This is a genomic window from Streptomyces sp. TAA486 (assembly GCF_000426165.1).
In genome coordinates this window covers 229,687-442,271 of sequence record NZ_AUEV01000006.1, presented here as the reverse complement: position 1 = coordinate 442,271, position 212,585 = coordinate 229,687, and the positions used below count along the sequence as shown (strand labels likewise).

At 70.2% G+C, this 212,585-nt stretch carries 180 protein-coding genes, 3 tRNA genes, 1 rRNA gene and 4 pseudogenes (1 of these 188 running past the window's edge); 51 read left to right on the top strand and 137 right to left on the bottom strand.

Going from position 1 to position 212,585, the window contains the following annotated elements; all coding sequences use genetic code 11:
• The 4 genes from I004_RS0110790 to thyX all read right to left on the bottom strand — a co-directional run.
• Positions 1-107 (bottom strand): 16S ribosomal RNA (locus I004_RS0110790); the annotation flags it as partial.
• Between the two features lie 395 nt (positions 108-502).
• Complete coding sequence (locus I004_RS0110785) at positions 503-2,188, bottom strand: ribonuclease J (protein ID WP_028435502.1); 1,686 nt, start codon at positions 2,186-2,188, stop codon at positions 503-505.
• Positions 2,189-2,383: 195 nt separating this feature from the next.
• Positions 2,384-3,283, bottom strand: coding sequence for a 4-hydroxy-tetrahydrodipicolinate synthase (gene dapA / locus I004_RS0110780; protein ID WP_028435501.1), 900 nt, complete (start codon positions 3,281-3,283; stop codon positions 2,384-2,386).
• A gap of 204 nt (positions 3,284-3,487) precedes the next feature.
• Positions 3,488-4,180: an FAD-dependent thymidylate synthase gene (thyX, locus tag I004_RS0110775; RefSeq protein WP_486579893.1), complete on the bottom strand. Its 693-nt coding sequence runs from the start codon at positions 4,178-4,180 to the stop codon at positions 3,488-3,490.
• 391 nt (positions 4,181-4,571) lie between these two features.
• Between thyX and I004_RS0110770 the strand changes: the two genes are divergently transcribed.
• Both I004_RS0110770 and I004_RS0110765 read left to right on the top strand, forming a co-directional pair.
• The gene (locus tag I004_RS0110770; protein ID WP_028435499.1) at positions 4,572-4,808 is read left to right on the top strand and encodes a hypothetical protein; all 237 of its coding nucleotides are present in this window, start codon (positions 4,572-4,574) and stop codon (positions 4,806-4,808) included.
• A gap of 168 nt (positions 4,809-4,976) precedes the next feature.
• Complete coding sequence (locus I004_RS0110765) at positions 4,977-5,558, top strand: hypothetical protein (protein WP_028435498.1); 582 nt, start codon at positions 4,977-4,979, stop codon at positions 5,556-5,558.
• A gap of 29 nt (positions 5,559-5,587) precedes the next feature.
• Here I004_RS0110765 and I004_RS0110760 read toward each other — a convergent pair whose 3' ends face one another.
• From I004_RS0110760 to eccD, 6 genes are all read right to left on the bottom strand, one after another.
• Positions 5,588-6,052, bottom strand: a complete 465-nt coding sequence (locus tag I004_RS0110760; protein ID WP_028435497.1) for a hypothetical protein — start codon at positions 6,050-6,052, stop codon at positions 5,588-5,590.
• Between the two features lie 4 nt (positions 6,053-6,056).
• On the bottom strand, positions 6,057-6,812 hold the full coding sequence (gene dapB / locus I004_RS0110755; RefSeq protein ID WP_028435496.1) for a 4-hydroxy-tetrahydrodipicolinate reductase: 756 nt from the start codon (positions 6,810-6,812) through the stop codon (positions 6,057-6,059).
• Between the two features lie 80 nt (positions 6,813-6,892).
• Complete coding sequence (locus tag I004_RS0110750; protein ID WP_078510991.1) at positions 6,893-8,206, bottom strand: M16 family metallopeptidase; 1,314 nt, start codon at positions 8,204-8,206, stop codon at positions 6,893-6,895.
• Positions 8,207-8,286: 80 nt separating this feature from the next.
• Positions 8,287-10,539 carry a polyribonucleotide nucleotidyltransferase gene (locus I004_RS0110745; protein ID WP_037975783.1) on the bottom strand — a complete coding sequence of 751 codons (2,253 nt, stop codon included), beginning with the start codon at positions 10,537-10,539 and terminating at the stop codon, positions 8,287-8,289.
• A 312-nt stretch (positions 10,540-10,851) separates the two neighbouring features.
• Entirely contained in the window at positions 10,852-11,142 is a 291-nt protein-coding gene (rpsO, locus tag I004_RS0110740; RefSeq protein WP_028435493.1) for a 30S ribosomal protein S15, read from the bottom strand.
• 176 nt (positions 11,143-11,318) lie between these two features.
• Complete coding sequence (gene eccD / locus I004_RS0110735; protein ID WP_037975667.1) at positions 11,319-12,836, bottom strand: type VII secretion integral membrane protein EccD; 1,518 nt, start codon at positions 12,834-12,836, stop codon at positions 11,319-11,321.
• A gap of 224 nt (positions 12,837-13,060) precedes the next feature.
• On the opposite strand from eccD, the gene I004_RS0110730 reads away from it, so the two are divergent.
• Together I004_RS0110730 and I004_RS0110725 are read left to right on the top strand one after the other, a co-directional pair.
• A complete protein-coding gene (locus tag I004_RS0110730; protein ID WP_028435491.1) occupies positions 13,061-17,002 on the top strand; it encodes a type VII secretion protein EccC in 3,942 nt (1,313 codons plus the stop codon).
• A 408-nt stretch (positions 17,003-17,410) separates the two neighbouring features.
• Positions 17,411-17,665 carry a DUF397 domain-containing protein gene (locus I004_RS0110725; RefSeq protein WP_028435490.1) on the top strand — a complete coding sequence of 85 codons (255 nt, stop codon included), beginning with the start codon at positions 17,411-17,413 and terminating at the stop codon, positions 17,663-17,665.
• A gap of 54 nt (positions 17,666-17,719) precedes the next feature.
• Here the strand turns inward: I004_RS0110725 and I004_RS0110720 are convergent, their stop codons facing one another.
• Genes I004_RS0110720 through I004_RS0110700 form a run of 5 tightly spaced genes read right to left on the bottom strand, consistent with a single transcriptional unit; the run spans position 17,720 to position 21,526 of the window.
• Positions 17,720-18,397, bottom strand: a complete 678-nt coding sequence (locus I004_RS0110720) for a hypothetical protein (protein ID WP_028435489.1) — start codon at positions 18,395-18,397, stop codon at positions 17,720-17,722.
• Positions 18,398-18,430: 33 nt separating this feature from the next.
• Entirely contained in the window at positions 18,431-19,219 is a 789-nt protein-coding gene (locus I004_RS0110715) for a hypothetical protein (RefSeq protein WP_028435488.1), read from the bottom strand.
• Positions 19,216-19,923 (bottom strand): hypothetical protein, encoded by a 708-nt coding sequence (locus I004_RS0110710; RefSeq protein ID WP_028435487.1) that lies wholly within the window; start codon positions 19,921-19,923, stop codon positions 19,216-19,218. The genes I004_RS0110715 and I004_RS0110710 overlap by 4 nt, the downstream gene beginning before the upstream one ends.
• A complete protein-coding gene (locus I004_RS0110705; RefSeq protein WP_028435486.1) occupies positions 19,920-21,206 on the bottom strand; it encodes a putative T7SS-secreted protein in 1,287 nt (428 codons plus the stop codon). The genes I004_RS0110710 and I004_RS0110705 overlap by 4 nt, the downstream gene beginning before the upstream one ends.
• Positions 21,206-21,526 carry a hypothetical protein gene (locus I004_RS0110700; protein ID WP_028435485.1) on the bottom strand — a complete coding sequence of 107 codons (321 nt, stop codon included), beginning with the start codon at positions 21,524-21,526 and terminating at the stop codon, positions 21,206-21,208. Before I004_RS0110700 ends, I004_RS0110705 begins: the two co-directional genes overlap by 1 nt.
• 406 nt (positions 21,527-21,932) lie before the next feature.
• On the opposite strand from I004_RS0110700, the gene I004_RS0110695 reads away from it, so the two are divergent.
• A complete protein-coding gene (locus I004_RS0110695; protein ID WP_028435484.1) occupies positions 21,933-22,331 on the top strand; it encodes a hypothetical protein in 399 nt (132 codons plus the stop codon).
• A 262-nt stretch (positions 22,332-22,593) separates the two neighbouring features.
• Here the strand turns inward: I004_RS0110695 and I004_RS38105 are convergent, their stop codons facing one another.
• The 7 genes from I004_RS38105 to eccB all read right to left on the bottom strand — a co-directional run bounded on the left by I004_RS38105 (position 22,594) and on the right by eccB (position 30,024).
• A complete protein-coding gene (locus tag I004_RS38105) occupies positions 22,594-23,886 on the bottom strand; it encodes a S8 family serine peptidase (RefSeq protein ID WP_158677023.1) in 1,293 nt (430 codons plus the stop codon).
• Between the two features lie 108 nt (positions 23,887-23,994).
• Entirely contained in the window at positions 23,995-25,533 is a 1,539-nt protein-coding gene (locus I004_RS33315) for a hypothetical protein (RefSeq protein WP_037975664.1), read from the bottom strand.
• 40 nt (positions 25,534-25,573) lie between these two features.
• Positions 25,574-25,903 (bottom strand): hypothetical protein, encoded by a 330-nt coding sequence (locus I004_RS0110680; protein WP_028435483.1) that lies wholly within the window; start codon positions 25,901-25,903, stop codon positions 25,574-25,576.
• Positions 25,904-25,928: 25 nt separating this feature from the next.
• Positions 25,929-27,302: a type VII secretion-associated serine protease mycosin gene (mycP, locus tag I004_RS33310; protein ID WP_078510989.1), complete on the bottom strand. Its 1,374-nt coding sequence runs from the start codon at positions 27,300-27,302 to the stop codon at positions 25,929-25,931.
• Positions 27,303-27,436: 134 nt separating this feature from the next.
• Positions 27,437-27,727, bottom strand: coding sequence for a WXG100 family type VII secretion target (locus I004_RS0110670; RefSeq protein WP_028435482.1), 291 nt, complete (start codon positions 27,725-27,727; stop codon positions 27,437-27,439).
• A gap of 92 nt (positions 27,728-27,819) precedes the next feature.
• Positions 27,820-28,131, bottom strand: coding sequence for a WXG100 family type VII secretion target (locus tag I004_RS0110665; RefSeq protein WP_028435481.1), 312 nt, complete (start codon positions 28,129-28,131; stop codon positions 27,820-27,822).
• Between the two features lie 339 nt (positions 28,132-28,470).
• Entirely contained in the window at positions 28,471-30,024 is a 1,554-nt protein-coding gene (eccB, locus tag I004_RS0110660) for a type VII secretion protein EccB (RefSeq protein WP_028435480.1), read from the bottom strand.
• 674 nt (positions 30,025-30,698) lie between these two features.
• Between eccB and eccE the strand changes: the two genes are divergently transcribed.
• From eccE to I004_RS40235, 3 genes are all read left to right on the top strand, one after another.
• On the top strand, positions 30,699-31,886 hold the full coding sequence (gene eccE / locus I004_RS0110655) for a type VII secretion protein EccE (RefSeq protein WP_028435479.1): 1,188 nt from the start codon (positions 30,699-30,701) through the stop codon (positions 31,884-31,886).
• A gap of 32 nt (positions 31,887-31,918) precedes the next feature.
• Entirely contained in the window at positions 31,919-32,773 is an 855-nt protein-coding gene (locus I004_RS0110650; protein WP_486579892.1) for a hypothetical protein, read from the top strand.
• Positions 32,774-33,158: 385 nt separating this feature from the next.
• Positions 33,159-36,308, top strand: a complete 3,150-nt coding sequence (locus I004_RS40235; RefSeq protein WP_037975662.1) for an SCO5717 family growth-regulating ATPase — start codon at positions 33,159-33,161, stop codon at positions 36,306-36,308.
• A gap of 96 nt (positions 36,309-36,404) precedes the next feature.
• Here the strand turns inward: I004_RS40235 and I004_RS0110640 are convergent, their stop codons facing one another.
• The 13 genes from I004_RS0110640 to rimP all read right to left on the bottom strand — a co-directional run bounded on the left by I004_RS0110640 (position 36,405) and on the right by rimP (position 53,045).
• A complete protein-coding gene (locus I004_RS0110640) occupies positions 36,405-37,400 on the bottom strand; it encodes a bifunctional riboflavin kinase/FAD synthetase (protein WP_028435477.1) in 996 nt (331 codons plus the stop codon).
• Between the two features lie 55 nt (positions 37,401-37,455).
• Positions 37,456-41,040, bottom strand: coding sequence for a trypsin-like peptidase domain-containing protein (locus I004_RS33300; protein ID WP_051344903.1), 3,585 nt, complete (start codon positions 41,038-41,040; stop codon positions 37,456-37,458).
• A 176-nt stretch (positions 41,041-41,216) separates the two neighbouring features.
• On the bottom strand, positions 41,217-42,005 hold the full coding sequence (locus tag I004_RS33295; protein WP_037975660.1) for a DeoR/GlpR family DNA-binding transcription regulator: 789 nt from the start codon (positions 42,003-42,005) through the stop codon (positions 41,217-41,219).
• A gap of 4 nt (positions 42,006-42,009) precedes the next feature.
• A complete protein-coding gene (locus I004_RS33290) occupies positions 42,010-43,389 on the bottom strand; it encodes an MFS transporter (protein ID WP_051344902.1) in 1,380 nt (459 codons plus the stop codon).
• A 46-nt stretch (positions 43,390-43,435) separates the two neighbouring features.
• Positions 43,436-44,467 carry a 4-hydroxythreonine-4-phosphate dehydrogenase PdxA gene (gene pdxA, locus I004_RS0110620; RefSeq protein ID WP_028435476.1) on the bottom strand — a complete coding sequence of 344 codons (1,032 nt, stop codon included), beginning with the start codon at positions 44,465-44,467 and terminating at the stop codon, positions 43,436-43,438.
• On the bottom strand, positions 44,464-45,852 hold the full coding sequence (locus tag I004_RS33285) for a four-carbon acid sugar kinase family protein (protein WP_078510987.1): 1,389 nt from the start codon (positions 45,850-45,852) through the stop codon (positions 44,464-44,466). Before I004_RS33285 ends, pdxA begins: the two co-directional genes overlap by 4 nt.
• Positions 45,853-46,043: 191 nt before the next feature.
• Positions 46,044-46,997 carry a tRNA pseudouridine(55) synthase TruB gene (gene truB / locus I004_RS0110610; RefSeq protein ID WP_028435475.1) on the bottom strand — a complete coding sequence of 318 codons (954 nt, stop codon included), beginning with the start codon at positions 46,995-46,997 and terminating at the stop codon, positions 46,044-46,046.
• Between the two features lie 3 nt (positions 46,998-47,000).
• Complete coding sequence (gene rbfA, locus I004_RS0110605; protein WP_028435474.1) at positions 47,001-47,447, bottom strand: 30S ribosome-binding factor RbfA; 447 nt, start codon at positions 47,445-47,447, stop codon at positions 47,001-47,003.
• A 15-nt stretch (positions 47,448-47,462) separates the two neighbouring features.
• On the bottom strand, positions 47,463-47,759 hold the full coding sequence (locus I004_RS0110600; protein ID WP_028435473.1) for a DUF503 domain-containing protein: 297 nt from the start codon (positions 47,757-47,759) through the stop codon (positions 47,463-47,465).
• A 101-nt stretch (positions 47,760-47,860) separates the two neighbouring features.
• Positions 47,861-50,950 (bottom strand): translation initiation factor IF-2, encoded by a 3,090-nt coding sequence (gene infB, locus I004_RS0110595; protein WP_028435472.1) that lies wholly within the window; start codon positions 50,948-50,950, stop codon positions 47,861-47,863.
• Between the two features lie 157 nt (positions 50,951-51,107).
• The gene (locus I004_RS38100) at positions 51,108-51,395 is read right to left on the bottom strand and encodes a YlxR family protein (RefSeq protein WP_078510986.1); all 288 of its coding nucleotides are present in this window, start codon (positions 51,393-51,395) and stop codon (positions 51,108-51,110) included.
• Between the two features lie 61 nt (positions 51,396-51,456).
• Complete coding sequence (nusA, locus tag I004_RS0110590) at positions 51,457-52,494, bottom strand: transcription termination factor NusA (protein WP_028435471.1); 1,038 nt, start codon at positions 52,492-52,494, stop codon at positions 51,457-51,459.
• A gap of 2 nt (positions 52,495-52,496) precedes the next feature.
• A complete protein-coding gene (rimP, locus tag I004_RS0110585) occupies positions 52,497-53,045 on the bottom strand; it encodes a ribosome maturation factor RimP (RefSeq protein WP_028435470.1) in 549 nt (182 codons plus the stop codon).
• Positions 53,046-53,326: 281 nt separating this feature from the next.
• On the opposite strand from rimP, the gene I004_RS33280 reads away from it, so the two are divergent.
• From I004_RS33280 to I004_RS0110565, 4 genes are all read left to right on the top strand, one after another.
• Entirely contained in the window at positions 53,327-53,908 is a 582-nt protein-coding gene (locus tag I004_RS33280) for a hypothetical protein (RefSeq protein ID WP_078510985.1), read from the top strand.
• Complete coding sequence (locus I004_RS0110575) at positions 53,905-54,384, top strand: ferritin-like domain-containing protein (RefSeq protein WP_028435469.1); 480 nt, start codon at positions 53,905-53,907, stop codon at positions 54,382-54,384. Before I004_RS33280 ends, I004_RS0110575 begins: the two co-directional genes overlap by 4 nt.
• Before the next feature lie 149 nt (positions 54,385-54,533).
• Positions 54,534-55,508 carry an aminoglycoside phosphotransferase family protein gene (locus I004_RS0110570; RefSeq protein ID WP_028435468.1) on the top strand — a complete coding sequence of 325 codons (975 nt, stop codon included), beginning with the start codon at positions 54,534-54,536 and terminating at the stop codon, positions 55,506-55,508.
• Between the two features lie 171 nt (positions 55,509-55,679).
• Positions 55,680-56,567, top strand: a complete 888-nt coding sequence (locus tag I004_RS0110565; protein ID WP_106965316.1) for an aldolase/citrate lyase family protein — start codon at positions 55,680-55,682, stop codon at positions 56,565-56,567.
• A 64-nt stretch (positions 56,568-56,631) separates the two neighbouring features.
• Here the strand turns inward: I004_RS0110565 and I004_RS0110560 are convergent, their stop codons facing one another.
• Entirely contained in the window at positions 56,632-58,035 is a 1,404-nt protein-coding gene (locus I004_RS0110560; RefSeq protein ID WP_028435466.1) for a citrate:proton symporter, read from the bottom strand.
• Between the two features lie 174 nt (positions 58,036-58,209).
• Between I004_RS0110560 and I004_RS0110555 the strand changes: the two genes are divergently transcribed.
• The 3 genes from I004_RS0110555 to I004_RS0110545 all read left to right on the top strand — a co-directional run bounded on the left by I004_RS0110555 (position 58,210) and on the right by I004_RS0110545 (position 61,473).
• A complete protein-coding gene (locus tag I004_RS0110555; RefSeq protein ID WP_028435465.1) occupies positions 58,210-59,133 on the top strand; it encodes a LysR family transcriptional regulator in 924 nt (307 codons plus the stop codon).
• Positions 59,134-59,282: 149 nt separating this feature from the next.
• The gene (locus tag I004_RS0110550; protein ID WP_028435464.1) at positions 59,283-60,500 is read left to right on the top strand and encodes a CoA transferase; all 1,218 of its coding nucleotides are present in this window, start codon (positions 59,283-59,285) and stop codon (positions 60,498-60,500) included.
• Entirely contained in the window at positions 60,490-61,473 is a 984-nt protein-coding gene (locus I004_RS0110545; RefSeq protein WP_028435463.1) for an HpcH/HpaI aldolase/citrate lyase family protein, read from the top strand. The genes I004_RS0110550 and I004_RS0110545 overlap by 11 nt, the downstream gene beginning before the upstream one ends.
• A 101-nt stretch (positions 61,474-61,574) precedes the next feature.
• Here I004_RS0110545 and I004_RS0110540 read toward each other — a convergent pair whose 3' ends face one another.
• From I004_RS0110540 to I004_RS0110500, 9 genes are all read right to left on the bottom strand, one after another.
• A complete protein-coding gene (locus I004_RS0110540) occupies positions 61,575-63,287 on the bottom strand; it encodes a proline--tRNA ligase (RefSeq protein WP_028435462.1) in 1,713 nt (570 codons plus the stop codon).
• Positions 63,288-63,384: 97 nt separating this feature from the next.
• Entirely contained in the window at positions 63,385-63,957 is a 573-nt protein-coding gene (locus I004_RS0110535) for a GNAT family N-acetyltransferase (protein ID WP_028435461.1), read from the bottom strand.
• A gap of 54 nt (positions 63,958-64,011) precedes the next feature.
• Entirely contained in the window at positions 64,012-64,857 is an 846-nt protein-coding gene (locus I004_RS0110530) for a GNAT family N-acetyltransferase (RefSeq protein ID WP_028435460.1), read from the bottom strand.
• Positions 64,858-65,023: 166 nt separating this feature from the next.
• Positions 65,024-66,187 carry a flavodoxin-dependent (E)-4-hydroxy-3-methylbut-2-enyl-diphosphate synthase gene (gene ispG, locus I004_RS0110525; RefSeq protein ID WP_037975655.1) on the bottom strand — a complete coding sequence of 388 codons (1,164 nt, stop codon included), beginning with the start codon at positions 66,185-66,187 and terminating at the stop codon, positions 65,024-65,026.
• Positions 66,188-66,396: 209 nt separating this feature from the next.
• Positions 66,397-67,701 (bottom strand): site-2 protease family protein, encoded by a 1,305-nt coding sequence (locus tag I004_RS0110520; protein WP_028435458.1) that lies wholly within the window; start codon positions 67,699-67,701, stop codon positions 66,397-66,399.
• Complete coding sequence (dxr, locus tag I004_RS0110515) at positions 67,698-68,948, bottom strand: 1-deoxy-D-xylulose-5-phosphate reductoisomerase (RefSeq protein ID WP_028435457.1); 1,251 nt, start codon at positions 68,946-68,948, stop codon at positions 67,698-67,700. The genes I004_RS0110520 and dxr overlap by 4 nt, the downstream gene beginning before the upstream one ends.
• 180 nt (positions 68,949-69,128) lie before the next feature.
• Positions 69,129-71,042 (bottom strand): acyl-CoA dehydrogenase family protein, encoded by a 1,914-nt coding sequence (locus I004_RS0110510; protein ID WP_028435456.1) that lies wholly within the window; start codon positions 71,040-71,042, stop codon positions 69,129-69,131.
• 267 nt (positions 71,043-71,309) lie between these two features.
• Positions 71,310-72,077, bottom strand: a complete 768-nt coding sequence (locus tag I004_RS0110505; RefSeq protein ID WP_028435455.1) for a metallophosphoesterase — start codon at positions 72,075-72,077, stop codon at positions 71,310-71,312.
• A 4-nt stretch (positions 72,078-72,081) separates the two neighbouring features.
• Positions 72,082-73,056 carry a phosphotriesterase family protein gene (locus I004_RS0110500; RefSeq protein WP_028435454.1) on the bottom strand — a complete coding sequence of 325 codons (975 nt, stop codon included), beginning with the start codon at positions 73,054-73,056 and terminating at the stop codon, positions 72,082-72,084.
• A 74-nt stretch (positions 73,057-73,130) separates the two neighbouring features.
• Between I004_RS0110500 and I004_RS0110495 the strand changes: the two genes are divergently transcribed.
• Complete coding sequence (locus I004_RS0110495) at positions 73,131-73,502, top strand: nuclear transport factor 2 family protein (protein WP_028435453.1); 372 nt, start codon at positions 73,131-73,133, stop codon at positions 73,500-73,502.
• A gap of 123 nt (positions 73,503-73,625) precedes the next feature.
• Here the strand turns inward: I004_RS0110495 and I004_RS0110490 are convergent, their stop codons facing one another.
• The 3 genes from I004_RS0110490 to I004_RS0110480 all read right to left on the bottom strand — a co-directional run bounded on the left by I004_RS0110490 (position 73,626) and on the right by I004_RS0110480 (position 79,520).
• The gene (locus I004_RS0110490; RefSeq protein WP_028435452.1) at positions 73,626-75,080 is read right to left on the bottom strand and encodes an aldehyde dehydrogenase family protein; all 1,455 of its coding nucleotides are present in this window, start codon (positions 75,078-75,080) and stop codon (positions 73,626-73,628) included.
• Between the two features lie 314 nt (positions 75,081-75,394).
• Positions 75,395-77,176, bottom strand: coding sequence for a PucR family transcriptional regulator (locus I004_RS0110485; RefSeq protein WP_028435451.1), 1,782 nt, complete (start codon positions 77,174-77,176; stop codon positions 75,395-75,397).
• Positions 77,177-77,225: 49 nt separating this feature from the next.
• On the bottom strand, positions 77,226-79,520 hold the full coding sequence (locus I004_RS0110480) for a type IV secretory system conjugative DNA transfer family protein (protein WP_486579891.1): 2,295 nt from the start codon (positions 79,518-79,520) through the stop codon (positions 77,226-77,228).
• 289 nt (positions 79,521-79,809) lie between these two features.
• Here I004_RS0110480 and gabT point away from each other — a divergent pair, with 289 nt between their 5' ends.
• Together gabT and I004_RS33275 are read left to right on the top strand one after the other, a co-directional pair.
• Positions 79,810-81,168 (top strand): 4-aminobutyrate--2-oxoglutarate transaminase, encoded by a 1,359-nt coding sequence (gene gabT / locus I004_RS0110475; RefSeq protein WP_028435449.1) that lies wholly within the window; start codon positions 79,810-79,812, stop codon positions 81,166-81,168.
• Positions 81,169-81,491: 323 nt separating this feature from the next.
• Positions 81,492-82,085 (top strand): phosphatase PAP2 family protein, encoded by a 594-nt coding sequence (locus I004_RS33275; RefSeq protein WP_486579888.1) that lies wholly within the window; start codon positions 81,492-81,494, stop codon positions 82,083-82,085.
• Between the two features lie 173 nt (positions 82,086-82,258).
• Here I004_RS33275 and I004_RS0110465 read toward each other — a convergent pair whose 3' ends face one another.
• The 8 genes from I004_RS0110465 to I004_RS33270 form a co-directional block, all read right to left on the bottom strand.
• The gene (locus I004_RS0110465; RefSeq protein ID WP_028435448.1) at positions 82,259-82,966 is read right to left on the bottom strand and encodes a C39 family peptidase; all 708 of its coding nucleotides are present in this window, start codon (positions 82,964-82,966) and stop codon (positions 82,259-82,261) included.
• Positions 82,967-83,162: 196 nt separating this feature from the next.
• Complete coding sequence (locus tag I004_RS0110460) at positions 83,163-84,620, bottom strand: FAD-dependent oxidoreductase (RefSeq protein WP_028435447.1); 1,458 nt, start codon at positions 84,618-84,620, stop codon at positions 83,163-83,165.
• Entirely contained in the window at positions 84,617-85,507 is an 891-nt protein-coding gene (locus tag I004_RS0110455) for an ABC transporter permease (protein WP_078510984.1), read from the bottom strand. The genes I004_RS0110460 and I004_RS0110455 overlap by 4 nt, the downstream gene beginning before the upstream one ends.
• Positions 85,507-86,475, bottom strand: a complete 969-nt coding sequence (locus I004_RS0110450; RefSeq protein WP_028435445.1) for an ABC transporter permease — start codon at positions 86,473-86,475, stop codon at positions 85,507-85,509. Before I004_RS0110450 ends, I004_RS0110455 begins: the two co-directional genes overlap by 1 nt.
• Positions 86,472-87,608 carry an ABC transporter ATP-binding protein gene (locus I004_RS0110445; protein ID WP_028435444.1) on the bottom strand — a complete coding sequence of 379 codons (1,137 nt, stop codon included), beginning with the start codon at positions 87,606-87,608 and terminating at the stop codon, positions 86,472-86,474. The genes I004_RS0110450 and I004_RS0110445 overlap by 4 nt, the downstream gene beginning before the upstream one ends.
• Positions 87,609-87,620: 12 nt before the next feature.
• A complete protein-coding gene (locus tag I004_RS0110440) occupies positions 87,621-88,874 on the bottom strand; it encodes a polyamine ABC transporter substrate-binding protein (protein ID WP_037975651.1) in 1,254 nt (417 codons plus the stop codon).
• Between the two features lie 67 nt (positions 88,875-88,941).
• Positions 88,942-90,456 (bottom strand): gamma-aminobutyraldehyde dehydrogenase, encoded by a 1,515-nt coding sequence (locus I004_RS0110435; protein ID WP_028435442.1) that lies wholly within the window; start codon positions 90,454-90,456, stop codon positions 88,942-88,944.
• A 102-nt stretch (positions 90,457-90,558) separates the two neighbouring features.
• The gene (locus tag I004_RS33270) at positions 90,559-91,263 is read right to left on the bottom strand and encodes a DUF4190 domain-containing protein (RefSeq protein WP_078510983.1); all 705 of its coding nucleotides are present in this window, start codon (positions 91,261-91,263) and stop codon (positions 90,559-90,561) included.
• A 196-nt stretch (positions 91,264-91,459) separates the two neighbouring features.
• Here I004_RS33270 and I004_RS0110425 point away from each other — a divergent pair, with 196 nt between their 5' ends.
• Positions 91,460-92,488, top strand: a complete 1,029-nt coding sequence (locus tag I004_RS0110425) for an adenosine deaminase (protein WP_028435441.1) — start codon at positions 91,460-91,462, stop codon at positions 92,486-92,488.
• Positions 92,489-92,588: 100 nt separating this feature from the next.
• Here the strand turns inward: I004_RS0110425 and I004_RS0110420 are convergent, their stop codons facing one another.
• Positions 92,589-92,951 (bottom strand): zinc ribbon domain-containing protein, encoded by a 363-nt coding sequence (locus tag I004_RS0110420; RefSeq protein ID WP_028435440.1) that lies wholly within the window; start codon positions 92,949-92,951, stop codon positions 92,589-92,591.
• Between the two features lie 183 nt (positions 92,952-93,134).
• Positions 93,135-94,568: a gamma-aminobutyraldehyde dehydrogenase gene (locus I004_RS0110415; protein ID WP_028435439.1), complete on the bottom strand. Its 1,434-nt coding sequence runs from the start codon at positions 94,566-94,568 to the stop codon at positions 93,135-93,137.
• 171 nt (positions 94,569-94,739) lie between these two features.
• Here I004_RS0110415 and I004_RS0110410 point away from each other — a divergent pair, with 171 nt between their 5' ends.
• A complete protein-coding gene (locus I004_RS0110410; RefSeq protein ID WP_028435438.1) occupies positions 94,740-95,228 on the top strand; it encodes an Lrp/AsnC family transcriptional regulator in 489 nt (162 codons plus the stop codon).
• Positions 95,213-96,592: an aspartate aminotransferase family protein gene (locus I004_RS0110405; protein WP_078510980.1), complete on the top strand. Its 1,380-nt coding sequence runs from the start codon at positions 95,213-95,215 to the stop codon at positions 96,590-96,592. The genes I004_RS0110410 and I004_RS0110405 overlap by 16 nt, the downstream gene beginning before the upstream one ends.
• A 43-nt stretch (positions 96,593-96,635) precedes the next feature.
• Here I004_RS0110405 and I004_RS0110400 read toward each other — a convergent pair whose 3' ends face one another.
• Entirely contained in the window at positions 96,636-98,186 is a 1,551-nt protein-coding gene (locus I004_RS0110400) for a PucR family transcriptional regulator (protein ID WP_028435436.1), read from the bottom strand.
• Between the two features lie 248 nt (positions 98,187-98,434).
• Here I004_RS0110400 and I004_RS0110395 point away from each other — a divergent pair, with 248 nt between their 5' ends.
• From I004_RS0110395 to I004_RS0110375, 5 genes are all read left to right on the top strand, one after another.
• On the top strand, positions 98,435-99,967 hold the full coding sequence (locus I004_RS0110395; protein WP_028435435.1) for a sodium:solute symporter family protein: 1,533 nt from the start codon (positions 98,435-98,437) through the stop codon (positions 99,965-99,967).
• A gap of 107 nt (positions 99,968-100,074) precedes the next feature.
• Entirely contained in the window at positions 100,075-101,766 is a 1,692-nt protein-coding gene (locus tag I004_RS0110390; protein ID WP_051344901.1) for a thiamine pyrophosphate-binding protein, read from the top strand.
• Positions 101,767-101,980: 214 nt separating this feature from the next.
• Entirely contained in the window at positions 101,981-102,850 is an 870-nt protein-coding gene (locus I004_RS0110385; RefSeq protein ID WP_028435433.1) for an ATP-binding cassette domain-containing protein, read from the top strand.
• A complete protein-coding gene (locus I004_RS0110380) occupies positions 102,832-104,112 on the top strand; it encodes a hypothetical protein (protein WP_028435432.1) in 1,281 nt (426 codons plus the stop codon). Before I004_RS0110385 ends, I004_RS0110380 begins: the two co-directional genes overlap by 19 nt.
• 90 nt (positions 104,113-104,202) lie before the next feature.
• Complete coding sequence (locus I004_RS0110375; RefSeq protein WP_037975647.1) at positions 104,203-105,294, top strand: SLOG cluster 4 domain-containing protein; 1,092 nt, start codon at positions 104,203-104,205, stop codon at positions 105,292-105,294.
• Positions 105,295-105,352: 58 nt separating this feature from the next.
• Here I004_RS0110375 and I004_RS0110370 read toward each other — a convergent pair whose 3' ends face one another.
• The 4 genes from I004_RS0110370 to rlmN all read right to left on the bottom strand — a co-directional run bounded on the left by I004_RS0110370 (position 105,353) and on the right by rlmN (position 110,675).
• On the bottom strand, positions 105,353-106,387 hold the full coding sequence (locus I004_RS0110370) for an ABC transporter ATP-binding protein (RefSeq protein ID WP_028435430.1): 1,035 nt from the start codon (positions 106,385-106,387) through the stop codon (positions 105,353-105,355).
• Positions 106,388-108,031, bottom strand: a complete 1,644-nt coding sequence (locus I004_RS0110365; RefSeq protein WP_028435429.1) for an ABC transporter permease — start codon at positions 108,029-108,031, stop codon at positions 106,388-106,390.
• Between the two features lie 125 nt (positions 108,032-108,156).
• A complete protein-coding gene (locus I004_RS0110360; RefSeq protein WP_028435428.1) occupies positions 108,157-109,230 on the bottom strand; it encodes a thiamine ABC transporter substrate-binding protein in 1,074 nt (357 codons plus the stop codon).
• A 308-nt stretch (positions 109,231-109,538) separates the two neighbouring features.
• Positions 109,539-110,675, bottom strand: a complete 1,137-nt coding sequence (gene rlmN, locus I004_RS0110355; protein WP_028435427.1) for a dual-specificity RNA methyltransferase RlmN — start codon at positions 110,673-110,675, stop codon at positions 109,539-109,541.
• Between the two features lie 169 nt (positions 110,676-110,844).
• Between rlmN and I004_RS0110350 the strand changes: the two genes are divergently transcribed.
• The 4 genes from I004_RS0110350 to I004_RS33265 all read left to right on the top strand — a co-directional run bounded on the left by I004_RS0110350 (position 110,845) and on the right by I004_RS33265 (position 113,574).
• Positions 110,845-111,219: a VOC family protein gene (locus I004_RS0110350; RefSeq protein ID WP_028435426.1), complete on the top strand. Its 375-nt coding sequence runs from the start codon at positions 110,845-110,847 to the stop codon at positions 111,217-111,219.
• 356 nt (positions 111,220-111,575) lie between these two features.
• Complete coding sequence (locus I004_RS0110345; protein WP_028435425.1) at positions 111,576-111,794, top strand: hypothetical protein; 219 nt, start codon at positions 111,576-111,578, stop codon at positions 111,792-111,794.
• A 292-nt stretch (positions 111,795-112,086) separates the two neighbouring features.
• A complete protein-coding gene (locus I004_RS39435) occupies positions 112,087-112,227 on the top strand; it encodes a hypothetical protein (protein ID WP_158677022.1) in 141 nt (46 codons plus the stop codon).
• Complete coding sequence (locus I004_RS33265) at positions 112,228-113,574, top strand: serine/threonine-protein kinase (protein ID WP_051344900.1); 1,347 nt, start codon at positions 112,228-112,230, stop codon at positions 113,572-113,574.
• A 288-nt stretch (positions 113,575-113,862) separates the two neighbouring features.
• On the opposite strand, the gene I004_RS0110330 is transcribed toward I004_RS33265, so the two are convergent.
• From I004_RS0110330 to rpsB, 5 genes are all read right to left on the bottom strand, one after another.
• Positions 113,863-114,990, bottom strand: a complete 1,128-nt coding sequence (locus I004_RS0110330; protein ID WP_028435424.1) for a phosphatidate cytidylyltransferase — start codon at positions 114,988-114,990, stop codon at positions 113,863-113,865.
• Between the two features lie 61 nt (positions 114,991-115,051).
• Complete coding sequence (gene frr, locus I004_RS0110325) at positions 115,052-115,609, bottom strand: ribosome recycling factor (RefSeq protein WP_028435423.1); 558 nt, start codon at positions 115,607-115,609, stop codon at positions 115,052-115,054.
• A gap of 162 nt (positions 115,610-115,771) precedes the next feature.
• A complete protein-coding gene (gene pyrH, locus I004_RS0110320; RefSeq protein ID WP_028435422.1) occupies positions 115,772-116,542 on the bottom strand; it encodes a UMP kinase in 771 nt (256 codons plus the stop codon).
• A gap of 161 nt (positions 116,543-116,703) precedes the next feature.
• Positions 116,704-117,540: a translation elongation factor Ts gene (gene tsf / locus I004_RS0110315; protein WP_028435421.1), complete on the bottom strand. Its 837-nt coding sequence runs from the start codon at positions 117,538-117,540 to the stop codon at positions 116,704-116,706.
• A 239-nt stretch (positions 117,541-117,779) separates the two neighbouring features.
• Positions 117,780-118,718, bottom strand: a complete 939-nt coding sequence (gene rpsB, locus I004_RS0110310) for a 30S ribosomal protein S2 (RefSeq protein WP_028435420.1) — start codon at positions 118,716-118,718, stop codon at positions 117,780-117,782.
• Positions 118,719-118,962: 244 nt separating this feature from the next.
• Between rpsB and I004_RS40230 the strand changes: the two are divergent.
• Positions 118,963-119,796: pseudogene (locus I004_RS40230) on the top strand (murein hydrolase activator EnvC family protein); the annotation flags it as partial.
• Positions 119,797-120,323: 527 nt separating this feature from the next.
• On the opposite strand, the gene I004_RS0110305 reads toward I004_RS40230, so the two are convergent.
• The 16 genes from I004_RS0110305 to I004_RS0110230 all read right to left on the bottom strand — a co-directional run bounded on the left by I004_RS0110305 (position 120,324) and on the right by I004_RS0110230 (position 133,483).
• On the bottom strand, positions 120,324-120,863 hold the full coding sequence (locus tag I004_RS0110305) for a TetR family transcriptional regulator (protein WP_037975753.1): 540 nt from the start codon (positions 120,861-120,863) through the stop codon (positions 120,324-120,326).
• Between the two features lie 70 nt (positions 120,864-120,933).
• Positions 120,934-121,782 carry an RNA polymerase sigma factor WhiG gene (whiG, locus tag I004_RS0110300; protein WP_028435418.1) on the bottom strand — a complete coding sequence of 283 codons (849 nt, stop codon included), beginning with the start codon at positions 121,780-121,782 and terminating at the stop codon, positions 120,934-120,936.
• 276 nt (positions 121,783-122,058) lie between these two features.
• Complete coding sequence (dprA, locus tag I004_RS0110295) at positions 122,059-123,231, bottom strand: DNA-processing protein DprA (RefSeq protein ID WP_028435417.1); 1,173 nt, start codon at positions 123,229-123,231, stop codon at positions 122,059-122,061.
• A gap of 35 nt (positions 123,232-123,266) precedes the next feature.
• Positions 123,267-124,916, bottom strand: coding sequence for a YifB family Mg chelatase-like AAA ATPase (locus I004_RS0110290; protein ID WP_028435416.1), 1,650 nt, complete (start codon positions 124,914-124,916; stop codon positions 123,267-123,269).
• Positions 124,916-125,299 (bottom strand): YraN family protein, encoded by a 384-nt coding sequence (locus I004_RS0110285; protein WP_028435415.1) that lies wholly within the window; start codon positions 125,297-125,299, stop codon positions 124,916-124,918. The genes I004_RS0110290 and I004_RS0110285 overlap by 1 nt, the downstream gene beginning before the upstream one ends.
• A gap of 170 nt (positions 125,300-125,469) precedes the next feature.
• The gene (locus I004_RS0110280) at positions 125,470-125,793 is read right to left on the bottom strand and encodes a DUF2469 domain-containing protein (RefSeq protein ID WP_028435414.1); all 324 of its coding nucleotides are present in this window, start codon (positions 125,791-125,793) and stop codon (positions 125,470-125,472) included.
• Positions 125,794-125,832: 39 nt separating this feature from the next.
• Entirely contained in the window at positions 125,833-126,561 is a 729-nt protein-coding gene (gene lepB / locus I004_RS0110275; protein WP_028435413.1) for a signal peptidase I, read from the bottom strand.
• Positions 126,562-126,639: 78 nt separating this feature from the next.
• Positions 126,640-127,659 carry a signal peptidase I gene (gene lepB / locus I004_RS0110270; protein ID WP_028435412.1) on the bottom strand — a complete coding sequence of 340 codons (1,020 nt, stop codon included), beginning with the start codon at positions 127,657-127,659 and terminating at the stop codon, positions 126,640-126,642.
• Positions 127,574-128,581 (bottom strand): signal peptidase I, encoded by a 1,008-nt coding sequence (lepB, locus tag I004_RS33260; protein ID WP_078511002.1) that lies wholly within the window; start codon positions 128,579-128,581, stop codon positions 127,574-127,576. The genes lepB (I004_RS0110270) and lepB (I004_RS33260) overlap by 86 nt, the downstream gene beginning before the upstream one ends.
• Before the next feature lie 523 nt (positions 128,582-129,104).
• On the bottom strand, positions 129,105-129,824 hold the full coding sequence (lepB, locus tag I004_RS0110260; RefSeq protein WP_028435411.1) for a signal peptidase I: 720 nt from the start codon (positions 129,822-129,824) through the stop codon (positions 129,105-129,107).
• Positions 129,825-129,868: 44 nt separating this feature from the next.
• Positions 129,869-130,219: a 50S ribosomal protein L19 gene (gene rplS, locus I004_RS0110255; RefSeq protein ID WP_028435410.1), complete on the bottom strand. Its 351-nt coding sequence runs from the start codon at positions 130,217-130,219 to the stop codon at positions 129,869-129,871.
• A 131-nt stretch (positions 130,220-130,350) separates the two neighbouring features.
• Complete coding sequence (gene trmD / locus I004_RS0110250; protein ID WP_028435409.1) at positions 130,351-131,160, bottom strand: tRNA (guanosine(37)-N1)-methyltransferase TrmD; 810 nt, start codon at positions 131,158-131,160, stop codon at positions 130,351-130,353.
• Positions 131,157-131,714, bottom strand: a complete 558-nt coding sequence (gene rimM / locus I004_RS33250; protein ID WP_037975644.1) for a ribosome maturation factor RimM — start codon at positions 131,712-131,714, stop codon at positions 131,157-131,159. Before rimM ends, trmD begins: the two co-directional genes overlap by 4 nt.
• A gap of 142 nt (positions 131,715-131,856) precedes the next feature.
• Complete coding sequence (locus I004_RS0110240) at positions 131,857-132,096, bottom strand: RNA-binding protein (protein WP_028435408.1); 240 nt, start codon at positions 132,094-132,096, stop codon at positions 131,857-131,859.
• A gap of 2 nt (positions 132,097-132,098) precedes the next feature.
• Positions 132,099-132,542 (bottom strand): 30S ribosomal protein S16, encoded by a 444-nt coding sequence (gene rpsP / locus I004_RS0110235; RefSeq protein ID WP_028435407.1) that lies wholly within the window; start codon positions 132,540-132,542, stop codon positions 132,099-132,101.
• Between the two features lie 248 nt (positions 132,543-132,790).
• Positions 132,791-133,483 carry a hypothetical protein gene (locus I004_RS0110230; RefSeq protein WP_486579887.1) on the bottom strand — a complete coding sequence of 231 codons (693 nt, stop codon included), beginning with the start codon at positions 133,481-133,483 and terminating at the stop codon, positions 132,791-132,793.
• Positions 133,484-133,747: 264 nt separating this feature from the next.
• On the opposite strand from I004_RS0110230, the gene yhfZ reads away from it, so the two are divergent.
• From yhfZ to I004_RS0110190, 8 genes are all read left to right on the top strand, one after another.
• Positions 133,748-134,689, top strand: a complete 942-nt coding sequence (gene yhfZ, locus I004_RS0110225; protein WP_486579886.1) for a GntR family transcriptional regulator YhfZ — start codon at positions 133,748-133,750, stop codon at positions 134,687-134,689.
• 182 nt (positions 134,690-134,871) lie between these two features.
• The gene (locus tag I004_RS33245) at positions 134,872-135,309 is read left to right on the top strand and encodes a PRD domain-containing protein (protein WP_051344923.1); all 438 of its coding nucleotides are present in this window, start codon (positions 134,872-134,874) and stop codon (positions 135,307-135,309) included.
• Positions 135,306-135,665 (top strand): DUF2620 domain-containing protein, encoded by a 360-nt coding sequence (locus I004_RS0110215; RefSeq protein ID WP_028435404.1) that lies wholly within the window; start codon positions 135,306-135,308, stop codon positions 135,663-135,665. The genes I004_RS33245 and I004_RS0110215 overlap by 4 nt, the downstream gene beginning before the upstream one ends.
• Positions 135,666-135,689: 24 nt before the next feature.
• Positions 135,690-137,090: a YhfT family protein gene (locus I004_RS0110210; protein ID WP_486579885.1), complete on the top strand. Its 1,401-nt coding sequence runs from the start codon at positions 135,690-135,692 to the stop codon at positions 137,088-137,090.
• 47 nt (positions 137,091-137,137) lie between these two features.
• The gene (locus I004_RS0110205; RefSeq protein WP_028435402.1) at positions 137,138-138,100 is read left to right on the top strand and encodes a phosphotriesterase family protein; all 963 of its coding nucleotides are present in this window, start codon (positions 137,138-137,140) and stop codon (positions 138,098-138,100) included.
• A gap of 1 nt (position 138,101) precedes the next feature.
• A complete protein-coding gene (locus tag I004_RS0110200) occupies positions 138,102-139,229 on the top strand; it encodes an aminotransferase class V-fold PLP-dependent enzyme (RefSeq protein ID WP_028435401.1) in 1,128 nt (375 codons plus the stop codon).
• A gap of 144 nt (positions 139,230-139,373) precedes the next feature.
• Positions 139,374-140,540, top strand: a complete 1,167-nt coding sequence (locus I004_RS0110195) for an alanine racemase (protein ID WP_028435400.1) — start codon at positions 139,374-139,376, stop codon at positions 140,538-140,540.
• Positions 140,537-141,814, top strand: a complete 1,278-nt coding sequence (locus tag I004_RS0110190; protein ID WP_486579884.1) for a phosphopentomutase — start codon at positions 140,537-140,539, stop codon at positions 141,812-141,814. Before I004_RS0110195 ends, I004_RS0110190 begins: the two co-directional genes overlap by 4 nt.
• A gap of 100 nt (positions 141,815-141,914) precedes the next feature.
• Here I004_RS0110190 and I004_RS0110185 read toward each other — a convergent pair whose 3' ends face one another.
• From I004_RS0110185 to I004_RS0110155, 7 genes and pseudogenes are all read right to left on the bottom strand, one after another.
• On the bottom strand, positions 141,915-143,237 hold the full coding sequence (locus tag I004_RS0110185; RefSeq protein WP_028435398.1) for an HAD family hydrolase: 1,323 nt from the start codon (positions 143,235-143,237) through the stop codon (positions 141,915-141,917).
• Between the two features lie 342 nt (positions 143,238-143,579).
• Positions 143,580-144,098, bottom strand: a pseudogene (locus I004_RS33240) (GNAT family N-acetyltransferase); the annotation flags it as partial.
• Positions 144,099-144,118: 20 nt separating this feature from the next.
• Entirely contained in the window at positions 144,119-145,672 is a 1,554-nt protein-coding gene (ffh, locus tag I004_RS0110175) for a signal recognition particle protein (protein WP_028435397.1), read from the bottom strand.
• A 134-nt stretch (positions 145,673-145,806) separates the two neighbouring features.
• Positions 145,807-148,494, bottom strand: a complete 2,688-nt coding sequence (locus tag I004_RS0110170) for a [protein-PII] uridylyltransferase (RefSeq protein ID WP_028435396.1) — start codon at positions 148,492-148,494, stop codon at positions 145,807-145,809.
• A gap of 11 nt (positions 148,495-148,505) precedes the next feature.
• Positions 148,506-148,844: a P-II family nitrogen regulator gene (locus I004_RS0110165; RefSeq protein WP_028435395.1), complete on the bottom strand. Its 339-nt coding sequence runs from the start codon at positions 148,842-148,844 to the stop codon at positions 148,506-148,508.
• Positions 148,841-150,157 carry an ammonium transporter gene (locus I004_RS0110160; RefSeq protein ID WP_028435394.1) on the bottom strand — a complete coding sequence of 439 codons (1,317 nt, stop codon included), beginning with the start codon at positions 150,155-150,157 and terminating at the stop codon, positions 148,841-148,843. The genes I004_RS0110165 and I004_RS0110160 overlap by 4 nt, the downstream gene beginning before the upstream one ends.
• 441 nt (positions 150,158-150,598) lie before the next feature.
• Positions 150,599-152,188 carry an NsdA family TPR-like regulatory protein gene (locus I004_RS0110155; protein ID WP_028435393.1) on the bottom strand — a complete coding sequence of 530 codons (1,590 nt, stop codon included), beginning with the start codon at positions 152,186-152,188 and terminating at the stop codon, positions 150,599-150,601.
• A gap of 280 nt (positions 152,189-152,468) precedes the next feature.
• On the opposite strand from I004_RS0110155, the gene I004_RS0110150 reads away from it, so the two are divergent.
• Complete coding sequence (locus I004_RS0110150; RefSeq protein ID WP_028435392.1) at positions 152,469-153,164, top strand: bifunctional DNA primase/polymerase; 696 nt, start codon at positions 152,469-152,471, stop codon at positions 153,162-153,164.
• A gap of 102 nt (positions 153,165-153,266) precedes the next feature.
• Here I004_RS0110150 and ftsY read toward each other — a convergent pair whose 3' ends face one another.
• The 5 genes and pseudogenes from ftsY to I004_RS0110125 form a co-directional block, all read right to left on the bottom strand.
• Positions 153,267-154,472, bottom strand: a complete 1,206-nt coding sequence (gene ftsY / locus I004_RS0110145; protein WP_028435391.1) for a signal recognition particle-docking protein FtsY — start codon at positions 154,470-154,472, stop codon at positions 153,267-153,269.
• A 117-nt stretch (positions 154,473-154,589) separates the two neighbouring features.
• Positions 154,590-156,014, bottom strand: a pseudogene (locus tag I004_RS33235) (sugar porter family MFS transporter).
• A 244-nt stretch (positions 156,015-156,258) separates the two neighbouring features.
• Complete coding sequence (smc, locus tag I004_RS0110135) at positions 156,259-159,837, bottom strand: chromosome segregation protein SMC (RefSeq protein WP_028435390.1); 3,579 nt, start codon at positions 159,835-159,837, stop codon at positions 156,259-156,261.
• Between the two features lie 256 nt (positions 159,838-160,093).
• A complete protein-coding gene (locus tag I004_RS0110130; RefSeq protein ID WP_028435389.1) occupies positions 160,094-160,306 on the bottom strand; it encodes a hypothetical protein in 213 nt (70 codons plus the stop codon).
• 304 nt (positions 160,307-160,610) lie between these two features.
• Positions 160,611-160,934, bottom strand: a complete 324-nt coding sequence (locus tag I004_RS0110125) for an acylphosphatase (protein ID WP_051344899.1) — start codon at positions 160,932-160,934, stop codon at positions 160,611-160,613.
• A gap of 286 nt (positions 160,935-161,220) precedes the next feature.
• On the opposite strand from I004_RS0110125, the gene I004_RS0110120 reads away from it, so the two are divergent.
• The gene (locus tag I004_RS0110120) at positions 161,221-162,033 is read left to right on the top strand and encodes a CAP domain-containing protein (protein ID WP_037975641.1); all 813 of its coding nucleotides are present in this window, start codon (positions 161,221-161,223) and stop codon (positions 162,031-162,033) included.
• Between the two features lie 135 nt (positions 162,034-162,168).
• Here the strand turns inward: I004_RS0110120 and I004_RS0110115 are convergent, their stop codons facing one another.
• The 10 genes from I004_RS0110115 to I004_RS0110070 form a co-directional block, all read right to left on the bottom strand.
• The gene (locus I004_RS0110115; RefSeq protein WP_028435386.1) at positions 162,169-162,594 is read right to left on the bottom strand and encodes a VOC family protein; all 426 of its coding nucleotides are present in this window, start codon (positions 162,592-162,594) and stop codon (positions 162,169-162,171) included.
• Between the two features lie 61 nt (positions 162,595-162,655).
• Positions 162,656-163,564 carry a bifunctional DNA-formamidopyrimidine glycosylase/DNA-(apurinic or apyrimidinic site) lyase gene (gene mutM / locus I004_RS0110110; protein ID WP_028435385.1) on the bottom strand — a complete coding sequence of 303 codons (909 nt, stop codon included), beginning with the start codon at positions 163,562-163,564 and terminating at the stop codon, positions 162,656-162,658.
• Between the two features lie 87 nt (positions 163,565-163,651).
• Positions 163,652-164,467 (bottom strand): ribonuclease III, encoded by an 816-nt coding sequence (gene rnc / locus I004_RS0110105; RefSeq protein ID WP_028435384.1) that lies wholly within the window; start codon positions 164,465-164,467, stop codon positions 163,652-163,654.
• Between the two features lie 19 nt (positions 164,468-164,486).
• Positions 164,487-164,660 carry a 50S ribosomal protein L32 gene (gene rpmF / locus I004_RS0110100; protein ID WP_028433405.1) on the bottom strand — a complete coding sequence of 58 codons (174 nt, stop codon included), beginning with the start codon at positions 164,658-164,660 and terminating at the stop codon, positions 164,487-164,489.
• A 2-nt stretch (positions 164,661-164,662) separates the two neighbouring features.
• On the bottom strand, positions 164,663-165,217 hold the full coding sequence (locus I004_RS0110095) for a DUF177 domain-containing protein (protein ID WP_051344897.1): 555 nt from the start codon (positions 165,215-165,217) through the stop codon (positions 164,663-164,665).
• A 203-nt stretch (positions 165,218-165,420) separates the two neighbouring features.
• Positions 165,421-166,539, bottom strand: a complete 1,119-nt coding sequence (locus I004_RS0110090; RefSeq protein ID WP_028435382.1) for a hypothetical protein — start codon at positions 166,537-166,539, stop codon at positions 165,421-165,423.
• A gap of 70 nt (positions 166,540-166,609) precedes the next feature.
• Positions 166,610-167,089, bottom strand: a complete 480-nt coding sequence (gene coaD / locus I004_RS0110085) for a pantetheine-phosphate adenylyltransferase (RefSeq protein ID WP_028435381.1) — start codon at positions 167,087-167,089, stop codon at positions 166,610-166,612.
• Between the two features lie 53 nt (positions 167,090-167,142).
• Positions 167,143-167,745, bottom strand: a complete 603-nt coding sequence (gene rsmD, locus I004_RS0110080) for a 16S rRNA (guanine(966)-N(2))-methyltransferase RsmD (RefSeq protein ID WP_028435380.1) — start codon at positions 167,743-167,745, stop codon at positions 167,143-167,145.
• 111 nt (positions 167,746-167,856) lie between these two features.
• Positions 167,857-171,024: a helicase-related protein gene (locus I004_RS0110075; protein ID WP_037975639.1), complete on the bottom strand. Its 3,168-nt coding sequence runs from the start codon at positions 171,022-171,024 to the stop codon at positions 167,857-167,859.
• Between the two features lie 116 nt (positions 171,025-171,140).
• Complete coding sequence (locus I004_RS0110070) at positions 171,141-172,850, bottom strand: DAK2 domain-containing protein (RefSeq protein ID WP_028435378.1); 1,710 nt, start codon at positions 172,848-172,850, stop codon at positions 171,141-171,143.
• A gap of 409 nt (positions 172,851-173,259) precedes the next feature.
• On the opposite strand from I004_RS0110070, the gene rpmB reads away from it, so the two are divergent.
• On the top strand, positions 173,260-173,445 hold the full coding sequence (gene rpmB / locus I004_RS0110065) for a 50S ribosomal protein L28 (protein WP_028435377.1): 186 nt from the start codon (positions 173,260-173,262) through the stop codon (positions 173,443-173,445).
• Positions 173,446-173,621: 176 nt separating this feature from the next.
• Here rpmB and thiD read toward each other — a convergent pair whose 3' ends face one another.
• Positions 173,622-174,461, bottom strand: coding sequence for a bifunctional hydroxymethylpyrimidine kinase/phosphomethylpyrimidine kinase (gene thiD, locus I004_RS0110060; protein ID WP_028435376.1), 840 nt, complete (start codon positions 174,459-174,461; stop codon positions 173,622-173,624).
• An 89-nt stretch (positions 174,462-174,550) separates the two neighbouring features.
• Positions 174,551-175,567 (bottom strand): thiamine-phosphate kinase, encoded by a 1,017-nt coding sequence (locus I004_RS33230; RefSeq protein WP_051344896.1) that lies wholly within the window; start codon positions 175,565-175,567, stop codon positions 174,551-174,553.
• Between the two features lie 185 nt (positions 175,568-175,752).
• On the opposite strand from I004_RS33230, the gene I004_RS0110050 reads away from it, so the two are divergent.
• Together I004_RS0110050 and I004_RS33225 are read left to right on the top strand one after the other, a co-directional pair.
• Positions 175,753-175,986, top strand: a complete 234-nt coding sequence (locus tag I004_RS0110050) for an Lrp/AsnC ligand binding domain-containing protein (protein WP_028435375.1) — start codon at positions 175,753-175,755, stop codon at positions 175,984-175,986.
• Positions 175,987-176,006: 20 nt separating this feature from the next.
• A complete protein-coding gene (locus I004_RS33225; RefSeq protein WP_037975637.1) occupies positions 176,007-176,495 on the top strand; it encodes a DUF3515 domain-containing protein in 489 nt (162 codons plus the stop codon).
• Positions 176,496-176,538: 43 nt separating this feature from the next.
• On the opposite strand, the gene I004_RS0110040 is transcribed toward I004_RS33225, so the two are convergent.
• The 3 genes from I004_RS0110040 to I004_RS0110030 form a co-directional block, all read right to left on the bottom strand.
• Positions 176,539-177,675, bottom strand: coding sequence for a D-alanine--D-alanine ligase family protein (locus I004_RS0110040; RefSeq protein ID WP_028435374.1), 1,137 nt, complete (start codon positions 177,673-177,675; stop codon positions 176,539-176,541).
• A gap of 199 nt (positions 177,676-177,874) precedes the next feature.
• Positions 177,875-178,876: an NAD(P)H-dependent glycerol-3-phosphate dehydrogenase gene (locus tag I004_RS0110035; RefSeq protein WP_028435373.1), complete on the bottom strand. Its 1,002-nt coding sequence runs from the start codon at positions 178,874-178,876 to the stop codon at positions 177,875-177,877.
• Entirely contained in the window at positions 178,873-179,697 is an 825-nt protein-coding gene (locus I004_RS0110030) for a lysophospholipid acyltransferase family protein (protein WP_028435372.1), read from the bottom strand. Before I004_RS0110030 ends, I004_RS0110035 begins: the two co-directional genes overlap by 4 nt.
• 269 nt (positions 179,698-179,966) lie before the next feature.
• Between I004_RS0110030 and cofC the strand changes: the two genes are divergently transcribed.
• The gene (gene cofC / locus I004_RS33220) at positions 179,967-180,656 is read left to right on the top strand and encodes a 2-phospho-L-lactate guanylyltransferase (RefSeq protein ID WP_051344895.1); all 690 of its coding nucleotides are present in this window, start codon (positions 179,967-179,969) and stop codon (positions 180,654-180,656) included.
• Between the two features lie 18 nt (positions 180,657-180,674).
• On the top strand, positions 180,675-180,878 hold the full coding sequence (locus tag I004_RS0110020) for a hypothetical protein (RefSeq protein ID WP_028435371.1): 204 nt from the start codon (positions 180,675-180,677) through the stop codon (positions 180,876-180,878).
• Positions 180,879-181,095: 217 nt separating this feature from the next.
• On the opposite strand, the gene I004_RS0110015 is transcribed toward I004_RS0110020, so the two are convergent.
• From I004_RS0110015 to leuC, 4 genes are all read right to left on the bottom strand, one after another.
• Entirely contained in the window at positions 181,096-181,752 is a 657-nt protein-coding gene (locus tag I004_RS0110015) for an HU family DNA-binding protein (RefSeq protein WP_028435370.1), read from the bottom strand.
• A gap of 125 nt (positions 181,753-181,877) precedes the next feature.
• Positions 181,878-182,132: an SCO5555 family protein gene (locus tag I004_RS0110010; protein ID WP_028435369.1), complete on the bottom strand. Its 255-nt coding sequence runs from the start codon at positions 182,130-182,132 to the stop codon at positions 181,878-181,880.
• 137 nt (positions 182,133-182,269) lie between these two features.
• On the bottom strand, positions 182,270-182,863 hold the full coding sequence (gene leuD / locus I004_RS0110005; protein ID WP_028435368.1) for a 3-isopropylmalate dehydratase small subunit: 594 nt from the start codon (positions 182,861-182,863) through the stop codon (positions 182,270-182,272).
• A 14-nt stretch (positions 182,864-182,877) separates the two neighbouring features.
• Positions 182,878-184,302 (bottom strand): 3-isopropylmalate dehydratase large subunit, encoded by a 1,425-nt coding sequence (leuC, locus tag I004_RS0110000; RefSeq protein WP_028435367.1) that lies wholly within the window; start codon positions 184,300-184,302, stop codon positions 182,878-182,880.
• A gap of 174 nt (positions 184,303-184,476) precedes the next feature.
• Between leuC and ndgR the strand changes: the two genes are divergently transcribed.
• Positions 184,477-185,196 (top strand): IclR family transcriptional regulator NdgR, encoded by a 720-nt coding sequence (ndgR, locus tag I004_RS0109995; protein WP_028435366.1) that lies wholly within the window; start codon positions 184,477-184,479, stop codon positions 185,194-185,196.
• A 78-nt stretch (positions 185,197-185,274) separates the two neighbouring features.
• Here the strand turns inward: ndgR and I004_RS0109990 are convergent, their stop codons facing one another.
• Positions 185,275-185,772 carry a DUF4188 domain-containing protein gene (locus tag I004_RS0109990; RefSeq protein ID WP_028435365.1) on the bottom strand — a complete coding sequence of 166 codons (498 nt, stop codon included), beginning with the start codon at positions 185,770-185,772 and terminating at the stop codon, positions 185,275-185,277.
• A gap of 115 nt (positions 185,773-185,887) precedes the next feature.
• On the opposite strand from I004_RS0109990, the gene I004_RS0109985 reads away from it, so the two are divergent.
• The gene (locus I004_RS0109985; RefSeq protein WP_028435364.1) at positions 185,888-186,535 is read left to right on the top strand and encodes a MerR family transcriptional regulator; all 648 of its coding nucleotides are present in this window, start codon (positions 185,888-185,890) and stop codon (positions 186,533-186,535) included.
• Between the two features lie 55 nt (positions 186,536-186,590).
• Here I004_RS0109985 and I004_RS0109980 read toward each other — a convergent pair.
• The 14 genes from I004_RS0109980 to I004_RS0109915 all read right to left on the bottom strand — a co-directional run bounded on the left by I004_RS0109980 (position 186,591) and on the right by I004_RS0109915 (position 201,518).
• Positions 186,591-186,663 (bottom strand) — tRNA-Glu (locus I004_RS0109980).
• A 30-nt stretch (positions 186,664-186,693) separates the two neighbouring features.
• Positions 186,694-186,766 (bottom strand) — tRNA-Glu (locus I004_RS0109975).
• 48 nt (positions 186,767-186,814) lie between these two features.
• Positions 186,815-186,886 (bottom strand) — tRNA-Gln (locus I004_RS0109970).
• A gap of 556 nt (positions 186,887-187,442) precedes the next feature.
• The gene (locus I004_RS0109965; protein WP_028435363.1) at positions 187,443-188,357 is read right to left on the bottom strand and encodes a helix-turn-helix domain-containing GNAT family N-acetyltransferase; all 915 of its coding nucleotides are present in this window, start codon (positions 188,355-188,357) and stop codon (positions 187,443-187,445) included.
• A gap of 71 nt (positions 188,358-188,428) precedes the next feature.
• A complete protein-coding gene (gene gltX, locus I004_RS0109960; RefSeq protein WP_028435362.1) occupies positions 188,429-189,976 on the bottom strand; it encodes a glutamate--tRNA ligase in 1,548 nt (515 codons plus the stop codon).
• Positions 189,969-190,751, bottom strand: a complete 783-nt coding sequence (locus I004_RS0109955) for a fumarylacetoacetate hydrolase family protein (RefSeq protein WP_028435361.1) — start codon at positions 190,749-190,751, stop codon at positions 189,969-189,971. The genes gltX and I004_RS0109955 overlap by 8 nt, the downstream gene beginning before the upstream one ends.
• Positions 190,752-191,015: 264 nt before the next feature.
• Entirely contained in the window at positions 191,016-191,600 is a 585-nt protein-coding gene (locus I004_RS0109950; RefSeq protein ID WP_028435360.1) for a GTP-binding protein, read from the bottom strand.
• Positions 191,581-192,246: a DUF742 domain-containing protein gene (locus tag I004_RS0109945; protein WP_028435359.1), complete on the bottom strand. Its 666-nt coding sequence runs from the start codon at positions 192,244-192,246 to the stop codon at positions 191,581-191,583. Before I004_RS0109945 ends, I004_RS0109950 begins: the two co-directional genes overlap by 20 nt.
• A 136-nt stretch (positions 192,247-192,382) precedes the next feature.
• Positions 192,383-192,796, bottom strand: coding sequence for a roadblock/LC7 domain-containing protein (locus I004_RS0109940; protein ID WP_037975732.1), 414 nt, complete (start codon positions 192,794-192,796; stop codon positions 192,383-192,385).
• 10 nt (positions 192,797-192,806) lie between these two features.
• Entirely contained in the window at positions 192,807-195,953 is a 3,147-nt protein-coding gene (locus I004_RS0109935) for a nitrate- and nitrite sensing domain-containing protein (protein ID WP_028435357.1), read from the bottom strand.
• A gap of 394 nt (positions 195,954-196,347) precedes the next feature.
• Entirely contained in the window at positions 196,348-196,968 is a 621-nt protein-coding gene (locus I004_RS0109930; protein WP_425508060.1) for a GTP-binding protein, read from the bottom strand.
• Positions 196,949-197,359: a DUF742 domain-containing protein gene (locus I004_RS0109925; protein WP_028435355.1), complete on the bottom strand. Its 411-nt coding sequence runs from the start codon at positions 197,357-197,359 to the stop codon at positions 196,949-196,951. Before I004_RS0109925 ends, I004_RS0109930 begins: the two co-directional genes overlap by 20 nt.
• Before the next feature lie 73 nt (positions 197,360-197,432).
• Complete coding sequence (locus I004_RS0109920) at positions 197,433-197,846, bottom strand: roadblock/LC7 domain-containing protein (protein ID WP_028435354.1); 414 nt, start codon at positions 197,844-197,846, stop codon at positions 197,433-197,435.
• A gap of 9 nt (positions 197,847-197,855) precedes the next feature.
• On the bottom strand, positions 197,856-201,518 hold the full coding sequence (locus I004_RS0109915; protein ID WP_028435353.1) for a nitrate- and nitrite sensing domain-containing protein: 3,663 nt from the start codon (positions 201,516-201,518) through the stop codon (positions 197,856-197,858).
• A gap of 549 nt (positions 201,519-202,067) precedes the next feature.
• On the opposite strand from I004_RS0109915, the gene I004_RS38090 reads away from it, so the two are divergent.
• Positions 202,068-202,250, top strand: coding sequence for a hypothetical protein (locus I004_RS38090; protein ID WP_028435352.1), 183 nt, complete (start codon positions 202,068-202,070; stop codon positions 202,248-202,250).
• A gap of 279 nt (positions 202,251-202,529) precedes the next feature.
• Here I004_RS38090 and I004_RS0109905 read toward each other — a convergent pair whose 3' ends face one another.
• On the bottom strand, positions 202,530-202,751 hold the full coding sequence (locus tag I004_RS0109905) for an acyl-CoA carboxylase epsilon subunit (RefSeq protein ID WP_028435351.1): 222 nt from the start codon (positions 202,749-202,751) through the stop codon (positions 202,530-202,532).
• Between the two features lie 15 nt (positions 202,752-202,766).
• The gene (locus tag I004_RS0109900) at positions 202,767-204,392 is read right to left on the bottom strand and encodes an acyl-CoA carboxylase subunit beta (RefSeq protein ID WP_051344892.1); all 1,626 of its coding nucleotides are present in this window, start codon (positions 204,390-204,392) and stop codon (positions 202,767-202,769) included.
• Between the two features lie 351 nt (positions 204,393-204,743).
• On the opposite strand from I004_RS0109900, the pseudogene I004_RS38965 reads away from it, so the two are divergent.
• Positions 204,744-205,346, top strand: a pseudogene (locus tag I004_RS38965) (cytochrome P450); the annotation flags it as partial.
• A 46-nt stretch (positions 205,347-205,392) separates the two neighbouring features.
• On the opposite strand, the gene cimA reads toward I004_RS38965, so the two are convergent.
• The 4 genes from cimA to I004_RS40225 all read right to left on the bottom strand — a co-directional run bounded on the left by cimA (position 205,393) and on the right by I004_RS40225 (position 210,368).
• Entirely contained in the window at positions 205,393-206,994 is a 1,602-nt protein-coding gene (gene cimA, locus I004_RS0109890; protein ID WP_028435349.1) for a citramalate synthase, read from the bottom strand.
• Positions 206,995-207,770: 776 nt separating this feature from the next.
• A complete protein-coding gene (locus I004_RS0109885) occupies positions 207,771-208,874 on the bottom strand; it encodes a branched-chain amino acid aminotransferase (protein WP_028435348.1) in 1,104 nt (367 codons plus the stop codon).
• Between the two features lie 229 nt (positions 208,875-209,103).
• Entirely contained in the window at positions 209,104-210,141 is a 1,038-nt protein-coding gene (locus tag I004_RS0109880; protein WP_028435347.1) for a 3-isopropylmalate dehydrogenase, read from the bottom strand.
• A gap of 95 nt (positions 210,142-210,236) precedes the next feature.
• Positions 210,237-210,368: a hypothetical protein gene (locus tag I004_RS40225; protein ID WP_486579883.1), complete on the bottom strand. Its 132-nt coding sequence runs from the start codon at positions 210,366-210,368 to the stop codon at positions 210,237-210,239.
• A gap of 494 nt (positions 210,369-210,862) precedes the next feature.
• On the opposite strand from I004_RS40225, the gene I004_RS0109870 reads away from it, so the two are divergent.
• Positions 210,863-211,570 (top strand): nitroreductase family protein, encoded by a 708-nt coding sequence (locus tag I004_RS0109870; RefSeq protein WP_028435346.1) that lies wholly within the window; start codon positions 210,863-210,865, stop codon positions 211,568-211,570.
• An 88-nt stretch (positions 211,571-211,658) separates the two neighbouring features.
• Here I004_RS0109870 and pruA read toward each other — a convergent pair whose 3' ends face one another.
• On the bottom strand, positions 211,659-212,585 hold the 3' portion of the coding sequence (pruA, locus tag I004_RS0109865; RefSeq protein ID WP_028435345.1) for an L-glutamate gamma-semialdehyde dehydrogenase. The gene runs 705 nt beyond the window's last position; the window shows 927 of its 1,632 coding nt (coding positions 706-1,632); the start codon falls outside the window, past its right edge; its stop codon occupies positions 211,659-211,661.

The window sequence follows — 212,585 nt, the reverse complement described above, 5'->3', positions numbered from 1 at the left end:
CACCCGTTCGCCACTAATCCACCCCCGAAAGGGCTTCATCGTTCGACTTGCATGTGTTAAGCACGCCGCCAGCGTTCGTCCTGAGCCAGGATCAAACTCTCCGTGAATGCCTTCAAAAAGACAGACCACAAAGAGCGGCACAACCAGGAGGAATAATCCCGGTCGTGCACAGCGTCCTCGCTGTCATCAAAGAAATCCACACCCCCAAAAACCCGGGGATGCGGGGTATCAACATATCTGGCGTTGACTTTTGGCACGCTGTTGAGTTCTCAAAGAACGGACGCTTCCATCACAACCCTCACGGGCCACTCCGGGCGCTTCCCTCTCGGTGTTTCCAACCCTACCAGGGCACTTTCCGAATCCGTTTACCGGACCGTCGAGTTGAGCCTGGTCACGGGTATCCCTGGGCGAAGATCGCCCGGTACCCGGTGAGTTGGAGCTGTAAACCTACTGGAGCGGAGCGCCTGGATGCAAATCGAGGCGCTCCGCCCGGTGTTGGGCCTCAGACCTCGACGACCACGGGGAGGATCATCGGGCGGCGGCGGTAAGTGTCGGAGACCCACTTGCCCACGGTCCGCCGCACCAGCTGCTGGAGTTGGTGCGTCTCGGCGACGCCGTCCTGGGCCGCCTTGCCCAGTGCCTCGTCGATCTTCGGCACGACCTGTTCGAATTCGGCCTCGTCGATGCCCGAACCCCGCGACTGGACGTGCGGTCCGCCGACGATCTTGCCCGTGCTGCTGTCGACGACGACGAAGACGGAGATGATTCCCTCGTCGCCGAGGATGCGGCGGTCCTTGAGAGAGGACTCCGTGACATCGCCGACGGAGAGCCCGTCCACGTACACGTAGCCGGCGACCACCTTGCCGGCGATCTTGGCCTTGCCGTCGATCAGGTCGACGACCACTCCGTCCTCGGCGATGACGACGCGGTCGCGCGGGATGCCGGTCTGCGCCCCCAACTCCGCGTTGGCGCGCAGGTGTCGCCACTCCCCGTGCACCGGCATCAGATTCTTGGGCTGGCAGATGTTGTAGAAGTACAGCAGCTCGCCCGCAGACGCGTGCCCGGAGACGTGGACCTTGGCGTTGCCCTTGTGCACGACGTTGGCGCCCCAGCGCGAGAGGCCGTTGATCACCCTGTACACGGCGTTCTCGTTGCCCGGGATCAGGGACGAGGCCAGGATCACGGTGTCGCCCTGGACGATGCGGATCTGGTGGTCGCGGTTGGCCATCCGGGACAGTGCGGCCATCGGTTCACCCTGCGACCCCGTACAGACCAGGACCACTTCGTCCTCGGGAAGGTCGTCGAGCGTCTTGACGTCGACGACGAGGCCGGCCGGGACGTTGAGGTAGCCGAGGTCGCGTGCGATGCCCATGTTGCGGACCATCGAGCGGCCGACGAAGGCGACGCGGCGTCCGAACTCGTGGGCAGCGTCGAGGATTTGCTGGATCCGGTGCACATGGCTGGCGAAGCTCGCCACGATGATGCGTTTCTGCGCGCTGGCGAAGACCTGGCGCAGCACGCCGGAGATCTCCCGCTCGGGCGGGACGAAGCCGGGCACCTCTGCGTTCGTCGAGTCGCTCAGGAGGAGGTCGATGCCCTCCTCACCGAGGCGCGCGAAGGCCCGCAGGTCGGTGAGACGCCCGTCCAGCGGGAGCTGGTCCATCTTGAAGTCGCCGGTGTGCACCAGCATTCCGGCGGGTGTGCGGATGGCGACGGCCAGCGCGTCCGGGATGGAGTGGTTGACCGGTACGAACTCGCAGTCGAAGGGACCGATGCGCTCGCGGTGGCCTTCCTCGACCTCCAGCGTGTACGGGCGGATGCGGTGCTCCTGGAGCTTCGCCTCGATCAGCGCGAGGGTCAGCTTGGACCCGATGAGCGGGATGTCGGCCTTCTCACGCAGCAGGAACGGTACGCCACCGATGTGGTCCTCGTGCCCGTGCGTCAGGACGATGCCGTCAATGTCGTCGAGGCGGTCCCGCAGGCTGGTGAAGTCGGGAAGGATCAAGTCGACCCCGGGCTGCTCCTCCTCCGGGAAGAGGACGCCGCAGTCGATGATCAGCAGCCGGCCGCCGTATTCGATGACCGTCATGTTGCGGCCGATCTCGCCGAGGCCGCCGAGCGGTGTGATGCGCAGGCCGCCTTCGGCCAGCTTCGGCGGCGAGCCGAGTTCGGGATGCGGATGACTCAAAAGACTCTCCTCACCACACGCGCGCCACGCTCCCCCCTGGCCCTTGGCATGGGGAACCCACTGGCCTCCGACTGAGGGACCCCGTGGGACACGTGGCGCGCGCGATATTCGTGAATGGGTTTGAATGCTCTTCGCTCGTACTGACTATGTCTGGGTGTTTCCGTTGTTGCCCGTTATGGAGTTATGACGTCGGTTTCAAATCTCTACGCCGCCGTGGGCGAGGTCGTGCCGCAGCTGCTGGGTCTCCTCCGTGGAGAGCTCCACGAGCGGCATGCGCAGCGGTCCCCCAGGCAGTCCGCGAAGGGTGAGCGCCGCCTTCGTCGTGATGACACCCTGCGTGCGGAACATGCCCGTGAAGACGGGCAGCAGCTTCTGATGGATCTCGGTGGCCTTCGTCACATCACCGCTGAGGTGGGCCTCGAGCATCGAACGCAGCTCGGGCGTGACCAGGTGCCCGACGACCGAGACGTAGCCGATCGCGCCGACGGAGAGCAGCGGCAGGTTGAGCATGTCGTCACCGCTGTACCAGGCGAGGCCGCTGGTGGCGATGGCCCAACTGGCACGGCCCAGGTCGCCCTTGGCGTCCTTGTTGGCGACGATGCGCGGGTGCTCCGCGAGCCGGACGATCGTCTCGGTGTTGATCGGTACGCCGGAGCGGCCGGGGATGTCGTAGAGCATCACCGGGAGTTCGGTGGCGTCGGCGATCGCGGTGAAGTGCCGGTAGAGGCCTTCCTGCGGCGGCTTGCTGTAGTACGGCGTCACCGCGAGAAGACCGTGCGCGCCCGCCTTGGCGGCGTCACGGGCGAGTTCGAGGCTGTGCGCGGTGTCGTTCGTGCCGGCCCCGGCGACGACGTGCGCGCGGTCTCCGACCGCCTCGACCACTGCCCGTACGAGCTGGGCTTTCTCGACATCGCTGGTCGTCGGGGACTCGCCTGTGGTGCCGTTGACGATCAGGCCGTCATTGCCGGAATCCACGAGGTGAACGGCGAGCCGCTGCGCGCCGTCGAGGTCGAGTGCGCCGTCTGCGGTGAACGGCGAGACCATCGCTGTGAGGACCCGCCCGAAGGGCGTGTGCGGTGTGGAGGTCGGAGCCATGAGGTCCACGCTACTCGCAGGCCGGGCTGTCGTGCCCCCTCGGGGCCATGGTCATGGTCATCCGGGAGGAGGCGAAGGCGGTGTCCACACCCCTCGAGGACGCCTGGGCGAGGGAGACCCGGCACTGCCTGCTCGGGGGTTCAAGCAGTGCCGGGCCGTGATTTCAGCGTAGACGTACTACGCGAAAGCGTGCAATCCGGGCACCTACGGGGCGACCCGGCCGTTTGCGTTGAAGGCCTCGTAGGTCAGCGGCATGAGCTTCCCCCACTGCTCCTCCATCAGCTCGCCCACCATTTCGATCTCCCGCTGCGGGAAGGACGGCACCTTCGCGTCCTCGTGCTGGGTACGCAGGCCGAGGAAGTGCATGAGGGAGCGGGCGTTGCACGTCGCGTACATCGAGGAGTACAGCCCGACCGGGAGAACGGCGCGAGCCACCTCGCGGGCGACACCGGCATCAAGCATCCGCCGGTAGGTCTCGTACGCCTGGCGGTAGGAATCCTCCATCGCCGAGACCGTCAGCTCGTGCTGCTCGGGGGTGCCCTCCACGAACTCGTACTTCCCCGGCCGGCCCTGCTGGACGAGCTTGCGGGTGGCGTCGGGGGTGTAGAAGACGGGCTCCAGCCGGCGGTAGCGGCCGGACTCCTCGTTGTAGGACCAGCCGACGCGGTGCCTGTGGAACTCCCGGAAGACGAAGAGGGGTGCACTGATGAAGAAGGTCATCGAGTTGTGCTCGAAAGGGCTTCCGTGGCGGTCGCGCATCAGGTAGTTGATCAGCCCCTTGGAGCGCGCGGGGTCCTTGTGCAGCTCCTCCAGGGATTTCTCGCCCCCCGTGGAGACCCGGGCGGCCCACAGCACATCGGTGTCGGCAGCGCTGTGCTTGACCAGCTCGACGGTCATGTCTCCGCGGAAACTCGGGGCGGCGGCGGACTGGTCTGAGGTGTCGGTCACGGGTGGTTCCTCCGGGTCGTGCGGCTGCCGGGCGCGCCCAGCCTACGGCGCACCACCGACAGCTCCTGGCCCTGCCCGGAGGGCGCCTTGACCTGCTCCGCGCCCGAGTCCGCGGGACAGCCCGGAGTGCGGCGTCCCGCCTGCCCGTTGCGCCTGACGGACGGCTTCTGTCCGGACAAAAGGGGTTGTCTGACTCGATAAGGGGGGTCGGTGCATGAAGGTGCGGCGGCGCTTGGTATTTTTTAACGCACGTCCACTTTTACCCGGCACTTCTCAGCCGTCATGGGCGTTCTACCTACGAAACCCTTTCCAAAACGATCTCGACAGGAGTTCCCTGCCCATGTTCCGCCGCGGAGAGTCCGTACCGTTCGCGTTCATCGCCGACGCCGACCGGTTCCGCAGCAATGTCACACCGCCGCCCCCTACCCAGCGCAGCGTCACCGAGAAGGCAGGCAGCGCGCTGTTCGGCCTGACCGTGGTGGCGGGGCTGGTCGGCTCGCTGATTCTGGGTGTGCCCGCGCTCGATCCCGAGCGTCAGTCGCAGCACCACGGGCCCGCCGCCGCCGAGAGCCGCTGACGGTCTCGGGCGTTCGCACTTCTCCGGCCGGGCACTGCTGCCCGGCCGGCTTCCGTTCGACGACGCGCCGCGCCGACCTGCCGGGCTGGCCGGGTCCCGCACACCTCGCTAGTGTCCACGCGCATCACCCGATCCACCCGATCGAGACCGTTTGAGCGAGGACCACCAGTGCCCCTGCCCTTCATGACGGCCGCAGGACAAACCGGCGCGGCCGAGCACCCGGAGCCCAGCCCTCTGCCGTACGACGCCCGTGAGCACTGGCGCCGCCCGTACCGTCCCGGACCCTGGAGGGTCGGCGGCGCCGCCCTGATTCTCTTGCTCGCCTCGTACATGCTCTTCTCTGCCCTGATCATCGCCCTAGCCGGGGCCCTCACGGGCGCGCTCGTCTGCCTCGGCGCCGCGCTGGCCGTGATCGGGCTCGCGCTGCGGCTGCTGCGCGTGGGCGTATGGGTCTCCGCGCACGGTCTGCGCCGGGTCGGACTGCTGAACACGGTGACGCTGCGCTGGGCCGAGGTGGCCGCCGTACGAACGGTTCAGCAGCCCGTGCGGTGGCTCGGGCTCCCGCGCACCGTGCAGGGGCAGGCGCTGCACGTCGTACGGGCCGGTGACGGGGAGCCGCTGCGCACGCTGCTCACCGATCACAACGCCGACTTTCTGTCCCGGCCCGAGGCGTTCGACCGGGCCGCGGACGTCATAGAGGGGTGGGCGGCCGAGTCGCAGCCCGCCGCGTACTCAACGGCAGGCCGTTAGGACTCGCGCCCAGGCTGTGGGGGCGTTGCTCAGGAAACGCCCTGCTGCCCCTGCTGCTGGTCGTCATGCAGCGTGATGGCGCGCTGCATGGCCTTGCGCGCGCGAGGGGTGTCACGGGCGTCGCGGTAGGCGACCGCGAGACGGAACCAGCAGCGCCAGTCGTCGGGGGCCCGTTCGGTTTCGGCCTTTCTGCGGGCGAACACCTCGTCGGCCGACTCCCGGTCGATGCGGCCCGACGGCGTACGCCGAAGCTCGTCGAGCGGCAGCCCGCCCTCCGCTTCCAGCTCCCGCGCCAGCCGCTCGGCGTTCCGGGCGAAGCGGGTCGTCTGCCACAGGAACCAGACACCGATCAGCGGCAGGACGAGGACCGCAAGACCGAGGGCCACGGTGACCGGCGTGCCCTGTTCGATCAGCAGCACTCCGCGGCTGCCTGCCAGCACGAAGTAGGCGACCAGGACGGCAGCCAGGGTGAAGTACGTGATCTTGGCCCGCACGCCGTCATCCGTCCAGGTCGAGGAAGTGCTCCAGACCGTAGGTGAGTCCCGGGGTGGAGCCGACGCGGCGCACTCCGAGGAGCACACCGGGCATGAACGAGCTGCGGTGCAGCGAGTCGTGCCGGATGGTGAGGGTCTCGCCCTCGCCTCCGAACAGCACCTCCTGGTGGGCGACGAGACCGCGCAGCCGTACGGCGTGCACCGGAACGCCGTCGACGTCCGCGCCACGTGCACCGTCCAGGGACGTCGACGTTGCGTCGGGCTGTCCGGGAAGGTCGGCTTCCCCACGGGCGGAGGCGATGAGCTGTGCCGTGCGTACGGCCGTGCCGCTCGGTGCGTCCGCCTTGTTCGGGTGGTGCAGCTCGACGACCTCGACGGATTCGAAGAATCGGGCCGCCTGCTGTGCGAACTGCATGGTCAGGACCGCGCCGATGCCGAAGTTGGGGGCGATGAGCACGCCGGTGCCGGGTGAGGCTGCGAGCCAGCCCCGTACGGCGTCGAGCCGCTCGTCCGTCCAGCCGGTGGTGCCGACGACGGCGTGGATGCCGGCCGCGACGCAGTGCTCGAGGTTGCCCATCACGGCGTCGGGGTGCGTCAGGTCGACGGCGACCTCGGCGCCGGATCGCGTGAGGTCGGCGAGGTCGTCGTCGCGGTCGAGAGCGACGGCCAGTTCCATGTCGTCGGCGGCTTCCACTGCCTGTACGGCCTCGGAACCCATCCGTCCCTCCGAGCCGAGGACGGCCACGCGCAGCTTGCTCATTGTTCGTTCCTTCGAGACTGCCCGGACCGGTGGTGCCGCCGGATCCTGGCGGGGACATTGGACGGGGTGCGGGACGGTCGTCAGGCGACGGCCTCGTGGAGCTGGGTCGTCTGGCGGTCGGTGAGCGGTCCGATGACGGCGAGCGAGGGGCGCCGGCCGAGGACGTCCCGGGCGACCTCGCGTACGTCGTCGGGCGTGACGGCGGAGATCTTGGCCAGCATCTCGTCGACCGACAGCTGTTCGCCCCAGCACAGTTCGCTCTTGCCGAGGCGGTGCATGAGTGCGCCCGTGTCCTCCAGCCCGAGCACCGTGGCACCCGACAACTGACCGACGGCACGGCGCAGTTCGTCGTCGGGAAGGCCGTGCGTGGCTGCCTGGTCCAGCTCGTCGCGGCAGATCTTGAGCACGTCGGAGAGCTGGCCGGGCCGGCAGCCGGCGTAGACGCCGAACAGGCCGCAGTCGGCGAATCCCGAGGTGTAGGCGTACGTGCTGTAGGCCAGGCCGCGCTTCTCGCGGATCTCCTGGAAGAGCCGGGAGCTCATTCCGCCGCCGAGGGCCGCACTGAGCACGCCGAGCGCCCAACGGCGGTCGTCGTTGCGGGAGTAGCCCGGCATTCCGAGGACGAGGTGGGCCTGTTCCGTGCTGCGGTCGGCGATCTCCACGCGGCCACGGGCACGCAGGGGACGTACGCCGGCGCGCGGAGCGACGGGCTCCCGGCCGTCGGCACGCTCCAGGGCGCCCGCCCTGTCGAAGGCCGCCCGCACCTGGCTCACGACGGTGTCGTGGTCGAGGTTGCCGGCGGCGGCCACGACCAGGTGCGGCGGGTCGTAGTGCTTGCGGTAGAAGCGCGCCAGGCGGTCGCGCGTGAAGTCGTTGACCGTCTCGACGGTGCCCAGCACCGGGCGGCCCAGCGGTGAATCGCCCAGCAGGGCGCGGGCGAAGAGGTCGTGCACGCAGTCGCCGGGATCGTCCTCGGTCATCGCGATCTCTTCGAGGATGACGCCTCTCTCGGCCTCGATCTCCGCCGCGTCGAGAACCGAACTGGTGAGCATGTCACCGACGACGTCGATGGCGAGAGGCAGGTCGGAGTCGAGGACGCGTGCGTAGTAGCAGGTGAACTCTTTGGCGGTGAAGGCGTTCATCTCACCGCCGACGGCGTCCAGCGCGGCCGAGATGTCGAGGGCGCTGCGCCGCTTCGTGCCCTTGAAGAGCAGATGCTCCAGATAGTGGGTGGCGCCGCCCAGCGCCGGCGTCTCGTCGCGGGAACCGACGTGCGCCCAGATCCCGAGGGTCGCCGAGCGGACCGTGGGCACCGTCTCGGTGACGACGCGCAGGCCGCCCGGCAGGACCGTCTTGCGGACCTCGCCGCCTGTGTCCGGGCGGCCGCCTGACATCGCCTTCACTCCCGATGGTGTACGGGCGACGGCCCGCCCCTCCGCAGAGGTGGGGCGGGCCGTCGCACGGTGCGCATGTGTCACTTGTCACCCGCGGCGGCGTCGGCCGACGCGGAGTCCTTCTGCTCGGAGTCACCGGAGCCCTCGGACTCCTCGTCCTCCAGAACGGGGATCAGCGAGAGCTTGCCCCGCTGGTCGATCTCGGCGATCTCGACCTGGACCTTCTGGCCGACACCGAGCACGTCCTCGACGTTCTCGACGCGCTTGCCGCCGGCGAGCTTGCGGATCTGCGAGATGTGCAGCAGTCCGTCCTTGCCGGGAAGCAGCGAGACGAAGGCGCCGAACGTGGTCGTCTTGACCACGGTCCCCAGGTAACGCTCGCCGACCTCGGGCATCGTCGGGTTGGCGATGCCGTTGATCGTGGCACGGGCGGCCTCGGCGGCGGGACCGTCGGCGGCGCCGATGTAGATGGTGCCGTCGTCCTCGATGGTGATGTCGGCGCCCGTGTCCTCCTGGATCTGGTTGATCATCTTGCCCTTGGGGCCGATGACCTCACCGATCTTGTCCACGGGGATCTTCACGGTGATGATCCGCGGGGCGTTGGGGGACATCTCGTCCGGTACGTCGATGGCCTCGTTCATCACGTCGAGGATGTGCAGACGCGCGTCGCGGGCCTGCTTGAGCGCCGCGGCGAGAACGGAGGCCGGGATGCCGTCCAGCTTGGTGTCGAGTTGGAGGGCGGTGACGAACTGCCGGGTGCCGGCGACCTTGAAGTCCATGTCGCCGAAGGCGTCCTCCGCACCGAGGATGTCGGTGAGGGTGACGTAGTGGGTCTCGCCCTCGATCTCCTTGGAGATCAGGCCCATGGCGATGCCGGCGACGGGCGCCTTGAGCGGCACACCGGCGTTCAGCAGCGACATGGTGGAAGCGCAGACCGAGCCCATGGACGTCGAGCCGTTGGAGCCGAGCGCCTCGGAGACCTGGCGGATCGCGTAGGGGAACTCCTCGCGGGTCGGCAGCACCGGCATGAGCGCACGCTCCGCGAGCGCGCCGTGGCCGATCTCGCGGCGCTTCGGCGAGCCGACGCGGCCCGTCTCACCGGTGGAGTAGGGCGGGAAGTTGTAGTTGTGCATGTACCGCTTGCGGGTCACCGGCGAGAGGGTGTCCAGCTGCTGTTCCATGCGCAGCATGTTCAGCGTCGTCACACCGAGGATCTGCGTCTCCCCGCGCTCGAAGAGCGCCGAGCCGTGGACCCGCGGGATCGCCTCGACCTCGGCGGCGAGCGTACGGATGTCCGTGACGCCGCGGCCGTCGATGCGCTTCTTCTCCTTGATGACGCGGTCGCGGACCAGTTCCTTGGTCAGCGTCCGGTACGCGGCGGAGATCTCCTTCTCGCGGCCCTCGAACTGCGGGATGAGCTTCTCGGCGGCGAGACCCTTCACACGGTCCAGCTCGGCCTCGCGCTCCTGCTTGGCGGGGATGGTGAGGGCCTGGGAGAGCTCGTCACGGACTGCCGCGGTGAGGGCCTCGAGTACGTCGTCCTGGTGGTCCAGGTAGATCGGGAACTCACCGACCGGCTTGGCGGCTTTGGCGGCGAGGTCGGCCTGGGCCTTGCACAGCACCTTGATGAAGGGCTTGGCGGCCTCGAGACCGGCGGCGACGATCTCCTCGGTGGGGGCCTCCGCACCGCCCTGGACCAGCTCGACGGTCTTCTCGGTGGCCTCGGCCTCGACCATCATCACCGCGACGTCACCGTCGGGGAGAGTGCGGCCGGCAACGACCATGTCGAAGACGGCGTCCTCGAGTTCCGTGTGGGTCGGGAAGGCGACCCACTGACCGCGGATGAGGGCGACGCGGGTGGCGCCGATGGGCCCCGAGAAGGGCAGACCCGACAGCTGCGTCGAGCAGGAGGCGGCGTTGATGGCGACCACGTCGTAGAGGTGGTCGGGGTTGAGCGCCATGATCGTCTCGACGATCTGGATCTCGTTGCGCAGGCCCTTCTTGAACGAGGGGCGCAGCGGACGGTCGATCAGCCGGCAGGTGAGGATCGCGTCCTCAGACGGACGGCCCTCACGGCGGAAGAAGGAGCCTGGGATCTTGCCGGCCGCGTACATCCGCTCCTCGACGTCGACCGTGAGCGGGAAGAAGTCGAGCTGGTCTTTGGGCTGCTTGGAGGCGGTTGTGGCCGACAGCACCATGGTGTCGTCGTCCAGGTACGCCACGGCGGAGCCGGCTGCCTGCCTGGCCAGCCGGCCCGTCTCGAATCGGATGGTGCGGGTGCCGAAGGTGCCGTTGTCGATGACGGCTTCGGCGTAGTGGGTCTCGTTCTCCACCAGGGATATCTCCTCGTATGTGTCCGGCACCCGTGTGGTGGCGGACCGGCTGCGGAGGAGCGCTCCGTGTGCGGGCCGGTCTTCGATCGAAGCACCCGGAACGTCTGTGTCCGGGGGCCACTACCGAGGACCGGCTACGGGCGGGGCGCGCCTGCCGCGTCTTGCCTGTGTCTGTGTGTCTGCGACCGCTGTCCTGTGGGGCGCGGTCTTCGTTGTACGTCGTGCAGGGACCAGCCTACAAACCTTCCGGTCCCTTCAGGTATGGCGAAGGGAGCGGTCCCCTGAGATGGGAACCGCTCCCTCCGTCACATGTCAGCGGGCGCCGGCCGCGCCACGGCGGATGCCGAGGCGTTCGACGAGCGCACGGAAGCGCGTGATGTCCTTCTTCGCCAGGTACTGCAGGAGGCGGCGGCGCTGGCCGACCAGCAGCAGCAGACCACGGCGGGAGTGGTGGTCGTGCTTGTGCGTCTTCAGGTGCTCGGTCAGGTCCGAGATGCGGCGGGAAAGCAGCGCCACCTGGACCTCGGGGGAGCCGGTGTCACCTTCCTTGGTGGCGAACTCGGAAATGATCTTCTTCTTGGTTGCGACATCGAGAGACGACACGCGTACTCCTCATGGGTTCTGCCCGCGAGCGCCCCTGGTCTTCGCCTCAGGGGATGCTTCGATTACTCGGAGGGCCGCACCAGCCTACCAGCGCCGCAGCATGCCTCCGCCCGCCCCCTGTGCAGCTGTTGGGGACGGGCGGATACGGAAGCCGACCTGCGCACCGGCGGGCCCGGTCAGCCTCCGATGGAGCCGCGGACGTCGGCGTAGACGTCCATGACCGCGAGGCAGAGCGGGATCAGCGAGAGCAGCACGAAGGTCTCGGTCAGCTCCATGAACCGGCCCCAGAAGGGGGTCAGCCCCGTCCGCGGGACGATCAGGCCGATGGCGGTGACCAAGGCGGCGGCGAGCGCGATGGACGCCGCGATCCAGACCGTACGCACGTCGAGCCCCGCGCTGTCGCCGGTGACGAACTCACGGACGAGCTGCGCCGGCGGGTTGAGCGAGAGCCCCAGCGCGAGCAGAGTGAGGGCGCCGAGGCCCGCGACGAGGGCGCAGGCGACCTGGGAGGTGTAGCGGAAGAGCCGGGCCCGCAGCAGCATCGAGATGCCGGTCGCGAGGGCGAGCAGCTGGCCCCAGCCGCTCTGGGAGAAGCCCAGCACGGCCGCCGATCCGACCACGGCGGCGCACCAGCCGCCGACGAGGCCGACGAGCATCTCGTGACCCCGGCGGGCCTGGGCCGCGATGCGCTCGGCGTCGACGGGACCCTGGGTGCCGCGGGAGGCGTCCTGGCCGTCGTCGTAGCCGCCGGGGCCGCCCGCGCGGGGCTCGAAGCCTATGGGCAGCCGGGCGAAGCGGGCGGAGAAGCCGGGCAGGAAGGCGATGGTGCCGACAGAGACGGGGGCGGCGATGGCCGCCGCGTCGACCGGACCGATGTCGGAGACGACGGCGATGAAGGTGAAGACCGTGCCGACGGCGGAGACGATCGCGGAGGCGACGAACGGACCGTCGCCCCTCGGAGTGATCGCGATCAGTACCGCGGACGCGAGCAGCACCGCGACGCAGCCGAGCAGGAACTGGAGCCGGCCGATTCCCTGGCCGTCGGGCAGCGGGAGAGCCCCGGACCCGGCGACCATGATGTGCGGCATGGCTCCGAGGCCGAGGGCGATGGACGAGGCCCTGTCGTCGTACACGCGGGCGCGCACGCACGCGAGGGCGACGAGCAGAAGCCCGGCCGCCGCGGCGATGATGCCGGGGAGCCCGTGCATGTCGTGCTCGACCGGGTCGGCGAACCACAGCGCGAAGGCCATGAGCACCAACAGCACGCCGCCGCCGATGAGCCCGGCCACACGCATCCGCTGTTCGTTCCACAGTGCGCGGTCACGCCTGACCGACGCGGCGACCGCGTCGCTGACGTCGTCGAAGACCGCGGAGGGCAGCGAATCGGCGAACGGGCGCAGAAGCAGAACCTCGCCGTCCCGGATGCCGTTGCCCGCCAGGGAGAGGCCCGACTCCAGCACCCGCCCGTCCCGGCGCACGAGGTGATAGCCCGACAGGGAGCCCTCTGCGGGGCTGCCCCCGGAGAGCCGGGCAATCTCCGGATAGACGTCGGACAGGGGCACGTCCTCGGGAAGCGCGACGTCGATCCGCCCCCCGGGAGCAACTACCGTGACGCGGCAGAAGCCGGTCGCTGCGGTCGTGGCCACCTTGTTGTTCCCCCTTGCTTGCTCACTGCTCGGACTCGGCGTCACGATGAATTACAGACATCCCGGGCCCATGGATTGCCCCAAGCTTCCTCGCGGCGGAAGCAGTTGGGGAAGATTGCGGGTCACCTTACCGTCCACGGCGGACAGTCGGTCCTCCGGATCCCGGAGACTCTCATACCTACTAGGATCAGCGTCTGCATGACCGGTAGCTGTTGCGATGGCGGGGGCGTCGGTGCGTAATTGCGAATTTATCGTGAAGGACTGATGAAACGGTGAGTGTGGTCATCGTGAAGCGGCAGCCACGGGTCATGCCGCCGACCGTGCCCGAGGGGGAAGTCAAGCTCGAATCCCCACCTGAACTGCCGCGCGACGGCGACAACGACATGTGGATGAATCTCCTGCCCGTCATGGGCATGGGAGGTTCGGTCGCATTCTTCTTCATGCCGGGCTCGCCGCCCTACATGAGGGTCGCGGGCGGCCTCATGGCCGTCTCGACGGTCGCCATGGCGATCGCGCAGGTCATCAAGGCCCGGCGGGGAGGACGTGCCCAGATGGGGCAGGAGCGGAGGGACTACTTCCGCTATCTCGACCAGATCCGGAAGGACGTACGCAAGACCTCGGAGGCACAGCGGAACGCGCAGCTGTATCAGCATCCGAGTCCGGATCAGCTGTGGGCGATCGCCGGTGATCCGAAAAGACTGTGGGAACGGCGGCCGTCGGACAACGACTTCTCGTCGGTGCGAATCGGCACGGGCTGGCAGCAGTTGAGCACTCCGCTCGTCGCACCGGAAACGGCGCCCAAGGACGAACTCGAGCCGCTCACAGCGGAAGCGATGAAGTCCTTCCTGGACATTCACCGTTCACTTCCGGACCTGCCCATCGCGGTGAGCCTGCGGGCCTTTTACCACGTGGTCGTCACCGGAAGTTCGGAGGAGGTCTACGGCAATGTACGTGCGGCCATCGGCCAGCTCTCCTCGCTGCACTCCCCCGAGGAGCTGATGATCGCGGTCGTCGCCCACCCGGGCTCGATGGCCGAATGGGACTGGACGAAGTGGCTGCCGCACGCGCAGCACCCCTCGCAGTCCGACGGCGCCGGCCAGGCGCGGCTGTTCTACGACGACTTGGGGCAGCTGGAGGAGTCGCTCAGCAGCCAGCTCGACGGCCGCGCCCGCTGGAACCGTGACGGCACGCCCGTTGCCGACCAGCCGCACATCGTCGTCATCCTCGACGGCGGTTCGATACCTCCCGACTCCCAACTCGCAGGCGCCGAGGGCCTGCAGGGCGTCACGTTCCTCGAGGTGGCTCCCGGCGCCCTGGACGACCAGATGTCCGGCGGCCTCACGGTGCACGTGAAGGAGAACACCCTCGACCTGTACGTCGGCCGGGAGTCGGCGTACTCCGGCAAGCCCGACCTGCTGAGCTACGAGCAGGCCGAGGCGCTGGCACGTCAGCTCTCCCCGATGCGCATGGGCAGCGGAGAAGACGGCGAACCGCTGCTGTCCAACCTGGACTTCACCGACCTCATGGGCATCGGCGACGCGGGTTCGGTCGACATGGCACGCACCTGGCGACCGCGTTCGCTGCACGAGCGGCTGCGTGTGCCGATCGGGATCGGCGGCGAGGGCGAGCCGGTCATGCTCGACATCAAGGAGGCGTCGCAGGAGGGCATGGGCCCGCACGGCCTCTGCGTCGGTGCGACCGGTTCCGGCAAGTCGGAGCTCCTGCGCACGCTCGTGCTCGGCCTGGCCGTGACGCACTCGTCCGAGACGCTCAACTTCATCCTCGCCGACTTCAAGGGCGGCGCCACCTTCACGGGCATGGCCGACATGCCGCACACCGCGGCGGTCATCACCAACCTCGCCGACGAACTCACCCTCGTCGACCGCATGCGCGACGCGATCACCGGTGAGCTCAACCGTCGTCAGGAGACCCTGCGCAGGGCGGGCAACTACGCGAACATCACGGACTACGAGAAGGCGCGTGCCGCCGGTGCGGCCCTGGATCCGCTGCCGTCGCTCGTCCTGATCATCGACGAGTTCAGCGAACTCCTCACCGCCAAGCCCGACTTCATCGACATGTTCATCCAGATCGGCCGCATCGGCCGTTCGCTGGGTGTGCACATGTTGCTGGCCTCGCAGCGCCTGGAGGAGGGCAAGCTGCGCGGTCTGGACACGTTCCTGTCGTACCGGATCGGTCTGCGGACCTTCTCGGCCGCCGAGTCGCGTACCGCCATCGGCGTTCCGGACGCCTACCACCTGCCGAACGTCCCGGGTGCCGGCTTCCTCAAGTACGACACCGAGACGATGGTGCAGTTCAAGGCCGCCTACGTCTCCGGTGCGTACCGCACGGCCGGTCCGACCAGGGTCAGCCAGTCCACGCAGACGCGTCCCGTGATGTTCACGGCCACGCCTGTGGCGCTGCCGGTCACGCCGGAGCCGGAGGTCCAGGACACCGACACGGTCGACGACGCTCTCGCCGACACCGTGCTCGACGTGATCGTGCAGAAGATGGTCGGCCAGGGCCCGTCCGCACACCAGGTGTGGCTGCCGCCGCTGGAAGATCCGCCGTCCATCGACCAGTTGCTGCCTGCGCTCGCCGCCACACCGGAGCGCGGCCTGACGGCACCGGAGTACACGGCCCTCGGCCGCCTCGCGGTGCCGGTCGCCCTGCTGGACAAGCCGTTCGAGCAGCGCCGCGACGTGCTCTACCGGGACTTCTCCGGTGCCGCCGGTCACGGCTTCGTCATCGGCGGGCCGCAGTCCGGCAAGTCGACGCTGCTGCGCACGCTGATGACGTCGTTCGCGCTCACGCACACCCCGTCCGAAGTGCAGTTCTACTGCCTGGACTTCGGCGGCGGCTCGCTGCTGTCCATGGAGGACCTGCACCACGTCGGCGGCGTCGCCAACCGTCTCGACGGGGAGAAGGTCCGACGCACGGTCAGCGAGGTCATGTCGATTCTCAACGAGCGTGAGGAGTACTTCCGGGCGCACAACGTCGATTCCATCGCCACCTTCCGCCAGCGCCGCGCCGCCGGGCAGCTGCCGGACCAGAAATGGGGCGACGTCTTCCTCGTCATCGACGGCTGGGCGACGTTCAAGAACGACTACGAGATGCTCGAGGCCGACGTCACAGACATCGCCACCCGAGGGCTCGGCTTCGGCGTCCACCTCATCCTCACCGCTTCGCGGTACACGGAGGTGCGTCCCGCGCTCAAGGACCTCCTGCAGAACCGCGTGGAACTGCGGCTGGGTGACCCGTCCGAGTCCGAGATCGACCGCAAGGTCGCGGCGAACGTCCCGGCGGCCATGCCGGGCCGGGGCCTCAGCCCGGACAAGCTGCACCTGATGACGGCGCTGCCACGCATCGACGGCTCCGCCACGCTGGAGGACCTGCCGGAGGCGACCCGGCAGACGATCAGCGCGATCAACGAACACTGGAAGGGCGAGCCGGCACCCGCGGTCCGGCTGCTGCCGACCATGCTCGAGGCGTCCAGGCTCCCCAAGGGCTCCGACTACCCCGACCACGGCCTGGCGTTCGGCATCGACGAGAGCTCGCTGCGGCCGGTCTTCGTCAACTTCGAGACCGATCCGCTGTTCGTGGTCTTCGGCGAGAGCGAGTCCGGCAAGAGCGCACTGCTGCGGCTCCTCATGCACCAGATCACCGAGCGGTACTCGCCGGACAAGGCCAAGATCGTCGTCGGTGACTACCGTCGCGCACACCTTCAGGGTGTTCCCGAGGCGCACATGTCGCGGTACTGCGCCGCGGCACCCGCGCTGCAGGAGACCCTCGAAGGCCTGGCCGGCTCCATGTCGCGGCGCATGCCGGGGCCGGATGTCACGCCGGAGCAGCTCCGCAACCGCAGCTGGTACGACAGCCCGGACGCGTTCGTCGTCATCGACGACTACGACCTGGTGGCAACCGGGCAGAACCCGCTGATGCCGCTGCTGGAGTACCTGCCGTTCGCACGGGACGTGGGGCTGCGCGTGATCCTCGCCCGTTCCTCCGGCGGCGCGAGCCGCGCACTGTACGAGCCGGTGATGCAGCGGATGAAGGAGCTGGGCGCACAGGGCGTCGTCCTCTCGGGCGACAAGTCCGAAGGTGCGCTGCTGGGCAACATCTCCCCGACCCAACTCCCGGCAGGCCGCGGTTACTTCCAGACGCGGCGCCGAGGCGGACAGCTCGTCCAGACGGGGTGGATGCCGGCGAACAACTGACGGGGCCTCGCCCCGAGTCCCCCGAGCGTTTCCGCACGAGTGGAGCCCGGGCAGGGAGCTGGAACCCTCCTGCCCGGGCTCCGTGCATGCGGTGCCGGGGGAGCCGGGGGAGCCGGGGAAGCAACGGCCTGGGCCGTTCCCCGGTGCGGATGAACTGGCCGCGCGCAGCGGCATCTTGGGCACGGCCTACGGAGGGTCTTGAGCAGGGCCTGCTGAGAGAGCGCGAGGGCGGGGTGCAAACGCTCCCTGCACAGTGCTTGCGCCGGTACGGCTGACTCGATCCGACCTGCACGGTCAGGGGTGCGTGGGAGGATGACGGGGCCGCGCCGAGACGGGCCGGACCAGTGGGGGCTCGCGGCGAGATCGACCGACAATCACGCTGCGGTGCGAGGAAGGGAGCATGCGCCTATGGGGACGCAGCAGGAGAAGGACGAGCTGTACGCGATGGACATCTCCGATGCCGTCTGGGAGTCCGCACCGGGCGGCCCGGAGGAGGAAAGGGTCGAGATCGCGCACCTCCCCGGCGGCGCGGTGGCGATGCGTAACTCCAAGGACCCCGACACGGTGCTGCGTTACACCGCGGCGGAGTGGCGTGCGTTTGTACTCGGGGCGCGGGACGGGGAGTTCGACCTGGAGCCGACGCCGGAGAACGGCGGGGTTTAGGGCGAGTGCGGGGCGGCGCCGCGGGCCGACGCCTGCGGCCCGGGATCCCCGGGCTCAGCCACTCCTCGGCGCAGCCGCCAGGATGCTCTCGTGTTCGGCCTTGGCCGTCCGCTTCTCCATGGTGAGGACCTGCCAGCGGCGCTGCAGGGTCATCAAGCAGCGGCCGCCGGGAAGCGCGAGCACTCCTCCACGTTCCACGTCCCCCGCGAACCAGGCGCCCTTCTCCATGGCCGTGTCCCAGCGGTTCCAGCGGAGCGGGTTGCGGGCGGACATGCTCTGCGACCAGACCGAGCCGTCGTCGTCCACGTACGTGCTCTCGCTGCCACCGGGTTCCTCGCCGTCGGGGAGCCGGAACTGCACCGGAACGCCCGTGGCTTCCTTCGTTCCGGACAGTTTGCGCACCGCCGGGAGCGACCGCCAGGGGTACGCCTCCAGAATGCTGCGGGCCTTGCGCAGACGGGACAGTGCACCGCAGCAGGCGTACAGCGCGAACGGGTAGGCCAGAAGGGCCACTCCGCCGATGGCGCCGCCCACGCTGTTGTCGCCCCGAGCGTTGCCGTCACCCCATCGCACTTCCGCGAGCACGCCGCTCAGCGCCAGGGCGGCGACGAGCAGCGCGCTCCACAGCCACAGCTTGAGCCTCACCCGGCGACGTGTCGCCGTCCACACCTTCCGTGTCCCGGGATCGTCGAACGCCACCTTTGTCAGGGGAAGTTGAGGGTCGGATTCCACGTGCTGACTTCCTCTCCTGATACCTGGGAACGGCTAGACGCGACGCTGGTCGAACCCCGCCCGGTTCGCCCTCTCCAGACGTTCTGCGCCCGCCCGGTTCCTCTCGGCGGCGAACTCGTCCCAGTTCAGAGGCTGCGCGACCATGAGCTCCCCTGAGCCGGGGACCAGCACAACTCCCCCGAAGATGTCATCGCCGGCGAACCACACCCCGTCGGCGATGTCCCTTGGCCACATCTGGCCCAGCGGCTGGTGCGCGGACATCTTCGGGGACTCCCCGCCCGAACCACCGCCCAGGCGCAACGAACGCTTCCCGGACGACCTCAGATTCAGCTTCTCCACGGGAGCCCGGAATTCGAAGCCGTACACATCGAGCGCCTGGGAGGCCAGCCGGACGGACCGAAGCTGCTCGAACCAGAATCGCGTCCCCACGAAGAGCGCCAGGATGGAAAGCGGTGCAAGCGGGATGACGTAGTCCGACTTCGTGACCGGCACCGTCGCCGCCGCGGCGACGCACACGAGCACCAGGATCCCGAATCGCTTCCGGAGCACCGAACGGTGATGCTCCACCACTCCCTGGGGGTTCGTACCGTCCGTGGCGTACGGGACGTCAGCGCGCAGCGGCGAGTACAGCGCCAGAAGCGCGCCCGTACTGCCCAGGGCGGCAAGGCCGATCAGACCCGGAATGGCGAGGAGGAACAGGGAGTCGCTCAGCACGCAGAGCGAGAGCCCGTAGAAGACGGCGAACGCCACCGTCCAGAAGGCCACCCGGCGAAGCGGCGAAGGGCCGCGTAGCTTCGCCGGGCGTACGGCGCCGTCCGTCACCCGAAGTCGCTCCTCACCGCATGTGCCGCCGTTCCCGGCTCGGGCTCCCCGGTGCCTGCGGCACCGTCAGCCAGGTGCGGATCGGTGAAGGTCACCGTACTCGCGACACCGAGCAGCACGTTGCGATAGTCGTCGGCGAGTTCCATCGACGGCGTGACCAACTGGACGGCGATGACTGCCGAGTTGCGAGTGTCCGGGATGGCAACCATGCCCCGCCAGACAGGAGCGTCCGCCGGTCCCTCACCTGCCTCACCGACTGCTCCAGGCACAAGGCTGCGTTCCACGGACTCGGTGAGGAAGCCCGGCCCCGAGGGCAGTTCGACAGGCAGGATTCCCTTGTCGGGCGTCTCTCCGGCCCCGGAGGACATCAGAGTGGCGAGCACTGCCTTCGGATTGACCCCCTGCATCTCCACGCTGGACACCGTCAGGACGGACATCGCCGCACCGCCGCGATCGTCCGGGTGCATGCCGATGGCACAACCCTGCACGCGCTGCTTCTGCATCTCCCACATGACGATGGCGTACAGACGGAACACCTGATCGGCGCGGTCCCGTACGTCCTCCGGCAGAGCAAGGACCTGGCGCGCCATCTCGTCGAGAGTCTCGCGGTCCGGACGGATCTCGAGCTGCAGATAGCCGTGCGGGATGTCGTACCAGAACGCGGGCGCCGGCTTCGCTGCGGACGTCTCCTGAGCGGTACTCACAGCCTGAGCCCTGCCACGAGATCACCCATGCCGTCGGCGATGTCTCCGGCCGCACCCGGCAGACCGTACGCAGCGGCACCCGCCTTGGTGAACTCCGCTCCGTTGTGGGCCGGTCCTGTGTCCGGCAGCACCCCCGCTTCCTCGAGAGAGGAGGAGGTGTTGGCCAGGACGTTGGCACCGTTGATTCCGTACTGCACAAGCCCCGTATTGGGATCTGTGGCCACGTCGAGCGCCTTGAAGTTGAAGGCCGAGACCGTCTCCCGCCCGAAGGCGGCGACCTTGGACCCGGCAGACATGGCCTCGCCACCCTCCCGGGCGGCGCCTGCCAGCATGCTGACCTCGCCTCCGGCCTTGCCCAGTGCGCCGGCGCCCGGCACCATCCCGAGCGCGTCGCCCCCCAGGGAGGCCCAGGCGCTGAACGCTTCCATGCCGCCGTACTTGCCTGTCAGCGATGCCCTGAAGTCCTCGCTGGAGAGATTCTTGGCCATGGAGGCGGCACTGGCCACGACGGCGATGCCCGCGAACACCGGCGCGAGCGGCGTCGGGAAAAGCGCGAGCAGGCCCGCGATGGCTCCGATGGTGCCCGCGTGGTCGAGGAGGAACTCGCCGGCGGCCTTCAGTCCGTCACCGATGGCGCTGAGGGTCTTACTGAGCCAGCCCGGCTCCTTCGGCGCGAGCTTGTCGTCCGCCTCGTCCAGGCTGTCAGCGACCTTGTTGGCGTCGCTCTCGTGTTCCTTCTCGAGCTCCTTGGCCTTGGCGATCACGTCGTCGAACGCCTTGTTGGCCTTCTCCAGAGCACCGGATGCCTCGTTCAGACGGCCCTCGGCTGCCCGCAGCCGCGCCGTGGCCGCGTCCGCTTCGGCCTGGCTCGGGAACTCCTTGCCACCCAGCTTGAGATCCGGGTCCTTGTTCGCCGTGTCCTGTCGCTCCTTGGCGGTACCGATCGCCGCCTTCTTCTCTTTCGCCTCGTCGTCGTACTTCTTGGCGAGCTCACGATGGGAAGTCAGGTCGCCGTCCCACTTCGTGAGCTGGGCGGCGGCCTTCTCCAGGGACTGCGCGGCGTTCTTCATGTACGTCGGCAGGTCGCCGTCGAGTTCGTCACGAAAGGCGTTGGCCGCATCACCCTCCCAGTGGCTGCTCTCACCCAGGATCCGCTCGATCTGCTGGTGCGAGCTGCGCAGCGCCTTCGCCGCCTTGTCCACCTTGGTCTTGAGGGAGTGAACTTCCGCCGGAATGCCCGGTACGGGGTTCCAGCCCAAGTGCGGATACGGATTGTCAGCCATCAGTTACCCCCGCCGGAAGTTCCCTGGTCCGCCATCTGCTTGAGGGCCTTCTCCAGGTTGTCTTCCATCTCCTTGTAGCTCTTGGCGTTCTTGTCCACGCCTTCCTTGATGCCTTTGATCAATTCGCCCAGCTGCTCGGAGCCGTACTTCCACTTCTCCTGGAAGCCGTCGCACGCTTCGTCGAGCCGTGCCGTCCCGATCTGATCGCCCCTGACGTGGGACAGCGCTGTACGGGCCTCATCCAGCTCCTTGACGCTGCTGTCCAACGTCTTGGCGAACCGGTCCAGTTGGTCCGTATCCGTCTTGAAGTGATCCCCCATGAAATGCCTCTCCTGAACAGCGTGGCAACGGAGTACGAGGCAAGGTGCGCAGAAGGACAGCCCCGCACAGACACACCACGCCTCGTAGCGACGGCTGATTATACGAGTTCGCAGCCCCTCTGGAAGGATCTCACCAGCGAATACCTTCCACCGTGCGCAGGCATCCCCGGCTCCAACCCGGCATACGTGGACGACGAGTTGAAGCACACGGCAGATCAGTGCAGTACGAGAGAGCTACAGACACACCCGCTGGATCCCGGCGCCTGGATGTTTCTGATCGGAACTGGTCCGGAAGCTCCACAACAACTCCACAGCCCCGCACGGCATGATGGGTAGACCGCACCGCGCCCATGGCAGGGCGGTCTCGCAACCAGCCCCGAACAGCCGGAAAGACAAAGGACTCCGAGTGAACGACCAGCCGCGCGACGACGCAGCAGACAAGCCCCACAAGCCGCTTTCCCGCAACAGGCTCATGCTCATGTGGTTCGCGGCCATCCTGGTCGTGGCCGTCGGTATCTGGCTCGGCCTTGTGCTCACCGAGACGAGCGACCCGGCTTCGGCGACCTTCACGGTTGCCGGCATCTGCGTGTTCCTGGCCGCAGTTGTCGACATGGCCACGCGCAAGCGACGCAGCCGTGGTCGGCAGCGGTTCCAGTCGCTGGACGACCTGCGCAAGCATGTCGACAGCGATGCTCTGCGGACGATGCGGGACCGGGACGGTGAGGTCCGGGCCATCAAGGAGTTGCGGCGCCAGGTGCCCGGAGCCTCTCTCGCCGACGCCACGCACGTGGTCAGGGGGCTTTGAGCTGAGTCGGTTGTGGCGTGCCGACTCCGAGCGCGCCACAACCGAGGGGATCGCGGCGATCCCGCGGCTGCCGCCGCGCGGGTCCCGTGTGAACGACTTCCGGGCGGGTGGGTCGCACGCCCCGAGGGCGATGATCAGCGCCAAGAAGCCCCCGCTGGCCATCTGCGACGGTGGCCGGCGCCCGGAAAGTGGGCAAAGTCCCGCTCGATTCTCAATGTTGGAGAGTGCGACCGGGACCTTCACCTACTCGGGGTGGATCAGCTCATTGCCGTGGCGGCTGGTTCGGCGGCGTTGGCGGTGAGTACGGAGGCCCTCCGAACTGCCCCGCCGGCGCGTGAGGTTGTTGGCCGGGGTATTGCTGCCCCGGCACGGTCGGACCGTTGTCGGAGCCCCACGGGTCACTTACGCGGTCCCGGCTGTCCTTCCTCTTCACCAGGACGACGATGACGACCGCGACACCAATCAGAACGACGAGGATCAGCCCGAACAGAACGATCGGCGGACCCAGCACATACATCCACCCCGCGGAATCGCCTGACGAAGACGACCCGGAATCGGAACTGGTGTTACCCGCGGCGGAGTCTGATGACTTCTCTTCCTGCGCCAGCGGACCAGCCTTCGGACCGGCCGCATAGTCAGACGTCACCGCACGGAAGGGCCGCACCACGCCGTAACCGAACTTCTCGTCCGGCAACTTCGGCGCGTTCCCCTTGGCATCAGTCAGCGGCTTCGCCGACTTGATCAGTCGATTGATCGCCTGGCCGGCGGTGAGGTCGCGGTGCTTCTCACGTACCAGGGCCGCAGCGGCGGACACATAGGCAGTGGCGTCGGAGGTGCCGCTGCTGATGCCGTATCCGGACTCATGTCGCCGATTCGCGGAGATGTTGTCCTCGGCCGGCGCCACAAGGGTCGTGTTCGAGCCCCACGACGAGCCCTCCCAGAGAGTGCCGTCACGTCCGAGACCACCAACGGATACAACGCCTGGATAGGCTGCCGGATAATTCTTGTGCTTACCCGGGGAGTTCCCTGTACCCGCTACGACGACCACGTCTTTCGAGATTGCGTATTGAACTGCCTCACGATCGCCTTGGTCCTCAGGCCCCGCATACGAAAGATTGACTACATCCGCACCGTGATCGACGGCATACCGAATGCCCTTGCCGTAAGTGGACGCAGTCGGAACTGTGATCGGCATGATCTTGGCACCGGGCGCCAACCCCTTCATGCCCGACTTTCCACCCGCCCCGTGGCCACGTGCAGCAATCAAACTGGCCATGGCCGTACCGTGCCGACCGCCGTCAACGGTGTCAGACTTTTCATTCGTATAGTCTTTGCCAGGAACAAGAGCGTTCCTCAGATCCGGGTGTCCCTTGTCCACGCCCGTATCCACAACAGCTACGGTTACGCCGTTCCCCGTAGCGTGTTCCCAAATATCTTCGGCCGCAAAGGCATTCAGTGCCCACTGTCGTTCGCGAATGTCGTCTGCCGAAGCCACGGGAGCGGATCCGAGGAGCAGGGCTCCCGTCAACGCTCCGGTGCCCACCAGATGCAGCACACGTCGGAGGCTCAACTCCTGCTCCTCTTCGTACTCTCGACGATGGCCCTCGCGAAGGAGTTTCCGCGAGGGCCATCTGTGATCTTCAGTGGCTACCTGCCACCGTTCCTACTCGATCGTCTTGGGGACGCTCCGGCTATCCTCCGGCGTCCAGGTCTCTTCGTCCTCGACGAGATAATCGGGACGGTTTCCCTGATCCCGTTCCTTGTCACCAGGCCGCTGGTTCGAGCCTCGGGCGCCTCCGGCGAGCATGCCACCGGCGCCACGTCCAGACGCGCCTGCCGCGCCACCTCGGCCCTTCCCGAGACCAGTTCCACCGGGGGTCGCCGGCCTGCCTCCACTGATCCCCTTGGGAGCGCCGGCTACACCGCCCTTCGCCCTGGCCAGAGCACCGCGACCGGCAGCTCCAGCGGCACCCCGAGCACCGCCTGCGGCTGCGCCGCCACCTCGACCGCCCATGGCACCTGCGCCACCGATGCCCGCGCGTCCTCCAGCGCCACCGACACCTGCGCGTCCGGCAGCGCCACGCGCAGCGCCTGCGGCGCCCGCTCCGCCTGCCACCAGGCCGCCAGCTCCACCCGCGATGGCGCCGGTGCTACCAGCACCTCCGATGCCGCCGCCTCCGCCGGCCCCGGAGACCGCACCGCCGCCGGTGACACCGCTCGTCCCTCCGCCAGAGAATCCGGACGGCACGCTGTCCACCTTCGTCTGGCTGGCGGGTACTTGCTGACCACCGGAGATACCCGGGTCGCGAGGTCCGGTTGTCTCCGGCACCTTGCTGGTACTCGCCACCCCTGTCGAGCTCTTCGCCCTACCGCCCGCAGAAGGAGTGGACGCGGAACCGGACGGGGCTGGAATGGGCATGGGCATCGGGGTCTCAGGGTTGGAAGGCGGCACACCCTGGTCCGGAGGATCGACCGGAGTCTTGATCCGCTGCGAATAGCCGACGTAGCTGTGCCCCAGGTCCTCCATGATGGCGACGGCCTTGAGCTGTTCTTCTTTCTCAGCGCCGATGTAGCCCTCGTTCGCCTGGGCGATCAGGTCCTTCGGGATGTTGCCGCTCTTCACGTCGGCTTCCGTGTACTTGTCATCGCGCCCGGAGTCGGTGACAGCGTCCCATGCCTTGCCGAACCAGCTGGGCTTCTCGATCTTGCGGATGGCATCCCGCTGCGTACGAAGATCATCCGCCGCCTGGGTCATCACCTGATGCACGGTCTGGGCGTGTGATGCGCTGTTCGCGATCTGCGTCAGAATCTTCTGAGCCTTGGCCTTGAACTGGTTGGCGCTCTCGCCCTCCCAGTGCTCGAGGACGCCGTCGACAGCCTTTTTCAGCTGGCCATAGGCACTGTCGCCAGAAGGAGAGCCACCGCCCCCCTCACCCACCAGTTTGTCGTGAACTCGCTTCCAGTTCTTGCCGATCCCGTCCACGCCATCGGGGTTGGCGTGTTCGATCATGCCTTTCAGCTGATCGATGTCATGGCTTGTGAAGTCCGTCTTGAGCGGGAACTGCGCGTTGGCCTTCTTGTAGTCCGAGATCTCCCTCTCGTGACCTTCGAGGCCCTCGTCGTGCGATTCCTTCTTGGCCTGCTCGATCGCCTGCCGCTGAGCCTCGATCTGCTCAGGTGTTTGGTAAGCCGGGTACCCCATCAGCTGCCACTCCCCACCGTTGAGTTCCGGTCCGCACCCATCACTTGAGGTCACCTGAGTCGGCGGTAACCCCGTGCTTCGTCTTCTGCTCCTGGTCGTCGTAGTTGCGACGGACCTGCGAGGTGTTGGAGCTGAACTGATTGATCAAGTTCTGCAACTGCTTGATGTAGCCCTCGATATTGTTCTTCATGTCGGAGTGGGCCTCGAGGAAGCCCTGTTCCTCGCTGAAGTCCTTACCCAGCCAACCGTGCGGGAGGTGCGTCTCGTACTTGGCGCACGTGTGCGGGCCGCCCATGTCGTCCACGACGCGGTTCAGCTTCTTGATGACCTCGTCCAGGGCGCTCAGATCGACCTTGTATCCGCTGCTCATGCCCCGTCTCCTCTCCCCCTGCTGCCTAATGCCTCGTTGAAGTTGTGGTGTCCGCCGCGCCGTTCGCTGTCGAGCGCTTGCGGCGGTGGTCGCGGGCTGCGATGGCAGTGCCGCCGATGAGAACTGTCAGTACGGTGCCTGCTGCCATGACATAGACCGAGATGCGCTGCGTGCGTTCGGTGTCGCTCTCGCCGACGGTGAGGGACATCGGCGTGACGTGCCCGCTCTGCTGAGCCTGGTCGGGCCGCGGCCGGTTCTGCGGCTGGTCGTCACCCGAGAGGGCCGCGACAGGGTCGACAACGCCCCAGCCGAGCTGCGCGTCGGGGCCGGCCCCGGGCCTGTTGGCCGTCTGCTGGAGACGGGCAGTGATCTGCTGGGCATTCCAGTTCGGGTACTTCTCGTACATCAGCGCGGCCACGCCGGCGACGTACGGTGCGGAGAAAGAGGTTCCGTCCGCGGGGCACTGCCCGCCCTTGGGGACGGTGGAGACCATGCCGACGCCCGGTGCCGCCACGTCGACGAAGTCTCCGGACTGGGAGAAGAACGCCCGTTCGTTGTTCCGGTCCGAGGCGCCGACGGCGAGGACGCCGTCGTAGGCGGCGGGGTAGGTGTTCTCGAGCTTGCCGTCCGCACCGTCATTGCCGGCCGCGGCCACCACCAGAATGTCCTTCGCGACGGCCGACTTGATGGCCGCCTCGAGCCCGGCGTTGGGCTTCTTCGCCACCGTGTCGGAAGAGATGTTGATGATGTCGACGCCCTCGGACGCCGCGTAGCGGATGGCCTTGGACATCGTCTCGGAGTTGCCCTGCTTCTCCGGGTCCTCGCTGCCCGTGTAGCGGAGCGGCAGTATCTTCGCATTCCGCGCGATTCCGGAGAAACCGGTGCCGGGCGCCTGCTGTGCGGCGATGATGCCGGCGACGCGCGTCCCGTGGCCGTTGACGTCCGTCGTGCCCTTGGACTTGCCGACGAAGTCGTTGCCTCCCGGTGCGAGTGCGTCGCGAATCTGCGAATTGCCCTTGTCGACGCCCGTGTCGATCACCGCGACGGTGACGCCCTTGCCCGTCGCCTTGCTCCACAGCTCGTCCAGGAGTACGCGCTGGAGCGACCACGGCGTGCTCTTGATGTTCTTGCCGCCGAACTCGCACTCGGTGCTGCTGTCCAGCCCCTGGTCCTGGCCCGCCCTGCCCGGCATGTGCTCCGAGGACGAACCGCCGCCCTGCGAGGGAGACATGGGGGCAGCGGCGGCCGGCACCGCGGAGCCGACAGCGCTGAGACTCAGCGCTGCGAGCAAGACGAAAGCCCGCTGGGCACAGCGGGTACTCAGGCGCCGATACGCGTCGTGCTCGTCGACCCCTGACGTCAGGAATTCGGCGTTGGATCCAGTGACAGCCTTGGACATCGTGATTCTCCCCCGGGGGCGCCGGTCCGCGCCGACGTGCCTACCCCGGCCCGGTCGAACGCCCTTGACGCAACGGCAGGAGCGGGCCGGCCGCTAGGGCCGGGCCCACTCCTTGTACGGGCGCTGCCGGTTGGTCAGTTGCCCCAGACGTTCGCGTTGCTCTTCTCGGTGGACTGGTAGTTGTCCGCCGAGTTCTGCAGCGCGGTCGAGATCTTGAGCAGGACCTGGTGCAGGTGGTCCGCCGTCTGGTCCCACTGGCGCTGCTTGTTCTGGTAACCCTCCTGGGCGGAACCCTCCCAGGTGTTGGCCACGCGCTTCACCATGGCCTCGAGGTCGTCCAGCTGGCTCTTGATGCGGCCGGCCGTGGACCTCACGTCCTGCGAAGCCTGCGACACCGTCTGGAAATTAACGAGAATTCCGGACACTTACGACTCCTCCTTCAGCGATTCTTCGGTAGTAGTAGCTCTGAACTCTTAGGGGCGAACGAACGGCTGCCGATCGGGCAAGTGGCCCTGGATCAGCCGAAGTCCGACATGATCTTGCTGACCTCGGAGTTCTGCTGCTCTTCCGTCGCCGAGTAGTTCTGACGGGTGGAGTCGACCGCTTCCTTGATGTCGTTGAGGATGTTGTTCATCTTGCGCGCATCCTCGTTCCACTGCTGCTGCAGCCGGTGGTAAGCGCTGGCCGCCTGGCCCTGCCAGCCGCCGGCGATCTGGCTGATCACGCCGTCGAGGCGCTTGACCTCACCCTGGACGGAGCTGTTGATCTCGCTGATCTTCGACGACAGAGCGCGGAGCTCGTCCTCTGTTACCCGAAACTGTCCTGCCATGGCGCACCTTCCCCCATGCTAATCCTGTGAACGTCTCAGCAGCCCGGATCGGGCTGGTGGGTCACCTTATGCCACGTACAGAACGGGCCGTCAGCTGACACCGTGAGAACACTACCCTGCCCCACCGACACAGCTGTTCGCATACCATTACCGTCACGTGGTCAACACACCGCCGCGACCAATCCGTGATCGCACTGCGGCCGGTGCCTTGCGCACCGAGATCACCCTGCCCCCGGTCGACCCCCTGAAACCCCCGAAAAGACGTAACTCCCGCCCACGGGGCAGGAGTTACGTTCTACCCGGGAATCCGCCGGGCGATACGTGCGACCGGTCCGATCGTCACAGACCCTGTTCCTGAGAGGCGCTCGGGGTGTCGAGGGTCGGGCCCTTCGGCAGCAGCGAGGACCAACTCTGCGGGACCGGGGCGATCTTGGCCTTCTCGTAGCCGAGCCGCGCCGTCGGGCTCTTCTCGCTCGCACCTGCCGCCTGCTGTTCGTCCCCGCCGCCCTTGGGAAGGGCGTAACGCAGGCCCGAGTCGGTCAAGAGGTACTGGGCGCCACCGCCGCCCCTGCCGCTGAACTCGCTGTAGAGCAGCCCCGATCCGGAGCTGACGTAGGCGCTGGCGGAACCACCGACGATGTTGGCGGGGAACTCCGGACCGGCCCAAGCGGCCAGCTTCGGCCCGCCGTTGCCCATCTTCCCCGTGTAGACGCTGCAGGAGACTGCGCGCGACGTCGAACCGAGGCCTTCGGCGGGGCGGTTGACCCGGTTCAGGACGTCCTTGGGCCAACCGCGTCCACCTGTCTTCATCGTGTCCGACGACTCGGCCCCCGCCACCTGCGCCGTGCTGACCGGGATGATCTTGTTGCCGGTCTGCTGCACGAGGAACATCCTCGCCAGCAGAGGACTGACACGCTGCACGCCCTTGCCCAGCACGACATAGTAGTAAGGCGCGCCCCCGGAACTGGACTTCAGCACTTGCCCGACCGAACGGGCTTCCTCGGGGAGACCCTCGGCACCGGGGAAGCTCGCCGGAGTGCCCTTGCTCTCATCCAGCGTCGGGTAGTCGATGGTGGCACCCGAGTTCAGGGTCTTGAGCCACTGGCCGGAGACCTTCTGGGGCTCGCCCGGGTCGCGCAGGACCTGCTTGGTCAGCACGCTGCGGTTCGCCTCGTACTTCTGAGGACTCATGCCTCCGCGGTCCTCCGTCGAGGCGAAGAGCAGCATCTTCGTACCCGTGCCGTCGACCACATAGCGGTCGCCCGTCTCGGCGTCCTCGACGTACAAGCCCTCGCCCTGGCCCAGCCGGTTCTTGTCCTTGAGGGTGTTCTTGTCACGGCCGCCGAGTACGAACACGCCCTGCTGAGGCTCACTTTGACTGTTGGGGCCGGGCTTCTCGCAGACCGCCCACTCCTTGGCCGATTCGGCGTCGGCGTTGGTCGGCAGCCGGTCGGGCGCGTACGGGATGCCGATGGTGGCGCCGCGGGGGATGGGGCTCTCGTCGATGTCCTTGCCGGAGACCTCTATGACCTCGCCCTTGCCCTTGTCCAGGACGAGCCTGGCGGACGCGAAGTTCAGCACCGGGTGGAGCTGCTTGATCTTCTTGCCGCTCTTGGCCTTCTCCTCGAGAACGACGTACCGCGTCGTGGAATCGCTGTCGACGATGATGTGCTCTCCGGGCTTGTCCCAACCGGGAGGCGCACTGGGGGCGATCGCGCCCCAGGCGATGCTTCCGGCGACCAGCACCACGGCCACGACGATGCTGGGCATCATCGCGCGCACGGGACGCGGGGCCTCCTCGTCGGACACTCTCGAATCCGGCTGCAGAAAAGCTGCAAGCGTGCGCTTACGCGCGAAGGTGTGGGCGCTGAGCTCGTCCCGCCGCGTCGACATCGGTCCCCGTCTCTTCCGTTCCCGTGCTGATGAAGTAACCGGTGAGGGTGGTGTCTTGGTGCTCCCGGTGGCCACAGGGCGGCTGCCCACGCGCTCCGCGTCGCCGCCCAGGTCCGGTGCCGACCCCCAAGTCCGCCTCCCCCGGCGGCACTACTATGCCGCCCCACCGTGCATACGCAAACGCCCGGGTGGGGACAGGGGTCGCGGTATCCGCACAATGCCCTCACTCACCGCTGCTGTCGGCCGCCTGCGGGACGCAGTCGGCGATGAGTATCCTGACGTCCGGCCTGGCATCCGTCGCGGTGCAGGCCGGTCCGGCTCCCCGTAGCGCACGGGCGCCGGCGTAACGACGGCACAGCAGGGGGCGACCGCAGACGCCGGAACGGCGAAGCGCCGGAACGGCAGAATCACCGAAGGCATGACGCAGAATGCGCCTGTCCGGCCCGGACCGCGTCCGGTGACGCACCGCACGCGGAAACGGCGACTGTGGTCAGCAGCCGTGCAGATGACACCTCGAAGGGGAATCACGGGGGATGACGAGCGCCACCCGCAGCCGGTCCCGGGACCGGCGCGTCCCGTCTCAGCGGAATGAGGGGCGACAGGCTCCGGCCGCCTCTCCGGCACCCACGACAGCCACGCTCCGGCTGAGCAGCAAGCCCGGCAGTTTCGGTCCGGTGCGGCTGCAGCAGCTGGTGCTGATCGAAGTCGCGGCAGGGCTGATGCTGGTCGCCGCGTTCGCAACGCAGAAGTGGCTCCTGGCGCCGGCCGCCGTGCTGGCCGGGCTGCTGACGCTGTTCGCGCTGGTGCGCCGACGGCAGCACCCGCTGTCCGAGTGGTACGAGTTGAAGCGTTCGCTGCGGCGGCGGAAACGCGCGGCGAAGTACCCGGTTCAGGCCGGCACCGATCCCAGCCTCACCCCGGTCGTCGAGTGCGACGAGGCCGTGCAGACGTCCACGTATGTCACGCGCGAGGACCGCGCGGTCGGCATGGTCGGTGACGGCACGTTCCTCACGGCGCTGATCGCCGTCGAGGGCAAGGACGCTCCGCTGCGCCCCGGTCGCACCGGCCGTGTCGAGCGCCCCGTGCCCCTCGATGTTCTGCACGACGCGCTGACGACGGACGACATCCGGCTGGAGTCCGTGCAGATCGTCCAGCACACCCAGCCCGCTCCGGCGCCGCATCTGCCGGAGCAGTCGGTGGTGGCGCGTTCGTACGGGACGCTGCAGGAGGCTTCGGGCATCCCGTCGCTCCGCATGACCTGGGTCGCGCTGAAACTCACGCCCGAACTGACGCCGGAGGCCATCGAGGCGCGCGGCGGCGGACTCGGAGGCGCACAGCGTTCGTTGGTGCGCGCCGCGGACCAGCTCGCCAGCCGCCTCGAGGGCGCGGGGTTCAGTGCCTCGGTGCTCAACGAGACGGAGGTCATCCAGGCGCTGGCTACTTCAACATGCCTCAACCCCCGTGCCAGCACCGCTACTTCGCAGGACGGCCGCCCGGCGCAGCGGCGCACGGAGGAGTCGGTGCGCGGCTGGCGCTGCGACGACCGCTGGCACGCGACGTACTGGATCAGCCGCTGGCCGCAGGTGGGCCCGAACGCCGTGAGTTCGGCGCACCTCGCGTCGATCCTCACCTCGCTGCGGGTGTTCACCTCCGTGTTCAGCATGACGATCGGCCCGGGCGACGGGCGCTCGGCCTCCATCGCGGGGCACGTGCGCATCGTCACCCGTAGCGAGAACGACCTGTCCACCGCGCGGCGAGAACTGCAGCGCACGGCGAGCCGGGCGAAGACGGGGCTCGTCCCGCTGGACCGGGAGCAAGTGCCCGGCGTGCTCGCCACTCTGCCCCTCGGAGGCACCAGCTGATGTCCACTCCGATGATGCCGAGGCAGACCGGCATGCCCGGTGCGGGTCTGGGCCGCCAGCAGCCGCAGGGCGGCCTGGGACAGGACGGCGAACCGGCGCAGCCGCGCCACGTGGCGACCGCGAACGACACCGGGGTCATCCCGGTCTTCGGCCATGACGACGGTTCACAGCCGGCGGCGGCACGGCCGCGCCGTCCCGGATTCGGGCTGCGCGGACCGCGCCATCTGCGTCACAGGGTCGCGGTGGAGGAACTCGCCGCGATAGGCGTTCCCTTGGGCGACGACGGTGTCGTCATCGGCACCGACGCCCAACGGCAGCCCGCCGTTCTCGGGTTGAGCCGCCGCACGGCCTACGACGTGCTGCTGATCGGCGGTCTGTGGACGGCCCAGGTGCTCGCGTTGCGCGCGGCGGGCACGGGGGCGCGCGTCGCGGTGGAGACGGGCCGTGCCCATGTGTGGACGGCCCTGGTCCGGGCGGCGGGTGCGGAGCAGCAGTGCATGACGCTGTACGACGTCGGGCATGTGCCGTCGCTCGGTCCGTCCGTGAGCAGCCCCGTCGTCATCATCCGCGACTGCGGCATGAAACCGCCGCGCGGGCGCGTGACTGCGGCGCCGTGGCAGTCCGTGGTGACGCTGCTCCCCTACCTCAGCCCGGCCGCGCCGCGGCTGCTGCAGACTTCGTCCCTGGTGGGCATCCAGCGGGTGTCGCCGGACGAGGCGGCGCACCTGTCGCGGACCATGCGGCTGCCCCGTGAGGAGACCGAGGCGCTCTCGACGCTGGGTGACGGGGTCACGCTGTGGTGCACGCGCAAGGACAGGTACTACTCGCTCACCCAGCCGACCGACGCCGAGACGGGGCTGCTCGGCAACCCGCGGCGCCTGGACTGACGCCGAACGATGTGACCGTGTCCGGCGGGACGAGGCAGGCGGATCCTGCCCGAGTCCCGCCGGACACTGGCCGGCTCGGAGCAGTTCGGCAACTGCTCACTCGACCCGGATCTCCTGACACTCGTCATCCGCTCCGTCCCGCCTCAGGACAACGCACCTGGGTACAGGACGGACAGCGGCCGTGAATCGGCGGAAAGTTGACCGCCGGGCGGCGCGCTCCGAGACTGGACCGAGACCTTCGACTGGTTGAGTCGAGTCGTGTCGAACAGAAGTGGCCCGGGGCACCGAGCGCGAACGGGGCCACAGTGCCGTGCCTTGAGCCGTCGAGATTAGGCTGGGCCACTGCGCAACAAACGGGGTGTGCGACCACACAGCAGGAGGCATTGTGAGCAGCGATCGGGACGAGATCCGCTGGGGCAGGACGGGGCCCGATACCGATCGAGCCGACGCGGATTCAGCGCCCGAGAACGACACGGAGTCGACGGGGCAGTTCACCATCGACTACACGCCCCCTGCCTGGTACACGCAGGACGCCGACAGCGCCGCGGCTCCCAACACCCCTGGTGTGGGCGACAATCCGAGCGGTCCGACGACGCCGCCCCCGTTCCAGGTGCCGGGTCCGCCTCATCCGCTGCCGGGTCCGCCGCACGAGCAGCCGCCCGGCCCGGGCCAGTTCGCTCCGGAACCGCCGCAGAACATGCCTCCGCAGCCCCCGCAGTTCTCGCAGTCGCCGCCTGCCGGCGACGCCTACGCCGACCCCCGGAGCACATCCACCGGGAACCACCCCTCCCCCGCACCCGCCGACGCCACGCATGTGTTCCCGTCGCTGCGGCAGTGGGACACGCAGAGCCAGCAAGGGGGCCAGGGCCAGCAGGAACAGGGGCCTCGTACCGGGGAGTTCGGCCAGCCACAGGGCGACTCGGGGCAGCGGTCCGACTGGAGCGACGGCGCCGGCACCGCCACGCCCGAGCGGGCGGATGACACGGGTGCCGCAGCGGCGGAGGCACCTGCCGTGTCCCCGCCGTCGTTCCCGTCCTTCCCCTCCGTTCCGGAACCCACCGCCGACGCCTCCGCCGGTACCGAGGGTTCCGAGGGCTCGGCGCCGACCGGTCCGCAGGACGATGAGCCCTCGTCCGTCGATGAGGACGCGGCAATTGTCGACGCGGCGTACGCGGCCGACGACGCGGCGCAGCCGGAGTCCGACGGCCCCGGTGCGGACCGTGCCGAGAGCGATGCCGGGGCTTCTCCCACCGGCGACACCGCGACGGACGGCCACGGGACGGACGATGGCGCGGCGGACGACCCCGGGAAGCCGGAGACGTCGGACCCGGCGGATCCCGCCCTCGCCGACGACACTGCCGCCGGCACCACCGGCGCCGACCCCAGGACCGGGCAGAGCACGGGCTCCGAGGCGACGCCGCTCCCCCAGCAGGGCACCCCCTGGACGCCGCAGGGCAGCGGCGTCCAAGCAGGACAGTCCGGCGAACTGCCACCGCTCCCGCCGGACTTCCAGCCGGCGGCGTCGGGGTCCGAGACGTCTCCCGTCGCCGGGAATCCGCCGCCGGTTCCCTCGGCCCCCGCGCAGGAGACTCCTGCTCCGGGTACACCCGCGGCCGGTACAGCCGCGCAGTTCCCGCAGCAAGGGGGCTACGGCTACCCGCAGCAGCAGGCGGCACAGCAGCAGTCCGGTTACGGCTACCCGCAGCAGCAGGCGGCACAGCAGCAGTCCGGTTACGGCTACCCGCAGCAAGGACAGGCACAGCCTCAGCCCTCACAGCAGCAGCCCGCGCCCAACCCACAGACACCGCAGCCCGGTTACGGCTACCCCCAGCCCGGACAACAGCAACAGCCGGGCGAGATGCCGCCCGCGGCGAGCACCGGGCAGGCAGCGCAGGCCGGTTACGGCTACCCGCAGCCGGCACAGCCGCAACCGCAGCAGGCACAGCCCCCGCAGCAGCCGGCGACCAACCCGCAGACGCCGCAGCCCGGTTACGGCTACCCCCAGCCCGGACAACAGCAACAGCCCGGCCAACAGCAGCCCCAGGGCTACGGCTATCCCCCGCCCGGGCAGCCCCAGCCGCAGCAGGCACAGCCCCCGCAGCAGCCGCATCAGCAGCCCGCGCCCAACCCGCAGACACCGCAGCCCGGTTACGGCTACCCCCAGCCCGGACAACAGCAACAGCCCGGCCAACAGCAGCCCCAGGGCTACGGCTATCCCCCGCCCTGGCAGTCCGGGCAGCCGGCACAGCACGACCAGCCGCCGTACCAGGCCTACCAGCCGCCGCAACAGCCCGGTCCTGCTGGGCCGGGCGCCCCGCAGGGCCCCCAGCCCGGTACCGGTGACCCCGGTGCCATGGCACCCGGGCAGTCTCCGGCCGATGACGCGCGGCGCCAGGGCCAGGGCGGCAATCCGCTCGGCTACACGGCTGCGGTCGAGCTCTCCTCGGACCGGCTGGTCAACAACCGTAAGAAGCCGCGTTCCCAGAATCCTGCCCTCGGCAGCAAGTTCCGCCTGGGCGGCAAGAAGGAGGAGGCCGAGCGGGAGCGCAAGCTGAGCCTGATCCGCACGCCGGTGCTGTCCTGCTACCGCATCGCCGTCATCAGCCTCAAGGGCGGTGTGGGCAAGACGACGACCACGACCGCGCTGGGCTCGACGCTGGCGACGGAGCGGCAGGACAAGGTCATCGCGATCGACGCGAATCCTGACGCGGGCACCCTGGGCCGCCGTGTGCGGCGTGAGACGGGCGCGACCATCCGTGACCTGGTGACGGCGATCCCGTACGTCAACAGCTACATGGACATCCGCCGCTTCACCTCACAGGCGGCGTCGGGCCTGGAGATCCTGGCGAACGACGTCGACCCGGCCGTGTCCACCACCTTCAACGACGAGGACTACCGGCGCGTCATCGACATCCTCGGCAGGCAGTACCCGATCATCCTCACCGACTCGGGCACGGGTCTTCTGTACTCGGCGATGCGCGGAGTGCTCGACCTCGCCGACCAGTTGGTCATCATCTCCACCCCGTCCGTGGACGGCGCGAGCAGCGCGAGCACCACGCTGGACTGGCTCTCGGCGCACGGTTACGGGGATCTGGTACAGCGGGGCATCACCGTGATCTCCGGTGTCCGCGAGACCGGAAAGATGATCAAGGTCGAGGACATCGTGGCGCACTTCCAGACGCGCTGCCGCGGCGTGGTGACCATTCCCTTCGACGAACACCTCTCCGCAGGCGCCGAGTTGGACCTGGACATGATGCGCCCCAAGACCCGTGAGGCGTACTTCAACCTCTCGGCCCTCATCGCCGAGGACTTCGCGCGCCAGCAGCAGGAACAGGGGCTGTGGTCCGGCAACGGCAGCAACCCGCCCGCGCAGATGCCGCCGCCGCTGCCCGGCCAGCAGGGTCAGCCCCCGCAGCAGGGATACGGTCAGCACCCGCCCTTCCCGCAGCAGCAACAGCCGGGGCAGCAGCCGTATCCGCAGCAGGGCGGTGGCTGGCCGCAGCAGCCTCCCGGCCAGGTGCCGCCTCAGGGTTAGCGGAACGCGGCAGGACGATCACGAGGCCGATCCGGGGACCACCCTGGACCGGCCTCGTTCGTGTGTCTGCGACTTGTCCTGCGACGCCCGACGGCGTCAGGCCGTCCCGGCCTCTCCGGCACCTGCCACGTCCGCACCACCGTCGGCATCGGCCCGCGCCACGAGCACACGGCACCGCTCGACGTCGTCCGCCATCCGCGCCATCAGGGCGTCCAGGGTGTCGAACTTCTCCTGTCCGCGGATGTACTCCAGGAAGTCGACGGAGACGTGCTTGCCGTACAGGTCCAGATCGACGCGGTCGATCGCGTACGCCTCGACGGTTCGCTCCGTCCCGTCGAACTGCGGGTTCGTCCCTACGGAGATCGCCGCGGGCATCCGCTCGCCGTCGGCGTTCAGCCATCCCGCATAAACCCCGTCGGCGGGTACCGCGGTGTGCGGGACGGTCTCGACGTTGGCCGTGGGATAGCCCAATTGACGGCCTCGCTGCGCGCCGCGCACGACCACGCCCTCGACGCGGTGCGGCCTGCCCAGCACCTCGGCGGCCCCGTCCACGTCCCCTTCCGCGACCAGGCGCCGCACCAGCGTGGAGGAGAAGGGCTCTCCGCCGCCGGCCGAGCCGCGTTCGTAGAGATCGACGACGACGACCTCGTAGTCGTAGGTCCGGCCCAGTTCGGTGAGGAAGGTGACGTCACCCGCGGCCTTGTGGCCGAAGCGGAAGTTCGGGCCCTCGACCACGCTGACCGCGTGCAACTTGTCGACCAGCACCTTCGCCACGAAGTCGGCCGGCGTGAGTTTCGAGAACTCGGCGGTGAAAGGCAGCACGAGTACGGCGTCCACACCGAGCCGCGCCATGATCTCGGCACGCCTGGGGTGCGGCGCGAGCAGCGGCGGGTGGCTTCCTGGGCGCACGACCTCGCTCGGATGGGGGTCGAAGGTGACGACGACGGCGGGCACTCCCAGTTCGCGGGCGCGTGCCACCGTCCTGTTGATGATCAGCTGGTGCCCGCGGTGCACCCCGTCGTACGAGCCGATGGTGACGACGCTGCGCCCCCAGCCCTCCGGGATGTCCTCCAAGCCACGCCAGCGTTGCACGTCCCTGCTCCTCGCCGATGCCGATGGTTCCGCCGGTCCAAGGGTGCCATGGCGCTCAGCGGCTCACGCACGGGACCCGCGCCTGAGGAGGGCCCGCCAGGGGCCGGCCGTCACCCGGCGCACCGGCGGCGCCCGGCCCGGCCTTCGGCGTCTGCGGCTGCGCCGGTTGCTCTGCTTCCGGGTCACGCTCGGCTTTTTCTCCTGTTACATGCCTTTCGTTCCCGGTCCCGTTCCGCGTCCGGCGCGGCGCGCCCTCCAGCGCCGCCTCCAGTACGGCCGGGTCGCGCTCCCCGAGCAGCAGAACGCCCAGCAGTTCCTCGGTCACCGGCCCTCCGAGGCTGCGGAGGGCGCGGGCCAGGCCGGCTCTGAGGGGTGCGCAGGGTGTGCGCTGCAGCGCGTCGATCAGCATCTGGATGCCCTCGCAGCCCTGCGGACGGAGCGCGAGGCGGCCCCGCACGAACGCGGCCAGTGCCTCCTCGGCGGTCTCCGGGCGCATCTCGGCGTAGTGGCGCATCACCTCCGCGGTCGGTACGGCGAGATCCGCGACGCGTACGGCGGCCAGCACTTCGGCGAGGTGGTGCGCTCCGCCGCCGGGCTGTTCGCACAGGCGTGCCCGGAAGGCGGCGAGCGCGGGTGCGGGCCGGTCGGCGAACTCGGCGACGAGCGCATCCGCCAGTGCGGCCGAGCCGGTTGTGGCGAGGAGGCCGACAGCGGCATCGAGGTGGCGGTGCCGCTCTGCGGATGCGTCCGGGGAGCCGACGTCCGTGGCAGCGGCCCCGGATGTGCCGTGGGGCAGGCGCAGCAGCATCGCCAGTGCGGCCGGGCCGTGCAGCGAGGAACCGCCGGGGATGCGCAGCAGGGCCCGCGCGGCACGCCGCAGATGCTCGCGGTCGGCGGCCGAACTCACATGCCGCGCCATGAGCGGCCCGTACTCGGCGGCCGCGATCTGCCGCAACGTCCTGTCGTCGTGGGCCCAGCGTTCGACGGCACGGCACAGCGCGGAGGGTTCCTCCTGGGCGAGCTCGCCCAGGAGTTCGTCGGCGCGCGGATGGCAGGCATCTGTCAGCAGGTCGAGCGTCATGTCAGTGGCCTGCCGACGGTGTGTGTACAGCAGGGCCTGCGCGGCCGACGCGACAGTGGGCCGGGGCAGCTCGCCGTGGCCTTGACTGTCGGCGTCCGCGGGTTCGGCGAGCCTCCGCCGGTCGGTGAACCAGCCGCACAGTAGGGGCTGTACGGCATGCGGCTCCGCGGCCAGCAGTTCGCCGACGACATGGAGGTACCGCACCTCCCCCTTCTCCCCCGTCGCCGAATGCGGCGCGTCTGCCGGCAGAAGCAGGCGCAGCAACCCGATCCGCTGAGCGGTCGGCAGGACGAGCCGCCTCCAGAACGACGGCCCGAACACGCCCGCACCGTCGCGTCCTTCGGCGACGAAGTGCTCCGCGAGCCCCCGCAGAAGGCCGTAGTACGGGCGGGCATCCGGCACCCGGAGCAGCGTCTCCCGCAGCAGACGGCCGGCCCACCACACGGCTTCGCCCTCCTCGTCCCGGGAGACCGCGTCGGCCAGCGGCCGGAGCCGCCTCTCCAAGGCGTCCGGGCCCTCGACGCGGTCGCACAGCACGAGAGCGTGCACCACCCGGCCGATCCTGTGCCTGGGAACGAGCGCCGCTCCGTGTGCCCTGTCACCGGACCGCCGCCGGTGCACGAGCGTCTCCAGCGCGGCATCCACATCCAGATGCCGGCCCTGCAGCCAGTCGCCGAACTCCTCGTCGGCGAACCGGAATTCCTCGCCCGCGGCTAGCAGGACGCCGTTCCTGAGCACCGCCTCAGCCCAGCCGGCCGAGGTGGGGAAGATCTCCTCGAAGTCGCCCCGGCCCAGAGCGCCTTGGCCGGTTCCGAGGCCGCGCCGCGCGGCCTCGTGCAGCGCACCTGCCGTACGGGCCGCCAGCCGCCGCAGCGCACCAGGGGGTCCCCCGGGGGCCAGCGTGCGCGCGATGCGCAGGGCGACGAGGGCGAGGTACGCGGAGAAGATGCCGTCCCGGGTCGGGGGTTCGGGACGCGGCCCCTCACGCGCGTCGAGGCCCCCGTCACCTTGATCAGCGGGCCCGGACTCCTGAGCGGCGCGGATCTCCGCCAGCATGCGCATGGCCAGCGGATGTCCGGCGTCCGCGGCGGCGAGGTCTCCAGGACCCAGCCCGTATAGCTCACGCGCCAACGCGGCCTGGTGGGCGGACAGGTCACCCAGCCGCACGCACGGGGGCGGATCGCCCCGGCCGGGCTTGTCGCCGACCTCGAACAGCAGGTCGCCGGGGAGCAACTCCCCTAGTTCCGCCCACTGTTCGGGCCCGCAGGCGATCAGCATCCTCGCGCCCGCGGCACGGAGCCAGCTGGACGTGCCCTTCGCCCAGCGGCGCAGGTCCCTTGCGAGGCCGGCGGGCATCTCCTCCGGTCCGTCCAGCAGCACCAGCAGCGGCCGCCGCGCATCGCGCGCCAGCCGTGCGACGACGTCCGCACTGGAGGCGGCGGCGCCGCCCACGGCGGTCCCGTGCCGTTCCGCCACCGGGCCCAGCACCCGTCCCAGCGCCTCGCGTACGCTGCCGTCGCCTTCGCGCAGGTGCGCGCCACGCAGCCAGACCGTGGGTGCCGGTGCCGCGTCGCCGGCTCGCGCGGCTGCGAGCGCGGCGAGTTCAGTCGTGCGTCCTGAGCCCGCGCGCCCGACCAGAGCCGTCACAGACGCGCCGCTTGTGCTGAACTCACGCAGGACGCGGGCGACTTCGGGACGGTCGATGCGCCGGGGCGCGTAGGCCGTGCCGCTCCCCGCCATGGCGCTCTCCCGCAGTCCGGACGGCACGGTCGCCGCGCTCATCCGCAGCGCACCGGCGAGATTGAGGTCCGGGCCGAATCCGGGAACGCTCGCTCCGTTGTCGGAGATCAGCGCCCCCAACTGCCCTTCCGCTTCCCACAGTCCGGCGGAGCGGAGCGGCACGGCGAACGCCGCATGGCGTCCGCGGCCCGGCGCCTGCAAGGCGGTGCCCAGCACGGCCAGCACGGCGCCGGTCGCGGTGTCGAGGACGGGCGAGCCGGACGCCGGAGCGTTCAGGCGGAGACGGGCCGCCGCGGCCTCGGGCAGCGTCAGTTCCAGCGCCCCCTCCAGGTCGTGGAAGCGGTCGGTGGAGGTGTACGTGACGGTGGTGGCGCGCCCGGCCAGTTCCGCCTCGGTCCAGCCCGAGTCCTGCTGCTTCGCGACGACCCCGGCACCCTCCAGGTCGTCGGCCGCATCGTCCCCGTCGGTTCCCTCGCAGTCACGGCGCTCGTCATCATCGTTCCCGCCGTCCCCCGTGAACAGGCGTACGCGCGTGCTCCCCGCCGCCGGCCTTTCCGCACCGATGAGAAGGGGAGCGACGCCGAGGCCCTCCGTACGGATCAGGGCGAGGTCCCATTCGGGAAGCCGGGTGATCGCCTCGGACTCGGCGAGATGGCTCCGTTGACCGCGCGCGTGCACGACGACGCGGCCGAGCCCGTCCACGGCCTCATGGCTGGTGATCACCGTGCCGCTCCCGTCGGCGACGAAGCCGGTCCCGCGCGCCCGTCCCGCCAGATCGCAGATCCGCACCAGCGCCTGCTCCGCGAGCACCGCTCCCATCACGCACCGTCCACCTCGGCCGACCCGAACAGACCGACCGTAGAGGGAAGTTGATCAGCAGTGACAGGGCCTGCGGAGAAAGCGCCCCCGACCGCGCCGTCGACTCACCCCGAGCGCCCGGCCGTTGGAGTGAATACTGTGGCGTGCGGGAATGGACCGCCGGTGCGCTGCCGCCTCTACACGGTCACCACTTCGCACTTCCCGCCCGCGGTGAACTCCATGAGCTGCTCGGGAGCTGCACCCTCGTCCGTGACGAGCGTCCAGGGACCGATGTGGCGGGCGTGATACGGGAAGGGGCTGTCGCCCAACTTGGAGGAGTCCGCCAGCACGAGCACCTCGCGTCCGCGCTCGGCCATCAGCTCCTTCGAATGGGCCTGTTCGAGAGTGGGGCAGGAGAGACCGTCCCGTGCGTGCAGTCCGTCCGCACCGAGGAAGACCACGTCGGGCGTGAGCCGTCGCAGCGTCTCCTCCCCCTCGGGGCCGAGGATCGCCCCGTTCGGACGGCGCACCCGTCCGCCGAGAACGATCAGCTCGATCCCCTGTGCCTCCGCGAGATGCCGCAGCGCGATGGTGGAGTTGGTGATGACGGTGAGCGAACTGCGCGACTGCAGAAGACGGGCCAGACTCCCCGTCGTCGTGCCCGCATCGATGAGGATCACGTCGCCGTCGTGGACGTGCTCGGCGGCGGCCCGCGCGATGGCCTCCTTCTGGGCGCGGTTGCCCGACTCCTTTTCGTCCAGGGTGCGTTCGGCGGCATGGCCGCCCGCGACGGCACCTCCGTAGGTGCGGTGGATGTGCCCGTCCCCGGCCAGCTGCTGGAGGTCACGGCGAACCGTGGAGACGGAGATCCCGAAGCGGGCGGCGAGTTCGGTTATCTCGCCGTTGCCCGCGAGCACCTCCCGCAGGATGTCGTCGCGGCGGCGCGCGGTGCCTCGGCGGGGTGCGCGGGGGCGGGCAGTGGTCATCCGGTCATCGTCCTTCATCCGCATGGGACTTCACCATGCGCGACTCGTCGGCCGCCCCGTCGTCGGCAGCCGGCGCGGCGGCGGGCTCCGCCGTGACCGCCTCGGCGGACGGACGCAGCCCGGTGAGCACCAACACCACGGCCACGGCGAGGAATCCGGCGAGCACGCCGAAGCCGGTCACGCTCGTCCCCGTGCTGTCCGTGAGCCATCCCACCAGGTAGGGACCGACGTAACCGCCCAGGTTGCCAAGGGCGTTGATGAGGCCCATGGCGACGGCCACCACCTCGATCCGCAGCACCCCCGCGGGGATCGCCCAGAAGGGCCCGTACGGTGCGTAGAGCGCACCCGCGGTGACGCAGAGAAGAACCATCCCCAGGACGCCTCCCTGCACGATCTGCCCGAGCAGCAGCGCGGCGATCGCGACGACGAGCGGCACGGCGACAGCCTGCCGCCGCTTCCCGGTTCGGTCCGACCATGCCGCGTTGGCGACCATGACGATCAGCGCCACCGTGAACGGGATCGCGCTGAGGAGACCCACCTGCGTCGACGAACCGTCGTGCGTGAGCGTCTTGATGACGGACGGCAGCCACAGCGTGAATCCGTAGAAGCCGGTGATCCAGAAGAAGTAGATCGCGATCAGGACGAGCACGGACCTCTGCTTGATGGCGTCCATGTAGGAGCCGGAGCCCGACGTCGGCTTGGCCGCCTCGTCCGCCGCCAGCGACCGCTCGACGTACTCGGACTCGGTGCGCGAGATCCAGCGTGCCTGCGACGGGTGGTCCGCCACCGCGAACCACCACACCACCGCCCAGATCAGCGGCGGGAAGCCCTGGAGCACGAGCACCCAGCGCCAGTCGGTGTGGTCCAGCATCAGCCCGGAGAGCGGGGCCATGATGATGGACGAGATCGGCAGGCAGGCCATCCACAGGGCGTTGGCACGCGCACGCTCGCGCAGCGGGAACCAGGACGCCAGCAGGATGAGCACGGCCGGCCACACACCGCCCTCGAACAGACCGAGGACGAACCGCGCGACGTAGAACTGCTCCTTGGTCTGCACGAGCCCGCAGGCCATGGCCGCGACGCCCCACGCGATCATCAGGATCATCACGGTCTTACGGGCGCTCCAGCGCTGCGCCAGGATCGCGCCGGGGATCTGGAGGAAGACATAGCCCAGGAAGAAGATTCCGGTGACCATGCCCTCGTCGGCGGCCGACAGGCTCAGGTCGCCGTCCATGTAGGGCAGGATCACCGAGACGTTGCTGCGGTCGAGGAACGCCAGCATGTACATCACCACGGCCACGGGGATGACGTACGTCCAGCGCTTCGCGGGTATCGGCGTTCCCGGTGCGGATCCTGGTCCGGCCGGGGGTGTTGCGGGTGTCATGTGCTGCTCCAACTGACGTGCTCGATCAGGGAATTCGACTCGGCGGTCAGGCCGCGCCGCCGTAGGTCGCCCTGATGCGTCCGGCCGAGCTGCTGAAGTCCACGCCGGCGCGGAAGGCGGCGGCCATGGTGCCCGGCGAGGCCTTGCCGGTTCCGGCGATGTCGAAGGCCGTTCCGTGGTCCACCGACGTGCGGAGGATCGGCAGGCCGACGGTCACCGAGACCGTTCCGTCGAAGTCGACGGTCTTGGCGGGGATGTGCCCCTGGTCGTGGAAGTGCGAGAGCACACCGTCGAAGCGGCCCTGCAGCCCCTGGTGGAAGACGGAGTCGGCCGGGATCGGGCCGACGACGTCGAGCCCCTCGGCCGCGGTCCTCTCGACAGCCGGACGCAGCGCGACGATCTCCTCGTCGCCGAAGTGCCCGTTCTCGCCGCCGTGCGGGTTGATGGCGGCGACGCCGAGCCGCGGTTCGTCGTGGCCGAAGACCCGCAGCGCGGTGACCGCGTGGCGGATGCTGGCGCTCACCCGCTCCTCGTCGATCTGGTCGAGTGCCTTGCGCAGGGAGACGTGCCGCGTCGTGAAGAAGATCTTCAGCCCGCGGACGACGAACATCGTGTCGAAGTGCGCGGCGCCGGTCAGTTCGCCGAGCATCTCGGTGTGGCCGAGGTGTTCGGCACCCGCGGCCCACACCGCCTCCTTGTTGATGGGTGCGGTGACGATCCCGTCGACCTCGCGCGCCATCGCGGCAGCAGTGGCGGCCTCGATGGCGGCCACGGCCGAACGGCCCGCCACGGCGCTGACCTTGCCCCATTCGAGGTCGTCGCCGGCGATTCCCAGGTCGAGGACGTCGATGGTGCCGGGCGCGAAGCGGGCCTCCGCGACCGAACCGACCGCGTTCACCTGGACGTCCAGTCCGCACACCTTGACCGCCCTGCGCAGTACGGCGGCGTCTCCGACGGCGATGCCGTGGGCGAGGTCCGCGGTCTGCGGGTCGGCGAGGGTACGGGCGGTGATCTCGGGCCCGATGCCAGCGGGGTCGCCGAGGGTGACGGCGAGAACGGGAAGCCGGCGGCTGGTCATGAGGAAACCTCTTCTGCTCTGCGGTGGTTGGAACCCGATGTGGAATTGTGGGGTGTGCCGGGATCGTCCGGGTCATCGGACGGGACGGCGTCCGGGTCACCGGAAGGGCCGGGTTGTCCGGGAGTCCCGGGAGCTCGGGGAGTGCTGCGCGTGTGCATGGCGCGCAACCGCTCCAGGCAGGCCACGGCGGCGTCGGGGCCGCCGATGAGTCCGCCTTTCGTGGCGAAGGGCAGACCGCTGTGCGGCCCGCCGGCCAGATGGCCCGCCACGGCGAGCGGCAGCACCTCTGCCTCGATCGCGAAGCCCTCGGCGCCGAGCGCACCGGTGACAGCGGCGGCGACGTCGCCGCCGGAGGTGTAGAGACCGCCCGGATCCAGTGCGTCGACAGCCTGCGCGGCGACCTCGGCGAGGCAGCGCAGGATGCGCTCCGCCGCAGCGGGATCGCGCACGGCGGTCGGCGCAACCCGGACGCCGAGCACCGCGGTCCCGGAATCGGCCGCCGCCTGCAGCTCGCCGACGATCCGCTGCGGGTCGGGCGCCGGGTCGTCCGGGTCCATCAGGACGTAGTGCGCACCGAGCGCCTTCTCGGTCCTGGCGATCTGCTCGTTCGTGGCCTCCGTGACGCTGCCGACTATCGCGAGGATGCGGGGTGCGGCGCCGGCCGGGCGGATGCCCAGCTCCGCCGCGAGGGCGGCTCCGAACGGGCCGGAGTCCAGGGAGATCCAGCGTGTTCCGTCCTCGGCGGTGAGCCGGGCGGCCGCGGCCGCGACGGTACGCAGATGCTCGTTGTCGGTGGCGTCGCAGACCAGGACCCGGGCCGGCTGCCGCAAGGCCTCCAGCACCCTGCCGGGGCCGTCCTCGACGACGTCGAGCGGGACTTCGGCGGTGGTCAGGGCGCTCTGCTCCGCGAGGACGGAGGTGATGCGGGAGTGCCGCACCGAGGTGAACAGGTCCTGGGCGACGGGCGTCCGGGTCAGCGGAACGCCGTCCACGAGGTGGATGCCGCCGACCGTTGTGCGCCCGGCGTCGGGGAAGGCGGGAACCGCCAGTACCCGTACGGGTGCCGATGCGTCGCGTGCGGTGACCGCGTCGACGATGGCGTCCAGTTCGCGGCCGGGGTTGCCGCGCAGCGTGGTGTCGACGCGCTTGACGACGAGGCCGTCGCCCGCCGCCGCGGTGACGGCGGCGTGTACGGCGGCGTAGCTCTCCGCCTGCGTGAAGCGGCGGGACCCGGAGTTGACCACGAGGACGTCGACGGCGTCGGCGTACCGCGGCACCTGTTCGAGGTCACTGACGGTGACCGTGTGCAGGCCCTGACGCGCGAAGAGGGCGCCGGTGGCGTTGCTGCCGGTGAGGTCGTCGGCGACCACGAGTATCTGCGCCACGATGCCCCTCCAAGCCGACCACGGCCCCGCCACTTGACTGATTCGCGCAGTATTTCCTGCGCGTTTCGCTCAACGAAGCTTCGTCTGCACACATTGCGCCTGTCAAGGGGTACAAGAAGGCGAGGTGGAAGGGGTTCTCGCGCGAACCGCGCAACTTCGAGTGCCGTAGGTGCCTTTTCGGAGCGCCGTGGCTACTGCTGGACGAACACCGCGAGGCTCTTCGCCCGGCCCTGGCGGTCCTCGACGAGCGCTACCAGTTCGCCCTCGGGACCGAACACCGCGACGGGCACAGGGCCTTCGACCTTCCCCGATGCCGACTCCGGTGCCGGCATGCGCAGTTGCACGCCGTTGCCGAGCATCCGCGCCTGTTCCGCGTCGACGTCCCAGCGCGGGAAGGCCGCGGCGGCGGCCTCCGCGAGCGGCAGCAGCGACAGGCCCCCGCCGCTGTCCGTCTCGCTCTGCAGCGCCTCCAGGGACCGGGCCTCCTCCAGCCGGTAGGGCCCCACCCTTGTACGGCGCAGCGCCGTCAAGTGCCCGCCGGTACCGAGGGATTCACCCAGATCGCGCGCCAGCGCCCGCACATAGGTGCCGGACGAGCACACGACAGAGACCACCAGATCGGTGACTTCGGTGCCGTCCTCGGCCCGTTCACCGCGGCGCACCTCGTGCACGTCGAACGCGGAGACGGTGATGTCGCGGGCGGCAAGTTCGACCTCTTCCCCCTCGCGCACGCGCTGGTAGGAGCGCTTGCCGTCGACCTTCACCGCGCTCACCTTCGACGGCACCTGACGGATGCGCCCGGTGAGCTTTCCGACGGCCGCCTCGAGCGCCTCGCCCGAGAGGCCCGAGGCACCGAGCGCTTCGGTTACCTCGCCCTCGGCGTCGTCGGTGACAGTGCTCTGCCCGAGCCGGACCGTCGCGACGTACTCCTTCTCCGTCAGGGCGAGATGACCGAGCAGCCGTGTGGTCTTCCCGGTGCCGATGACGAGCACACCGGTGGCCATCGGGTCCAGCGTGCCCGCATGTCCGACGCGCCGCGTGCGGGCCATGCCACGCAGCTTCGCGACGACGTCGTGCGACGTGAAGCCGGCGGGCTTGTCGACGACGACGAGCCCGCCGGGATCCTGGTCCTTCTTACGCGCCACAGTTCATTCGTCCTCGGCCTGCTCGTCCTCGCCCGGCTTGCGGTAAGGGTCCGCCCCGCCCGCGTAGTCCGCGCCGGAGGAGGCCTTGCGGACCTCCTCGTCCGACGCCTTCGCCCTCGCGAGGAGGTCGTCGATCGTGCGGGCGTTCTCCGGAAGGGCGTCCGCGACGAAGCTCAGGCTCGGGGTGTGCTTCACGCCCGCTGCCGCACCGACAGCGGTGCGCAGCACGCCCTTTGCGCTCTCCAGCCCGGCGGCAGCCGCCTGGCGGTCCTCGTCGTCGCCGTAGACGGTGTAGAAGACCGTCGCCTCCCGCAGGTCCCCGGTGACCCGGGTGTCCGTGACGGTCACATGTGTGCCGAGCCGCGGGTCCTTGATCCCCCGGTGCAGCTTCTCCGCGACCACCTCACGGATGAGGTCGGCAAGCCTCTTCGCCCGTGCATTGTCGGCCACTGGTCCGTCTCCTCGCTAATCGTCTTCTTCTCCGTGGAAGCGCCGCCTCACCGACAGCAGTTCCACCTCCGGGCGTGCGGCGACGAGCCGCTCGCACCGGTCCAGCACGTCTGACACGTGCGCCGCGTCCCCCGAGACCGCCGCCAGGCCGATCCTGGTGCGGCGATAGAGATCCTGCTCCGCGACCTCCGCCACGCTCACCGCGTACTTGCGCTGCAGTTCGGCGACGATCGGGCGGACGACGGAGCGCTTCTGCTTCAGCGAACGGACGTCGCCCAGCAGCAGGTCGATGGAAAGAGTCCCCACATACACCCGGAGATCGTAGAAGATGCCGCCGGGGCCGATCGACGGAGTTTCCTCCGCCGACCGGCCCCGGACCGGCTCAACTCGCCTGCTGCGGCGCCGCGGCAGCGTCAGCCGCGGGGCTTCTCCCGCATCTCGTACGTGGCGATGACGTCGTCGACCTTGATGTCGTTGTAGCTGCCGAGGTTGATACCACCCTCGAAGCCGTCACGGATCTCGGTGACGTCGTCCTTGAAGCGGCGCAGGCCCTCGATGTTGAGGTTCTCCGCCACGACCTTGCCGTCGCGCACGAGGCGGGCCTTGGTGTTCCGCTTGACCTCACCGGAACGGATGAGGACACCCGCGATGTTGCCGAGCTTGGAGGAGCGGAAGACCTCGCGGATCTCCGCCGTGCCGAGCTCGATCTCCTCGTACACCGGCTTGAGCATGCCCTTGAGGGCCGCCTCGATCTCCTCGATGACCTGGTAGATCACCGAGTAGTAGCGGACATCCACACCCTCGCGGTCGGCCAGCTGCGTCGCGCGCCCCTCGGCACGGACGTTGAAGCCGATGACGATGGCGTCGGAACCCGTCGCCAGGTCGATGTCGGTCTCGGTGACCGCACCGACACCGCGGTGCAGGATGCGCAGATCGACCTCTTCGCCGACGTCCAGCTGAAGCAGCGAGGACTCCAGGGCCTCGACCGAACCGGAGGCGTCGCCCTTGATGATGAGGTTGAGCTGCTGCACCTCGCCCGCCTTGAGCACCTTGTCCAGGTCCTCCAGAGAGACCCTGCGGGTGCGCTTGGCGAACGCGGCGTTGCGCTCGCGGGCGGCACGCTTCTCGGCGATCTGACGGGCCGTACGGTCCTCGTCGACCACCAGGAAGTTGTCACCCGCGCCCGGGACGTTGGTGAGACCCAGCACCAGGACGGGGGTCGACGGACCCGCCTCCTTGATGTGCTCACCCCTGTCGTCGAGCATCGCGCGGACCCTGCCGTAGGCGTCGCCCACGACCATGGTGTCGCCGACCTGGAGCGTGCCCCGCTGGACCAGCACCGTCGCCACGGCGCCACGGCCGCGGTCGAGGTGTGCCTCGATCGCGATGCCCTGTGCGTCCTGCTCCGGGTTGGCCCGCAGATCGAGCGCCGCGTCCGCGGTCAGCACGACCGCTTCGAGCAGCGCGTCGATGTTCTCGCCCTGCTTGGCGGAGATGTCGACGAACATCGTGTCGCCGCCGTACTCCTCGGCCACCAGGCCGTACTCGGTCAGCTGACCGCGCACCTTCGTCGGGTCGGCGCCCTCGACGTCGATCTTGTTGACCGCGACCACGATCGGCACCTCGGCCGCCTTGGCGTGGTTCAGCGCCTCGATCGTCTGGGGCATGACGCCGTCGTTCGCCGCGACCACCAGGATCGCGATGTCCGTCGACTTGGCACCACGGGCACGCATGGCGGTGAACGCCTCGTGACCAGGGGTGTCGATGAAGGTGAGCTTGCGCTCCTCGTCGTTGACCTCTGTCGCGGCCTGGTAGGCACCGATGTGCTGGGTGATGCCGCCGGCCTCGCCCGCGATGACGTTGGTCTTGCGGATCGCGTCCAGAAGGCGCGTCTTACCGTGGTCGACGTGACCCATGACGGTCACGACCGGCGGACGCGGCACGAGCGCCTTCTCGCCGCCCTCGTCCTCGCCGAACTCGATGTCGAAGGACTCGAGAAGCTCGCGGTCCTCCTCCTCCGGGCTGACGATCTGGACGACGTAGTTCATCTCCTCGCCGAGCAGGCCCAGCGTCTCGTCGGAGACGGACTGCGTCGCGGTGACCATCTCACCCAGGTTGAACATCACCTGGACAAGCGACGCCGGGTTGGCGTTGATCTTCTCCGCGAAGTCGGTGAGCGAGGCGCCGCGCGAGAGCCGTACGGTCTCGCCCTTGCCGCGCGGAAGCATCACGCCGCCGACCGACGGCGCCTGCATCTGCTCGTACTCCTGGCGGCGCTGCCTCTTCGACTTGCGGCCACGACGGGCCGGACCGCCGGGACGGCCGAACGCGCCCTGCGTACCACCGCGGCCACCGGGACCGCCGGGACGGCCGGCGAAACCGGGACGGCCACCGCCGCCACCACCGGGACGGCCGGCGAAGCCGCCGCCACCGCCGCCGGGACGGCCACCGCCGCCACCACCCGGACGACCGGCGAAGCCGCCGCCACCGCCGCCGGGACGGCCGGGACCGCCACCGGGGCCACCGCGGCCGCCACCGGGACCACCGCGGCCGGGACCCGGACGCGGAGCGGCAGCGGGACGCTGCGGCATCATGCCCGGGTTCGGCCGGTTACCACCGCCACCGCCGCCGGGGCGCGGACCGCCCTGGCCGCCGCCGCCCTGCGGGCGCGGCATGTTGCCCGGAGTGGCACCACCACGGCCGCCCGGCGCCTGCGGACGCGGACCGCCCTGGCCCTGACCACCGGGCTTCGGCGGCTGCCCCGGCTTGGGGGCACCACCGGGACGGGGCGCCTGCGGGCGCGCCATACCGGTCGAACCGCCCGACGTGAAGGGGTTGTTGCCCGGACGCGGGCCGGACGGACGGCCACCCGGCTTGGGTGCGCCCTGACCCGGACGTGCGCCCTGGCCGCCGCGACCGCCCTGGCTCTGGCCGGGCTTCGGCGCGCTCTGGCTGGGCTTGGGTGCCTGCCCGGGCTTCGGAGCCGCCGCACCGGGCTTGGCGGTGTCCGCCGAAGCCGCGGGCGCCGAGAACTCCGGCTTCGCCGGACCTGGCTTGGGGCCGCCCGGCTTGGGGGCCTCCGTCTGGCCGGACGCGGGAGCGGCCGGAGTGACCGGACCGCCGGTCTCCCCCTCGGCCGCGGGTGCGGGCGAGACAGGGGCTTCCGGTGCCGGCTTGGGTGCTCCCGGCTTGGGAGTATTGGACTGGCTCGTTTTCGCTGCTCCCGCGCCGGGCTTGGGTGCAGCCGCACCGCCGGGCTTGGGGGCGGCGGGCTTGGCGGCTGCCTTCTTCGGCGCCGCCGGCTTCGCCGCGGACTTCTTGGCGCCGGACGCTCCGGCACCACCGGCCGCGTCGAACGCGTCGGTCAACTTGCGTACTACAGGCGCCTCGATCGTCGAGGACGCCGAGCGGACGAATTCGCCCAGTTCGTTGAGCTTGGCCATGACGACCTTGCTCTCGACTCCGAGCTCCTTCGCGAGCTCATAAACCCGGACCTTAGCCACTTCGCTCCTTACGGTCCGGGGGGCTCGTCCGCCGCCGGACCTTCGCTACTTATGCATGGGCGTACTCATCGCGTACTCATCGAGTGCTCATCGCAATCTCGACCTACTTCCGACTCGCGAGGTACCTCTCCGCACGGAGGGTTCCGAACGGACTGTCTTACGGTTCTGCCTGTTCGATCTGCTCCATCTGCCGCCGCACCGCTGTCACGTCGAACGGCCCCGGACCGCGAAAGGCCCTGTTGAACGCCCGTCGACGGACAGCCTGGTCGAGGCAGATCGACATGGGATGCAGATACGCGCCCCGGCCGGGCAGCGTACCGCGAAGATCAGGGACGCAGCGGCCCCCGCTCAGCACCACACGCAGCAGATCGGGTTTGTCCGAGCGCTTCCGACAGCCCACGCAAGTGCGCTGTGGGCATGCTCGGACTCGCGTCCGGCCAGACACTGTTAAGTCTACCTCCCCGTACCGTCACACCCCTTCGGGGGTAACGGTGACCCTCTTGGTTTCAGCCCTGCTCGGCAGCGTGTCCCGGCGCCGTTTCCGGCTCGGCCGAGACGGCTTCGCCAACATCCGCCGTGTCCGGACGGATGTCGATGCGCCAGCCCGTCAGCCGTGCGGCGAGACGGGCGTTCTGGCCTTCCTTTCCGATCGCCAGGGACAGCTGGTAGTCGGGCACCGTCACACGCGCGGAACGCGCGGCGAGATCGACGATCTCGACCTGATTCACACGTGCCGGGGAGAGCGCGTGAGCGACCAAGTCGGCAGGGTCGTCGGACCAGTCCACGATGTCGATCTTCTCACCGTGCAGCTCCGCCATGACGTTGCGCACACGGCCGCCCATCGGCCCGATGCAGGCGCCCTTGGCGTTCAGCCCGGATCGCGTCGAACGCACGGCGATCTTCGTACGGTGCCCCGCCTCGCGCGCGATCGCTGCGATCTCGACCGAGCCGTCCGCGATCTCGGGCACCTCCAGCTCGAAGAGCTTCCTGACCAGGTTCGGGTGGGTGCGCGAGAGCGTCACCGAAGGCCCGCGAACCCCCTTGGCGACCCGCACGACGTACGTGCGCAGCCGGGTGCCGTGTGCGTAGTCCTCGCCCGGTACCTGCTCCTGCGGCGGAAGGATCGCCTCCAGCTTGCCGATGTCGACCAGCACGCTCTTCGGGTCCTTGCCCTGCTGGACCACGCCCGCGACGACGTCGCCCTCCCGGCCCGCGTACTCGCCGAAGGTGACTTCCTCCTCGGCGTCCCGCAGCCGCTGCAGGATGACCTGCTTGGCAGTGGTGGCGGCGATGCGCCCGAAGCCGGTCGGGGTGTCGTCGAACTCCTGCGGTTCGGCCCCCTCCGGCAGATCGGACGGGCTCTCCTTGGCCCAGACCGTCACATGACCCGTCTTGCGGTCCAGCTCGACGCGGGCGTCGCGGTAGCTGCCCTCCGTACGGTGGTAGGCGATGAGGAGGGCCGATTCGATCGCCTCGACCAGCAGTTCGAGGGAGATCTCCTTCTCCCTCACCAGCCCGCGCAGGGCACTCATGTCGATGTCCACGGCTACGCCTCCTCCTTGCCTTCGTCGTCAGCGGCCGCGGACCCGTGCTGCGCTCGCTTCTCGGCGGCCTTGCGGTTGAACTCGATCTCCACGCGGGCCTTCGTGATGTCGTCGAAGGCGAGCCGGCGGGCGGTGGGCTTGCGCCCCTTCACGCCCGGGACCTCCAGGTCGATTCCCTCGTCGTCGACGCCCGTGACTCGTGCGGTCACTTCGCCGCCGCCCGCGTTCTCCGTGAGATTCGCCTTGACCAGCCGGCCGACGGCACGGCGGTAATGGCGCTGCTCGGTGAGCGGGCGGTCCGCACCGGGGGAAGTCACTTCCAGCACATACGGGTTGCCGCCCATGGCGTCCGACTCGTCCAGCACTTCGGAGAACGCGCGGCTCAGCTCGGCGCACATGTCGAGCTCGACCCCGTCGTCGGAATCGACCACGACGCGGAGCACCCGTCGTCTCCCGGCGGGGGTCACCTCGATCTCTTCGAGATCCAGCCCCTTCTTGCTCACGAGCGGCTCGAGCAGTGCGCGCAGCCTCTCGCTCTGGGTGGTGCTCATCCGGGTGACTCCTCGGCCGCGTGTGCTGTTGTAGGGGTGCCTGAAACAGGGGAGGTGAACTGGTCGTGTACCGGACCAAGCCTAACGTCTGCCACGCCCGGCGCCGACCAGACGGGCGATCCGGGCGGGATGTCAGAGACGTGCGGGTACTCATGCGATAGCGAGGGTGGCCCGTCGATGCGTTCGAATGGACGCGGGTACGCTCTCGGGGCGGTGATCACCGTATGTGGTGCCCGCCGCAGAGATTCCAGCGATGTGCCGACGCCGCTCAGGGAGCCCTCATGCCGCTCACCCCGTCACCGCCGGCGGGCCCGCGCAGAAGGTCGATGGTCGCCGGGACTCTGAGCACCCTCGCCCCTCTCGGAGCGCTGACGACGCTCGTCTCGGGGTGTTCGGGGAGCGGGAGCGGTACGGACGCCGCACAGACCGCCGGGGTGGAGAGGCGACTGCGCCACGAGGCCACCGAGCAGAGTCTCGACCTGCTGGCACGCTACGACGCCACCGCCGAGGCGCACTCGGGCCTCGCGGACCTGCTGCGTCCACTGCGCGCGGCGACGATGCGGCACGCGGAGGTGCTCAGCGGCCAGGACGACGGCAAGGGCGGCCACGGCGGTGACAAGAGGGGCGACGACGGCCCGGGCACCGGGAAGAACGGCAAGCAACACAAGCCGCGGGTGCCCGGTGACGAGAAGGCGGCGCTGGCGGAGCTGGGCGACGCGGAGCGGCGTACGGCACGGGCCCGCACTGGGGCGCTGGTGAAGGCGCCGCCGGAGACCGCCCGGCTCCTGGCGTCGCTCGCGGCGGCCGGTGCGTCGCACGCTTATCTGCTCGGCGCTGAGGACGGGAAGGACGGCGGCTCATGAAGAAGCTGGTCGACGCCGTGCAGGCGGCCCTGGCGGCGGAGCACGCCACCGTCTACGGCTACGGCGTCGTCGGCGGACGCATCGAGTCGTCCCGTCAGGGCGAGGCGCGCAGCGCCTACGACGCGCACCGGGCCCGCCGCGACGTGCTGCGCCGGGAGGTACGCGACCTGGGCGGCGAGCCGGAACCGGCCGCCGCGGCATACGCACTGCCTTTCGCGGTGCCGGACAGCGCCGCCGCGGTACGGCTCGCGGCCGAGTTGGAGGACCGGCTCGCCGGCGTGTACGCGGACCTCGTACGGGCCAGCGAGGGTGCCCGCAGACGGGAGGCGGCGGCGCTGCTGAGCGAGGCGGCGGTCCGGTCGGTGCGGTGGCGGGGCAGCAGCGTAGCCTTCCCTGGTCTCTCCGAGCGCTCCGGCTCCGACGGCCCGGCGTCTTCGGGGTCGCCGTCGCCCGGTGGGACGTCCGGTTCGCTCTGACCGTCCCCGGAAGGCGGCGCCGGCGAACCGGCACCGGGCACCGCGCAACCGTTCGCACACACCGAACCGCACCGCCCTGCACGGCACAACACCGCACGTCCGTGTCCCGCCGTCCGCCGCACGCCGTCCGGAAAGGTCCACGTCACCGCATGCCTACTGCACTGCCTCTCGATCCTCCGCAGCGGCTTGTGCGCACCCTCGCCTCCCAGCACGGCCACGCGGGCGAGGAGTTGGGCAGGGCCGGTGAGGAATGGCTCGCGGAGCTCCCGGCGACGCTGGAGCGGATGCTGGAGAAGTGGGGGCTGACGCCGGACCGCGTGGTCTCGCCCGGCGGCCGCAGCAGCCTGGTCATGCTCGTTCGCCAGGCGGACGGGACTCCGGCGGCGCTGAAGCTGCTCGCTCCGTACGTCTACGCGGCGCGGGAGCGCACCGAGCGGGAAGGCGCCGCTCTCGCGCGCTGGGGCGGGCGGGGTGCCGTGCGGCTGCTGCGCTCCGACGCCGCAGAAGGTGCCCTGCTGCTGGAGCGGCTGCACGGGGAGATGTCGCTGCGGTCACTCCCGGAGGCGAGGGCGACGCTGGAGGCCGCTTCGGCGGCACGCCGGCTGTGGATCCCGGCCGAGGGCGACGACGGTGCGGTCCCCGGGGCCGACCACCTGCGCACGGTCGCCGAACACACCGCCGCCAGCTGCGAGTTCCTACGTTCACCGGCGACGCCGGAGGGGGTGCGTCCGATTCGGGACGAGGCGCTGGAGCTGCGGGACGCGCTGCTCCGCGACCCTCCCGAACAGGTGCTGCTGCACGGCGACTTCAGGCAGGGCGCGGTGCTGGCCGCGGACGCCGACCGTGCGCCGTGGCTCGCGGCCGGCCCCGACCCGCTGCTGGGCGAGCGCACATACGACCTGGCCCGGCTGGTCCGCGACAGGCTGCACGATCTGGTCGCCTCCCCCGGCGCCGCCTCGGCGACCAGGCGCCGCCTCAACAAGCTCGCCGACTCCCTGGACGTGGACCGCGAGCGGCTGCGCGGCTGGTCGCTCTACCGTGCGGTGGAGTCCGGCGTACGGCACATGAGCAGCGGAAACCGGGAGGACGGGGAGCTGCTGCTGGAGTTCGCGGGCTGGCTCTGACACGGCGGAGCCGCGGTCGGGTCTCAGGTTTCGGTCCGTTCTGGGTGATCACCACCTTGTCATCTACCATCACCGGTCGAAATCGGTACGAGTAGCTTGCGGAACTGGAGCAGCACGGTGTCGTTCGAGACGCACGAATCGACCGGGTCCCGGCGGGCTCCCCTGCGTTCCATGCTGTTCGTGCCCGCCGCGGAGACGGAGTGGCTGACCGGGACCGAGGCGTTCGGCGCCGACGCGGCGATCCTCGACCTGACGGACCCGTCGGTGCCGGACGAGGACAGGCCGACCGCCCGCGCTCGAGTCTGCGAGGCGTTGGACCGCCAGGGCGACGCGGGCGACTCCGGCGGGGAGGTGGCGCTCTTCGTGCGGATCAATCCGCTCGACGCCTGGTCCTCCGTCGAGGAGCTGCGTACGGTCGCACGGCCCGGCCTCGCCGGACTCGTCCTGCCGAAGGTGCGGTTCGAGCAGGAGATAAGGACCGCCGACCGTCTGCTGACCCGGTGCGAACACGAGCAAGGTCTCCCGGTGGGCGGCATCGCCCTCGTTCCCCTGCTGGACACCGCGCGGGCCATGGGCGACGTCCGCCCGATCCTCGGCGCGGCCTCGCGCATCGCCTACACCGGTCCCGTCATCACGCCGGGCAGCGAGCTCGAACGCACCCTCGGCCGCCGCAGGAGTTCCAGGGCCGGCGAGGCTCACGCGCTGCGTGCCCGCGTGCTGCGGGAGATCCGGGGCGCGGGAGCCGAACACCCCGTCACCGGTCTGTGGACAGACGTCGACGATCTCTCCGGGCTGCGCCGTTTCGCCGAGCAGAATCGTTCACTCGGCTATGCCGGGATGCTCGCGGCCCACCCCTCCCATGTCCCCGTGATCAATGAGGTCTTCGCCCCGGAAGCGGGCGAACTCGCCCGCGCGGAGCGCCTGATCGCCGCCGTGCGGGAGGGACAGGCACAGGGCGCGGGCGCAGTGACCTTCGAAGGGCGGATGGTCGACGAGGCCATGGCCGCGAACGCCCAGCGCATCATCAGGCGCCACCGGAGGCGCGGCCCTGCCCGGTGAAGTCGGCGGCGCGGCGTACCGGCACTGAGGGACCCTGACCGACCCTGCCCGGCACCGCCTGGGCTCAGAGCGGCACGACCCCGGTCAGCATCGCCGCGGCGGTCATCACGAGCGTGGTCGCGAAGGCCCAGCCGAAGATGAAGCGCTGGTGCTCACCGAACTGGACGCCCGTCATGCCGACGAGGATGAACGTCGCGGCCGTCAGGGGGCTGAGAGGGAAGCCCGTCGTCATCTGGCCGAGGATCGCCGCGCGTGCGATCTCGGCCGGGTCGGTGCCGAATCCCTGTGCGGTCTCCGAGAGCACCGGGAGCACGCCGAAGTAGTAGGCGTCGGGGGTCAGGGCGAGGCTCAGCGGCATGCCGGTGACGGCCACGATCCCGGGGAGATGGCCGCCCATCGATGAGGGGATGACGGAGACGAGGGCCTGCGCCATCTCGTCGAGCATCTTGGTGCCGGTGAGGATTCCGGTGAGCACGCCGGCCGCGAAGATCATGGTGGTCACGAGGACGACGCTCTTGCCGTGCTTGTCGAGCAGCGCCTGCTGGTCCTCCCACCGGGGGTGGTTGACGAGCAGTGCGACGGCGAAGCCGATGACGAACAGCACCGGCAGCGGCATGAGTTGCAGTACGAGGCCGACCAGCAGGATCAGGGTGAGCACCAGGTTGAAGGCCGTCAGCCAGGTGCGTGGACGGGCGGGTGCGGCGGTGGCCGGGCCGGCGGAGGTCGTGGCGGTGCCAGCGGTGGACGTGGCGGTGCCAGCGGTGGACGCGGGTGCGCTGCCCGGGTCTTCGGGATCCATCCCGTCGCTCACGTCCTCGCCGGAGCCCTCGGCCCGTCCGTCCGACGCGGGCAGGGAACCGAGACGCTTCCGTTCGCGGAGCCCGATCAGATACGAGGCCAGCAGGACCCATGCGATGCCGGCCCCCATCGCGGGGAGGACGGGCACGAAGATCTCGGAGACGTCCACCTTGAGCGCCGACGCGGCCCTGACGGTCGGTCCGCCCCAGGGGATCATGTTCATCACCCCGGCGCCGAGGCAGATGATCCCGCTGAGCACGAGCGGCCTCATGCCCAGCCGACGGTAGACGGGCAGCAGCGCGGAGACGGTGATGAGGAAGGTGGAGGCCCCGTCCCCGTCGAGCGCCACGCAGAGCGTCAGTACTGCGGTGCCGACGCATATCCGCAGCGGATCGCCGCGGGCCACCCGGAGGATGCCGCGTATCAGCGGGTCGAAGAGCCCCGCGTCCACCATGAGGCTGAAGTAGAGGACCGCGAAGGCGATCATGATTCCGGTCGGTGCGACCGTCGCCAGCCCGTCGAGGACCATTCCGCCGAGCTCGCCCCCGAACCCTCCGGCCAGCCCCGCGAGTACGGGCAGCAGCACGAGTGCGACGAGCACGGAGACGCGTCCGGTCATGGTGAGCAGGAGGAAGAGACCGATCGTGGTGAAACCCAGTGCTGCCAGCATGATCTCTCACTCTCATTCCCGGGCGGCCTGGCGGCGGGCGACGCATGGACGTGGGGGCGTCGCGTTGCCCGAGAGTTTCGGAGCCGGATCGAATGGGTGTCCAGCATTGAACCGGGATCCACTCATGCGATCTGCGCATCAGTTCGCCGCTCGCTGCGCCTATGCTCGCCGCTCATGGATGCCACACTCCGCCAGCTCTCGGCGTACGCCGCCGTCGCCCGTGCGGCCAGCTTCACGGCCGCCGCATCGCAACTGCACGTATCGCAGTCGTCGCTGAGCAGGGCCGTAGCCGACCTGGAACGGGTCCTCGGCGCCCAGCTGTTGGAGCGCGACACCCGCAACGTGCAGCTGACCGCGGCCGGTACGGAGGCCCTGCGCATCGCGGACCAGATCCTGGGCGCGCACCGGGCCGGGATGAAGGAGCTGGAGCGCTTCCTGCTCGGCGAGTCGGGGACGGTCGCCGTGGCCACGCTGCCCTCCGTCGCCGCCGTACTGCTCCCACAGGTGATCTCCGAGTTCCGCAGGCAGCGACCGCACGCGGCGGTGCGGATCCTGGACGGGCCGGAGCGCACCGTGCTGGGCCGGGTCACCTCCGGCGACGCGGACTTCGCGATCACGACGGCCGGCGAGCCCTCGGCGCAGCTGGAGCACCGGCCACTGGTTCGCGACCGGTTCGTCGCGGTGCTTCCGCCCGGGCACGAGCTGGCCGAACGGGACGAGGTCACATGGGAGGACCTGGCACGGCACCCGTATCTCGCGATCGGGCAGGACTCCAGCGTGCGACGACTCGCGGACGCCACCTTCGCGCAGATCGACGCCCGGGTGGCTCCGGCGGCGGAGGCGGGCAGCGTGGCGACGGTCGGCGGGCTGGTGGCGGCAGGGCTCGGGGTGGCGGCCATGCCGGCCCTCGTGCTTCCGCTGCTGGGCACCGCGTCCTTCGTCCTGAGGCCGCTCGCCCGGCCCGTGGTCCACCGGCGCCTCGATGTCGTCATGCGGGCACGGCGGACCGTTCCCCTCGCGGCACACCGCTTCCTCGACACGCTCGATGTGCTGCGCGAGGACGGCGGCGGTCTCCCCGAGGGCGTCTCGTGGGCGTGATACCGACCCCGTGACGACCCAGCGGCCCATGCGAAAAGTGCATCGATTGATGGTCCTTTCTTGCTGGACAGGCATTTCTGCGCTCGGAGAGGCTGAGCCGGAAGGCGCCCGCTGTGACCGGCGGGCGAGTGCCGAGCAAGGGAGCGCATGTGACCGACGACCACCACGACGCCGGACGCCGCGGGCAGTTGTGCGACCTGAAGGTCGTCGAGTTCGCCCACGTCGTGGCCGGGCCGTTGGCGGGTTCGATGCTGGCGGACCAGGGGGCGGACGTCGTACACGTCGAACCCCCGGGCTCCGGCGACGCCGCCCGCGCCATGGGGCCACGGCGCGACGGGGCGCCGCTGTGGTTCAAGGTCGCCGCACGCAACAAGCGGTCCGTCACCCTCGACCTGCACCAGGACGAAGGGCGCCGGGTCGCCCACCGCCTCGTCGCCTGGGCCGACGTCGTGATCGTCACCCTGCGGGCGGGACGCCTGAGCGAGTGGGGCCTGGACTGGGAATCGGTGCACCGGCTGAACCCGAAGGCGGTGCTGCTGCAGATCTCGGGCTACGGCGCCACGTCGTCACTGGCCGACGCACCCGGCTTCGGGAAGATGGGTGAGGCACGCAGCGGCGTGGTCCATCTGACGGGCTTCCCCGACGGTCCGCCGGTGCACACCGGCTTCTCCCACGGCGACGCCGTCAACGGACTGATGGGCGCCTACGCGGTGCTCGCCGCGCTGCACCGCCGTGAACGCGACCCGGACTTCGACGGCGAGTGGATCGACCTCGCGCTCTTCGAGCCGCTCTTCCGGCTCGTCGAATGGCAGGTCATCGTGCACGACCAGCTGGGCACGGTGCCCGAGCGGTCCGGCAACCAGCTCGCCGTCGCACCCGCCGCCGTGATCAACACCTACCGGTCCGGCGACGGCGAGTGGATCACCGTCACGTCGGCCACGCTCCGCTCGGTGCGCAACGTCGCCCGCCTTCTCGGTCTGCCCGAGGAGGAGTTCGAGACCACCGAGGCACAGCAGGCCGGGCGCGAACGTCTCGACACCGCGCTGCGCGAGTGGGTCGGCCGGCGCCCCGTGGACGAGTGCCTGGAACTCTTCGCGCGCAATGAGGTCGTGGCCTCGCGCGTCTTCGACGCCGCGGACATAGCGGCCGACCCCGTCTACGCGGAGCGGGAGGACATCGTCACCGTCGAGGACGCGGACCTCGGTCCCGTACGGATGCAGGCCGTCATCCCCCACTTCCGGCAGAACCCGGGGCAGGTGTGGCGGACCGGCCCGGCGCTCGGTGAGGACAACCGGCTCGTCTACCACCACTGGCTCGGCATCAGTGACGAGGAGCTCGCGGAGCTGGAGCAGCACGGTGTCGTGTGAGGCGGACGGGCACGGCGGGACGGTGCGGACGCCGCTGCGCTCGCTGCTGTTCGTGCCCGGTACGAGAACGGAGTGGCTGGCCAAGGCCGAGGCGTCCGGGGCCGACGCGGCGATCCTCGACCTGGAGGACGCCGTGGCCGGCCAGGACAAGCGGTCTGCCCGTGAGCGCGTCGCCGAGGCTGTCGCAGTGAACGCCGGTCCGGATGCCGGTGGCGGGGGTGGGGGCGGGGGCGGCATGGAGCTCTTCGTGCGGATCAATCCGCTCGAGTCCTGGTCCGCCGCCGAGGAGCTGCGGGCCGTCGCAGGCCCGGGCCTCGCCGGACTCGTCCTGCCGAAGGTCCGCTCCGAGGAGGACGTGAGGATTGCCGACCGGCTGCTGACCTGGTGCGAGCACGAGCACGGCCTGCGGGTGGGCACCATCGCCCTGGTTCCCCTGCTGGAGACGGCCGTCGCCCTCCGCAACGCCCACGACATCGCCGCCGCGTCCTCGCGCGTCGCCTACACGGGCGCGCTCAGCGCACCCGGCGGCGACGTCGAACGCGCCGTCGGCTACCGCTGGAGCCCGGAGGGCACCGAGACCCACGCGCTGCGCTCCCGCGTCCTGCTGGACGTTCGGGCCGCCGGCGCCGAGCACCCCGTCGGCGGACTGTGGACGGACATCGACGACCTCACCGGCCTGCGGCGCTTCGCCGAGCAGAACCGCGCACTCGGCTACACCGGCATGGTGGCCATCCACCCGGCGCACGTTCCCGTGATCAACGAGGTCTTCTCCCCCGACGCCGCTGAACTCGCCCGCGCCGAGCGCCTGATCGCCGCCGTACGCCACGGGCAGGCACGGGGCGCGGGCGCCGTGACCTTCGAGGGCCGGATGGTGGACGAAGCGATGGCTGCCACGGCGGAGCAGATCCTCGTGTGGCACAGGAAGCGCGAAGCCGGTACGGACGCGGGGGGCGGCACGGCCTCTCAGCGCTGAACGCGGCGGCCGCCCCGGGCGAGGGAGCGCCGGGGCGGCACGAGGTCAGCGGCGCCGGGCGGCGCACCACCCGGGGACGGCAGGCCTGCCCCGACCGCCCGTCAGGCCCCGGACGAGAGGCGGGCGACGGCGTCCGCCACCGTCAGCTCCTCGCGCTCTCCGCTGCGGCGGTCCTTCAGCTCGACGAGCCCGTCCTTCGCGCCGCGGCCCACGATCAGGATCGTGGGGACGCCGATCAGCTCGGCGTCGGTGAACTTCACGCCCGGCGAGACGCCAGCACGGTCGTCCACGATCACCCGCACGCCGGCCGCACCGAGCTTCTCCGCGACGTCGACCGCCAGTTCGGTCTGCAGGGCCTTGCCCGCCGCGACGACGTGGACGTCGGCCGGTGCGATCTCCCGCGGCCAGCACAACCCCTGCTCGTCCGCGGTCTGTTCGGCCAGTGCCGCCACGGCGCGCGTCACGCCGATGCCGTACGAGCCCATCGTCACGCGCACCGGCTTGCCGTCCTGGCCCAGCACGTCCAGCTCGAAGGCGTCGGCGTACTTGCGGCCGAGCTGGAAGATGTGGCCGATTTCGATCGCCCTGTCGAGCACGATGCCGGAGCCGCAGTTCGGGCAGGGGTCGCCGGGCTCTACGACGACCACGTCCATGTAGTCGTCCACCTCGAAGTCGCGGCCGCACACGACGTACTGCGCGTGCTTGTCCGGCTTGTTCGCACCGGTGATCCACACGGTGCCGGGCGCGACGCGGGGGTCGGCGATGTACCGGAAGGCCTTGCCCGCCATGCCGTTCTGCGGCCCGACGTAGCCGCGTACGAGGTCGGGCCGGTTCACGAAGTCCTCCGCGGTGACCAACTCGACCTCGGCGGGGGCGAGATGCTCGGCGAGCTTGCCGAGATCCACGTCGCGGTCGCCGGGGACGCCCACCGCGGCGATCTCACCGTCGATCTTCACCAGCAGGTTCTTGAGCGTGGCCGAGGAGGGGACGCCCAGGTGTCCGGCGAGCGTCTCGATCGTCGGGGTGTCCGGGGTGTCGAGCTCCTCGATCCCGGGATGGTCGGCGGGCTCGGCGGGCACGACGGCGACCGACAGCGCCTCGGTGTTGGCCGCGAATCCGCACGAGGGGCACTGCGCGTAGGTGTCCTCGCCCGCGGCGGCCGGCGCGAGGAACTCCTCGGAGGCGGAGCCGCCCATGGCGCCCGAGACGGCGGAGACGATGCGGTAGTCGAGGCCGAGGCGCTCGAAGATGCGCTTGTACGCCTCACGTTCCTGCGCGTAGGACTCGGCCAGGCCCTCGTCGGAGACGTCGAAGGAGTAGGCGTCCTTCATCGTGAACTCACGGCCGCGGAGAATGCCGGACCGGGGACGCGCCTCGTCCCGGTACTTCGTCTGGATCTGGTAGAGCGTCACCGGCAGATCCTTGTACGACGAGCACTGGTCCTTGACGACCTGGGTGAAGATCTCCTCGTGCGTCGGCCCGAGCAGATAGCCCGCACCCTTGCGGTCCTCAAGGCGGAACAGCAGATCGCCGTACTCCTCGTAGCGCCCGGAGACCTCGTAGGGCTCCTTGGGCAGCAGCGCGGGGAGCAGCACCTCCTGGGCGCCGATCGCGTCCATCTCCTCGCGTACGACCCGGGTGACGTTCTCCAGCACCGAAAGCCCGAGCGGCAGCCACGTCCAGATGCCCGCGGCCGCACGCCGCACATATCCGGCGCGCACCAGCAGCTTGTGGCTGGTGGTCTCTGCGTCGGCCGGGTCGTCGCGCAGTGTCTTCAGCATCGACCGGGACAAACGCTGGACTCGGGCAGCCATGGAATTCTCCGTGCGGTGGTTGAAAGCAGTCGAAACAACTGAGGAGGAGAGTATCCGGCCCCGCGCACGGCACGGAAATGCGATTCCCCCGCCGCTGTCAGGAACGCCTCAGCGGCAGCCAGGCCCCCATCACCGCGTACGGGCTGGGCGCGCTCGGAAAGTGCACGTTGCGGGCCAGATCCCGGTAGCCGAGCCGGTGGTAGAGGTGCCGGGCGGGGCTGTCGGTGTCGATCGCCGAGAGCAGGGTCCGCGGCTCCTGGGCGGTCTCGGTGAGCGTGGTGATCAGGCACCGGCCGATCCCGCGGCGCTGGTGGAGGGGGAGGACGTGGAGTTCTGTGATGACGAACGAGTCGTCCAGCCAGTCCTCGCAGCCCGCCGCGCGCAGATATCCGGCGACGACGGTGGACCACCACTGCGTGCGGTCGTTGGGCATTCCGTAGACGAAGCCGATCAGCCGGCCCTCCGGTGTGCGCGCGCCGAGGGCCCGCGCTCCGGGGGATTTCAGGTGGCGCAGCACGATGTGGCGCCGCACGGCGATCTCGTCGTCGCTCAGACCGAAGGCGACGGCCTGCACGGCCAGCGCGTCGTCGACGTCCTCTTCCAGGTCGAGCGGTCCGATGAGGGGCTCGCGGGGGTCCTGGGGTGATGATCCCCAGGCAGAATGCTGCATGCCGGGAGGCTACTAGGAGTTACGCGGCCGACTGCCCGCGGTGGGCGGGCCGTCTCAGAAGAGCACGCTCATGAACGCCCCGACCTCGCGGAAGCCCACACGTCTGTACGCCGCACGGGCCGCGAGGTTGTAGTCGTTGACGTAGAGGCTCGCCAGGGGCGCGACCTCGTTCAGCGCGTAACGCAGCACCGCAGCCATGCCGTTGACGGAAAGACCCTCGCCGCGCCGCTCGGGCGTGACCCAGACGCCCTGGATCTGGCAGGCGTGCGGCGTGGCGGCCCCGATCTCGGCCTTGAAGACGATCCGGCCGTTCTCGACGCGGGCGAACGAGCGGCCGGACCCGACGAGTTCGGCGACCCTCGACTGGTACACCAGGCCGCCGTCACCGGCGAGCGGAGAGACACCGACCTCCTCGGTGAACATCTCCACGCAGGCGGGCAGCACCAGCTCCATCTCGTCCTTGCGGATGCGGCGGACCAGTGGATCGGGCCGGACGCCCCGTGGGAGCTTCTCGGTGATCATGAGCGGCTGGCGGCGGCGTACCTCACGCGCGGGGCCCCAGTGGGGTTCGAGGTAGGACCACAGGGCGGCGGTCGCCTCGGCAGGGCCGACGATGGAGGAGCAGCGGCGCCCCTGCCGGCGTGCCCTTTCGGCGAAGGCGCGTACGGCTTCCGGGCCCGCGCACAGCGGTACGAGGTTGGCTCCGGCGTAACAGAGGGACCTCAGTTTTCCCCGCTGGTACCAGCCCCACATCTCGCCGCCGAGGCGCAGCGCGTCGAGCCCGGCGGCGTGCACGCGGGAGGCGATGAAGGCGTTGTTGACGGGCTCGCGGCGCAACACGGCGAGCGCGTCGTCGAGTTCGGCCGGGTCGACAACCCTTGTGGAGGTGGTGGTCAACAACGTGTCGGCAGCCTCACCGTGACATGACCCCTGGGGACGGACGAGATGAAGTGGGGGCTTCTCCGACTGTACCCGCCACCGGCAGGGGGCGGCTGCGGCACCGGGCCCCGTCAGCCATCGGTGACGGGGCCCGGATCAGGCGCGTGCACGAAGGGCGAGCGGCCGTTCAGCCGCTGACGGCGACCTGCGGCTCGCCGGAGGCGACGCCGTCCTTCTCCATCTTCTCGGCGATCTTCATGGCCTCGTCGATGAGCGTCTCGACGATCTTGGATTCGGGGACGGTCTTGATGACCTCGCCCTTGACGAAGATCTGTCCCTTGCCGTTGCCCGACGCGACACCGAGGTCCGCCTCGCGGGCCTCGCCGGGTCCGTTGACGACGCATCCCATGACGGCGACGCGCAGCGGAACCTCCATGCCCTCAAGGCCCGCGGTGACCTCGTCGGCGAGCTTGTAGACGTCGACCTGGGCACGGCCGCAGGAGGGGCAGGAGACGATCTCGAGGCGGCGCTGGCGCAGGCCGAGCGACTCCAGGATCGAGATGCCGACCTTGCACTCCTCGGCGGGCGGCGCGGACAGCGAGACGCGGATCGTGTCGCCGATGCCCTCGGCCAGCAGGGCACCGAAGGCGACGGAGGACTTGATGGTGCCCTGGAAGGCGGGACCGGCCTCGGTGACGCCGAGGTGCAACGGATAGTCGCACTGTGCGGCGAGCTGCCGGTAGGCGTTGATCATCACGACCGGGTCGTTGTGCTTGACCGAGATCTTGATGTCGCGGAAGCCGTGCTCCTCGAAGAGGGAGCACTCCCACAGCGCCGACTCGACGAGCGCCTCGGGGGTGGCCTTCCCGTACTTCTGCAGCAGCCGCTTGTCGAGGGAGCCGGCGTTGACGCCGATGCGGATGGGCGTGCCCGCGGAGGAGGCAGCCCGCGCGATCTCCTTGACCTTGTCGTCGAACTGCTTGATGTTGCCCGGGTTCACGCGGACGGCGGCGCAGCCCGCGTCGATCGCGGCGAAGACGTACTTCGGCTGGAAGTGGATGTCGGCGATCACGGGAATCTGCGACTTGCTCGCGATGGTGGCCAGCGCGTCGGCGTCGTCCTGCGTGGGGCAGGCCACTCGTACGATCTGGCAGCCGGACGCGGTCAGCTCGGCGATCTGCTGAAGAGTCGAGCCGATGTCGGACGTGCGGGTCGTGGTCATCGACTGCACGGACACCGGAGCGTCACCGCCGACGGCCACCGGACCGACATGGATCTTCCGGCTCTTGCGGCGGTCGGTGAGCTTGGTCGGTACGTCCGGCATTCCGAGCGAAATCGCTGTCGCTGTCATCTGGCGTGCAACCCCAAGGTGTGGATCGAGAAGTCCCGGGAGATCGACGGGCTCCGGACCCCGAGATTACGGCACCTCCACCCCTGGGAGCACATCCCTCTCCCGCGAACCGGCTGAAGCGTACATACGGAGCAAAGGCCTCCCGGGCGGGACGGGGCGCCGCGTTTCCGGCGGCGCCTCCGGCCGTGCCCCTGCCGGTCCGGTCCCCGCTATCCCGCGAGTCTCACCGGATTGACCACGTCGGCCACCAGCACCAGCAGCGTGAAGCAGATGAAGATCCCCGCGACCACGTACGCGACGGGCATCAGCTTCGCCACGTCGAACGGCCCGGGGTCGGGTCGCCGGAAGACCTTGGCGAAGGCCCGCCGTACCGACTCCCACAGGGCTCCCGCGATGTGGCCGCCGTCCAGCGGCAGCAGCGGCAGCATGTTGAAGAGGAAGAGGGACAGGTTGAAGCCCGCGACCAGGAACAGCATCGTCGCCACGCGCTGCGTGGGCGGGATGTCGAGCGAGAAGACCTCGCCGCCGACGCGGGCCGCGCCCACGACGCCCATCGGGGAGTCCTGCTTGCGTTCGGCGCCGCCGAACGCCGCGTTCCACAGCTCGGGGACCTTCGACGGGAGCGCGACCAGCGCCTGCACACCGGAGGCCATCATGTCGCTCATCCGGTCGACGGACTGCGGGAAGGTCTGCGGGACCACGCCGCTGGCCGGGGTGAAGCCGAGGAATCCGGCCGTCACGTACTCGCCCTCGACGTAGCCGCCGCGGCCGTCGGACTTGGCAACCTTGTTCGGGATCAGATCCGCCTGGAGCGTCTTGCGGCCGCCTTCGCGGGCGACGGTGATGGTCGCGGGCCCCGTAGTGTCGCGGATCTGCTGCTGGAGGGTGCCCCACTCGGTGACGCGCTTGCCGTCGAAGGCCACGATCTTGTCGCCCGGCAACAGGCCGGCCGCCTTGGCCGGGGAGTCCTTCGCATCCGACGGGCACTTGTCGGACTTCGACGACGCCGGAATGACGCACTTGGACACGGAGGAGACGGTGGTGGTCTGGGTGTTGATGCCGAAGGACATCAGCACGACGAGGAAGATCACGACGGCCAGGATCAGGTTCATGAACGGCCCGGCGAACATCACGATGACGCGCTTCCAGGGCGCCCGGGTGTAGAAGAGGCGCTTCTCGTCGCCCGGCTTCAGCTCCTCGAACGCGGCGGCGCGCGCGTCCTCGATCATGCCCCGGAACGGTGAGGTGGAGCGCGCGCGATGCATCCCGTCATCGCCCGGCGGGAACATGCCGATCATGCGGATGTAGCCGCCGAGCGGCACCGCCTTGATGCCGTACTCCGTCTCGCCCCTGCGGCGGGAGAAGATCGTCGGACCGAATCCCACCATGTACTGCGGCACTCGGATGCCGAACATCTTCGCCGTCGACAGGTGCCCCAACTCGTGCCAGGCGATGGAGAAGAGCAGACCGACGATGAAGACGACTATGCCGAGAATCGTCATGAAGGTGGTCATGCGCGGGCCTCCGCTGCTGCCGTCGCCAGTTCACGGGCGCGTTCGCGCGCCCACGTCTCCGCGTCGAGGACATCGTCGAGCGTCAGCGCCGACTCGGCAGGCGTCCCGTGCTCCTCGACCACAGCGGCAACCGTATCCACGATGCCGGGGAACGGCAGCCTTCCGCCCAAGAACGCATCAACGCACTCCTCGTTCGCGGCGTTGTAGACGGCCGGCGCGGTTCCCCCGTACCTGCCGACCTGGAAGGCGAGCGGCACGGCCGGGAAGGCCTCGGCGTCCAGCGGGAAGAAGTCCCACGACATCGCGCGCGACCAGTCGAAGACCGGCCCCGCGTCCGGGATCCTCTCGGGCCATCCGATGCCGAGCGCGATCGGCAGCCGCATGTCCGGCGGCCCGCACTGGGCGAGGGTCGAGCCGTCCTTGAACTCGACCATGGAGTGCACGGCCGACTGGGGGTGCACGACGACCTCGATCCGCTCGAAGGGGAGGTCGTAGAGGAGATGGGCCTCGATCACCTCCAGTCCCTTGTTGACGAGGGTCGCCGAGTTGACGGTGATCACCGGGCCCATTTCCCAGGTCGGGTGCGCGAGCGCCTCCTTGGGCGTGACGTCCGCGAGCTCGGCCTTCGTGCGGCCGCGGAACGGCCCGCCCGAGGCGGTGATCAGCAGCTTGCGCACCTCCGCGTGCGTGCCGCTCATCAGGGCCTGGAAGACCGCGGAGTGCTCGGAGTCGACGGGCACGATCTGGCCGGGTGCCGCCAGTGCTCTCACCAGGGGGCCGCCGACGATCAGCGACTCCTTGTTGGCCAGGGCCAGCATCCGGCCCGCCTCGATGGCGGCGAGAGTGGGTGCCAGCCCGATGGAGCCGGTGATGCCGTTGAGCACCGTGTGGCACTCGCTCCCCGCCAGCTCGGTGGCCGCGTCCGGCCCGGCGAGCACCTCGGGAATCGCGTTGCCCGGCCCGTACTCGGCGCGCAGCGCCTCCCTCAGCTGGACGGCCTTGTCCTCACGGGCGACGGCGACGGTCCGCACCTGGAGCCGGTGCGCCTGCCCGGCCAGCAGCTCCAGGCGGCCCCCGGCGGCCGAGAGTCCGGTGACCCGGAACCGGCCGGGATTGCTCAGTACGACATCGACCGCCTGGGTGCCGATGGAGCCGGTCGATCCGAGGATCACGATGTCGCGCGGGCCTTCCGGCACAGCCGACGGCGCGGACGGCCGCAGGTGCGGGTCGGCGAGGGATTGGGTCATGGCCCCATTCTGACTGTTCCTCCGCGTGCCGCGTTCACCGCCCGCCGCCCCTGCCCTGTCCGGGATCCGCGGGTGCTTTGCGGCGCCGCCCCCGGGCCTTGTCAGCCGCACAGGCGCGGGCGCCCGGCGCGCGTGCCCGGGCCGGGCGCCCACCCCTTCCCACGCCGGATCAGTGGCGCTTCAGCCGATCCGCCTGTGCACGTCCTTCTTCTTCGACGGTCCCGGTACGGCCGCGGCGATCCACGGGCCGTCCGACGAGGGGTCGATGACGCCCTCCTCCAGCCACGTGTAGGCACCGTCGAGGATGCCGGTCACGACCTTGCGGTCCAGGTCGTCCGTGTTGTGCCACAGCCTCCCGAACAGCTCCTCCACCCGGACCCGCGACTGCCTGCAGAAGGCGTCGGCCAGCTGGTACGGGGCCTTGCCGTCGGGACCGCTGCTCAGCGCGTCGCGCCGCAGCTTCTCCGCGCGTACGCACGCCGCGCTCATCGCGAACAGCTCAGCGCCGATGTCCACGATCCGCCCGAGGAAGCCCTGCTTGGTCTCCATGCGTCCCTGCCAGCGCGACATGGCATAGAACGTGGAGCGGGCGAGCTTGCGCGAGGTGCGCTCGACGTAGCGCAGATGCCCGGCGAGTTCACCGAAGTCCGAGAAGGCACCGGGCATCTGGCCCGGCCCGGCGACGAGTTTGGGCAGCCAGCGGGCGTAGAAGCCACCGGCGGCCATGGCCGCTCGGCCCTTGTCTGAGAGCGTCTTGTCCGGGTCGATCAGGTCACCCGCCACCGAGAGGTGGGCGTCGACGGCCTCGCGCGCGATCAGGAGATGCATGATCTCCGTCGAGCCCTCGAAGATGCGGTTGATGCGCAGGTCCCGCAGCAACTGCTCCGCGGGTACGCCGCGTTCGCCGCGCGCCGCGAGGGACTCTGCCGTCTCGAAACCGCGTCCGCCGCGGATCTGGACGAGTTCGTCCGCCATGGTCCACGCCATCTCGCTGCCGAACAGCTTGGCCAGCGCGGCCTCGATCCGGATGTCGTTGCGTTCCTCGTCGGCCATCTGGCTGGAGAGGTCGACCACGGCCTCCAGCGCGAACGTCGTCGCGGCGATGAACGACATCTTGCTGCCGACGGCCTCGTGCTTGGCGACGGGCCGCCCCCACTGCACGCGCGCCTCGCCCCACTCGCGGGCCACCTTCAGGCACCACTTGCCGGCGCCCACGCATGTGGCCGGCAGCGAGAGGCGCCCGGTGTTGAGGGTGGTCAGGGCGATCTTGAGCCCTTCTCCCTCCTTGCCGATGCGGTTGGCCGCCGGGACGCGGACCTGGTGGAGGCGGGTGACGCCGTTCTCCAGGCCGCGCAGGCCCATGAAGGTGTTGCGGTTCTCGACGGTGACGCCTTCGGACTCGCCCTCGACGACGAAAGCCGTGATGCCGCCCCGGTGGCCTTCGGACTTCGGGACGCGGGCCATGACGACGAGGAGGTCGGCGACGACGCCGTTCGTCGTCCAGAGCTTGACGCCGTCGAGAACGTAGTCGTCCCCGTCCGGCACGGCGGTCGTCGCGAGCCGCGCCGGGTCGGAGCCGACGTCGGGCTCGGTGAGCAGGAAGGCCGAGATGTCGGTGCGGGCGCAGCGGGGCAGAAACGTGTCCTTCTGCTCCTGGGTGCCGAACATCTTCAGCGGCTGCGGCACCCCGATCGACTGGTGCGCCGAGAGCAGCGCGCCGACGGCCGGGCTGGCGCTGCTCACCATGGCGAGCGCCTTGTTGTAGTAGACCTGCGTGAGGCCGAGACCGTCGTACTCGGGGCCGACTTTCATTCCGAGCGCGCCGAGGTCCTTGAGCCCGGCGACGACCTCGTCGGGGATGCGGTCGTCGCGCTCGATGCGCGCGCCGTCGATCGTCGTCTCGCAGAAGTCGCGCAGCTTCGTCAGGAATTCCTCGCCCCGGCGCACGTCCTCGGCGGGCGGCTCCGGGTGGGGGTGGATCAGGTCCAGCCGGAAGCGGCCCAGGAACATTTCCTTGGCGAAGCTGGGCTTGCGCCAGTCCTGTTCGCGTGCGGCCTCGGCTACTTCTCGGGCTTCGCGCTCGGAGACAGTCATCTCACTCATCTCGCCGCGTGGTAGGGACAGTGAACGCCGTGCGGCGCCGGGTGACGCCGCGCACTACCGGCCGGTGCTACTCGCTCGTATGTACCCGATTCATCCGGTGCGTACCAGACTCCCCGCACACGGTGTCCAGGATGCGCCGCGGCGCGAACGGCGCGGTCGCACGCCCTCTTGCCCGGTGGCCCGGCGGTCATGCCGCCCGGCGCCGGCCGGCCTCGGGACGGTCGAGGCCGGCCGCGCACGGGCGGCGTCGCCGAACTGTCAGGGCACCACCCGGAAGTGGGTCGTCAGGCGACCCTCGTCGTCGTGGACGTGGTACGCGATCATCGGGGGCAGGTCGTAGTCGAGCGGCCCTCCGGCCTCGCCCTCCCACGGCATCTTCAGCGTGGAGACGACACCGGGCGCTGCGACCAGCGGTCGGCCCGCGAACGTCGTGACGGCGGGCGTGTGGCTGTGTCCGCACAGCAGCGCCGCCACATGTGTGTGACGTTCGACGACGGCGGCGAGTCGCTGCTCCCCGAACTGGCGTATGGGATCGACGTATTGCCCGTGCAGCGGCACCGGGGGGTGGTGGAAGCAGACGAAGGCGGGCCGGTCGTGCGGTGCTCCGGCGAGTGCGTTGTCGATCCAGGCGAGAGTGCCGTCGTCGAGGTAGCCGTCGCCGCGGCCCGGGATGCTGGAGTCGCACAGCGCGAAGGTGGCGCCGGGCAGTACGACCAGGCGGTTCACGGGTGAGGTGTCGGCCGGGTCGGCGTCCAGGAGAGCCGCACGGTACGGACCGCGTGAGTCGTGGTTGCCCGGGCAGTGCAGCGGCGCGTGCCTGGAGCCGTCGAGCAGCTTCGCGGCCTCCGCGTACTCCTCCGGAGTGCCGTGATCGGTGACGTCACCGGTGAGGATCACTGCGTCCAGCTCGCCGGGAAGCTCCTCCAGACAGCGCAGCACCCGCTCGGTGCGCTCCCGTGCGCGGGCACCGCCGTCGTCCCGGTCCTGTCCGATGTGTGTGTCACTCATGTGTGCGAAGACGAACAACCGATCAGTCCTTCCACTCGGCCGCAAGAGCGCGGGCAGGGTTGCTCACGAATATCCCCTCCGCGGCCTCCTTGCCCAACTCACGGACGAGGCGCGGCTTCATCAACGCCGGCAGGTGGCGCATACCCGGAGCGCCACGGGCCTCCGCGGTCGTGGTGTCGGACCCGAGCATGATCCGCTCCCCGTACCCGTGGTCGACGAGGGAAATGAGGCACTCCGTCAGCCGCGCGTCCGTCGCGTCGTGGGCGCGGGACGGGCCGTCGAAGACGAGCCAGACATCGCGTCGCGCCACCTCCCTGTGGAGCGCGAGGTCGGGGAAGCGGCCGAGGTGGCCCAGCAGTACGCGGTGCGGCGGCACGCCGCGGCGTTCGCAGAGCAGGTCGAGCACGTCGTGCGCCGCGGTGCCGCCGTCGAGGTGCACGGCGACGGGTGCGCCCGTGGCGTGGTGTGCCTCGGCCGCGGCGTGCATGGTGCGGCACGCGTATGCGTCCAGGCCGTGGAATCCGCCCGCCACCTTGATCAGTCCGGCACGCGGTCCCTCACCGCAGACGCTGCCGCGCACTCCCCGGGTCAGCTCCTCGACGAAAAGCTGTGCGAGGTCGGAAGTCTCGGCCTCCGTCGGGCTGAAGTGGCCCGGCCGGACGGCCGCGTAGTGCATGGCCTGGTGCAGGCCCGTCGCGGCAACCAGATGCAGCCCCGTGCGCCGGGCGAGCTCGGCCAGCGTGCCCGTGCAACGTCCCATCCCGTACGGGGTCCATTGCGCGGCCGACTGCCCGCCCGCCTCCACGAACGCGCTCAACTCGGCCTCGGCGGCGCCGGCGTCGGCCAGCTCCTGGCCGGGCAGGACCGGAGTGCGGAGGAAGAGATGGGCGTGCGCGTCGCACACGCCGAGCCGGTCGCCGGGCACGTCCCCGAGGACCGTACGGACAGCGCCTCGGGCCGATGGCCCGGCCCCTTCGACGCCACTGGTCACGGGCATGGGACGAACCTACCCGCGCGCAGGGCGAAGATCCGGGGCCTTTACCGGGAGCGCGCTTCTGATAGGACAGGGGCATGCAGCTCGAACCCGGCGAAGACGCCGTGGACACCTTCCTTGCCGCCTTCAATGCCTCGAACCAGGCCTACGTCACCGAACTGCTCTCGCGCGCGCTCACGCAGGACGTCGTCTTCTGGGGGCCGCTGGGGCGCAGCGTCGGCGTGGAAGCGGTGGAGAACTTCATCAACGAACTCCGCGCGCATCCCGACGGCCCGGGAAGAGTGACGCGTACGACGGTGGTCGACGCCCCGGGCGAGTGGGCGCGCTACAGCTGGAGTTACCACAACGGAGCAGATCAACTGCTGCTGACCGGAACCGACATGGTGCACCTGCGTGACGAACGCATCGACCAGATGGTCGTCTTCGCCGGGGACCTCGAGACGATCTGAGGGACCCGCCATTCGGCCGGCTCTCAAGGGTCGGCTCTTTCGGGCCGCGGGCGGACGGCGCTGGGTGTGCGCGCCGTCCGCCGGTCCGAGTTCCCGGCCGTCCGCCGGAGCAAGCGGCGGAGGTTACAGATCCAGGCCCGTGAGCACCATCACGCGCTCGTAGGTGTAGTCCTCCATGGCGAACCGGACGCCCTCACGGCCCACGCCCGACTGCTTCGCGCCCCCGTACGGCATCTGGTCGGCACGGTAGGAGGGGACGTCGCCGACGATCACGCCGCCCATCTCCAGCGACCGGTGGGCGCGGAAGGCGGCCTGGATGTCGTGCGTGAACAGGCCTGCCTGAAGGCCGTACTTGGAGTTGTTGGCGACGGCGAACGCCTCGTCCTCGCCCTCCACCTTCGTCAGCGACATGACCGGCCCGAAGACCTCCTCGCAGCCGATCTGCGTGTCGGGGCCCACGTTCTCCAGCACGGTCGGCGCGTACGTCGCGCCCTCGCGCTTGCCGCCCGCCAGCAGCTTCGCGCCCCCCGAGACGGCCTCCTCGACCCAGGACTCCACGCGCTTGGCCGCGTCCTCGCTCACCAGCGGCCCGACGTCGGTCGCCGGGTCGGCGGGGTCACCCGTGCGCAGAGCCTCGACCGCCGTGACGATCCTCGGCACGAGACGGTCGTAGACCGAGGAGTCGGCGATCACGCGCTGCACCGAGATGCAGGACTGGCCGGCCTGGTAGTTGGAGAACGTCGCGATGCGCTGTGCCGCCCAGTCCAGGTCGTCCTCGGAGGAGTAGTCGCCCAGCACGATCGCCGCGCCGTTGCCGCCGAGTTCGAGGGTGACGCGCTTGCGCGGGGCGGAGTCGAGGATGGACCAGCCGACCGGCGCGGAGCCGGTGAAGGAGATGATGGGCAGCCGCTCGTCCTGGACCAGCTCGGGCATCCGGTCGTTGGGCACGGGCAGCACGGACCACGAACCGGCGGGCAGATCCGTCTCCGCCAGCAGCTCACCGATCAGCAGCCCCGACAGCGGTGTGGCCGGCGCGGGCTTGAGGATGATCGGCGTTCCGACGGCCAGCGCGGGGGCCACCTTGTGGGCGCACAGGTTGAGCGGGAAGTTGAAGGGCGCGATGCCGAGCACCGGTCCGAACGGGAAGCGCCGGGTGTAGGCCAGGCGTCCCGTGCCGCCCGCGTCGGAGTCGAGCCGCTGCGCCTCGCCGCTGTTGAAGCGGCGCGCCTCGTCGGCGGCCCAGCGGAAGACGGAGACGCACCGGCCGACCTCGCCGCGCGCCCACTTCATGGGCTTGCCGTTCTCCGCAGAGATCAGCGTCGCGATCTCCTCGGACCGCTCGCGGACGCGGGCCGTGACGTGGTCCAGGGCGGCGGCACGTTCGTGCGCGGGCGTCGCGGAGAACTCGTCGGCGACGGCTGCGGCCGCGGCCACGGCCTCCTCGACCTGGTCCGCCGTGGGAAGGCTGATGCTTCCCACGAGCCTGCCGTCCCAGGGCGAGGTGACATCGAGCGTGTCGTCGCCCGTGGCCTCGCGGCCGGCGAGCCAGAACGCGTGCGGGGAAGTCGCTGTCGTCACTGCGGGGCCGCCCTTCCGGAGTGGTGGTGTCAGAGCAATGTGAGCGTGAGGAGACGGCAGGCAGAGCTGTGCCGCGCTGTGCCTGTGGTGATGAGTGCCGGACTGGCACTCATCCGTCTCTTCGGCCAACGGTAGGGCCTGCGGACGGCAGATTTTCTTGTCCGCCACGGCAGACTTGTAACTCTCCACACGCCGGTTTGGCACGGACACCGAGCGTGGCTACGGGCCCGCCCATCGTGGGATGTCGGCGGCCGCTCACAGATCCGGCGGCGCGCAAACCGTCCGCCCGCGCTCCGCAGCGGTCGTCCTGCCGGTCACCCCGTGGCCTTCAGGGCGAGCCACAGCTCCATGCGTACGTCGGGATCGTCGAGCGAACGGCCGAGGATCTCCTCGACGCGGCGCATCCGGTACCGCAGCGTGTGCCGGTGCACGCCCAGGTCGGCGGCCGCGGCGTCCCACTGGCCGTGCCGGGAGAGCCAGGCGCGCAGAGACGCGACGAGGTCGCCCCGCCCGTTCGCGTCGTGATCGCGCAGCGACCGCAGCAGGCCGTCTGCGAAGGCGCGTACCGCGTCGTCGGCCAGCAGTGGCAGCACGGATCCGGCCGCGACGTCCTCGTGCTCCACGAGCGGGGCACCGCGACGCCGGGCCACCGACAGTGCCTGGTCCGCCTGCTTGAACGCGACGGTCGCGGCGGCGAGGCCGGCCGGGGCGGAGACCCCGATGACGAGAGCGTCGTCGGGTACCGAGGACGTACCGCCGGACTGATGTGCGCCGCCGGAGCCGGATGATTCGACGGCGTTGGCGCATGCGGCCGCATACTGGGCGCACGCGGCGACGGCGGCGCCCCCGTCGGCGGCGAGCACCACGAGACGGCTGCCGTCCGGCACGACGAGGACGGCTTCCCCGTTGCGCGCCGCGGCCGTCTCGGCGAGGTCCGCGAGCTGTTCGAGAGGGCCCGGCACGTCTTCCGCGATGCCCTCGGGAACGGGTACGGGCACCGCCGAGGTCTCGGTGACCGTCACGACGGGCAGGTTGCCTCCCGGCGCGCCGCCGGCACCCGCCGGGACGGCTGCGCCGCCCGCCGGGCCGTCCCCGTTCACAGCGGCGTGCCCGTTGGCGCTGCCCCGCCCACGGGACATGGAGCCCGCGGCCGGCTCGGCCACCAGGACCCGCATCGGGGCGTCCAGCAGTCCGCCGTAGAGCGCACCGGCGACGGCACGCGCGTGGTCGGACTCGCCGGAGAGCAGCATCCTCATCACCGCGGCGCCGAGGCGCTGTTCGGCCTCCTGGAGCGCCCTCGAGCGCTCCATCATGAGCGTAAGGAGCGCGATGGCGGAGTGCACGGCGTAGCGCTCCGCGGTGCCCAGCGGAGCAGCCGTGCCGACCGCGAGGACGGCCTTCGCGCGGCGGCCGCTGCCGACCGACTGCAGCTCCACGCGGTCGTCGCCGGAATCCGAACCGCTGACGACGGCGCTGGCGGGGGCCGGCCTGTCACGCAGCCGCTCCGCGTCCGCGACGAACCGGGACGCCCGGCGCACCGCCCAGGCCGGCGCCGTGGCGACCATGGCGCCGGAGGCGTCGTAGAGGGCGGCCCAACCGGCCACCTCGGAGGCGAGTTTGGTGAGCAGGGCCGCGGGACCCTCCTGCGAGAGGGCGGCCCGCGTCATCTCCCGCTGCGCCTCGAAGCCCGCCGTGACCGACCGGTACTGCTCTGCCGCTATGGCGGCCGAGACGGCCTTGCTAATGGCGATGAAGGGCGTCCGGCGCGGCACTTCGAGCAGTGGCAGGCCCGCCTCGCGGCACGCCTCGACGATCGCGTCCGGCACCTTCTCGTAGTTGACCCCCGCGGCGAAGCCCAGGCCGACCACGCCCTTTTCGGTGAGCCGCCGTACATAGGCGCGCATCTCCTCCGGGTCCTCGGCGTCCAGCTTCAGGGCCGTGACGAGGAGGAGTTCACCACCGTCGAGATAGGGAGTCGGGTCCGCCAGCTCGCTGGCGTGCGCCCAGCGCACGTCGGTGTCCAGCCGGTCCTGCCCTGTGAGCACGGCCAGCCGGAGCGCGGAGTGCTGAACGAGCGAGGCGAGAGTCGGTGGCATAACAAGGCTCACCGTACAGGCGCCCGGCTCATTTCGGTCATTCCCGAACTCATTCCCCCAGCTCCGCGAGGATCGGCGGCGTCCGCTCCCCACGGACTGTGGTCAGCGACAGCACAGCGTGACCGGGCGGCAGATCGTTGGCGAGATCCGAGGCGGACCAGCGTTCGCGCTGCACCTTGCGGACGGTCACGGACTCGGCCGTGACATGCCTGCCCGTGGCGAGCCTGCGCACCGCGTGCATCACCTTGGTCAGCGGCTCGTCGGAGACGAGCTGGCGGTTGGTCACGTCGCGGGTCTCGACCCACTCGGTGCCCCACACCTCGGCGAAGTGCTCGGCGTCCCAAGGGGTCACGCCCGCGCAGACCATCCGGCAGCCCACCGCGCCCAGTAGCGGGCCGCGCAGCTGCGCCGGGACCTCGTCCAGCGCGCGCAGCGTCAGCAGGACGCCGCCGTGCGCGGAACGCACGCGCTGGAGACCGCGCAGCGACTGCGGGGTGACGGTCTGAGCCGCGTCGTCGAGGACGAGCCCCGCGAAGAGGGACTGATCCTCGCGCGCGCTCGCGCACTCGGTGAACTGGGCGAGGACGAGCCGCGCGAGGATGCGCGACGCCTCCGCGTGGCCGCGCTCGGGAAGGTCGATGCGCACGCGCAACGGCTTCTCCAGGGCGCGCAGCGAGAACGGCCTCGGGGACGCTCCGCCGCCTTCGTCACCGGCCGGACCGTCCGCGCCCTCGGGCACGAAGAAGCCGGAGAAGGCGGGCCGATCCAGCAGCGCGATGCGGTCCGCGAGAAGCGCCGGCGCGTCGCCGGGGCGGCCCGACTGCCGCCCGTAGGCGTCGAGTTCGCGCAGCTGCGCGGGCAGATCCGCGTCGTCGAGGGCGGTGCGCAGCGCGTCGACGGCGGAGGTCGAGCCGTCCAGCAGTTCGCGCAGCTCCGGTACGGCGGGGAAGCGGCCGTGGGCAGCGCGGAAGGGCCCGATGAGCTGGGCCAGTGCCGTCGCTGCCCGGCGGCTGTCGCCGCCGGGAAGGGAATCGGTCAGGTCCCCGACGAGAGCCTCCGCGAGCATGCCCGCGGCCTCGTCCGGATCGTCCGTGCCGCCGTACAGGTCGAGGTCGTGCGAGGAGCCGGGTTGGCCGACCCGGACGACGACATCGAAGGACTCGTCGGGCGCCAGCCGGTCCCCGTTCGCCGTCACGGCGACGACGGCGGCCTGGCCCGCGAGCGCCTGCAGGCAGAGCGATTCCGCGACGGGACGGGCGAGGCGCGTCGTCTTCCCCGACCCGGGGGGCCCGACGGCGAGCGCCGAGGTGCCGAGCAGCGAGGGCTCCAGGGCCATTCCGGCGCCCCGGTAGTGGAGCGGGTTGCGCTCGTTGTCGGCGGCGGTGCCGATGCGGACCTGACCCACGCTCAGGTCGTGCCGGGCCGCGCGCCCGTGCGGCAGGTCCCGGCGGCCCGAGGGATGCGCGCAGGCCGCCGCACCCTTCGCCTCGACGGTCTCGACGAACGCGGAGAGCCGTCCGGGCCGCGCCCGTACGGACTCCCAGGCGCGGCGGATGCGGGCATGGTCGACGTCGTTCATGCGGCCGTCGCGCACCTCGGCCGCGAGGAGGTCGGCGGCACGGGCGGCGCCCTGTCCCCGCAGCTCCGGCCACTCGACGGGGTCCGCCTGCGGAGGCGGTGCCGGGACGGACGATGCGGGATCCGTGGCGCCGCGGCGCTCGCTGCCCGTTCGCCGTGCGCTGCCGCCGGAGAGGCGTGCCCACGCCCGGCGGGCGAGCTCCGGCCAGTGGCCCAGCCGTCCGAAGACGACGGCGAGGGCGGCGATGACGAGGCCGTAGTAGATGTACGTCAGCCAGACGAAGATCATCTGCTCGCCCCCGGCGGACCGCCAGGACTCCGGCGTCAGGGCGAGCATCGGCCAGAGCCAGTAGTCGCCCAGGTAGCCGTTGTAGAGCAGCGACCAGACCAGCCAGGCGATGAGGAAGGAGACCAGGGCGCCGCCCAGCAGCTGCCGAGTCGGAGTGCGGTCCCGGTCCTGGGCCGGCAGGGGCCGGTAGCCGTACCGCCAGATGCCCGGCCCGGCCTCGGGGCGCGGGACGCGCAGCCAGTCGGCGAGCCGGGTTCCGGAGCCGGGTGCATGCGCCGGCTTCGGCGGTGCGGCGGGCTGCGGCTCCTGCCCGTGCGGCCGGGGCCGGCTCTTCGGCCGTGGGGTCGCCTGTTCCGTGGGCGGTGGGCCGGATGCCTGCCGGTCCTGCCCGCTCCCCTGGTGGGGCAGCCCCGTGCCGGGGTCGGTCTGCGAACCGTGTGCGCTGTCCGCACCCTGCCCCTGGTGCGGAGAGTCCATGTCCATGTACTGCCTCTACCCTTGCCCGGCCGGTCGTCCCCGCCTCGTCACGGCGCCCTCGTCCCTGCTCCCGGTCCCAATCTAGCCGCCGGAAGAGGGAGTTGACCCACGCAGGTCGGCCCACCGGGGTCCGGCGCGGTGAACGCGGTCCGGCACGGCGCCGCTGTGCCTATAGCCGTGACGGCCAACACGACACGGGGACTTCTCCGCACCGGTGCATGTCCCGCCCTCCGCGAGGCCTCTAGCCTTCGAAGGACGTGCAGACCCCTTCGTCCTGAGAGAGAGCACTATGAGCGCGAAGACGGAAATGTCCGGTGGCCCTGCCCTCCCGCAGGAGCGCCGTGTCGTCACGTCCGTCCCGGGCCCGAAGTCCCAGGAGCTGATGGCTCGCAAGCAGGCCGCGGTCGCCGACGGCATCGGCACCGTGATGCCTGTCTTCGCCAAGCGCGCGGGCGGCGGCGTCCTCGAGGACGTCGACGGCAACTCCTTCATCGACTTCGGTTCCGGCATCGCCGTGACCGGTGTCGGCAACAGCGCCGAGGCGGTGGTGCGACGCGCCTCCGCGCAGCTCGCCCAGTTCACGCACACCTGCGTGATGGTGACCCCGTACGAGCCCTACGTGGAGGTCTGCGAGGAGCTGGCGCGGCTCACGCCCGGCGACCACGCCAAGAAGAGCGCGCTGTTCAACTCGGGCGCCGAGGCAGTGGAGAACGCCGTCAAGGTCGCGCGCTCGTACACCAAGCGTCAGGCCGTCGTCGTCTTCGACCACGGTTACCACGGCCGCACGAACCTGACGATGGCTCTGACCTCGAAGAACATGCCGTACAAGCACAGCTTCGGGCCGTTCGCGCCCGAGGTGTACAGGGTGCCCGTCGCCTACCCGTTCCGCTGGCTCACCGGCCCGGACAACTGCGCCGAGGAGGCCGCGGCCCAGGCGATCGACCAGATCAACAAGCAGGTCGGCGCCGAGAACGTCGCCGCGATCCTGATCGAGCCGCTGCTCGGCGAGGGCGGCTTCATCGAGCCGGCGAAGGGCTTCCTGCCGCGTCTCGCGCAGTTCGCGAAGGAGAACGGCATCGTCTTCGTCGCGGACGAGATCCAGTCCGGCTTCTGCCGTACGGGCCAGTGGTTCGCCTGCGAGGACGAGGGCATCGTCCCGGACCTGATCACCACCGCGAAGGGCATCGCCGGCGGCATGCCGCTGGCCGCCGTCACCGGCCGCGCCGAGATCATGGACGCGCCTCACGTAGGCGGCCTGGGCGGCACCTACGGCGGCAACCCCGTGGCCTGCGCCGCGGCGCTCGGATCCATCGAGACGATGCGCGAGATGGACCTGCCGGCCAGGGCCAAGCGCATCGAGGAGATCATGAAGCCGCGGCTGCGGAAGCTGGCCGAGCAGTACGACGTCATCGGCGACGTCCGCGGGCGCGGCGCCATGCTCGCCATCGAGCTGGTCAAGCCCGGCGGCAAGGAGCCGGACCCGCAGGTCACGGCGGCTCTCGCCAAGGCGTGCCACGAGAACGGGCTGCTGGTGCTGACCACCGGCACGTACGGCAACGTGATGCGTTTCCTGCCCCCGATGGTGATCGGTGAGGATCTGCTCGACGAGGGCCTGGACGTGCTGGAAGGCGCCCTGGCCGACCTGTGAACAGACCCCGGAATCCGTACGGCGTGAAGAATCTGTGCGAGGCCGATGGCCGGTCCGTAATCCGGCTGTCCGGCCCCGCTGACCTGCCGTACGGTTCCGGTATTCGGGTACTTCGGAACTCCACTCCGGACTCCCGGCCCGAGCCTGGCTCTCCCCAAGACAGGTTCGGTCGTGCCCTGGCGCACGCTCCTCACCGATCGGGGGACCGTCGGCTCCACACCCCCCGGGGCTTGCGGAATGCCGGTCGCTACGGCCGCTCCGGAACTTTCCCCCCTGTTCCGGGGCGGTCGGTCTTTCACCTCACTCTCTGCGCGCTGTGTTGCGTGCTCTTCGCCCTGGTCACCTGGCAGGTCGCCGTCGGCGGTCCGCTCGTCGGAGCCGACATGTGGCTGGGCAACGCGCTCCAGCGCACCTCACCTCCCGACGCCGTGGCCGAGGCCTGCGCTGATCTGGGCAACCTCGTGGTGGCCGTTCCGGTGCTGGTCGCTGCGATGACGTACGCCCTGGTCACGGGCGGTGCGCGCCGCTGGCTGCCGCCGCTGTGCCTGGCGCTGGCACTGGCCTTCACCGCGCTCGCCGTCACCGTCGTGAAGCTGTGGCTGGGCAGGCCGGGACCGCCCGGCGGCACCAACTACTACCCGTCGGGGCACACCGCCACGGCAGCCGTCGCCTTCGGCGGTGCGGCCCTGCTCTTCTCGCTGACGGTCCGGCGGCCTCCGTACTGGCCGCTGCCCGCCACGGCCGCGCTGCTCACCCTGGCGTGCAGTGCGGGCCTGGTATGGCGTGGCTACCACTGGCCGCTGGACGTGGTGGCCAGCTGGTGCCTGAGCTGGGTGGTGCTCACGTCGGCGGCGGCGCTCACGCTGCGCGGTCTCCGGCGGCCACCCGGCAAAAGTGGTGCCCCACAAAGGAGTTGAGGGCCGGCAGCGGGGTTGAGGGTCCGTCGCGACGCACCGAGCGGTGGCGGGTCCTCAGCGCCGCGGTGCGCGCGGAGCCGTACGCCGGACCGCAGAACCGCGGCCGCAGGGGGGGAGAAGCGGCCGCGCGGGAGGGACGGCCCGGCGTACGGGGTCTTCGTGGCGTCCCCGCGTCAGGCCGCGTAGCCCTTGGGCGGGATCAGGGACGCGAGCTGGTCGAAGGAGAGCCAGTAGATCTGGTTGCCCGAGAAGGAGGCCGGGTCGGCTATGAGCACACTGCTGTTGGCGTCGTCATAGCCGATGACCGTGAAGTAGTGGTAGATCGTCTGGTCCGACGGGTATCCGGGTGGCTGGTTGCCGGGCGGCGCGACGATGTTGGTGACGAGCGGGAGGTTGCTGTCGATGCCTCCGGTGATGTCCTGCCACAGCAGGTCCTTCTGCTGCTGTGAGGGAGGATCGTCGGGCATGTACGTCGACTCGTAGTCGCTGCTGCCGAGGTTGGCGTTGAGAACGCCGGTGACCTGGCTGATGTCGTCGGTGCCGTTCTCGGTGGTCCCCAGCTGCGCCGCCAGATCAGTCTGACTCGGCGGCGCGATGCGCGCGGAGAGCGCGATGCGGGTCGCGGCGGGGCCGCACCAGTAGCCGGTCTCCTGGACCTGGTACTCGACCTCGAGGGTCTTGGACGCCTTGGTCTCGCTCGCCTGCGTGTGCAGCAGCGAGCCGTCGCGGCTGACCTCGACGGGTGCCGCGGACGCTCCCGGCTCGGCAGCGACACGTGAGACGGCGGCCCCGTGGGACTCGTCGGCGATCGCCAGTCCGGGGGCCGCCAGCAGTCCCGTGACCATCAGCGCCACGGTCACTGCCATGGATCTGAGACGCATTCAACTTCTCCTCCGTGGGGGGTGGTTGAGGGGAGCATGCCACCACGGAGGTGTACGGGGCAGAGGTCTACGCATGTTTCACCGGCGCCACCAGTGAAGACGCGTGCCTGCCCCGTTCTTGAGCGGTCTGCCGTCGGTTCTCGGCAGCCGATTGTCAGGTCAGTTGTGTCAGCTTTCAGGTCTCAGCTTTCGGCTGTCAGCTGTCGAAGCCCATCCCCGCCGCGTCCATGGCCTTCAGCCACAGGTTGCGGCGGCCTCCCCGCGCGTCCGCGCGCGAGAGCGACCACTGCGTCAGCGCGATCCCGGCCCAGCGCACCGGCTCCGGCGGGAACGGCAGCGGCTTCTTGCGCACCAGCGTCAGCTCCGTGCGCTCCGTCGAGTCACCGCTGAGCAGGTCGAGCATCACCTCTGCCCCGAAGCGCGTCGCCCCCACACCCAGTCCCGTGTAGCCGGCGGCGTACGCGACGCGCCCGCCGTGCGCCGTGCCGAAGAAGGGCGAGAAGCGGGAGCAGGTGTCGATGACACCGCCCCATGCGTGGGTGAAGCGCAGACCCCTCAACTGCGGGAAGGTGTCGAAGAAGTGGCCTGCGAGCGTGCGGAAGGTCTCGGGGCGCTGGTCGAACTCGGCGGCGATCCTGCTGCCGTAGTGGTACAGGACGTCGTAACCGCCCCACAGGATGCGGTTGCCGGCGGTCAGCCGGAAGTAGTGGAAGTGGTTGGCGCTGTCCGCGAGCCCCTGCCGGCCCTCCCAGCCGACGGCGGCCCGCTGCCGCTCGTCCAGCGGCTCGGTCATCAGCGCGTAGTCGTAGACGGGAACGATGTAGGGGCGCAGCCTCCGCAGCAGCGAGGGAAAGGCGTTCGTGGCGAGGGCGACCTGCTGGGTGCGGACGCGCCCGTAGGGAGTGCCCATGGTCACCCCGTCGTCGTCGGCGGTCAGTCCGCGCACCGGTGTGTACTCGTAGATGCGGACGCCCACCTCCACACAGGCCCGCTTGAGTCCCCAGGCGAGCTTCGCAGGGTTGAGCATGGCCACGCTCTGGCGGAACCAGAGGCCGGCGAGGAAGGAGGGCGAGTCGACCTGCTCGCGTACCGCCGGGCGGTCGAGGAAGGTCACGCGGTCGGCGAACCCGTGCCGCCGTGCCTGAGCCGCGGCTTCCCGGAGCTCGGCCACCTGGTGCGGCTGGGTCGCCACCTCGATCTCACCGGTGCGTTCGAAGTCGCAGTCGATGCCGTGGCGCCGAACGGCTCCCTCGATGGCGTCCAGGTTGGCGAGCCCGAGGCGCTCCAGCTTCTCGATCTCCTCGGGCCAGCGGGCGAGACCGTTGGCGAAGCCATGGGTGAGGGAGGAGTCGCAGAAGCCTCCGTTGCGTCCGGACGCGGCCCACCCGGTCTCCTTGCCCTCCAGCAGGACCACGTCACGGGACGGGTCGCGCTCCTTCGCGATGAGCGCCGTCCACAGGCCGCTGTATCCGCCGCCGACGACTGCCAGATCGCACTGCGTCTCCCCGGCCAGGGAGGGCAGCGCAGCGGGACGGCGCTCCGGGTCGTCCAGCCAGAAGGGCACGGGCCGCGCACCCGCGAGCGCCCGGGCAGCTTCGGCCTCCCCCTCGCCGGCCGCGTCGCCGAAGCGGGATCTGTCCGCCGGTGCGCTCACGCCTGCCTCCTGCGCCGGCCGGCGGCGATCTGGCCGCCGAGGACTATCGCGACAGCGATCAGGAACATGGCCGTGCCGATGACGTTCACCTGCACGGGCACGCCGCGCTGCGCCGCTCCCCATACGAACATCGGGAAAGTGACCGTCGAGGGACCGGCGTTGAACTGGGTGATGATGAAGTCGTCGAAGGAGAGCGCGAAGCTGAGCATCGCGCCCGCCGCGATGCCCGGCGCCGCCAGCGGCAGCGTGACCCGCAGGAACGTCTGCACCGGCCCCGCGTACAGATCGCGCGCCGCCTCCTCCAGGCGTGGGTCCATGCTCATCACGCGCGCCTTCACGGCGACCACCACGAAGCTCAGGCAGAACATGATGTGGGCGATGAGGATCGTGACGAAGCCGAAGGCGACCCGGGTGTTGAGGAAGAGCGTGCCGAGCGAGGCGCCCATGACGACCTCGGGCATCGCCATCGGCAGGAAGATCAGCGCGTTGCCGGTGCCCTTGCCGCGGAAGCGGTAGCGGGCGAGGGCGAATGCGGCGAACGTGCCGAACGCGGTGGCCACCAGCGTGGACACCACGGCGATCTGGAGACTCAGCCCCAGGGATCCGCACATGTCGGCGACGCCGCACGGGTCGGTCCACGCGTCCGTGGAGAAGGTGCGCCACTCGTAATTGAAGCGTCCCGCCGGCTTGTTGAAGGAGAAGAGCATCACCACCACGTTCGGCAGCAGCAGATACAGCAGTGACGCCGCGCCGGCGAGGACGACGGCGTGGCGGCGCAGCCAGCGCAGCGGCGCGAGCGCCGGGGAACCACCGGCGGGAGCCGGTGAACCGCCCGCTGAACCTCCCTTGGTCCGGGAGGAGTTGTCGAAGTGCGTTCCGGTGGCCATCACACCAGTTCCTCCGTTCCGGCCTTGCGCATGTAGACACTCACCACGATCAGGATGATCGCCATGAGGATGAACGACATGGCGGCTGCTGCCGGGTAGTCGAGGACGTTGAGGAACTGCTTCTGGATGGCGTTGCCGACCATCTGCGTGTTCGGCGAGCCCAGCAGCTGGGCGTTGATGTAGTCGCCCGAGGCGGGGATGAAGGTCAGCAGCGTTCCGGCCACAACTCCGGGGAGGGAGAGCGGGAAGGTGACCTTGCGGAAGACCGTCGCCGGCTTCGCGTACAGATCCCGTGCCGCCTCGTGCAGCGAGAGATCGATCCGCTCCAGGGAGCTGTAGAGCGGCAGGATCATGAACGGCAGGAAGTTGTACGTCAGTCCGCACACCACGGCGAGCGGCGTCGCGAGGAGCCTGTCGTCCGCGGTCAGGCCCAACTGGCTGGTGACGTCCAGGATGTGCACGGACTTCAGCACGCTCACGACCGGGCCGGCGTCCGAGAGGATCGTCTTCCAGGCGAGTGTGCGGATGAGGAAGCTGGTGAAGAAGGGCGCGATGACCATCACCAGCAGCAGCCCGCGCCACCGTCCCGCGCGGAACGCGATCATGTACGCGAGCGGGTAGCCGATGAGCAGGCACAGCAGGGTCGCCGTGGCGGCGTAGAGGAACGAGCGCAGGAAGTGCGGCGCGTAAGTCGCCAGCGCATCGGTGTAGTTGGTGAAGTCCCAGGTGACGCGGAAGCCTTCCTCCAGGCTGCCGCTCTGCACGGACGTCGATGCCTGGTAGAAGAACGGCGCGACGAAGAAGACGGCGAGCCACAGCCCTGCCGGAAGCAGCAGCCAGTACGGCGTGAGGCGGCGCCGGGGGCGGGCGGATGTGCCCGCGGCGTCGGACGGCCCGGAGGAATTCACCGGCCCGGCGGGCCCGGGCGGCGGCGAGGCGCCCGCGGACGCCGGAAGGGTCGTCGTCACAGCGCCTCCTCCACCGTGCCGGCGTCGGCGTCCTGTGCGGCGTCCAGCGCGAAGGTGTGTGCGGGACGCCAGCTCAGTACCACTTCGGTGCCGGGCGTCAGACGCGTGTCCCTCTCCACGTTCTGTTCGTAGACGCTGAATTCGGGACACACGGGGCTGTCGATGACGTACTGGAGGGAGACGCCGAGGTAGCCGGCGTCGCGTATGCGCCCGGTGAGCCGGTTGTCCGCGCCGCCTTCCCCCGCGCCCGCGTCCTCGGCGTGTGTGAGCGAGATCTTCTCGGGACGCACGCCCACCAGCACCTTGCTGCCCGCCTGCGGGTTGTCGACGGCGCACCGGTCCACGGGCAGCCGCATCACGGTGTCGGAGGCGGCTGCCTTCAGCACCAGGTCCTCGCCCTTCGCCTCGGTGATCTCAGCCTCGATGAGGTTGGAGGTGCCGAGGAAGTTGGCGACGAAGGTGGAGCGGGGCCGCTCGTAGAGCTCGTCGGGCGGGCCGAGTTGCTCCACGCGTCCCCCGTTCATGACGGCCACGGTGTCGGCCATCGTCATGGCCTCCTCCTGGTCGTGCGTGACGTGGACGAAGGTGATGCCGACCTCCGTCTGGATGCGCTTGAGCTCCAGCTGCATCTGCCGGCGCAGCTTGAGGTCGAGCGCGCCGAGCGGCTCGTCCAGCAGCAGCACCTGCGGCCGGTTGATCAACGCACGGGCGAGAGCGACGCGTTGCTGCTGCCCGCCGGACAGCTGACGCGGCTTGCGCTTGGCCAGCTGGCCCAGCTCGACGAGTTCCAGCATCTCCTCGACCTGCTTGCGCACGGACTTGATGCCGCGGCGGCGCAGTCCGAACGCGACGTTCTCCGCCACGTCGAGGTGCGGGAAGAGGGCGTAGTTCTGGAAGACGGTGTTCACGGGGCGCTTGTGCGGCGGCAGCCCGGTGATGTCCTCCTCGCCGAGCCGGACACTGCCGCCCGTCGGCTCCTCGAGCCCGGCGATCATGCGCAGGGTCGTGGTCTTGCCGCAGCCGGAAGCGCCGAGCAGCGCGAAGAAGGAGCCTTCAGGGATGGTCAGGTCCAGGGGATGTACGGCGGTGAAGTCGCCGAAGACCTTGCTGATTCCGGTGAGCGTGATCGTCATGGCCGATGCCCCCTAGGCGCCGATGAGTTTGGCGAACTTGTTCTCGTAGCGGGCCTGTTCCTTGTCGGACATCGGCCGGAAGGCCTTTCCGCGCTCTGCGGTCTTGGCATCGGGGAAGATCAGCGGGTCCTCTGCGAGGTCCTTGTCGATCTTCTCCATCTCGGCCTTGGCTCCGGAGACCGGGCAGATGTAATTGACCCAGGCGGTCAGTTCCGCGGCCACCTTGGGGTCGTAGTAGTAGTTGATCAACTCCTCGGCGTTCGCCCGGTGCCGTGCCTTGGCGGGTACGAGCAGGTCGTCCGTAGCGAAGCGGTAGCCGCTCTCCGGGATGGCGAACTCGATGTCCGGGTTGTCGAGCTTCAGCTGCACGATGTCGCCCGCCCATGCCAGACATGCGGCGATGTCGCCCGAACTCAGCTCGTCGATGTAGTCGTTGCCGCTGAAGCGTCGCAACTGCTTACGGTCCACGGCCTTCTGTATCCGGGCGATGGCCCTGTCGAAGTCGTCGCCGTCGAACTTCTCCGGATCGATCCCGAGGTCCAGCATCGTCATTCCGACGGTGTCGGTCATCTCGGTGAGCATGGACACCTTGCCCTTGAGCGACTCGTCCTCCAGCAGCTGGCTGACGCTGGTGACCTTCTTCCCACCCGTGGCCTTCTTGTTGTACGCGACGACGCAGGCGATGCCCGCCCACGGGTAGCTGTACTGCCGTCCCGGGTCCTGCGCGGCCGTACGGAAGCGGTCCTCCACATTGGCCACCGCGTTGGGCATACGAGCGGGATCCAGACGCTGCGCCCAGCCCTGGCGGATCAGGCGCCCGGCCATCCAGTCGGTGAGGCAGACCAGGTCGCGGCCTGTGTCCTGACCGGCGGCGAGCTGCGGCTTGATCTTGCCGTAGAACTCGCTGTTGTCGTTGATGTCCTCGACGTACTTCACCTTGATGCCGGTCTCGCGCATGAAGCGGTCCAACGTCGGGCGCTTCTTCTTGTTCTTGTCGTCGACGTCTATGTAGAGCGGCCAGTTGGCGAAGTTGAGGACGCCCTCCTTCTTGGAGTAGTCGGGGGTGTCCTCGGGGTCGTTGCCGCCGCGGCTGCCCTCGGCGGGCGGTATGCCGCAGGCGGCGAGCGCCGCACCGCCCATGGCCAGGGAGCCGAGGCGCAGCAGCCGGCGGCGGCTCATGGCCGCGCGTCCGCTGGTCAGGCTCCGTTCCCAGGCCTTGCGCACGGGGTCGGGCAAGCCTTCGTACAGCTGCGGGTCCAGGTCCATCGGTGGCTGCCTTCCGGTTGATGGAGGGGAAGGGAGTTCGGGTGCTGTGAGCAGGTGGTCCGGCGGTTCAGCGGTCACCGAAGACCGTGCGGTGCCAGTCCTTGCGGGGCTGTGCGGTGGTGTCCTGCATGACGTGCTTGACCTGTGTGTACTCCTCGAAGGAGTACGCGGACATGTCCTTGCCGTAGCCGGAGGCCTTGTAGCCGCCGTGCGGCATCTCGCTGATGATCGGGATGTGGTCGTTGATCCAGACGCAGCCCGCCCGGATCTGGCGTGCCGCGCTGCCCGTACGGAAGACGTCGCGGCTCCAGGCGGAGGCGGCCAGCCCGTACGGAGTGTCGTTGGCCAGGGCGATGCCCTGGTCGTCGGCGTCGAAGGGCAGGACGGTGAGTACCGGCCCGAAGACCTCCTGCTGGACGATCTCGCTGTCCTGCGGAGCGTCCGTGATCAGGGTCGGCAGATAGTAGGCACCCTTCGCCAGCTCGCCTCCCGGTGCCTCACCGCCGGTGACGACGGTCGCGTAGCCGCGGGCCCGCTCCACGAACCCGGCGACGCGGTCACGGTGCGCGGAGGAGACCAGGGGACCGAGGTCGGTGCCGGGCGCGAAGGGGTCACCCACCCGCACCTCCCGCATGAGGTCGGCGACGCCGCTGACGAACTCCTCGTAGAGCGGCCGCTGTACGTACGCACGCGTCGCGGCGGTGCAGTCCTGACCGGAGTTGATCAGGGCGCCGGCCACCGCGCCGTGCACGGCGGCCGTCAGGTCGGCGTCGTCGAAGACGACGAACGGCGCCTTGCCGCCCAGCTCCAGGTGGAGCCGCTTGACGCTGCCGGTCGCGATCTCGGCGACGCGCTTGCCGACGGCGGTCGACCCGGTGAAGGAGGTCATGGCGACGGACGGGTGTCCCACCAGCGTCTCCCCCGCGTCGGGACCGGCGCCGGAGACGATATTGACCACGCCGTCCGGGATGCCGGCCTCGCAGGCGGCCTCGGCGAACATCAGCGAGGTGAGCGGGGTCAGTTCGGAGGGCTTGAGGACGATCGTGTTGCCCGCGGCCACGGCCGGGAGGACCTTCCAGGCGGCCATCTGCAGCGGGTAGTTCCAGGGCGCGACGGAGCCGATGACGCCGAGCGGTTCGCGGCGCACGTACGAGGTGTGGTCGCCGCTGTACTCGGCGGCCGCGACGCCCGGCAGCTGCCTGGCGGCTCCCGCGAAGAACGCGACGTTGTCGAAGGAGCCCGGCACGTCGAACTCCTCGGAGAGCTTCAGCGGCTTGCCGCACTGGAGCGACTCCGCGTACACGAACTCCTCGGTGCGCTCCCGCAGTACGGCGGCCCAGCGGTGCATCGCGTCCGAGCGCTCGCCCGGCGTCGCGCCCGCCCACTCCGGCAGCGCGCGTCCCGCCGCCTCCACGGCAGCGTCGACGTCGTCGGGACCTGCCAGTTCGTAGCCGAGGACGCTCTCGCCCGTGGCCGGGTCGAGGACGGTGTGCGTCCGCCCCGAGGTGCCGGATCCGAGCCGTCCTCCGGTGAACTGCGCGCCCGCTGCGAACCGTGAGGACACATCGAAGCGCTGGACCATCGAGCTCTCCTGCCATGGCGGGGCGTCAGCTGCTGTTGGACGCCGATCCTGGCAGGACGATCCCGATTCAACAAGGGATTCCGTCGTTACCTTTTGATTGCGCTACGGAATCTGCATTCCATGCGTGCTTGAGGCATCACGATCCGCAGCCGCGGGCAGCACCAACGCCGCCGTACTCCCCCGCGCGTCGAGCGAGGAACCGCTCCCGCCGGTGCTCGGGTCGGAGTCCTCCAGTTCCTCGCCGTAGAAGACCACCACCACGAGCAGGAACCCCACGCAGATCACGGACAGGACCGTCCCCACGATCCCCATCACGAATCCCGCCACCGCCTGGCCGCGCCCGCCCAGCTCACCCCGGTCCACGGCCCGCTTCGCGGAGAGCCCGAGCCCGAGGGCGACCGGGCTGAGAATGATCCCGAGGAAACTCCCCCAGCAGGTGGAGACGGCGACGAGGCCGATGATGCCGACCACCATCGCCGCGACCGACTTCCCGTTGGACGGCGGAGGGCCGTGCCAGCCGAAGCCCGCGGGGCCGGGCCCCGCTCCGTATCCGTAGGGCTGCGGCCCGGGGGACGGATAGCCGTACGCGGCGCCGCCCTTGCCGTAGTGCTGGTGACCGTGCTGCCCGTACGGCGACGGTGAACCGTACGGCGAAGCCCCGTAACCGGCGCTCGCGCCCCCTCCGGGAGCTCCCGCCGGCGCCCCGGGCGCCGGCGGGACCGGGGGCGGCGCCCCACCGGAGCCCGATGTGATCGTCGGCTGCTCGGCCACCGAACGGCGCCTGCGGTCCTCTTCGTTCTGGTCCATGCTCCCCCTGCCCGGTGCGACCCCGTCCTGAGGGGGCGCCCACGGATTGTGCGGTTCCTCGCCGGGCCTCCCCGGTTGCCCGGTGTGGTCTTCCATGTCCCCTCCCGGGGTTCCTCGTCCGGCGGCCATGCTATTCGTCCGCCGGAACTCCCCGCATACGATGATCCGGTTCGCTTTTCCCCACTGGAGGCCTCAGTTGTCCGACCTCAACGCATTCATCGCCGGGCTGCCCAAGGCCGAGCTGCATGTGCACCACGTCGGTTCGGCCTCACCACGGATCGTCGCCGAACTGGCCGCCCGGCACCCCGACTCCAGCGTCCCGCACGACCCCGAGGCGTTGAGGGACTTCTTCACCTTCACCGACTTCGCCCACTTCATCGAGGTCTATCTGTCGGTCGTCGACCTGCTGAGGGACGCCGAGGACGTACGGCTGCTCACCTTCGAGATCGCCCGCGACCTGGCACGCCAGCAGGTGCGCTACGCCGAGCTGACCGTCACCCCGTTCAGCTCCACCAGCCGTGGCATAGCCGCCGAGGCCTTCCTGGACGCCATCGAGGACGCCCGCGTCGCGGCGGAGAAGGAACTGGGCGTCGTGCTGCGCTGGACCTTCGACATCCCCGGGGAAGCGGGACTGCCCGCGGCCGAGGAGACCACGCGCATCGCCACGGAGATGGGTCCCGACGGCCTGATCTCCTTCGGGCTCGGCGGGCCGGAAATCGGCGTTCCCCGCCCGCAGTTCACGCCGCACTTCGACCGGGCGATCGCCGCGGGGCTGCACAGCGTGCCGCACGCGGGCGAGACGACGGGACCGGAGACCGTCTGGGACGCCCTCACCTCGCTGCGGGCCGAGCGCATCGGACACGGCACGAGCTCCGTGCGGGACCTGCGGCTTCTGGAACACCTCGCGGAACACCGGATCCCGCTGGAGGTCTGCCCCACCTCCAACATCGCGACCCGCGCGGTCGAGGACCTCGACGACCACCCGGTACGGGAGATGGTCGAGGCCGGCGTCCTCGTGACGATCAACAGCGATGATCCGCCGATGTTCAGCACGGACCTCAACACCGAGTACGCCATCGCGGCCCGGCTGCTGAGCCTCGACGCGGCGGGCATCGCGGACCTGGCGAAGAACGCGGTGACGGCCTCCTTCATGGACGCACCCGGCAAGACCCGGCTGAACGACGAGATCGACGCCTATCTCACCGACTGGGGCCGGCAGCAGTGACGCCGCACCCCGGCACCGGGCACAAAACGCCGGAGGGGCAGGCGGCCTGTGGCTCCCTGCCCCTCCGGCGCACGAGCGGTGCGCCCCGTACCGTCCGGCGTCAGGACTGGTACGGGTTCTGCGGCGGCTGCTGACCCTGCGGCTGCTGACCGGCGAACGGATTGCCCTGCGGCGGGAGGTACGGCTGCCCCTGTTGCGGAGCGCCGTACCCGGGCTGCGGGCCGCCACCGCCCTGCGCCAGCAGCTGCTCCGCGTTCTCCTTGGTCACTTCGCTCGCGCCACCGCAGAAGGTGCACTGCAGATAGTGCTTCGCCGGTGCTATCGGGAACAGCGGGATGAAGAACAGCGAGAACTTCATGACCCGCTTGCGCAGCGAATGGGCCGACGGATTGCCGCAGTAGCCGCACAGCAGATTCAGCATGGCCAGCTGATGCATCTTGGTCGACGTACCGAAGATGAGCACGCGATCCCCGTTTCCGAGTGTGGTCAGGTGTCCGACGTAGACAACCATCCGTCGCATACCGGCCGTCAAGCAATCCGTGTAACGAGCAGGCCCCAACCGGGCAGGGCCCCGGGGCGCATTCGCACCAGCACGGGGCCCTGAGAGGCCGGCGGCCGGTTCTCACCGGGCCCGACGCTCAGCGGATCACAGCGCCGTCATGACGTGCTTGACGCGGGTGTAGTCCTCCAGGCCGTAGGCCGAAAGGTCCTTGCCGTAGCCGGACTTCTTGAACCCGCCGTGCGGCATCTCCGCGACGAGCGGGATGTGGGTGTTGATCCACACACAGCCGAAGTCGAGCGAACGGGACAGGCGCATCGCACGGCCGTGGTCCTTCGTCCACACCGAGGAAGCCAGCGCGTACTCGACGTCGTTGGCCCAGCCCACGGCCTGGTCCTCGTCGGTGAACTTCTGGATCGTGATGACCGGACCGAAGACCTCGTTCTGGATGATCTCGTCGTCCTGACGCAGCCCCGAGACGACCGTCGGAGCGAAGAACCAGCCCTTGTCGCCGACCCGTTCGCCGCCCGACTCGACCTTGGCGTGCGCGGGTAGCCGGTCGATGAAGCCGCTCACCTTCTCCAGGTGGGTGGGGTTGTTGAGCGGGCCGTAGAAGCAGTCCGGGTCGCTGAGGTCGCCGGTCTTCACCTCACCCGCCGCCTTGGCCAGCGCGGTGACGAACTGCTCGTACACGCCCTCCTGTACGAGCACGCGGGTGGCGGCGGTGCAGTCCTGACCGGCGTTGAAGAAGCCGCCGTCCCGGATGCCCTCGACCGCGGCCTGTACGTCGGCGTCGTCGAAGACGACACACGGCGCCTTGCCGCCCAGCTCCAGGTGCACGCGCTTGACGTCCTTGGCCGCGCTGCCCGCGACCTCGATGCCCGCACGCACGGACCCGGTGATGGAGGCCATCGCGGGCGTCTTGTGCTCGACCATGAGGCGTCCGGTGTCGCGGTCGCCGCAGATGACGTTGAAGACGCCCTTGGGCAGGATCTCGCCCATCACTTCGGCCATGAAGACCGCCGAGGCGGGCGTGGTGTCGGACGGCTTGAGCACGACCGTGTTGCCCGCCGCCAGAGCGGGGGCGAACTTCCAGACGGCCATCATCGCCGGGTAGTTCCAGGGCGCGACCTGCGCGCAGACACCGACGGGCTCGCGCCGCACATAGGAGGTCAGCCCCTCCATGTACTCGCCCGCGGACTTGCCCTCCAGCATCCGGGCGGCACCCGCGAAGAACCGGATCTGGTCGAGCATCATGGGCAGTTCTTCCTGCCGTGTCAGCTCGAGCGGCTTGCCGCAGTTCTCGCACTCGACGGCAAGGAACTCGTCCGCCCGGGCCTCGAGGGCGTCCGCGATCTTCAGGATCGCCTTCTGCCTCGTGGCCGGAGTGGCATCGCGCCAGGCCGGGAAGGCCTTCTCGGCTGCGGCCATCGCGGCATCGACATCGGCGGCGGCGGAAAGCGGCGCGGTGGCGTATGCCTCGCCCGTGGCCGGATCGACCACGTCCGTGGTCCGGCCGTCAGCGGCGTCCCGGAACTCCCCGTCGATGTAGTTGCGCAGCCGACGCAGCTCGGTGGTCACTTCGCACCCCTCCTGCTCCGTTGTCCATTGGGTGAGACCGCCACCCTAACCAGCAGCGCAACGCTTTCGATACACCACCACACCAGCAACGACGGATTCTGTTCCCACAGCCACATATTGCTTCGAATTACATTGCTTGTGGGTTGCGATTCGGAGGAGGTCTCATGCACAGTGTCGTGCGTGGCCCGAGACGCGAAGAAGACAAACGGCATCCGTTCGCTTGACGATGTGTCGCTGGCGATCATCGAACAGCTTCAAGAGGACGGCCGGCGCCCGTACGCCGCCATCGGTAAGGCCGTCGGGCTGTCGGAAGCCGCCGTGCGCCAGCGGGTCCAGAAGCTCCAGGACCAGGGTGTCATGCAGATCGTCGCCGTCACCGATCCCCTGACCGTCGGCTTCCTGCGGCAGGCGATGGTGGGCATCAACGTCGAGGGCGATCTTCATTCCGTCGCGGACGCCCTCGCGGAGATCGACGAGGTCGACTACGTGGTCATCACGGCCGGTTCGTTCGACCTGCTCGCCGAAATCGTCTGCCAGGACGACGAACACCTTCTCGAAATGATCACCAAGCGGATCCGCTCGCTTCCCGGCGTGCGCTCCACCGAGAGTTTCGTCTACCTCAAGCTGCGAAAGCAGACCTACACGTGGGGAACCCGATAACCGTGAGCAAGGATCTCTCCAAGACCGCCCACGACCATCTGTGGATGCACTTCACCCGCATGTCGTCGTACGACAGGGCGCCCGTACCCACGATCGTCCGGGGCGAGGGCACCCACATCTACGACACCAACGGCAAGCGCTACCTCGACGGCCTCGCCGGGCTCTTCGTCGTACAGGCGGGGCACGGCCGCACCGAGCTCGCCGAGGCCGCCAACAAGCAGGCGCAGGACCTCGGTTTCTTCCCGATCTGGTCCTACGCCCACCCCAAGGCGATCGAGCTCGCGGAGCGGCTCGCGCACCACGCGCCAGGCGACCTGAACAAGGTCTTCTTCACCACGGGAGGCGGAGAGGCCGTCGAGACCGCGTGGAAGCTGGCCAAGCAGTTCCACAAGCTCAACGGGAACCCCGGCAAGTACAAGGTCATCTCCCGCAACGTCGCCTACCACGGCACGCCGCACGGCGCCCTGTCGATCACCGGACTCCCCGGCCTCAAGGCGCCGTACGAACCGCTCGTGCCGGGCGCGTACAAGGTGCCGAACACGAACATCTACCGGGCGCCCGTACACGGCGACGACCCCGAGGCGTTCGGCCGCTGGGCCGCAGACCAGATCGAGCAGCAGATCCTCTTCGAGGGCCCGGAGACCGTGGCGGCCGTCTTCCTCGAACCCGTCCAGAACGCCGGCGGCTGCTTCCCGCCGCCTCCCGGCTACTTCCGGCGCGTCCGCGAGATCTGCGACGAGTACGACGTGCTGCTCGTCTCCGACGAGGTGATCTGCGCCTTCGGACGCCTGGGCACCCTGTTCGGCTGCGACAAGTTCGGCTACGTGCCGGACATCATCACCTGTGCGAAGGGCATGACCTCCGGGTACTCGCCCATCGGTGCGGCGATCATCTCCGACCGCCTGGCCGAGCCGTTCTGGAAGGGCGACAACACCTTCCTCCACGGCTACACCTTCGGCGGCCACCCGGTCTCCGCGGCGGTGGCGCTGGCCAACCTCGACATCTTCGAGCGCGAGGGACTCAACCAGCATGTGCTCGACAACGAGGAGGCCTTCCTCGGCACGCTGCGCAAGCTGCTCGATCTGCCGATCGTCGGTGACGTGCGCGGCAACGGGTACTTCTACGGGATCGAACTCGTCAAGGACAAGGCCACCAAGGAGACGTTCACCGAGGAGGAGTCGGAGCGGATCCTCTACGGCTTCCTCTCCAAGGCCCTCTTCGACGCCGGGCTCTACTGCCGCGCCGACGACCGGGGCGACCCGGTGGTCCAGCTCGCTCCGCCGCTCATCGCCGACCAGAGCATCTTCGACGAGGCCGAAACGATCCTCCGCTCCGTCCTGACGGAGGCGTGGAAGAAGCTCTGAACCGTACGTGCTGACCCGCCCGGTGCCCCCAACACCCGGCGGGTCAGCACCACTTGAGCGCGAACCACAGCTCCATGCGAACGTCCGGACCGGCCAGGTCCTGGCCGAGCAGCGCGCCGACGCGGGCGATGCGCTGCCGGACGGTGTTGCGGTGTATCTCCAGCGCCACCGCCGTACGGTCCCAACTGCCGTTCAGCGACAGCCACATGCGCAGCGTCTCCACGAGATCGGGGCGCCCGTCGAGCGGCGCGAGCCGTGCCTTCGCCAGCGCCCTGCCCTCCTCGGGCGACACCAGCGAGGCCACGTCCGCGAGTTCGCCCCCGCCGTCGGGTACTTCGCGCACCAGCGGGCGCCTTTCCGCCAGTGCCCGCCGCAGCGCGCGCCGGGCCTCCCTCTCGCCGCGGTCGAGGCCGTCGGCGGGCACGGGGCGGCTCACGCCGAGCGTCCAGCCCTGCTGGGGGTCCACGGATACGGGCCCGTCAGCGTCCGAGCCGCCGCCCACCGGCACGAGGGCACGCAGTTCACCTCCGTCGAGGTCGATGAGCGTGGTGCCCAGTCCGGCCGCGAGTGCCGTCGTGGTGAACGGATCCTCCTCACGCCAGGCCCCCGTCGGGCCGTCGCCACGGGCCGCGCCCGCACCGTGTCCGCGACGGCGGCGGCCGTGCACCACGGTCCAGCGCTGAGCACCCCCGCCCAGCAGCGGTGCCGCCTCCTCGGCGGAAGCGCCCAGCATCAGCCGTACGAGCGCGGCGGAACGCTGCTCGCCCGCCGCCGCCGCGCGCCGCTCCGTGAGCAGCGTGAGCAGGACGACGGCCACCGTCGCGATCGCGCCGTCGATGCCGTCCCTGTGGGGTGCGCACAGGCCGAGGGCGAGAGGCTTGCGCCGGCCCCCGCCGCCCAATCCGTAGACGCTCAGGTGGAGTTCACCGGCCGTGCCCGCCGCCGATGACGGTCCTTGGCGCAACAGCCCGGTGAGCGAGGCGAGTTCGGCACGCGCATCGTCCGGCGGCGCCGTTCCCGCCGATGCGAGCTCGCCTCCGTCCGGCGACAGCAGCACCGCCCAGGCGTCGAGGCGCTGAGCCAGCTGCCCGAGCACCGCCGGTACGGGATGCGGCCCGGCCGCCGCCGCGGCGAGCGTCTGCTGCGACTCGCTCAGCCTCCGCAGCGCCTGGTGCCGGCGCTGTGTGATCGCCTGCCAGACCGACCGTGCGACCGCGGTGAAGGGGGTGTCCCGCGGCACCTCGACCAGCGGGAGGCCGAGCCGGTCGCACGCGTCCTTGAGCTCCGCGGGCACCTCGTCGTGCACAGGGGCGATGCCGAATCCGAGCGCCGCCGCACCGGCCTCGACGGACCGCTGCGCGTAGCGCTCCCAGTGCGCGCCCTGGTCCGGGCCCGGCTCGCAGTGCACGCCCGCGCTCAGCAGCAGCTCCCCGCCGAGCAGATACGGCAGCGGGTCCGCCATCTCGCTGGTGTGCACCGAGTACACGGAGGTCTCCCGGCCGTCCGGGCCCGCGACCTGCCGCAGACCGAGCTCCGCATCGTCCGTCAGCGCGGACAGCGGCACGGGAACGGTGGGCGGCACCAGTTCCTGCACGGCCACCACCTCTCGTACGCGGTCATGGGGCCCGGACGGTCAAGAACCGCGGACGGCCATGGACGATTCCTACAGCCGAAGCCGCTTCGATGGAGGAAACGTACACTTCCTGGCTCCCTTGACGACACCTAGGCTCCCGGTCGAACGTTTCGCACAACCCCGTCCCCACCCCGGTCCCCCGCTTCATCTCTCCGCTCTCCCCCTCCCCCCTCGACTCCCCCTCCCCCGCTCGGCCAGAGGAGCACCCCATGGCTGTCGACTACGCAGTGATCATCATCTATCTCGTGGGCATGCTCGCTGTCGGCTGGTGGGGCATGCGCCGCGCCAAGTCCAAGAGCGACTTCCTCGTCGCGGGCCGGCGACTCGGCCCGACCATGTACTCCGGCACGATGGCCGCCATCGTGCTCGGCGGCGCCTCGACCATCGGCGGAGTCGGCCTGGGATACCAGTACGGACTCTCGGGCGCCTGGCTGGTGTTCGCGATCGGCTTCGGGTTGCTGGCCCTGAGCATCTTCTTCTCCGCCCGCATCTCCCGGCTGAAGGTCTACACCGTCAGCCAGATGCTCGACCTGCGCTACGGAGGCTCGTCCTCGGTGATCTCGGGGGCGGTGATGTGGGCGTACACGCTGATGCTCGCCGTCACCTCGACGATCGCCTACGCGACCATCTTCGACGTCATCTTCGGCCTCGACCGGACGCTGGCGATCATGCTGGGCGGCGGCATCGTCATCGCGTACTCGACGCTCGGTGGCATGTGGTCGATCACGCTGACGGACATGGCGCAGTTCGTCGTCAAGTCGGTCGGTGTGCTGCTGCTCCTTCTGCCCATCGCCGTCTGGAAGGCGGGCGGCATCGACGGCATGCAGAAGCAGCTGCCCGACGACTACTTCTCCCCCATGAACATCGGCGTCCAGACGGTGTTCACGTACGTGCTCATCTACTCGTTCGGAATGCTGATCGGGCAGGACATCTGGCAGCGGGTCTTCACGGCGCGCAGCGACACCGTCGCCCGCAGCGGCGGTTCGGTCGCCGGTGTCTACTGCCTCGTCTACGCGATCGCGGGTGCCGTCATCGGCACCGCCACCAAGGCGCTCTACCCGAAGCTGGACAGCCCCGACGCGGCCTTCGCGACCATCGTCGGCGACGCGCTTCCGATAGGTGTGAAGGGCCTGGTGCTGGCAGCCGCGCTCTCGGCCGTCATGTCGACCTCTTCGGGTGCGCTCATAGCCTGCGCGACCGTCGCCAACAACGACATCTGGAATCGGCTGCGCCGCGTCACGCCCAAGCCGGGCGCCGCCGGTGCCCCTGCCGACGCTTCCGCCTCCGGCAGCCCCGCGGAGGACGAGGCCCAGGAGGCGCCTCACGACGAGGTCCGCGGCAACCGCGTGTTCATCCTGATCATGGGCCTGGCCGTCGTGGTGATATCCATCGCGCTCAACGACGTCGTCGAGGCCCTGACCGTGGCGTACAACCTGCTGGTCGGCGGGCTCCTGGTCCCGATCCTGGGCGGCCTGGTCTGGAAGCGCGGCACGGCGAACGGGGCCCTGGCGGCCGTGGCCGTGGGCGGCGCGACCGTCATCGCGATGATGGCCTGGAAGGGGGTACTTGCCCCCGAGGCCATCTACTACGGGCTTCTGGCCTCCCTGGTCACCCACGTCGGGGTGAGCCTGGCCGGCAAGCCGACCGACCCCGCGGTGCTCGCCGAGTGGCGTGCACGGCTGGCGGGCCAGGCGCTGCGGGACGGCGAGAAGCCCGGCGCCGACGCCCCCGCCGGGGTCTGACCGCAGTGCGCCCGCGACGCCCCGGCGCCGCGGGTGCACTCGGGCGTGCGGGCCAGGCGCGCCCGGCCCGCACGCCCGAAAACCGCACGCCCGCACACCCGCATCCCATGTCCCCGACCGTGAAAGGCGCGACCCCCCGCATGGCATCCGCACCGGCAGTCCGTACAGGCAGCGACCTCGTCACCGAATCCCTCACCGCGCTCGGTGCCCGCACCGTCTTCGGACTGCCGGGCCAGCACGCGCTGGGTGCCTTCGACGCCGTACGCCGCTCCCAACTGTCGTACGTCGGGCTGCGGGTGGAGAACAACGCGGGCTTCGCCGCCGACGCGTACGCCCGCCTCACCGGCACCGTCACCCCGCTGCTGATATCAACCGGCCCGGGTGCGCTGATGTCGCTGGCCGCGCTCCAGGAGTCCGCCGCCGCGTCCGCGCCCGTGCTCGGCATCAGCAGCCAGGTGCCCACGGCCGGTCTCGGCGGCGGCCGCAAAGGGTATCTGCACGAACTCCGCGACCAGAAGGCCTCGTTCCGCGACGTCGTGAAGTCGGTCCACACCGTGCGGGCCGTCTCGCAGATCCCCTCGGCGCTCGCCGCGGCCTGGGCCGACGCGGCGGAGGCGCCGTGCGGTCCCGCCTGGGTCGAGATACCGCAGGACGTCCTCCTCGCGCCCACCGATGTGCCGCCCCCCGAGTCACTCGCCGCGCCGGACGGACCGGCGAGCCCCCGCCCCCTGCCGGCCCGTCCCGAACTGACCGCCCGCGCCGCCGCGTTGCTCAACGCGGCGGAACGGCCGGCCGTGCTCGCGGGCGGCGGCGTCGTACGGGCCGGCGCCCAGGCACAACTGCTCAGCCTCGCCGAACAGTTGGACGCCCCCGTCGCCACGACCTTCGGCGGAAAGGGTGCCTTCCCCTATGAGCACCGGCTCTCCCTCGGCTCCTGGCTGGAGGACCGGCACACCACCGAGTTCCTGGCCGACGCCGACGTGCTGCTCGTCGTCGGGTCGGGGCTCGGCGAACTCTCGTCCAACTACCACACGTTCGACCCCCGCGGCCGCGTCATCCACATCGAGGCGGACGTCGGAAAGCTGGAGGCCAACCACCCCGCGCTCGGCATACACGCCGACGCACGGGAGGCCCTCGAATCGCTCGCCGCGGCCGTCGCCCCCCGGCCCGCGGGCCAGGCGGAACGTGAGGTGGCCGCGCTGCTGGACCGGGTGCGCGCCCGGATCGCGTCCCAGGGCCTCGACCTCGAACAGCAGGTGCTCGGCGCGGTGCGCGAAGCGCTCCCCGACACCTCACCCAGCTTCTGGGACATGACGATCCTCGCCTACTGGGCCTGGTCCGCCTTCGACCCCCGCGAAGGAGCCATGCACTCCGCTCAGGGGGCCGGCGGCCTCGGATACGGCTTCCCCGCCGCGCTCGGAGCGGCCGCGGCCGACCCCGAGCGCCGCACCCCGGTCCTCGCCGTCTCCGGCGACGGCGGAGCGATGTACTCCATCGCCGAACTCGCCACGGCGCACCAGTACGACCTCCCGGTCACCTGGCTCATCGTCGACGACGGCGGCTACGGAATCCTCCGCAGCTACATGACGGAGGCATTCGGCGAGACGACCGGCACCGAACTCGCCCGCCCCGACTTCGTGGCGCTGGCGGAGTCGTTCGGCGTACCGGCGGTGCGCAGCTCCCCTGAGTCGCTGCGCGAGGACCTGTCGGCCGCGCTCGCCGCTCCCGGACCGTCGCTCGTCCTCCTCCCCGCCGAACTGCGCATGTTCGCCCCCACCCACCTCACCGACGAGCTCTGACCGCTGCCCCGCCCCTGCCGGAGCACCGGAAGAAGCGGGGCCATCTGCGAGGCCCGTTCGGTGGAATCTGCGCCGCGCCCCGGCGGATGACGCCGGATGGACGCTTGGCTGTCCTTACGGTTCCTGTGACCGATGGACCGAGGACCTCTTCACCCCTTCGTGGGACGGGGCCCGGCGGGGACCAGCAGAGCAGAGGTGAGTGGAGGTGCCCTCAGTGGCAGCACCCCCGGACAACGACGTGCTCTGGGCACGCGGACTGCACTACTCGTACGGCGGTTCACCCGCCCTGCAAGGCGTATCGATCGGCGTCCGCGCCGGCGAGATCGTCTCCGTCACCGGACCTCGCGGCAGCGGCAAGACCACTCTGCTGAGCTGCCTGTCCGGTCAACTCACCCCGCACGACGGGGAGATCTGGTTCAACAGCGTGCCGGTGCACACGCTCTCGCGCACCTCACGCGAACGGCTTCGCCGTGACCGCTTCGGCTGGGTCGGCAGCGAGCCGCAGCTCATCCCGGAGCTGACGGCGTGGGAGAACGCCGCGCTCCCGCTGATGCTGTGCGGCGCCGGTTCCCGCGCAGCCCGCAAGGCAGCCGTCGAATGGCTGGAGCGGCTCGACGTCGGTGACATCGCACGCAAGCGTCCCTCGGCCCTGCGGCAGTCGCAGCGTCAGCGCGTCGCGATCGCCCGCGCTCTCGCCCCCGCGCCCGCGATCCTCTTCGCCGACGAGCCGACCGCTCCCCTGCACCTGACGGAACGGGCCCAGGTGCTGCGCACGCTGACGACCGCCGCGCGCACGCACGACATCACCGTGGTGCTCACGACACACGACCCGGCGGTGATGCTGCCGAAGGTGACACCGGGAGACCCGGAGGCCGCGGACGCGGCGGGGCCGACACTCGCGGACCGCAATCTCACGCTCGTCGACGGCCGGTTGAGCGGCGGCCTGATCGCCGCGGGCCCCGGCGAAGCGAACAGTGGTGGGGACGACGGGAACGACGGAGCCGGTGGCAAGGGCATGGCCACGGGCGAAGGCGACTCGGACGGCGAAGACTCCAAGGGTGCCGCGTGCTCGCTCTCCGTCTAGCCCGCGGTGGTCATCCCCTCACGCTGCTGCGCCGCCTCCTGGTGTCATGCGCGACGGCAGTCGTGGGCTTCCTGCTGCTGGCGGCTCTCAGCCATGCCCTCGCCCACCCGCAGCAGTCCGGTACCTCTCTCGTCCGGCTGGTGTGGTGCCTCGCACCACTCGCGGCGGCCGTGCAGTTCGCCGCGGCCGCCGCCCGCACGGATCCCGGTTCGCGCTCGCCCTCCGCTCTGGACGCGGCGGGGGTGGGCCCGGCCCGCATCCCTCTGCTCGCGGCCGTCTCGACGGCGATGTCGTCGCTGCTGGGCAGCGCCGTCGCGCTCGTGATCTATCTGCACCTTCGCGGTCAGCTGGCGTCGGTCCCTTTCGACGGCGCGGCCGTGAAACTCCTCGCCGCCGACCACCCGTTGCCCATCGCCGCGACCCTGGTGCTGCTGTGCGTACCGCCTCTGGTGGCGGCCGGCGCCGCCGCCCTCGCCACACGGCCCGGGATGCTCCCGGCTCCGGCGGGTGCGGGTGCCGGGTCCGTTGCCGGCGGCGGAACGGGCACACCCAGCGCGGAGCCCGGCGCACACGGCGAGGCGACGGGAGCTCCCCGCGAGCGGGCGGACGACCGGGAGGCGCAGTCCTTCCGGGTGCTGCCGGGCCCACTGCCCGCGTCCGTCACGCTGCCGTGGGGTGCCGCGCTCATCGCCGCGGGTCTCGCCATGGAGACGTACGCCAGCCGGTCGCCGAAGCCGCTGTCCCTCTCGGCGGTCCTGTCGAACAGCGCGCCCGGTGTGCTGGGCGGCTGGCTGCTCACCGTGCTCGGTCTCGTGCTGGCCGGCCCGGGACTCACCCAGCTGTGCGGGCGGCTCCTCGCAGTCGGCAGGCCGGGCGCCGTACGGCTGCTGGCGGGGCGGGTGCTCCAGCAGGAGGCGGCACGCATCGGCCGGCCGCTCGGTGTGCTGTGCGCGGTGGCGGCCGGCGGGCTGGCCGCGAGCGAGCTGTACGGTGCGTCACCGCATGACGGTGCCCGCATGTTCGGACCACTGACCCTGCTGGGCGCCGCGCTGGTCGTGCTCTGCGTGACGGCGAGCGCGCTGACTGCCGCCGCGGAGTCCCGCGCGGCCCGCAGACCCGCGAACGCCGCCCTGGCCAAGCTGGGTGCTCCGCGCCGGCTTCTGAGGGGGGCGGCGGTGCTCCGCGCGGTCATCATCTGCGTCGTGCTCGGCGCCCTCACCTGGGCGGTGGGCCAGCTCGCCGCGCTGCCGCTGACGACCTGACGCCGGGCACATTCCCGTCGGCGCATCGAAGGGCGGCCCCCTTATGGCAAGCGGGGCCGCCCTCGTGCTGTGAGCGCATACGCTGACGGAATGCTGGACCACGAGATAGAGACCCTCGAGGAGTTCGACGACGTCGTCGAGGCGACCGGGTCGCTCAACGGATGGCGGGTGCAGTCCCTCGACCTGCGCGGGCGCGGCGGGGCGCTGGCGTCCGCGGAGACGGACGGGGCGGTCTTCCTGGGCTGTGCGATGTCCTCCGAGTCGGTCGTACGGGTGCAGGAGGGCGGCGGGCTGGTCTTCCCGCCCGTATCGAACCTGCCGTTCGATCCCTACCGGGGGCGTCTCTACACCCCGGAGGAGCTGTTCTCCGACCTGGCCGAGGGGTACGAGCGGACTCCGGATGCCGGCTCGTACGCCTGGTTCCAGCGGACGAAGAACGACGGTGACGTCTTCTCCTCGATGCTCCGCGCCGTGCACGACGACGCGATCTCCGACGCGCTCGACGAACAGCTCGTCGGAGCCCGGGTCGTGGGGGTCATGGGCGGGCACAAGCTGGCGCGCGGGAGCGCCGCGTACGCCGGAGCGGCCCGCCTGGGAAGGGCGCTGGCCCGGGAGGGTCACACCGTGGCGACGGGCGGTGGCCCCGGTGCGATGGAGGCCGCGAACCTCGGTGCCTACGCGGCGCCCTTCGAGGACGGCATGATGGACAAGGCGCTGGAGATGCTCTCGACCGCGCCGTCCTTCGAGAAGTCCGTCGGCGAGTGGGCGCGTGCCGCCTTCGCGGTCCGCGACGGCTGGCCGGGCGGCGGCGCCTCCGTGGGCATCCCGACCTGGTTCTACGGACACGAGCCGCCCAACGCCTTCGCGCAGCACATCGCGAAGTACTTCGTGAACGCGGTGCGCGAGGACGGGCTGCTGGCACGGTCGAACGCCGGCGTCGTCTTCCTTCCGGGTGCGGCCGGGACCGTGCAGGAGATCTTCGACAACGCGACGCCCAACTACTACCAGTCGCGCGGCACTCCGACGCCGATGGTGCTCGTCGACGAGGAGCACTGGACGCGGACGCTGCCGTGCTGGCCGCTGCTCCAGGCGCTCGCGCGTGAGCGGCCGATGGCATCGCGGATCGCGCTGGCCGCCTCCGTCGAGGAAGTTCCGGAGACGCTGGCGCGGCTCAGGGGCTGACCGGCCGGCCCGGGTCCCGGCCCTCCCAACGTCCCCTGGGGACGGCGCGTGATGAGGCTCAGCCTTGGCCGAGCCGCACCACCTCCCGTCCGTCGAACGTGACGCCGACCTCGGCCCCGTCCTCCGGTGCCTCGCGCAGCGGACACGACGCCTCCAGCCGCGGACCGGTCTCCGGCCGGAGCAGGAGCGTGACTTCGGCGGTGTCGCCGCCGCGGAAGGTGCGCGCCTCGACGGTGCATCCCAGCCCGGCCTGCGGTGACGTCAGCCGGACACCGGCCGGACGCACGAGGAGCTGGCAGGTGCCGGTGCGCGTGCCCTCCTCCACGGGGAGTTCGCCCCAGGGGGTGTCGGCGGCCCCGTCGCGAACCGTCCCGTCGACGACGTTGTCGAATCCGAGGAACCGGGCGACGAACTCCGAGGCGGGACGCTGCCACACCTCAAGTGGTGTGCCCGTCTGGGCGATGCGCCCCTCGTTCATCACCACGACGCGGTCGGCCAGTACGAAAGCCTCACCCTGGTCGTGAGTGACGGCCAGCACGGTGGTGCGCAACTTGCGGAAGAGCGCGCGCAGTTCGACGACGAGGCGCTCCCGCAGCCCGCGGTCGAGCTGCCCCAGGGGCTCGTCCAGCATCAGAAGATCCGGCTGCGGGGCCAGAGCCCGCGCGAGCGCGACACGCTGCTGTTCACCGCCGGAGAGCGAGGTGACCGCACGCCGCTCCGCGCCGGGAAGGCCGACGAGACCGAGGAGTTCGGCGACACGGTCGTCCGCTTCGTGCCGCGCGGTCCCGCGCATGCGCAGGCCGAAGGCGACGTTGCCCCCGACGTCGCGCTGCGGGAAGAGCTGGTGGTCCTGGAACATCAGCCCGACGCCGCGCCGGTGCGGCGGCACACCGCTCTGGTCACGGCCGGAGAGTTCCACGCTGCCGGCGTCGGGGGTGTGCAGACCGGCTATGACGCGCAGGAGCGTCGACTTGCCGCTTCCGCTGGGGCCCAGCACGCACACCGTCTCGTGGTCGGCGACCTCAAGGTCCACACCGTCCAGGACACACTGTGCGGGGCCGAAACCGGCTGTCACTCCGTCGAGCCGCAGCATCTAGAACTCTCCCGAGGGGTGGGTGCGTATGCGTTCCAACGCGAGGAGCGTCGCGGCGCACACGAACATCAACACGGTGCTCATGGCCATCGCCTGCCCGTAGTTGACCTCTCCCGCACGGCCCAGGAAGCGGGCGACGGCGACGGGGAGAGTCGGGGCGTCGGGCCGGGCGATGAAGACCGTCGCGCCGAACTCACCGAGCGAGACGGCGAATGCGAACCCCGCCGCGACGAGCAGCGCACGGCTCACCATCGGCAGGTCCACCTCGCGCCAGGCGCGCAGCGGCGAGGCACCGAGCACGGCCGCGGCCTCGCGCAGCCGGGCATCGATCGCGTGCAGCACCGGCAGCATCGTCCGGATCACGAAGGGAACGCCGACCAGTGCCTGCGCGATGGGCACGATCATCCACGACGAGCGCAGGTCCAGGGGCGGTTCGTCCAGCGCGACGAGGAAGCCGAAGCCGACGGTGACCGCGGAGGTGCCCAGCGGCAGCATCAGCATCGAGTCGAAGCCCCGCACCAGCCGGTCGACCGTGCCGCTGCTCCCGTCACCGGTTCCGGTGCGTGCCGTCAGGGCTGCCGCGGCCAGGACACCGATGGCGAGGGCCAGCAGCGTGGCGACGCCCGCATACGCGAGGGAGTTACCGATGGCGTCGACGGGCGGGACGGTGAAGGTGGCGGTGCCCGAAACCTCGCCGAGCGCACGGTAGTTGGCCAGTCCGTAGCCGCCGGGCCCGTCGAAGGACCGGGCGGTGAGGACGGCGAGGGGCACGAGGATCAGCGTGCCCGTCACCGCCAGGACGGAGGCCAGCAGCGCCCATTGGGCCCGGCCGCGGGGACGGCGCCCGGACTCTGCTGCCGGGACCATGCTCAACGCTGACTGCCGCTTCCGCATCGTGCGGGCGTGCACGAAGAGGAGAGCGGTGACGGCCGCGAACTGGAGCAGCGTGAGCACGGCGGCGGTCGGCAGGTCGAGCAGCGCGGCGGTCTGCCGGTAGATCTCGACCTCGAGCGTGGCGTAGCGCGGGCCGCCCAGCACCTGGATCACGCCGAAGGAGGTGAAGGTGAAGAGGAAGACGATCAGCGCGGCCGCGCCGACGGACGGTGCGAGCGCGGGCAGTGTCACGCGGCGCCACGCGGCGAAGCGGCTCGCGCCGAGCACACGTGCCGCCTCCTCCTGGCGCGGGTCGAGTTGGGACCACAGCCCGCCCACCGTCCGTACGACGACCGCGTAGTTGATGAAGACGTGTGCGAGCAGGATCGCCCATACGCTCGTGTCCAGCCGCAGCCCGACCCATTCGTCCAGGAGTCCGCCGCGGCCCAGCAGCGCCAGGAACGCCGAGCCCACGACCACCGTCGGCAGCACGAAGGGGACGGTGACGACGGCGCGCAGCACCTGCTTCCCGGGGAAGTCGAAACGGGCGAAGACATAAGCGCACGGCAGCGCGAGCGCCAGCGTGCACATCGTCGACGCGGCGGCCTGCCACACCGTGAACCACAGCACGTGCAGCGTGTCCGCATCGCTCAAGACCTGTGCGAGGCGCCCGAGTTGCCATGCTCCGGCCGCCGTCCGCAGCCCACGGCCGACGATCGCGGCCACCGGGTAGGCGAAGAAGACCGCGAAGAAGGCGACGGGCAGCGCCATCAGGGCCAGGCGCGCCGCACCGCTGCCCCGGCGCCCATGCGCGGGCCCGCGCCTGTACCCGCGAACGGTGCGCCCGCGGTCTGCCGGTGCGGCGAACTCCCCCTTTGGACGGGCTCGTTCGCGCGTCACTTCACGACGAGTGACGTCCACGACTTGATCCAGCCTTCGCGGTGCTCGTCGATCCTCGCCGGGTCCATGGTGGCCGCTTCCCCTGCACCTCGGCCGTACTTCGTGAACACCTCGGGCAACTCGGCGTCCTCACGGGCCGGGTTGACGAACATCTGCAGCGGCATGTCCTCCTGGAACGTCCTGCTGAGCATGTAGTCCATCAGGGCCTTGCCGCCCTTGGTGTTGCGTGCACCGTCCAGCAGTCCGGCGAACTCGGTCTGCTGGAAGCACGTCCGCTCAGCGATGCCCGTCGGGGCCTTCTCCGGCAGCGGCTTCTTGCCCAGGACCTCGGCAGGAGGGCTGGAGGCGTAGGAGACGACGAGGGGCCGGTCGCCCTTGCCCTTGCCGCCGGCCGAGCCGCTGAACCGGTCGTTGTACGCCTGCTCCCAGCCGTCCACCACTTCGACGCCGTTGGCCCGCAGCCTCTTCCAGTAGTCCTTCCAGCCGCCGTCCCCGTACTTCTCCACGGTGGCGAGCAGAAAGCCCAACCCGGGCGAGGAGGTCGCGGCGTTCGGGGTGACGAGGAGGTTCTTGTACTCGGGGTCGGCGAGGTCGTCCAGCGACTCGGGCGGAGCCTGGTCCCGCTTCTCGAACCAGCCGCGGTCGAAGTTGACACATATCTCGCCGTAGTCGACGGGCGTGACGCGGTGCCGCTCCCCGTCGAGCTGCAGCTTCGCGGGTACGTGGCCGAGGCGCTCAGCCTTGTACGGAGCGAAGACGCCCTTGTCGACGGCCCGTGAGAGAAGGGTGTTGTCGACGCCAAAGAAGACGTCGCCCTGCGGATTGCCCTTGTTGAGCACCGCCTGGTTCACGGCCGCGCCCGCGTCGCCGCCCCGCAGCACCTTCACCTTGTAACCGGTCCGCTTCGTGAACTCCTTCAGCACCGGCTTGGAGACAGCGAAGGAGTCATGGGTGACGAGGGTGACGGTCTTGCCGTCGTCGCCCTGTCCTGAACCGCCGCAGGCGGCGAGTGCGCCTGTGAGGACGAGGACGGTGGCGGCTGCAGCCGCGCGCAGCACATGCTTGCTCATAGGGCTCATCGACTTCCTACCCGGCATGACCCGGGCGAGGTTCAAGGGTCTGCGGGCCGTACGTGCACCTGGTCGCGGACGCCGCTCGGCGCCTCGCGGGGTGTACGTGCAACCGCACTCTCAGCGCTGTGTGCGCTCCCCTGTCGGTCTGGTGTGTGTGCGGATCTTGTCGCTTGATGTGCCTGCGACAAGGCGCGCGTCGAAGATTACCAGCCGCTCCCGCGCGGGTCGCGGGCCCGCACTCCCGGCCGAGCGGGCAGGGACGAGCGGGACGGCCCGACGGGGTGACACGGACCGGCTGGGCCGACTCAGCGTTCCGTCGCCGCCAACTGCCCGCAGGCGCCGTCGATCTCCTGGCCGCGGGTGTCCCGAACGGTCACCGGCACCCCGTGTGCCTCCAGGGCCTGCACGAACGCGGCCTCGTCCTCGGGACGCGACGCCGTCCACTTGGAACCCGGAGTCGGGTTGAGCGGAATCAGATTGACGTGCACGGGCTTGCCCTTGAGCAGCCGGCCCAGCAGATCCGCGCGCCACGCCTGGTCGTTGATGTCCTTGATCAGCGCGTACTCGATGGAGACGCGGCGCGAGGACTTCGCCGCGTACTCCCAGGCGGCGTCCAGTACCTCGCGGACCTTCCAGCGGGTGTTCACGGGGACGAGGGTGTCGCGCAACTCGTCGTCCGGCGCGTGGAGCGAGACCGCCAGACGGCACTTGAAGCCCTCGTCGGCGAATCGGAGCATCGCCGGGACCAGCCCCACGGTCGAGACGGTGATCCCACGCTGCGAGAGTCCCAGCCCGTCGGGCTCCGGGTCGGTCAGCCGGCGGACCGCGCCCACGACGCGCTTGTAGTTGGCGAGCGGCTCGCCCATGCCCATGAAGACGATGTTCGACAGCCGTGCCGGACTTCCGACCGAGCCTTCCGCCTGGCCCGGGCCCCCCGGAACCTCGCCGTCACGCAGCGCGCGCACGCCGTCGACGATCTGGTGGACGATCTCCGCGGTCGACAGATTCCGGTCGAGACCGGCCTGACCGGTGGCGCAGAACGGGCAGTTCATGCCGCAGCCCGCCTGCGAGCTGATGCACATCGTGACCCGGTCCGGGTAGCGCATCAGGACCGACTCCACGAGCGTGCCGTCGTGCAGCTTCCACAGCGTCTTGCGGGTCATGCCCTCATCGCAGCTGATGTGCCGCACCACGCTCATCAGGTCCGGCAACAGCTCCGCGGCGAGCTTCTCGCGCGCGGCGGCCGGGATGTCCGTCCACTGCTCGGGGTCGTGAGCGAGCCGGGAGAAGTAGTGCTGCGAGAGCTGCTTGGCACGGAAGGGCTTCTCGCCCGTCCCGGCCACGGCCTCACGGCGCTCGGCGGGCGTGAGATCGGCAAGATGCCGCGGCGGCCTCGCGGCCCCCCGCGGCGCGACGAAGGTCAGTTCTCCGGGCTTCGGCATAGCTGTACCAGTGTCGCAGACGGGTGAGGGTGGCCCAGGCCAGAGCGGGGTGGGGCGGGTCACCATCGGGCGTCGGCTGTCAGCGACGTCCGACCTTGCGCGGCACGGGGACGGCCCGGAGGGCTGTTGAATCTGGGCGAGAAGCACGTTGGAGCGCGATGATTGGTTCATGCATCGGAGCCGTTTACATGTCGTGCTGATCGACTCTCCCCCCGATGTCGCGGATGCGGGGGTCGCCTTCTGGGGGGCAGTGATCGGGCGGGAGCCGCAGCCGGAGCCAGGGACGCCGTTCACGGTGCTCGCACCGCTCGGGGCTGGGCAGGTGCTCGCACATCAGCGCCTGCAGGACGGGCCGCCGCGAATGCACCTCGACGTGGAGACCGACGACCCCGCCGCCGAGGTGGCTCGTGTCGAGGAACTCGGTGCCACGAAGCTGAGTGAGCATGACGGCTGCGTACAACTTCGAGACCCCACGGGGCTTGTCTTCTGCGTGGTGCCGGTGCAAAGCCCTGACTTCGACGAGTACGCGAACACGTGGCCGTAAGCCAGTTCCCCGGCCTTCTGATCCGTGGCTCCGTCCCGGCTGGTGCTGGGAGTTGCTGTACTTCGCTGCTGGCCTGACACCGCGCCCGCTTTCAGGCAAGGCCATCAGTCGGGGCAGGCCAGGATCTCTGCCCGGCAACGAACCAAGTTGACACATCGTGAATTACCGCTGTGTCCCTGGCGTTGGTTGGTGTCGCCGTCAGACTGCCGTGAGTGGTGTTGCGTCCTGTGAAGTGACCGCGCCCAGTGCGGAGGTACTCCACACACGAAACCGCAGGGGCTCGGACTCCGTCCTGTGTTCGAGAAGCGTTCCGCCCCGCGGCGTGCGGAGGACAGGTCACGAGAGGAACAAGCGCGTTGCAACAACAGTCGTCCACGGAGTACTGCTACATCATCAGCTTCGCCGGCCACACGCATGTCGTGTCGTACTCGGGCACATATGTGCCGCCGCCAGGCATGACCCGGCATGAGGTGTTCCTCAAGATCCGTGAAGACCACCTGCAAATGCTGTCCAGCAGGATGAAGAGCGTCGCGAACGTGTGCTTCTTCTCCATGGAGCCCAACCAGTTGGCATGAGTCGCGCCCCATGCCCGCAATGCGGGGCAAATTGACCAGGACTTACCTCTGACTACCGACCAATTGCGTTCATGACTGCCCGTCAGTGACACTGTGTACGTTTCAGGATGTGATTCGCATCCCCGATGCGTCGGATGCCCACGGCAGGAGAGTAGGGCGAATGAGGGGGAGTTGCAGGGGGATCTGCCCGCCGGTGCCCTCAACACGGGGAAGCGGCAGCACGGTTGATGACAGCAATGGGGGGTTGCCGTGGTTCCGGGGGCGCGGCGCGCCAGAAGGCAGGCAGCCGGCAATGAGTTGCCGTGCGGATAGGGCTCATGCGACGTACGAGGAGTTGCTGCTCCCCGCGCTGATCACCATGCTGTGGTGCCACCGCGCGGCCCGGACGGCGCTCGCCTCGACGAAGGCGACGCGCAGGCCACTGGGGGAGTAGATGCACGGAACGCTACTGGCAGAGCGCTACCGGCTGGACGAGCCGCTGGGATCAGGCGGCGCGGGCACGGTTTGGTTCGCACGGGATGTGCGCCTCGACCGGCCGGTGGCGGTCAAGGTGCTCCATCACGCCGCGACGACGGACGACTCCGCCTCAGAAGCCCGCTTCCAACGCGAGGCGAAGATCACCGCACGGCTCTCGGGACACCCGCAGATCGTCTCCATCTACGACTGCGGTCACAGTCTCGATGCCCATGGCCGCAACATCCCCTACGTGGTGATGGAGCACGTCATGGGCCCCTGCCTCACCGATCTGGTCACCCAGCCGCCGACCCTGACGGTGGCCCGTGCGGTCGATTGGAGCGCGCAGGTCTGTGACGCTCTCGCCGCGGCACACGACGAGGGAATCATCCACCGCGACATCAAGCCCAGCAACGTCATGCTTGCTCGCCCGCGCTCGGGCAGCGGCAGCGTCAAGGTCGTGGACTTCGGCATCGCTGCCTACATCGACGGTGAGCGCAGTCGGATCACCACCCAGGGGCGCCTGGTGGGCTCCCCCGCTTACATGGCGCCCGAACAGGCTCAGGGCGACACAGCGCTCGACGGCCGTACCGACCTTTACGCATTGGGCTGCCTGTTGTACGCCCTCCTGACCGGGCGCCCCCCATTCACGCCCAACGGCTATTGGGCGGTACTGGCCGCCCACGCCCGCACCGTGCCGCAACCTCCCAGCGCTCATCGGGGCAGTGTTCCACCGGCCTTGGACGACCTCGTCCTGGAGCTCCTTGCCAAAGATCCCAAAGGGCGTCCCCGAGACGCTCGCGAGGTCCGCGACCGCCTGCGCACTGTGCTGTCGGAGCCGCCACCCAGTCCTCACGCACCCGCGCAGATGCCGCACGGTGCTCAGCCACCCGCGCTCAAGGCACATGACGCCGGAGAGAGACGAGTAGACGCGCCCAGCGCTTCAGGCGTACGTGCCGAAGCCGCCCACCGGTCTGCCGAAGTGGCCCACCAGTTCCATCAGGGCCGCGCCCGCGTACCAGGCGCCGACCACCCCGGCACCCTGAAGGCCCGGCACAACCACGCGAGCATCCTCGCGTCCGCCGGCGAGCATGCCGAAGCGGCCGCCCTGTTCGCCAAGGTCGCCCAGGACTACGCCCGCGTACTGGGCGACGACCATCCCGACACCCTGACCGCCCGGCACAACCACGCGACCAACCTTGCCGCCACAGGCCAACGCGCCGAAGCAGCCCACCTGTTCGCCAAGGTCGCCCGGGATCGCGCCCGCGTACTGGGTGAGGACCATCCCGACACCCTCGACGCCCGGCTCAACGAGCGCCACAGCTGAACCGGGGCCCCCGTTCGGGATCAAACAGCCGTGCACCGCACGCCAAGCGCGGCTGCGAACCGTCCGACGCCGACCCGCCAGGCTGCGGGCGGCCTGCTCCGGCTTCCGTCCGTTCTTCCGGGTACTCGGCGCCGTCCTGCACGGACGCCGGAGACGCCGTGGCCGTACCGGCACCCGTGCCCTTTCGCCGGCCGAGGGAGGCTTCGCTGATGAAGATCGTCGCAGTGCCGTATCCGGGCAACCGGGGCCGGCTGCCCCAGCGGGCGACCCCCGGGCCGGTCCCCCGCGTCAGCCGCCGCCGACGAAGGCGACGAAGAGCAGCCAGACGACAGGGGCCGTCGGGAGGAGCGAGTCCAGCCGGTCCATGATGCCGCCGTGCCCGGGGAGCAGCGTGCCCATGTCCTTGATGCCGAGGTCGCGCTTCATCATGGACTCGCCCAGATCGCCCAGCGTGGCGGTGACTGCCACCGCGCAGCCGAGCAGCAGGCCCTGCCACCAACTGCCGCCGTCGACCAGGAACTGCATGCACAGCGCCCCCGCCGCCATGCAGCAGGCGATCGCTCCGCCCAGTCCCTCGCGCGTCTTGCCGGGGCTGATGTTCGGTGCGAGCTTGTGGGTGCCGAAGCGCCAGCCCACGGCGTATGCGCCGGTGTCGCTGACGACCGTCAGCAGCAGGAACGTCAGAACCCGCCATGGACCGTCGTCGGCGGCGAGCATGAGCGCGACGAACGTGGCCAGGAACGGCACGTAGAACGTGGCGAAGACGGCCGCCGTGACGTCCCGCAGGTATTCCTCGGGAGACTCGGTCATCCGCCAGACGAGCACTGCCAGCGTGGTCAGCGCCATGACCACCCACGCGCCCTCGGGGCCGCGCAGATATCCCGCGATCACCATGGCGGCGCCGCCCACGCCGAGCGGCACGAGCGGTGCCTGGATCTCCTTGCGCTCGCTGAGCCGTGAGGTCAGCTCCCACAGGCCGACGACGACCGCGACGACGACCACGCCGAGGAAGACGGGCTTGTAGAGGAAGAGAGAGGCGAGGATGACGGCGCCCAGTCCGACGCCGACTCCTATCGCTGCACGCAGGTCACGTCCGGCCCGCTTCTTGCCGCCCAGCGGGGCCGGGCCGGGGTCGGAGTCGCCCGGGCCGGGCCGTCCGCCGCCGTTGCCGTCGCGGCTGCCGGCGGCGCCGGAGCCGTGGGAACCGCCTTGACCGGATCCGCCCTGGCCGCCGCCAGGGCCGCCCGGGTCGGACACGATGGGCATATGCCGAGTCTGCGGCACGCCACCGGTCCCGTGCGCGGGAAGTTCACCCGTGCCGGGCTGGAAGGCGCTCCCGGACGTCGCGCGTCCCTGGTCGGGTGCGCCCGGGAATCCGGTACGGGGCGGCGGGGCTCCCCACGATGAGTCGTTCACAGATTGCAGCCTCAGACCTCGGACCTCGGACGGATCTCGGACAGCCCCGCGCGCGGGGACCTCAGACCTCGAGCAGCTCGGCTTCCTTGTGCTTGAGCAGCTCGTCGATCTGTCCTTGGTACTTCGAGGTGGTGTCGTCGAGCTCCTTCTCCGCCCGGCGGCCCTCGTCCTCGCCCACGTCGCCGTCCTTGATGGCGGCCTCGAAGGACTCCTTGGCCTTGCGGCGGACGCTGCGGATGGAGATCTTCGCGTCTTCGGCCTTGCCCTTGGCGACCTTGATGAACTCCCTGCGGCGCTCCTCGGTCAGCTCGGGGAACGTCACCCGGATGATATTGCCGTCGTTCGACGGATTGACGCCGAGGTCGGAGTCGCGGATCGCCGTCTCGATGTTGCGCAGCGCGCTCTTGTCGAACGGCGTCACCACCGCCATCCGCGGCTCCGGAACCGAGAACGATGCCAGCTGGTTGATCGGCGTCATCGTGCCGTAGTACTCCGCCACGATCTTGTTGAACATCGCCGGGTGCGCACGGCCGGTGCGGATCGCAGCGAAGTCCTCCTTGGCGACCACGACCGCCTTCTCCATCTTCTCCTCGGCTTCGAGGAGGGTCTCTTCGATCACCACGTGCTCCTGGTTTCCTTGAATGAGCTCTGCGGATAAGCCCTGTTTCCTGCACGGTGTCCGACCGGCAGGCGGTTGTCCACCCCGTGTCGAGCCGTTCGTTCGACGGTGAGTCACCCGACGGGCACCGAGCGCGCCGGGGCAGCCGCCGAATCCCGAACGTCAGCCTCTCGTGCCCTGGTTGCTCACCAGGGTGCCGATCTTCTCACCCTTCACCGCTCGCGCGATATTGCCCTCCGCGAGCAACTCGAAGACGAGGATCGGCAGTTTGTTGTCCCGGCAGAGCGTGACGGCCGTGGCGTCGGCGACCTTCAGATCGCGCGTGATGACCTCGGCATACTCGAGGGCGTCGAACTTCACCGCGTCCGGGTTCTTCGCGGGGTCCGAGTCGTAGACGCCGTCCACACCGTTCTTGCCCATGAGCAGGGCCTCGGCGTGGATCTCGAGGGCGCGCTGCGCGGCGGTGGTGTCGGTCGAGAAGTACGGCATGCCCATACCGGCGCCGAAGATGACGACCCGGCCCTTCTCCAGGTGCCGCACCGCGCGCAGCGGAATGTACGGCTCCGCGACCTGCCCCATGGTGATCGCCGTCTGGACGCGGGAGTCGATGCCTTCCTTCTCCAGGAAGTCCTGCAGCGCCAGGCAGTTCATGACCGTGCCGAGCATCCCCATGTAGTCGGAGCGCGCACGGTCCATGCCGCGCACCTGCAACTGGGCGCCGCGGAAGAAGTTGCCGCCGCCGATGACCACGGCGAGCTCCGCCCCGTCGCGTACGACGGACGCAATCTCGTGGGCCATCTTGTGCACGATGTCGGGATCGACGCCGAGCCCACCGCCGCCGGCGAACGCCTCACCGGAGAGCTTGAGCAGGAAACGCTTGCGGCCGCTGCGGCTGGTCCTGCCTGTGTCGGATGTATCGCTGTCCTTGCTCATGAACTCTCCTCGTGCACATACGAAGGAGGCCACTGCCGTCGGATCTTCGAAATCCCTGATGCGGCAATGGCCTCCTCGTCACAACTGCCCTGTGCCCGACCTTATCGGGCGCGTACCGTTCGCGTGCGCCACGCGTCGGCACGCATTACGGGGCCGGTACCTCAGGCGCCGACGCGGAAACGCGCGAAGTGCTTCAGCGTGACGCCGGCCTCTTCCAGAACCTTCTGGACGCTCTTCTTGTTGTCCTTGGCGAAGGGCTGGTCGAGGAGGGTGTTCTCCTTGAAGAAACCCGTGACGCGACCCTCGACGATCTTGGGCAGCGCCTGCTCCGGCTTGCCCTCCTCGCGCGCGGTCTCCTCGGCGATGCGGCGCTCGTTCTCGACGGTCTCGGCCGGGATCTCCTCGCGGGTGAGGAACTTCGGCGCGAAGGCGGCGATGTGCTGCGCGACGTCCTTGGCGACCTCCGCGTTCTCCTTGTCTAGCTCGACGAGCACGCCGACCTGCGGGGGCAGGTCCGGGCTCGTGCGGTGCAGGTAGGAGGCGACGAAGGCGCCGGAGTACGAGGCGAAGCGGTCCAGGACGATCTTCTCGCCGAGGTTGGCGTTGGCCTCGTCCACGTACGCCTGCACGGTCTTGCCCGGCTCGATCTCCGAGGCGAGCAGCGCCGGGGTGTCGGCGGGGGAAGTCGCGGCGACGTGCCCGGCGATGGCATCGGCGACCGCGAGGAACTTCTCACCCTTCGCGACGAAGTCCGTCTCGCACTTGAGCTCCACGAGCACGCCGGAGCTCTTGTCGTCGGCGATACGGGAGACAAGCGCACCGTTCGAAGCGGTGCGGCTTTCGCGCTTGGCCACGCCCTTCTGGCCCTTGACGCGCAGGACCTCTACGGCCTTGTCGACGTCGCCCTCGGACTCCTCCAGGGCCTTCTTGCAGTCCATCATGCCGGCGCCGGTGAGCTCACGGAGCTTCTTGACGTCGGCGGCGGTGTAGTTCGCCATGCTTGGTTTCCTTCTGTGACCAGGCTCCGCCTCGCGCTCCGCGCATCGGGGCGCGGGGGCGGCGGAGCTCGTCCTTCTTGAGGTCTCTTCGAGGCCGGTCCGGGACATCACCGGTTCACCGTCGTGCAGTGGGGCGGAGTCGCGTGGTGCGTCTGCGTCTCTTCCGAACGGCCGTCGGGAATGGTCACCGGGGTGCGGCGGACGGCGGCGGGGCCCCACCCGCCGCACCCCGAATGACGTCAGGCGTTCTCGGCGGTCTTCGACTCGGAGTCGTCGGACGGCTTCTCCTCGGCCTTGGCCTCGGCAGCCTTCTCGTCTTCCTTGGGCTCGGCGGCCTTCTCGTCTTCCTTGGGCTCGGCGGCCTTCTCGTCTTCCTTGGCCTCGGCCTTGCCCTCGTCCTCGCTCTTCTCGCCCTCCAGGAGCTCACGCTCCCACTCGGCGAGCGGCTCGGCGGTCTTGTCGCCGCCCTTGGCCGCCTCGGCGGCGCCGGAGCGGGCGATGAGGCCCTCAGCGGCGGCGTCGGCGATCACGCGGGTGAGAAGCGTGACGGAGCGGATCGCGTCGTCGTTGCCCGGGATCTTGTAGTCGACCTCGTCCGGGTCGCAGTTGGTGTCCAGGATCGCGACGACGGGGATGTTGAGCTTCCGCGCCTCGCCTACCGCGATGTGCTCCTTCTTGGTGTCCACGATCCAGACGGCGCTGGGCACCTTCTGCATCTCGCGGATACCGCCGAGGGTCTTCTCCAGCTTTGCCTTCTCGCGGGAGAGGACGAGCAGCTCCTTCTTGGTGAGGCCGGAGGCGGCCACATCCTCGAAGTCGATCTGCTCCAGCTCCTTCAGCCGCTGGAGACGCTTGTAGACGGTCGAGAAGTTGGTCAGCATGCCGCCGAGCCAGCGCTGGTTCACGTAGGGCATGCCCACGCGAGTGGCCTGCTCGGCGATGGCCTCCTGGGCCTGCTTCTTGGTGCCGACGAACATGATGGAGCCGCCGTGCGCGACGGTCTCCTTGACGAACTCGTAGGCACGGTCGATGTACGACAGCGACTGGAGCAGGTCGATGATGTAAATGCCGTTGCGCTCGGTGAAGATGAAGCGCTTCATCTTCGGGTTCCAGCGGCGGGTCTGGTGCCCGAAGTGGACGCCGCTCTCCAGCAGCTCCCGCATCGTGACGACGGCCATGGCCGTTCTCCTTGTGTTACTCGGTTGTCGTCAGCGCTGGCCGGGATGGCCATCGCTTGCCTGACGCCTCTGTCGCGCTGCCCGTAGGGCCTTTGGAGGGGCCCTCATGGGACCGAGATACGCGGCCACCGGGTGAGGGTGGCGAGGCGTGCGAAGTCAGCCCGGTGGACCGGGCCGCCACCAGCAGTGTACGGGACCTGAGGGGGCCACGGCTCCCTGGCCGGGAGAGTCCGGCTTGCCGGACATGCCGCGCAGGGGCGTATGTGCACGTTGCGCGGGGTGCAGGGGCCTGCAGGGGCTGCGCGGGCCGGTGTGCGGGCCTGCGCGAAGGGTGCGTGGGACCTGGGCGCGCGCGGGTGCGCACTCACTCGGTTGTGCCTCTGAGCCGTTGTACCTCTGTACCCGAAGGAGCTCCGCCTGCGGGGCCACGCCGCGCCCCCGCGCCCGGACGAGTGATGATCTTGTCCACAACAGGCTGGTTTTCCACGGAAGTTCAGCAAGATCCCCGCGCTCGGTCACGGTACGGGACTCTGCGTATACGTCGACCGACAAGGGGGTGCTGTCCATGCTGCTGGGTGGCCGAATTGTGCTGCGCGAGACGGTGCACCTGGTGGCTTGCACCGCGCTCTGCGCCGCACTCGCGCTGGTCGCCGGCGGGGCGCGGAGTGCGCGGGCGCATACGGAGGAAGGGCGGGAGCGGCCCTCCATGGCGACCGCAGGTATGCGGGATGCGGCTCCGCGCGGTGGGGACGGTTCCGGCGGCTGGGTGTGGCCCGTGGAGGGACGTGCCGGGCTCCCCCAGGTCCTCCGGGGCTGGAAGCCGCCACCGAAACCCTGGGCCGCCGGCCATCGCGGTGTCGATCTCACGGCTCCGCGAGGCAGCCGGGTACGCGCCGTCGCAGCGGGGCGGGTCTCGTTCGCGGGCAAGGTCGCCGGGCGCGGAGTGGTCTCGGTCGAGCTGTCAGGCACCGGACGTCCACCGCTGCGCATGACGTACGAGCCTGTGCGGCCTTCCGTTCACAAGGGCGACCTAGTGCGGTCCGGCCAGACCGTCGGCAGGGTGGCGGCCGGACCGTTCCACTGCGACAGGGCCTGTCTCCACTGGGGCGCACGACGAGGCGAGCGCTACCTCGACCCGCTCTCGCTTCTGCGCGGCGGACCCTCGAGGCTGCTTCCCGTCTTCGGGGTGCCGCTGCCCGGTCACGCCGCCGGCACCGGAGCCGCCACCGGCGCGGACTCCGGCCGGGACGCGAAAGCGAAGGCGGAGACGGGAACGGCCACGGGGACAAACGCAGACACGGACCCGGAAGTCGAGGCAGACACTGCGAGACCGAGCAGGACGACGGATGCGGGGCGCCACCCGGTGGTGAGTCGCACGGCCGCGATGGTTCCGGCCGCCACTGCCGAGAGAGGTCCGGCGCTCGGAGCGATATCACTCGCCGCGATGCTCGGTTGTGCTGCCTTCTGGGCGCGACGGCGCCTGATGCTCGGCAATCGGTCTGGCCGCAGTGGACGGTGCTCGCACGAGTGCCGCACTGCGACTGAGCGTCGGGCCCAAGGGAGGCACGGGCTCAGCCCGAGTACCGGTGCGTCCGCCGCCCGATGTCAGCTGCGGACGCCGCTGAGAGCCATCGAGACAGCAGCTTCAGTGATCTCTTCCGGGCTCTCCGCTGCACCGAGTTCGGTGCGCCGTACCGCCGCGTCGACGACACCCTGGAGCAGCATCGCCACCAGACGCGGCTGGTCGTGGCCCAGCGCCGCGAGTGCTTCGACGACCATGGCGACGAGCCCTCCGTGGGCGGCGCGGATCTTCTCGCGTGCTCCGGCGTCCAGTTCACCGGCGGAGATCGCAACGACCGCCCGGTGCCGCCTGTCCCCGACAAGCGCCAGCTGCTGCCGTACGTAGGCTTCGATCTTCATCTCAGGCGATTCGGCTTCGGCCATCGCCGCTTCGACGTCGGCCGCCCACACGGGAAAGTCGACGGCGCAGAGTTCCTCGACGACCGCGCCGCGGGACCGGAAGTACTCGTAGACCGAGGAGCGCGCGAGCCCCGTGCGCTGCGCGAGGGCCGGGAAGGTCAGAGCGTCGGTACCGCCTTCGGACAGCAGTGCACGGGCAGCGTCGAGAAGGGCGGAGCGCTGCATCGTCCGGTGCTCGGCCACGGAGGCCGCTCGAATCCTTGGCACGCCCCCACCATACGGACGGAGGGACCGATCAGCGACCGACGTCGGCCAGCTTTGCCCGAAGCTGAAGGACCGACTTGGTGTGGATCTGGCTCACCCGGCTTTCGGTGACGCCCAGGACCTGGCCGATCTCCGCCAGCGTCAGACCCTCGTAGTAGTAGAGGGTCACCACGGTCTTCTCCCTGTCCGGGAGGGTGTTGATGGCCCGGGCCAGCAGGCGCCGCAACTCGCGGTCCTCCGCCACCTCGACAGGGTTGTCGGCGGCCGTGTCCTCCAGGGTGTCCATGAGGCTGAGCCGGTCGCCGCCCTCTCCCCCTGCGTGCAGCAGCTCCTCCAGCGCCACGACGTTGGCGAGGGACAACTGACTGAACACGCCGTGCAGTTCCTCAAGGGGAATGCCCATCTCCGCCGCGACCTCCGAGTCGGAGGGGCTGCGCCGCAGGGTCGCTTCCAGCGTCGCGTAGGCACGCTCGACTGCCCGTGCTTTCTGCCGCACGGACCGGGGGATCCAGTCCAGGGCCCGCAGTTCGTCGATCATCGCTCCGCGGATGCGTGTGATCGCGTACGTCTCGAACTTGATGGAGCGCTCGGGGTCGAATTTCTCGATGGCGTCGATGAGTCCGAAGACTCCGGAGGAGACGAAGTCGGCCTGCTCCACGTTGGGGGGCAGCCCGACGCTGACCCGCCCGGCGACGTACTTGACGAGTGGCGAGTAGTGCAGGATCAGCTGTTCGCGCAGCCGCTCGTCACCCGTGGCCTTGTAGGACCGCCACAGCTCGTCGAGGGCACTGCGACCGGCACCGAGTCCGGTGTTCTCGGTGCGGGCCGGTGCCTCTGTGGCGGTGCCGGCGTGTTCAGGCCCGGGGGTGTGCTGGGGCATGCGTCGCCTTGAGCCGTTTCTGCTGAGTAGTCGTCACGCGGCGGAGAGGTGCGCGTGACCGGGTGCCTCTACCTGGGAGGTGTGAGCGTAGCGTGACCGCAAGGTCGCAATATGCGATGAGTGCCTGCTTGGGCATGCGCAGATACGTTCCGCTGCCCGCACCCGGGAGTTACTCCCTTGGTAGCGCCCGGAACCGGCCTTCGGGAGTGGGCGGGACGCAACCAGAGCATGCGGATCACCCTTTCATTCGATAGCCGCAGGTCAAGGACCGGCTCTTCACTCGATGGGGTGCCCGATGGCGTTGCGGGGCGCCGCGGACCGGCTCAACTGCCAGCCGACGCCCAGGCGTTCGACGAATCCGAGCGCACACAGTTCCTGCAGCCTCGCGACGGCCACATCCGGCGTGATGCCGACGGCCTGTGCCAGCTGTGCGGAGCGTATGGCGCCCCGCGCCGGCAACGCTTCGAGCACCATCGCCGTCTCACCAGGCAGTACGTCACGGGGCACCGACGCCCCTCGTCTCCGGGGGGCCAGCTCACCGATGCTCCCGATCAGTTCGATCACCTCGGCCGCGTCCGTGACGAGGCTTCCCTCCTCCCGCAGCAGTTCGTGCACCCCTGCGGAGAGCCCTGAGGTGACCGGCCCAGGAACGCCCATCACGAACCGGCCCAACCGTCGCGCGTGCCGGGCGGTCGACAACGAACCGCTTCTCAACGCCGCTTCCACGACGACCGTGCCCCGCGTGAGTGCGGCGATCACCCGGTTCCGGAGCACGAAGCGGCTGGGCGACGGATGATCTTTCGGGGCCAACTCGGCGAGCACCAGGCCCTGTTCACCGATGCGCGCGATCAACTCGGCATGGCCCGGCGGATAGGCCACATCCACCCCGCAGGCCAGGACTCCGACGGTGGCGCCGCCCGCCGCGAGGGCTCCCCTGTGCGCGGCGCCGTCGATGCCGTACGCCGCACCGGAGACCACCGTCCAGCCGCGCTCGGCCAGCCCCGCCCCGAGTACCGCCGCCACATGAACGCCGTACTCCGTGCAGGCGCGGGCGCCGACGATCGCCACCGAGCGGAGCGCCCAGAGCCGCAGGTTGGGGGACCCGCGCAGCCACAGCCCGATGGGCCTCGAAACCCCTAGGGCATCAAGCTGCCCGGGCCATTCGCGGTCTCCCGGGCAGACGAATCGCCCGCCGAGGGCCTCCATGACTGCCAAGTCCTCCTCGGGACGGGCCCGTTCGGCCCGGGAACGCAGCCCGGCCCAGCGCTGCTCGTCGACCCCCGGCAGCGGGCTGGAGTCCTCGCGCAGGGCACGCACCATCTCCTGGGCGCCATGGGTCCGCAGCCAGCGGCCCACCCTCTCGTCACCGGGCTCCGCGATCCGGGTCAGCGCGGCACGCGCGAGTCGCTCTTCAGGGCAGACCTTGAGCTGCTCCTCGTCCTCGGGGATCTCACCGGTAGCGGGGCCGCCGTACGCGTCACTGGTCACGGCTGCCCCCGGGACGCGGTGACCGCCGCCGGGGTACCTGGCATGCCTCGTCGGATCCCAGTGCGGAGTTCGCGAGCCCAGTCGACGTCCTGGGCCGTCGGACGGTCATGGCCTGCGAGGTCGGCGACCGTCCAGGCGACGCGGAGCACCCTGTCCATCCCCCGGGCTGTGAGCAGCCCGTGCTCCATGTCCTCCTCCGCCTTGCTCAGGGCTCCCGGTTCGGCGGGCCAGCGCGTACGCAGCTCATGACCGGGGACGTCGCTGTTCGCCGACCACGGTGTCCCCATGTAGCGCGCGGCGGCACGCTCACGCGCGGCCAGTACGCGCTCGGCGACCGCCGCGGTGCTCTCCGAACTCCCGTGCAGGCCCGCCAGTTCGGAACGGGAGAGCGGCTTGACCTGAACCCTGAGGTCGACCCGGTCCATCAGCGGACCCGAGAGCCTCGCCCGGTATCGCCTGATGGACGCGGGACGGCATTCGCACCCGCCGCCCTTCATGCCGTAACGACCGCACGGGCATGGGTTCGCGGCTAGGGCGAGGAGGAATCGCGCGGGCATCCGCATCATCCCCGCGGCCCGTGCGACCACCACCTGACCCGACTCCAGAGGCTGCCGCATCGCATCGAGGACGCGGCCGCTGCACTCGGCCGCCTCGTCCAGGAAGAGCACCCCGTGGTGTGCCATGGAAACCGCTCCGGGCCGCGGCAGACCCGAACCGCCTCCGACCAGCGAGGCCATCGTCGCCGAGTGGTGAGGGGCGCAGTACGGAGGGCGCGTGACCAGAGGCTGGCCCGGGGGCAACACCCCGGCCACAGAATGAACCGCGGTCACCTCCAGCGACTGCTGTGACGTCAGTGGCGGCAGCAGCCCCGGGAGGCGCTCGGCCAGCATCGTCTTGCCCGCGCCCGGCGGACCTTTGAAAAAGATGTGATGCCGGCCCGCGGCCGCAACCTCCAGCGCTCGGCGGGCGGTGTGCTGGCCGGCGACGTCGGCCATGTCCAGCGTCCGCTCCGCCCGTCGCGCGGCACCCGGCGCGGCCCACCCCTGGCCCGGCAAGGACAGGGCGAAGGGGCTCCGCTCGCTGCCCGGCTCATCGGGAGACAGTCCGTCCGGCGGCTCTTCCTCGGGCACAGGCTCGTCGTTGAGCAGCGCGATCAGCTGCCGGAGGCTGCGGACACCGAGGACGGTCACATCCGGCACCAGCGACGCCTCGGGAACCGCCTCCTCGGAGACGACAACCTGCCGGTGCCCCGCGTCGGCCGCGGCCAGCACCGCCGGAAGCACTCCCCGCACGGGCCGCACGCGCCCGTCCAGGCCCAGTTCCCCGAGCATGATCAGCCCGGCGATGCTCCGCGGATCGACGCGGTCGGCGGCCCCCAGCACCGCACAGGCAACGCCCAGGTCGAACCCGCTGCCGCTCTTGGGTACCGAGGCGGGGCTCAGCCCGACGGTGAGCTTCTTCTGCGGCCAGTCCTCCCCCGCATTGGTGACGGCGGCCCGAACACGGTCACGGCTCTCGGACAGGCTCTTGTCCGGCAGCCCCACCAGCGTGAACGTCGCCACCCCCGGTTCCAGATCGGCCTGGATCTCCACGACGACGCCCTCGACCCCGACAAGCGCCACCGAGCACGTGCGGGCGAATCCCATCAGGCCACCCCCCGTGCGTGCTGCACCAAGGGCCCACCCCGGTCCGGCAGCAGCACCCCGACGAGGTCGATCCGCACCCCGCCGCGGGGTGGCTGCCCGTACCGCGTCAGCCAGCATTCGGTCAGCCAGCGCGAGGCCAGCCTCCGCAGCCGTGCCGACTTCGCCGGTGTGACAGCGGACATCGGATGCTCGAACGTCCCGCCCCGGCCCGCACGCCGGGTCTTGACCTCGCAGATCACCAGCGCGTCCCTGTCCCGCGCGACGATGTCCAGCTCTCCCTCGGCGCAGCGCCAGTTGCGCTCCAGCACCGCCATTCCCGCCTGACGCAGCCTTCGGGCTGCGACATCCTCTCCGTACCGGCCGAGGGCTTTTCGGGCGCTCATCCGCACCACCTCCGGTCACTGACTGTGATGGAAGGCAGGCGAATCAGTTGATCAAGGTGCAGATCTGGGGACAACAGGCCAGCTGTGGAAAGAGGCGTCACCCACAGGGAGTCGAAACCTCAGCGATCCCGTTGCGAGACCCACGGCAGGACGGTCAGAGCGGCGAGCGGTCAGCCCTTGAAGCCGGAGTTCTCGGGCAGATCGAGCTCGCTCTTGTTCAGCTCCTCGATGTTCACGTCCTTGAAGGTCAGGACCCGCACCTGCTTGACGAACCGGGCGGGACGGTACATGTCCCACACCCACGCATCGGCCATGGAGACCTCGAAGAAGACCTCACCCTGCACGGAGTGCACTTGCATCTCGTAGTCGTTGGTGAGGTAGAACCGCCGGTCGGTCTCGATCACGTACTTGAAAAGACCGACGACGTCCCTGTACTCCCGGTAGAGCTTCAGCTCCATCTCGGTCTCGTACTTCTCGAGGTCCTCGGCGCTCATGGCATGTTCCCCTTCAGCCGTGCGTGCCCCCATTGTGCGTCAGTCGCGAGTGCCCCGTCCGGCCCGCCGCGCGATCGGGCCGTACGCCGCGCCGCCCAGGATCAGGGCCGCACCGGCGACAACGGCGACGATCAGCGGCTCCAGCGGACCCGGGTCGGACGTCCCGCCCGGCAGGGCCGAGAAGCCTCCGGGCCGCGTGAGCATCCCCAGACCGCTGACGGGCCATGCGACGGCATCCACCCGCGCCTTCACGGCGGAGCGCGGCACCGCGCCGTGGTCGCCGTCCTCGAGGTGGACCCGGGAATCGACCGAATCCATACGGTGATCACCGAGCAGGAACAGCTTGCCCCCTGGCACCTTCGTCGCCTTGAACGGGGGCTGGGAGTCGGGACCCGTGCTCTTCAGATACGGCTCCTGAAGAGTCTTCCCGTTGACCGAGAGCCGGCCCTGCCTGTCGCAGCACGCGACCTTGTCACCGCCGGTACCCACGACCCGCTTGACCATCGGGACGGAGCCCCACACGGAGTCCTGGAAGACGATGACGTCGCCGCGGCGGACCTCCTCACCGTCTATCCGTTCCGCGAGCACGCGGTCGCCGGCCTTGACCGTGGGATCCATGGACTCCGTCGGCACGGTGTACGGCTGGTACAGGAGGGCGCCCAGGACGAAGGCGCCCAGAAAGAGCACGCAGCCGACCGCCACGGCGAGGCCCGAGAGCGTCTGCCCGGCGCGGCCGCGACTTGTTCCGGTACGTCCAGCCTTGCTCATCGCGCACTCCCGGTCAGCTCGCCGCTTCGGTCTGGGCGCACCTTACCCGGGGTAGAGAGCGCTGAGTACGGGGGGAGGTCAGCCGTTGACGGAAGGCTCGGCCGCCGCACGCGCCGCACGCCTCCTGCGTCGCCACAGGACGAGCGGTACCGCGCCGGCGAGGCCCGCGGCCGCCGGCACTCCGTCCGCGACCTTCGACGCGAGACCCTTCTGATCGAAGGTGTCGGGCACCGGCAACGGGGACCAGCGCGTGACCGGCCAGGCCACCACGATGGCGCGTCCGACGACCCGGTCCGTGGGGATCATGCCGTTGTCCACCGAGCGGTGGAAACGCGAGTCGAGGGAGTCCTGACGGTGGTCGCCCATCACCCACATCTTCCCCACGGGCACCTCGACGGGGCCGAAGGGCTTGTCGTCGCACGGGGTGTTGCCGGGGAAGAGATACGGCTCTTCGAGCCCCTTGCCGTTGATCTTGACGGGGCCGCCGCGCTTGCACTCGACCCTGTCGCCGCCGACGGCGATGACGCGCTTGATGAGGTCCTGCTCGTCCGCGGAAGGCATGAGGCCGATGGCGCTGAGCACAGTCTGGATAGCGCCGCCCACTCCGCTCGGCTGAGGCACCGGTGCCTCGTTCAGCCAGCCGCCCGGGTCGTGGAAGACGACGACCTCTCCCCGTTCCGGTTCCGATCCGAACCAGGGCGTGAGCTTGTCGACCAGCACCCTGTCCCCGACCTGCAACGTGTTCTGCATCGAGTTGGACGGGATGGAGAACGCCTGGACGAGGAACGTCTTGATCAGCAGGGCAAGGATCAGCGCGATGCCGACGAGGATCGGCAACTCCTTGAAGAATGACCGCTGCTGCCTGCCGTGCGCGCCCGACGTGTGATCACTTGTGGTGCCGTCTTCCGCACCCGTGCTCACGCTGATGTCACTGCCTCTCTCTGCGGTCGGCGGCGCATCCCGCGCCGCGCTGCCTGCTTCGGGTCCGGAAGCGGACACGGTAGTGGATGCCTCAGGGCTCCTGGTCTCCGTGCCGCTCTCGCCCTCGCCCTCGTTCTCTCCGGATCCGGAACGAGCGCCGACCGCCAAGTCCCCCACAATCACTCCTCACAATCCACTGCCGCCTGTTCCACATCCGGGACAGGCCCACCACTCCCATAACGAGCGGGAGTTCCGCAGGGATCGGATATTGCGTCAGTCGGTTGTCACCGCCTCCGATCGGCGGAGCCGCGGCTGATCCCCCCGCAGAGCCGGGAACCGCGCTGAAGGTGTCCGAGGCCTCCAACTTGCCCCAGTGGTCGAACGGCCAGGCGATGACGACTGCCCGCCCCTGCACCCGCCCCTCGGGAACGGTGCCGCCCTGCTCGCGCAGATGGAAGCGGGAGTCGGCGGAGTTGGCGCGGTGGTCCCCCATGACGAACACGCGGCCGACCGGCACCCTCACGTCGAACTTGATCTCCGAAGGCTTGTTGCCCGGATTGATGTACGGCTCTTCGATCGGCTTGCCGTTCACGGTGACTTTGCCTTGCGCGTTGCAGCACTTGACCTCGTCGCCGCCGACGGCGATGACACGTTTGATCAGGTCCTGCTCGTCGTCGGACGGAAGCAGGCCGATGAATGTCAAGAAGTCCTTGCCCTGCTTGATGCCGACCGGATCGTCCGAGCGCTTCTTCTCGCTCGCCGGGAGCCAGCCGCCCGGGTCCTCGAAGACGACGACGTCACCGCGCTCGGCCTTCGTGCCGAACCACGGCGTCAGCTTGTCGACCAGGACGCGGTCGCCGATGCGGATCGTCTGCTCCATGGAGCCGGAGGGAATCACGAACGCCTGGACCAGGAACGTCTTGAGGACCAGGGCGATGAGCAGGGCGACACCGACGAGGATCGGTATCTCCTTCGTGACGGACAGGCGTCTGCGCCGCTTGACGCGCTGCGCCGCGCGCCGCCGTTCCGCCCGCCCGCCGCTCGGGCCGGGCGGGATGCCGAGTCTCTCGTCCCTGCTCTCGCGGCCGGGCAGATCCATCAGCCGCGCCGAGTAGGCGCTGAGCCGCATGGTCTCGCCCGAACTCACCGAGGGGGGCGGGAGCGGGCCGTTGGGCCCGGGGAACTTCGCGGCCGGCTGCATCGGGCCCGGTGCTGTGCCGGCGGGGACGCCGTAGCGGTTGCCGCCGCCGTTGGAACGGGCCTGCGGGCTCCCGAAGTATTCGAACGGCTCGGTGTAGTCGTAGTTGCCGGAGTAGTAATCCGAGCCGTCGCCACCGCCGTTGCGGCCGTTGAAGCCCGAGTTCTGCGCTCCCCCGTAGCCGTTGGCGGCGTTCTGTGCGCCGTTCCCGTTCGCACCGCCGTAGCCGTTGCCCGCGCTCTGACCGCCGTAGCCGTTGGCATCACCGTAGCCATTGCCGGCGTTCTGTGCGCCGTAGCCGTTGGAACCGCCGTAGCCGTTCCGGCCGTTGGCGCCGTTGCGGCCCGGTCCCGCGTTCGGGTCGTCGTCGTAGTCGCTCGGCACCCCGTAGTCGTAGGGCCCGTTGCGGGCGGGGCCCACCCGGTCACTCATGGGCACCTCCCCCTCTGCCGTGGACCGCTCCCCAGCGTTCCATCGGCCATGCCATGCGGTCGGCCCGCCCGATCACCCGCTCCACGGGAACGGTGCCACCACCCGCGTCACCGAGGTGGTCCCGCGAGTCGCTGGAGTCGGAGCGGTGATCCCCCATCACCCACAACCGCCCTTGCGGCACTTCGATATCGAACGGCACGGCTGACGGGTCGTCACCGTCATGCAGGTAGCCCTCGTCCAGCGGAACACCGTTCACCTCGATCCTTCCGCGCTCATCGCAGCACCGGACCCGATCCCCGCCGACGCCGATCACACGCTTGACGTAGTCCGTCTCGGGCGGCCTCACAAGACCGACCGCAGCACCGGCCTCTCGCAACAGACCGGCCACCGGATTCCCGTCCGTCTCCTCCTCGTCCATGAACGAACCCCTGCCGTCAAAGACCACAACGTCTCCACGGCCCGGAGAGTTGCCCATCCGATAGGCAAGCTTGTCCACCAGTATCCGGTCACCGACCTCCAGCGTGGGGGTCATTGATGCAGAAGGGATCAAAAAAGGCTGCACCACGAAAGCGCTGACCAGCAAGAGCGCGCTGAGCAGGGACGCAGCAACTGCGCACAAGCGAGCGGAGCGTGACCAGCCCCTCCGCACGTGCCCGTCAGGGCCGGAGGAGCGGTCCCGCTCCGCGTCGTCCTGCTGCGTCTCGGTGTCCATCGGGCCGAAAGCCTAGTCGCCCCGCCGGACCTCGGACAGCTCGATCAGTTCTCGCGCTTCTCCTTGATCTTGGCGGCCTTGCCGCGGAGCTCGCGCAAGTAGTAGAGCTTGGCGCGCCGCACGTCACCGCGGGTTACGACCTCGATCTTCTCGACGATCGGGGTGTGCACCGGGAAGGTGCGCTCGACCCCGACGCCGAAGCTGACCTTGCGGACGGTGAAGGTCTCGCGCACACCGCCACCCTGGCGGCGGATGACGACGCCCTTGAACTGCTGAACACGCGAGCGGTTGCCCTCGATGACGCGCACGTGCACGTTGACCGTGTCGCCGGGGCGGAAGGCCGGCAGGTTGTCGCGCAGCGAGGCCGCGTCGAGGTTTTCGAGAAGCTGAGACATGACCGTCTGCTTTCCTCGCTGATGCCACAGGTCATCAGCGGAATGATCGTGATGCTGACTGGAGAGCGCCGCTCCCGTGCGGGCGTCGGTCCCCCTGTGGCAGGGTCGCGCGCCGGATACGGAGCAGCCGCCTATTCTTCCACGTGCTGCCCGGTCGGCCAAAATCGGCCGTCCGGGCCCTCGCGCCAGCCCAGACGCTCCAGCTCCGCGCGGTCGTGCTTGTCGAGCGAGTCCGGGTCGCAGCGGGCGATGAGATCGGGCCGGTTCGCGGCCGTGCGGGCCAGCGCCTGGTCCCTGCGCCAGCGGGCGATCCGGCCGTGGTGGCCGCTGAGCAGCACGTCCGGGATGCCACGGTCCCGCCACTCCGGGGGCTTCGTGTAGACGGGGCCCTCCAGCAGTTGTGCCATCGGCCCGGCCGCGAAGGAGTCGTCCTGGTGGGACTCGGCGTTGCCGAGCACACCCGGCAGCAGGCGGGCGACGGCCTCCACCATGACCAGGACGGGCGCCTCGCCGCCGGCCAGGACGTAGTCGCCGACCGAGACCTCGCGCACGTCCAGCCGTGAGGCGTACTCGTCGATGACGCGGCGGTCGATGCCCTCGTAGCGGGCGGGTGTGAAGAGGAGCCACGGGGCTGCGGACAACTCCACTGCCAGCTTCTGGTCGAAGCGGCGGCCGCTGGGAGTGGGCACGACGAGCACGGGTGGCGGCTCGGCCGCGCCGATGATCTCGTCGAGCGCCTCGCCCCAGGGCTCCGGCTTCATGACCATGCCGGGGCCGCCGCCGTACGGGGTGTCGTCGACGGTGTGGTGTCTGTCGTGCGTCCAGCCGCGCAGGTCGTGCACGTGGACGTCGAGCAGGCCACGGGCACGGGCCTTGCCGACGAGCGAGACGTTCAGCGGCTCCAGGTACTCCGGGAAGATGGTGACGACGTCGATCCTCACCGCCCGCCGTCCTCCCCCTCGCGCTGCTCCTTCTCGGGTGAGCCAGGCTCCTCCAGGAGCCCCGGGGGCGGCTCGATGACGACCCGCTGCGCCTCGAGGTCCACCTCGGGGACGATCTCGGCGACGAACGGGATCAGCGCCTCGCTGTCGTCCTCCCGCTTGACCACGAGAAGGTCCTGGCCGGGCGGGTGCGCGACCTCCTCGATCCGGCCCACGGAGACACCGTCGCGAGTGACCACCTCGAGGTCGATGAGCTGGTGGTCGTAGAACTCGTCCGGGTCGTCGGGCTGTTCGTCGGGATCGACCTCGGCGATGAGCAGCGTGTTGCGCAGCGCCTCCGCTGCACTGCGGTCCTGGACACCTTCGAAGCGCAGCAGCAGCCGGCCGCTGTGCACACGGCCTCGCTCGATGGTCAGCGGCTGCGGACGGGGCGGGTCGGTGGCGAGCACGGCGCCCGGAGCGAGCCTCGACTCCGGTTCGTCCGTGCGCACTTCGACGGTGACCTCGCCCTTGATGCCGTGGGCGCGGCCGATGCGTGCGACGACTAGCTGCACTGTGTCTCTCCGTGCTCGACCTGACTCGACCTGCTCGTGCTGCGTCCGCGGCGGACCGCGGGAGCGGTGCCCGGACGCGAACACGGGCCGGGGCCGGCCATTGCCGTCCCCGGCCCGTGCCGGTGCTGTCTTGTGCGGGTGCTCAGCGCACCTGGTCCACATCGACGAGGTCGACGCGGACACCACGGCCGCCGAGGGCGCTCACGACCGTACGCAGAGCACGCGCGGTGCGGCCACTGCGGCCGATCACCTTGCCGAGGTCGTCGGGGTGCACCCGGACCTCGAGCACGCGCCCACGGCGCAAGGTGCGGGATTCGACCTGCACCTCGTCCGGATTGTCGACGATGCCCTTCACCAAGTGCTCGAGGGCCTCCTCGAGCATGATCAGGCCCCGGTCGACTCAGTGGAGGACTCGGCCTTGTCGGCCTCGTCTGTCTTCTTGTCGGCCTTCTTGGCCTTCTTGGTGATCGCTTCACCCTTGGGCTCGTCCGCCGACTCCTTGGCCGCAGCTTCGAAGAGGGCCTTCTTGTCGGCCTTCGGCTCGGCGACCTTCATCGGCTCGGGGGCGGGCAGACCCTTGAACTTCTGCCAGTCACCGGTGACCTTGAGGATTGCCGCGACGGGCTCGGTCGGCTGTGCGCCGACACCCAGCCAGTACTGGACGCGCTCCGAGTCGACCTCGATGCGCGAAGGGTTCTGCACCGGGTGGTACAGGCCGATCTCCTCAATGGCACGGCCGTCACGGCGCGTGCGGGAGTCGGCGACGATGATGCGGTAGTGCGGCGAGCGGATCTTGCCCAGTCGCTTCAGCTTGATCTTGACTGCCACTGCTGTGGTGTCTCCTGGTCTTGACGTGGGTGGACACAACGGGTGACCACGTGGGGTTGCGGTACCCGGAGGTCCGATGGACGCGTCAGCCGTAGGAGAGAGGGGTCCTTTGCGACTGTCGAGTACAGCGCACCATGATGCCACACGCGACGCGCCCGGCCGAACCCGCATCCGGGCCCGCTCATGGGGCACAACTGCCGGGGCGGTACGGCGAACCCGCCCCGGCAGTCAGTGTTCTTCTTCGGGCCTCAGCCGACCGCGGCCACGGCTTCGACCCTGTCCTCCCCGGAGTCCGAGGAAGCGGGGCGCTCCACCGGGGTGTCCGGGATGCTGAACGGCTTTCCGCACGCTCCGCACATGATCGGCGCCTGCGCCAGCACCGACGGGACCACGCGCACGTTCCGCCCGCAGTCGCAGACGGCCTTGACGCGCACACCGCCGCCGCTGGAGCCGTGACGGGCCGCGGGGCCGCGGAAGCTCCCGCCGCCGTCCGTCCCGGTCGCGGCGTTGTACGCCTTCAGCGCGCGCTGAAGACGCTCGATGGTGGGCCGGTAGCGCCGCCTGGTGTCGGGAGAGGGCACCACGAGCGAGAAGCCGCTGCTCGCATGGGGCTCCTCGGGGTGCGACAGACCCAACTCCTCGGCGACGGCGAGGAATCTGCGGTTGTGATAGCGGCCCGCGCGCGAGGTGTCTCTGATACCCCGCGCGGCGGCGATTCCGTGGACGGCCTCGTGCAGAAGCCTCTCGAAGGAGAGCCCGTCGCCGCATGCCGACGAGGACTCTCCGATCAGCGATTCGGGCGCGGCCAGATCCGGCAGCTCGGGGTGGTGCCTCTGAATGTCCGCCCAGGCAGCTGCCAGCTCGGCGGCGAGAACTGGTGGTGTCGTGCTCACGTCGTACACAACGAGTCGGACCGCCTCAGTGTTCCGATTCCGGGACAACCTAAGTAATTTGCACGTACCGGTCAGTTGCGACGGTGTCGCTCCAGCCGGGCGAGCGCACAGAAGTACGGAGAACCCGCTCAGCCCGGCCATCCCGGACGTACCTCCGAAGAGGTCCGTCGGGAGCGATCGGTACACCTCGGTGACCATACCGACATTCCCCGGAGCGATGTGCACCGGGGCGGCCCCCGCGACCAGGGAGAGAGCAGGATCACGTGCCGGCACCCGTTGGCAATATCCAGGATTCTGGATATTATCCGCCGCATGATCAGTGGCGCCGACGAGCGCTTCCTCACCCGCAACGGCATGGCAGCACGTCAGCTGGCCGCACTGCTGCTGAATCACGAAGCGGACACACGTCTTCCACGTCTGCGCGACTTCGCCGGCGAATTGAAGGTGGGGAACGGGACGGTTCAGGCGGGGCTGCAGCTCCTGGAGGAGGCCGGGGCCGTCGAGACCAGGGCCCGCGGTCACCTCGGCACGTTCCTCGTGCACGCCGACCGGGCCATACTGTGGCGGCTCGCGGGCCTGGGCACACTCCTCGCGGCGATGCCACTGCCGTACTCGCACCGGTACGAGGGCCTGGCCACCGGGCTCAGGGCCGCATTCGAGCAGGCCGGAGCGCCGTTCGCCATCACCTTCATGCGAGGGGCCTCCACCCGGCTCGGCGCACTTCTGGAGGGCAAGGCCGATCTCGTCGTGCTCTCGCGCTTCGCCGCCGATCGGATCGCCGAGGACCATCCGGTCGAGCTGGTCGCCGACCTGGGACCGGGGACATACGTGGGATCCCACGGACTTCTGCTGCGGTGCGGCACTCCGCTGGAGACGAAGGGGCTGCGCGTCGCCGTCGACTCCTCCTCCGAGGATCTGCGGATGCTGGCGGCAAGAGCGTTCGCCCGGCGTGACGACATCGAGTGGGTGGAGTCCTCGTACATGCAGCTGCGGGGTCTCTTCGCGCAGGGCCGGGTCGACGCCACCGTGTGGAATCTCGACGAGGTGCGCGATCACCTGGGTCCGGACGTCGAAGTCCTGCCGCTGGACGAGGAGATCACCAGTGAGCTCGCGTCGCGGAACTCCAGCGCAGCACTGATCGGACGGACCGGGGAGTCGTCCGCACTCGACGCGGTTCGGCCCTCGCTGGACTTCGGGCTGGTGACCGACGTGCAGGGAGAGGTCCTGCGGGGCGAACGCGTGCCGTTGTACTGACAGTTGGCGCCCGCTTCCTCGCCTCCTGCCGTTCTCACCGCCCGTCGCCTCGCCTTCCGTACCGGCTGAGCGGCACAAATGGGCGGAAGAAAGAACGACGCCGGGTCTCCTCAAAAAGCAGAATCCTGATTATTGTCGTGGCCGCTGATCGTGCCGCGGAAGGATGGGTCATGCAGGAGAAGCTGGAGGAGAAACTCGCTCTCCGGATCCAGTTGTTCCGGGAGACAGGCCAAGTACGCGCGGAAGTGGCCGACTTCGTCGAAGGCGAGCTGAAGGGCCTGGCCCGCGCGGGACTCCCCGTCTCCGAGGAGACCTCCGGCATGCTCACAAGCCATCTGATGATGGCCCTGAACCGGCTGCTGAACGGAGAGTCCCTCGACGACCCCGCCGCCGGAGAACAGATGGCCGCCGAACTGGCCGACCGGCCCGACGCCGTACGCCTGGCACAGCAGATCGCCGCACGGGCCGAGCGCGACCTCGGCACCGCGGCCCTCCCCGAATCCGAGACGGGCTACCTGGCCATGCACCTGGCCGTCCTGGCGGCCCGCAGCCCTGCGGCGGCCGTGCACGAGAGCGCGCGGGACGCCGCGTCCGCAGAGCAGAACGGAGGCCGGCCATGACGAAGATCCTCACCGGAGGGGTCGGCAAGGTCCAAGTCGCCGACGCCCTGGGAGACCTGGGCATCGGCGACCTGGAGGTCGCCGTCTCCAACGACATGGATGCGGCGATGAAGCTGCGCGCCGGACAGGCCGACTACTACCTCGGCACCTGCCACACAGGTGCGGGAGCCTCCCTCGGGGTGCTGCTCGGCGTGCTGGGCAGCGGCACGTGCCACACCTTCGGACGCGGCATCCCCACCGACGCGGAGGTGACCGCACTGCTCGAGGACGGAAAGAAGGTCTTCGGCTTCGGCATGGACCAGATCTCCGACACCGCACCCGTCATCGCGCGGGCCATCGCCGCGCACACCCGCTGACCGCCGGACCCGAAGGAGCACCCCGTGAGCACCGTTCTGGCCGGCGCGCTGAGCGCAGGCGAACAAAGCCTCGACTTCTCGCTCGCGCAGAAGACGACCGTCATCCTCCTGTGCGCGCTGACCGCGCTCATATCCCACCTGGCGCTGGCCGTCTTCAACGACGGCGTACGTCCCTTCATGCTCGACTTCATCCAGGGCCGCAGCACCCGCAGTGCCACCACCGCGGTCTCCTTCGGTCTCTCCGCGGGCTTCATCTTCGGGCTCGGCGCCCCGATGGCGCTGTCCACCGGAGTGCTCAACCCGTGGCTGCTCTTCCTTCCGACCGACGTGCTCGGGCTCCTCGCGCCGAAGAAGTGGCTCGCTCCCCTGCTGGGCGGCGCCTGGGGCGCACTCGTCGTCTTCGGACTCAGCGGGGCCAACGACGTCGCGCACGATCTGCCGGTCGACTTCCTGACAGCCATGCAGCAGATGGCCACCCCGATCCTCTTCCTCTTCACGCTCTTCCCTGTGCTCGCGATCACCAGGCAGTTCGGCAAGCTCCGCGGCGGCATAGCCGGAGTGGTGGAACTCGCGCTCGTGATCCTCACGATGAAGCTGTGGCCCGATGTGTTCCCCGGAGCGGCAGCCATGGCCGTGGGCGTGGTCATGCTCATCGGGTTCGCGACCGCCAAGGACATGCGGCAGCGGCGGGTGGACCGGGAGGAGAAGGCGAAGGCGGAGGCCTCGGAGGGCAAGGACGCCTCGTCCGGTCCGGAACGGCCCGTCACCGAGGCCGAGTTGGAAGACCCGATGCTGTCGCTCTTCAGCGCGAGCGCCACCCGGCTGCGCAAGCATCTGCCGCTGTTCATGGTGCTGGGCGCGGGCGTGTGTCTGCTGGCGCAGATGCACGTGTTCGGCGGCGGCGAGGCCACGAGCTTCCTCATAGCCAAGGAGGACTACACGGGCGCCGCCCAGGTGGACTTCTACCGCGTCTTCGGCTTCATTCCACTGATCGCCACCACCGCGCTCGCCTCCGGCGCGTACGCGATCGCGGGCTTCACCTTCGTCTACCCCGTCGGCTATCTGCTGCCGAGCCCGTGGCTGGCGCTGCTCGCCGGTGCGGCCATCTTCGCCATCGAGGTGCTGGCCCTGTCGTGGATCGGCAAGATGCTGGGCCGGCTCCCGTCCGTACGCGACTCCTCCGAACACCTGCGGAACGCGATCAGCGAGAGCCTCTGGCTGGCGATCCTCTTCGGTTCGCTGCTGGCGGCCAACACCATGGGCGGTGGGCTCGGCGTCCTCATCGTGGGCGGCCTCTACCTGCTCAACGAGGCGATGGGACGGGTCGTGGTGCGCATGGCGGCCGCGCCGGCCGCTGTCCTCGTGGGCGGTGTGCTGCTCAATCTTCTGTACTGGCTGGACCTGTTCACCCCCGTCAAGAGCTGACGGGACCGGTCGTCCAGGCACCGGCCGGGAAGGCAGCACCGACCACCATGTACGAGCAGCGTCCTGCGCACCCGCTCCGCACCGTCTCCGGGCCGCTCGAAGCGGCGCGGGTGCGCGGGCCGGTCCTGGCGCACGAGCATCTGGCGCTGGACCTCTCGCGCGGCGGGGACTCCACGGCCGTGCTCGACGAGCGTCACCGCGGGGCCGTCACTGCCGAACTGGCCACGCTGCGCGAGGAGTTCGGCCTCGGCCTCGTCGTGGAGCTGACGTGCCGGGGCATGGGCCGGGACGCGGCGGCACTCGCGCGGATCGCGCGGGAGTCGGGCGTCGCCGTCGTGGCGGGCACGGGCTGGTACTACGAACGCTTCCACCCTGCCGGGGCCGCGGGAGCCGGAGTCGACGAGCTCACCGAGGCACTGGTCCGCGAGATCGACGGCGGGATCGGCGGCACGGGCGTGCGCCCCGGCGTCATCGGCGAGGCGGGCAGCCACGGGGACGAACCCAGCGGGCAGGAGGTCCTGACGCTTACCGCTGCCGCGCGCGCCGCCAGGTCGACCGGGCTGTCCGTCGCGACGCACGCCCAGCTCGGACGCGGCGGCCCCGCACAACTGGACCTGCTGACCGGGGCGGGACTGGAGCCGCACCGTGTGAGCATCGGCCACCAGGACCTGCTGGACGACGCGGGAGTCCACCGCGGGCTGGCGGCGCAGGGTGCGTACGTCGCCTTCGACACCATCGGCAAGGAGAACTACGTCAGCGACGACGCCCGGTTGCGGCTGCTGCTGACACTCCTGGAGGCCGGGCACGCCGACCGGGTGCTGCTCAGCTGCGACATCTCGCGGTACGGCTATCTCACGAGCGAGGGCGGCATCGGATACGGCCACCTCTTCCGCTCGTTCCTTCCACGCCTGCGCGCGGCGGGAGCCGACGATGCCTTGATCGATCTGCTGACCCGGCGGAATCCGCTGCGCTTCCTCACGGGCAGCACGAGCGACGACGAGGAGCTGTGAGATGAGCCCGCCACGACTTCCGCGGACGTTCCCGCTTCCCACCGTGCCGCTGGAGGAGGCCGTACAGGCGCAGTTCCGTCTGCTGGAGTGCACAGCACGGCACTTCGAGGGCACGCAGCTCTTCGAGGCGGACGCCGGTGTGGTGCCCGGACCGGGCAGGCCGCGCACGACCGCCCGCGTGGAGGCGGTACTGGCGGACTTCTTCGGAGCCGAAGCGGCAGCGCTCGTGCAGGGCGCGGGCACCGGCGCGATCCGCAGCGCCCTCGGCGCGGTCCTCACCGCGGGCGACCCGCTGCTCATCCACCGCGCCCCCGTCTACCGCACCACCGCGGTCACGCTGCGCGGGCTGGGCGTCCGCACCCACGAGGCCGACTTCAACGACCGGACGGCACTCGAATCCGCCCTGGCGAGCGGCGAGTTCCGTTACGCCTACGTCCAGCACTCCCGGCAAAGCCTCGGAGACTCCTACGACCCGCGAGAGGTGCTCGGGCTGTGCCGGGCGGCAGGAGTCCGCACCGTGGTCGACGACAACTACACGGTCTTCCGGGTGCCGGTGAGCGGAGCCGGGATGGGCGCGGAGGCCTCGTGCTTCTCGCTGTTCAAGCTGCACGGCCCCGAGGGCGTGGGCGCCGTCGTCGGCTCGCGGGAGCTCGTCGGGCGGGTGCACGACGACAACTACTCGGGCGGGGGCCAGGTCCAGGGCCACCAGGCGCTCGACGCGCTGCGGGCGCTGACGCACGTACCGGTGATGTGGGCCCTGCAGTCGCGGACGGGCGCCGAGATCGCCGAGCGGCTCGAGGCGGGCGAGGTTCCCGGGGTGGCGGAGGTGCGGATCGCCAACGTGCAGGACCGTGCCCTGGTGGTGCGCCTGGACCGGCCGCTGGCCCGCGAACTGCCCGCGTACGCCGCACGGTACGGGGCCGCTCCGTACCCGGTCGGCGCCAACTCGCGCTACGAGGTGGCCCCGTTGTTCTACCGCATGTCCTCCTCGTCCCTGGACGACGAACCCGGGCTCGCCGACTGGACGGTGCGGATCAACCCGATGCGGGCGGGAGCCGATCTCGTCCTGGACATCCTCCGCCGTGCCCTGGAGGACCTGTACGCCGCACACGGGACAGGAGGGACGTGACGCAGAGCCGACACCGAACGTCCGCGACGCGGACCCGGGCCCCCTGTTCGGGCACACGCCCCGGCCCACGTCCCGCCGACCGTCTCCGTACCGACCACGCGCAGACCACGGTCACGACCGTCCAGCCGTCCCGAAGGGCCGATCTTGTTCCTCGACACCGTCCTCGCCCGCAATCCACAGCTCGCGGACACGGCTGCCTCGCTGCACCGGGACGGCGCGATACCGCCGGACACCTACGTCGTCGACCGCGACGCCGTCGAGGGGAACGCGGCGCTGCTCGCGGAGAGGGCCGAGGAGCTGAGCCTGTCCCTGTGGTTCGTCGTGAAGCAGCTGGGACGCAACCCGGAGCTGATAGCCGCGGTGGCCCGCCATCTTCCGAGGTCCGCGGCCATCGACGCACCGGAGGCTCGCGCCCTGCACGCCGCCGGAGCCCTCGCGGGCAACATCGGGCACCTGGTGCAGATCCCGCGGCGCACGCTGGCCGGGATGCTCGCGTGGCGCCCGGAGGCCGTCACCGTCTTCGATGCCGACAACGCGCGGGCCGTGTCCGACGAAGCACAGCGGCAGGGATACGTGCAGGACGTCCTGCTGCGGCTGGCGGGAGCACCCGGCTCGGTCTATCCGGGCCAGGAGGGTGGTGTGCAGTCCGACGGCGTCGACGCCTTCGCTGACGAGGCGGAAGCGATGCCGGGCATACGGATCGCGGGCGTCACCGGCTTCCCGTGCCTGCTGTGCGATCCGTCGACCGGCACACCGCAGCCAACGGAGACGTTCACGCTGCTGCGCGAGGCCCGCGCACGCCTGGAGAACCGCGGTCACCAGGGCCTCAAGCTCAGTGCGCCGGGCGCCACTTCGGCCGCCGCACTGCCGCTGCTCGCCCGGTTCGGCGCCACGCACGGCGAACCTGGCCACGCCCTGACCGGTACGACACCGCTGCACGCGCTCGACCCCGGCCAGCCGGAACGCCCCGGCTACGTCTATGTCACCGAGGTCTCCCACACTCTCGGCGACGGCCGGCCCGCCCTACTGGGAGGCGGCTTCTACCCCCGCGCGGGGATCAGGGACGCGTTGCTGCCGAGAACCGGTCTGCGGCTGCCCGTGCAGGACATGCCGGCGGAGAACATCGACTACTACCGGCTCCTGGACGCTCCCCCGCCGGGCGCAGTGCCGGTACGGGCGGGCGACACGGCGGTCCTCGCCTTCCGCACCCAGATGTTCGTCACGCGCAGCAGCATCGCCGTCGTCGCGGGCCTGTCCTCGGGCGAACCGCAGCTGACCGGCCTGTACGACCCGCTGGGACGGGCCCTGTGAGCGCCGCCGTGGCCGGTTCCGGATCCAGGGCGAGTGCGAGACGGACCGTCATCGTCGTCCTGGACGGCCTCGGCATCGGGGCCATGCCCGACGCGGGCGCGCTGCGGCCGGGCGACGTCGAAGCCGACACGCTCGGGCATCTCCTCGACCGGTACCGCGCCGACCACGGCCGGCACCTGCGGCTTCCCGCGCTGGGAGACCTCGGCCTCGGCCTGCTGCGACCGCACCCCGCGCTCGCGTCCCGGACGGCTCTGCCCGTCGTGGCCGGACGGGCCCGCCTCGGCTACCCGGGCGCGGACACCTACGCCGGTCACCAGACCATGATGGGCGCCGACTTCAGCCGGGTCGCCGTCGCGCGCCTCGCCCAGCACCTCGCGGAGGTGACCGCAGCGCTCGAACAGGCCGGGCACAAGGTCGAGTCGCTGGGCGGGGAGCCCGTGCTCGTCGTGGACGGGAACATGCTCGTGCACGACAACCTGGAGGCCGACCCGGGCATCAACTGGAACGTCTCGGCCCGCCTCGAGGACCAGCCCTTCGAGCGGATCCTTGCCGTCGCCCGCACGGTACGGGCCACGGCGCCGGTCGCCCGTGTCATCGCGGTGGGCGGCCGTTCCCGGAGCCCGCTGCCGGACTTCGTACGGCACGGCGACGGGGGCACCGTCGGTCTGGACACTCCCGCGAGCGGGTTCTACCGCAACGGCGGCCTGCGGGTGCAGCACCTCGGAGCACCGGTGGATCACGCCAGGCAGCTGCCTGAGCTGGCGGCACGTGCCGGGGCCGACGTCACCCTCGTCGGGAAGGCGGCGGACATCCTCGCCTGCGACAGCGCGGTGCGCCGCCCCGCCGTAGGTACGGAGGAGGTGCTGGCACACACGGTCTCCGCCGCACGCCACGCCGGAGAGGCGGACGGCACCCCGGCTCTTGTGGTGGCGAACGTGCAGGAGACCGACCTGGCCGGGCACCAGCAGGACGCCGCCCGCTTCGGTGCGGTGCTGGAGGAGGCGGACGCCGGACTGGGCGTACTGCTGCGGGAGTTGGACCGTCCGGGCGACCGGCTGATCGTCACCGCCGACCACGGCAACGACCCGGTGATCGGGCACGCCTTCCACACCCGCGAGTTCGTGCCGATGCTCGTCCACCGTCCGGGCGCCGGCGACGCTGATCCCGTTCTCTTCCCGGACGCGGCGTCGCTGGCGGACGTCGGCGCCACCGCAGCCCGCTTCCTCGGCATCGGTACGGACGGGCCGACCGGGGGCTCGCCGCTCCCCGTCTGACACGAGGCGGCCCACGCACGCGGCGGCCCGCGGGGCACCGGATCAGGTGCCCCGCGGGCCGGGGTGCGCCCGCGGCGGGCGTGCGCCCGCCTTCGCGCGATCAGCCGAAGACGCGGTCCTTCTGGTCGGGCACGACGCTGCCGTCGTACCGGCGTACCGGCGTGAGCTCACCGTTCTCGCTGTTGTACGCCGACGTGGAGCAAGCGTAGGGCTCCGGCTTCTGCGGAAGCGGCTCGATGAACATCGGGTTGGGCAGCCAGCGTCCGTCCTCGTTGTCGTACGCCCGGCACATCACCTCGTTCTTGTTCCGGTTGAGCACGAGATGCGCCCCGGTCGCGTCACGCACGAAGGTGACGTCGGTGTCCGCGTCGCCGCCGCCCACGGCGATGCGATGGTTGCGGTCCTGCTGCTTCCAGGCGGCGCGGCCCTTGACGCCGTAGATGTCCTGGTTGACCCAGCAGCGCTTGCCGTCGATGTACGGGATGGTCTCGCCCTGGCTCGCGGGGGCGTCGCCGCACCCTTCGTTCCGGGTGGTGATGCGGCCGTCGCGGAGGATGCTGCGGATGGCGATGGTGTGCTCGGCGTCGATGCCCACGCCCTTCGACCAGGCCTCGGCCGCGTACTCGACGCCCGCGGAGACGATGTAGACGTCGAAGCCGGCCCGCTGCAGCGTTCTGATGAGGTCCTTCTGCTGCTCGTAGTAGCGCACGTACGCGGGCATCGTGTGGGTGCCCACCTTCATCTCGCTGCCGATGGGCGCGGCCAGGCTCTTCTTGCGGCCCGCCTCGGCGTACTGCTTGACCTCGGCCGGCGTGTGCCCGGCGAACAGCTGTGCCACCCAGGCGTACTCGGGCACTGTACGGCGGTGGTTCCACTTGCCCCCGAAGGCCGGGCGGCCGTCCATGGTCTGCGCTTCCGTGCGGATTTCGAAGATCTCGTCGGTGCAGTCGTCATCGGTGGAGGTGGGCAGCGGGCGGCCCACGGGCACGGTCTTGCCGCATGCCTTCGTCAGGGCGCTCTCGGCGGTGGGCGTGAGCCACTTGCTGGTGTCGCCCCAGCGGCGGGGCTGGAGGATCTTGTCGTGGTGAAGCGCCCAGGCGAGCGTGACGTCCGTCGTGTCGTTCTTGGTGATCGTGTTGTCCCAGTCGAAGGCGGCGACCGGGCGGGGCTTGTTGCCGCCCTTGCTGTGGTGACCGCACCGGCCGCGCTCGTCGATCACGCGCTGAAGCGCGGCGCGGTTGTGCCCGTACCACTCGAGCTTCTTCGACAGCTGTGGGCAGTGGCCGAGTCCGGCGGCGGTACCGGCGGTGCCGACGCCGGCGGCACCCGGCGAACCGGTGGCAGCGGAGGCTGGTGCGGGAACCGAGGCCACGAGGGCGGCCGCGGCGAGGCTCAGTGCGGCCAGAACGGATCTGTTGCGCATAAGGCTCTCCGGTGTCCGAGGGGTGGCGAAATGCCGCCGGAGCCGCGCCGCGAAGGGCGCCGCCCCAGTGGCATGTACCGTACATCTTTCTTCTGGCGCGACATCACATGCGCGCCCGTGGACGCCCGTCGAAAGAGTCGGGTCAGCGGAACCCTCGGAGCCGGATGCGGGCCGCCGTCGCCCGCGTGCCTTGACCGTGCGCCCCGCCACCCGGTGAAGCGTGGGGTGCCGTCAGTGCTCGACGCTCATCCCCGCGCCGGGCTCCGGCTGCTGACCGGCCTGCTGCGACCGCGTGCCGTTCCCGCTGCGTCTCCGTTCGCGCAGCCCCAGGGCGCGTGCCTCCGGCCACTCCTCCGCCGTGACGGCGAAGCGCTCGTGGTCGCGCCAGGCGTCGTTGAGGAAGAGCAGCCGGGGCGAGAACCCCTCGTGCCGGAACCCGAGCCGACGCGCCATCGCGGTGGAGCGGTGGTTCTCCGGCTGAACGTTGATCTCCAGCCGGTGCAGTCCGAGCCCCTGCGGGGCGCTCTCGAAGCACTGGTCGACGATGAGCCGCATCCCCTCGGTCATGCGGCCCGTGCCCTCGTACGGCACGTAACTGTCGTAGCCGAGCGACCCGTTGCAGAAGCGGGCGCGGACGATGTTCGCGACGTTGACGCGGCCGACCAGACCGTGGTCCTCGCTGTCGAAGATCATGAAGCTGCGCAGCGCGGGGCCCTGACGCCGCAGGAGGTCGGGGAGACCTTCCGGCTCGACGGGGTTCCAGGGGCTGAGGTGGTCAGCCGAGCGGAGTACCGCCTCTCGGTAGGCGGTCTCGTCGCCGGGCTGCGGGGGCCGGATGTATACGCGCATGCACGACATCATCCGCCCCCGCGCCCGATGGTTCACTTCGGGGGCAGCATGTCCTTGAACTCCTGCGGAAGTTCGAAGTCCTCGGGGCCCTGCTCCGCTCCCGCGCCTCCGAACGCACTGCCCGCACCCGCCGCCTTGCGCTCGGCGGCGGCCTGCTCCTCCTGCTTGCGCTTCATCGGGTTGCCCGACTGGCGCTTGCCCTTGGCCTTCTTCTGCTGCTTGGCCTTCTTCTTTCCGGCGCCGCCCATGCCGGGCATCCCCGGCATACCGGGCATGCCGCCGCCCTGCGCCATGCGGGACATCATCTTGCGGGCCTCGAAGAACCGCTCCACCAGGTTCTTCACGGCGCTGACCTCGACGCCGGAGCCCCGCGCGATGCGGGCCCGGCGGGAGCCGTTGATGAGGGTGGGCTCGGCGCGCTCGCCCGGCGTCATCGACTTGATGATGGCGGCCGTGCGGTCGACCTCGCGCTCGTCGAGGTCGTTGATCTGCTCCTTCATCTGGCCCATGCCGGGCATCATGCCGAGCAGCTTCGAGATGGAGCCCATCTTGCGGACCTGCTCCATCTGCGCCAGGAAGTCGTCGAGCGTGAACTCCTTCGGCCCCTTCTGCAGCTTCGCGGCCATCTTCTCGGCCTCTTGCTGGCTGAAGGTCTGCTCGGCCTTCTCGATGAGCGTGAGCATGTCGCCCATGCCGAGGATGCGGGACGCCATGCGGTCCGGGTGGAACGCGTCGAAGTCGTCCAGCTTCTCGCCGTTGGAGGCGAACATGACCTGCTTGCCGGTCACCTGGGCGACGGAGAGGGCGGCGCCGCCTCGTGCGTCACCGTCGAGCTTCGAGAGCACCACACCGTCGAAGCCGACGCCGTCGCGGAAGGCCTCGGCCGTGGTGACCGCGTCCTGGCCGATCATCGCGTCGACGACGAAGAGGATCTCGTCGGGGCTGACCGCGTCGCGGATGTCGGCGGCCTGCCGCATCAGCTCCTCGTCGATACCGAGGCGTCCCGCGGTGTCGACGACGACGACGTCGTGCTGCTTCTCCCGCGCGTGGGCCACGGAGTCCTCGGCGACCTTCACCGGATCTCCGACGCCGTTGCCGGGCTCGGGCGCGAAGACCGCGACACCGGCCCGCTCGGCCACGACGGAAAGCTGGTTCACGGCGTTGGGACGCTGAAGGTCACACGCGACGAGCAGCGGCTCATGCCCCTGCTGCTTGAGCCACTGGCCCAGCTTTCCGGCCAGCGTCGTCTTACCGGAGCCCTGCAGGCCGGCGAGCATGATGACGGTCGGCGGGTTCTTCGCGTACCGCAGGCGGCGGGTCTCGCCACCGAGGATGCCGATGAGCTCCTCGTTGACGATCTTGATGACCTGTTGGGCGGGGTTCAGCGCCTGGGAGACCTCGCTCCCTACGGCACGCTCCTTGACCTGCTTGATGAAGGAACGCACGACGGGGAGCGCGACGTCCGCCTCCAGCAGGGCGATACGGATCTCACGCGCCGTGGCGTCGATGTCCGCCTCGGACAAGCGGCCCTTGCCCCGGAGGTTCTTGAAGGTCGCTGCGAGGCGATCGGAGAGAGTGTCGAACACGGCGTTCGCGGATCCTTCGCGTCTGGGTACTGGGTCAGGTCGGCAGTCGGCCTCCAAGGGTATCCGTCCACGAGGACTGCGGTCAGGTCCGGTCGGCGACCGTCTTCGGGTCCGGGATCGTGCGGCTGAAGAAGCTACGCCGCCTCGTCCGGCGCACGCCCCAGCTCGCGTTCGAGGTCGCGCGCCAGCGCGGCCGCCGCGGACGAGGCCAGAGGGTCGCCGTCGGAACCCGTCAGATAGAAGGCGTCGACGGCGTTGGCACCAAGGGTGCTGACGTGTGCGCTGCGCACCAGGACGCCCGCCCCCTCCAGGGCACGCCCGATGCGGTAGAGCAGGCCGGGGGCGTCCTGTGCCCGTACCTCCAGGACGGTCGCGAGCTCCGAACCGCCCGCCGCGACGGTGACCCGGGGCGGCGGAGCCTGTCCCGGGCGGCGCCTCCGGGGCCTGCGGTAGGCGGCCTCGCGCTCGGCGAGGCGGGCCGCGATGTCGAGTGAACCGTCGAGGGCGCGCGCCAGATCCGCGCGCAGCCGCAGCGCGGGAGGCAGCGAGCCGTACTCGGCGGCCACACGCCACGACAGCAGCAGCACGGCCGCGTCCCCGTCCGGCCCTGTCGGCCCACCCTGCGCTCCCCCGGTCACCTGTCCGGGAAGCCGCATCACCCGCAGGTCGGCCGCCCGTACGGTCATCCGGTGCAGCGCGAGGACGCCCGCGACGGCGGGCAGCACGCCCATCGCGTACACACCCGTGCCGCCCGGGGCTCCCGGGGCGGAGGCGGGGTAGGCGGGCGCCGGACGCGGGGCCGGGACGGTGACCAGCAGCTCGACGCCGACGGACCGTGCGCGGGAGGTGTCCGCATCGACCCCGTCGTCCGGGACAGTCTGATGTCCGTCGCCGATGTGTCCGGACGCGGCCTCTCCCCCGCCGCCCGTCGTGCTGAGTGCGAGGGCGGGGCCCTGCCTGCGCCACGATTCCATCGCGAGGCGTTCCGCCTCCGCCGAGGGCACGAACGGTTCCGTGTGCTCCTCGACCGCCTCCCCGGCGAGTACCCCGGCGACCCGGGTAACCAGGTCCGCGACGAGGGTGCCGCGCCACGCGGACCACGCCGCGGGGCCGGTGGCCAGCGCGTCGGCCTCCGTCAGCGCGTGCAGCAGCTCCAGCGTCCCGGCACCGCCCACGACATCCGCGACGGACCTGATCGTCGCCGGATCGTCCAGATCGCGCCGGGTGGCGGTCTCCACCAGCAGCAGATGGTGTCGTACGAGACGGGCGAGCACATCCGCGTCCGGTGCGTCGAAGCCCATGCGGCCAGCCATGTCGTAGGCGATCGTCTCGCCAACGACGGAGTGGTCGCCCGGCCAGCCCTTGCCGATGTCGTGCAGCAGCGCCGCGACCAGCAGCAGGTCCGGGCGCTGCACGCGACGCGTCAGCGCGGAGGCCCGCACCGCGGTCTCCACCAGATGACGGTCGACCGTGAAGCGGTGCACCGGATTGCGCTGCGGGCGGCAGCGCACCCGCTCCCAGTCGGGCAGCAGACGGCCGATGAGGCCCTCGGCGTCCAGCGCTTCCCACACGGGCACCGTCGCCTCGCCCGCGCCGAGCAGGGTGACGAACTCCTCGCGGGCCTCCGCGGGCCACGGCACCTGAAGATCCGGCGACGCCGCCATCCTCCGCACGGAGGGCAGCGCCAGCGGCAGCTCCGCCTGCGCCGCGGCGGCAGCGGCCCGCAGCAGCAGCACCGGGTCACGGTCCGGACGTGCGGTACGGGCGAGGGCCGCCTCACCCTCGTGCTCGACGACGCCTTCGGCGAGCGGTGTACGTTCCTGCGCGGCGCCGCGCCGCGCACCGCCAGAACCGCCGCCAGAACCGCCGCCCAGCAGCCCGCGCAGCCGGGAGGTGCGCCCGCCTCGGGATGTGAGCACGCGGCTCACCTCGCGCCAGGTCACGTCGGCGGCGTAGGCGATGGTGCGGGCCGACTCGTAGACCTGCCGGAGCAGCGCGTCGGCGTCCGCCAGACCGAGCGCCGAGGCGACCTGGTCCTGGTCCTGGAGAGCGAGCCGGTCCGTGGAGCGGCCGGTCGAGAGGTGGAGCACGTCGCGCACGTCCAGCAGCGCCTCGCGCGCCCCGGCCAGGCCGCCGCGCGGCGCGTCGGCCAGCCAGGACGCGGCCACCGCCCGCAGCGCGGTGGCGTCCCGGAGCCCGCCGTGCGCCTCCTTCAGGTCCGGCTCCAGCAGGAAGCGCAGTTCACCGTGCGTGCGGGTCCGTTCCTCGGTCAGCTCCCGCAGCTCCGGAAGCCGAGCGGGGGCCTGTGACCGCCACTGCGCGAGGAGCCCGGTGCGCATGTCAGCGGTGAGCGTCGCGTCACCCGCGACGTGCCGCGCGTCCAGCAGGCCGAGCTGGACCTTGAGGTCGTCCTTCGCCGTGGTGCGCGCCTCCGCGGGGGTTCGTACGGAGTGGTCCAGGGCGATGCCGAGGTCCCAGACCGGGTACCAGATGCGGTCCGCGATCCGCGCGATGCCGCCGGGCCCCGCGCTGCCGTCGTGGAGCAGCAGCAGGTCGAGGTCGCTGCGGGGAGACAGCTCGCCCCGCCCGTAGCCGCCGACGGCGACCAGGGCGACCCCGGGCCCGGCGTCCCCGAGCAGCCCCGCCAGCCAGTGGTCGGTCACGCGTGCCAGTTCGGCACGGCGGGGCGCCCCCGCCGCCGTGCCGTCCTCGCCGCGGAGGAGGCGCAGCCGGGCCGCCGCATAGCTGCCCTGCTCCGCCTCCGGCCCGGCTTCCCCGGCCGCCTCTTCCGCCGTTCCGGGAAGCCCGCTGTGTCCGCCCATGTGAACCGTCACTACAGGGCGTCGGGTCCGCGCTCGCCGGTGCGGACCCGCACGGCGGTCTCGACGGGGACCGTCCAGACCTTGCCGTCGCCGATCTTCCCGGTGCGGGCGGACTTGACCACGACCTCCAGCAGTTCCTCGGCGTCCCCGTCCTCGGCCAGCACCTCGATCCGTACCTTCGGCACGAGGTCGACGGTGTACTCCGCGCCCCGGTAGACCTCGGTGTGGCCGCGCTGGCGTCCGTAGCCGCTGGACTCGGTGACCGTCAGGCCCTGCACGCCGAAGGCGCGCAGCGCCTCCTTCACGTCCTCCAGCTGGTGCGGCTTGATGACCGCGGTGATGAGCTTCATGCGTCAACCTTCTTCTCGGAGATCCGGCCGGCCGTGTTCGCCTCGTCCTGCTGCTGCCCCGAGCCGGGCGCCGCGGCGGGACGTGCCGGCGACGCGGAGGCGCCGGAGGTGGAGCCGCCGACGGCGCTGAAGTCGTACGCGGTCTCGGCGTGGAAGGCGCGGTCCAGGCCGCTCGTCTCCTCTTCCTCGCTCGCGCGCATGCCCACGGTGACGTGGATCAGCTTGGCGATGATCCAGGAGACCACGAACGAGTAGCCCATCACCGAGAAGGCGCCTGTGGCCTGCTTGCCGAACTGGGCGAGGCCGGCGTCGCCGCCGGTGGCCAGGAAGCCGACCATGAGCGTGCCGATGACGCCGCCCACGAGGTGCACGCCCACGACGTCCAGCGAGTCGTCGAAGCCCAGCTTGAACTTGAGGCTGACGGCCCAGGAGCAGACGAGACCGGCGACCAGACCGATGGCCAGCGCTCCGACGGCGTTGACGTTCGCACCGGACGGCGTGATCGCGACGAGGCCCGCGATGGCACCCGAGGCGGCACCGAGGGTGGTGAACGCGCCGTGCCGGATGCGCTCGTAGACGAGCCAGCCCAGTACGGCCGCTCCCGTGGCGAGCTGCGTGTTCATGGCCATCAGAGCGGACGTGCCGTCGGCGGCGAGAGCCGAGCCCGCGTTGAAGCCGAACCAGCCGAACCACAGCAGAGCCGCTCCGAGCACCACCAGAGGCAGGCTGTGCGGACGCATCGGGTCCTTCTTGAAGCCCCTGCGCTTGCCGACGACCAGTACGGCCGCCAGCGCACCGATGCCGGCGTTGATGTGGACGGCCGTGCCGCCCGCGAAGTCGATGACCCCGAGGTCGAAGAGCCAGCCGCCCTCGGCCCACACCCAGTGGGCGACGGGGAAGTAGACGAGGGTCGCCCACAGCGCGATGAAGGCGGCCCATGCGCCGAACTTCACGCGGTCGGCGAGGGCCCCGCTCATCAGCGCCGGGGTGAGGATCGCGAACATCATCTGGAAGAGCGCGAAGGCGAAGACCGGGATGCCGCCCTTCTCGGTCAGCGATCCGTCGGTGATGCCCTTGAATCCGGCGAAGTCGAAGTTGCCGATGAAGCCACCGGTGTCGGGTCCGAAGGTCAGGGAGTACCCGTAGAGCACCCACAGGACGGTGATGATCCCCAGCGAGACGAAGGACATCATCAGCATGTTGAGCGCGCTCTTGACGCGGACCATGCCTCCGTAGAAGAAGGCGAGGCCGGGCGTCATCAGCATGACGAGAAACGCGCTGATCAGTACGAATGCGGTATCGGCGCCGTTCAATGGACGTCTCCTCGAAGTACCGGCCCGCGCGGAACGGACGGGAGGGGCGGGAAGGCCGGGGGGTGTTACAGCCACGTTCGCCGCGTTCCGTTTCCGCTGATGCCGCCGGTTGTTTCGCCGTGGTGACGATGCGCGCCGCGGTGTTACGTGCCGATGAACTGCCCACGGGCCGTACGACGAGGTGCTCGGCGCTCCGAAGAGGCAAAACCGGCCGCGACGCACCCTGTACGACATGGCGTCGGGGGGAGCCCTGTCTGGTGCCCGGGTGCTGTCGCGGCCGGCTGTCATGGGTCGGACGGATCAACTCGCCCGCAGGTTCCACAAGTTCACCGATCCGCGATTCCGCGGACCGGCGCGGATCCGGGTCGGTCCGGATCCGCTGCCGGATGTGGTGCCCGGTGCCGTGCGGGGCCGCGCTTCAGGCAGCGGACGCCCGCCGGGTCATCCCGCCACTGCGCCCGCCTCGGTGTCGGGCAGCTCCTCGGCCAGCCGCTGACCGAGCCGCACGACCTCCGCCACCCCCCCGAAGTCACGCGCAGCCCATGCCGCGGTCCGGCGCAGTCGGTTGTTCACGCGCTCGGAACGCAGCCTCCGGGCCACGTCGATCGCCTCGCCGGCGCGGAAGGCGCAGTGCTCCGGCTCCTTCTGCAGCAGATGCACGCTCGCCATGCCCAGGAGGTTCAGCGCGTACGAACGGCGGTGGCCGCCGCCCTCCGTCTCCTCCGCCTCGCGCCTGAACAGCTCCACGGCCCGCTCCATCGCAGGCCGCGCCATCGACGCGTAGGTCGGGCTGCGTCCCGACGAGTAGGCCAGGTCGCGGTAGGAGTGCGCGGTCTCCGCGTTCAGCTCGGCCTCCGAGAAGAAGCGGATCCAGTCCGGGTCGCCGTCAGCGGCCTCCGCGTCCTCGAAGGTGTCCTCGGCCATGCGCACCGCCCGACGGCACTTCCCCGGCTGGCCCATGTTCGCGTACGCACGGGCCTCCATCGCGTGCAGCATCGCCTGTGTGCGGGCTGTCGCCCCTTCCCGGCTGCCGTACTGCGCGAGGTGGATGAGCTCCAACGCGTCGTCGGGGCGCCCCAGATGGATCATCTGCCGGCCCATCTTGCTCAGCACGTACGAGCCCAGTGGCCGGTCGCCCGCCTCCTTCGCGGCGTGCAGCGCGAGGACAAAGTACTTCTGCGCGGTGGGCTGGAGGCCTACGTCGTAGCTCATCCACCCCGCCAGCGCGGCGAGTTCGGCCGTCACCCGGAAGAGGCGTCGGCCGACCGGCTCCGTGTGCTTCTCCTGCAACAGGTCCGTGACCTCGTGCAGCTGGCCGACGACGGCCTTGCGCCGGAGGCCGCCCCCGCACTGCGCGTCCCACTGCCGGAACATGACGGTGGTGTGCTCCAGAAGCTCTATCTCCGGCATCGACAGCTTCTCGGCACGCCGCGCCCCGTCGCCCTTCAGGGTCAAAGGCAGGACCTCACCGCCACCGCTTCCGGATGCCGACGACGCCGCCCCGCTGCCGTGCGGGGAGGCCCTGGCAGCGGGGACGGCGCCGTCGGCACCCGCGACCGGCATCGCCGGGCTCGGTACCAGCCAGCGCTGCATCGGCTCGATCAGCGAAGGGCCTGCGGCGACCGACAGTGACGTCCCGAGGAACCCGCGCCGGCCCAGCATCAGATCGCTGCGCGTGAACTCGTTGATCATCGAGACGGTCTGCGGCCCGGCCCACGGCAGATCCACGCCGGAGGCCGCCGGGGACTGACGAGTGGGGCGCAGCCCGAGGTCCTCGACCGCCACGACGCAGCCGAAGCGCTCGGAGAACAGCTCGGAGAGGATGCGGGGGATCGGCTCGCGCGGCTGCTCGCCGTCCAGCCAGCGGCGTACGCGCGAGGTGTCGGTGCTGATGTGGTGCGCACCCAGCTGCCGGGCCCGTCGGTTGACCTGGCGCGCGAGCTCGCCCTTCGACCAGCCACTGCGCTGGAACCACGAACTCAGCTGCTTGTTGGGGAGCTTGTCGCCCTCACCAACAGGTAATGCCCCCATCAGGCCCCTCACCGCCCCCACGACACCATGCCTCCGGCATACCCACGAGGCGAAGCTACGCCGTCCGTGTGTACTGAAAGTAACCTCCCGATCACCCACGGGGCGAGGCCGTTTGCACAATCGCCACCATTCGCCACCCCTTCGAATGAACCCCTCCGCTGCCACACACGATTCACTTGACACATGACCCGGCCGATAAGGGGCGGAGCGGTGCGCAGTGACCCGTCACTGTGCGCAGAGGGCTCGTAACCATCGGCAGGCAGGACCCGTTGGAGGGAGCATGGGCTTCACGATCGGCGCCATCGGCGGTCTGGGCGGCATCCGCGACTTTCATCAACTGCGCCCCGGTGGGCGGCGGCGCCACCGCGCGTGCGCGGCCACGACCGTGGCGGAGTACACGGGTCTGCTGGGATGGTCCGTGGTCCCCGGTGCCCGCGCGGCACGTGCCGCCGGGGGGCGCACCGAGTGTTCATGCGGTGCCGCCGTCTGCCCGGCTCCCGGGGCGCATCCGCTCGACGCGTCACTGGAGGTGCCCGCGGGGGCGACCCTCGACGAGGCCGGCGAGGCGTGGGCGCAGTGTCCGGGCGCCGCGCTGCTGCTGCCGACGGGCCGGCACTTCGACGTGATCGAGGTCGGTGAGTCCGCCGGCCGCCACGCGCTCGTACGGCTGGAGCGGATGGGCCTGCCGCTGGGCCCCGTGGCACTCGCGCCGCACAGGCGCATGTGGTTCTTCGTCGCTCCCGGCGCCGCCGCCGAACTGCCCGAACTGCTCTACCGGATGGGGTGGGACGACGCCCCGCTCGACCTGCGCGGTCTCGGCGAGGGCGAGTACGTGACGGCACCGCCCTCCGACCTCGGCGGCCTCGGCCCCGTGCGCTGGCTGCGCCGGCCGGCACTGGAGGAGGCGGGCCGTCCGCCTCAGGCCCGGCTGCTGCTGGGCACTCTCGCCTACGTCTGCAACCGCTCGGCGGTCTGACCGCAGTTCTCGCGCAGGCGGCACGAGCGCGCCCCGCCCCATCTGCACCGTGGGGCGGGGCGCTCCGCTGTGCGGGCCCTCGGCATCGCTAGCGGGGCCGGTTCACTCCCCGCCGATCAACGCGTCGACGAAGGCCTCCGGTTCGAAGGGCGCCAGGTCGTCCGCGCCCTCGCCGAGCCCGATCAGCTTGACGGGCACGCCCAGTTCGCGCTGGACCGCGATGACGATGCCGCCCTTGGCGGTGCCGTCCAGCTTGGTGAGCACGATGCCCGTGATGTCCACGACCTCGGCGAAGACCCTGGCCTGCACGAGCCCGTTCTGGCCCGTGGTGGCGTCGAGCACGAGCAGCACCTCGTCGACGGGGCCCTGCTTCTCCACGACGCGCTTGACCTTGCCCAGCTCGTCCATCAGTCCGGTCTTGGTGTGGAGCCGGCCCGCCGTGTCGATGAGCACCGCCTCCGCGCCGGCCTCGGTGCCCTCCTTGACCGCGTCGAAGGCGACGGACGCCGGGTCGCCGGCCTCCGGGCCGCGCACGGTGCGCGCACCGACCCGCTTCCCCCACGTCTCGAGCTGGTCGGCGGCGGCGGCGCGGAAGGTGTCGGCCGCGCCGAGCACCACGGACTTGCCGTCGGCCACGAGTACGCGCGCGAGCTTCCCGGTGGTGGTCGTCTTACCGGTGCCGTTCACGCCGACGACCAGCACGACACCCGGCCGGTCGACCGCTCCGCGCGTCTCGGTGTGGACGGTGCGGTCCAGATCGGGGCCCACCAGCGTGAGGAGTTCGTCGCGGAGCAGGCCGCGCAGCTCCTCGGGGGTGCGGGTGCCGAGAATCCGCACACGCTCGCGGAGACGCTCGACCAGTTCCTGCGTGGGCGCGACTCCGACGTCGGCCGTCAGCAGCGTGTCCTCGATCTCCTCCCAGGTCGCATCGTCGAGATGCTCCCGTGAGAGCAGCGTGAGGAGCCCCTTGCCGATGGAGTTCTGCGAACGGGAGAGCCGGGAGCGCAGCCGCACGAGGCGTCCGGCCGTCGGCTCCGGTGTCTCGATCGCGGGCTCGGCGGGTGCCGGGGCGACGGGCGCCTCGGCCTCGGCCGGCAGGCCGACCTCCTCGATCGTTCTGCGCGGCGCTTCGGCGGTGCCCGTGGCCTCGTCGCCGACGTGCGGCTCGGCGGGTGCGGTGGCTGTGGCCTGCGACTCGGCGGGCTTCTCGGCGGTGGCGGCCTTCTTCTTCCGGCCGCTGACGACGAGCCCGCTGATCGCGACCAGCGCGACCACGGCGATGACTGCAACAAGGATGACGATTTCCATAGCCCGTCCAGTATCCGCCACCGTCAACAGTGCACCTGCACGGCATCGCGCACGCCGCCGCCCCGGTGTCGGACCGGGGCGGCGGCAGTGCAGAGGAGAGCGGGCGGCGGGGTTCGGTTAGCCCATCTCCTCCAACGCCTTGCCCTTCGGCTCCGGCACCCACTTGAGCAGGAACGGGATCGAGAGCAGGGCGAAGACCGTGTAGATCACGTACGTGCCGGACAGGTTCCACTCCGACAGGCTGGGGAAGCTCGCGGTGATGACCCAGTTGGCGATCCACTGGGCCGCCGCGGCGACGCCGAGACCGGCGGCACGGATCTTGTTCGGGAAGATCTCCCCGAGCAGCACCCACACGACGACGCCCCAGGAGAGCGCGAAGAAGAGCGTGAAGGTGTGCGCACCGACGAGTGCGACGGTGCCCTGGGTGTCAGGCAGCGAGACGTTCTCACCAGAGCCGCGCACGGCCGAGAAGGCCCAGGCCACGAGCGCCAGCGAGACCGTCATGCCGACCGAGCCGATGAAGCCGAGGGGCTTCCGGCCGATCTTGTCGACCAGCAGCATCGCGATGACGGTGCCGACGATGTTCACGATCGAGGTCGTGAAGGAGTAGAAGAACGAGCTCTCGGGGTTGATCCCGACGGACTGCCACAGCGTCGACGAGTAGTAGAAGACCACGTTGATGCCGACGAGTTACTGGAAGACCGACAGCCCGATGCCCACCCAGACGATCGGCAGGAAGCCGAACCGGCCGCCGAGCAGGTCCTTGAACGTCGACTTGTGCTCGCTGCGCATGCCGTGCTCGATCTCGGCGAGGCGCGCGTCGATGCGGTCGTGCTCGCCCTCGACGCTGCTGAGCACCTCGCGTGCCCGGGTCTGCCGCCCGATGGAGATCAGGTAGCGCGGCGACTCGGGGATGACGAAGGAGAGCAGGAAGTAGGCCACCGACGGGATCACCATGATGCCGAGCATCCACTGCCACGCCTCCAGACCCGCCAGCTTCCCTCGCTGGTCACCGTCCGCGAGCGTGAGGATCGCGAAGTTGACCAGCTGGGAGACGGCGATGCCGGTGACGATCGCGGCCTGCTGGAAGGACGCGAGACGTCCGCGGTACTCCGGCGGGGAGACCTCGGCGATGTAGGCGGGACCGATCACGGAGGCCATGCCGATGGCGACCCCGCCGAGCACACGCCACAGCGCGAGGTCCCAGAGCGCGAAGGGCAGCGCCGACCCGATGGCACTGACGGTGAAGATCACAGCGGCGATCTGCATGACCCTGATCCGGCCTATGCGGTCCGCGATGCGTCCGGCGAGCGCCGCGCCTATCGCGCTGCCGATGAGCGCTGCGGCGATGACCTGGGCAAGCATGGCGGAGCCGGCTTCGAATCTGCCGCGTACCGCCTCGACGGCCCCGTTGATCACGGAGCTGTCGTAGCCGAAGAGGAAACCGCCCATGGCGGCAGCTGCTGCGATGAAGACGACACGTCCGAGCGGGGCGGTCTGGCCGCCTGCCGCCGGTGGCGCCGACTGTGGGGTGCTCGTCAAGATCTCTCCTGCGTGCCCGGCGTGGGGCCGGGTTCGGGACGTTGTCGCCTCCGGGGCCGGCACGCAGACTGCACGCGCCACCACTTGAAGGTAAAAGTGACGTTGCAGAGACTATGACTTTAAGTTTCGAAGTCAATAGGTCCAGTCTGATCGAATCGACGGTACGCCATTCACGTCGATGTTCAAGATGTGAAGAGAGGGTGCACAGGAACGCGTTGTGGCACCGGACGAGCCTGACCGAGGCTCAACTCAGCCGCTGACTGATGACCTTGGTCACGCCGTCGCCCTGCATGGAAACGCCGTAGAGCGCGTCGGCGACCTCCATCGTGCGCTTCTGGTGCGTGATGACGATGAGCTGCGAGCTGCCCTTGAGCTCCTCGATGAGGCCGATCAGCCGCTGGAGGTTGGTGTCGTCCAGCGCAGCCTCCACCTCGTCCATGACGTAGAAGGGGCTGGGCCTCGCCTTGAAGATCGAAACCAGCAGCGCCACGGCCGTCAGCGACCGCTCGCCGCCCGAGAGCAGCGACAGCCGCTTGACCTTCTTGCCGGGCGGCCGTGCCTCGACGTCGACGCCGGTGGTGAGCATGTTGTCCGGGTCGGTCAGCACCAGGCGGCCCTCGCCGCCGGGGAAGAGCCTCGAGAAGACGCCCTCGAACTCCCGGGCCGTGTCGTAGTACGCCTCGGTGAAGACCTGTTCGACGCGCTCGTCGACCTCCTTCACCACCTGAAGCAGGTCCGTACGCGTCTTCTTCAGGTCCTCGAGCTGCTCGCTCAGGAACTGGTGCCGCTCCTCCAGCGCCGCGTACTCCTCCAGCGCCAGGGGGTTGATCTTCCCCAGCTTCTGGTAGGCGCGTTCCGCGACTTTCAGCCGCTTCTCCTGCTCCGCCCGCACGAAGGGCACCGGCTTGTTGCGGGGGTGCTCCGGGTCCTCGGGGAGCACCTCGCCCTCCGCGGGCGGCGACGGCGGTACGAGCTGATCCGGGCCGTAGTCACTGGTCAGCCCGGCGGGTTCGACGCCGAGCTCCTCCAGCGCCTTGGTCTCGAGCTGTTCCACCCGCATCCGCTTCTCGGCGCCCAGCACCTCGCCGCGGTGCATCGAGTCGGTCAGCTTGTCCAGCTCGTCCTTGAGTTCACGGCCCGCGTTGCGCTCCGTCGCCAGCGCGCGCTCACGCTCGCTCTTGGCCTGGCCGGCCGACTCACGCTCCTCCGCCGCCCGGCTCAGGGACGCCTCGACGTGTGCCAGCAGCTGCCGGGCCCCGGAGGCCACCGCCCCGGCGACTTCGGCCTCGTGCCGCATCCGTGCCCGGCGCTGCTCGGCACGGACCCGGGCCTCACGCTCCGCGCGCGCCGCACGGTCGAGTGAATCCGCCCGCCCCGCCAGGGACTTGACGCGCTCCTCGTGCGTGCGGACCTGGAGCCGCGCCTCCATCTCGGTCTGCCGGGCGTTGGCGCCGTCCGCGGAGAGCCGGTCCCGCAGGGAGGTGTCGGGCTCCACGTCCTCGCCCTGCTCCGCCTCCTCGGCGACGGCCAGCCGCTCCGCAAGCTCCTCGGCCTCCTCGTTGGCCCGTACGAGCGCGGCCTCGGCCTTCGCGACGGCCGTGGCGGTGCGCTCCGCCTCTCCGGCCGCGCCGCGTGCCTGACCGCCCAGCGTCCCGAGCCGTCCGGCGATCTGCGACTTCTCCCTGTCGGCAGCACTGCGCCGCGATCCCAGCTCTTCGACGAGTGCCGCACACTCCCGGCGCCGTGCCTTGGCACGCTCCTGCTCCTCGCTCAGCTCGCTGTGCCGGGACGCCATCTCCTCCAGCGCCGCCGCGGCCTCGTCGACGGCGGCCTGGGCCTCGAGAAGGCTGGGGGCACCGGCGGAGCCGCCGTGGGCGAAGTGGGCGCCGAGGACGTCGCCTTCGGCCGTCACGGCAACCGTGCCGGGCTGCTCGGCAACCGTCTGCTCAGCGTCCTCCAGCGTCCGTACGACCACCATGTCCCGCAGCAGCCTGTGCACTGCCGGCATCAGCTCGGCGGGAGCCCGTACCAGCTGCGCGGCAGGGGTCGGTCCGCCCTCGCGCTGCACGGCGGGCTCCGGCACCGCACCGGCGGCGGAGGCGGACGCTGAGCCCAGCAGCAGCGCCGCCCGGCCCGCGTCGTGCTTGCGCAGCAGCCGCAGCGCGTCGGCGGCGGTGGAGGTGTCGGCGACGGCAACCGCGTCGGCCGCGGCTCCCAGGGCCGCGGCGATGGGCACCTCGAACCCGGGTGTGACGCTGAGCAGTTCGGCCGCAGGACCCAGGAGCCCGCTCAGCGCGTCCGTGGCGGACAGCAGAGCACCGGTGCCGTCCTTGCGGCGCAGTCCGAGCGCGAGGGCGTCGTGCCGGGCGGAGGTGGCGGCACGTTCCCGTTCGACGGTCGTGACGGCGTCGCGGGCCGCGGAGAGCGCCGCTTCCGCATCCGCGAGTTCACGCTTGGCGGCCTCGTGCTGGTCGGCCAGCTCGGTGTCGCCGGCGTCGAGCCCGTCGACCTCGGCCTGGAGGCTCTCGTACTCCTCCTGCGCGGCGGCGGCGCGCTCCTGCGCCTCGTCCCGTGCGGTCGTCAGCCGGTCGATCTCGGACTGCGCCGAGGAGGCCCGGCTGCGGGCCGCGTTGACCTGACCGTGCAGCCTCGCGAGGCCCTCGCGACGGTCGGCGATGGCGCGGGCCGCGTCCTTGAGGCGGCGCTCCTCCTCGTGGAGCTGCCGCTCCAGCTCGGCCCGGTGCGAGACGGTGTCGTCCAGCGCCCGTTCGGCCGCCTCCAGCGCGGCCTCCAGTTCCGCTTCCTGCTCACGGATGCGGGTCGCTTCCCGCTCCATGTCCTCCGGGTCCCGGCCACGCCGCTCCTCGACGGGCTCGGCCTCGGCGTGCTGGACGCGCTGGTCGGCGAGGCCAATGGTGCCGCGCACCCGCTCGGCGAGCTGTGAGAGCTCGTACCAGGTCTGCTGGGCACGCTCCAGACGCGGCGTCAGCATCCGTACCTGCTGCTCCAGCTCGGCCTCGCGGCGCAGTGCGTCCTTCAGCCGCGCCTCGACAGCGTCCTTGCGCTCCTTGAGTGCGGCCTCGTCGGCGATCTCGGATCTGAGTGCTTCCTTGAGGGTCACGAGGTCGTCCGCGAGCAGCCGCAGCCTGGCGTCACGCAGATCGGCCTGGATGACCTGCGCCTTGCGGGCGACCGCGGCCTGCCGGCCGAGCGGCTTGAGCTGGCGCCGCAGCTCGTCGGTCAGGTCCTGCACACGGGCGAGGTTCGCCTGCATCGCGTCCAGCTTCCGCAGCGCCTTCTCCTTGCGCTTGCGGTGCTTGAGGACTCCCGCCGCCTCCTCGATGAAGGCCCGCCGGCCGGTGGGGTCGGCGTGCAGGACGCCGTCGAGCTGGCCCTGGCCCACGATGACGTGCATCTCCCGGCCGATGCCGGAGTCGGACAACAGCTCCTGGATGTCCAGCAGCCGGCAGGTGTCCCCGTTGATCTGGTACTCGCTGCCACCGTTGCGGAACATGATCCGCGTGATGGTGACCTCGGCGTAGTCGATGGGCAGCGCGCCGTCGGCGTTGTTGATGGTGAGGGACACCTCGGCGCGGCCGAGCGGGGGCCGCCCGGTCGTACCGGCGAAGATGACGTCCTCCATCTTGCCGCCGCGCAACGACTTGGCGCCCTGCTCCCCCATCACCCACGACAGGGCGTCCACGACATTGGACTTGCCGGAGCCGTTGGGACCTACGACGCAGGTGATGCCGGGCTCGAAACGCAGCGTCGTGGCGGAGGCGAAGGACTTGAATCCCCGCAGTGTCAGGCTCTTGAGGTGCACGCCGTCGGACTCTAGTCCACTTGGCGCCCGTACCTGTCCGGGACCGGCACGGAGGGCGACGAAGTCCCGCCGTTGCTTTCGGTTTCACCATGTGAGGCGTGGGGCACATCAGTCGGTAAGCGCAGCGCCCAACAGCCCACGGCACACGATGTGGTGGAGGCAGAGCCACCCGGAAACAACGAAGGGACGCCGAAGCGTCCCTCGCGTGATTTCATGAGCGGCAGGCTGCACGCCGGCCTGGCCCGGAGCGGTCGAGTCAGGTCAGCGCAGGCTCTGCCTGGTGTACGTCGATGTCGATGCCTTCGAGCATCGAGTCCTGATGCCGTGCGGCAGCCGACAGAGCGTCGTTCTCGGCCTGCATCCGTACGAGTTCGGATTCCAGGTCCTGGACACGCTGCTGCAGCCGTCGCATCTCGGCGAGGACTCGGGGGTCGGAGCCGCCGACGTAACCGAGAAGCGCCTTTGCCATGATGGATGGTCCTCCACACTGAGTGACCAACCCGAGTGGTGGTTGGTCGTGAGGGAAAAAATCGCGCCCGCTGTACCACTTCTGAACTTATTTTTCCGGAGCAAGCAGTCCGGTTGCGGGGGACTTCAAGCTTCTCACCAAAAGGTTTGACGGTCAACACGATCACGCCCCGCGGCCCTGGGCGGCCCTGGCTCGACGGCGCTCATGCGCCGGAGGCGGCGGCCCGCGGGGGGCGTGAAGATCACTCTCAACCACTCGTTGCGGAAGCCTTGCATGGTCAGGCGCGAATGGCAACCGCTTTGGATCATCGAATGGCGAAGCCGGAGTAGCCGCCGCGCGGCCGGTCCCAGATCTCCGTGACGCCGTCGACCTGCCCGGGCGTGTCGCCGGAACGCAGCCACTCCAGAAGCTGCTCGCACTCGGGCCGCCCTCCCTCGGCGACGGCCTGGACACGCCCGTCGCCGAGGTTGGCCACGAAGCCCTCGAGACCTCCGATGCGAAGAGCGGCCGCACGCGTGAACCACCGGAAGCCGACCCCTTGGACCCGGCCGCGTACCCAAGCCGTCATGCGGACCTTGGCTACTGACGGGTCATAGTTGTCATCCGGCTTCGTATTACCCGAAGTCATGGCTGCAAGCTATCCGGACATTTCCTCGGTCGGCACATGCGCCCCGTCTGTCATGCCGTAAAGTCCCGCCCAACGAGCTTCACCCGATCAGATGAGGCTTCGAAAGCCGAACACGTGAGGACTTACTGAGATGGGCCGTCACAGACGTGTATCCCACGCTCCCGAGCCCCTCGTCACATACGACATGGGACCTCGGCAGCGCTCCTCGCACCGTAGGCCGGCCCCCCCGGTTGCGCAGCGGGGCGGGTTCTCGGCACGGGCCGGGATTCTGGGAGCGTCAGCGGCGATGGCAATGGGTGCGGTGGCCGTCGCCTCCACAGTGCTTCCCAGCCCGGGAGGCGCCGCTGGTACGCAGTACAGCGATGTGCAGGCGGGCGGTCCTCCCGACCAGTCGTCGAAGCCCAACGTGCCCGCGCCCGAAGGCGGTTCGACGGACCCGGGCGGCGACGGCGGCGCGGAGGGCGGCAACGTACCTCCGGACACCTCCCAGCCCGGCGGCGGAAACCAGGACCCGGGTCAGAACCAGCCGGGCGAGCCCGGAGCCGGCAACGGCCAGGGCGGGGGCGAGACGGGCGGCGGTGCCGGCAGCGGCGACGGCGGTTCGCCCGGGAACGGCCAGAGCAACGGCAACGGCGGCTCCAAGGGGAACGGCGGAGGCAAGGGCAACGGCAACGGCGGGGGTTCCAGCGACTCCGGCGGTTCGTCGGACACCCTGAGTCCGACCGAGAAGGACGAGGCCGCCGTTCTGGCGCTGGTCAACGACGAGCGCGAGGACGAGGGCTGCAAGCCGCTCAAGGCCGACGAGAAACTCGGGGAACTGGCCGGGGACTTCAGCCGGAGCATGGCTATCGAGGGCTTCTTCAGCCACCTCGGCGCCGACGGCTCGAGCCCCTGGGACCGCGCCGAGGACCTCGGCATCCTGGACCTCGGCGGCGAGAACATCGCCCGCGGTCAGGAGAGCCCCGAGGACGTGGTGGACGACTGGATGCGCAGCCCCTCCCACCGGGCGAACATCCTCAACTGCGAATACCGCACGATGGGCGTCGGCGAGTACGTGGACGAAGACGGCCCCTGGTGGACGCAGGACTTCGGGTACTGAGAACAACGCAGGTCAGAGCCCCGATATGGCCCATGGGCCGTGTCGGGGCTCTGCCTTTGCCTGCCGGAATCCTTGCGGGTCGGAGTCCTCGCCGATCGGGGCGCCTGCATACGCAGCCGAGCCCCGGGACGCTGTTCAGAAGACCGGCTGGCCGATGCCCAGCAGGTTCCCCTCGCTGTCTCGGAACCATGCGCCGCGCTCGCCCCGCGCGCCCTTGCTCGGGTAGTTCCCGTCGATCTCGGCGATGCCGTCCCTCGTCCGGAATCCAGGGGCGTCGACCTCCTCGAACACCACGCCGCGCCCCTTGAGTTCGGCCACGGCCGCCTCGATGTCGTCGACCTCGAGCGCCATCTGGGTGAAGGTGCCCGGAGCGGCTCCCGTCGAGCGGAACAGAACGAACTCCGCGCCTCCGAGCCGGTACAACAGCCCGCCGGGCCGTTCGTCGGCGGGCTCCAGACCGAGCCGCTCGGAGTAGAAACGCCGCGCACGGTCGAGGTCCTGGGCCGGAAGCCTGGTCGCCACGCGTCCCCGGGCGAGGAGGTTTCTGTCGTCTGCGTTCATGCCTCCACCCGTACCCGGACGAGCCGGACCGCTTCCGGAGGCGGTGACAGTACGTGTCCGGTTACCGAGGCACGATCCGGCCCGGCGGTGGCACGGAGACCGTGCGTCGCGGGCGCGGCGGGGGCTGGCATCTGGGGCAGTAGTAGCTGGAGCGGTTCATCCAGGGGCGGCGGCGTATGGAGGTGCCGCAGCGCCGGCAGGGTTCGTCCTCGCGCCCGTAGGCGTCCAGCGAGCGCTCGAAGTAGCCGGACTCCCCGTTGACGTTGACGTAGAGGCTGTCGAAGCTCGTACCGCCGGCGGCGAGCGCCGCGTTCATGACGTCGCGGACGTGCCCCAGGAGCTCCGAGGTGCGGGGACGGGTCAGCGACGCGGTCGGCCGTTCGTAGTGGAGCCTGGCCCGCCACAGCGCCTCGTCGGCGTAGATGTTGCCCACCCCGCTGATCAGCGACTGGTCGAGCAGGGCCCGTTTGATCGTCGTACGGCGGCGGCGCAGCGCCATGTGGAAGGCATGCTCGTCGAAGAGCGGGTCGAGCGGGTCACGTGCGATGTGCGCGATCACGTCGGGCAGCGCTCCGGAGTCCGGGACGACGGACTCCGGATGCAGGGACAGGCCGCCGAAGGTCCGCTGGTCGACGAAGCGCAGCTCGCCCGCCTCGGGGTCCTCGAAGGTGATGCGGATGCGCAGGTGCTTCTCGTCCGGTGCGTCGGCGGGCTGGATGAGGAGCTGCCCGCTCATGCCGAGGTGGGCCAGCACGCAGACACCCGGGTCGAGGGGCAGCCACAGATACTTGCCGCGGCGCCGCGCGGGCCCGAAGCGGTGGCCGCGCAGCCTGGCCGCGAAGTCCTCGGCGCCGGCCACGTGCCGCCGTACGGCGCGGGGATGGAGCACCTCGGCGCCCGTGATCGTCCGGCCGCTCGCCCAGCGCTCCAGACCGCGGCGCACCACTTCGACCTCGGGCAGCTCGGGCACGCTTCTCCTCACATGGAACAGGGACCTCGCGGGGGGGCGGCCGGAGCCGTGGAGCCCGCGAGCCGGGCCGAGAGCGGCCCGGCTCCCTCAGACGCCCTGGGACGGGGCCTTGGAGCCGGAGGACGACGAGCCGTCGCCCCCCGTGGCCTCGCGGATCGCCCGCCAGGCCGTCTCCGCCGCCTGCTGTTCCGCTTCCTTCTTGCTGCGGCCGGTGCCGGTGCCGTACGCGACACCACCGACGCGGGCGGCAGCCGTGAAGATCTTCTCGTGATCGGGGCCGGTCTCCGTGACCAGGTATTCCGGAACGCCCAGGCCCTCGGCCGCGGTGAGCTCCTGGAGGCTGGTCTTCCAGTCCAGGCCGGCGCCGAGGTTCGAGGACTGCTCGATCAGCGGGTCGAAGAGCCGGTGGATCAGCTCACCGGCCGCGTCCAGGCCCTTGTCCAGGTAGACCGCGCCTATCACGGCCTCCAGGGTGTCGGCCAGGATCGAGGCCTTGTCGCGGCCGCCCGTGCCCTCCTCGCCCCGGCCGAGCCGGATGAAGGCGCCCAGGTCCAGCCCCCGGGCCACCTTGGCCAGGGCGCGGGAGTTGACCACGGCGGCGCGCAGCTTCGCGAGCTGGCCCTCCGGGAGGTCGGGGTGCAACCGGTAGAGAGTGTCGGTGACGACCAGGCCGAGGACGGAGTCGCCGAGGAATTCGAGGCGCTCGTTGGTCGGCAGTCCGCCGTTCTCGTACGCGTACGAGCGGTGGGTCAGCGCACGCACCAGAAGGGCGGGCTCGAGCTGGTACTCGAGCCGCCCTTCCAGAATCGCGTGGGACGAGGCCTCATCCACCAGATCCGCCGCTGCCGCCCGGTGGGTTCCGCCGCGGCGGTCAGCGCTTCCATGGGTCGGAGCGTCTGACATGGAGCCTGTCACCAGCCGATCAGACCTCGAGGACCTGTCGCTTGTTGTAGGTGCCGCAGTTCGGGCACGCGATGTGCTGCTGCTTGGGCTCCTGGCAGCGCTCGCACTTCACCAGGGTGGGGACCGCAGCCTTCCACTGCGACCGGCGGTGGCGCGTGTTGCTGCGCGACATCTTCCGCTTCGGAACAGCCACGGCTACTTCTCCTGTGAGTCATCCCCGGCTTGGCGGGGCGCGTCCTTCTCGCCGTCCTTAATGGTTTCGGCGAGTCCCTGCAATGCCGCCCAACGGATGTCGACGGCGTCTTCGTGATCGTGCTCCGGGTCGTCCGCCAGACGTGTGCCGCACGTGGCGCACAGCCCGGGGCAGTCTTCCCTGCACACCGGCTGCAACGGCAGTGAGAGCACCACCGCGTCCCGCAGCACGGGCTCGAGGTCGAAATAGTCGCCCTCGATGGAGAAGGTCTCCTCCTCCTCGGCGTCGTCGCCGGCGTCCGCGCTGGGGCGGCTCCGGTCGTCGGCGTCGGGGTAGGAGAACAACTCCTGGAAATCCGCTTCGCATTCCTGCTCAAGCGGCTCCAGACACCTTACGCACTCCCCCTTGAGCGGTGCACGGGCGGTGCCCGTGACGAGCACCCCCTCCATGACCGACTCCAGACGGAGATCGAGCTCGATCGCCACGTCGTCCGGCACCCCGATGACCTCTACTCCGAGGCCGCCGGGAGACTTCACCGTGCGGGACAGCTGCTTCATCGCGCCTGGCCGACGCCCCAGCTCCCGTGTGTCGAACACGAGGGGGGCTCGGGGGTCGAGGCGGGCGTTCAGGGCTTCCTGCTTTCTACGGTGTGGCACCGCCCGGGCGTTGACTCCGGACAGCAGTCATCGCCATGTGCGCGTGACCGAAGAGCCAGGATACTGGACCGTCCCGCCGCGGCCCAATCGAGTCCCGGCAGGTATCAGCCACCCTGGCCGTAGCCGTGGCCGTGGCCGTGACGGGCCTCGTACTCGCGGACCTGGTCCAGGTCGATCATGCTCGTGTCGAAGAGGCTGGTCTCGTCGAGCTGGGGCTGCCCGCCGTGCATGTCCTGGTGGGCCTGCGGGTGGCCGGGATAGGGCTGGTTCTGGTTCTGCTGGAGCGGGGACTGCTGCGCGTAGTACGGATCCGGCTGCTGCCCGTAGTAGGCGTATTGCTGCTGCTGGTAGCCGTATGCGTCCTGACCCCCGTAGTACGCCTCGTGCTGCTGCGCCGCGTACGGATCGGCGGCGGCGACGGGCTCGTAGCCGGGCGGCAGAGGCGCGGTGGGGACCTGCGGCGGGGCGGTGGGTGCGGCCGCGGGCTGGTTCTCGCCGAGCGCGGCCAGATCGGCCATGTAGTCGGCGTCGCTGGTGTGCACGCCCTGCCCGGCGGCGTCCTGTGCGGCCATGTGGGCACCGAGTTCGTCCGCCGGGCGGTGACCCAGCAGCTTGGTGCGGCCCCTGCCGACCGCCTGCAGCGTCTTGGACAGGACCGCCGAGACCGAACCGAGCCTGGCGTCCACGTAGTTGTCCGCCCGCTCCCTCAACTCCTGGGGGTCGGTGGTGCGTTCCGGGGCGTCCTCGGCGTACTCCTCGTTCCACTCCTCCGAACCCGGTCCGCTGCCGAGCAGCTTCTCGCGGCCGCGCTCGACGGAGCCGATGGTCTTGCTCAGCACGACCTCGAAGTTGGCGAGTTTGCTGTCGACGTAGTCGTCCGCCTCGGCACGGATCTCCGCGGCCTCCTGCCGGGCCTGGGCGAGGACCTGTTCCGCCTCGGCCTGCGCCTGGCGGACCACCTCGGTGCCGGAGACCAGTGAGCCGCGCTCGGCGTGCCCGGATTCGATGATCCGCTGGGCCTCGGCCTGGGCTTCGGCGACCATCTGCTCGCGGCCGCCGAGCAGTTGCTCGGCCTGTGCGAGCGAGCCGGGCAGCGCCTGGCGCACTTCTTCGAGCATGGCGAGCAGTTCGGCCCGGTTCACCACGCAGGAGGCCGACATGGGCATCGCGCGAGCGCTGTCCACCGCCGTCACGATCTCGTCGAGTTTCTGCTGAACGTCCACGGAAGCGACTGTACGGCCACTGGCACTGAAGTAGACAGCCGATGCCGGTACTCGGCCCTCTCCGACGCGCTCAGGGCTTGGCGAGACGCTCCGCCAGGGCGCGCTGGACCGGCTCGGGCACCAGGTTGGAGACGTCGCCGCCCCAGGTGGCGACCTCCTTGACCAGGCTGGAGGAGAGGAAGCTGTAGGTGGGGTTGGTCGGCACGAAGAGCGTCTCGACGCCGGACAGGCCGTTGTTCATCTGGGCCATCTGCAGCTCGTAGTCGAAGTCCGAAACCGCGCGGAGTCCCTTGACGATGGCGGGGATGTCGCGGTCCTTGCAGAAGTCGACGAGCAGTCCGTGGAAGGCCTCCACGCGCACATTGCCGAAGCCTTCGGTCACCTCGTGGATGAGATCGATGCGCTCGTCGACGGAGAACAGGCCCTGCTTGGACTTGTTGATCATCACGGCCACGTAGACCGAGTCGTAGAGCTTGGAGGCGCGGCCGATGATGTCGAGGTGTCCGTTGGTGATGGGGTCGAAGGATCCCGGACAGACTGCGCGACGCACTGGTGGTTCCTCGCTCTCCGGACGAAGGGGGGTCTGTGGGCTGTCCGCGGAGTTCATGGTGTGGGGGTGTCTCCGCTTGCGGCGGCGCGACCGTACCAGAGCGTTCCTTCGCCGTAACGCCTGGACCGGAGGCCCTCGAAGCCCCCGGGCCAGCGGAATTGGCCGCCACGCGTACTGCGCTCCACGGTGACGAGCGCGTCGTCTGCCAGCCAGAGCCCGGAGCGGAGTGTGAGCAGAATCTCGCGCACGCTCTCGTCGGTCACGGCGTACGGGGGGTCGAGGAAGACCACGTCGTACCGGTCGTCGGGCGGCGCTCCGGCGAGTGCCGCTGCGGCCTTGGCATGGCGCACCTCGGCGCCGGGCAGGCCCAGCGCGCGTACGTTCTGCCGGATCGTGCGGGCCGCGCGGGCGTCCGACTCGACGAGCAGCACGTGAGCGGCGCCGCGTGAGAGCGCCTCCAGGCCGACCGCGCCGGAACCGCCGTACAGGTCGAGCACGCGCCTTCCGTGCCATGCACCGGCGCCCGAGCCGCCCAACTGGGCCTCCCAGCTGGAGAACATGCCCTCGCGCGCACGGTCGGACGTGGGGCGGGTGCCCTGGCCCGGCGGCACGGTCAGCCGGCGGCCGCCGACGGCTCCTGCGATCACGCGGGTCATGGTGCGGGTGTCCTTCGTTCTCTCGTGCGGCCGGAGCCGGCCCGGTCCCGGCCGTCGGAACCGAGGATCCCACGGCGGCGGCGCACGCGCCTGCCTCGGGGCGGCGGCCGGTCATCCCTTGTCCAGGTAGTCCTCGCGCTCCTCGTCCAGCAGGGCCGCCAGCGCCGTGCGCAGCTCCGGCAGCCGCTCCAGCTCCGGATCCTCCGCGACGACGGCGGTCGCGGCCTGCCGCGCGGCCTCGATGATCTCCTCGTCCTCGATGACGGCGAGCATCCGCAGCGAGGTGCGCACACCCGACTGCGCCTGCCCGAGCACATCGCCCTCGCGGCGTTGCTCCAGGTCGACGCGGGAGAGCTCGAAGCCGTCCTGCGTCGAGGCGACGGCGTCCAGACGTGCGCGGGCGGGGCCCGTCTCCGGCGCCTCCGTGACCAGCAGGCACAGGCCGGCGGCGGAACCACGGCCGACGCGGCCGCGCAGCTGGTGGAGCTGGGAGACGCCGAAGCGGTCGGCGTCCATGATCACCATGACGGTGGCGTTCGGTACGTCCACGCCGACCTCGATGACGGTCGTCGCCACGAGGACGTCGATGTCGCCCTGGGCGAAGCGGCGCATCACCTCGTCCTTGACGTCGGGCTGCATCCGTCCGTGCAGGGCCTCCACGCGGAGCCCGGCCAGGGGGCCCTCGCGCAGCTGGGCCACGGTGTCGAGCACGGACAGCGGCGGACGCCTGCCCTCCTCCTCGCCGTCCGCGCCCGTCTCCCCCGCCTGGCCGACTTCCTCGGCCGCGTCGGCGTCCGTCGCGGCCTTCTTCTTCCCGGCCTTGGCGCCCGGCTTCCCCGTCTCCTCGTCGTCGCCGATGCGCGGGCAGACCACGTACGTCTGGTGTCCGGCCTCGGTCTCCTCCCGTACGCGCTCCCACGTACGGGCCAGGAAATGGGGCTTGTCCCTGGCGGGCACGACATGGCTGGCGATGGGTGAGCGGCCGGCCGGGAGCTGGTTCAGCACGGAGGTCTCCAGATCGCCGAAGACGGTCATGGCAACGGTGCGCGGGATGGGTGTCGCCGTCATCACCAGCAGATGCGGAGGGTGAACTCCCTTGGAGCGCAAGGCGTCCCGCTGTTCCACGCCGAAGCGGTGCTGCTCGTCGACGACGACGAGACCCAGGTCGTGGAAGCGGACCTTGTCCTCGATCAGGGCGTGCGTGCCGATGACGATTCCGGCTTCGCCGGTTGCCAGATCGAGCAGGGCCTGGCGGCGGGCGGCAGCGCCCATGGAGCCGGTGAGCAGCACGACCTTCGTGGCGCTGTCCGCGCCGCCGAGCATGCCGCCCTCGGCGAGTTCGCCCATCATCCCGGTCACCGAGCGGTGGTGCTGCTGTGCGAGTACCTCGGTGGGGGCCAGCAGCGCGGCCTGGCCGCCGCTGTCGACGACGGTCAGCATCGCCCTGGTGGCCACCATCGTGTTGTGCGTGACCGTGAAGTTGTCGGTGACGTAGGCCCTGTCGGGGTGGCGCACGCTGATGCACTGGACCTGCTTGCGGCCGACGCGCTCGGCCGCGCGTACGGAGCGGCGCAGCGACTCGGGTGCGCTCCCCCGCGCGATGCCGCCCGTCTCCAGGGGGGTCTCCCGGGCGTCCAGGGCCTCCGAGCCGAACGGGCTGTGCTCCGGCAGGAGCAGCAGTGTGACGGCCGAGTCCGCGGCACCGGCTTCGGCCTCGTGAGGCGGCCTCTCCGGTCTGATGCGCGCGTGTCCGCCGAGCGACCGCGCCAGCCACGCGACGTCCTCGACGAGCGCCCGGGAGCGGGAGCGGAGGACGACGGCGTCGTGGTCCCCGTCCGCGGCGGGCCCGCCGTCCCGGCCGTCGGCTCCCGCGTCGAGGATCCCCTGGAGCAGCGCGAGCCTGTTCTTGAGCGAGTCCTCCATGCATGTGCGGGGGACGGGGCCCCCGCCGCAGGGACGTCCCAGTTCCCTGCCCGTCGCGTACGGGTCCTCCGTGCCCTGGGCAGGGGCGCCCAGGTCCACCGGCACCGCCTGCGGCAGATACCACTTCGGCGAGCCCGCGGGCGACATCAGGTCGTTCCTGATCTCCCGCGTGGTCAGCACCTGAGGACGCTCGGCCCGCGCCCACGCCCCGGCGGTGCCAACGAGCCACAGATGCTCGTCGTCGCACTCCACGGTGCTTCCGTCGGAGAGCGTCAACCGCCATACGTCGCGCTCCCCTTGGGGAAAGACGCCGTCCACGGGCGCCGGCTCGCCCGAGGGTGTGATCACCTCGTCGCCGACCCCGATCTCCCGCATCTCGCGGAACCCGCCTGGCGTGAGGACGAGCGCGTCCAGAGGCTGCGCCTTGCCGGAGCCGACCTCGCCCTGGAGGAGACGGTGCATGGGGTGTTCGGCGGCGAGGTCGTCGAAGACCTCGCGGCTGACGTGCTGCTGCCCGTCGGTGAGGGTGAAAGGCAGCTTGGCGTCGAAGGAGTCCAGCAGACCGCCCTCGACGGGAACGCGTGCCACGGCGGGCAGTTGGGCCTCAGCGACCCTGCGGCGCGCGAGGGCGACCTGGAGGATGAACGCCTCGTCCCACTTCAGCCTGTCGCGGGCCGCGGCGACGTCCGCCTTCGTACGCGGCCGGTGCACCTTCTCGAACGCATCGGGCAGCGCGATCAGCCGCCGGTCCTCGCGGATGGCGGACGGCAGCGGGTCGACGAGGCCGTCCCAGCCCGTGGCCTGCATGGAGCCGAGCACCGTGCCGACGCACTTGGCGATCTTCCAGGACGCCAACTGCGCGACGGCGGGATAGATCGGCATCAGCCTGTTGGCGAACGCGTCGACGTCCTCGTCGCCGCTTCCGGCCCCGAGCTTCTCGTACTGCGGATGTGCCAGCTGGAGACGTCCGTTGAAGACGCCGACCTTGCCGGCGAACATCGCCCGCGTGCCCGGCTGCAGGTCCTTCTGCGGCTGATAGATGCCGCGCCCGAAGAAGACCAGCTGCAACTGGCCGCTGCCGTCGGTGAGAACGATCTCGAGCCGCTGCCCCCTGCCGCGGTTGAAGGAGTGCACCGTGGACTTGGCGACCTGCGCCACGACTGTCACGTGCTCGTCCAGAGGAAGATCCGACAGCCGCGTCAGGTGACCGCGCTCCTCGTACCGCCGCGGATAGTGGTGGAGGAGGTCACCGACCGTGTTCAGGCCGAGGTGTTCGGCAAGGACCTTGGCGGTGCTGCCGCCCAGGTGCTTCTTCAGGGATTCGTCGAGCGCGGACACGCCCCCATTGCACACCATGACGCCGACAGGACCGGGGCAATGAGCGAGGCCGGGGTGGGGCAGGGTGCCGAACCGGCGGGTCGGGACGGACCCGCGTCGTCACGGCTGGTGGCCTGCGGCGCCGCCGGGGACACTCATTCGACGCCGATCAGCAGCAGCGAGGAGTGCTGCCGTCCCTCGTAGACCACCGTGTCGACGGCGAGGTGACCGCCGCGCACCTGCTCCTCCAGCCGGTCCGCCAGTCCTTGCGGGGCGTGCTCTCCGACGATCAGCGTGACCAACTCCCCGCCCGCCGCGAGCATCCGCTCCAGCACGTCCGCGGCCGCCTCGGCCACGTCGCTGCCGATCACGACGACGTCGTCCTCCACGAGGCCGAGCACGTCACCGGCCTCGCAGACGCCGGCCATCGTCCAGAACGGCCGGTCGGCGACGGTCACTTCGCCGTAGCGGGTCGCCCCGGCCGCGGTCGTCATGGCGACCACGTCGTCGTCGAAGCGGCGCTCCGGATCGTGGACGGCCAGCGCGGAGATGCCCTGCACGGCGGCCCGGGTGGGCACGACTGACACGCGCAGCTCCGGCGCCTCGGTCCGGGTCCCGTCCGCCGCGCGGGAGGCGGCGGCGTGCAGATCGATGTCGTTGGGCAGCAGCACGACCTCCGCCGCCCGGGTCGCGCGCACGGCCGCTGCCAAGGGCTCCCCGTCCGGGCTTCCCAACGCTTCCTTCGCCCGTACGACCGTCGCGCCGGCGTCCTCGCAGAGCCCGGCCAGCCCGTCCCCGTGTACGACGGCGACGACGGCGCGCCCGTGCGGGGCGGTGCCGCCGGAGTCGGTGTGCTCCGGGGCGCAGGGCTCGCCGGCCTCACCCGCGGTGAGATGAGTGATGCGGATGCGGTGCGGCCGTCCCGCGCCGACACCCGCCTCCACGGCCGCACCGGCGTCGTCGACGTGCACGTGCACGCTCCACAGCCCGTCCCCGCCGCCGACGACGAGCGAGTCGCCGAGACCGTCGAGACGTTCGCGCAGGGCGATCACCGCGGCATCGTCGGCGTCCAGGAGGTACATCACCTCGTACCCTCCACCGCCCCCGTCCGGCGGCACGGACGCGCCGGGTGAAGTGCCGCTTCCCGCCGCGGTGTTGGACCCGGTGTACGCGCGGCGCCTGCGCGGGGCGTCGCCCTGCTCCGGGTCCGCCAGGGCGTCGGCCAGCGCTCCGAGCACGGCGACCAGGCCGCTGCCGCCGGCGTCGACGACACCGGCGCGGCGCAGCACGTCGAGCTGCCCGGTGGTCTCCGACAGCGCCTCATGAGAGCGCTCGTGTGCGGCACGGGCCACGGCCTCGGCGTCGGCGTGCTGTTCAGCGGCGGTACGGGCCGCTGCGTCAGCCGCCGCCCGCGCGACGCTGAGCATCGTGCCCTCGACGGGATGGGCGACGGCCGCGTACGCGGAGTCCGCGGCGCGCGTCAGTGCCTCGGCCAACAGCCGCCCGGCGCCCGGGACTTCGCCCGGGTCGGCGGCCTTCGAGCCTTCGGCCGCGCCGGTGGCCCCGTACGTCTCCGCCATCCCGCGCAGCAGCTGGGCCAGGATCGTGCCGGAGTTGCCGCACGCACCGAGCAGCGCGCCACGGGACAGGGCGCGTAGCGCAGGGGCCGCCGGGTCGCTCGCGTCCCATTCGGCGTCCAGGGCCTGCGACGCGGCTTCCAGGGTCCGGCGCAGGTTGGTGCCGGTGTCGCCGTCCGCCACGGGGAAGACGTTGATGGCGTCGATCTCCTCGCAGGCTTCACCGACCGCCTCCAGTGCGAACGCGATCCATGCCCGTACCACCGTGGAGTCGAACGGCTGCGGCACGTGAGGACCTCCTCTGGAGTCCGGAGACGGCACGGTCTCCGTCAGCTGTGTTCCGGTCTGCTTCTCGTATGCCCCCGGTCCGCGGCGAACTGCTGCGCGCGACGATCCGCGTCGAGGGCCATGCGGTTTCCGAAGGCTAGATGAGAGCACCGGTGGGGTGCCGAACGGAACAGGCCCGCGGGCGAAGGGGCCCGGGAACGCTCGGCGGTCGGGGCGCCTGCTCGGGGACGATCGTGACCGGCGGGCAGGCCTCACGGGCTGGTTTCGCCGTTCATGAGCAGGCGTTGTATGCTGCTCCGGTTGCCTGATGAGTATCGGGCGTCATGACCTCCCTGGCAGTGCCGGTCGATCACTGTGCCTGCGTCGCCGGGATTTTCCGTACATGCATCTGAAGTCTTTGGAGTGACCCGTGGCTGCCAACTGCGATGTCTGCGGCAAGGGGCCGGGCTTCGGCAACAGCATCTCCCACTCGCACCGCCGCACACCGCGCCGCTGGAACCCGAACATCCAGCGCGTGCGTGCAGTGGTCAACGGGACGCCGAAGCGCCTCAACGCCTGCACCTCGTGCATCAAGGCCGGCAAGGTCTCGCGCTGACGCTCCCCCTGGGCCTGTAGGTATCCTCCCTCGCCGTCCGGCGCAGGGCAGGGCCCGGGTGGCGCTTTCAGCAGTGCGGCCACCTAGCCGGTTGCTTTCCGAAGCCGGTCCGTCGTGATGACGGACCGGCTTCTCGCTTTGTCGACGGACTCCGCCGTGCCGTGGGCCCGGTCCCGTCAGTTCCCGCGCAGCCGCCAGCCGTGGTCCACGGGCCCCAGACCCGCCCCGAGCGCGAATCCTGCCGCGATCGCACCCGTGACGTACTCCTTGGCCTCCCTCGCCGCCTCCGGCACGGACAGACCGCGTGCCAGGCCCGCCGCGAGGGCGCTGGCGAGGGTGCAGCCGGTGCCGTGGGTGTGGCGGTTGTCGTGGCGCGGCCCCCGCAGCCAGTGCTCCTCGTGGCCGTCGGTGAGCAGGTCGACGGCTTCGTCGCCGTGGCCGATGTCCGCGCCGTCACGGGCCAGGTGCCCGCCCTTGATCAGCGCCCAGCGCGGTCCGTACGAAAGCACGGCCGCGGCGGCTTCCCGCAGCCCCGCTTCGTCGTTGACGCGCACGCCCGTCAGCTGTGTGACCTCGTCGAGGTTGGGGGTGGCGACGGTCGCGGTCGGCAGGAGCTTGGTGCGAACGGAATCCAGCGCCTCCCGCGCGAGCAGCGAATCGCCGTGCTTGGAGACGCCGACGGGGTCGACGACGACCGGCTCCCCCACACCGGCCAGCAGACCGGCCACGGTCTCCACGAGTTCCGCCGAGGCGAGCATCCCGGTCTTCGCCGCCTGGATGCCGATGTCGTCCACGACGCTGCGGAACTGCGCTCGTACCGCCTCGGCCGGCAGTTCCCAGTAGCCCTGCACACCGACGGAGTTCTGCGCCGTCACGGCGGCGACGACGCTCATGCCGTGAGTGCCGAGCGCCAGCATCGTCTTGAGATCGGCCTGGATGCCCGCGCCGCCTCCCGAGTCGGAACCGGCGATGGTCAGCACTCGGGGCGGCGCGGGGTGCGCGGGTGTCGTCTCCATGCGCACAAACGTAACCGGGCCCCCGGATGTGCACGAGGGCCCGTCACCAGGGGCGGTGTACGGACCTCCGGGCCCGCCGGCCGCGTACGTCAGCCCCCGTCGCCGTCGCCACCCGCGGCGAAGTGGTCCCAGCCGCCCGCCCGGTCCCACGGTGCGCCGTCCACGGTCACCCGCGGCTGTGTGCCGGGCGCCAGCACCCCACCGATCTTGCGCCAGCGCGCCGGAAGTTTCGCGGTGGAGGGGAACGTCGCCACGAGGGCGTGATCCTCGCCGCCGGTGAGCACCCAGTGCAACGGATCGACGCCCACCGCCTGACCGATGTCCGACATCTGCGCAGGCACGTCGAGGTCGGCGGAGCGCAGGTCGATCCGGACCTTGCTGGCCTCGGCGATGTGCCCGAGGTCGGCCACCAGGCCGTCGCTGATGTCCGTCATCGCCGTGGCCCCGAGCTCAGCCGCCGCCGGGCCCGCGTGGTACGGCGGTTCGGGCCGCCGGTGCGCCTCGACGAAGGCACGCGGCGAGCGGAACCCGCGCGAGAGCACGGCATGGCCCGCCGCCGACCAGCCGAGCCAGCCGGTGACGGCCACGGTGTCGCCGGGACGCGCGCCGGACCGGGTGACCGGTTCCCTGTTGCGCAGGTCGCCGAGAGCCGTGATGGAGACGGTGATCGTCCCGCCGCGTACGACGTCCCCGCCGACGACGGCTGCAGAGGCGACCTGCGCCTCGTCGCGGATGCCGTCCATGAGCTCCGTCGGCCAGTTCGCGGGGAGTTCGGCGGGGACGACGAGGCCGAGCAGCAGTGCCGTCGGCACTGCCCCCATCGCCGCGATGTCGGCGAGGTTCTCCGCGGCGGCCTTGCGTCCCACGTCATATGCCGTGGACCAGTCCCGCCGGAAGTGCTGCCCCTCCAAGAGAATGTCGGTCGTCGCGACGACTCTGCGGTCGGGCGCGGAGACCACGGCGGCGTCGTCGCCCGGACCGATCTGCACGGCGGGCGTGGTGGTAAGCCGGGACGTCAACTCCCGGATCAGGCCGAACTCTCCGAGCTCCCCGACGGTGCCGGGCGTACGCGGCCGGCCCCCGCGGTACTCCCCGCTCAGATGCATCGCTGCGCCCTTTCGCCTTTCTCCCTCTGCCCGGCCCCCGTTGGGTCCTGTCGTCCGGTTGGCGACGTCAGCCGCGTCAACCCGCCGTCACCGGCTGTGCTGGGGGTCTCCCGCGCGGTAGCGGCAACGCGGTACCGTGGCGATCCCTCTCCCCCCATGATCCTCGTAGCCGCCCTGGAGGTTCCGTGGTACAGGCCTACATCCTGATCCAGACCGAGGTCGGCAAGGCATCGACCGTCGCCGACGTCATCGCGAAACTTCCCGGGATTCTTCACGCGGAGGACGTGACCGGCCCGTACGACGTCATCGTGCGTGCGCAGTCCGACTCCGTCGACGAGCTCGGACGCATGGTCGTGGCCAAGATCCAGCAAGTGGACGGCATCACCCGCACCCTGACCTGTCCGATCGTTCATCTCTAGCTCCCCCGTATGCTCGCCCGGTGAGCACTTCCCTGCGCCGGGCCTCCTGCGCCGTCACCGTAGCCGTCGCCGTCGCGGCAGCCGCCGGCTGCACGGGCGGGGACGACAGTGGACCGGCGCCGCCCAGCCCTTCCGGCAAGGTCGCCGAGGCATGCCGGTCGCTGCACGACCGGCTGCCGAAGCGTGTGGACGGGCAGCAGCGGATCACGCTCGATCCCGCCTCGAAGTACACCGCGGCGTGGGGCGATCCGGCCATCGAGATGCGCTGTGGTGTGCCGCGCCCCGAGAAGCTCTCGCCCGGTAGTGAACATTACAACCCCACTGCGGAGGCGGCGGAAGTCAACGGGGTCTCCTGGCTGCTCGAACGACGGGACGGCGGCTACCGCTTCACCACCACCGACCGTGCCGCGAACGTCGAGTTGAGCGTTCCGGACGACTACGCGCCGGAGATCAACGCGCTGCCCGATCTCGCGAAGGCAATACGCGCATCGGTGCCGAAGCGCTCCTGACCGCCCGTGCCGCCACCGCACGCGTCGTGCGCCCTCCTGCCCGCTACCGCAGGCCCGTCTCGCGCCGCAGGGCCGCCTGGATGAGCCGGTCCACCAGCTCCGCGTAGCTCACGCCGCTCTTCTGCCACATCCGCGGATACATGGAGATCGGGGTGAAGCCCGGCATCGTGTTGATCTCGTTGATGACGAACTCGCCGCTGTCCGTGAGGAAGAAGTCCGCTCGGACGAGCCCTTCGCACGAGGTCGCCTCGAAGGCCAGCACCGCCAGTTCCTGAACGCGCGCGGTCTGCTCGGGCGTGAGGGGCGCGGGCACGATGCCGGAGGCGGAGTCGATGTACTTGGCCTCGAAGTCGTAGAAGTCGTGCGCGCTCACGGGCGGGATCTCGGCGGGGACGCTGGCCCTCGGCCCGTCCTCGAACTCCAGCACCCCGCACTCGATCTCGCGTCCGTTCAGCAGCGATTCGACGATCACCTTCGGGTCGTGACGCTGCGCCTCGGCCACGGCATCCTCCAGGCCTCCGATGTCGTCGACCTTCGTGATGCCCATCGACGAGCCCCCTCGGGCGGGCTTCACGAACAGCGGCCAGCCGTGCTCGCCGGCCAGGTCCACGATGCGCTTGCGGGCCGCGCCCGGATCCGTCCGCCACTCACGGGGACGGATCGTCACGTACGGACCGACAGGGAGCCCGAACGAAGCGAAGACCCGCTTCATGTACTCCTTGTCCATGCCGACGGCCGAGGCGAGGACACCGGCACCGACGTAGGGCACCCCGGAGAGCTCCAGCAGCCCCTGCAGGGTGCCGTCCTCGCCGTACGGGCCGTGCAGCACCGGGAAGACGACGTCGACCTCGCCCAGCGCCTTCGGCACGGAACCGGGCTCCTGGTACGTCACCTCGCGGTTGCCCGGTTCGACGGGTAGCAGGACCCCGCCGGGCTGTGCGTCGGCCAGATCCGCCACGCTGGGCAGCTTGCGGTTCTCGATCGCCATCCGCTCGGGCTCGTCGGCGGTCAGCGCCCAGTGGCCGTCGCTGGTGATGCCGATGGGCAGCACTTCGTACTTGTCGCGGTCGATCGCGCCGAGCACGGCGCCCGCCGTGACGACGGAGATCGCGTGCTCGGAGCTTCGGCCGCCGAAGACGACGGCGACGCGGGGCTTGCGGGAGGGGCTCTGGCTGCTCATATCGCGTCGACTGTACCGTCTGGGCCCACACGCGTCAGGGTCCGCGGCCCGCGTCGTCACCGGCTCCGCCCGCCGCAGAGGCCGCCACGTACGCGCCCGCGGACGAGGAGCGCCGACGGCCCAACTGCCGGGCGCCCGGGGCGATTACGGCCACCCCGGTGGGCGGTGGTACGAGCATGCGACGGACGGCCGTTGACCGTCAGACGCGTTCCGCCTTCGCGCTGCGCGACATCAGTTCCTTGAGGGCCACCAGGGGCGGCTTGCCGTCGTGGACGATGCCGACAACGGTCTCCGTGAGGGGCATCTCCACGCCGTGCATACGGGCCAGTTCACGTACGGACTCGCACGACTTGACACCTTCCGCGGTTTGTCGTGTGACCGCGATCGTCTCCTCGAGCGTCATGCCGCGGCCGAGGTTGGTGCCGAAGGTGTGGTTGCGGGAGAGCGGCGAGGAGCACGTCGCCACCAGGTCACCCATACCGGCGAGGCCCGCGAAGGTGTGCGCGTCCGCGCCCATCGCCAGTCCGAGGCGCGTGGTTTCGGCGAGACCGCGGGTGATCAGTGAGGCCTTGGCGTTGTCGCCGAGTTCCATGCCGTCGGCGATGCCGACCGCCAGCGCGATCACGTTCTTGACCGCTCCGCCGAGTTCACAGCCGACGACGTCGGTGTTGGTGTACGGGCGGAAGTACGGAGTGTGACAGGCAGCCTGCAGACGCTGCGCCACGGAACCGTCCGTGCAGGCCACGACGGAAGCGGCCGGACGGCGCGCGGCGATCTCCTTGGCCAGGTTGGGCCCCGTGAGCACGGCGACCCGGGAGCGTTCGACCTCGGCGACCTCCTCGATCACCTCGCTCATCCGTTTCGCGGTGCGCAGTTCGACGCCCTTCATGAGGGAGACGAGCACCGTGTCCGTGTGCAGCAGCGGCGCCCAGCCGGCGAGGTTGCCGCGCAGCGTCTGGGACGGCACGGCGAGCACCGTGAACTCTGCGCCGTCCGCCGCCTCGGCCGGGTCCGTGGTGGCCCGCACCGATGCGGGAAGTTCGACGTCGGGAAGGTAGTCGGGGTTCACGCGACGGGTGTTGACCGCCTCGGCCAGCTCCGCTCTCCTGCCCCAGAGGGTCACCTCACAGCCCGCGTCGGCGAGCACCATCGCGAAGGCGGTGCCCCAGGAACCGGTGCCGAATACGGCGGCTTTCGTCACGCGTTCTCTCCCCCGGCGCCCCCCGGGGGCGCCGTGTCGTGCTGTGCTCGCTCTGCCTGCTGTGCCGGTTCCGCCTGCGGCTGCGGCGGAACCGCGTCCTGCGGCCGGTGTTCGGTTGCGCGGTGGTCGTAACGCTCGGTGGGCGCGGGCTCCCCGCGGATCTCCGAAAGCAGTGCGGTGATCTCGTCCATGATGCGGTCCGTGACGTCGCGCAGCACAGCGGCGGTCGGTTCCTGACCGTAGAACTCCGAGAGATCGATGGGCGGCCCGGCCTTCACGATCAGCGTCTTGCGCGGAAAGAGCTTGATGTCGCCGCGCTTGGGATAGGGCGGCACCGCGAGATTCGCTCCCCACTGCGCGACAGGAATAACGGGTGCCCTTGTTTCCAGAGCCACTCGCGCGGCACCGGTCTTGCCCTTCATCGGCCACATGCCCGGCTCCCGCGTGAGGGTGCCCTCCGGGTAGAACGCGACGCATTCGCCCTTGTTGATGGCCTCCACGGCGGCGCGGAAGGCTCCTATGGCGTCCTTGGACTCGCGGAAGACAGGGATCTGACCCGTGCCGCGCATCGCCGTTCCCACGAAACCGCTCTTGAACAGACTGACCTTCGCGAGAAACCTCGGGACCCTGCCGGTGTTGTACTGGAAGTGGGCATAGGAAAGCGGGTCCACGGCGGAGTTGTGATTCACGACGGTGATAAAACCGTCCTTTTCCGGAATGTGTTCCATTCCGCGCCAGTCTCGCTTGAAGAACACCAAGAGCGGCGGTTTCAGCAAAACCGCGGCAAGGCGGTACCAGAAGCCGATTCTGCGGCGGGACACCCGGACACCATCTCCTCTTGCCTGTTCGAACAGCCACGTGGTCCCGGCGGGCGGCAGGGCGCGGGCCTGCCGCAGACAACGGGCGCGGGACCCTCGGCACGGCGGGCGTGGGCCTGACCGGCACGTCCGGCGTGCGTTCACCCCGGCGCGCGAGGAGCAAGTCTCACCCCGTTACCCCCACCATGTCGAGCACACGGCTCGCCTGCTCTGCCCTGCAACCGTAGCCGTGCGCCTCCCGGCCTCTTCGGGCGGCAGGGGAGAATGAGGGGGTGCAGCCACATGTGACGCCCGTCGCGTGGACCCTCGTGGTGCCGTTGAAGCCGCTGATACGGGCCAAGAGCAGGCTCGCCGCGACGGCGGGCGACCCGGCGCGTGCCCAGTTGGCCCTGGCTTTCGCGCAGGACACGGTGAGCGCGGCGCTGACGTGCGGGGCGGTGCGCGATGTGGCAGTCGTCACGGACGACCGGTGTGCGGCACGGGAGCTGGGCGCGCTCGGCGCACGCATCGTGCCGGACGTCCCGTCCGCCGGTCTCAACCCCGCGCTGGCACACGGTGCCGCAGAGGTCCGCGTGCGCTGCCCTGATGCCCCCCTGGCGGCTCTGAACGCCGATCTGCCCGCGCTGCGGCCCGAAGAGCTCGCCCGTGTCCTGGACTTCGCCGCGGGCTCGCCTCGCGCGTTCCTCGCCGATGCGGACGGTACGGGCACCACGCTGCTCTCGGCACTTCCGGGTCATGCGCTCGGCCCGGTGTTCGGCCCCCGTTCCCGCGCCGGGCACCGGGCCTCGGGGGCGCAGGAGATCCTGCTCGCCGGGGTGGACAGCGTCCGGCGGGACGTGGACACGGCCGCGGACCTGGTGGCCGCCCGTGCGTTGGGGCTGGGCCCCTTCACGGCCAGGGCCTGCCGTGAGCAGGTCCCGTGCGAAGGAGCCGGGGCCGCGCCCGTCAACAGCGGTCAGTGACCCTCTAGGCTTCGCTGCATGCAGGCCACTTCGTACACCTACGACCCGGAGACGCGCACGGGCAGCGTGCTGCTGGACGACGGAACGCCACTCCCCTTCGACGCCGCCGCTTTCGACGCCGGGGGCCTGCGGCTGCTGCGCCCGGGGCAGCGCCTGCGCATCGAGGTCGAGGGAAGCGGAGACGAGCGACGGGTCACCTTCGTGACGCTGCAGACCCTTTGAGAGCCCGCGCGGTTCCGCCCGCCTCCGGAGGTACGGAAGCTTCCCCGAGGCCGGGAGCGCCCCTCTGGCGCCCTTGAACGCGGCAGCGGAGCGGCCGGAGGACCCACGGCCGCGCTGAACGTCACTCCATGGCGACCAAGACCCCTGAAACGCCCGCCGGGCCGGACTCCCGGCGGGAGTCCGGCCCGGCGCTGCGGGACGTGATGTGCGTACGGCCTCAGCGCTTGCGCGCGGTGGCCCTCTTTGCGGTCGTCTTGCGGGCGGCGGTGCGGCGGCCCGGTGCCTTCCTCGCGGGTGCCTTCTTGGCGGTGGCCTTCTTCGCCGCGGACTTCTTGGCGGTGGCCTTCTTCGCCGCCGTCTTCTTCGCGGTCGTCTTCTTCGCCGCCATCTTCTTGGCGGCGGTCTTCTTCGCCGCCGCCTTCTTCGCCGGCATCCGCTTCGCGGCCGTCCTGGCGGCGGTGGCCTTCTTGGCGGCTCCGCGCTTGGCGGCGGCCTTCTTCGCCCCCGCACGCTTGGCGGTGGCCTTCTTCGCGGAAGTGCCGCCCATCAGGCTGCCCTTCGGGGCCTTCTTCACGGCGACGTCGTTCTTCGGAAGCTTCTTCGCCCCGCTGACCAGTTCCTTGAAGCCGGCACCGGCGCGGAAGCGCGGCACCGAGGTCTTCCGCACGCGCACACGCTCACCGGTCTGCGGGTTACGGGCGTACCTGGCGGGCCGGTCCACCTTCTCGAAGGAGCCGAACCCGGTGACCGAGACCCGCTCCCCTGCCACAACGGAGCGGACGATCGCGTCCAGTACGACATCGACCGCTTCCGAGGCCTGCTGCCGTCCACCGAGCTTGTCCTGGATTGCTTCGACGAGCTGCGCCTTGTTCACGTCTTCCCCTTCGGAACTATTGCAGGAACGAATGTGTTCAAGCTTTTTCGCACGCTAGGCAGATATATACCGCGAATCAAACATGAAACGGGCGAATCACCCTTGTGCCGCAACGAACTCGCCCTTCATCGAGTTCCGTCAGCGCGCTTGCCTGCCTGTTCCTCGGGGAAGCGTCCCTCGTCGATATCCGTCATCAGACGGTCCACGCGCCGCTCCGCGTCGGCGAGATCGTGCTTCGAGGCCGCCGTGATGACGAGCAGCTTTCGCTGCAGCGCCACCCGTACGCCCTCGGGGACTTGCAGTGTGCGCACTCGTGTGTGCGCCTCCTTCAAGCGGGCGGCGAGCCGGTCGTAGAGATCGAGTTGACCGTCGCGTTCCATGCACCGATTGTGCCATCTGCGGTGAGTTGTCGCATACCGGCTCCTCAACACACACTCGCGCCCCACGCCGCGGGGGCGTGGGGCGCGAGCGGTGATGCGGTTGTGGGCCGTCTGGTGCGCGTGCGCTCAGATGTGCGTCACACCTGCTGCGTAAGGGGTTTGAACGCGGCACGCTTCGATTCGAAGTCGGCGATGGCGGCCTCGTTCTTCAGGGTGAGGCTGATGTCGTCCAGCCCTTCGAGCAGCCGCCAGCGGGCGTTCTCGTCCAGCTCGAAGGGGGACTCGACGCCGGGTGCGACGATCTTGCGCTCGACAAGATCGACGGTGACCTCCGCGCTCGGGTCCGACTCGGCCAGCCGCCACAGCGCCTCGACGGTCTCCTGCGGCTGCACGACCGTGAGCAGGCCGTTCTTCAGGGAGTTGCCCCGGAAGATGTCCGCGAAGCGCGGGGAGACGACGGCCTTGAAGCCGTAGTTCTGAAGCGCCCATACGGCGTGCTCACGGGAGGAGCCGGTGCCGAAGTCCTCGCCGGCGACGAGCACCGTGCCGCCCTTGTACGCCTCCTGGTTGAGCACGAAGTCGTCCTGCCTGCGCCACGCCTCGAAGAGCCCGTCCTCGAAGCCGTCGCGGGTGACCTTCTTCAGCCAGTGCGCGGGGATGATCTGGTCGGTGTCGACGTTGCTGCGGCGCAGCGGTACGACCCGCCCGGTGTGTGTCGTGAAGGCTTCCATGGTGTGCGTTCTCCTCAGACGCCGGCGGGCACTCGTACGTCGGTCAGGTCGGCGGGCGAGGCCAGGTGCCCCAGCACCGCCGTCGCCGCGGCGACCTGCGGCGAGACCAGGTGCGTACGGCCGCCCTTGCCCTGCCTGCCCTCGAAGTTGCGGTTCGAGGTGGACGCGGCGCGCTCACCCGGCTTGAGCTGGTCGGGGTTCATCCCCAGGCACATCGAACAGCCCGCATGCCGCCATTCGGCCCCGGCCGCCGTGAAGATCTTGTCCAGGCCCTCTTCGACCGCCTGGAGAGAGACGCGTACGGAACCGGGCACGACCAGCATCCGGGTCCCGTCGGCGACCTGCCGCCCCTCGAGGACGGCCGCGGCCGAACGCAGGTCTTCGATACGGCCGTTGGTGCACGAGCCGACGAAGACGGTGTCCACGTCGACCTCGCGCAGCGGCTGTCCGGCGCTGAGCCCCATGTACTCCAGAGCCTTCTCGGCCGCCACCCTGGCGCCCTCGTCCTCGAAGGAGGCCGGGTCCGGCACCGACTCCGACAGCGGCGCACCCTGGCCCGGGTTCGTTCCCCAGGTCACGAACGGGGCCAACTCCCCGCCCTCGATGACGACCTCGTGGTCGAAGACCGCGTCCTCGTCGGTGCGCAGCGTCTTCCAGTACTCGACCGCGGCGTCCCAGTCGGCGCCCTGCGGTGCGTGCTCACGGCCCCGGACGTAGTCGAAGGTGGTGGCGTCGGGGGCGATCATCCCGGCGCGGGCACCCGCCTCGATGGACATGTTGCAGATGGTCATCCGCGCCTCCATCGACAGCTTCTCGATGGCCTCGCCGCGGTATTCGATCACGTAGCCCTGGCCGCCGCCCGTGCCGATCCTGGCGATGATCGCGAGGATGAGGTCCTTCGCCGTGACGTCCTCGGGGAGTTCGCCGTTGACGGTGACCGCCATCGTGCGGAACGGGGCCATCGGCAGCGTCTGGGTGGCCAGTACGTGCTCGACCTGGCTGGTGCCGATGCCGAAGGCCAGCGCGCCGAACGCGCCGTGGGTGGAGGTGTGCGAGTCGCCGCAGACCACCGTCGTTCCCGGCTGGGTCAGGCCGAGCTGCGGCCCCACCACGTGCACGACGCCCTGTTCGACGTCGCCCAGCGGGTGCAGCCGTACACCGAAGTCCGCGCAGTTCTTGCGCAGCGTCTCCAGCTGCGTGCGGGAGACGGGGTCGGCGACGGGCTTGTCGATGTCGATGGTGGGGGTGTTGTGGTCCTCGGTCGCGATGGTGAGGTCGGTGCGGCGCACACGACGGCCGTCCTTGCGAAGGCCGTCGAAGGCCTGCGGGCTGGTCACTTCGTGCAGCAGGTGCAGGTCGATGAAGAGCAGATCCGGCTCGCCCTCGGCGCGCGTGACGACATGGTCGTCCCAGACCTTCTCCGCCAGTGTCCGTCCCATCGCTTTCCCTCCGGCCAGCCACGTCGCCGGCCCACATGTCGAGATCCAATGGCTCACCGCGGCCACGACGGTCCTGCGGGGACCCGGGCCTTGGTGTGCTCCGCCACTACAGGGTGGCGGGTGGCGCCGGAAAAGGAACTTGCGTTTCACACTCTGAGACGCGAGTATCGACGCATGGACAACTCTAGCGGCGTCGGCGTTCTCGACAAGGCAGCTCTGGTACTGAGCGCTCTGGAGTCCGGTCCGGCCACCCTCGCCGGGCTGGTCGGGGCGACCGGCCTGGCACGTCCGACGGCACACAGACTCGCGGTGGCTCTCGAGCACCACCGCCTGGTCGCCCGGGACATACAAGGGCGCTTCATTCTCGGCCCGCGCCTGGGCGAACTCGCCGCCGCGGCGGGCGAGGACCGCCTTCTGGCCTCCGCGGGGCCCGTGCTCACGCACCTTCGCGACGTGACGGGCGAGAGCGCACAGCTCTACCGGCGCCAGGGCGACATGCGCATCTGCGTCGCCGCCGCCGAGCGGCTGTCCGGATTGCGGGACACGGTCCCGGTCGGCTCGACCCTGCCGATGAAGGCGGGTTCGGCCGCACAGATCCTCATGGCCTGGGAGGAGCCGGAACGCCTCCACCGGGGCCTTCAGGGTGCACGCTTCACGGCGACGGCCCTCTCGGGCGTACGGCGCAGGGGCTGGGCGCAGTCGGTGGGCGAGCGCGAACCGGGTGTGGCCTCCGTCTCGGCGCCTGTGCGCGGTCCGTCCAACCGCGTCGTCGCCGCCGTGTCCGTCTCCGGTCCCATCGAGCGGCTGACCCGGCACCCCGGCCGCATGCACGCTCAAGCCATCGTCGACGCCGCCGCACGGCTGAGTGAGTCGCTGCGCAGGACGACGGGCTGAGCGGCAGCGCTCCCTCCCCGACGCCGCACACCCCTCCGCCGTGAGCGGCACGCGCCGATCACGCCCCGCCTTCCCGCATCAGACGTCGGCCCTGCCGGACGACATCCGCTCCTCGGCGCGCTCACCGCGCCTGCCGACCGGTTCGGTTCCGTGCGCCGCCCCCAGGCCGTACGGGGGCGTGTTCGCGTAGATCGACTCGTGACGGCCCGCCGGGACCGCATAGGTCTTGTGCCAGATCCCCACAGCCGCACCGCCGTTGCGTGCCTTGCGGTTGTACGCCGCCCACGCCGGCCGGTGTTCCTTGTCCGCGGCCGTGGCGTACGCGAACAGCTTCTCCTCGGACTCCCAGTACTGCACCACGCTGATGTCGCGGAGCCCGCCGACCTGAACCCGGAAGCCCAGCAAGCCACTTGAGGCATCCTTCGAGAGCTCCTTCAGCATCCGCGGCATCGCCGCGAAGACGGGCAGCCAACTGCGCAGCGCCCGCAGCTTGTTGATCCGCATCCCGATCAGGAACACGACGATGTCGCCCCGGGCGGCGGCCGTCATCCGTCCCTCCGGCACCTTTCCTGCCATGGCGCACACTCCCTCCCCTTATTGGATAGCGGCACTATCCGCTATAGGATAGTGCCGCTATCCAAAGAGAAGCGCAAGTGGGAATCGGCAGCTCGACGGGACGGGACGGCACGCGATGCGTCTGGCGGAACTGAGTGAACGCAGCGGGATCAGCACCGCGACGGTCAAGTACTACCTGCGCGAGGGGCTGCTGCCGCCGGGCCGCCGGGTCTCGGCGACGCAGGCCGAGTACGAGGAGTCGCATCTGCGGCGGCTCGGCCTCGTCCGCGCCCTCACCCAGGTCGGACGACTCCCCGTGGCGACGGCCCGCGAGGTTCTGGCCTGCGTCGACGACAGTTCGCTGGACCAGCACAGCCGCATCGGGGCTGCCGTGCGGGCACTCCCCCACGGCGACCGGCCCGAACCCGACGATCCGGAGGCGGGGGCCGCGGAACGCACCGCCCAGACCCTTCTCGCGGACCTCGACTGGAACTTCTCGCAGTCCGCCGGGTCCACGTCTCCCGCGTACCGGATGCTGGTGGGCGCGATCGCGGCCCTGCGGCGCCTCGGCTACCCATGCGGCACCGAGAATCTGCTGCCGTACGGGCGGGCGGCCGCCCAGGTGGCCAAGAGCGACCTGGATCTCGTGGCCGGCTACGGCGACGCGGAGGAGCAGATCGAGGCCGCCGTGGCCTGCACCGTGCTCTACGAGCCGGTGCTGCTCAGCCTGCGGCGGCTCGCGGAGGCGGAGGAGTCCAACAGGCGCTTCAGCACGGAGAGTTGAGAGGCCGCACACACGGAAGAAGCCCTCCGCGCTCGCGGAGGGCTTCTTGATCGAGTACCCCCGACCGGATTCGAACCGGCGCTACCGCCTTGAGAGGGCGGCGTGCTAGGCCGCTACACAACGGGGGCCCTGCTCGGCCGGTGATCGCCACCGACCCGTACCCCCGACCGGATTCGAACCGGCGCTACCGCCTTGAGAGGGCGGCGTGCTAGGCCGCTACACAACGGGGGCCTCGATCTTGTGAATTGCGCTTTTGAAGTGCGCCGATACAAGATCGCGCTGGGCTACCAGGACTCGAACCTAGACTAACTGAACCAGAATCAGTCGTGCTGCCAATTACACCATAGCCCACCAAAACGCAACCCCCAGCAGCGTTTCTGCTTGACGGGGATCTTGTCCGAGTGACCGCCTTCCGGTCGGGCCTCTCGGCTCCGTCCCGTTCGGCGACAGGAAGAACAGTACCCGATCGGCGACGGCGCTCCAAAACGGGTTCCCAGGCGGTACGGGTTGCCTGCCTGCCCAACGGAAACCACCGCCCGCCTGGCGCCGAGCCGGTCAGCCGCGCAGCAGATGGGGACCGCCGGCGTGCCTCCATGCGACCTTGTGAGAGCCGGATCACGGGCCACGGGACCGTCCGTCCGCGCGGCGCCAGGGCACCCGCCGGGGGCGAGGGCTCTCTCGGCACCGTCGCCGCCCCGTCGTGCCGCGAGTGGTGTCGCGCCAGCAGCGACCTGCTCGCGGCACCTCCACCAACTCACCCACAGGGCTTGGGGGTTCCTCCGGCCGGAGGGTCGCCGACGGGTTCGTCCCCCATCGCCGACCCCGAACCGGACGCTTTTCTCGGAGGGTTGAGAGCCGACGAGCCCCACTTCCCCTGCCCGGCGCGCCCACATGGGGCTTCCCGGGATCAGGAATCGCCGTCGGCCGCGGCTCCGGCAGCGGTGACGCGCTTCTCGAACCAGTGGTGCGCGTAGGGCTCGTCGTTGAAGGCTGCGACCTCCTCGAAGCCGAAGGACCGGTACAGGCCGATCGCGGCGGTCAGCGCCTTGTTGGTGTCCAGGCGCAAGGCGTCGAAGCCGTGCCGCGCGGCACGCGCCTCCAGCTCGGCCAGGAAGCGGCGGGCCAGGCCCAGCCCGCGGGCCCGGGGCGCGACCCACATGCGCTTGATCTCGGCCGCGGCCCCGACGGGGAGCTTCAGGCCCGCGCAACCGACGGGCTCGCCCTGGAGCCGGGCCACCAGGAACAGGCCGCTCGGAGGGCGGAGTTCACCCGCGTCGGGGAGCAGGCTCCGTGCCGGGTCGAACCCGGTGTCGAAGCGCTCCTGTAGCTCGGTGAAGTAGCCCTGCAGGCAGTGGCGGGCGTCGTGGTGGTCCGGGTCGACGACGTCCAGAGTGACCGTCCCGGCGGTCAGCAGCCGGTCCACCTCGGCCATGGCCTCCACCAGTCGGGCACGCTGTGCGCTGTTGAGCGGTTCCAGCATGGAGCCGGCCAGCTCGTCGCTGCGGTCGTCGAGCACGGCACGTTCGGCGCGGCCGGTGCCGGTGAGCCGGACGGTGCGCACCCTCCTGTCCCGCGGCTGCGGCTCCACCGTCACCAGCCCGGCGGCCTCCAGGGAGCGCAGCAGCCGGCTGATGTAGCCGGAGTCGAGCCCGAGGCGCTCGCGCAGCCGCCGCACGTCCTGCCCCTGGTCGCCGATCTCCCAGAGCAGGCGGGCCTCGCCGATGGGCCTGTCACGGCCCAGGTAGTGGTCGTAGAGCACGCCCACGCGTTCCGTGACGGTGCGATTGAACCGCCGCACCTGGTCGATCTGCACATCAGCCATTCTCTGACTCTAGTCAGAGAATGGCTTCAGGGCCAGGGCGGCGACCACCGCACCAATCGCATCGCAGGAGCTCAGCCGTCCTGCTGCGCCGCCACCTTCTCCAGCGCCGCGTCCACGCGCGCCAACGTGCGCTCGCGGCCCAGGACTTCGAGGGATTCGAAGAGCGGGAGGCCCACCGTGCGGCCGGTGACCGCGACGCGTACCGGGGCCTGGGCCTTGCCGAGCTTGAGGCCGTGCTCCTCGCCCGCCGCCAGCACGGCCTCCTTGAGGGCCTCTGCCTTCCAGTCGGCGTCGGCGAGCTTCGTACGGGCGGTGCGCAGCACGTCCTCGGCGCCGGGCTTCATCGCCTTCGCCCAGGACGCCTCGTCCTCCACGGGCTCGTCGAGAAAGAGGAAGTCGACGTTGGCGGTGATGTCGGAGAGCACCGTCAGCCGCGTCTGGGCGAGGGGGGCCAGCTCCTCGAACGCCGCCCGGTCGAAGGACTCCTCACGCCACGGCGCGAAGGGAGCGTGCAACCAGGGCTCACAGGCCGAGATGAAGTCCCCGGGCGGCATCTCGCGCAGATGTGTGGCGTTGATGGCCTCGCACTTCTTCAGGTCGAAGCGGGCAGGGTTGGCGTTGACGTCGGAGATCTCGAAGGCGGCGATCATCTCGTCCAGCGAGAAGATGTCGCGGTCCTCGGCGATCGACCAGCCAAGCAGGGCAAGGTAGTTGAGCAGACCCTGCGGCAGGAATCCGCGCTCGCGGTAGAGGTTGAGGGACGCCTGCGGGTCGCGCTTGGAGAGCTTCTTGTTGCCCTCGCCCATGACGTACGGGAGATGGCCGAAGGCCGGGATCGTGCCGGGGCCGACGCCGAGCTGCGCGAGTGCGCGGTAGAGGGCGATCTGGCGCGGGGTGGAGGAGAGAAGGTCCTCGCCGCGCAGCACGTGCGTGATCTCCATCAGCGCGTCGTCGACCGGGTTGACCAGCGTGTAGAGCGGGGCTCCGTTGGCGCGGACGATGCCGTAGTCCGTGACGTTCTCGGGTGAGAACGTCAGCTCTCCGCGCACGAGGTCGGTGAAGGTGATCGGCTCGTCGGGCATGCGGAACCGCACGATGTGCGTGCGCCCTTCGGCCTCGTACGCGGCGATCTGCTCGGCGGTCAGCTCGCGGCACGTGCCGTCGTAACCGGAGGGCCTGCCGGCCTTGCGCGCCGCCTCACGGCGCACCTCCAGTTCCTCTGCGGTGCAGTAGCAGGGGTAGGCGAAGCCGCCCTCCCGGAGCCTGGCCGCGACGTCGGCGTAGATCTCGGTGCGCTGCGACTGGCGGTAGGGGCCGTGCGGGCCGCCGCTGCCGCCGGAGGCGGCGTCGAACGCCGTGGGCCCCTCGTCCCAGTCGAGGCCGAGCCAGCGCATGGCGTCCAGCAGCTGCTCGTAGGACTCCTCCGTGTCGCGGGCGGCGTCGGTGTCCTCGATGCGAAAGACGAGCGTGCCGCCGTGGTGCCGGGCGAACGCCCAGTTGAACAGGGCGGTCCGGATGAGGCCGACGTGGGGGTTGCCCGTCGGCGAGGGGCAGAACCGTACGCGTACGTCCTTGGTGACGTCCGTGGACGGGGATGCGGGCGCGGTCGCGTCAGTCACGCTTGACCACCTTGTTGGTGAGAGTGCCGATGCCTTCGATGGTGACGGCGACCTCGTCGCCGACGGTGAGCGGGCCGACGCCCGCCGGGGTTCCGGTGAGGATGACGTCACCGGGAAGCAGCGTCATGGCTTCCGTGATGTGGACGACCAGGTCCTCGACGGAGCGGATCATCTCGCTCGTACGCCCGAGTTGGCGCTGCTCGCCGTTGACGGTGCACATCACGCCGAGGTCGGAGGCGTCCAGCTCGGTCTCGACCCAAGGGCCAAGCGGGCAGGAGGTGTCGAAGCCCTTGGCGCGGGCCCACTGCAACTCGCTGCGCTGGATGTCGCGGGCGGTGATGTCATTGCCGCAGGTGTAGCCGAGGATCACGTCCTTGACGCGCTCGCGGGGCACGTCCTTGCACAACCGGCCGATGACGACGGCCAGTTCGGCCTCGTAGTGCACCTCCGTGGAGAAGGAGGGGTACGTCACCGGGTCGTGCGGGCCGCACACGGAGGTGGACGGCTTGAAGAAGACGACCGGAGCGTCGGGGACCTCGTTGCCCATCTCCTTGGCGTGCTCGGCGTAGTTGCGGCCGATCGCGACGACCTTGTTGGGCAGCACGGGAGGCAGCAGCCGGACCTTGTCCAGGGGGAGCTTCTGGCCCGAGCGCTCGAACTCCGCAAAGGGATGGCCCTTGATGATGTCGAGCACGGGGCCGCCTTCGGTCTGCGCGTCCCCTTCCACGACACCGAAGGCGACGTTGCCGTCGAGGGAGAATCTTGCGATGCGCACGGGTTGGGGCTGCCCTTCAGACGTGGCCGGACGGGGTGACGACGCTCCAGCGTATTCCACACCGCCGGGTGCGCCGCTCCCCCACCCTCCCGCCGCTTCTGCATGCACGCGCGCGGTGGCGTCCGTCGGTACGGGCAGCCTTCGCGCACGCGTTGCCCGGGTGGCCGCGGACGATGGTGCCGGGACGACGAAGGAGCCGGACCGAGGTCCGGCTCCTTCGTCGTGCGGGGCGTCGGCCTCTGGGCCGTGCGCGAGTGGCGCGCGCTAGCGCAGGCGTGCCATCAGCGCGTGCTCGACCAGCGTGATCAGCGCGCTCTTCGCGTCCGCGCGGTGGCGCGCGTCCGTCGTGATGATGGGAGCATCGGGCCCGATCTGCAGGGCCTCGCGGACCTCCTCCGGCGTGTAGGGCTGATGCCCGTCGAAGCCGTTCAGGGCGATCACGAAGGGAAGGCCGGAGTTCTCGAAGTAATCCACTGCGGGGAAGCAGTCCGCGAGCCGGCGGGTGTCGACGAGGACGACCGCGCCGATCGCACCGCGGACCAGGTCGTCCCACATGAACCAGAAGCGGTCCTGCCCGGGCGTACCGAAGAGGTACAGGATCAGGTCCTGGTCGAGCGTGATACGGCCGAAGTCCATAGCCACCGTCGTGGTGGTCTTGTCCGCGGTGTGAGACAGATCGTCGATACCCGCCGACGCCGAAGTCATCACGGCTTCCGTGCGCAGCGGATTGATCTCCGACACGGCACCGACGAAGGTCGTCTTGCCCACACCGAAACCGCCAGCAACCACGATCTTCGCGGAGGTGGTGGAACGGGCAGCAGCGCCGCCGCTAGAGCTTCCGAAGTCCACTGAGCACCCTTTCGAGCAGTGTCACGTCTGGCTGACCGTCGGAGTTGGTGTCGTCGCCGCCCGGCTGGTGGATGGCGACAAGGCCCGCTTCGGCCAGGTCGGCGACGAGGATACGGGCGACGCCGAGGGGAATGGTGAGAAGTGCGGAGATCTCAGCTACCGATTTGATCTCGTAGCACAGGCGGCAGATCCGCTGGTGCTCGGGCAACTGGCCCTGGAGCCTGGCGGGTTCGGCCGAGGTGTGCACCAGCGCCTCGATGGCGAGCTGGTAGCGGGGACGGGTCCGTCCACCCGTCATGGCGTACGGGCGCACCAGCGGCTGCTGCTCGCTTCGGCCACCCTGGCTTGCGTAGTCCTTACGCGGCTGCGGCTGCACCGGCTGGATGCGGGGCGGCGGTGCCTGTTCGAACTGGCGCCGCTCGAATTCTCGGTCGTAGCGCGACGAGTCGTACAGCCCTTCCTCGTACCGGGAAGTCTGACGGCGCCGCGGCGAAGGCGGTGGCTGGGCGGGCCCCTGCTGCTCGTCACCGGGCTGCCCGCCGGCGGCGTGCCTGCTGGGCGTGGAGGGGAAGTTGAAGCGCCTCGGGCGCTCGTTCTCACCATGACCACTGCCGTACGACGACGGGCCGCCTGGGGGCATTGTCATGTTTCCTCCTCCGACTCAAGAACGTGCGGGCCACACATTGTTCCGTCCTGCTTTAGCACCACCTTCAGCGGCACCGCACTCAACGCACCTTATGGCGCCTGGGCGCAACGCGCACTGCCTGTCTGCCGGTTGAGAACTAGTTCAGCAGGCTTCCTTGCAGTTCAGCGCGGAGATCGGGCGTGAGAACCGTGCCCGCGCGGTCGACGAGAAGTGCCATTTCGTAGCCGACAAGTCCGATGTCGGCCTCGGGATGTGCAAGAACCGCGAGCGCCGAGCCGTCGGAAATGGACATGATGAAGAGAAATCCTCGCTCCATCTCCACAACCGTCTGGTTAACGCTGCCGCCCTCGAAGATGCGGGAGGCTCCGGCGGTGAGTGAGGTAAGCCCGGACGCGACGGCCGCCAACTGGTCGGCGCGGTCACGCGGGAAGCCCTCGGACATCGCGAGCAGAAGCCCGTCCGCGGAGACCACCACTGTGTGGGAAACACCCGGGGTGCTGTCCACGAAGTTGGTGATCAACCAGTTCAGGTTCTGCGCCGCCTGGCTCATCGGGCTCACACTAACGCTCCTGATCGTAGGTGCTGCCGGGGCCGAAGCCCTGTCGGTCATTCTGGGAGGCGTCACCCGCATCGCGCCCTCGGCGTACGCCGCGGTGGAGGTTGCTCAGCCTGCCGCGGACGTCCTCGGGTGCGCGGGAGACCATGGGGCCTCCCGGCGGGTTCGCATCGGCGGTGCCCGCAACCAGGTTGGCCCTGGGCACCCGCCGGGGAAGGCCGGATGGAGTGAGACCACTGGACTGCGGGTCACGCAGCCGGCCTGCCCGGCTCCAGCGCTCGTCGTTGGCGTTACGCCAATCCTCGGAAGGTTCCGGTTGAGGCTGGTGCTGCTGGTGTTGCTCTTCCGGTCCCGCCTCGTGCCGTGACCGCCCCGCCTCCCGGCGCGGCAGGCCAGCGCCGGTTGTGGTGCGATAACTGCTCGGGGTGGGGCCCGGACGGTCGAAGCCTACGCGGTCCCTCCCGTTCTCGTGAACGCCCGTACCTGATTCCGCTTCGGGTTCCTGGGAGGCGTAGGCACTGCCACGGGACGGCAACTGCTCGGAGTGGCCGGGCAGTTGGGTCTCACCCGTCGGCCGGCGCTCGTCGAACGGCGACAGCAGCTGTGACGGGAATCCCGGCTCCTGCCCGCGCTGCTCCCACTCGCGGGGCTGCTCCGGGGGTTCCTGGGGCGCCCTCCACTGCTCCTCCGGCTCCTGCCAGCGGTCGCGCGGCTCCTGCCACTGCTCCTGGGCGCGCCACTGCGACGGCTGTTCCTGCCGGCCCTGGAAGTCCTGCGGCTCCGGCGCCTCGTCGCGCGGGCTGTCCCACTCCGGCTCGCTGTGCCGGCTCTCCAGCGCCTCATGGCGCTCGTCCCGCCGCTGCGAACGTCCCACCGGATCGACGGGACCGAGCGAGGAGAGGTCGTCGGGCACTTCGTAACGGCCGTTGTCGAAGCCCAGCTCGCCGGCGGCACGGGAGGGCGGCAGACCGCGCCCGCCCTGCCCGGGAATCGACGGCGGAGGCGGCTCCGGCATGATCCGGGAGACCGTGAAGTCCTCGTAGCCCTCTTCCTCGCCGCCGCCTCCGCGTGTGATCGCTTCGGGCAGCATGACCAGGCACGTCGTGCCGACCTGCTCACCGGAGGGCCGCAGCTGAACGCGTATGCCGTGCCGGTCGGCGAGGCGGCCGACCACGAACAGGCCCATGCGGCGGGCGAGGCTGGCGTCCACGGTCGGCGGATTGGCCAGTTTGTGATTGATGTCCGCGAAGTCCTCCCCGGTCAGACCCACTCCCTTGTCGTGGATCTCGACCACCACACGGTCGTCCGGCAGCCGCGTGGCGGTGACGTCGACCCTCGTCTGCGGCGAGGAGAAGGACGTGGCGTTCTCGAGCAGCTCGGCGAGAAGGTGCACGAGGTCGTTGACGACCTGGCCGTGGATCTCCATCTCCGGGATGCCGGAGAGCTCGATGCGCTCGTAGTGCTCCACCTCGGACGACGCGGCGCGGAGGATGTCCACCAGCGGCACCGGCTCGTTCCAGCTGCGGCCGGGCTCCTCGCCGGCGAGGACGAGAAGGTTCTCACCGTTGCGCCGCATGCGGGTCGCGAGGTGGTCCAGTCGGAAGAGGCTCTCCAGCTGGTCCGGGTCGGCCTCGTTGTTCTCCAGGTCGGAGATCAGGCCGAGTTGGCGCTCGATGAGGCCCTGGTTGCGGCTGGAGAGGTTGGTGAAGATCGCGTTGACGTTGCCTCGCAGCAGTGCCTGTTCGGCCGCGAGACGCACCGCCTCGCGGTGCACCTGGTCGAAGGCGCGGGCGACTTCGCCGATCTCGTCGGTGCTGTCGATCGGGATGGGCGCGACGCGGGTGTCCACGCGGCCGGGGTCCGTGCGGGAGAGCTGATCGACGAGCATCGGCAGCCGCTGCTGGGCGACGTCGAAGGCGGCGTTGCGCAGATTGCCCATGCTGCGGCTCATCGAGCGGGCCATCATGCCCGCCAGGAAGAACGCGATCAGCAGCGCGACCAGCACGATCAGGGCGTTGACCAGGGCATCGCGAGCGGCGTCGTCGGAGATCTGCTGGGTCTCGTCGACGGCCCGCTCGGTGAGCTCCTTCTCGACGGCGCGGTACGCGTCGAACTTGCCGGTGGTCGTCGCGAACCAGCTCTCCGGGGTGACGCCCTTGGAAGCCAGTGCCCGCTTGCCGGCGCCCGAGACGATCATCGGGATCGCCTTCTGCGTCGACGGCGGCGGTACGAAGTCCCTGCCCGCGGCTGTCGCCTTGGCCTCGGCCTTGGCGGCCTGCTCCTTGCCCTTCGCGGAGGCCTTGGCGCTCTCCTGCTTCATGAGCTTGACGTCCTCGGGGCGGCCGCCGCCGACGTACTCCTCCATGGCGATGCGCTCGAGGTAGGCGTACGAAGTCAGGCCTGTGTGCTGCCGCTTCACATCCTCCTTGCGCGGGCCCGGCCTCACCAGCAGGTGCATGCCTATGGAGCGCTCGAGGGACTGGGCCGCCTTGCCCAGCGACACCGAGTAGACGGTGCGGCCGTAGGAGGTGATGTTGCCCGTGCCGAAGCCGAGTTCGTTGGAGAACTCCATCAGCGGGTGCTGGACGGCGACGTAGCCCTCTTCGGTCTGCACGCCGCCCAGGCGCTTGCTGTAGGCGGCCGCACGCAGGGGGCCCAGCTTGGGCTCCACCTTGCGGAAGACGGCGAGACGGCGCTCCAGGCCGGGCTTCTCGGGCATTGCGGACGCGGCCCGGTCGAAGTCCTTCTTGGCCCGGTCGGTGATGGTGCGGGCGCGCTCCACTGCCGGATCGTTACGCCTCCCTGCGAGCAGGGGTGCCGCGGTGCGGTCGCGCTCGTCGATCAGGGCGTTGCCGTAAGTGGCGGCGGCGCGCACGAGTTCGGCGGTGTGCTGGGCGTCCTCGGCCTCGCTCCACGTGTCGATCGAGTCGCTCACGCGGAAGCCGCCGAAGACGAGACCTACGAGTACGGGGATGAGGAGGATCGCGTACAGCCTCGTCCGCACACGCCAGTTACGTACGGCCAGGCGGTTGCCCGAACGGCCGGCACCACCGGGAAGGTCGGATGCCACCGAACCCCGCGACGGCGGGGTGAAGTTACCCCTCGACTCCACCCGGGCTCCGGCCGCAGCGCCCGTCTTGCTTCGCCTCACGCGACTCCTCACCTCTTGACCCTCGGTGTCCGTATCCGACGTCCATGGGTCGGCGACGTGCCCACTCGCTACTGCTGAGTTCAGCGCATTTCAGCACGTCAGCGTTCCGCCCACCAAACACTTGCGCGGAGGCCCTTCGGGTGCTCAACAGGCTCGTGAAACCCGGCGCAAAGGCGCAAGAGGGGCAAAGAGGTCAGGATTTGTGAGCAGAGTGAAGCCTTTTGCTCGCCAGCCGTGTTCACGGCCACGTAATTCACTGTCGAAACGTTATGAACCTGAAGGAGCTCGTGGCGAACAACAAGGAGCTCATAGCGAACAACACAGCCGGGCGGAGAGACTCCTGCCCGGCTGTGTGGTCAACTCGTCGCGTTGCGGGTCGAGTTGAGTACGCGTCTCACTTGAGGCGGGCGAGCAGCGCGTGCTCGACCAGCGTGATCAGGGCACTCTTCGCCTCGGCACGGTGCCTGGCGTCGGTGACGATGATCGGAGCGTCCGGGCCGATCTGCAAGGCCTCGCGGACCTCTTCGGGCGTGTAGGGCTGGTGCCCGTCGAAGCCGTTCAGGGCGATGATGAACGGCAGACCCGAGTTCTCGAAGTAGTCCACTGCCGGGAAGCAGTCCGCCAGGCGGCGGGTGTCGACCAGGACAACCGCGCCGATCGCACCGCGGACCAAGTCGTCCCACATGAACCAGAAACGATCCTGCCCGGGCGTGCCGAACAGGTACAGGATCAGGTCGTCGTCGAGCGTGATACGGCCGAAGTCCATGGCCACCGTCGTGGTGGTCTTGCCTCCGGTGTGGGTCAGATCGTCGATCCCGGCGGAGGCGGACGTCATGACCGCTTCGGTACGGAGAGGGTTGATCTCGGAGACCGCACCCACGAAGGTCGTCTTGCCCACACCGAAGCCGCCGGCCACCACGATCTTCGCGGAGGTCGTCGAACGGCCGGGGGTCGGGGCTCCGGCTCCGTAACCCACCATCTGGCCCGTCTGCGGGCTAGAGCTTGCGAAGTCCACTGAGCACCCTTTCGAGCAACGTCACATCTGGCGCGCCGCCGGGCTCGGAGCCACCGCCGGGCTGGTGGATGGCCACCATTCCGGCCTCGGCGAGATCGGCGACCAGGATCCGGGCCACTCCCAGCGGTATCGCCAGCAGGGCCGATACCTCCGCGACTGACTTGACCTCCCGGCACAGATGGCAGATGCGCTGGTGCTCCGGGAGGAGCCCCTGGAGCTGAACCGGGTCAGCGCTGGTGCTCACCAGTGCTTCGATGGCGAGCTGGTAGCGCGGCCTGGTTCGGCCGCCCGTCATCGCATAAGGGCGCACCAGCGGCTGGTCGCCCTCACCTCCGTACGGTGCGTGCTGGTATGGGGCACCGTACGGGCCGGGCGAGGCTGGCGGGGTCATGGCTCCTCCGGGGAAGGCATGAGGTCGGGGTCGGATAACGGTCTGAGGTGGCTCATGTCGGGGAGCTTTCCGATCAGTTGAGGATGCTCCCCTGAAGTTCAGCGCGCACGTCAGGGGTGAGAACGGTTCCTGCGCGGTCTACGAGTAGTGCCATCTCGTATCCGATGAGACCGATGTCAGCCTCAGGATGAGCGAGGACGGCCAGAGACGAGCCGTCCGAGATGGACATGATGAAGAGGAAGCCTCGCTCCATCTCCACCACGGTCTGATTGACGGGGCCTCCCTCGAAGATGCGGGAGGCACCCGCGGTCAGTGAGGTCAGCCCGGACGCGACCGCCGCCAACTGATCGGCGCGGTCGCGCGGGAATCCCTCGGACATGGCCAGAAGGAGGCCGTCCGCGGAGACCACCACCGTGTGTGACACACCTGGGGTGTTGTCCACGAAGTTGGTGATCAACCAGTTCAGATTCTGCGCCGCCTGGCTCATCGGACTCAACTAACGCTCCTGCTGGTAATGGGGGCCTATGCCGCGGCCGTTGGTTGTACCGGCTTGTCGGCCCTGCTGGATGCCGCGACGGAGGTTCGTCAGCCTGCCGCGGACGTCATCGGGTGCACGCGAGACCTGCGGTCCTGCTTGTGCGGAGGACTGCTGCTGTGCGGTGCCCGCGACCAGGTTGGCGCGGGGCACGCGACGCGGCAGACCGGAGGTGGTCACTCCGCCCGCGGCGGGCTGACGCACCTGCTCCGCACGGCGCCAGCGCTCGTCGTTGGGCGAGGCCCCCCAGTGGGCACCGGTGTCGGCGACGTGGTGAGCCCCGGTGGAGTGCGACGAGTTCGCCGCCACTCCCTCGGAGGTTCCACGGGCCGCGTGCCGCTGCGGCATCGGCGGCACGGCAGAGGCCGGCTGCCCTGGCCGCGGGGCGGGCGCGTGCTGGGAGGAGGACCGCTCTGGCCGCGGCGCGGACTCGGGCTCCCGCTGCGGCGGGGGCGCCGAGGACGCGGCGCGGAACCAGTTGGACTCGATCGACTCGAAGATCGGCGTCGGGGCGTCGGCCGCGGCCGGCGGCCCCGAGGGTATGCCGAAGTCCGGGTCGTACGAGGTCTCCTGGTCGCCCTGCGCCTGCTCGCGTCCTGGAGCGGCACCCTGGCCGCCGCTGGACGCGTTGGTGTAGCCGGGGCGGGCGAACTCGCCGGTCTCGCTGGACTCGGACTCGTCGTGACCGCGGGGGCCGTCCTCGCCGGGACCGGAAGCCGTGGCCCAGCTCGGACGCGGCTGGTTCCACTCGTCCGGGCGCATGAACTGCGAGGTGTCGCTGGGACCGCCGGGCTGCGGGCGCTCGGACTCACCCGTGTCCGAACCGGACTGGGGGCGCTGGAACTCGCCCGTGTCGGATCCCGACTGGGGACGCGCGAACAGGTTCGGCTCCGAGGGGGCCTGCGGACGCTGGAACTTACCCGTGCCGGATCCCGACTGGGGACGCGCGAACGGGTTCGGCTCCGAGGGGGCCTGCGGACGCTGGAACTCACCCGTGTCCGAAGGCGACGGCGGCATGGCGTACTCGCCGCTGGGCTGGTTCCCACGCTCCCAGGAGCCGCCCCAGCCGGCGCTGGGCCTTTCGAACTCGGCGGGCTCGGGGCCGCCCTGGCCGCTGTCGCCACCGGAGGGACCGGGCAGCGCTCCGGCCGGGCCGCTCCGCTGCGGGAGCGGGGGCACCTGGCGGTTCGGCGGGCCGTCCTGGCCCCTGCCGGGACCGCCCGGGCCGCTGCCGAAGAGGTTGGTGGTCGGAGGGCCGCCGTCGCCCTGGCCGGTGCCGGCGCCCACGGGGACGTCCGAACCGGGCAGGGCGGGACGGGGCTCGCCGCCGCCGACCTGACGTGAGGGGGCACCGCCCAGCTTGGACGGGCCGGAACCACCGGGGCCGGCACCAGGACCGCGCTGCAGCGCGGCGGCCAGGCCGGCGCCCTTGGGCACGCTCGGACCGTTGCCGCCGGGACCGCCCGCACCGGCGGGCTTGCCCTTGGACTGCGGGCTCTGGGCACCGCCCTGTGCCACGTCGACGGGGAGCATGACGAGGGCCGTCGTGCCGCCGGAATCGGACGGGCGCAGCTGGATGCGGATGCCGTGCCGCAGGGAGAGGCGGCCGACCACGAAGAGGCCCATGCGGCGGGAGACCGACACGTCGACGGTCGGCGGGCTGGCCAGCCGCTCGTTGATCGCCGAGAGGTCCTCCGGGGAGAGACCGATGCCGGTGTCGTGGATCTCCACCAGGACACGGCCGTCGGGCAGCGCGTGACCGGTGACCTTGACCTTCGTCTGCGGCGAGGAGAACGACGTCGCGTTCTCCAGCAGCTCTGCGAGGAGGTGCACGAGGTCGTTGACGACTCGGCCGGCGACCTCGGTGGCCGGGACGGAGTTCAGCTCGATCCGCTCGTACTGCTCCACCTCGGAGGCCGCGGCGCGCAGCACGTCGACGAGCGGGACGGGCCTGGTCCAGCGGCGGCCCGGCTCCTCGCCCGCGAGGACGAGCAGGTTCTCACCGTTACGCCGCATGCGGGTCGCGAGGTGGTCCAGCTTGAAGAGCGAGGAGAGCTGGTCCGGGTCGGCCTCGCGGGACTCCAGCTCGGAGATGAGCGAGAGCTGACGCTGGATGAGGCCCTGGCTGCGCCGGGAGAGGTTGGTGAACATCGCGTTGACGTTGCCCCGCAGCAGGGCCTGCTCGCCGGCGAGCCGGACGGCCTCACGGTGGACGTCGTCGAACGCGGAGGCCACCTTGCCGATCTCGTCCCGGCTGTGGACACCGACCGACTCGACGGAGGTGTCGACGTCCTGCGGCTCGGACTCGGACATCTGGCGGACCAGCTCCGGCAGCCGCTTGCGGGCGACGTCCTGGGCCGTGTCCTGCAGGCGCCGCAGCGAGCGGACCATGGAGCGGGCGACGACGAACGCGCCGACGAGGGATATGCCGAGGACCAGGAGGATTACGGCGCCGTTGAGGAACGCCTCGCGCTGTGCGTCGGCGCGCAGCTCACGGGCCTGCTGCTCCATCTGCGAGAGCAGCGTGGACTCGATCTTCCCCATCTCGTCGATCTTGGAGCGGTCCTGGTCGTACCAGTCGGGGTACGAGCGGTTCTCGCTCTTGATGCCGTCGGGGTTGTTCAGCACGCGGTCGCGGTACTTGTCCGCCAGCGTGATGTTGACGACGCCGCCGTCCAGCGGCTTGGTCAGCGCGGAAGCCTTCTCCTCGCCGTAGATCTGGTTGAAGCTGCCGAGCGAGGCGCTCTCGCTCTCGGCGGCCGTCTTCGCGTAGAGCCGGTCGCTCTCGGAGAGTTCGGGGCCGCCCTTGCGCGCCAGACCGGCGGAGATGATCGCCCGCTGGATGGAGGCGTACTCCTTGGCGGTGGAGAACGACGCGAGCGCACGCGTGCTCTGGATCATCTCGGAGTTGTTGGTCGCCTGCGCCATGTCCTGGGACAGGGCGAGAAGCGAATCGATCAGCTGGTTGTAGCTGTTGACCGTCTGCGAGACCGACGCGGGGTTGTCGTACGCGCGCTCGCGGATGTTCTTGATCGCGGTCAGCTGCCGGGTGATGTCCAGAACGGTGGACTGGACGCCCGCCAGAACCCTGTCGCTGCCGTCGATGTCGGCCGTGGCTTCCTTGAACGCCTGGAAGGACTGGTCCGTCTTCTCACGCGGACCGACGACGGTGTCGTCCTTGGAGTCCCCGGTGGCGGTCAGCGGGCCGGCCGAGCGGTCGCGCTCCTCCTGGAGGGCCGAGGCGAGCTCTGTCGCCTGCTCGGTCATCTCCGTGAGCAGCTTCATGTTGTCGAGCTGGTCGACATTCCCGAGGGAGTCCTGAATCCGCAGGGCACCCAGCGTCGTTGCCGCGACCACGGGTAGGGCGAGGAGCGACACCAGGCGCGTACTGATCCGCCAGTTGCGCAGGGCGGCTCGCGAGCCCGGCCCAGGAGGCGTCCTGAGTCGCTGCTCGGCGCTCTTGTCGCTTTTGACGGCCGGGCGGTTGGACCCGCCGTCCTCTTCGTGCACCGCGGCCGTCGGGCCGCTCTGCTGGGCGCGCTGGGGTGTGGATCCGCGGTCCGCTGTTCCGCGCGGCTCCGGATCCCCCGCAGCGCTGCCATCCCTCTTGAAACGTCCCTGCACTAGCGTCGCAACCTCTGGACCAGGCGCCCCTCCGCTTGGGACGGCGGGACGGTATCGAGTCGTGGGGGTCCCAAGGCCCCCCTGGCGGTCGTGATGTGACCGGCGCGCGTCCCCTGACCGCCGCGCGGCGCTGCTCTGCGCCCCTGCGCGCCGGTTGTTTCCCGCAGCGGTCCGTGGAATTCCAGCACAGTGCCGGATCTCCAACAAGGCCTGTGGAAAACCCGGGAGAAGGGGTGACGCTCCGCCGATGTTCCGTCACCTTCCGTGCGGCGCACTTCACGTGATTCCGGACTTTTCAGCTGCGGACCGCCGACCCCTCGCACCCCAGCAGTATCAGGTCGGGAGACGGAACCTCACGTCTGGCCCCGATGTCCGGTTCGGCACTCACAGCACCTCATCACGTAAGTCCCTTTTGCTCACGCTCCGGTGAGCAACCTCACACGCTCCGCGTCGTCCGCGTCACGTAACGAAATGAAAATGCGTTCTAGTCTGGTTTACAGAACACCGGGGAACGACAAGTCAATTGGAAAGTGAGAGGTACGGTCGAGCGTGAAGACCACCCTTATCATGCGCAACACAGCCAACCCGCGCCGCACCACTCTTGCCCATCTTCAGGACGCGGACGAGTTGACCACGAGGGCCGTCGCCGAAGAGGCCGTGTTCCTCGACACGCTGGAGGCGCAGACCGCGAATCCCGGGCGCACCGTGCTCGAGGACGAGCCCGTCGGCTGAGATGACGCAGAAGGACGGCTTCCCGTGAGTTCCGCCGGGAGGCCGTCCTTCACCGTTCGCGTCTTCCGCTTCCGTGCTTCACGTCACGCCCTCAAGGGGCCTTGGTCCGCGGGCATTCGCCGAGTCGCGGGCCGTTCACCGGGATCCCGGAGGCCGGTCCGCCCGGCTCAGGCGCTCAACCGCTGCGCCCGGCACCGGAGTTCGGTCCGGTCTGCTGAAGCCGCGTTGAGGGCCACTGAGGCCCGGCGGAGGCCCGCTCGAGCCTCCGCGCGGTCCCGCTCAGCCCTGCCAGCTGTGCGGCGCCCTGAAGCCGCGTGCGCGCTCCAGGCGCCTCCAGCCCGCCTTGCCGCTCCCCGCGCGTGCGGCCGGAATCTCGGCGTGCCGGGCCGAGGCCGCGGCGCGTGCGAGCAGCAGTGCCGTGACAGCGGCGAGTTCCTCGTCGTTGGCCTCGCCCTTCTCCACGCGGACGAGACGGCTGTCGGCTGTGTCGGTCGGGTTCATCGAAGTATTCATCCCTTACTGAGGGGGGTTTCCGTGCTTGCGTGAGGGCAGATCTGCGTGCTTGCTGCGCAGCATCTGCAGGGAGCGGACGAGCACCTCGCGGGTCTCCGCCGGATCGATGACGTCGTCGACGAGGCCGCGTTCGGCCGCGTAGTACGGGTGCATCAGCTCGGCCTTGTACTCCTTGACCATCCGGGCCCGCATCGCCTCCGGGTCGTCGGCGCCGTTGATCTCCCGCCGGAAGATCACGTTCGCCGCGCCCTCGGCGCCCATGACCGCGATCTCGTTCGTCGGCCAGGCGAAGGTCAGGTCGGCACCGATGGACTGCGAATCCATCACGATGTAGGCGCCGCCGTATGCCTTGCGCAGCACCACCGAGATCCGGGGCACCGTCGCGTTGCAGTACGCGTACAGCAGCTTCGCGCCGTGCCGGATGATGCCGCCGTGCTCCTGGTCGACGCCGGGCAGGAAGCCCGGGACGTCCAGCAGCGTGACGATGGGGATGTTGAACGCGTCGCACATCTGCACGAAGCGGGCGCCCTTCTCCGACGCCTCGATGTCCAGCACCCCGGCCAGGGACTGCGGCTGGTTGGCGATAATGCCGACGACTTGGCCGTCCATCCTGGCCAGGCAGACGATCAGGTTCGTCGCCCACCGCTCGTGGATCTCCAACAGGTCCCCGTCGTCGACGAGTTCCTCGATGACCTTGCGCATGTCGTACGGACGGTTCCCGTCCGCAGGCACCAGATCGAGCAGCACCTCGCCGCGCCGGTCCACCGGGTCGGAGCTCTCCTCGGCCGGAGGGTTCTCCCGGTTGTTGCTCGGCAGCATCGAGAGCAGATACCGCACTTCTTCCAGGCAGGAGGCCTCGTCGTCGTAGGCGAAGTGCGCCACGCCCGAGGTCGCTGCGTGCACGTCCGCGCCGCCCAGCCCGTTCTGCGAGACCTTCGCACCGGTCACCGCCTGCACCACGTCCGGGCCGGTGATGAACATCTGCGAGGTGTCGCGGACCATGAACACGAAGTCCGTCAGCGCCGGCGAGTAGGCCGCACCGCCCGCGCACGGGCCGAGCATCACCGAGATCTGCGGAATCACGCCCGATGCACGGGTGTTGCGCTGGAAGATCCCGCCGTATCCGGCGAGCGCCGAGACGCCCTCCTGGATACGCGCGCCCGCACCGTCGTTGAGGGAGATCAGCGGCGCACCCGCCGAGATCGCCATATCCATGATCTTGTGGATCTTCGTGGCGTGTGCCTCACCGAGCGCACCGCCGAAGATGCGGAAGTCGTGCGCGTAGACGAACACCGTCCGCCCGTGCACCAGCCCCCACCCGGTCACCACACCGTCGGTGTAGGGCTTCTTCTCCTCCAGCCCGAAACCCGTGGCACGGTGCCGCCTCAGCGGCTCCACCTCACGGAACGTCCCCTCGTCCAGCAGCAGTTCGATGCGCTCCCGGACGGTCAGCTTGCCCTTCGCGTGCTGAGCCTGCGTCGCCCGCTCGCTGGGCCCCTGCAAGGCACGCTCCCGCAGAGCACGCAGCTCCGCCACACGCCCGCGCGCGTCCGGCGCCTCGGTGCCTGCGGCTTCGGACGCGGCCACGCTCTCCGTGGCCTGCTGCGTCGGCTGGGTCTGATCGGTCATGTATAGACCCTACGAAACGGCAGGGTCATTCATCGTCGTCAGATTCAGACAGTGTCCGAGCGTGATTCATGGTCGCGCTGGACAGAACTGCACCGGAGCGCGCCTCCAGGGCAGGGAACTCTCACATGTGGCCCGCATTGGGCTGTGGAGTTCCCACAGCACGGTGACGGTGCCCTGTCAAACAGAGGAGGGTCGGTCGGCCCCGTGCCACAACCGCAGCTCAGGGCCTCCGTACCGCACAGCTCACGCTCGTACCACCCGTCCCCGGCGTCACGCGCAACCGCAGCGACCGGCCCGTGCCGAGCACCTCCACGCCGTCGGACGCCGACAGCACCTCGCGGACGGGACGCCAGCGCCCTCATCGCCGCCCGCGAGGGGGACGGCGACCGCCTCTCCGAGACGTAACTGACCGGCACTCTCCTGAACTGACCGGCACTCTCCTGACGCTGACCGTCGCGGGCCACGAGACGACGATGAGCCTCATCACCAACCCCGTGCGGGCGCTGTGCACTCACCGCTCCCAGCTGGAGATGGCCCTCTCGGGCGCCGTCACCTGGGAGTCGGTGGTCGAGGAGACGCTGCGCTACGACGGCCCCGTCGGTTTCTTCCCTTTCCGCTGTCCCACCGAGGACATCTCCGTCGGCGGGACCGTCATCCCGCGTGGGACGCCGGTGCTCGCGGGGTACACCGCCGCCGGACGCGACCCCCGCACGCACGGACCCGAGGCGGACCGCTTCGACGTCACGCGCCCGCCGGACCAGCACCTCTCCTTCGGCCACGGCCCACTTCTGCCTCGGCGCGCCGCTGGCCCGTATGGAGGCGGCCATCGCGCTCGCAGCGCTGTTCGGCCGCCACCCGGATCTCGAACTGGCCGTGCCCGACGAGGAGTTGCCGCCCAGGCCGAGCTTCGTGGGCAACAGCACCCTGGTGCTGCCGGGACGCCTGGGTGGCTGAGCCCGGGTCGGCACCGGGGGATTCCCCGCCGACGGCCCGGCGTTGCTCACTCGTGCGGTTCGACGCCCGCCCGCAGCAGTCCGTACGTGTAGGCGTCGTCCAGGGCCTGCCACGAAGCGGAGATGATGTTGTCCGCGACGCCCACCGTCGACCACTCCGCGCCGCCGTCACTCATGGAGACCAGCACGCGCGTCGTGGAGTCGGTGCCGTGGCCGCCCTCGAGGATGCGGACCTTGTAGTCGACGAGGGAGAGCCGGGCCAGCTCCGGGTGCAGCCGCTCCAGGCCGCTGCGCAGCGCCCGGTCCAGGGCGTTGACCGGCCCGTTCCCCTCGCCGGTTGCGACGATGCGCTCGCCCTTCGCCCACAGCTTGACCGTGGCCTCGTTGGCCTGGTCGCCGTCGGGGCGCTGCTCGACGATCGTGCGCCAGGACTCCAGGCGGAAGTAGCGCCGGGCACGGCCGTCCACCTCGTCGCGGAGCAGCAGCTCGAACGAGGCGTCCGCCGCCTCGTAGGTGAAGCCCTTCAGCTCCTGCTCCTTGACGCGCTCCACGATCCGTCCCACCAGGTCCCGGTCGCCCTCCAGGTCGTAGCCGAGCTCCTTGCCCTTCAGCTCGACCGAGGCACGGCCGGCCATGTCGGAGACGAGCATCCGCATGGTGTTGCCGACGAGTTCGGGCTCGATGTGCTGGTACAGATCCGGATCGACCTTGATCGCGGACGCGTGCAGCCCGGCCTTGTGCGCGAACGCCGAGGTGCCGACGTACGGCTGGTGGGTGGAGGGCACGAGGTTGACGACCTCGGCGATGGCGTGCGAGATGCGGGTCATCTCCTCGAGCGCGCCCTCCGGCAACACCTGCTTGCCGTACTTGAGCTGGAGCGCGGCCGTGACGGGGAAGAGGTTGGCGTTGCCGACCCGCTCGCCGTATCCGTTGGCCGTGCACTGGACATGGCTGGCGCCCGCGTCCACCGCCGCGAGGGTGTTGGCCACGGCGCAGCCGGTGTCGTCCTGCGCGTGGATGCCCAGACGGGCGCCGGTGTCGGCGAGGACGGTGCGTACGACGGCGTGGATCTGCGCGGGGAGCATCCCGCCGTTGGTGTCGCACAGCACGACCACGTCGGCGCCGGCCTCGTGCGCGGCGCGCACGACCTGCTTCGCGTAGCGGGCGTTGGCGAGATAGCCGTCGAAGAAGTGCTCGCAGTCCACGAAGACGCGGCGGCCCTGCTCCCGCAGGTACGCCACCGTGTCCCGGACCATCTCCAGGTTCTCCTCCAGCGACGTGCGCAGGGCCAGCTCGACGTGCCGGTCGTGCGACTTCGCGACGATCGTGACGACCGGGGCCCCGGAGTCCACCAGCGCCTTGACCTGGGCGTCGTCGGCGGCACGTACGCCTGCCTTACGGGTCGCGCCGAAGGCCACGAGCTGTGCGTGCCGGAAGTCGATCTCCGCGCGGGCGCGTTCGAAGAACTCGGTGTCGCGCGGGTTGGCCCCAGGCCAGCCGCCCTCGATGAAGCCCACGCCGAACTCGTCGAGGTGACGGGCGATGGTCATCTTGTCGGCGACGGTCAGGTTGATGCCCTCACGCTGGGCTCCGTCGCGCAGTGTGGTGTCGAAGATGTGGAAGTTGTCGTCCGGGGCGAGCATGCTCATGGCGGCTGTGGCTCCTGTTGATGAAGCGGGATCCGTGATGCCGGGGTCCGCTTGTCCCTCGATTGTCCTGCTTCTTTCCTTCTTCCTCCTCGCGCCGTCGCCTCCGGCTGCGGGTGGGCCGGAAACCAAAAAGACCTCTCGCGGGTGCGAGAGGTCTGGCGCGCGGGTCTGGGACACGGTGGCCGCTGCCGCACGGGTCTTCCTGCGGCAGTCGGTCACTGAGGACCGGCGCGCCTGCTGCCGATAATCATGGCGAACGAGGACACGGAGGGGAGTCTCGCACAGACGGGGCGGGGGCTCACAAGGTGTCTCACAATGCGGAAAGTGCATGCGCAGGCGCGCCTCGGGTGTGCTTCGGCGCGCGGCGCCGCAGGCCGCGGGGGCCGCGCGGACGGCGCGGGCTCTCCGGTGCGGGGAGCGGGGCGGCCCCCGCCAGGACTGCGGGGCGGGCCTCTGCGGGGAACGGCGGCCGGTCGGGGCCGGGCGGGGCCCAGGGCCCGGCGAGACGGCGCGGAAGCGCGACGTCAGGGGCGCACATAGGTGCGGAAGCCCGGGGTGCAGGCCCAGGGCCGGGGGGCACGGCCCCGCGGAGACGCGTGGCCCGCGGCTGGGGCGGAGTCCGAGCGCGAGGCCGCGGGCATGGGCAGGAGCCGGGCCGCTGCACGCGCAGGCCCGGGAGTCCAGCGACCTGGGCAGCGGGGGAGGGGCCCCTCAGGCCCCCTCCCCGCACCCGCGCGCCACTTCCCGCGTCAAGCGGGAAGTGGCGCGGGCCGACGTCAGGCCAGCGTCCGCATCCAGCCGTGCCGGTCCTCGGCGTGGCCGGTCTGCACGGCGAGGAGCGCCTCGCGGAGCTGCATGGTGATCTCGCCGGGCTGCCCGTCGCCGACCTTCCACGCGCCGCTCGTGCACTTCGCCTGTCCGACAGGGGTGATCACGGCTGCCGTGCCGCAGGCGAAGACCTCGGTGATGGTGCCGTCCTCGTTGCCGTCGCGCCAGTCGTCGACTGTCAGCCGGGCCTCCTCCGTCTCGTACCCGAGGTCGGCCGCGAGCGTGAGCAGCGAGTCACGGGTGATGCCCGGCAGGAGCGTCCCGGTGAGTGAGGGCGTGACGATCTTCGCGTCGGCGCCGGAGCCGCGGACGAAGTAGAGATTCATGCCGCCCATCTCCTCGATGAAGCGGCGTTCGATCGCATCCAGCCACACGACCTGGTCACAGCCCTGCTCGGCCGCCTGTGCCTGCGCGACGAGCGAAGCGGCGTAGTTGCCCGCGCACTTGGCCTCGCCCGTGCCTCCGGGCGCGGCCCGCACGTACTCCTCGGAGAGCCAGACGGACACCGGCTGGACGCCGCCGGGGAAGTAGGAGCCGGCGGGCGAGGCGATCAACATGAACAGGTATTCGTTGGCCGGGCGCACGCCGAGGCCGACCTCCGTGGCGAACATGAAGGGACGCAGGTACAGCGACTCCTCGCCGGTCCCCGGCACCCACTCCTTGTCCTGCCGCACCAGCAGTTCGCACGCCTCGATGAACGTTTCCTCCGGCAGTGCCGGCATGGCGAGACGGCGGCCACTGCGCTGGAAGCGCCGGGCGTTCTCTTCGGGACGGAACGCGGAGACCGAGCCGTCGGGCTGCCGGTACGCCTTCAGTCCTTCGAAGATCGACTGCGCGTAGTGCAGCGTCATGTTGGCGGGATCGAGCTGCAGCGCCGCGTACGGCTGGAGCTGGGCGTCGTGCCAGCCGCGGCCCTCGGTCCACTTGATCGTGACCATGTGGTCCGTGAAATGACGGCCGAAGCCCGGGTCGGCCAGCACCGCCTCGCGCTCCGCAGCGGGCAGCGGCTGCGAGGAGGGCTTGAGGTCGAAGTCGATTCGAGGCGTCGTCATGGTGTGCGGTCCTTCACTGTGTGTCGTGGCGGACCGCGCTCCCGTACGCCCTCCGTCGTGGTACTGGGACGTCCGAGCTTTCTCTCATGCGTCAGCCCCGAGTCCGATTATCCCCCGCGGAGGCTGGCAGAGGGAGTCCGGGTGGGCGGCCCCTGCATGGATGGTGGCACCCCGACCCCCCACTGGAACAGCGGCCGGGCACCGATGCCCGGCGAGAGCCTGCGCCGGGTCAGCCGGATACTCGGGTCGCGAGGGCGTCGCCGATCTCTTCCGTGCTGCGGGCACCGGAGCGCTCGGCCAGGTCGGCCGTGACCGCTTCCTCGACGCGGGTGGCCTCGGTCTCGAGGCCGAGGTGCCGGAGCATCAGGGCGACGGAGAGGACGGTGGCCGTCGGGTCCGCCTTGCCGGTGCCGGCGATGTCGGGCGCGGAGCCGTGGACCGGCTCGAACATCGAGGGGAAGTCGCCGGTCGGGTTGATGTTCCCGGAGGCGGCGAGACCGATTCCGCCGCTCACGGCGGCGGCGAGGTCGGTGATGATGTCGCCGAAGAGGTTGTCGGTGACGATCACGTCGAAGCGCTCGGGGTCGGAGACGAGGAAGATCGTGGCGGCGTCGACGTGCAGGTAGTCGGTTGTGACGTCGGGGTACTCCTCGCCGATCCTGTCGAAAGTGTTCTTCCACAGGTGGCCCGCGTGCACGAGCACGTTGTTCTTGTGCACCAGGGTCAGCTTCTTGCGGGGGCGCGCCTGTGCGCGCTCGTACGCGTCACGGACGACGCGCTCGACCCCGTACGCGGTGTTCACGCTGACCTCGTTGGCGACCTCGGCGGGCGTGCCGGTGCGGATGCTGCCGCCGTTACCGACGTACGGGCCCTCGGTGCCCTCGCGCACGACCACGAAGTCGATGGCGGGGCGGCCGGCCAGGGGCGTCTCCGTGTTGGGGAAGAGCTTCGACGGCCGGAGATTGACGAAGTGGTCGAAGGCGAACCGCAGTTTGAGCAGCAGTCCGCGCTCCAGGACCCCGGAGGGCACGCTCGGGTCACCGATCGCACCGAGCAGGATCGCGTCGTGCTGCCGGAGCTGCTCCGTCTCCGCGTCCGTGAGGGTCTCGCCGGTGGCGTGCCAGCGCTTGGCACCGAGCTCGTAGTGCTTCGTCTCCAGCTTCACGTCCTGCGGGAGGGCGGCGGCGAGGACCTTCAGGCCCTGGGCCACGACCTCCTGGCCGATTCCGTCACCGGGGATCACTGCGAGGCTGATGGTGCGAGACATGCGGCGACCTTACCTGCCGTCCCAGGAGCTGACACATCCGGTCCACATGCCGGACCAGCGGTTCGCCGGTCCGGCATGTGCGGGCTGAGCGGCAGTCAGTGGCCCGTGGCCCCGCCGTTGTCGCGGCGGTCGAGGGCGCGCTGAAGGGCGGCGGCGGCCTTCCTGCGCTCGGCGTCGCGGTTCGTACGGGCGCTGTGGCGGAGGCGGCGGCGTGCGGTCTCATCCATGATCAGCAACTCCTTCTGCACACAAGGGCTTCAAGAAGGGAAGGTGGGGACTGGTGCTGCCGGAAGGGCGGGGGCTGAACGGTGCGTCAGGGGTCACCTGCGCCGTGCACCGGGCCTCAACCGCCGCTCGCTGGATGAGCGAGAACGTTCGGCTTCCACAAAGATAGAACCCGAGCGCCGTGATGTCCCGCCAATTAGTTGGCCTTCCTACTATCTGAGACGAACACCACTCGATTCAGGCCACCGGGGCCCGTGAACCGCTGTCCGTCGGCCACCGCGCGGACCGCCTGGTCGGGTCGGAGGAAGACGGCGGCTGGAGCAGGGCGGCACGGTCGGAGCCGTGCAGTCGAAGAGCGTGTCGTCGAGTCCCTCCGAACGTCGTCCGGGAGGTGCCCCCAGACAGCTCGGATCGGCATGTGCGGGACGCCGGCAGGGAGTTGGGGCGGCGCACAGACGGTGTCCGGGCCCGTACCGGAGCCCTACACTCCGCGGCCATGACTGATGATCACCAGAATCCGCCCGAACTCTTCGGGACCATGTCCACCATGCGCGCGATGCGCCGGCTGAAGCCGGACCCTGTTCCGGACGAGCTGCTGGAACAGCTCGTGCAGGCGGCGGTGTGGGCTCCGAGCGGGTCGAACCTCCAGCAGTTCCACTACGTCGTCGTGACCGACCGGGCGGTGATGTCCCGGCTGGAACCGCTGTGGCGCAGGTGCGTGGACGCGTACCTCGGATCGGCGGGAAAGGCCACGCCGCCGAACATGGACGAGGGCGCCTACAGGCGGATGGTGGCGGCCATCGAGTACCAGCGCGACCACTTCGCCGAGACCCCGGCGCTGATCGTCCCGTGCTACCGCTACGTCCAGCCCAAGGGCGACATGGAAGGGCTGCGCGCGATGCGGGAGGCGCTGGGCACAGGGGCGCTGCTGCGGCTGATGCGCAGCGGGGTCTTCAGCACGGTGGCGGAGACCTCCAGCGTCTACCCCGGCGTGCAGAACCTGCTGCTCGCGGCGCGAGGGCTCGGGCTGGGGGCCACGATCACCGTGTGGCACCTGATGCTGGAGCGGGAGTGGAAGCAGGTGCTCGGCATCCCCAAGCAGGTCAACACGTTCGCCGTGATACCCGTCGGCTGGCCGGTGGGCAACTTCGGCCCGGTGCGCCGGCGTCCGGTCCCGGAGGTGATGCACCGGGACGGCTGGTGAGACCGGGACGGCAGGTGAGGCGACCCGTCACCGGTCCAGGGCGCGGCGCACGGCGGCCCGGCCCCGTGCGGGGCCGGGCCGGAGCGGGTCAGCCCATGTGCGGGTACCGGTAGTCGGTCGGCGCGACCTGGGTCTCCTTGATTGCACGCGGCGACATCCAGCGCAGCAGGTTGAACTTCGAGCCTGCCTTGTCGTTCGTGCCGGACGCGCGGGCACCACCGAAGGGCTGCTGGCCGACGATGGAGCCGGTGGGCCGGTCGTTGAGGTAGAAGTTGCCCGCCGCGAAGCGGAGCTTCTCGCTCGCCTCGGCGAGCGCCGCCCGGTCCTTGGCGAGCACGGCCCCCGTCAGGGCGTAGGCCGCGACGGACTCCATCTGCTCCAGCATCGTCGCCCAGTCGCCGTCCTCGTAGACGTGCACGGCGAGGATCGGGCCGAAGTACTCCTCGGAGAAGACCTCGTTCGCCGGGTCGGTGCACGCGATGACCGTGGGCTTCACGAACCAGCCCGTGGAGTCGTCGTATTCGCCGCCGACGAGGATCTCGCAGGTCGGGTCCTGCTTCGCACGGTCGATGGCGGCCTTGTTCTTCGCGAAGGCGCGGTCGTCGATCACGGCGCCGATGAAGTTGGACAGGTCGCTGACGTCACCCATCGCCAACCCCTCGGTCTCGGCGAGGAGTTCGTCCTTGAGCCCGTCGTCCCACAGCGAGCGCGGGATGTAGGCACGGGAGGCGGCCGAGCACTTCTGGCCCTGGTACTCGAAGGCGCCGCGCACCATCGCCGTCTTCAGCACGGCGGCGTCGGCCGTCGGGTGGGCGACGATGAAGTCCTTGCCGCCCGTCTCGCCGACGATGCGCGGATAGGACCTGTAGCGCTCGATGTTCTCGCCGACGGTCCTCCACAGGTACTGGAAGGTCTTCGTGGAGCCGGTGAAGTGCACGCCCGCCAGGTCCGGGTGGGGCAGCGCGACCTCGGAGACGTCCTTGCCGTCGCCGGTGACGAGGTTGATGACGCCCTT

Excerpts from the sequence above, each read along its gene's own strand:
- rlmN (WP_028435427.1), bottom strand. The coding sequence starts at position 110,675 with ATGCCGAAGCCCGGAGAACTGACCTTCGTCGCGCCGCGGGGGGCCGCG.
- rplS (WP_028435410.1), bottom strand. The coding sequence starts at position 130,219 with ATGTCTCAGCTTCTCGAAAACCTCGACGCGGCCTCGCTGCGCGACAAC.
- whiG (WP_028435418.1), bottom strand. The coding sequence starts at position 121,782 with ATGCCCCAGCACACCCCCGGGCCTGAACACGCCGGCACCGCCACAGAG.
- I004_RS0110465 (WP_028435448.1), bottom strand. The coding sequence starts at position 82,966 with ATGCGTCTCAGATCCATGGCAGTGACCGTGGCGCTGATGGTCACGGGA.
- I004_RS33300 (WP_051344903.1), bottom strand. The coding sequence starts at position 41,040 with ATGGGAGCGGTGCTCGCGGAGCAGGCGCTGGTGCGGATCTGCGATCTG.
- I004_RS0110075 (WP_037975639.1), bottom strand. The coding sequence starts at position 171,024 with ATGGTGTGCAATGGGGGCGTGTCCGCGCTCGACGAATCCCTGAAGAAG.
- I004_RS0110130 (WP_028435389.1), bottom strand. The coding sequence starts at position 160,306 with ATGGCAAAGGCGCTTCTCGGTTACGTCGGCGGCTCCGACCCCCGAGTC.
- I004_RS0109940 (WP_037975732.1), bottom strand. The coding sequence starts at position 192,796 with ATGAGCCAGGCGGCGCAGAACCTGAACTGGTTGATCACCAACTTCGTG.
- I004_RS0110350 (WP_028435426.1), top strand. The coding sequence starts at position 110,845 with ATGCATCGGAGCCGTTTACATGTCGTGCTGATCGACTCTCCCCCCGAT.
- I004_RS0109985 (WP_028435364.1), top strand. The coding sequence starts at position 185,888 with ATGCGTCTGGCGGAACTGAGTGAACGCAGCGGGATCAGCACCGCGACG.
- I004_RS0110510 (WP_028435456.1), bottom strand. The coding sequence starts at position 71,042 with ATGACTGTCTCCGAGCGCGAAGCCCGAGAAGTAGCCGAGGCCGCACGC.
- ispG (WP_037975655.1), bottom strand. The coding sequence starts at position 66,187 with ATGACAGCGACAGCGATTTCGCTCGGAATGCCGGACGTACCGACCAAG.
- I004_RS0110500 (WP_028435454.1), bottom strand. The coding sequence starts at position 73,056 with ATGCCCGTGACCAGTGGCGTCGAAGGGGCCGGGCCATCGGCCCGAGGC.
- I004_RS33315 (WP_037975664.1), bottom strand. The coding sequence starts at position 25,533 with ATGGGGTACCCGGCTTACCAAACACCTGAGCAGATCGAGGCTCAGCGG.
- I004_RS0110185 (WP_028435398.1), bottom strand. The coding sequence starts at position 143,237 with ATGCGCAACAGATCCGTTCTGGCCGCACTGAGCCTCGCCGCGGCCGCC.
- I004_RS0110520 (WP_028435458.1), bottom strand. The coding sequence starts at position 67,701 with ATGACCACCTTCATGACGATTCTCGGCATAGTCGTCTTCATCGTCGGT.
- I004_RS33280 (WP_078510985.1), top strand. The coding sequence starts at position 53,327 with ATGCCGCTCACCCCGTCACCGCCGGCGGGCCCGCGCAGAAGGTCGATG.
- I004_RS0110575 (WP_028435469.1), top strand. The coding sequence starts at position 53,905 with ATGAAGAAGCTGGTCGACGCCGTGCAGGCGGCCCTGGCGGCGGAGCAC.
- I004_RS0110360 (WP_028435428.1), bottom strand. The coding sequence starts at position 109,230 with ATGAGCAAGCATGTGCTGCGCGCGGCTGCAGCCGCCACCGTCCTCGTC.
- I004_RS33270 (WP_078510983.1), bottom strand. The coding sequence starts at position 91,263 with ATGGACCAGAACGAAGAGGACCGCAGGCGCCGTTCGGTGGCCGAGCAG.
- I004_RS0110010 (WP_028435369.1), bottom strand. The coding sequence starts at position 182,132 with ATGGAACGCGACGGTCAACTCGATCTCTACGACCGGCTCGCCGCCCGC.
- tsf (WP_028435421.1), bottom strand. The coding sequence starts at position 117,540 with ATGGCGAACTACACCGCCGCCGACGTCAAGAAGCTCCGTGAGCTCACC.
- I004_RS33265 (WP_051344900.1), top strand. The coding sequence starts at position 112,228 with ATGCACGGAACGCTACTGGCAGAGCGCTACCGGCTGGACGAGCCGCTG.
- I004_RS40225 (WP_486579883.1), bottom strand. The coding sequence starts at position 210,368 with ATGGATGAGACCGCACGCCGCCGCCTCCGCCACAGCGCCCGTACGAAC.
- I004_RS0110290 (WP_028435416.1), bottom strand. The coding sequence starts at position 124,916 with ATGGGATTCGCCCGCACGTGCTCGGTGGCGCTTGTCGGGGTCGAGGGC.
- I004_RS0109885 (WP_028435348.1), bottom strand. The coding sequence starts at position 208,874 with ATGACGACGCCTCGAATCGACTTCGACCTCAAGCCCTCCTCGCAGCCG.
- I004_RS0109920 (WP_028435354.1), bottom strand. The coding sequence starts at position 197,846 with ATGAGCCAGGCGGCGCAGAATCTGAACTGGTTGATCACCAACTTCGTG.
- I004_RS0110365 (WP_028435429.1), bottom strand. The coding sequence starts at position 108,031 with ATGGCGCTGCCCGTCGCCTTCTTCGCGGTCTTCTTCGCCTACCCGGTG.
- I004_RS0110480 (WP_486579891.1), bottom strand. The coding sequence starts at position 79,520 with ATGGACTCTCCGCACCAGGGGCAGGGTGCGGACAGCGCACACGGTTCG.
- I004_RS0110285 (WP_028435415.1), bottom strand. The coding sequence starts at position 125,299 with ATGAGCGCCCGAAAAGCCCTCGGCCGGTACGGAGAGGATGTCGCAGCC.
- pyrH (WP_028435422.1), bottom strand. The coding sequence starts at position 116,542 with ATGAGCAAGGACAGCGATACATCCGACACAGGCAGGACCAGCCGCAGC.
- yhfZ (WP_486579886.1), top strand. The coding sequence starts at position 133,748 with ATGATCAGTGGCGCCGACGAGCGCTTCCTCACCCGCAACGGCATGGCA.
- I004_RS0110170 (WP_028435396.1), bottom strand. The coding sequence starts at position 148,494 with ATGGGCGGACACAGCGGGCTTCCCGGAACGGCGGAAGAGGCGGCCGGG.
- I004_RS0110445 (WP_028435444.1), bottom strand. The coding sequence starts at position 87,608 with ATGACGATCACGCTCACCGGAATCAGCAAGGTCTTCGGCGACTTCACC.
- I004_RS0110040 (WP_028435374.1), bottom strand. The coding sequence starts at position 177,675 with ATGAGCAGCCAGAGCCCCTCCCGCAAGCCCCGCGTCGCCGTCGTCTTC.
- ftsY (WP_028435391.1), bottom strand. The coding sequence starts at position 154,472 with ATGGAAATCGTCATCCTTGTTGCAGTCATCGCCGTGGTCGCGCTGGTC.
- I004_RS0110155 (WP_028435393.1), bottom strand. The coding sequence starts at position 152,188 with ATGGGGGCATTACCTGTTGGTGAGGGCGACAAGCTCCCCAACAAGCAG.
- I004_RS0110540 (WP_028435462.1), bottom strand. The coding sequence starts at position 63,287 with ATGGCTGCCCGAGTCCAGCGTTTGTCCCGGTCGATGCTGAAGACACTG.
- rimP (WP_028435470.1), bottom strand. The coding sequence starts at position 53,045 with ATGAGCACCACCCAGAGCGAGAGGCTGCGCGCACTGCTCGAGCCGCTC.
- I004_RS0110700 (WP_028435485.1), bottom strand. The coding sequence starts at position 21,526 with ATGGGGGATCACTTCAAGACGGATACGGACCAACTGGACCGGTTCGCC.
- I004_RS0110150 (WP_028435392.1), top strand. The coding sequence starts at position 152,469 with ATGGGCTTCACGATCGGCGCCATCGGCGGTCTGGGCGGCATCCGCGAC.
- I004_RS0109880 (WP_028435347.1), bottom strand. The coding sequence starts at position 210,141 with ATGTCTCGCACCATCAGCCTCGCAGTGATCCCCGGTGACGGAATCGGC.
- I004_RS0110555 (WP_028435465.1), top strand. The coding sequence starts at position 58,210 with ATGGATGCCACACTCCGCCAGCTCTCGGCGTACGCCGCCGTCGCCCGT.
- I004_RS0109905 (WP_028435351.1), bottom strand. The coding sequence starts at position 202,751 with ATGAACCCGACCGACACAGCCGACAGCCGTCTCGTCCGCGTGGAGAAG.
- rsmD (WP_028435380.1), bottom strand. The coding sequence starts at position 167,745 with ATGACCCGCGTGATCGCAGGAGCCGTCGGCGGCCGCCGGCTGACCGTG.
- leuD (WP_028435368.1), bottom strand. The coding sequence starts at position 182,863 with ATGGAAGCCTTCACGACACACACCGGGCGGGTCGTACCGCTGCGCCGC.
- I004_RS0110725 (WP_028435490.1), top strand. The coding sequence starts at position 17,411 with ATGGGGACGCAGCAGGAGAAGGACGAGCTGTACGCGATGGACATCTCC.
- I004_RS0110485 (WP_028435451.1), bottom strand. The coding sequence starts at position 77,176 with ATGCCACCGACTCTCGCCTCGCTCGTTCAGCACTCCGCGCTCCGGCTG.
- I004_RS0109900 (WP_051344892.1), bottom strand. The coding sequence starts at position 204,392 with ATGACCGATCAGACCCAGCCGACGCAGCAGGCCACGGAGAGCGTGGCC.
- thyX (WP_486579893.1), bottom strand. The coding sequence starts at position 4,180 with ATGACCGTCGAGCTGGTCAAGCACAGCGCTGCCGACACCGATGTGCTG.
- I004_RS0110650 (WP_486579892.1), top strand. The coding sequence starts at position 31,919 with ATGCCCGGTGCGGGTCTGGGCCGCCAGCAGCCGCAGGGCGGCCTGGGA.
- I004_RS0110205 (WP_028435402.1), top strand. The coding sequence starts at position 137,138 with ATGTACGAGCAGCGTCCTGCGCACCCGCTCCGCACCGTCTCCGGGCCG.
- I004_RS0110370 (WP_028435430.1), bottom strand. The coding sequence starts at position 106,387 with ATGCTGCGGCTCGACGGAGTGACAGCCGGTTTCGGCCCCGCACAGTGT.
- I004_RS33295 (WP_037975660.1), bottom strand. The coding sequence starts at position 42,005 with ATGACCACTGCCCGCCCCCGCGCACCCCGCCGAGGCACCGCGCGCCGC.
- eccB (WP_028435480.1), bottom strand. The coding sequence starts at position 30,024 with ATGTCGACGCGGCGGGACGAGCTCAGCGCCCACACCTTCGCGCGTAAG.
- I004_RS0109965 (WP_028435363.1), bottom strand. The coding sequence starts at position 188,357 with ATGGCTGATGTGCAGATCGACCAGGTGCGGCGGTTCAATCGCACCGTC.
- I004_RS0110305 (WP_037975753.1), bottom strand. The coding sequence starts at position 120,863 with ATGCAGCGCTCCGCCCTTCTCGACGCTGCCCGTGCACTGCTGTCCGAA.
- leuC (WP_028435367.1), bottom strand. The coding sequence starts at position 184,302 with ATGGGACGGACACTGGCGGAGAAGGTCTGGGACGACCATGTCGTCACG.
- I004_RS0109990 (WP_028435365.1), bottom strand. The coding sequence starts at position 185,772 with ATGGCAGGAAAGGTGCCGGAGGGACGGATGACGGCCGCCGCCCGGGGC.
- rpsB (WP_028435420.1), bottom strand. The coding sequence starts at position 118,718 with ATGGCCGTCGTCACGATGCGGGAGCTGCTGGAGAGCGGCGTCCACTTC.
- I004_RS0110120 (WP_037975641.1), top strand. The coding sequence starts at position 161,221 with ATGGCAATGGGTGCGGTGGCCGTCGCCTCCACAGTGCTTCCCAGCCCG.
- I004_RS0110115 (WP_028435386.1), bottom strand. The coding sequence starts at position 162,594 with ATGAACGCAGACGACAGAAACCTCCTCGCCCGGGGACGCGTGGCGACC.
- I004_RS0110705 (WP_028435486.1), bottom strand. The coding sequence starts at position 21,206 with ATGGCTGACAATCCGTATCCGCACTTGGGCTGGAACCCCGTACCGGGC.
- I004_RS0110565 (WP_106965316.1), top strand. The coding sequence starts at position 55,680 with ATGCTGTTCGTGCCCGCCGCGGAGACGGAGTGGCTGACCGGGACCGAG.
- I004_RS0110680 (WP_028435483.1), bottom strand. The coding sequence starts at position 25,903 with ATGAGCAGCGGATACAAGGTCGATCTGAGCGCCCTGGACGAGGTCATC.
- dapA (WP_028435501.1), bottom strand. The coding sequence starts at position 3,283 with ATGGCTCCGACCTCCACACCGCACACGCCCTTCGGGCGGGTCCTCACA.
- lepB (WP_028435411.1), bottom strand. The coding sequence starts at position 129,824 with ATGGACACCGAGACGCAGCAGGACGACGCGGAGCGGGACCGCTCCTCC.
- I004_RS0110395 (WP_028435435.1), top strand. The coding sequence starts at position 98,435 with ATGGCTGTCGACTACGCAGTGATCATCATCTATCTCGTGGGCATGCTC.
- I004_RS0110495 (WP_028435453.1), top strand. The coding sequence starts at position 73,131 with ATGCAGCTCGAACCCGGCGAAGACGCCGTGGACACCTTCCTTGCCGCC.
- lepB (WP_028435413.1), bottom strand. The coding sequence starts at position 126,561 with ATGAGCAAGGCTGGACGTACCGGAACAAGTCGCGGCCGCGCCGGGCAG.
- I004_RS0110020 (WP_028435371.1), top strand. The coding sequence starts at position 180,675 with ATGCAGGCCACTTCGTACACCTACGACCCGGAGACGCGCACGGGCAGC.
- I004_RS0110455 (WP_078510984.1), bottom strand. The coding sequence starts at position 85,507 with ATGGCCACCGGAACGCACTTCGACAACTCCTCCCGGACCAAGGGAGGT.
- I004_RS39435 (WP_158677022.1), top strand. The coding sequence starts at position 112,087 with ATGAGTTGCCGTGCGGATAGGGCTCATGCGACGTACGAGGAGTTGCTG.
- I004_RS0109870 (WP_028435346.1), top strand. The coding sequence starts at position 210,863 with ATGACTGATGATCACCAGAATCCGCCCGAACTCTTCGGGACCATGTCC.
- dxr (WP_028435457.1), bottom strand. The coding sequence starts at position 68,948 with ATGACCCAATCCCTCGCCGACCCGCACCTGCGGCCGTCCGCGCCGTCG.
- I004_RS33230 (WP_051344896.1), bottom strand. The coding sequence starts at position 175,567 with ATGCATCTGAGCGGGGAGTACCGCGGGGGCCGGCCGCGTACGCCCGGC.
- I004_RS0110095 (WP_051344897.1), bottom strand. The coding sequence starts at position 165,217 with ATGAAGCAGCTGTCCCGCACGGTGAAGTCTCCCGGCGGCCTCGGAGTA.
- I004_RS0110535 (WP_028435461.1), bottom strand. The coding sequence starts at position 63,957 with ATGCAGCATTCTGCCTGGGGATCATCACCCCAGGACCCCCGCGAGCCC.
- thiD (WP_028435376.1), bottom strand. The coding sequence starts at position 174,461 with ATGGAGACGACACCCGCGCACCCCGCGCCGCCCCGAGTGCTGACCATC.
- I004_RS33290 (WP_051344902.1), bottom strand. The coding sequence starts at position 43,389 with ATGACACCCGCAACACCCCCGGCCGGACCAGGATCCGCACCGGGAACG.
- I004_RS0110165 (WP_028435395.1), bottom strand. The coding sequence starts at position 148,844 with ATGAAGCTCATCACCGCGGTCATCAAGCCGCACCAGCTGGAGGACGTG.
- I004_RS0110200 (WP_028435401.1), top strand. The coding sequence starts at position 138,102 with ATGAGCCCGCCACGACTTCCGCGGACGTTCCCGCTTCCCACCGTGCCG.
- ndgR (WP_028435366.1), top strand. The coding sequence starts at position 184,477 with ATGGACAACTCTAGCGGCGTCGGCGTTCTCGACAAGGCAGCTCTGGTA.
- I004_RS0110665 (WP_028435481.1), bottom strand. The coding sequence starts at position 28,131 with ATGGCAGGACAGTTTCGGGTAACAGAGGACGAGCTCCGCGCTCTGTCG.
- I004_RS0110240 (WP_028435408.1), bottom strand. The coding sequence starts at position 132,096 with ATGCTCGAGGAGGCCCTCGAGCACTTGGTGAAGGGCATCGTCGACAAT.
- I004_RS0110215 (WP_028435404.1), top strand. The coding sequence starts at position 135,306 with ATGACGAAGATCCTCACCGGAGGGGTCGGCAAGGTCCAAGTCGCCGAC.
- mycP (WP_078510989.1), bottom strand. The coding sequence starts at position 27,302 with ATGTCCAAGGCTGTCACTGGATCCAACGCCGAATTCCTGACGTCAGGG.
- dapB (WP_028435496.1), bottom strand. The coding sequence starts at position 6,812 with ATGAGCAAGCTGCGCGTGGCCGTCCTCGGCTCGGAGGGACGGATGGGT.
- pdxA (WP_028435476.1), bottom strand. The coding sequence starts at position 44,467 with ATGACCAGCCGCCGGCTTCCCGTTCTCGCCGTCACCCTCGGCGACCCC.
- I004_RS0109945 (WP_028435359.1), bottom strand. The coding sequence starts at position 192,246 with ATGACAATGCCCCCAGGCGGCCCGTCGTCGTACGGCAGTGGTCATGGT.
- I004_RS0110770 (WP_028435499.1), top strand. The coding sequence starts at position 4,572 with ATGTTCCGCCGCGGAGAGTCCGTACCGTTCGCGTTCATCGCCGACGCC.
- I004_RS0110375 (WP_037975647.1), top strand. The coding sequence starts at position 104,203 with ATGCTGGACCACGAGATAGAGACCCTCGAGGAGTTCGACGACGTCGTC.
- cimA (WP_028435349.1), bottom strand. The coding sequence starts at position 206,994 with ATGAGCATGCTCGCCCCGGACGACAACTTCCACATCTTCGACACCACA.
- rnc (WP_028435384.1), bottom strand. The coding sequence starts at position 164,467 with ATGTCAGACGCTCCGACCCATGGAAGCGCTGACCGCCGCGGCGGAACC.
- I004_RS0110750 (WP_078510991.1), bottom strand. The coding sequence starts at position 8,206 with ATGTCAGGCGGCCGCCCGGACACAGGCGGCGAGGTCCGCAAGACGGTC.
- I004_RS0110435 (WP_028435442.1), bottom strand. The coding sequence starts at position 90,456 with ATGGTCCAGCGCTTCGATGTGTCCTCACGGTTCGCAGCGGGCGCGCAG.
- I004_RS0110570 (WP_028435468.1), top strand. The coding sequence starts at position 54,534 with ATGCCTACTGCACTGCCTCTCGATCCTCCGCAGCGGCTTGTGCGCACC.
- I004_RS0109925 (WP_028435355.1), bottom strand. The coding sequence starts at position 197,359 with ATGACCCCGCCAGCCTCGCCCGGCCCGTACGGTGCCCCATACCAGCAC.
- I004_RS0110440 (WP_037975651.1), bottom strand. The coding sequence starts at position 88,874 with ATGGACCTGGACCCGCAGCTGTACGAAGGCTTGCCCGACCCCGTGCGC.
- I004_RS0110280 (WP_028435414.1), bottom strand. The coding sequence starts at position 125,793 with ATGAGCGCCGAGGACCTCGAGAAGTACGAGACCGAGATGGAGCTGAAG.
- gabT (WP_028435449.1), top strand. The coding sequence starts at position 79,810 with ATGAGCGCGAAGACGGAAATGTCCGGTGGCCCTGCCCTCCCGCAGGAG.
- I004_RS0110125 (WP_051344899.1), bottom strand. The coding sequence starts at position 160,934 with ATGACTTCGGGTAATACGAAGCCGGATGACAACTATGACCCGTCAGTA.
- I004_RS0110560 (WP_028435466.1), bottom strand. The coding sequence starts at position 58,035 with ATGCTGGCAGCACTGGGTTTCACCACGATCGGTCTCTTCCTCCTGCTC.
- I004_RS0110390 (WP_051344901.1), top strand. The coding sequence starts at position 100,075 with ATGTCCCCGACCGTGAAAGGCGCGACCCCCCGCATGGCATCCGCACCG.
- lepB (WP_078511002.1), bottom strand. The coding sequence starts at position 128,581 with ATGGATCTGCCCGGCCGCGAGAGCAGGGACGAGAGACTCGGCATCCCG.